219 protein-coding genes, 11 tRNA genes, 1 other RNA gene and 1 pseudogene (1 of these 232 only partly in view) are annotated in these 226,191 nt (G+C 69.1%); 149 read left to right on the top strand and 83 right to left on the bottom strand.

The window, feature by feature from the left end:
- On the bottom strand, positions 1-231 hold the beginning of the coding sequence (locus ACJJV7_RS05135; protein WP_405372753.1) for a Sir2 family NAD-dependent protein deacetylase. It extends 621 nt beyond the left edge of the window; 231 of the gene's 852 nt are visible here — the first part of the coding sequence; its start codon is at positions 229-231; the stop codon falls past the left edge of the window.
- Between the two features lie 102 nt (positions 232-333).
- Here ACJJV7_RS05135 and ACJJV7_RS05130 point away from each other — a divergent pair, with 102 nt between their 5' ends.
- Positions 334-1,125 (top strand): TrmH family RNA methyltransferase, encoded by a 792-nt coding sequence (locus tag ACJJV7_RS05130; RefSeq protein WP_405372754.1) that lies wholly within the window; start codon positions 334-336, stop codon positions 1,123-1,125.
- Between the two features lie 12 nt (positions 1,126-1,137).
- Here ACJJV7_RS05130 and ACJJV7_RS05125 read toward each other — a convergent pair whose 3' ends face one another.
- A complete protein-coding gene (locus ACJJV7_RS05125) occupies positions 1,138-1,986 on the bottom strand; it encodes an SGNH/GDSL hydrolase family protein (protein WP_405372755.1) in 849 nt (282 codons plus the stop codon).
- Positions 1,987-2,039: 53 nt separating this feature from the next.
- Between ACJJV7_RS05125 and ACJJV7_RS05120 the strand changes: the two genes are divergently transcribed.
- From ACJJV7_RS05120 to ACJJV7_RS05100, 5 genes are all read left to right on the top strand, one after another.
- On the top strand, positions 2,040-3,866 hold the full coding sequence (locus tag ACJJV7_RS05120) for a DEAD/DEAH box helicase (RefSeq protein ID WP_405372756.1): 1,827 nt from the start codon (positions 2,040-2,042) through the stop codon (positions 3,864-3,866).
- 138 nt (positions 3,867-4,004) lie between these two features.
- Positions 4,005-5,108, top strand: coding sequence for a VIT1/CCC1 family protein (locus ACJJV7_RS05115; protein WP_405372757.1), 1,104 nt, complete (start codon positions 4,005-4,007; stop codon positions 5,106-5,108).
- Positions 5,109-5,178: 70 nt separating this feature from the next.
- Positions 5,179-5,263: transfer RNA gene (locus ACJJV7_RS05110), tRNA-Leu, on the top strand.
- A gap of 115 nt (positions 5,264-5,378) precedes the next feature.
- Positions 5,379-6,677, top strand: a complete 1,299-nt coding sequence (locus tag ACJJV7_RS05105) for a M20/M25/M40 family metallo-hydrolase (RefSeq protein ID WP_405372758.1) — start codon at positions 5,379-5,381, stop codon at positions 6,675-6,677.
- A 9-nt stretch (positions 6,678-6,686) separates the two neighbouring features.
- Positions 6,687-7,520, top strand: coding sequence for an undecaprenyl-diphosphate phosphatase (locus ACJJV7_RS05100; RefSeq protein ID WP_405372759.1), 834 nt, complete (start codon positions 6,687-6,689; stop codon positions 7,518-7,520).
- Between the two features lie 41 nt (positions 7,521-7,561).
- Here the strand turns inward: ACJJV7_RS05100 and ACJJV7_RS05095 are convergent, their stop codons facing one another.
- On the bottom strand, positions 7,562-8,425 hold the full coding sequence (locus ACJJV7_RS05095; protein WP_405372760.1) for a PAC2 family protein: 864 nt from the start codon (positions 8,423-8,425) through the stop codon (positions 7,562-7,564).
- 80 nt (positions 8,426-8,505) lie between these two features.
- Here ACJJV7_RS05095 and ACJJV7_RS05090 point away from each other — a divergent pair, with 80 nt between their 5' ends.
- From ACJJV7_RS05090 to ACJJV7_RS05055, 8 genes are all read left to right on the top strand, one after another.
- Positions 8,506-9,186: an HAD family hydrolase gene (locus tag ACJJV7_RS05090; RefSeq protein ID WP_405372761.1), complete on the top strand. Its 681-nt coding sequence runs from the start codon at positions 8,506-8,508 to the stop codon at positions 9,184-9,186.
- The gene (locus ACJJV7_RS05085) at positions 9,183-10,196 is read left to right on the top strand and encodes a tRNA (adenine-N1)-methyltransferase (RefSeq protein WP_405372762.1); all 1,014 of its coding nucleotides are present in this window, start codon (positions 9,183-9,185) and stop codon (positions 10,194-10,196) included. Before ACJJV7_RS05090 ends, ACJJV7_RS05085 begins: the two co-directional genes overlap by 4 nt.
- A gap of 4 nt (positions 10,197-10,200) precedes the next feature.
- Positions 10,201-11,163: an FKBP-type peptidyl-prolyl cis-trans isomerase gene (locus tag ACJJV7_RS05080; RefSeq protein WP_405372763.1), complete on the top strand. Its 963-nt coding sequence runs from the start codon at positions 10,201-10,203 to the stop codon at positions 11,161-11,163.
- A 44-nt stretch (positions 11,164-11,207) separates the two neighbouring features.
- Positions 11,208-12,203, top strand: coding sequence for a helix-turn-helix transcriptional regulator (locus ACJJV7_RS05075; RefSeq protein ID WP_405372764.1), 996 nt, complete (start codon positions 11,208-11,210; stop codon positions 12,201-12,203).
- Entirely contained in the window at positions 12,200-13,159 is a 960-nt protein-coding gene (locus ACJJV7_RS05070) for a helix-turn-helix transcriptional regulator (RefSeq protein ID WP_405372765.1), read from the top strand. The genes ACJJV7_RS05075 and ACJJV7_RS05070 overlap by 4 nt, the downstream gene beginning before the upstream one ends.
- Positions 13,160-13,225: 66 nt before the next feature.
- Positions 13,226-13,483, top strand: a complete 258-nt coding sequence (tatA, locus tag ACJJV7_RS05065; protein ID WP_405372766.1) for a twin-arginine translocase TatA/TatE family subunit — start codon at positions 13,226-13,228, stop codon at positions 13,481-13,483.
- Positions 13,484-13,547: 64 nt separating this feature from the next.
- Positions 13,548-14,303, top strand: coding sequence for a twin-arginine translocase subunit TatC (tatC, locus tag ACJJV7_RS05060; RefSeq protein WP_405372966.1), 756 nt, complete (start codon positions 13,548-13,550; stop codon positions 14,301-14,303).
- The gene (locus ACJJV7_RS05055) at positions 14,300-16,762 is read left to right on the top strand and encodes a DEAD/DEAH box helicase (RefSeq protein WP_405372767.1); all 2,463 of its coding nucleotides are present in this window, start codon (positions 14,300-14,302) and stop codon (positions 16,760-16,762) included. Before tatC ends, ACJJV7_RS05055 begins: the two co-directional genes overlap by 4 nt.
- Positions 16,763-16,824: 62 nt before the next feature.
- Here ACJJV7_RS05055 and ACJJV7_RS05050 read toward each other — a convergent pair.
- A tRNA-Gly gene (locus ACJJV7_RS05050) sits at positions 16,825-16,895 on the bottom strand.
- 183 nt (positions 16,896-17,078) lie between these two features.
- Between ACJJV7_RS05050 and ACJJV7_RS05045 the strand changes: the two genes are divergently transcribed.
- The 5 genes from ACJJV7_RS05045 (at position 17,079) to clpX (ending at position 21,616) form a co-directional block, all read left to right on the top strand.
- Positions 17,079-17,152: transfer RNA gene (locus ACJJV7_RS05045), tRNA-Pro, on the top strand.
- Positions 17,153-17,219: 67 nt separating this feature from the next.
- Positions 17,220-18,773, top strand: a complete 1,554-nt coding sequence (gene tig, locus ACJJV7_RS05040) for a trigger factor (RefSeq protein ID WP_405372768.1) — start codon at positions 17,220-17,222, stop codon at positions 18,771-18,773.
- Positions 18,774-18,932: 159 nt separating this feature from the next.
- Positions 18,933-19,517: an ATP-dependent Clp protease proteolytic subunit gene (locus tag ACJJV7_RS05035; RefSeq protein ID WP_405372769.1), complete on the top strand. Its 585-nt coding sequence runs from the start codon at positions 18,933-18,935 to the stop codon at positions 19,515-19,517.
- Between the two features lie 23 nt (positions 19,518-19,540).
- Positions 19,541-20,206 (top strand): ATP-dependent Clp protease proteolytic subunit, encoded by a 666-nt coding sequence (locus ACJJV7_RS05030; protein WP_405372770.1) that lies wholly within the window; start codon positions 19,541-19,543, stop codon positions 20,204-20,206.
- Between the two features lie 141 nt (positions 20,207-20,347).
- Positions 20,348-21,616, top strand: coding sequence for an ATP-dependent Clp protease ATP-binding subunit ClpX (gene clpX / locus ACJJV7_RS05025; protein WP_405372771.1), 1,269 nt, complete (start codon positions 20,348-20,350; stop codon positions 21,614-21,616).
- Here clpX and ACJJV7_RS05020 read toward each other — a convergent pair.
- The 6 genes from ACJJV7_RS05020 to ACJJV7_RS04995 all read right to left on the bottom strand — a co-directional run bounded on the left by ACJJV7_RS05020 (position 21,561) and on the right by ACJJV7_RS04995 (position 28,988).
- Positions 21,561-23,648, bottom strand: coding sequence for a M3 family metallopeptidase (locus tag ACJJV7_RS05020; RefSeq protein ID WP_405372772.1), 2,088 nt, complete (start codon positions 23,646-23,648; stop codon positions 21,561-21,563). The genes clpX and ACJJV7_RS05020 overlap by 56 nt on opposite strands.
- Positions 23,649-23,712: 64 nt before the next feature.
- A complete protein-coding gene (locus tag ACJJV7_RS05015) occupies positions 23,713-23,961 on the bottom strand; it encodes a hypothetical protein (protein ID WP_405372773.1) in 249 nt (82 codons plus the stop codon).
- A gap of 1 nt (position 23,962) precedes the next feature.
- Positions 23,963-26,539 (bottom strand): valine--tRNA ligase, encoded by a 2,577-nt coding sequence (gene valS / locus ACJJV7_RS05010; protein ID WP_405372774.1) that lies wholly within the window; start codon positions 26,537-26,539, stop codon positions 23,963-23,965.
- 125 nt (positions 26,540-26,664) lie between these two features.
- Positions 26,665-27,492, bottom strand: coding sequence for a MetQ/NlpA family ABC transporter substrate-binding protein (locus tag ACJJV7_RS05005; protein ID WP_405372775.1), 828 nt, complete (start codon positions 27,490-27,492; stop codon positions 26,665-26,667).
- 42 nt (positions 27,493-27,534) lie between these two features.
- Positions 27,535-28,230, bottom strand: coding sequence for a methionine ABC transporter permease (locus tag ACJJV7_RS05000; RefSeq protein ID WP_405372776.1), 696 nt, complete (start codon positions 28,228-28,230; stop codon positions 27,535-27,537).
- On the bottom strand, positions 28,227-28,988 hold the full coding sequence (locus ACJJV7_RS04995) for an ATP-binding cassette domain-containing protein (protein ID WP_405372777.1): 762 nt from the start codon (positions 28,986-28,988) through the stop codon (positions 28,227-28,229). Before ACJJV7_RS04995 ends, ACJJV7_RS05000 begins: the two co-directional genes overlap by 4 nt.
- Before the next feature lie 50 nt (positions 28,989-29,038).
- On the opposite strand from ACJJV7_RS04995, the gene ACJJV7_RS04990 reads away from it, so the two are divergent.
- Complete coding sequence (locus tag ACJJV7_RS04990) at positions 29,039-29,464, top strand: OsmC family protein (RefSeq protein ID WP_405372778.1); 426 nt, start codon at positions 29,039-29,041, stop codon at positions 29,462-29,464.
- Between the two features lie 39 nt (positions 29,465-29,503).
- Here ACJJV7_RS04990 and ACJJV7_RS04985 read toward each other — a convergent pair whose 3' ends face one another.
- A complete protein-coding gene (locus ACJJV7_RS04985; RefSeq protein WP_405372779.1) occupies positions 29,504-30,163 on the bottom strand; it encodes a hypothetical protein in 660 nt (219 codons plus the stop codon).
- 221 nt (positions 30,164-30,384) lie between these two features.
- Here ACJJV7_RS04985 and ileS point away from each other — a divergent pair, with 221 nt between their 5' ends.
- Genes ileS through ndk form a run of 4 tightly spaced genes read left to right on the top strand, consistent with a single transcriptional unit; the run spans position 30,385 to position 35,918 of the window.
- Positions 30,385-33,762: an isoleucine--tRNA ligase gene (gene ileS / locus ACJJV7_RS04980; protein ID WP_405372780.1), complete on the top strand. Its 3,378-nt coding sequence runs from the start codon at positions 30,385-30,387 to the stop codon at positions 33,760-33,762.
- Positions 33,759-35,111, top strand: a complete 1,353-nt coding sequence (locus ACJJV7_RS04975; protein WP_405372781.1) for a bifunctional folylpolyglutamate synthase/dihydrofolate synthase — start codon at positions 33,759-33,761, stop codon at positions 35,109-35,111. The genes ileS and ACJJV7_RS04975 overlap by 4 nt, the downstream gene beginning before the upstream one ends.
- Positions 35,108-35,500, top strand: coding sequence for a DUF4233 domain-containing protein (locus tag ACJJV7_RS04970; RefSeq protein ID WP_405372782.1), 393 nt, complete (start codon positions 35,108-35,110; stop codon positions 35,498-35,500). Before ACJJV7_RS04975 ends, ACJJV7_RS04970 begins: the two co-directional genes overlap by 4 nt.
- Position 35,501: 1 nt before the next feature.
- Complete coding sequence (ndk, locus tag ACJJV7_RS04965; RefSeq protein ID WP_405372783.1) at positions 35,502-35,918, top strand: nucleoside-diphosphate kinase; 417 nt, start codon at positions 35,502-35,504, stop codon at positions 35,916-35,918.
- 61 nt (positions 35,919-35,979) lie between these two features.
- Here ndk and ACJJV7_RS04960 read toward each other — a convergent pair whose 3' ends face one another.
- Positions 35,980-36,579 carry a vitamin K epoxide reductase family protein gene (locus ACJJV7_RS04960; protein WP_405372784.1) on the bottom strand — a complete coding sequence of 200 codons (600 nt, stop codon included), beginning with the start codon at positions 36,577-36,579 and terminating at the stop codon, positions 35,980-35,982.
- Between the two features lie 296 nt (positions 36,580-36,875).
- Here ACJJV7_RS04960 and ACJJV7_RS04955 point away from each other — a divergent pair, with 296 nt between their 5' ends.
- The gene (locus tag ACJJV7_RS04955) at positions 36,876-39,425 is read left to right on the top strand and encodes an Rne/Rng family ribonuclease (RefSeq protein WP_405372785.1); all 2,550 of its coding nucleotides are present in this window, start codon (positions 36,876-36,878) and stop codon (positions 39,423-39,425) included.
- 3 nt (positions 39,426-39,428) lie between these two features.
- Here the strand turns inward: ACJJV7_RS04955 and ACJJV7_RS04950 are convergent, their stop codons facing one another.
- On the bottom strand, positions 39,429-39,701 hold the full coding sequence (locus ACJJV7_RS04950; protein WP_405372786.1) for a DUF4031 domain-containing protein: 273 nt from the start codon (positions 39,699-39,701) through the stop codon (positions 39,429-39,431).
- Positions 39,702-39,890: 189 nt separating this feature from the next.
- Here ACJJV7_RS04950 and rplU point away from each other — a divergent pair, with 189 nt between their 5' ends.
- From rplU to ACJJV7_RS04900, 10 genes are all read left to right on the top strand, one after another.
- Entirely contained in the window at positions 39,891-40,199 is a 309-nt protein-coding gene (gene rplU / locus ACJJV7_RS04945; RefSeq protein WP_405372787.1) for a 50S ribosomal protein L21, read from the top strand.
- Between the two features lie 17 nt (positions 40,200-40,216).
- The gene (gene rpmA, locus ACJJV7_RS04940; RefSeq protein ID WP_405372788.1) at positions 40,217-40,474 is read left to right on the top strand and encodes a 50S ribosomal protein L27; all 258 of its coding nucleotides are present in this window, start codon (positions 40,217-40,219) and stop codon (positions 40,472-40,474) included.
- A gap of 74 nt (positions 40,475-40,548) precedes the next feature.
- Complete coding sequence (gene obgE, locus ACJJV7_RS04935; RefSeq protein WP_405372789.1) at positions 40,549-42,063, top strand: GTPase ObgE; 1,515 nt, start codon at positions 40,549-40,551, stop codon at positions 42,061-42,063.
- A complete protein-coding gene (gene proB / locus ACJJV7_RS04930) occupies positions 42,060-42,890 on the top strand; it encodes a glutamate 5-kinase (RefSeq protein WP_405372790.1) in 831 nt (276 codons plus the stop codon). The genes obgE and proB overlap by 4 nt, the downstream gene beginning before the upstream one ends.
- Before the next feature lie 40 nt (positions 42,891-42,930).
- Positions 42,931-44,190: a glutamate-5-semialdehyde dehydrogenase gene (locus ACJJV7_RS04925; RefSeq protein WP_405372791.1), complete on the top strand. Its 1,260-nt coding sequence runs from the start codon at positions 42,931-42,933 to the stop codon at positions 44,188-44,190.
- Positions 44,191-44,234: 44 nt separating this feature from the next.
- Positions 44,235-44,456, top strand: a complete 222-nt coding sequence (locus ACJJV7_RS04920) for a hypothetical protein (protein ID WP_405372792.1) — start codon at positions 44,235-44,237, stop codon at positions 44,454-44,456.
- 11 nt (positions 44,457-44,467) lie between these two features.
- Positions 44,468-45,064, top strand: a complete 597-nt coding sequence (gene nadD, locus ACJJV7_RS04915; protein WP_405372793.1) for a nicotinate-nucleotide adenylyltransferase — start codon at positions 44,468-44,470, stop codon at positions 45,062-45,064.
- A complete protein-coding gene (locus ACJJV7_RS04910; protein ID WP_405372794.1) occupies positions 45,061-46,314 on the top strand; it encodes a hypothetical protein in 1,254 nt (417 codons plus the stop codon). Before nadD ends, ACJJV7_RS04910 begins: the two co-directional genes overlap by 4 nt.
- Complete coding sequence (gene rsfS, locus ACJJV7_RS04905) at positions 46,314-46,691, top strand: ribosome silencing factor (protein ID WP_405372795.1); 378 nt, start codon at positions 46,314-46,316, stop codon at positions 46,689-46,691. Before ACJJV7_RS04910 ends, rsfS begins: the two co-directional genes overlap by 1 nt.
- A 65-nt stretch (positions 46,692-46,756) precedes the next feature.
- A tRNA-Ala gene (locus ACJJV7_RS04900) sits at positions 46,757-46,829 on the top strand.
- A gap of 498 nt (positions 46,830-47,327) precedes the next feature.
- Here ACJJV7_RS04900 and ACJJV7_RS04895 read toward each other — a convergent pair.
- Complete coding sequence (locus ACJJV7_RS04895; protein WP_405372796.1) at positions 47,328-47,897, bottom strand: hypothetical protein; 570 nt, start codon at positions 47,895-47,897, stop codon at positions 47,328-47,330.
- A 734-nt stretch (positions 47,898-48,631) separates the two neighbouring features.
- On the opposite strand from ACJJV7_RS04895, the gene ACJJV7_RS04890 reads away from it, so the two are divergent.
- The gene (locus ACJJV7_RS04890; RefSeq protein WP_405372797.1) at positions 48,632-49,915 is read left to right on the top strand and encodes an ABC transporter substrate-binding protein; all 1,284 of its coding nucleotides are present in this window, start codon (positions 48,632-48,634) and stop codon (positions 49,913-49,915) included.
- Between the two features lie 55 nt (positions 49,916-49,970).
- On the opposite strand, the gene ACJJV7_RS04885 is transcribed toward ACJJV7_RS04890, so the two are convergent.
- Genes ACJJV7_RS04885 through ACJJV7_RS04875 form a run of 3 tightly spaced genes read right to left on the bottom strand, consistent with a single transcriptional unit; the run spans position 49,971 to position 53,604 of the window.
- Positions 49,971-50,630 carry a ThuA domain-containing protein gene (locus ACJJV7_RS04885; protein WP_405372798.1) on the bottom strand — a complete coding sequence of 220 codons (660 nt, stop codon included), beginning with the start codon at positions 50,628-50,630 and terminating at the stop codon, positions 49,971-49,973.
- A 14-nt stretch (positions 50,631-50,644) separates the two neighbouring features.
- Positions 50,645-51,646 (bottom strand): hydroxyacid dehydrogenase, encoded by a 1,002-nt coding sequence (locus tag ACJJV7_RS04880; RefSeq protein WP_405372799.1) that lies wholly within the window; start codon positions 51,644-51,646, stop codon positions 50,645-50,647.
- Positions 51,643-53,604, bottom strand: coding sequence for a DUF2264 domain-containing protein (locus ACJJV7_RS04875; protein WP_405372800.1), 1,962 nt, complete (start codon positions 53,602-53,604; stop codon positions 51,643-51,645). Before ACJJV7_RS04875 ends, ACJJV7_RS04880 begins: the two co-directional genes overlap by 4 nt.
- A gap of 117 nt (positions 53,605-53,721) precedes the next feature.
- On the opposite strand from ACJJV7_RS04875, the gene ACJJV7_RS04870 reads away from it, so the two are divergent.
- Positions 53,722-54,789, top strand: a complete 1,068-nt coding sequence (locus ACJJV7_RS04870; RefSeq protein ID WP_405372801.1) for a substrate-binding domain-containing protein — start codon at positions 53,722-53,724, stop codon at positions 54,787-54,789.
- Between the two features lie 7 nt (positions 54,790-54,796).
- On the opposite strand, the gene ACJJV7_RS04865 is transcribed toward ACJJV7_RS04870, so the two are convergent.
- From ACJJV7_RS04865 to ACJJV7_RS04815, 11 genes are all read right to left on the bottom strand, one after another.
- A complete protein-coding gene (locus ACJJV7_RS04865) occupies positions 54,797-55,129 on the bottom strand; it encodes a lycopene cyclase domain-containing protein (RefSeq protein ID WP_405372802.1) in 333 nt (110 codons plus the stop codon).
- The gene (locus ACJJV7_RS04860; RefSeq protein ID WP_405372803.1) at positions 55,129-55,440 is read right to left on the bottom strand and encodes a lycopene cyclase domain-containing protein; all 312 of its coding nucleotides are present in this window, start codon (positions 55,438-55,440) and stop codon (positions 55,129-55,131) included. The genes ACJJV7_RS04865 and ACJJV7_RS04860 overlap by 1 nt, the downstream gene beginning before the upstream one ends.
- 132 nt (positions 55,441-55,572) lie before the next feature.
- The gene (locus ACJJV7_RS04855) at positions 55,573-55,860 is read right to left on the bottom strand and encodes a hypothetical protein (protein WP_405372804.1); all 288 of its coding nucleotides are present in this window, start codon (positions 55,858-55,860) and stop codon (positions 55,573-55,575) included.
- Between the two features lie 86 nt (positions 55,861-55,946).
- The gene (locus ACJJV7_RS04850) at positions 55,947-56,297 is read right to left on the bottom strand and encodes a hypothetical protein (RefSeq protein WP_405372805.1); all 351 of its coding nucleotides are present in this window, start codon (positions 56,295-56,297) and stop codon (positions 55,947-55,949) included.
- Between the two features lie 80 nt (positions 56,298-56,377).
- The gene (locus ACJJV7_RS04845) at positions 56,378-56,713 is read right to left on the bottom strand and encodes a hypothetical protein (protein ID WP_405372806.1); all 336 of its coding nucleotides are present in this window, start codon (positions 56,711-56,713) and stop codon (positions 56,378-56,380) included.
- 182 nt (positions 56,714-56,895) lie between these two features.
- Positions 56,896-57,321 carry a hypothetical protein gene (locus ACJJV7_RS04840; RefSeq protein WP_405372807.1) on the bottom strand — a complete coding sequence of 142 codons (426 nt, stop codon included), beginning with the start codon at positions 57,319-57,321 and terminating at the stop codon, positions 56,896-56,898.
- Between the two features lie 46 nt (positions 57,322-57,367).
- The gene (locus tag ACJJV7_RS04835) at positions 57,368-57,583 is read right to left on the bottom strand and encodes a hypothetical protein (protein WP_405372808.1); all 216 of its coding nucleotides are present in this window, start codon (positions 57,581-57,583) and stop codon (positions 57,368-57,370) included.
- A 101-nt stretch (positions 57,584-57,684) separates the two neighbouring features.
- The gene (locus ACJJV7_RS04830) at positions 57,685-58,542 is read right to left on the bottom strand and encodes a 3-methyladenine DNA glycosylase (RefSeq protein ID WP_405372809.1); all 858 of its coding nucleotides are present in this window, start codon (positions 58,540-58,542) and stop codon (positions 57,685-57,687) included.
- Positions 58,543-58,581: 39 nt separating this feature from the next.
- Positions 58,582-59,289, bottom strand: coding sequence for an SOS response-associated peptidase (locus ACJJV7_RS04825; protein ID WP_405372810.1), 708 nt, complete (start codon positions 59,287-59,289; stop codon positions 58,582-58,584).
- Between the two features lie 9 nt (positions 59,290-59,298).
- On the bottom strand, positions 59,299-60,345 hold the full coding sequence (locus tag ACJJV7_RS04820) for an App1 family protein (RefSeq protein ID WP_405372811.1): 1,047 nt from the start codon (positions 60,343-60,345) through the stop codon (positions 59,299-59,301).
- A gap of 4 nt (positions 60,346-60,349) precedes the next feature.
- A complete protein-coding gene (locus ACJJV7_RS04815) occupies positions 60,350-61,042 on the bottom strand; it encodes a DedA family protein (protein ID WP_405372812.1) in 693 nt (230 codons plus the stop codon).
- Between the two features lie 40 nt (positions 61,043-61,082).
- Here ACJJV7_RS04815 and ACJJV7_RS04810 point away from each other — a divergent pair, with 40 nt between their 5' ends.
- The 6 genes from ACJJV7_RS04810 (at position 61,083) to holA (ending at position 69,563) form a co-directional block, all read left to right on the top strand.
- A complete protein-coding gene (locus tag ACJJV7_RS04810; RefSeq protein WP_405372813.1) occupies positions 61,083-62,366 on the top strand; it encodes an anthranilate synthase component I family protein in 1,284 nt (427 codons plus the stop codon).
- 68 nt (positions 62,367-62,434) lie between these two features.
- Positions 62,435-65,026: a leucine--tRNA ligase gene (gene leuS / locus ACJJV7_RS04805; protein ID WP_405372814.1), complete on the top strand. Its 2,592-nt coding sequence runs from the start codon at positions 62,435-62,437 to the stop codon at positions 65,024-65,026.
- Between the two features lie 114 nt (positions 65,027-65,140).
- Complete coding sequence (locus tag ACJJV7_RS04800; protein ID WP_405372815.1) at positions 65,141-65,737, top strand: helix-hairpin-helix domain-containing protein; 597 nt, start codon at positions 65,141-65,143, stop codon at positions 65,735-65,737.
- A gap of 64 nt (positions 65,738-65,801) precedes the next feature.
- Complete coding sequence (locus tag ACJJV7_RS04795; protein ID WP_405372816.1) at positions 65,802-65,984, top strand: hypothetical protein; 183 nt, start codon at positions 65,802-65,804, stop codon at positions 65,982-65,984.
- 221 nt (positions 65,985-66,205) lie between these two features.
- On the top strand, positions 66,206-68,518 hold the full coding sequence (locus ACJJV7_RS04790) for a ComEC/Rec2 family competence protein (protein ID WP_405372817.1): 2,313 nt from the start codon (positions 66,206-66,208) through the stop codon (positions 68,516-68,518).
- Between the two features lie 10 nt (positions 68,519-68,528).
- Positions 68,529-69,563, top strand: a complete 1,035-nt coding sequence (holA, locus tag ACJJV7_RS04785; protein ID WP_405372818.1) for a DNA polymerase III subunit delta — start codon at positions 68,529-68,531, stop codon at positions 69,561-69,563.
- Positions 69,564-69,665: 102 nt separating this feature from the next.
- Here holA and rpsT read toward each other — a convergent pair whose 3' ends face one another.
- The 3 genes from rpsT to ACJJV7_RS04770 all read right to left on the bottom strand — a co-directional run bounded on the left by rpsT (position 69,666) and on the right by ACJJV7_RS04770 (position 75,595).
- Complete coding sequence (rpsT, locus tag ACJJV7_RS04780) at positions 69,666-69,926, bottom strand: 30S ribosomal protein S20 (RefSeq protein ID WP_405372819.1); 261 nt, start codon at positions 69,924-69,926, stop codon at positions 69,666-69,668.
- A 129-nt stretch (positions 69,927-70,055) separates the two neighbouring features.
- The gene (locus ACJJV7_RS04775) at positions 70,056-70,790 is read right to left on the bottom strand and encodes an alpha/beta fold hydrolase (RefSeq protein ID WP_405372820.1); all 735 of its coding nucleotides are present in this window, start codon (positions 70,788-70,790) and stop codon (positions 70,056-70,058) included.
- A gap of 80 nt (positions 70,791-70,870) precedes the next feature.
- The gene (locus tag ACJJV7_RS04770; protein ID WP_405372821.1) at positions 70,871-75,595 is read right to left on the bottom strand and encodes an ExeM/NucH family extracellular endonuclease; all 4,725 of its coding nucleotides are present in this window, start codon (positions 75,593-75,595) and stop codon (positions 70,871-70,873) included.
- Positions 75,596-75,844: 249 nt separating this feature from the next.
- Between ACJJV7_RS04770 and lepA the strand changes: the two genes are divergently transcribed.
- From lepA to ACJJV7_RS04710, 12 genes are all read left to right on the top strand, one after another.
- On the top strand, positions 75,845-77,695 hold the full coding sequence (lepA, locus tag ACJJV7_RS04765) for a translation elongation factor 4 (RefSeq protein ID WP_405372822.1): 1,851 nt from the start codon (positions 75,845-75,847) through the stop codon (positions 77,693-77,695).
- A 4-nt stretch (positions 77,696-77,699) separates the two neighbouring features.
- Positions 77,700-78,350, top strand: a complete 651-nt coding sequence (locus ACJJV7_RS04760; RefSeq protein WP_405372823.1) for a DUF1990 family protein — start codon at positions 77,700-77,702, stop codon at positions 78,348-78,350.
- The gene (hemW, locus tag ACJJV7_RS04755; protein ID WP_405372824.1) at positions 78,350-79,567 is read left to right on the top strand and encodes a radical SAM family heme chaperone HemW; all 1,218 of its coding nucleotides are present in this window, start codon (positions 78,350-78,352) and stop codon (positions 79,565-79,567) included. The genes ACJJV7_RS04760 and hemW overlap by 1 nt, the downstream gene beginning before the upstream one ends.
- Before the next feature lie 70 nt (positions 79,568-79,637).
- The gene (hrcA, locus tag ACJJV7_RS04750; protein WP_405372825.1) at positions 79,638-80,672 is read left to right on the top strand and encodes a heat-inducible transcriptional repressor HrcA; all 1,035 of its coding nucleotides are present in this window, start codon (positions 79,638-79,640) and stop codon (positions 80,670-80,672) included.
- A 31-nt stretch (positions 80,673-80,703) separates the two neighbouring features.
- On the top strand, positions 80,704-81,819 hold the full coding sequence (gene dnaJ, locus ACJJV7_RS04745; RefSeq protein ID WP_405372826.1) for a molecular chaperone DnaJ: 1,116 nt from the start codon (positions 80,704-80,706) through the stop codon (positions 81,817-81,819).
- 4 nt (positions 81,820-81,823) lie between these two features.
- A complete protein-coding gene (locus tag ACJJV7_RS04740; RefSeq protein WP_405372827.1) occupies positions 81,824-82,561 on the top strand; it encodes a 16S rRNA (uracil(1498)-N(3))-methyltransferase in 738 nt (245 codons plus the stop codon).
- Between the two features lie 38 nt (positions 82,562-82,599).
- Positions 82,600-82,947: an HIT domain-containing protein gene (locus ACJJV7_RS04735; RefSeq protein ID WP_405372828.1), complete on the top strand. Its 348-nt coding sequence runs from the start codon at positions 82,600-82,602 to the stop codon at positions 82,945-82,947.
- Positions 82,948-82,993: 46 nt separating this feature from the next.
- Complete coding sequence (locus tag ACJJV7_RS04730) at positions 82,994-84,022, top strand: PhoH family protein (protein ID WP_405372967.1); 1,029 nt, start codon at positions 82,994-82,996, stop codon at positions 84,020-84,022.
- Positions 84,019-84,486 carry an rRNA maturation RNase YbeY gene (gene ybeY / locus ACJJV7_RS04725; protein ID WP_405372829.1) on the top strand — a complete coding sequence of 156 codons (468 nt, stop codon included), beginning with the start codon at positions 84,019-84,021 and terminating at the stop codon, positions 84,484-84,486. The genes ACJJV7_RS04730 and ybeY overlap by 4 nt, the downstream gene beginning before the upstream one ends.
- The gene (locus tag ACJJV7_RS04720) at positions 84,483-85,805 is read left to right on the top strand and encodes a hemolysin family protein (protein WP_405372830.1); all 1,323 of its coding nucleotides are present in this window, start codon (positions 84,483-84,485) and stop codon (positions 85,803-85,805) included. The genes ybeY and ACJJV7_RS04720 overlap by 4 nt, the downstream gene beginning before the upstream one ends.
- 2 nt (positions 85,806-85,807) lie before the next feature.
- Positions 85,808-86,698, top strand: coding sequence for a GTPase Era (era, locus tag ACJJV7_RS04715; protein ID WP_405372831.1), 891 nt, complete (start codon positions 85,808-85,810; stop codon positions 86,696-86,698).
- Between the two features lie 23 nt (positions 86,699-86,721).
- Positions 86,722-87,648: a zinc-binding dehydrogenase gene (locus ACJJV7_RS04710; protein ID WP_405372832.1), complete on the top strand. Its 927-nt coding sequence runs from the start codon at positions 86,722-86,724 to the stop codon at positions 87,646-87,648.
- A 17-nt stretch (positions 87,649-87,665) separates the two neighbouring features.
- Here the strand turns inward: ACJJV7_RS04710 and ACJJV7_RS04705 are convergent, their stop codons facing one another.
- Entirely contained in the window at positions 87,666-88,298 is a 633-nt protein-coding gene (locus tag ACJJV7_RS04705; protein WP_405467822.1) for a hypothetical protein, read from the bottom strand.
- A 193-nt stretch (positions 88,299-88,491) separates the two neighbouring features.
- Here ACJJV7_RS04705 and leuA point away from each other — a divergent pair, with 193 nt between their 5' ends.
- Positions 88,492-90,264, top strand: coding sequence for a 2-isopropylmalate synthase (gene leuA, locus ACJJV7_RS04700; protein WP_405372834.1), 1,773 nt, complete (start codon positions 88,492-88,494; stop codon positions 90,262-90,264).
- A 21-nt stretch (positions 90,265-90,285) separates the two neighbouring features.
- Here leuA and ACJJV7_RS04695 read toward each other — a convergent pair whose 3' ends face one another.
- Positions 90,286-90,972 carry a trimeric intracellular cation channel family protein gene (locus ACJJV7_RS04695; protein ID WP_405372835.1) on the bottom strand — a complete coding sequence of 229 codons (687 nt, stop codon included), beginning with the start codon at positions 90,970-90,972 and terminating at the stop codon, positions 90,286-90,288.
- A 34-nt stretch (positions 90,973-91,006) separates the two neighbouring features.
- Here ACJJV7_RS04695 and recO point away from each other — a divergent pair, with 34 nt between their 5' ends.
- From recO to ACJJV7_RS04680, 3 genes are read left to right on the top strand one after another with little or no spacing between them, the layout of a single operon-like run.
- Positions 91,007-91,735, top strand: a complete 729-nt coding sequence (gene recO, locus ACJJV7_RS04690) for a DNA repair protein RecO (protein ID WP_405372836.1) — start codon at positions 91,007-91,009, stop codon at positions 91,733-91,735.
- The gene (locus ACJJV7_RS04685; protein ID WP_405372837.1) at positions 91,732-92,535 is read left to right on the top strand and encodes an isoprenyl transferase; all 804 of its coding nucleotides are present in this window, start codon (positions 91,732-91,734) and stop codon (positions 92,533-92,535) included. Before recO ends, ACJJV7_RS04685 begins: the two co-directional genes overlap by 4 nt.
- A gap of 54 nt (positions 92,536-92,589) precedes the next feature.
- Positions 92,590-93,267: a DsbA family protein gene (locus tag ACJJV7_RS04680; RefSeq protein ID WP_405372838.1), complete on the top strand. Its 678-nt coding sequence runs from the start codon at positions 92,590-92,592 to the stop codon at positions 93,265-93,267.
- An 80-nt stretch (positions 93,268-93,347) separates the two neighbouring features.
- On the opposite strand, the gene ACJJV7_RS04675 is transcribed toward ACJJV7_RS04680, so the two are convergent.
- Entirely contained in the window at positions 93,348-93,842 is a 495-nt protein-coding gene (locus ACJJV7_RS04675; RefSeq protein WP_405372839.1) for a glutathione peroxidase, read from the bottom strand.
- 63 nt (positions 93,843-93,905) lie between these two features.
- On the opposite strand from ACJJV7_RS04675, the gene dusB reads away from it, so the two are divergent.
- The 7 genes from dusB to ACJJV7_RS04640 all read left to right on the top strand — a co-directional run bounded on the left by dusB (position 93,906) and on the right by ACJJV7_RS04640 (position 100,258).
- The gene (dusB, locus tag ACJJV7_RS04670; RefSeq protein WP_405372840.1) at positions 93,906-95,066 is read left to right on the top strand and encodes a tRNA dihydrouridine synthase DusB; all 1,161 of its coding nucleotides are present in this window, start codon (positions 93,906-93,908) and stop codon (positions 95,064-95,066) included.
- Entirely contained in the window at positions 95,059-96,429 is a 1,371-nt protein-coding gene (locus ACJJV7_RS04665; RefSeq protein ID WP_405372841.1) for a deoxyguanosinetriphosphate triphosphohydrolase, read from the top strand. The genes dusB and ACJJV7_RS04665 overlap by 8 nt, the downstream gene beginning before the upstream one ends.
- Positions 96,429-98,282, top strand: a complete 1,854-nt coding sequence (gene dnaG, locus ACJJV7_RS04660; RefSeq protein WP_405372842.1) for a DNA primase — start codon at positions 96,429-96,431, stop codon at positions 98,280-98,282. The genes ACJJV7_RS04665 and dnaG overlap by 1 nt, the downstream gene beginning before the upstream one ends.
- Before the next feature lie 33 nt (positions 98,283-98,315).
- Positions 98,316-99,083, top strand: coding sequence for an ATP-binding cassette domain-containing protein (locus ACJJV7_RS04655; RefSeq protein ID WP_405372843.1), 768 nt, complete (start codon positions 98,316-98,318; stop codon positions 99,081-99,083).
- A gap of 61 nt (positions 99,084-99,144) precedes the next feature.
- Positions 99,145-99,220, top strand: a tRNA-Asn gene (locus tag ACJJV7_RS04650).
- A gap of 198 nt (positions 99,221-99,418) precedes the next feature.
- On the top strand, positions 99,419-99,709 hold the full coding sequence (locus ACJJV7_RS04645; RefSeq protein WP_405372844.1) for a hypothetical protein: 291 nt from the start codon (positions 99,419-99,421) through the stop codon (positions 99,707-99,709).
- A 45-nt stretch (positions 99,710-99,754) separates the two neighbouring features.
- Complete coding sequence (locus ACJJV7_RS04640) at positions 99,755-100,258, top strand: GNAT family N-acetyltransferase (protein WP_405372845.1); 504 nt, start codon at positions 99,755-99,757, stop codon at positions 100,256-100,258.
- Positions 100,259-100,381: 123 nt separating this feature from the next.
- Here ACJJV7_RS04640 and ACJJV7_RS04635 read toward each other — a convergent pair whose 3' ends face one another.
- The gene (locus tag ACJJV7_RS04635; protein ID WP_405372846.1) at positions 100,382-100,687 is read right to left on the bottom strand and encodes a hypothetical protein; all 306 of its coding nucleotides are present in this window, start codon (positions 100,685-100,687) and stop codon (positions 100,382-100,384) included.
- Between the two features lie 908 nt (positions 100,688-101,595).
- Here ACJJV7_RS04635 and ACJJV7_RS04630 point away from each other — a divergent pair.
- Positions 101,596-102,123: a pyridoxamine 5'-phosphate oxidase family protein gene (locus ACJJV7_RS04630; RefSeq protein WP_405372847.1), complete on the top strand. Its 528-nt coding sequence runs from the start codon at positions 101,596-101,598 to the stop codon at positions 102,121-102,123.
- A gap of 173 nt (positions 102,124-102,296) precedes the next feature.
- Here ACJJV7_RS04630 and ACJJV7_RS04625 read toward each other — a convergent pair.
- The 6 genes and pseudogenes from ACJJV7_RS04625 to ACJJV7_RS04600 form a co-directional block, all read right to left on the bottom strand.
- Positions 102,297-102,515, bottom strand: a pseudogene (locus ACJJV7_RS04625) (amidohydrolase); the annotation flags it as partial.
- A gap of 90 nt (positions 102,516-102,605) precedes the next feature.
- Positions 102,606-103,193 carry an NAD(P)H-dependent oxidoreductase gene (locus ACJJV7_RS04620; protein WP_405372848.1) on the bottom strand — a complete coding sequence of 196 codons (588 nt, stop codon included), beginning with the start codon at positions 103,191-103,193 and terminating at the stop codon, positions 102,606-102,608.
- A gap of 99 nt (positions 103,194-103,292) precedes the next feature.
- A complete protein-coding gene (locus tag ACJJV7_RS04615; RefSeq protein ID WP_405372849.1) occupies positions 103,293-103,601 on the bottom strand; it encodes a DUF4235 domain-containing protein in 309 nt (102 codons plus the stop codon).
- 37 nt (positions 103,602-103,638) lie between these two features.
- The gene (locus ACJJV7_RS04610; RefSeq protein WP_405372850.1) at positions 103,639-103,941 is read right to left on the bottom strand and encodes a DUF3618 domain-containing protein; all 303 of its coding nucleotides are present in this window, start codon (positions 103,939-103,941) and stop codon (positions 103,639-103,641) included.
- Between the two features lie 113 nt (positions 103,942-104,054).
- Positions 104,055-104,918, bottom strand: coding sequence for an oxidoreductase (locus tag ACJJV7_RS04605; protein WP_405372851.1), 864 nt, complete (start codon positions 104,916-104,918; stop codon positions 104,055-104,057).
- A gap of 78 nt (positions 104,919-104,996) precedes the next feature.
- A complete protein-coding gene (locus ACJJV7_RS04600) occupies positions 104,997-106,262 on the bottom strand; it encodes an amidohydrolase family protein (RefSeq protein WP_405372852.1) in 1,266 nt (421 codons plus the stop codon).
- A gap of 126 nt (positions 106,263-106,388) precedes the next feature.
- On the opposite strand from ACJJV7_RS04600, the gene ACJJV7_RS04595 reads away from it, so the two are divergent.
- A complete protein-coding gene (locus ACJJV7_RS04595) occupies positions 106,389-106,817 on the top strand; it encodes a MarR family winged helix-turn-helix transcriptional regulator (RefSeq protein ID WP_405372853.1) in 429 nt (142 codons plus the stop codon).
- Positions 106,818-107,065: 248 nt separating this feature from the next.
- On the opposite strand, the gene ACJJV7_RS04590 is transcribed toward ACJJV7_RS04595, so the two are convergent.
- The gene (locus tag ACJJV7_RS04590) at positions 107,066-107,581 is read right to left on the bottom strand and encodes a hypothetical protein (RefSeq protein WP_405372854.1); all 516 of its coding nucleotides are present in this window, start codon (positions 107,579-107,581) and stop codon (positions 107,066-107,068) included.
- A gap of 228 nt (positions 107,582-107,809) precedes the next feature.
- Between ACJJV7_RS04590 and ACJJV7_RS04585 the strand changes: the two genes are divergently transcribed.
- Positions 107,810-108,235, top strand: a complete 426-nt coding sequence (locus ACJJV7_RS04585; RefSeq protein WP_405372855.1) for a hypothetical protein — start codon at positions 107,810-107,812, stop codon at positions 108,233-108,235.
- An 81-nt stretch (positions 108,236-108,316) separates the two neighbouring features.
- Here ACJJV7_RS04585 and ACJJV7_RS04580 read toward each other — a convergent pair whose 3' ends face one another.
- The gene (locus tag ACJJV7_RS04580) at positions 108,317-109,060 is read right to left on the bottom strand and encodes an alpha/beta fold hydrolase (RefSeq protein ID WP_405372856.1); all 744 of its coding nucleotides are present in this window, start codon (positions 109,058-109,060) and stop codon (positions 108,317-108,319) included.
- A gap of 7 nt (positions 109,061-109,067) precedes the next feature.
- On the bottom strand, positions 109,068-109,829 hold the full coding sequence (locus ACJJV7_RS04575) for a DUF429 domain-containing protein (RefSeq protein ID WP_405372857.1): 762 nt from the start codon (positions 109,827-109,829) through the stop codon (positions 109,068-109,070).
- A 74-nt stretch (positions 109,830-109,903) separates the two neighbouring features.
- On the opposite strand from ACJJV7_RS04575, the gene ACJJV7_RS04570 reads away from it, so the two are divergent.
- Positions 109,904-110,503: a class I SAM-dependent methyltransferase gene (locus ACJJV7_RS04570; RefSeq protein WP_405372858.1), complete on the top strand. Its 600-nt coding sequence runs from the start codon at positions 109,904-109,906 to the stop codon at positions 110,501-110,503.
- A 9-nt stretch (positions 110,504-110,512) separates the two neighbouring features.
- Here the strand turns inward: ACJJV7_RS04570 and ACJJV7_RS04565 are convergent, their stop codons facing one another.
- The gene (locus ACJJV7_RS04565; RefSeq protein ID WP_405372859.1) at positions 110,513-110,863 is read right to left on the bottom strand and encodes an ArsR/SmtB family transcription factor; all 351 of its coding nucleotides are present in this window, start codon (positions 110,861-110,863) and stop codon (positions 110,513-110,515) included.
- Positions 110,864-110,952: 89 nt separating this feature from the next.
- Between ACJJV7_RS04565 and ACJJV7_RS04560 the strand changes: the two genes are divergently transcribed.
- Genes ACJJV7_RS04560 through ACJJV7_RS04550 form a run of 3 tightly spaced genes read left to right on the top strand, consistent with a single transcriptional unit; the run spans position 110,953 to position 112,852 of the window.
- The gene (locus tag ACJJV7_RS04560) at positions 110,953-111,744 is read left to right on the top strand and encodes an aquaporin (RefSeq protein ID WP_405372860.1); all 792 of its coding nucleotides are present in this window, start codon (positions 110,953-110,955) and stop codon (positions 111,742-111,744) included.
- Positions 111,737-112,141 carry an arsenate reductase ArsC gene (locus tag ACJJV7_RS04555; RefSeq protein ID WP_405372861.1) on the top strand — a complete coding sequence of 135 codons (405 nt, stop codon included), beginning with the start codon at positions 111,737-111,739 and terminating at the stop codon, positions 112,139-112,141. Before ACJJV7_RS04560 ends, ACJJV7_RS04555 begins: the two co-directional genes overlap by 8 nt.
- A gap of 60 nt (positions 112,142-112,201) precedes the next feature.
- Entirely contained in the window at positions 112,202-112,852 is a 651-nt protein-coding gene (locus tag ACJJV7_RS04550) for a DUF6226 family protein (protein WP_405372862.1), read from the top strand.
- Between the two features lie 29 nt (positions 112,853-112,881).
- Here the strand turns inward: ACJJV7_RS04550 and ACJJV7_RS04545 are convergent, their stop codons facing one another.
- The 3 genes from ACJJV7_RS04545 to ACJJV7_RS04535 form a co-directional block, all read right to left on the bottom strand.
- Positions 112,882-113,760, bottom strand: a complete 879-nt coding sequence (locus ACJJV7_RS04545; protein WP_405372863.1) for an aldo/keto reductase — start codon at positions 113,758-113,760, stop codon at positions 112,882-112,884.
- Between the two features lie 160 nt (positions 113,761-113,920).
- Positions 113,921-114,658, bottom strand: coding sequence for a ZIP family metal transporter (locus tag ACJJV7_RS04540; RefSeq protein ID WP_405372864.1), 738 nt, complete (start codon positions 114,656-114,658; stop codon positions 113,921-113,923).
- Between the two features lie 55 nt (positions 114,659-114,713).
- Positions 114,714-115,796 (bottom strand): GTP-binding protein, encoded by a 1,083-nt coding sequence (locus tag ACJJV7_RS04535; protein WP_405372865.1) that lies wholly within the window; start codon positions 115,794-115,796, stop codon positions 114,714-114,716.
- A 52-nt stretch (positions 115,797-115,848) separates the two neighbouring features.
- On the opposite strand from ACJJV7_RS04535, the gene ykgO reads away from it, so the two are divergent.
- Both ykgO and ACJJV7_RS04525 read left to right on the top strand, forming a co-directional pair.
- Entirely contained in the window at positions 115,849-115,971 is a 123-nt protein-coding gene (ykgO, locus tag ACJJV7_RS04530; protein ID WP_405372866.1) for a type B 50S ribosomal protein L36, read from the top strand.
- 61 nt (positions 115,972-116,032) lie between these two features.
- Positions 116,033-116,275: a hypothetical protein gene (locus ACJJV7_RS04525; RefSeq protein WP_405372867.1), complete on the top strand. Its 243-nt coding sequence runs from the start codon at positions 116,033-116,035 to the stop codon at positions 116,273-116,275.
- Between the two features lie 32 nt (positions 116,276-116,307).
- On the opposite strand, the gene ACJJV7_RS04520 is transcribed toward ACJJV7_RS04525, so the two are convergent.
- A complete protein-coding gene (locus ACJJV7_RS04520) occupies positions 116,308-116,697 on the bottom strand; it encodes an ester cyclase (RefSeq protein ID WP_405372868.1) in 390 nt (129 codons plus the stop codon).
- Positions 116,698-116,701: 4 nt separating this feature from the next.
- Entirely contained in the window at positions 116,702-117,268 is a 567-nt protein-coding gene (gene def, locus ACJJV7_RS04515; RefSeq protein ID WP_405372869.1) for a peptide deformylase, read from the bottom strand.
- A gap of 44 nt (positions 117,269-117,312) precedes the next feature.
- On the opposite strand from def, the gene ACJJV7_RS04510 reads away from it, so the two are divergent.
- From ACJJV7_RS04510 to ACJJV7_RS04500, 3 genes are all read left to right on the top strand, one after another.
- Entirely contained in the window at positions 117,313-118,389 is a 1,077-nt protein-coding gene (locus ACJJV7_RS04510; protein WP_405372968.1) for a DMT family transporter, read from the top strand.
- A gap of 13 nt (positions 118,390-118,402) precedes the next feature.
- A tRNA-Ile gene (locus ACJJV7_RS04505) sits at positions 118,403-118,476 on the top strand.
- 30 nt (positions 118,477-118,506) lie between these two features.
- On the top strand, positions 118,507-119,118 hold the full coding sequence (locus ACJJV7_RS04500; RefSeq protein ID WP_405372870.1) for a GNAT family N-acetyltransferase: 612 nt from the start codon (positions 118,507-118,509) through the stop codon (positions 119,116-119,118).
- Positions 119,119-119,158: 40 nt separating this feature from the next.
- Here ACJJV7_RS04500 and ACJJV7_RS04495 read toward each other — a convergent pair whose 3' ends face one another.
- Entirely contained in the window at positions 119,159-120,109 is a 951-nt protein-coding gene (locus tag ACJJV7_RS04495) for a manganese catalase family protein (protein WP_405372871.1), read from the bottom strand.
- 243 nt (positions 120,110-120,352) lie between these two features.
- On the opposite strand from ACJJV7_RS04495, the gene ACJJV7_RS04490 reads away from it, so the two are divergent.
- From ACJJV7_RS04490 to ACJJV7_RS04480, 3 genes are read left to right on the top strand one after another with little or no spacing between them, the layout of a single operon-like run.
- Positions 120,353-121,117, top strand: coding sequence for a hypothetical protein (locus ACJJV7_RS04490; RefSeq protein WP_405372872.1), 765 nt, complete (start codon positions 120,353-120,355; stop codon positions 121,115-121,117).
- Positions 121,095-121,508, top strand: a complete 414-nt coding sequence (locus ACJJV7_RS04485) for a phage holin family protein (protein ID WP_405372873.1) — start codon at positions 121,095-121,097, stop codon at positions 121,506-121,508. Before ACJJV7_RS04490 ends, ACJJV7_RS04485 begins: the two co-directional genes overlap by 23 nt.
- On the top strand, positions 121,505-122,068 hold the full coding sequence (locus ACJJV7_RS04480; RefSeq protein WP_405372874.1) for a DUF3618 domain-containing protein: 564 nt from the start codon (positions 121,505-121,507) through the stop codon (positions 122,066-122,068). Before ACJJV7_RS04485 ends, ACJJV7_RS04480 begins: the two co-directional genes overlap by 4 nt.
- Positions 122,069-122,137: 69 nt before the next feature.
- Here the strand turns inward: ACJJV7_RS04480 and ACJJV7_RS04475 are convergent, their stop codons facing one another.
- A complete protein-coding gene (locus ACJJV7_RS04475) occupies positions 122,138-122,320 on the bottom strand; it encodes a hypothetical protein (protein ID WP_405372875.1) in 183 nt (60 codons plus the stop codon).
- Positions 122,321-122,542: 222 nt separating this feature from the next.
- Between ACJJV7_RS04475 and ACJJV7_RS04470 the strand changes: the two genes are divergently transcribed.
- Positions 122,543-123,046, top strand: coding sequence for a DUF3145 domain-containing protein (locus ACJJV7_RS04470; protein ID WP_405372876.1), 504 nt, complete (start codon positions 122,543-122,545; stop codon positions 123,044-123,046).
- A 202-nt stretch (positions 123,047-123,248) separates the two neighbouring features.
- On the opposite strand, the gene ACJJV7_RS04465 is transcribed toward ACJJV7_RS04470, so the two are convergent.
- The 6 genes from ACJJV7_RS04465 to aceE form a co-directional block, all read right to left on the bottom strand.
- Positions 123,249-124,487, bottom strand: coding sequence for a beta-ketoacyl-[acyl-carrier-protein] synthase family protein (locus tag ACJJV7_RS04465; RefSeq protein WP_405372877.1), 1,239 nt, complete (start codon positions 124,485-124,487; stop codon positions 123,249-123,251).
- 50 nt (positions 124,488-124,537) lie between these two features.
- Entirely contained in the window at positions 124,538-124,786 is a 249-nt protein-coding gene (locus ACJJV7_RS04460; protein ID WP_405372878.1) for an acyl carrier protein, read from the bottom strand.
- 66 nt (positions 124,787-124,852) lie between these two features.
- On the bottom strand, positions 124,853-125,854 hold the full coding sequence (locus ACJJV7_RS04455) for a beta-ketoacyl-ACP synthase III (RefSeq protein WP_405372879.1): 1,002 nt from the start codon (positions 125,852-125,854) through the stop codon (positions 124,853-124,855).
- Entirely contained in the window at positions 125,851-126,768 is a 918-nt protein-coding gene (locus tag ACJJV7_RS04450; RefSeq protein ID WP_405372880.1) for an ACP S-malonyltransferase, read from the bottom strand. Before ACJJV7_RS04450 ends, ACJJV7_RS04455 begins: the two co-directional genes overlap by 4 nt.
- A 115-nt stretch (positions 126,769-126,883) precedes the next feature.
- Positions 126,884-128,092, bottom strand: a complete 1,209-nt coding sequence (locus ACJJV7_RS04445; protein ID WP_405372881.1) for a PucR family transcriptional regulator — start codon at positions 128,090-128,092, stop codon at positions 126,884-126,886.
- Between the two features lie 11 nt (positions 128,093-128,103).
- On the bottom strand, positions 128,104-130,830 hold the full coding sequence (aceE, locus tag ACJJV7_RS04440; protein ID WP_405372882.1) for a pyruvate dehydrogenase (acetyl-transferring), homodimeric type: 2,727 nt from the start codon (positions 130,828-130,830) through the stop codon (positions 128,104-128,106).
- A gap of 188 nt (positions 130,831-131,018) precedes the next feature.
- On the opposite strand from aceE, the gene ACJJV7_RS04435 reads away from it, so the two are divergent.
- The 4 genes from ACJJV7_RS04435 (at position 131,019) to rnpB (ending at position 133,969) form a co-directional block, all read left to right on the top strand.
- A tRNA-Val gene (locus tag ACJJV7_RS04435) sits at positions 131,019-131,091 on the top strand.
- A gap of 1 nt (position 131,092) precedes the next feature.
- On the top strand, positions 131,093-131,824 hold the full coding sequence (locus tag ACJJV7_RS04430) for a zinc ribbon domain-containing protein (RefSeq protein WP_405372883.1): 732 nt from the start codon (positions 131,093-131,095) through the stop codon (positions 131,822-131,824).
- Between the two features lie 4 nt (positions 131,825-131,828).
- Positions 131,829-133,568 carry a bifunctional 3'-5' exonuclease/DNA polymerase gene (locus tag ACJJV7_RS04425; protein WP_405372884.1) on the top strand — a complete coding sequence of 580 codons (1,740 nt, stop codon included), beginning with the start codon at positions 131,829-131,831 and terminating at the stop codon, positions 133,566-133,568.
- Positions 133,569-133,608: 40 nt separating this feature from the next.
- Positions 133,609-133,969, top strand: an RNA gene (gene rnpB, locus ACJJV7_RS04420) — RNase P RNA component class A.
- Positions 133,970-134,001: 32 nt separating this feature from the next.
- Here the strand turns inward: rnpB and ppgK are convergent.
- The gene (gene ppgK / locus ACJJV7_RS04415) at positions 134,002-134,823 is read right to left on the bottom strand and encodes a polyphosphate--glucose phosphotransferase (RefSeq protein WP_405372885.1); all 822 of its coding nucleotides are present in this window, start codon (positions 134,821-134,823) and stop codon (positions 134,002-134,004) included.
- A 70-nt stretch (positions 134,824-134,893) separates the two neighbouring features.
- On the opposite strand from ppgK, the gene ACJJV7_RS04410 reads away from it, so the two are divergent.
- From ACJJV7_RS04410 to ACJJV7_RS04390, 5 genes are read left to right on the top strand one after another with little or no spacing between them, the layout of a single operon-like run.
- Positions 134,894-135,097, top strand: coding sequence for an SPOR domain-containing protein (locus tag ACJJV7_RS04410; RefSeq protein ID WP_405372886.1), 204 nt, complete (start codon positions 134,894-134,896; stop codon positions 135,095-135,097).
- Positions 135,098-135,151: 54 nt separating this feature from the next.
- The gene (glnA, locus tag ACJJV7_RS04405) at positions 135,152-136,489 is read left to right on the top strand and encodes a type I glutamate--ammonia ligase (RefSeq protein WP_405372887.1); all 1,338 of its coding nucleotides are present in this window, start codon (positions 135,152-135,154) and stop codon (positions 136,487-136,489) included.
- Positions 136,490-136,493: 4 nt separating this feature from the next.
- A complete protein-coding gene (locus ACJJV7_RS04400; RefSeq protein ID WP_405372888.1) occupies positions 136,494-139,472 on the top strand; it encodes a bifunctional [glutamine synthetase] adenylyltransferase/[glutamine synthetase]-adenylyl-L-tyrosine phosphorylase in 2,979 nt (992 codons plus the stop codon).
- Positions 139,473-139,514: 42 nt separating this feature from the next.
- A complete protein-coding gene (locus tag ACJJV7_RS04395) occupies positions 139,515-140,426 on the top strand; it encodes a DUF808 family protein (protein ID WP_405372889.1) in 912 nt (303 codons plus the stop codon).
- Between the two features lie 55 nt (positions 140,427-140,481).
- Positions 140,482-140,745, top strand: a complete 264-nt coding sequence (locus ACJJV7_RS04390; RefSeq protein WP_405372890.1) for a hypothetical protein — start codon at positions 140,482-140,484, stop codon at positions 140,743-140,745.
- A gap of 78 nt (positions 140,746-140,823) precedes the next feature.
- Here ACJJV7_RS04390 and glnA (ACJJV7_RS04385) read toward each other — a convergent pair whose 3' ends face one another.
- Positions 140,824-142,248 (bottom strand): type I glutamate--ammonia ligase, encoded by a 1,425-nt coding sequence (glnA, locus tag ACJJV7_RS04385; protein WP_405372891.1) that lies wholly within the window; start codon positions 142,246-142,248, stop codon positions 140,824-140,826.
- Between the two features lie 90 nt (positions 142,249-142,338).
- Between glnA (ACJJV7_RS04385) and ACJJV7_RS04380 the strand changes: the two genes are divergently transcribed.
- A complete protein-coding gene (locus tag ACJJV7_RS04380) occupies positions 142,339-142,809 on the top strand; it encodes an RDD family protein (protein WP_405372892.1) in 471 nt (156 codons plus the stop codon).
- 10 nt (positions 142,810-142,819) lie between these two features.
- On the opposite strand, the gene ACJJV7_RS04375 is transcribed toward ACJJV7_RS04380, so the two are convergent.
- Entirely contained in the window at positions 142,820-143,530 is a 711-nt protein-coding gene (locus ACJJV7_RS04375) for a DUF4191 domain-containing protein (protein WP_405372893.1), read from the bottom strand.
- Between the two features lie 118 nt (positions 143,531-143,648).
- On the opposite strand from ACJJV7_RS04375, the gene ACJJV7_RS04370 reads away from it, so the two are divergent.
- Positions 143,649-145,043 carry a hypothetical protein gene (locus ACJJV7_RS04370; RefSeq protein WP_405372894.1) on the top strand — a complete coding sequence of 465 codons (1,395 nt, stop codon included), beginning with the start codon at positions 143,649-143,651 and terminating at the stop codon, positions 145,041-145,043.
- A 12-nt stretch (positions 145,044-145,055) separates the two neighbouring features.
- On the opposite strand, the gene sucB is transcribed toward ACJJV7_RS04370, so the two are convergent.
- The 3 genes from sucB to ACJJV7_RS04355 all read right to left on the bottom strand — a co-directional run bounded on the left by sucB (position 145,056) and on the right by ACJJV7_RS04355 (position 149,719).
- Entirely contained in the window at positions 145,056-146,792 is a 1,737-nt protein-coding gene (gene sucB, locus ACJJV7_RS04365) for a 2-oxoglutarate dehydrogenase, E2 component, dihydrolipoamide succinyltransferase (RefSeq protein WP_405372895.1), read from the bottom strand.
- A gap of 63 nt (positions 146,793-146,855) precedes the next feature.
- Entirely contained in the window at positions 146,856-148,229 is a 1,374-nt protein-coding gene (lpdA, locus tag ACJJV7_RS04360) for a dihydrolipoyl dehydrogenase (RefSeq protein WP_405372896.1), read from the bottom strand.
- Positions 148,226-149,719, bottom strand: coding sequence for a leucyl aminopeptidase (locus tag ACJJV7_RS04355; RefSeq protein ID WP_405372897.1), 1,494 nt, complete (start codon positions 149,717-149,719; stop codon positions 148,226-148,228). Before ACJJV7_RS04355 ends, lpdA begins: the two co-directional genes overlap by 4 nt.
- A gap of 84 nt (positions 149,720-149,803) precedes the next feature.
- Between ACJJV7_RS04355 and ACJJV7_RS04350 the strand changes: the two genes are divergently transcribed.
- The 5 genes from ACJJV7_RS04350 to ACJJV7_RS04330 all read left to right on the top strand — a co-directional run bounded on the left by ACJJV7_RS04350 (position 149,804) and on the right by ACJJV7_RS04330 (position 155,102).
- Entirely contained in the window at positions 149,804-150,733 is a 930-nt protein-coding gene (locus ACJJV7_RS04350; RefSeq protein ID WP_405372898.1) for a proteasome assembly chaperone family protein, read from the top strand.
- A gap of 229 nt (positions 150,734-150,962) precedes the next feature.
- Positions 150,963-152,333, top strand: coding sequence for an RNA polymerase sigma factor (locus ACJJV7_RS04345; protein ID WP_405372899.1), 1,371 nt, complete (start codon positions 150,963-150,965; stop codon positions 152,331-152,333).
- Positions 152,330-153,034, top strand: a complete 705-nt coding sequence (locus tag ACJJV7_RS04340; protein WP_405372900.1) for a coenzyme F420-0:L-glutamate ligase — start codon at positions 152,330-152,332, stop codon at positions 153,032-153,034. The genes ACJJV7_RS04345 and ACJJV7_RS04340 overlap by 4 nt, the downstream gene beginning before the upstream one ends.
- A 2-nt stretch (positions 153,035-153,036) precedes the next feature.
- Entirely contained in the window at positions 153,037-154,059 is a 1,023-nt protein-coding gene (locus tag ACJJV7_RS04335; protein ID WP_405467820.1) for a sugar-transfer associated ATP-grasp domain-containing protein, read from the top strand.
- Positions 154,060-154,088: 29 nt separating this feature from the next.
- Positions 154,089-155,102, top strand: a complete 1,014-nt coding sequence (locus tag ACJJV7_RS04330) for a sugar-transfer associated ATP-grasp domain-containing protein (RefSeq protein WP_405372902.1) — start codon at positions 154,089-154,091, stop codon at positions 155,100-155,102.
- 72 nt (positions 155,103-155,174) lie between these two features.
- Here the strand turns inward: ACJJV7_RS04330 and ACJJV7_RS04325 are convergent, their stop codons facing one another.
- Positions 155,175-155,396 carry a hypothetical protein gene (locus tag ACJJV7_RS04325; protein ID WP_405372903.1) on the bottom strand — a complete coding sequence of 74 codons (222 nt, stop codon included), beginning with the start codon at positions 155,394-155,396 and terminating at the stop codon, positions 155,175-155,177.
- Between the two features lie 190 nt (positions 155,397-155,586).
- Between ACJJV7_RS04325 and ACJJV7_RS04320 the strand changes: the two genes are divergently transcribed.
- Complete coding sequence (locus ACJJV7_RS04320; RefSeq protein WP_405372969.1) at positions 155,587-157,662, top strand: type IIA DNA topoisomerase subunit B; 2,076 nt, start codon at positions 155,587-155,589, stop codon at positions 157,660-157,662.
- A 22-nt stretch (positions 157,663-157,684) separates the two neighbouring features.
- Entirely contained in the window at positions 157,685-157,933 is a 249-nt protein-coding gene (locus ACJJV7_RS04315) for a DUF4287 domain-containing protein (RefSeq protein WP_405372904.1), read from the top strand.
- 12 nt (positions 157,934-157,945) lie between these two features.
- On the opposite strand, the gene ACJJV7_RS04310 is transcribed toward ACJJV7_RS04315, so the two are convergent.
- The 3 genes from ACJJV7_RS04310 to ACJJV7_RS04300 are packed head-to-tail and all read right to left on the bottom strand — an operon-like array spanning position 157,946 to position 161,686.
- Complete coding sequence (locus ACJJV7_RS04310; protein ID WP_405372905.1) at positions 157,946-158,614, bottom strand: DUF4166 domain-containing protein; 669 nt, start codon at positions 158,612-158,614, stop codon at positions 157,946-157,948.
- On the bottom strand, positions 158,611-159,219 hold the full coding sequence (locus ACJJV7_RS04305; protein ID WP_405372906.1) for an SRPBCC family protein: 609 nt from the start codon (positions 159,217-159,219) through the stop codon (positions 158,611-158,613). Before ACJJV7_RS04305 ends, ACJJV7_RS04310 begins: the two co-directional genes overlap by 4 nt.
- Before the next feature lie 10 nt (positions 159,220-159,229).
- Positions 159,230-161,686, bottom strand: coding sequence for a DNA topoisomerase (ATP-hydrolyzing) subunit A (locus ACJJV7_RS04300; RefSeq protein WP_405372907.1), 2,457 nt, complete (start codon positions 161,684-161,686; stop codon positions 159,230-159,232).
- Between the two features lie 68 nt (positions 161,687-161,754).
- Between ACJJV7_RS04300 and ACJJV7_RS04295 the strand changes: the two genes are divergently transcribed.
- Positions 161,755-162,885, top strand: coding sequence for an alkaline phosphatase family protein (locus ACJJV7_RS04295; RefSeq protein WP_405372908.1), 1,131 nt, complete (start codon positions 161,755-161,757; stop codon positions 162,883-162,885).
- Positions 162,886-162,890: 5 nt separating this feature from the next.
- Here ACJJV7_RS04295 and sepH read toward each other — a convergent pair whose 3' ends face one another.
- Entirely contained in the window at positions 162,891-163,919 is a 1,029-nt protein-coding gene (sepH, locus tag ACJJV7_RS04290) for a septation protein SepH (RefSeq protein ID WP_405372909.1), read from the bottom strand.
- 219 nt (positions 163,920-164,138) lie between these two features.
- On the opposite strand from sepH, the gene ACJJV7_RS04285 reads away from it, so the two are divergent.
- A complete protein-coding gene (locus ACJJV7_RS04285) occupies positions 164,139-164,432 on the top strand; it encodes a DUF4193 domain-containing protein (protein ID WP_405372910.1) in 294 nt (97 codons plus the stop codon).
- Positions 164,433-164,451: 19 nt separating this feature from the next.
- On the opposite strand, the gene ACJJV7_RS04280 is transcribed toward ACJJV7_RS04285, so the two are convergent.
- On the bottom strand, positions 164,452-164,931 hold the full coding sequence (locus ACJJV7_RS04280) for a DUF3093 domain-containing protein (RefSeq protein ID WP_405372911.1): 480 nt from the start codon (positions 164,929-164,931) through the stop codon (positions 164,452-164,454).
- Between the two features lie 12 nt (positions 164,932-164,943).
- On the opposite strand from ACJJV7_RS04280, the gene dut reads away from it, so the two are divergent.
- From dut to pepN, 6 genes are all read left to right on the top strand, one after another.
- Positions 164,944-165,393 carry a dUTP diphosphatase gene (gene dut, locus ACJJV7_RS04275; RefSeq protein WP_405372912.1) on the top strand — a complete coding sequence of 150 codons (450 nt, stop codon included), beginning with the start codon at positions 164,944-164,946 and terminating at the stop codon, positions 165,391-165,393.
- Complete coding sequence (locus ACJJV7_RS04270; RefSeq protein WP_405372913.1) at positions 165,390-165,971, top strand: DUF3710 domain-containing protein; 582 nt, start codon at positions 165,390-165,392, stop codon at positions 165,969-165,971. Before dut ends, ACJJV7_RS04270 begins: the two co-directional genes overlap by 4 nt.
- Positions 165,968-166,744, top strand: a complete 777-nt coding sequence (locus ACJJV7_RS04265) for a DUF3159 domain-containing protein (protein ID WP_405372914.1) — start codon at positions 165,968-165,970, stop codon at positions 166,742-166,744. The genes ACJJV7_RS04270 and ACJJV7_RS04265 overlap by 4 nt, the downstream gene beginning before the upstream one ends.
- A 133-nt stretch (positions 166,745-166,877) precedes the next feature.
- A complete protein-coding gene (locus tag ACJJV7_RS04260; RefSeq protein WP_405372915.1) occupies positions 166,878-169,736 on the top strand; it encodes an aconitate hydratase in 2,859 nt (952 codons plus the stop codon).
- Between the two features lie 84 nt (positions 169,737-169,820).
- The gene (gene dxs / locus ACJJV7_RS04255) at positions 169,821-171,785 is read left to right on the top strand and encodes a 1-deoxy-D-xylulose-5-phosphate synthase (RefSeq protein ID WP_405372916.1); all 1,965 of its coding nucleotides are present in this window, start codon (positions 169,821-169,823) and stop codon (positions 171,783-171,785) included.
- A 45-nt stretch (positions 171,786-171,830) separates the two neighbouring features.
- Positions 171,831-174,329 (top strand): aminopeptidase N, encoded by a 2,499-nt coding sequence (gene pepN, locus ACJJV7_RS04250; protein WP_405372917.1) that lies wholly within the window; start codon positions 171,831-171,833, stop codon positions 174,327-174,329.
- A 54-nt stretch (positions 174,330-174,383) separates the two neighbouring features.
- On the opposite strand, the gene ACJJV7_RS04245 is transcribed toward pepN, so the two are convergent.
- The 4 genes from ACJJV7_RS04245 to ACJJV7_RS04230 all read right to left on the bottom strand — a co-directional run bounded on the left by ACJJV7_RS04245 (position 174,384) and on the right by ACJJV7_RS04230 (position 179,585).
- Complete coding sequence (locus tag ACJJV7_RS04245; RefSeq protein ID WP_405372918.1) at positions 174,384-176,525, bottom strand: 3-hydroxyacyl-CoA dehydrogenase NAD-binding domain-containing protein; 2,142 nt, start codon at positions 176,523-176,525, stop codon at positions 174,384-174,386.
- A gap of 9 nt (positions 176,526-176,534) precedes the next feature.
- Positions 176,535-177,740, bottom strand: a complete 1,206-nt coding sequence (locus ACJJV7_RS04240) for a thiolase family protein (RefSeq protein WP_405372919.1) — start codon at positions 177,738-177,740, stop codon at positions 176,535-176,537.
- Positions 177,741-177,811: 71 nt separating this feature from the next.
- Complete coding sequence (locus tag ACJJV7_RS04235) at positions 177,812-179,008, bottom strand: ribonuclease D (RefSeq protein ID WP_405372920.1); 1,197 nt, start codon at positions 179,006-179,008, stop codon at positions 177,812-177,814.
- Complete coding sequence (locus ACJJV7_RS04230; RefSeq protein ID WP_405372921.1) at positions 179,001-179,585, bottom strand: DUF3000 domain-containing protein; 585 nt, start codon at positions 179,583-179,585, stop codon at positions 179,001-179,003. The genes ACJJV7_RS04235 and ACJJV7_RS04230 overlap by 8 nt, the downstream gene beginning before the upstream one ends.
- Positions 179,586-179,610: 25 nt before the next feature.
- Between ACJJV7_RS04230 and ACJJV7_RS04225 the strand changes: the two genes are divergently transcribed.
- Positions 179,611-180,831, top strand: coding sequence for an alpha/beta hydrolase family protein (locus ACJJV7_RS04225; RefSeq protein WP_405372922.1), 1,221 nt, complete (start codon positions 179,611-179,613; stop codon positions 180,829-180,831).
- Here the strand turns inward: ACJJV7_RS04225 and ACJJV7_RS04220 are convergent.
- A complete protein-coding gene (locus tag ACJJV7_RS04220; RefSeq protein ID WP_405372923.1) occupies positions 180,803-181,504 on the bottom strand; it encodes a dihydrofolate reductase family protein in 702 nt (233 codons plus the stop codon). The genes ACJJV7_RS04225 and ACJJV7_RS04220 overlap by 29 nt on opposite strands.
- 109 nt (positions 181,505-181,613) lie before the next feature.
- Between ACJJV7_RS04220 and zapE the strand changes: the two genes are divergently transcribed.
- The 5 genes from zapE to ACJJV7_RS04195 all read left to right on the top strand — a co-directional run bounded on the left by zapE (position 181,614) and on the right by ACJJV7_RS04195 (position 186,876).
- Positions 181,614-182,582, top strand: a complete 969-nt coding sequence (zapE, locus tag ACJJV7_RS04215; RefSeq protein WP_405372970.1) for a cell division protein ZapE — start codon at positions 181,614-181,616, stop codon at positions 182,580-182,582.
- A 166-nt stretch (positions 182,583-182,748) separates the two neighbouring features.
- Entirely contained in the window at positions 182,749-184,017 is a 1,269-nt protein-coding gene (locus ACJJV7_RS04210) for an ammonium transporter (RefSeq protein ID WP_405372924.1), read from the top strand.
- A 211-nt stretch (positions 184,018-184,228) separates the two neighbouring features.
- Complete coding sequence (locus tag ACJJV7_RS04205; RefSeq protein WP_405372971.1) at positions 184,229-185,461, top strand: ABC transporter substrate-binding protein; 1,233 nt, start codon at positions 184,229-184,231, stop codon at positions 185,459-185,461.
- Between the two features lie 89 nt (positions 185,462-185,550).
- Positions 185,551-186,039, top strand: a complete 489-nt coding sequence (locus ACJJV7_RS04200; RefSeq protein WP_405372925.1) for a type II toxin-antitoxin system PemK/MazF family toxin — start codon at positions 185,551-185,553, stop codon at positions 186,037-186,039.
- Positions 186,040-186,105: 66 nt separating this feature from the next.
- The gene (locus ACJJV7_RS04195; RefSeq protein ID WP_405372926.1) at positions 186,106-186,876 is read left to right on the top strand and encodes an MBL fold metallo-hydrolase; all 771 of its coding nucleotides are present in this window, start codon (positions 186,106-186,108) and stop codon (positions 186,874-186,876) included.
- An 11-nt stretch (positions 186,877-186,887) separates the two neighbouring features.
- On the opposite strand, the gene ACJJV7_RS04190 is transcribed toward ACJJV7_RS04195, so the two are convergent.
- Positions 186,888-186,960, bottom strand: a tRNA-Val gene (locus tag ACJJV7_RS04190).
- 147 nt (positions 186,961-187,107) lie between these two features.
- Between ACJJV7_RS04190 and ACJJV7_RS04185 the strand changes: the two genes are divergently transcribed.
- The 3 genes from ACJJV7_RS04185 to ACJJV7_RS04175 all read left to right on the top strand — a co-directional run bounded on the left by ACJJV7_RS04185 (position 187,108) and on the right by ACJJV7_RS04175 (position 187,405).
- A tRNA-Gly gene (locus tag ACJJV7_RS04185) sits at positions 187,108-187,179 on the top strand.
- Positions 187,180-187,234: 55 nt separating this feature from the next.
- Positions 187,235-187,308, top strand: a tRNA-Cys gene (locus ACJJV7_RS04180).
- A gap of 25 nt (positions 187,309-187,333) precedes the next feature.
- Positions 187,334-187,405: transfer RNA gene (locus ACJJV7_RS04175), tRNA-Val, on the top strand.
- Positions 187,406-187,684: 279 nt separating this feature from the next.
- On the opposite strand, the gene ACJJV7_RS04170 is transcribed toward ACJJV7_RS04175, so the two are convergent.
- On the bottom strand, positions 187,685-188,728 hold the full coding sequence (locus ACJJV7_RS04170; protein ID WP_405372927.1) for an NAD(P)-dependent alcohol dehydrogenase: 1,044 nt from the start codon (positions 188,726-188,728) through the stop codon (positions 187,685-187,687).
- A 77-nt stretch (positions 188,729-188,805) separates the two neighbouring features.
- On the opposite strand from ACJJV7_RS04170, the gene ACJJV7_RS04165 reads away from it, so the two are divergent.
- Positions 188,806-189,318, top strand: coding sequence for a glycine cleavage system protein R (locus ACJJV7_RS04165; RefSeq protein WP_405372928.1), 513 nt, complete (start codon positions 188,806-188,808; stop codon positions 189,316-189,318).
- A gap of 39 nt (positions 189,319-189,357) precedes the next feature.
- On the opposite strand, the gene ACJJV7_RS04160 is transcribed toward ACJJV7_RS04165, so the two are convergent.
- A complete protein-coding gene (locus ACJJV7_RS04160) occupies positions 189,358-190,518 on the bottom strand; it encodes an SLC13 family permease (protein WP_405372929.1) in 1,161 nt (386 codons plus the stop codon).
- Positions 190,519-190,672: 154 nt separating this feature from the next.
- On the opposite strand from ACJJV7_RS04160, the gene thrS reads away from it, so the two are divergent.
- Both thrS and ACJJV7_RS04150 read left to right on the top strand, forming a co-directional pair.
- Positions 190,673-192,682 (top strand): threonine--tRNA ligase, encoded by a 2,010-nt coding sequence (gene thrS / locus ACJJV7_RS04155; protein WP_405372930.1) that lies wholly within the window; start codon positions 190,673-190,675, stop codon positions 192,680-192,682.
- Complete coding sequence (locus ACJJV7_RS04150) at positions 192,679-193,230, top strand: HIT family protein (protein WP_405372931.1); 552 nt, start codon at positions 192,679-192,681, stop codon at positions 193,228-193,230. Before thrS ends, ACJJV7_RS04150 begins: the two co-directional genes overlap by 4 nt.
- Positions 193,231-193,246: 16 nt before the next feature.
- Here ACJJV7_RS04150 and pdxY read toward each other — a convergent pair whose 3' ends face one another.
- Positions 193,247-194,098, bottom strand: coding sequence for a pyridoxal kinase PdxY (gene pdxY, locus ACJJV7_RS04145; RefSeq protein ID WP_405372932.1), 852 nt, complete (start codon positions 194,096-194,098; stop codon positions 193,247-193,249).
- On the bottom strand, positions 194,095-195,444 hold the full coding sequence (locus ACJJV7_RS04140; RefSeq protein WP_405372933.1) for an aminotransferase class I/II-fold pyridoxal phosphate-dependent enzyme: 1,350 nt from the start codon (positions 195,442-195,444) through the stop codon (positions 194,095-194,097). The genes pdxY and ACJJV7_RS04140 overlap by 4 nt, the downstream gene beginning before the upstream one ends.
- Before the next feature lie 40 nt (positions 195,445-195,484).
- On the opposite strand from ACJJV7_RS04140, the gene pdxS reads away from it, so the two are divergent.
- The 10 genes from pdxS (at position 195,485) to ACJJV7_RS04090 (ending at position 205,760) form a co-directional block, all read left to right on the top strand.
- On the top strand, positions 195,485-196,375 hold the full coding sequence (gene pdxS, locus ACJJV7_RS04135) for a pyridoxal 5'-phosphate synthase lyase subunit PdxS (protein ID WP_405372934.1): 891 nt from the start codon (positions 195,485-195,487) through the stop codon (positions 196,373-196,375).
- 56 nt (positions 196,376-196,431) lie between these two features.
- Entirely contained in the window at positions 196,432-196,986 is a 555-nt protein-coding gene (pdxT, locus tag ACJJV7_RS04130; protein WP_405372972.1) for a pyridoxal 5'-phosphate synthase glutaminase subunit PdxT, read from the top strand.
- 34 nt (positions 196,987-197,020) lie between these two features.
- Positions 197,021-197,785: a YebC/PmpR family DNA-binding transcriptional regulator gene (locus ACJJV7_RS04125; RefSeq protein WP_405372935.1), complete on the top strand. Its 765-nt coding sequence runs from the start codon at positions 197,021-197,023 to the stop codon at positions 197,783-197,785.
- Positions 197,786-197,840: 55 nt separating this feature from the next.
- Positions 197,841-198,407, top strand: coding sequence for a crossover junction endodeoxyribonuclease RuvC (ruvC, locus tag ACJJV7_RS04120; protein WP_405372936.1), 567 nt, complete (start codon positions 197,841-197,843; stop codon positions 198,405-198,407).
- A 70-nt stretch (positions 198,408-198,477) separates the two neighbouring features.
- A complete protein-coding gene (gene ruvA / locus ACJJV7_RS04115; RefSeq protein ID WP_405372937.1) occupies positions 198,478-199,092 on the top strand; it encodes a Holliday junction branch migration protein RuvA in 615 nt (204 codons plus the stop codon).
- Positions 199,085-200,110: a Holliday junction branch migration DNA helicase RuvB gene (gene ruvB / locus ACJJV7_RS04110; protein ID WP_405372938.1), complete on the top strand. Its 1,026-nt coding sequence runs from the start codon at positions 199,085-199,087 to the stop codon at positions 200,108-200,110. The genes ruvA and ruvB overlap by 8 nt, the downstream gene beginning before the upstream one ends.
- Positions 200,111-200,187: 77 nt before the next feature.
- Positions 200,188-200,673 carry a preprotein translocase subunit YajC gene (gene yajC / locus ACJJV7_RS04105; protein WP_405372939.1) on the top strand — a complete coding sequence of 162 codons (486 nt, stop codon included), beginning with the start codon at positions 200,188-200,190 and terminating at the stop codon, positions 200,671-200,673.
- Between the two features lie 43 nt (positions 200,674-200,716).
- Positions 200,717-202,432 (top strand): protein translocase subunit SecD, encoded by a 1,716-nt coding sequence (gene secD / locus ACJJV7_RS04100; protein ID WP_405372940.1) that lies wholly within the window; start codon positions 200,717-200,719, stop codon positions 202,430-202,432.
- Positions 202,432-203,421 carry a protein translocase subunit SecF gene (gene secF, locus ACJJV7_RS04095; protein ID WP_405372941.1) on the top strand — a complete coding sequence of 330 codons (990 nt, stop codon included), beginning with the start codon at positions 202,432-202,434 and terminating at the stop codon, positions 203,419-203,421. Before secD ends, secF begins: the two co-directional genes overlap by 1 nt.
- 68 nt (positions 203,422-203,489) lie before the next feature.
- A complete protein-coding gene (locus ACJJV7_RS04090; protein WP_405372942.1) occupies positions 203,490-205,760 on the top strand; it encodes a RelA/SpoT family protein in 2,271 nt (756 codons plus the stop codon).
- Here ACJJV7_RS04090 and ACJJV7_RS04085 read toward each other — a convergent pair.
- From ACJJV7_RS04085 to ACJJV7_RS04075, 3 genes are all read right to left on the bottom strand, one after another.
- Positions 205,739-206,308 (bottom strand): SAM-dependent methyltransferase, encoded by a 570-nt coding sequence (locus ACJJV7_RS04085; protein WP_405372943.1) that lies wholly within the window; start codon positions 206,306-206,308, stop codon positions 205,739-205,741. The two genes, ACJJV7_RS04090 and ACJJV7_RS04085, sit on opposite strands and share 22 nt — an antisense overlap.
- A gap of 95 nt (positions 206,309-206,403) precedes the next feature.
- Positions 206,404-207,900, bottom strand: coding sequence for a DUF349 domain-containing protein (locus ACJJV7_RS04080; RefSeq protein ID WP_405372944.1), 1,497 nt, complete (start codon positions 207,898-207,900; stop codon positions 206,404-206,406).
- A gap of 69 nt (positions 207,901-207,969) precedes the next feature.
- Positions 207,970-208,281: a dioxygenase gene (locus tag ACJJV7_RS04075; RefSeq protein ID WP_405372945.1), complete on the bottom strand. Its 312-nt coding sequence runs from the start codon at positions 208,279-208,281 to the stop codon at positions 207,970-207,972.
- Between the two features lie 114 nt (positions 208,282-208,395).
- Here ACJJV7_RS04075 and ACJJV7_RS04070 point away from each other — a divergent pair, with 114 nt between their 5' ends.
- The 19 genes from ACJJV7_RS04070 to ACJJV7_RS03980 form a co-directional block, all read left to right on the top strand.
- Positions 208,396-209,721: a replication-associated recombination protein A gene (locus ACJJV7_RS04070; protein ID WP_405372946.1), complete on the top strand. Its 1,326-nt coding sequence runs from the start codon at positions 208,396-208,398 to the stop codon at positions 209,719-209,721.
- A gap of 2 nt (positions 209,722-209,723) precedes the next feature.
- Positions 209,724-211,256: a tetratricopeptide repeat protein gene (locus tag ACJJV7_RS04065; protein WP_405372947.1), complete on the top strand. Its 1,533-nt coding sequence runs from the start codon at positions 209,724-209,726 to the stop codon at positions 211,254-211,256.
- 167 nt (positions 211,257-211,423) lie between these two features.
- Positions 211,424-212,053, top strand: coding sequence for a 30S ribosomal protein S4 (rpsD, locus tag ACJJV7_RS04060; RefSeq protein WP_405372948.1), 630 nt, complete (start codon positions 211,424-211,426; stop codon positions 212,051-212,053).
- An 85-nt stretch (positions 212,054-212,138) separates the two neighbouring features.
- Positions 212,139-212,435 (top strand): ATPase, encoded by a 297-nt coding sequence (locus tag ACJJV7_RS04055; protein ID WP_405372949.1) that lies wholly within the window; start codon positions 212,139-212,141, stop codon positions 212,433-212,435.
- Between the two features lie 67 nt (positions 212,436-212,502).
- Positions 212,503-215,169 (top strand): alanine--tRNA ligase, encoded by a 2,667-nt coding sequence (alaS, locus tag ACJJV7_RS04050; RefSeq protein WP_405372950.1) that lies wholly within the window; start codon positions 212,503-212,505, stop codon positions 215,167-215,169.
- On the top strand, positions 215,166-215,639 hold the full coding sequence (ruvX, locus tag ACJJV7_RS04045; RefSeq protein WP_405372951.1) for a Holliday junction resolvase RuvX: 474 nt from the start codon (positions 215,166-215,168) through the stop codon (positions 215,637-215,639). Before alaS ends, ruvX begins: the two co-directional genes overlap by 4 nt.
- A complete protein-coding gene (gene mltG / locus ACJJV7_RS04040; protein WP_405372952.1) occupies positions 215,639-217,018 on the top strand; it encodes an endolytic transglycosylase MltG in 1,380 nt (459 codons plus the stop codon). The genes ruvX and mltG overlap by 1 nt, the downstream gene beginning before the upstream one ends.
- A complete protein-coding gene (locus ACJJV7_RS04035) occupies positions 217,018-217,851 on the top strand; it encodes a shikimate dehydrogenase (RefSeq protein ID WP_405372953.1) in 834 nt (277 codons plus the stop codon). The genes mltG and ACJJV7_RS04035 overlap by 1 nt, the downstream gene beginning before the upstream one ends.
- 4 nt (positions 217,852-217,855) lie before the next feature.
- A complete protein-coding gene (aroC, locus tag ACJJV7_RS04030) occupies positions 217,856-219,082 on the top strand; it encodes a chorismate synthase (RefSeq protein WP_405372954.1) in 1,227 nt (408 codons plus the stop codon).
- Positions 219,069-219,605: a shikimate kinase gene (locus tag ACJJV7_RS04025; protein WP_405372955.1), complete on the top strand. Its 537-nt coding sequence runs from the start codon at positions 219,069-219,071 to the stop codon at positions 219,603-219,605. Before aroC ends, ACJJV7_RS04025 begins: the two co-directional genes overlap by 14 nt.
- Positions 219,602-220,681: a 3-dehydroquinate synthase gene (aroB, locus tag ACJJV7_RS04020; protein WP_405372956.1), complete on the top strand. Its 1,080-nt coding sequence runs from the start codon at positions 219,602-219,604 to the stop codon at positions 220,679-220,681. Before ACJJV7_RS04025 ends, aroB begins: the two co-directional genes overlap by 4 nt.
- Complete coding sequence (locus tag ACJJV7_RS04015; RefSeq protein WP_405372957.1) at positions 220,678-221,223, top strand: GNAT family N-acetyltransferase; 546 nt, start codon at positions 220,678-220,680, stop codon at positions 221,221-221,223. Before aroB ends, ACJJV7_RS04015 begins: the two co-directional genes overlap by 4 nt.
- 36 nt (positions 221,224-221,259) lie before the next feature.
- Entirely contained in the window at positions 221,260-221,727 is a 468-nt protein-coding gene (gene aroQ / locus ACJJV7_RS04010; RefSeq protein WP_405372958.1) for a type II 3-dehydroquinate dehydratase, read from the top strand.
- Between the two features lie 72 nt (positions 221,728-221,799).
- Complete coding sequence (gene efp / locus ACJJV7_RS04005; protein ID WP_405372959.1) at positions 221,800-222,360, top strand: elongation factor P; 561 nt, start codon at positions 221,800-221,802, stop codon at positions 222,358-222,360.
- 7 nt (positions 222,361-222,367) lie between these two features.
- Complete coding sequence (gene nusB, locus ACJJV7_RS04000) at positions 222,368-222,778, top strand: transcription antitermination factor NusB (RefSeq protein ID WP_405372960.1); 411 nt, start codon at positions 222,368-222,370, stop codon at positions 222,776-222,778.
- A gap of 87 nt (positions 222,779-222,865) precedes the next feature.
- Positions 222,866-223,423 (top strand): bifunctional pyr operon transcriptional regulator/uracil phosphoribosyltransferase PyrR, encoded by a 558-nt coding sequence (gene pyrR / locus ACJJV7_RS03995; RefSeq protein ID WP_405372961.1) that lies wholly within the window; start codon positions 222,866-222,868, stop codon positions 223,421-223,423.
- Positions 223,420-224,391, top strand: coding sequence for an aspartate carbamoyltransferase catalytic subunit (locus tag ACJJV7_RS03990; protein WP_405372962.1), 972 nt, complete (start codon positions 223,420-223,422; stop codon positions 224,389-224,391). The genes pyrR and ACJJV7_RS03990 overlap by 4 nt, the downstream gene beginning before the upstream one ends.
- Positions 224,388-225,692: a dihydroorotase gene (locus ACJJV7_RS03985; protein ID WP_405372963.1), complete on the top strand. Its 1,305-nt coding sequence runs from the start codon at positions 224,388-224,390 to the stop codon at positions 225,690-225,692. The genes ACJJV7_RS03990 and ACJJV7_RS03985 overlap by 4 nt, the downstream gene beginning before the upstream one ends.
- On the top strand, positions 225,689-226,191 hold a 503-nt coding region (locus ACJJV7_RS03980), incomplete at its 3' end, for a hypothetical protein (protein WP_405467818.1). The genes ACJJV7_RS03985 and ACJJV7_RS03980, both read left to right, overlap by 4 nt.

Below are 226,191 nucleotides of genomic sequence, written 5' to 3'. Positions count from 1 at the left end.
GCCGAGGTGGCTCCCCACCCAGTAACGGCGCCGCGAGGCGTCGTCGGCGAGGAATTCCTGCGCCGTCATCGGGGTCCGGACCGGGGCGCCCTGGCCGCGGTAGTCCGGGATGCCTGAGTCGGTCGACACCCCCGCACCCGTCAGGACCGCGATCCGGTGACCGGCGAGCACCTCGACGGCGCGCTCGATGGTCGCCGACGCGTCGGCATCCCCTTGCGCCAGCGTGCTCATACGACCTCCCGGTGACTCCCCGTGCTGCACCGAGCCTACGCCGTCGGGTTTCTCCGAAAGGTCGGTCCGGGAGGTCTCCGGCGGTCGTGACAGCATGGGACCGTGACCACCGAATGGATCGACGATCCCACCGATCCGCGCGTAGCCGACTTCCGCGATCTCACCGATCTGGAACTCCGACGGGTGAGCGAACCGGCCGGCGGCCTGTACATCGCGGAGTCCCCGAAGGTCATCGAGCGCGCGATCGCCGCCGGGCATCGGCCGAGGTCGATCCTCGTCCAGGAGAAGTGGCTGGCAGACGCCGAGGCCCTCGCCGGAGACGCGCCCATCTACGTCGTCAGCGATGTCGTCACCCAACAGCTGACGGGCTACGCCGTGCATCGAGGCGCTCTCGCCGCAATGCACCGCCCCGCGCTGCCCGCCGTCTCCGAGCTGATCGCCGGCGCCCGACTCGTGGTGATCCTCGACGACATCGGCGATCACACCAACGTCGGGGCCGCCTTCCGCGCGGCCGCCGGGCTCGGCGCAGATGCCGTGCTGGTCACGCCCCGCTGCGCCGACCCGCTCTACCGGCGGAGCGTGCGGGTGAGCATGGGCACGGTCTTCCAGGTTCCCTGGACGCGGATGCCGGGATGGCTCGACGCGAAGCCGATGCTCGCCGAGGCCGGCATCCACATCGCCGCTCTCGCCCTGACCGACGGTGCCGTCCCACTCGAGGACTTCGCATCCGCCCGCCCGGATCACGTCGGCGTCGTCGTCGGGTCGGAGGGGGACGGCCTATCGCGTCAGGCGCTCGCCGCCGCCGACACGATCGTCACGATCCCGATGTCCCGCGGGGTCGACTCGCTCAACGTCGCGGCCGCGACGGCCGTCGCCCTCTGGGCCCTGCGCTGAGACGCGACCGGATCAGAGCGCGTCGTCGGGCGTGCGGTACGACACGGGCATGGCTTCGGGCCGCTTCGCGGTGATGAGATCGCCCGAGGACTGGTGGCGCAGGCGGCGGAGGACCCAGGGGACGAAGTGGTCCTTCGCCCAGACGAGGTCGTTCGCGCGGGCCGAGCGCCAGGTGATACCCGGGAGGGGGTCGGGCTGCATCGGCTGGAGGTCGTTCAAGACGTTGAGCGAGCGCAGCACCATGCGGGCCACCTCGTGGTGACCGAGGGAGTTCATGTGGAGACGGTCGTCGTCGAAGAACCGCATGTCCTGGATCTCTTTGAGCGCCCACTGATCGGCCACGATGCAGTCGTACCGGTCGGCGATCGCGCGGATGTTCTCGTTGTAGATCGCGATCCGCCCCCGAAGGCCGCGGAAGACCGGTGTGAACTCGGTGTCCACGCCGGTGAAGATCACGACGGTCGCGCCCTGCGAGGCCAGGCGCTCGACGGCGCCCTCGAAGACCACGGCGACCGCGTCGGGGTCGCCGCCGGGACGGAGCACGTCGTTGCCGCCCGCCGAGAAGGTGATGAGGTCGGCCCTCAGGGCGAGCGCGGGCTCGACCTGGGTCTCCACGATCTGTCGGATCAGGCGTCCGCGCACCGCGAGGTTGGCGTAGGCGAAGTCGTTCACCTGCGACGACAGAACCTCTGCCACGCGGTCCGCCCAGCCGCGGTGCCCGCCGGGGAGTGCGGGCTCGGGGTCGCCGATCCCCTCGGTGAACGAGTCGCCCAGCGAGACCATGCGACGCCAGGGGTGCACGGTCTGATTCGGGACGTACGGTGACCGGTTCTCGTCGTTGACGGGTTCGTTCTTGCGCATCAGTCCTCCGCTTCGAGGCTACCTGTCGGAAGGAACATCTATCGTTGTCCCTCGTGACAGCGGAACAGGACACGCACTTCGGCAGCTTCGCCGCAGAGCATCTCTCGCCCGCCTTCCCGCAGCGTGCCCCGTGGGGAACCGCCCAGAACCTGCGTGCGTGGCAGGCCGAAGCACTCGAGCAGTACTTCGAGATGGAGGGGCCCGACGGCGTCGGCGGCGGCCCGCGCGACTTCCTCGCCGCCGCGACGCCGGGCGCCGGAAAGACAACCTTCGCGCTCCGCCTGGCGAGCGAGCTGCTGCGCCGGAACATCATCGACCGCATCGTGGTCGTCGCGCCCACCGAGCATCTGAAGACCCAGTGGGCGGATGCCGCGGCGCGGGTCTCCATCCGGCTCGACCCCCGCTTCTCGAACAAGCACTACGCCCCGGCGCGGCATTACCACGGCGTCGCCGTCACCTACGCGCAGGTCGCGGTCAAGGCATCCGTGCACGAGAGGCTCGTCCTCGACTCGCGCGTGCTCGTGATCCTCGACGAGGTCCACCACGGCGGCGACGCCCTCAGCTGGGGCGATGCCCTCCGCGAGGCGTACGGACGCGCTACCCGCCGGTTGCTCCTGTCGGGTACGCCGTTCCGCAGCGACACCGCGCCCATTCCGTTCGTGGAGTATCACCCGAACGACAAGGGCATCCGGATCTCCCGGACCGACTACAACTACGGCTACGGGCGTGCGCTCGCGGACGGTGTCGTGCGTCCGGTGCTCTTCCACGTGTACGCCGGCCAGATGCGGTGGCGCACGAAGGCGGGCGACGAGTACGAGGCGCACCTCGGTCAGGACAACACGAAGGACATCAACTCGCAGGCCTGGCGGACCGCGCTCGATCCACAGGGCGACTGGATCCCCGCGGTGCTGGGCTCCGCCGACCGGCGGCTCTCGGAGGTGCGGCAGGACGTCCCCGACGCGGGCGGCCTGGTGATCGCGACCGATCAGACGGCTGCGCGCGCCTACGCGGCGATCCTCCGCGACATCACCGGCGAATCGCCGACCGTCGTCCTCTCGGATGACAAGGCGGCGTCAGGCAACATCGAGAAGTTCGCGCAGTCGACCTCCCGCTGGATGGTTGCGGTGCGCATGGTGTCGGAGGGCGTCGACGTGCCGCGTCTGGCCATCGGGGTCTACGCGACGAGCGCCTCGACGCCGCTGTTCTTCGCCCAGGCCATCGGCCGCTTCGTGCGCGCCCGGCGCCGCGGCGAAGCGGCATCCATCTTCCTTCCCAACGTGCCGCAGCTCCTCGCGCTGGCGAACGAGATGGAGCGCGAACGCGACCACGCCCTCGACCGCGAGAGCTCGGATGAGGACGGGCTGGAGGACGCGCTGCTCGCGGAGGCGGAGCAGGAGGACAAGGCGTCCGACGCGCTGACGGAGGAGTTCAGCTACCAGGCGCTCGGCTCGGTCGCCCACTTCGACCGCGTCCTCTACGACGGCAAGGAGTTCGGCGAGCTCGCCGTGCCGGGAAGCCTCGAGGAGGAGGAGTTCCTGGGGATCCCGGGCCTGCTCGAACCCGAGCACGTCCACGAGCTGCTGATGCAGCGCCAGTCGCGTCAGACCCGCCACCGCCACGCCCGCGAGGCGGGGGAGAAGGCCAGCGGAACGCCGTCCGAAGATGCGGCGACGCTGCCTCCCGCGCTGCACCGCACCCTCCGCGAGCAGCGTCAGCTCCTCAACAGCCTCGTCGGCCTCTACGCCCGGCAGAGCGGCGAACCGCACGGCTCGGTCCACGCCGAGCTTCGCCGCGTCTGCGGCGGCCCGGAGGTGGCGCGGGCGACGGTGGCGCAGCTGCAGGCACGCATCGACGTGCTCCGCCGGCGCGTGCACTCATGATCCGCTGAGCGCTGACCGCTGAGCGCCGAGCGCCGAGCGCTGAGCGCTGAGGCCGGTCCTCGTTCGGTTCTCCGAAATGCTGACAGTTCCGGCCTTCGGTCCAGAGCGACCCCACGGCGTGGGTAGCGTCGAAGCGACATGAGCGTCCATCACCCTCCGGCCGAGCGCCCGACCACGCCCCGAGAACGCCGCCGCTGGGCGGGCTATCTCGTCGACGAACGAGCAGAGGCGCGGGTGTACCGCGAGCTCGCCTCCCGGAAGACGGGAGAGGAGCGCGAGATCCTCGAGGCCCTCGCCGAGGCCGAACGGCGTCACGAGGCCCACTGGCTCGATCTCCTCGGCGGCGAGCCGGAGCGGTTGCCGCGCCCCTCGGTGGGCACGACCCTGCTCGCGATGATGGCGCGGCGGTTCGGCTCGATCTTCGTGCTCGCGCTCGCCCAGAACGCCGAGAACCGGTCACCTTACGACGACGAACCGCACGCCACGCCGGCCATGCGGGCCGATGAGAAGATCCACGGCGAGGTCGTCCGCGGGCTCGCCGCCCGAGGACGGCTCCGGCTCTCGGGGACCTTTCGCGCCGCGGTCTTCGGGGCCAATGACGGGCTGGTCTCCAACCTCGCCCTCGTGATGGGCATCGGTGCCACCGGGGTGGCCCCGCAGTTCGTCCTCTTCAGTGGGATCGCCGGTCTCCTCGCCGGGGCCCTGTCGATGGCGGCGGGGGAGTTCGTCTCCGTGCGGTCGCAGCGGGAGCTCCTCGAAGCGACGCATCCGAACAACGACACCGATCATGTCTTCCCCGACCTCGACCTCGACGCGAACGAGCTGGCCCTGGTCTATCGCGCGCGGGGCCTCGACGAGTCGGCGGCCCTCGACCGCGCACGTCGCGTCATCCGCGCGGCGCAGGCCAGCGACTCGTCGACCCCGTATCGGGGCCCTGCCGAACCTGTCGCCGACCTGGAGTCGGTCGGGTCTGCTCTCGGCGCGGCCGCCTCCAGCTTCGGCTTCTTCGCCTCGGGGGCGCTCATCCCCGTGCTGCCGTGGATCTTCGGGATGCAGGGCGTCTCGGCGGTGGTCCTCGCGTTGACCCTCGTCGGGTTGGCGCTCCTGCTGACGGGAGCCACCGTCGGGCTCCTGTCGGGAGCTCCGCCGCTGCGCCGCGGCCTTCGTCAGCTCGCGATCGGGTTCGGGGCCGCCGCCGTGACGTACGGACTCGGGCTCCTTTTCGGCGTGGACCTGGGATAGCGGCCTCGATTTATCGTGCCGCGCGGAACGTGCTAATCTCGATCTTCGGTTGCGAAACCACCAACACCTTGCGCGGGTGGCGGAATAGGTAGACGCGCTAGCTTGAGGTGCTAGTGCCCTAATAGGGCGTGGGGGTTCAAGTCCCCCCTCGCGCACAGACAGAATGGGTCCCGGAAACGGGGCCCATTCTTGGTTTACCCGGTCATCCGGCAGATGACCTCGGGGGTCGGATGCCGGAGGGCGGCGCCCCGCTCCAGGTAGCGTGGGCGCATGTCCGATCACGACGATCTCCCCGAGGTCGCGCGCGTTGCGCGTGACCTGATCCGGTTCGACACGACGAACTACGGCGAAGGACGCGCGCACGGCGAGCGCGAAGCCGCCGAGTACGTGGGCGCCTATCTCGAAGGCCTGGGTCTCACGCCGGAGTACTACGAGCCGGTCCCTCGGCGCACGAATGTGACGGCGCGGATCCCCGGTCGCGACGGCGACAAACCCGCCCTCATCCTGCACGGACACCTCGACGTGGTGCCCGCCGTCGCGGACGACTGGAGCGTCGACCCGTTCGCCGGCGTCGTGAAGGACGGGATGCTGTGGGGACGCGGCGCGGTCGATATGAAGGACATGGACGCCATGATCCTGACGTCGGTCGCCGATCTGCTCCGCTCGGGTCAGCAGCCGGAGCGCGATCTCATCGTCACCTTCTTCGCCGATGAGGAGAACGGTGGCGTCGAAGGCTCGCAGCTCGTCGTCCGGGACCGCGCGGAATGGTTCGCGGGGGCGACCGAGGCGATCAGCGAGGTCGGCGGGTACTCCATCGCCGTCGGAGACCGCCGCGCCTACCTCCTCCAGGTAGGGGAGAAGGCCCTGATCTGGATCCGTCTGCACGCCCGCGGCCAGGCGGGTCACGGAAGCCGGCATCACCCCGACAATGCCGTCACGCGCCTTGCCGAAGCCGTCGCGGCGCTCGGCCGGGCGGGCTGGCCGATTCAGCTGACCTCCACCACCCGTCAGCTCGTGGGCGGTCTCGCCGAGCTGTCCGGCGCGCTGGCCTCTGATCCCGACGCCATCGCCGACACGACCGGACCGGCATCCGCCTTCCTCCGCTCGACCTTCCGCACGACGACGAATCCGACCGGGTTGACGGCGGGATACAAGCACAACGTCATTCCGGATGCCGCGACCGCGGCCGTCGACATCCGCACCCTTCCGGGGCAGGAGGACGACGTGATCGCCGCCGTCCAGGACATCGTCGGTGACGACATCGTGATCGAGATCGTCCATCGTGACATCGGCCTCGAGGTGCCCTTCGCCGGCGATCTCGTCGATGCGATGGTCGACGCGCTCGGGCGGCACGATCCGGGCGTGCCGGTCATCCCGTACCTTATGGGAGGAGGAACCGACAACAAGGCCCTCGCTGAGCTCGGCATCGCCGGGTTCGGGTTCGCACCGCTGCGACTGCCCGCCGACCTCGACTTCACGGGGATGTTCCACGGCGTCGACGAACGCGTCCCCATCGACGCGCTCGTTTTCGGGCAGCGCGTGCTCACTGATTTGATCCGCTCGTACTGAAAGGCCCCCATGCAGCTCATCGAGGCGATCATCCTCGGCATCGTCCAAGGCCTGACGGAGTTCCTACCGATCTCCTCGAGTGCGCACCTGCGCATCGTCGGGGAGTTCCTTCCCTCCGCCGAAGACCCGGGAGCGACCTTCACCGCCATCACGCAGATCGGCACCGAGCTGGCGGTCCTCGTCTACTTCTGGAACCGCATCGTCACGATCATCGCGAGATGGGCCCAGTCGCTCGCCGGCAAGGTGCCGCGGAACGATCCCGACGCGCGCATGGGCTGGATCGTCATCATCGGCACCCTGCCGATCGGCGTGCTCGGCTTCCTCTTCCAGGACGTCATCCGTGACACCTTCCGAAACCTCTGGCTCGTCGCCACGGTCCTCATCGTCTTCGGTGTGATCCTCGGCATCGCCGATGCACTGGGGCGGCGCGTCCGCACCGAGAAGGACCTCACCTACGGACACGGCCTCACGCTGGGCGCGGCTCAGGCGCTCGCCCTGATTCCCGGAGTCTCCCGTTCGGGGGCCACGACCACTGCGGGTCTGGCGCTCGGCTACACGCGTCCCGCTGCCGCCGAGGTGGCCTTCCTCCTCGCTGTCCCTGCGGTCTTCGGCAGCGGTCTCTACGAGCTCCTGCAGGCGATCCGCGAGCCGGGCGCCGCCGTCTTCACCCTCGGTGAGACCGCCGTGGCGACCGTCGTCGCCTTCGGTGTCGGCTGGGCCGTCATCGCCTACCTCATGCGGTACCTGAAGAAGGGCAGCTTCCTGCCGTTCGTCATCTACCGCGTGGTGCTGGGCGTCGTGCTTCTCGTGCTCCTGGCCACCGGGGCGCTCCAGGCGTTCTGACCGGGAGCGTTCCGAGCCGAGCGCGCGGTACGGGCTCTCGCTCAGCGGCGGGGCTCGTCCTTGCCGCCGCGCGGACCGTCGCCTCGGCGGCGCAGGTACCGTTCGAACTCCTGGGCGATGGCGTCGCCGGATGCCTCGGGCGAGTCCCAGGTGTCGCGCGTGTGCTCGAGCTGACGGATGTACTCCGTCATCTCCTCGTCGTCAGACGCGGCGGCGTCGATCGACGCCTCCCACGCGAGCGCGTCGGCGGGCAGTTCGCCGCGACCGATCTTCGCCTGGGTCATCTCCTCGAGCTTGTCGAGGAGGGCGAGGGTCGCTTTCGGCGACGGCGTGTGACCGGCGACGTAGTGGGGGATGCTGGCCCACAGTCCCGCACTCGGGATGCCGGCTGCTTCGGCCGCGATGGCGATGACCGACAGGATGCCGACGGGTCCCTCATATGTGGAGCGCTCGAGGTTCAGCGTGGCGCGCAGGTCGTCGTTGTCCGACCCCGCGAACACCGAGATGGGGCGGGTGTGGGGGACATCGCTCATCATCGAGCCGAGCGCCACGATGCCGGTGATGTCCTCGCGGAGGGCGGCGTCGATGAACTCGGCGGCGAACGACTGCCAGGAGCGCGCCGGCTCGGGTCCGGTGAGCAGCCAGAGCGACGGGCCCTCGGCGGGGACCGTCTCAGGACGCCACATCACGGCCTCCGGCCAGGTCAGGGTGCGGACGCCGTCGGCATCCATCGAGATCTGCGGACGCGTGTACTGGTAGTCGAAATACAGCTCCGGGTCGACGGTGAACGCGCGTTCGTAGTGCCCGGATTCGCGCACGTGCGATGCCGCAGCCGTCGCGGCGTCACCGGCGTCGTTCCAGCCGTCGAATGCCACGACGAGCACCCGCTGTCCCAGTCCCTGCACAGACGTCCTCTCTTTCGGTTCCCCCCACGATACGCCGCTGTCCGTCGGGCGGGCGGGTGTCGCTCGCTTAGCATGGACCGGTGACTTCGCCCCGCCCCGCCGCGGTCCTCTGGGACATGGACGGCACCCTCGTCGATACCGAGCCCTATTGGATGGCGGCGGAGACGTCGCTCGTGGAGAGCTTCGGCGGAACCTGGACCACCGACCAGGCTCTCCATCTCGTCGGCTTCGGCCTCGATGACGCGGCCCGCGTCCTGCAGGCCGCCGGGGTCGCGATGGCGGTGCCCGAGATCGTCGCGTTCTTGACGGACGAGGTCATGCGTCAGCTCCGCGAACAGGGCGTCCCGTTCCGTCCCGGGGCTCAGGAGCTGCTGCGGGGCCTTCGCGACAGCGGCATCCCGACCGCCCTCGTGACGATGTCCATGAGCCGTATGGCGCGCGAGGTCGTCGACCTCATCGATTTCCCCGCCTTCGACCTGGTGATCGGCGGCGACGACGTCGAGCGCCCCAAGCCCTTCCCCGACCCGTACCTGCAGGCCTGCTCTCTGCTCGGCGTCGCGCCGGGGGAGACCGTTGCTCTCGAGGACTCGCCCAACGGAGCGCGCTCCGCCGTCGCGGCCGGTACCGTCACCGTCGGAGTTCCCCACATGCTGCCGCTCACCGACATCGGGGCCTACGCCCTCTGGCCGACGCTCGAGGGCCGGACCGCGGACGACATCGTCGCCGTGTACGCCGCGGCCGTCTCGGAGGTGCGCGCATGAGCGGCGATCTGCGACCGAGCGGACCGTTCCGCATCGGCGACCGGGTGCAGCTGACCGGTCCGAAGGGGCGTCTGCACACCGTCACCCTGCGCGACGGCGGCGAACTGCACACCCATCACGGCGTCCTCCGCCACGAGAACATCATCGGGCAGCCCGACGGCTCGGTCGTCGTGAACAGCGGGGAGCACGAGTACCTCGCGCTCCGTCCCCTTCTTCGGGACTTCGTCATGTCGATGCCTCGCGGTGCCGCCATCGTGTACCCGAAGGATGCCGCGCAGATCCTCGCCTCCGCCGATATCTTCCCCGGCGCGACGGTCGTCGAGGCCGGCGTCGGCTCGGGTGCGCTCTCACTGTGGCTCCTCCGCGCGATCGGATCGTCGGGCCGGCTCCTCTCGTTCGAGCGCCGCGAAGAGTTCTCGCAGGTCGCCGAGGCCAACGTGGAGACCTTCTTCGGCACATCTCCCGCGAACTGGAACGTCGTGGTCGGCGACCTCGTCGACGCGCTGCCTCAGGCCGTGGAGCCGGGCACCGTCGACCGGGTCGTCCTCGACATGCTCGCGCCGTGGGAGTGCATCGAGGTCGTCGCCGACGCTCTCACTCCCGGCGGTGTCGTGCTCTGCTACATCGCCACCGCGACGCAGCTGAGCCGCGTCGCGGAGTTCATCCGCGGGACCGGCCTGTTCACCGAGCCGGAAGCGACCGAGACGATGGTCCGCGGATGGCACGTCGAGGGCCTCGCGGTGCGGCCGGACCACCGGATGGTCGCGCACACGGGCTTCCTCATCACGGCGCGTCGACTGGCTCCCGGGGCGATGCCGCCCGACGTCCGTAAGCGCGCGCTCAAGAAGCCGAGCTACGCCGACTCCGACGTCGAGGCGTGGACGCCCGGCGCCGTGGGCGACCGCGAGATCACCGACAAGAACCTCCGCAAGCGCGTGCGCGACGCGCAGCGGGCAGTGGGCGGTGCCCGGCTCGCGGCAGAGGATCGTTCGGACGAGACCGTAGACTGAACCAATGCGTAAGATCCCCGCGGTTCTCGCCGTGCTCGGCCTCTCCGCCCTCGCCCTCGCCGGCTGCGCCGCTCACGGCGCCGGCGGAAGCGCCGCCGCGTGCGAGCGGTCCGAGTCGAACTCGACGGCTCTCGATCTCGTCAAGGTGGCCGGTGACGCGGGTCAGCCCACCGCGACCCTCACCGCGCCGGTGTACACGGACTCGACCGTGTACACCGACCTCACCGTCGGAGACGGCCTGCCCGTGACGACTCGCGCTCAGGACGTGTCGTTCGCGGTGACCATCGTCAACGGCGCGACCGGTCAGACGGTCACGTCCGCGCAGTCCGACGTCCGCACCGTCACCGAGTGGGGCAGCTTCTACGAGGGCATCGCGAAGATGCTCGACTGCGCGACAGAGGGCTCCCGCATCGTCGGCGCCGTCGCGCCCGATGACCTCTCGCCCGACGCCCGCGCCGGAATCGGGCTGGAGGACGGCGACTCCGCCGTCATCATCCTCGACCTGAACAAGGTGTTCCTGCCGGCCGCGAACGGCGTTCCGCAGTACGTCGACGGCAGCGGCATCCCGACGGTCGTCCTCGCGCCCGACGGTCGACCCGGCATCGTCGTCCCCGACGCGGCTCCGCCGACCGACCTGGTCGTGAAGACCCTCAAGAAGGGCGATGGCGAGGTGGTCGAGGCGGGCTCCACGCCGCGCGTGCACTACACCGGCGTGCTCTGGGAAACCGGAGAGGTGTTCGACTCCTCGTGGGAGAACGGCGCATCCGTGCCGCTGAGCCTCGAGGGTGTCGTGCCCGGGTTCGCGCAGGCACTCGAGGGTCAGACGGTCGGATCGCAGGTCATCGCGGTGATCCCGCCCGAGCTCGGTTACGGCGATCAGGCGCAGGGCGCGATCCCCGCCGGTTCGACCCTCGTCTTCGTCATCGACATCCTCGGCATGGACGTCGCCCCGCCCGCGACACAGTGACGCGGCGCGGTGCCGGCCGGGGTGCTCGACCCTAGGATGGGACCGTGGCCACCGACTCGACGCGCAGTGCACCGGAGGAGCGGCTCGTCAACCTCGTCGTCGCCCTGCTGGCGACCGAGCAGGGGCTGACGAAGGACGCGATCCTGTCGTCCGTCGCGGGCTACCGCGAGCAGAGCGCGAGCGGCGCGTCGAAGGATGCGCTCGAGAAGATGTTCGAACGTGACAAGGAGAATCTCCGCGCGCTCGGCATCCCGATCGAGACGATCGGCGACTTCGCCGATCCCGACGACCTGCGCGAGGCGCGGTATCGGGTGCCGACCGCCGAGTACGCGCTGCCCGTCGACATCGAGTTCAGTCCCGCCGAGATCGCCGTCCTCAACCTCGCGAGCGGAGTCTGGGGCGAGACGTCGATGTCGTCTCAGGCGCGCAGCGGACTGCGGAAGATCCGCGCGCTCGGAATCGACGTCGACGCGCCCATCATCGGCTACGCCCCGCGCATCAGCATGCGCGAGCCGGCATTCGTTCCCCTCCAGAGGGCGATCGAGCAGGCGCGCGTGGTGGAGTTCGACTACGTGCGAGGGGGCTCCGACACCGCCCACCGCCGTCGCATCCAGCCTCTCGCCCTCGTCGAGTACGAGGGTCGTTGGCACGTCTACGGCTTCGACCTCGGGCAGGACGCCGAGCGCACCTTCCTGCTGACCCGCATCAGCTCCGATGTCGTCCTCACCCGCACGTCGTTCCCTCTGGCGCTGCGCGAAGGGGCGGGCGAGAAGGCACTGGCGGGACTGTCGGGCCTCGCCGGTCGGCAGCATGCGCAGCTCGAGGTCGAGCCGGGCACCGAAGCTGCCCTCCGCCTCCACCGTCGTGGCATCCCGGCGGGTCAGGGCATCCACGTCCCTTACGTCGACGCCCACATCTTCGCCGATGAGCTCGCCTCCTACGGCCCGGAAGTGCGCGTGGTCGGTCCCGACGACCTCCGGGGCCTCGTGATCAGCCGACTCGAACGTGCCCGCGACCTCCACGCGGAGGTGGTCGCATGAGCGCCGCACCGCTCCTCGCCACCGATCGTGCCTCGCTGATCCTGCAGCTCGTGCCCTACCTGATCTCGCGCGGCGAGGTGTCCGTCGCCGAGGCGGCGGAGGAGTTCGAGGTCACGCCTGCGCAGATGCGGACGATGGTCGAGAAGCTCACCGTCATCGGCCTGCCGGGCGAGGGCGGCTTCTGGCAGATGGCCAACGACCTGTTCGACATCGACTGGGACCTCCTCGACCAGCAGGACCTCATCGTCATCACGAACGCCGTGGGGCTCGAGCGGACGCCCCGCCTCACCGCCCGAGAGGCGGCGGCGCTGCTCGCCGGACTGCAGATGGCCGCGAGCCTTCCCGGAGTCGGGGAGAGCGGCGTCGTCCAGGGTCTCCTCGCGAAGCTCGCCCGTGGCGCGTCGAGCGCTCCCGCCGACGTCATCGTCGCCCCCACGGCCGTCGACGACGTGCGGACGACCGTGGCCGCCGCGCTGGCGCAGAACGTCGCCGTCTCGTTCACCTATCAGGCGCCGGATGCCGCTCCGACCACCCGCACGGTCGACCCGGTCAAGGTCCACATCGCGGACGGGCAGTGGTATCTGCAGGGATGGTGCCACCTGCGTCAAGCGATACGGACCTTCCACCTCGACCGCGTCTCGGACGTCGAGCTGACCGGCATCCGGATCACGCACGGCGGCGAGCCGGTGCCCGGACTGTTCGAGCCGGCTGATTCCGACGCCGTCGTCGACGTGCGCTGCCGCGCCGACGTCGTGGCGCTCCTCGGCGATTACGTCGCGCCCGGGTCGGTCGCGGGTGCGGGGGAGTACCGCACCGCGCATCTGCGGGTGGCCGACGAGCGGAGCGTCAAGCGCGTCGCGACCCGGCTGGGCGGCGACGTCGAAGTCGTCGCGCCCTCGGGAGCGCGGCGTTCGACCGCGGCCTGGGCTGAGGCGGGGCTCGCGCAGTATCACTGAGCCCGCTGGGCCCACTGACAGGCTCGGCGGTTAGACTGACATCACACCGACCCCGAGGAGCACGTCATGGGCTTGCAAGGATGGCACCTGCTGATCGTCTTGGCGGTGATCCTGCTCCTGTTCGGAGCGGCGAAGCTGCCCGCACTGGCCAAGAGCGTCGGCCAGTCCGCCCGCGTGTTCAAGGGTGAGATGAAGGCGATGAAGGAAGACGACGCGCCCGCCAACCCGGCGCCCTCGACCACGTATCCGGATCAGTCCGGCTCCGTTCCGCTGAGCCCGCCGCCGTCTCCGGGGACGGGCACGTCCCACGGCTCCACCTCCTGACGGGGCCTTGACGACGACCCAGTCCGCAGCGGTGGGTGAGGAAGTCCCGCACCGCGACAAGCGCATGTCGCTCGCGGATCATCTGCGCGAATTCCGCAAACGACTCCTCATCGCGGCCGCGGCCCTGGTGGCGGGGATGGTCGGCGCATTCTTCCTGGCCCCCCACGTCGTCCGGGCGATCAGCGAGCCGATTCGCATCGTCGCGGAGCGCCGCGGTGAAGATGCCGACGTGGCGCTGATGTTCGCGACGGTCACCTCCGCTTTCGACCTTCAGATCCGCATCGCGTTCGCTGTCGGGCTCCTCATCTCCGCTCCCGTCTGGATGTGGCAGATCTGGGCGTTCCTCATGCCCGGGCTCACCCGGAAAGAGGTCCGCTACACGATCGGGTTCGTCGCCGCGGCCACCCCTCTGTTCTTCGCGGGTGCGTATTTCGGCTGGCTCATCATGCCGCACCTCGTCGAGTTGATGGCCGGTTTCACGCCCGACGGCGCAGCGAACTGGTATGACGCCCGTTACTACTACGACTTCGTCCTGAAGCTGATCCTGGTCGTCGGCGTCTCCTTCGTGACTCCGGTGTTCCTCGTCGCCTTGAACCTCGCCGGCCTCATGACGGGACGCGACATCCTCAAGGGCTGGCGCGTCGCGATCGTGATCGCGACCGTGTTCGCCGGCGCGGCGACGCCCGCGGCCGACATCGTGAGCATGCTGGTTCTCGCCGGCATCCTGACCGTCCTGTTCTTCGCGGCGGCGCTGGTGTCGCTTCTCTTCGATCGGCGACGGGATCGGCGCGAGGCGAAGCTTCTGGCGGCAGACCTGTGAGCGATCCGGCGAGCCGTTACGCCCGGGCCCAGGCGGAGCGCACGCATCCGCTCTCCGCCGAGTTCGCGGCTCTGCAGAAGTTCGATCTCGATCCCTTCCAGATCGCCGGATGCCACGCGCTCGAGGACGATCGCAGCGTCTTGGTCGCCGCGCCCACCGGCGCAGGCAAGACCATCGTCGGAGAGTTCGCGATCCACCTCGCGATGGGGGAGGCGGGCCAGAAGGCGTTCTACACCACGCCCATGAAGGCGCTGTCGAACCAGAAGTTCCGCGAGCTCCAGGAGGTCTACGGCGAGGAGAACGTCGGACTCCTGACGGGTGACACCAACATCAACGGGAACGCCCGCGTCGTCGTGATGACGACGGAGGTGCTCCGCAACATGCTCTACGCGAACTCGCCGGCCCTCCGAGGGCTGCGATTCGTCGTCATGGACGAGGTCCACTACCTCGCCGACCGGTTCCGCGGCGCGGTGTGGGAGGAGGTCATCATTCACCTCCCGCCGTCCGTGCGGCTCGTCTCCCTGTCGGCCACGGTCTCCAATGCCGAGGAGTTCGGCGATTGGCTCGACACGGTTCGCGGCGACACCGCCGTGATCGTCTCCGAGACGCGACCCGTTCCGCTCGAACAGCATGTGCTCGTCCGTGGTGACCTGCTTCCGTTGTTCGACGATCGCGCCGGCGTCGCGACCGCCCAGGTGAATCAAGAGCTGACGCGCATCCGGTCGCCGAAGGGTGCGAACGTCGAGAACAACCGGCGCGCCGCCGAGTACCGCGGCCGCGCCGACCGCGAGGCGAAGCGGCCGCACCGCGGCGGGAGGCGACCGGTTCGTCCGTCGAACGCGCAGCGCATCGAACGCATCGACCGTCCGCAGGTCGTCGAGCTGCTCGGGCGCGCCAACCTGCTCCCGGCGATCTTCTTCATCTTCAGCCGGGCCGGCTGCGACGGCGCGGTCCAGCAGGTGCGCCGCTCGCGCGTGCGCCTGACCTCGGTCGAAGAGCGCGACGAGATCCGCCGCATCATCGACGAGCGGATGCTGCCGCTCCAGGACGAGGACCTCGGGGTCCTCGGGTACTGGGAGTGGCGCGACAACCTCGAGCGCGGCGTCGCCGCCCACCACGCCGGCCTCCTGCCGGCGTTCAAGGAGGTCGTCGAGGAGCTCTTCCGCCGAAAGCTGGTGAAGGTCGTCTTCGCGACCGAGACCCTCGCCCTCGGCATCAACATGCCGGCACGCACGGTCGTCCTCGAGAAGCTCGAGAAGTTCAACGGTGAGGCTCGCGTGGCCATCACCTCCGGGGAGTACACCCAGCTCACCGGTCGCGCAGGGCGCCGCGGGATCGACGTCGAGGGTCACGCGGTCGTGCAGTGGACCGAGGGCCTCGATCCGCAGGCCGTCGCGGCACTGGCGTCGCGGCGGACGTATCCGCTGAACTCGAGCTTCCGCCCGACGTACAACATGGCCGTGAACCTCATCGACCAGTTCGGCCGTGAGCGAGCGCGCGAGATCCTCGAGTCGTCGTTCGCGCAGTTCCAGGCCGACCGTGCGGTCGTCGGTCTCGCCCGTCAGGTGAAGGATGCCGAGGCGTCCCTTGCCGGATATGCGACCTCGATGACCTGCGAACGCGGCGACGCGGTCGAGTACTTCGGCATGCGCGGTCAGCTGAGCGACCTCGAGAAGCTCAACCGCGCCGACAAGACCGCGCCCGCGCGCATCCGCCAGCAGCGACAGAACGAGATCCAGTCGCTCCGTCGGCGACTGCAGCGTCACCCCTGCCACACCTGCCCCGACCGGGAGAATCACGCCAGGTGGGGGGAGCGGTACGAGAAGCTCCGCCGCCGGACGGACAAGATGCGACGCGACATCGAGACGCGCACCGGCACAGTCGCACGCGTCTTCGATCGCATCATCGACGTGCTCGATCACCTCGATTACGTGGCCTTCGATGAGGAGGGCGCGGCGACGCTGACGCCCGCGGGTCGGACGATGCGCCGCATCTACGGCGAACGCGATCTGCTGGTCGCGGAATCGCTGCGGCTCGGACTGTGGACGCAGCTCGACCCGGCCGCCCTCGCCGCTCTCGCCTCGTGCCTGGTGTACGAGCCTCGGCGGGAAGAGACCGGTGAGTACGGACTGCCCCGCGGCGCGTTCCGCGACGCGCTGGTGCGCACGCAGGAGCTGTGGGCGCGCCTGGACGACCTCGAGCAGGACAATCGGCTACCGGGCACCGAGCCGATCGCGACGGGCCTCGCCCGGGCGATGAACTCGTGGGCTCGGGGCGCCTCGCTCGATCGGGTCCTCGACGAGGCCGACATGGCCGCAGGCGACTTCGTGCGGTGGACGAAGCAGACGATCGATCTGCTCGATCAGTTGTCGATGGTGGCGGATGCCGATGTGGCCGGCGTGGCGCGGATGGCCCTGGACGCCGTGCGACGCGGGATCGTCGCCTACACCTCGGTCTGATCGCGCCGCGGCGCCTCCTCGACCAGAGCTCACGCGACCGGATCGAGCGGGGAAGTTATCGGAGGGGCTGACGAGAATCGAACTCGCATCATCTGTTTGGAAGACAGAGGCTTTACCACTAAGCTACAGCCCCGGATTTTCGGCAGATTTCGTCGTTCTGGAGAGGTCGGACGAATTCTCGCCGGTATCGCGGTATTCAGTTCAGAGGGCGGAACCCGCCCACATCGCCCGTGTGACAGCGACCGAACCAGTCTAGCGGAGTCGGTCGGCTAGACTTACCAACGGCCGTTTTTCGGCGCTCGCCTGCGTGCGCGCCCGGGGCGTAGCTCAGCTTGGTAGAGCGCCCGCTTTGGGAGCGGGAGGCCGCAGGTTCAAATCCTGTCGCCCCGACAACGGCCCCACGAACCCAGACCCAACGGACGCGCAACGGCACGGCCGGATAAGGAGAACGACAGGCATGGTCACCAGCACCGTCGAACAGCTCAACCCGACCCGGGTGAAGCTCCACATCACGGTCACCCCCGAAGAGCTCAAGCCGAGCATCTCGCACGCCTACGAGCACATCGCTCAGGACGTGCAGATCCCCGGCTTCCGCAAGGGCAAGGTCCCCGCACCGATCATCGATCAGCGCATCGGCCGCGAGGCGGTGCTCGAGCACGCCGTCAGCGAGGGTCTCGACACCTTCTACCGCGAAGCCGTCGCCGCGAACGAGGTGCGCATCGTCGGCCGACCCGCCGCAGAGATCGTCGAGTGGCCGAGCACGAAGGACTTCTCCGGCGACCTCAAGGTCGAGGTCGAGGTCGACGTCCGTCCCGAGTTCGACCTCCCCTCCTACGACGACATCACGATCGAGGTCGACGCCGTCGAGACCGATGAGGCCGCCGTCGATGCCGAGCTCGACAAGCTCCGCAGCCGTTTCGGCACCCTCGTGACGGTCGACCGCCCTGCCAAGACGGGTGACTTCGTCGAGCTCGACCTCGTCGCCACGATCGAGGACGCCGAGATCGACCGCGCCGAGGGCGTCTCGTACGAGCTCGGTTCGGGCGAGCTGCTCGAGGGCATCGACGAGGCCATCGAATCCCTGACCGCGGGCGAGGACACCACGTTCCGCTCGAAGCTCGTCGGCGGAGACCACGCCGGCGAGGAGGCGCAGGTCGCCGTGACCGTCAAGGCCGTCAAGGAGCGCGAGCTCCCCGAGGCCGATGACGACTTCGCACAGGTCGCGAGCGAGTTCGACACCATCGCCGAGCTCCGCGAGAGCCTTGTCGAGCGCGTCTCCGAGCAGGCCGTCTTCACGCAGGGCTCCGCCGCGCGCGACAAGCTCGTCGAGGCGCTCATCGAGAAGTCCGACATCCCCGTTCCGGCCAAGCTGGTCGAGGACGAGGTCCACGCGCACCTCGAGGGCGAAGGACGACTCGAGGACGAGGTGCACCGCGCCGAAGTCACCGAAGCGAGCCAGAAGCAGTTCCGCACGCAGATGGTCCTCGACAAGGTCGCTGAGCTGCACAAGGTGCAGGTCTCGCAGGAAGAGCTCACGCAGTACCTGATCCAGTCGTCGTCGCAGTACGGCATGTCGCCGCAGGACTTCGTCGACGCGCTCCAGGAGGGCAACCAGCTTCCCCTCATGGTGGGTGAGGTCGCTCGTAACAAGGCCGTCGCCGTCGCGCTCGGCAAGGTCACCGTCGTCGACACCAACGGCAAGAAGGTCGACCTCACCGGCTTCGCCGCCGTCGAGGACGAGGCCGAGTCCGAGGAGGCTGCGTCCGACGAGGCTCCCGCGAAGAAGGCTCCCGCGAAGAAGGCGCCGGCCAAGAAGGCCCCCGCCAAGAAGGCTGCCGCCGACGACGCGTCGGACGCCGACGCTCCTGCTGAGAAGGCTCCCGCGAAGAAGGCCCCCGCCAAGAAGGCCCCCGCCAAGAAGGCAGCGGAGTCCGACGACGCTGCCGAGGCCGCTCCGGCCAAGAAGGCACCCGCGAAGCGCGCCCCGAAGAAGGCCGCTGACAGCGAGTAAACCGTGTCGCCGAGGGCGGTGGGAGCCGAAAGGTCCCCACCGCCCTCAGTCGTTTCCACGCGTGGATGCCGCTTCCGGTATGCCCACGGCGAACACGGCCGAGGCGCTGGCGACGCGCCGCTAGATTCGAAGCACGAACACGAAACCAGGAGAACATCCATGGCTGAACCCCTTATGGCAACCAGCGTCTTCGACCGGCTGCTGAAAGACCGCATCATCTGGCTCGGTTCGGAGGTGCGCGACGAGAACGCCAACGAGATCTGCGCCAAGATCCTGCTGCTGGCCGCGGAAGACTCCGAGAAGGACATCTACCTGTACATCAACTCGCCCGGTGGATCGATCACCGCAGGCATGGCGATCTACGACACGATGCAGTTCGTCCCGAACGACATCGTGACCGTCGGCATCGGCATGGCGGCATCCATGGGTCAGCTGCTCCTCACGAGCGGCACCAAGGGCAAGCGCTACATCACCCCGAACGCGCGTGTGCTCCTCCACCAGCCCCACGGCGGATTCGGTGGCACCTCCAGCGACATCCAGACCCAGGCGCAGCTCATCATCTCGATGAAGAACCGCCTCGCGGAGATCACCTCCGCTCAGACGGGGAAGTCCGTCGAGCAGGTCAACGCCGACGGCGACCGTGACCGCTGGTTCACGGCCGAGGAAGCCCTCGAATACGGCTTCGTCGACCACATCCGTGAGTCCGCCTCCGACGTCATCGGCGGCGGCGGGACCGAGAACTGAACGAGCGAAGGAAGACAGCCCAGATGAACACCCCGACCTTCGGTCGGCCGAACGGCCTCCAGATGCCGTCGAGCCGCTACATCCTGCCTCAGTTCGAGGAGCGCACCGCCTACGGGTACAAGCGTCAGGACCCGTACAACAAGCTGTTCGAAGACCGCGTGATCTTCCTCGGTGTGCAGGTCGACGACGCCTCGGCCGACGACGTGATGGCACAGCTCCTGGTCCTCGAGTCGATGGACCCGGACCGCGACATCATCATGTACATCAACTCGCCCGGTGGATCGTTCACGGCCATGACGGCGATCTACGACACGATGCAGTACATCTCTCCCCAGGTCTCGACGGTTGTCCTGGGCCAGGCGGCCTCAGCCGCCTCGGTGCTGCTCGCCGCCGGTGCTCCCGGCAAGCGTCTGGCTCTGCCGAACGCGCGCATCCTCATCCACCAGCCCGCGGTCGGCGAGTCCGGTCACGGTCAGGCCTCGGACATCGAGATCCAGGCGGCGGAGATCCTCCGCATGCGCACCTGGCTCGAAGAGACCATGGCGCACCACACGAACCGCTCGGCAGAGCAGGTGAACAAGGACATCGATCGCGACAAGATCCTGTCGGCGCAGGAAGCGCTCGACTACGGGATCGTCGATCAGGTCCTCACCTCTCGCAAGCGGACCCCCGCAGCGATCACCTCGTGATCCTCACGACGATGCCCCGCCGATCCGTCGGCGGGGCATCGTCGTTCCCGCCCGCCATGCACACCCGTGTCGCAATCCGCCCGGCGGGCGAATCTCCGATTAGGCTCGACATCACCACCAAGAATCCTGAGGGGGAGCGCCATGGCACGCATCGGTGAGAGCGCCGACCTCTTCAAGTGCTCCTTCTGCGGAAAGAGCCAGAAGCAGGTCCAGCAGTTGATCGCCGGCCCCGGCGTCTACATCTGCGACGAGTGCGTCGAGCTCTGCAACGAGATCATCGAAGAGCGCATGGCTGAATCGGGTGACGGCGAAGTGTCGGAGTTCGACCTGCCGAAGCCTCGCGAGATCTTCCACTTCCTCGAGGAGTACGTCGTCGGGCAGGACCCGGCGAAGCGTGCGCTGGCCGTCGCCGTCTACAACCACTACAAGCGCGTGCGCGCCCGGGGGACGCTGCAGTCCGCCGAGCAGCGTGCCGACGAGGTCGAGATCGCCAAGAGCAACATCCTGCTCCTCGGTCCGACCGGTTGCGGCAAGACCTACCTCGCCCAGACCCTCGCGAAGCGGCTCAATGTTCCGTTCGCCGTAGCGGATGCGACCGCATTGACCGAGGCAGGCTACGTCGGCGAGGACGTCGAGAACATCCTCCTCAAGCTCCTCCAGGCAGCGGACTTCGACGTCAAGCGCGCCGAGACGGGCATCATCTACATCGACGAGGTCGACAAGATCGCCCGCAAGGCCGAGAACCCGTCGATCACCCGCGACGTGTCGGGAGAGGGCGTGCAGCAGGCGCTGCTCAAGATCCTCGAGGGCACCGTCGCCTCAGTGCCCCCGCAGGGTGGCCGCAAGCACCCGCACCAGGAGTTCATCCAGATCGACACGACGAACGTCCTGTTCATCGTTGCCGGCGCCTTCGCGGGTCTCGAAGACATCATCTCGTCCCGCGTCGGCAAGCACGGTGTCGGTTTCGGGGCGCCCCTCCAGGACAAGGAGCAGGAGCTCGACGTCTTCCGCGACGTCCTGCCGGAAGACCTCCACAAGTTCGGGCTCATCCCGGAGTTCATCGGTCGTCTGCCGGTCGTCACGACGGTGTCGCCGCTCGATCAGGACGCCCTCGTCGAGATCCTCACCGGTCCGAAGAACGCGTTCGTGAAGCAGTACCAGCGGATGTTCGAGCTCGACGGCGTCGAGCTGGAGTTCGACGAGGACGCCCTGCGCGCGATCGCCGACCTGGCGGTGGCTCGTAAGACCGGAGCGCGCGGACTGCGTGCGATCCTCGAGGACGTCCTCGGGCCGATCATGTTCGAGATCCCCTCGGCCGAGGACGTCGACAAGGTCGTGATCACCCGCGCGTCCGTCACCGACGGTGCGGAACCGACCCTGGTCCTGCGGCAGAAGCGCAAGAGCGCCTGACCCGACTCGACTGTCGGGCGTCGCGACCACGGAAGTCCCGGTAGGCCTCCAGCGGATCCTTCGACCCGCCCACCCCCAGAAGGAGCGTCCGGAACCGATCTCCGGCATCACGCGTGAGCCCGCCGTTCTCGTGGAACCACTCGACCGTGTCGGCGTCGAGCACCTCGCTCCAGATGTACGAGTAGTAGCCCGCGCTGTACCCGCCCGAGAACACGTGCGCGAAGTACGTCGACGCGTAGCGGGGCGGCACGACGGGGTTGTCGAGACCGATGTCGGCCAGGGCGGTGGCCTCGATGTCGGCGACGTTCATCTCCGTGGCCGCGTCGTCGGCATCCATCGAATGCCATGCCTGGTCGAGCCACGCCGCCGCGAGGTACTCGCTCGTCGCGAAGCCCTGATTGAAGGCCTCGGATTCGCGGAGTTTCGCGATCACGTCGTCGGGCAGCGGCGCATCCGTCTCGATGTGGCGAGCGTAGGAGGAGAGCACCTCAGGCCAGAAGATCCACATCTCGTTCACCTGGCTCGGGAACTCCACGAAATCGCGGAACACCGAGGTGCCGGCGAAGTGCGGGTAGGTGACCGTTGCGAAGAGGCCGTGAAGCGCGTGCCCGAACTCGTGGAAGAGCGTCGTCACCTCGTCGAGGGTCAACAGGGTCGGCGCACCCGGGGAGGGCTTGGGGACGTTCAGATTGTTCACGACCACGGGGTCGGTGCCCCGCAGGCGCGACTGCGACACGATCGAGTTCATCCAGGCCCCGCCGCGTTTGGTGTCACGCGTGTACAGGTCGAGCACGTAGAGCCCGAGCGCGGAGCCGTCCTCGTTGGCGACCTCGAACACGCGCGCGTCGGAGTGGTAGGCGGCGAGATCGTGACGCTCGGAGAAGGTGATGCCGTAGAGCAGCGTCGCGGCGCGGAAGACGCCGTCGGTGAGCACCCGCTCCGCCTCGAACCACGGTCGAAGCGCCGTGCGATCGAGGTCGTAGCGTGCGGCGCGGACCTTCTCGGTGTAGAAGGCCCAGTCGTGGGCCTCCAGCTCGAACGGATCATCGCCGGCGTCGATGATCTCCTGCAGCGCCTGCTGCTCGCGCCGAGCGTTGGCTGCAGCGGGTACGGCGAGGCGGCGTAGCAGTTCCTGGACGGCTTCGGGTGTGCCGGCCGTCTGGTCGGCGGTGACGGCGGCGGCATGCGAGTCGTGACCCAGGAGCCGGGCGCGCTCGGAGCGCAGTCTCACGATCTCCGTGAGGACCTCGCGGTTGTCGTGGGCGTTGCCGCGGATGCCTCGCGAGCGCGATGCCGCCAGGAGCCGGCGGCGGCTCTCGCGCGAGGTCAGGGTCGACAGGTACGGGTGTCCGGTGAAGAGGGTCAGCGAGATGACGTACGCGCCCTCGAGGCCACGGGCTGCGGCATTCTGGGCGGCGGCCGACAGCTCACCGTCGGTGAGGCCGTCGAGCTCTGCCGCGTCGTCGAACACGACGGCGAGATCATTGGTGTCGGCGAGGAGGTTCTTCTCGAAGGTCGTGGTCAAGACGGATAGCCGCTGGTTCAGCTCCGTCAAGAGGATCTTGTCCTCGCCGTCGAGCGCAGCGCCCGCGCTCGTCATCTCGCGGTACGTCCGCTCGACCAGGTACCGGCCTTCCGGGTCGACGGTCTGGTCGTCGAGCGTGCGGTGCACCGCGGCGACCCGCTCGTAGAGTGCGACATCGAGCTCGATCGCGTCGTGATGCGCGGACATCAGCGGCGCGAGGGCCTCGTCGATCTCCTGGATCTCCGGCGTCGCGTCGGCCGAGACGACGGTGTAGAAGGTGCGTGCCACCCGCCCGAGCAGATCGCCGGCTCGTTCGAGGGCCACGATCGTGTTGTCGAACGTGGCCGGCTCACTGCTCGCCGTGATGGCGGCGATTTCGGCGAGGTGCTCCTCGAACGCCACCGCGAACGCCGGCAGGTAGTGCTCGGCGCGGATGCGGCCGTAGTCGGGGAGCCCGAAGGGCAGCGAGGAGGGGGCGAGCAGCGGGTTGGCAACGGCATCCGTCATCGTTCCAGCGTACGGCGCGGTCGCCTCAGCGCGCGCACGCGAACTGGTGCGACGGTGTTCCGCGTCAGCTGAGCCCGTCGTCGTCCAGGTGCCCGACGACGACGTCGCCGTCGCGGTCCTGGCGGACGACGACACCGTTCTCGAGCTCCGCGACAGGGCGGCCTTCGAGCCAGGTGAGGGTCCACCGCGGGCGCGGCTGACCGAGCTGGTCGTCGCCGATGCTCCGGTCGACGGCCGCGATCTCCTCGTGCAGGATGGCGGGCACGGCCGTGGGCGGCTGGTCGCCGCTCGTCCAGCGGGTTCCGAGTTGCATGTCAGGCCTCCTGGGGTGCGAGAACGATGTCGGTGACGGCGATGGCGTCGGCGTCGGCGTATGAGACCTCGGCGATGCGGCCGACCGCGGCGAGGTCGCCTTCGGCGGAGCGGATGCCGTCCAGCGCCGCGGCGGGCCCGGCGATCGTCAGCGAGGCCACCGGGGTCTTCTGCGACGCCTTCGCTTCGGTCTTCGCCCGGCGGACGCTGATGAGGGCTTCGCCCACGACGCGCAGGACGGCGGGGTCGCCGTCGATGCCGAGCGGTTCGGGCCATTCCGCCGTGTGGATCGAGCCTTCCTCGAACCACGACCATGCCTCCTCCGCGGCGAAGGAGAGGACAGGCGCCAGGAGGCGCAGCAGGGTCGAGAGGGCGAGGCGGAGCGAGAGCGCGGCAGAGGCCTGACCGGAATCGGCCTGGTTGTAGGCGCGCTCCTTGACGAGTTCGAGGTAGTCGTCGCAGAAGGTCCAGAAGAACGCTTCGGTGATCTCCAGCGCGCGGGCGTGGTCGAACGCCTCGAACGCCGCCGTCGCATCGCGGACCACCCGATCGAGCGTCGCGAGCATCGACGCGTCGAGGGCGTGCGTCACCTGCGCGCCCTCGGGCACGGGGAAGGAGAGCACGAACTTCGCGGCGTTGAGCACCTTGATCGCGAGGCGACGACCGATCTTCACCTGCGTCGGGTTCTGGGGGTCGAAAGCGGCGTCGGCGCCCAGACGGCTCGACGCCGCCCAATAGCGGACCGCGTCGGTGCCGTGGGTGTCGAGGATGTCGGCGGGGGTCACCACATTGCCCTTCGACTTCGACATCTTCTTGCGGTCGGGGTCGACGATGAATCCGGAGATCGCGGCATCGGTCCAGGGGGCGCGGCCGTCTTCGAGGACGGAGCGGACCATGGTGGAGAACAGCCAGGTGCGGATGATGTCCTGGCCCTGGGGGCGCACGTCGAAGGGTGCGACGAGATTCCACAGTTCGGGGTCGCGCTCCCAGCCGCCGGCGAGCTGGGGGGTGAGCGACGAGGTCGCCCACGTGTCGAAGATGTCCTTCTCGGCGTCGAAGCCGCCGGCGGCGCCGCGCTGGTCTTCGCGGTACCCGTCCGGGACATCGGTCGTCGGATCGACCGGCAGGCGTGCCAGGTCGGGCGTCAGCACGCGGGCGTAGTCCCGCTCACCGTTCTCGTCCAGTGCGTACCAGACCGGGATCGGCACGCCGAAGAAGCGCTGACGCGACACGAGCCAGTCGCCCGTGAGGCCGTTCGTCCAGTTCTCGTAGCGGACGCGCATGAAGTCGGGGTGCCATCCCATGCCGCGGCCGAACTCGATCAACTTCTCGCGGAGGCCGGCATCACGCGCGCCGTTGCGCAGGTACCACTGCCGCGTCGAGACGATCTCGAGGGGGCGGTCGCCCTTCTCGTAGAACTTCACCGGGTGCGAGAACGGCTTCGACACCTCGCGGAGAGCGCCCGATTCCTCGAGCAGCTCCACCACGCGCTTCTTGGCGCTGAAGACGGTCTTGCCGGCGAGCTCGGCGAAGGCCGCCTTCGCGGCATCCGTCTCGATCGCATCGGGAGCGTCGGCCAGCACGCGTCCGTCGCGGCCGAGGATCGTGCGGTTCGGCAGGTCGAGCTCGCGCCACCAGACGATGTCGGTGACGTCGCCGAAGGTGCAGACCATCGCGATGCCGCTTCCCTTGTCCTTCTGGGCGAGCGGGTGGGCAAGGACGGGCACCTCGACGTCGAACAGGGGAGTGCGGACGGTCGAGCCGAAGTACGCCTGGTACCTCTCGTCGTCGGGGTTGGCGACGAGGGCCACGCACGCCGGAAGCAGCTCGGGGCGGGTCGTCTCGATGAGGATGTCGCCCGAGCCGTCGGTCTTCGCGAACGCCACCCGGTGATACGACGCCTGCTGTTCGCGGTCCTCGAGTTCGGCCTGGGCGATCGCGGAGCGGAAGTCGACGTCCCAGAGGGTCGGGGCCATGGCCTGGTAGGCCTCGCCGCGCTCGAGGTTGCGGAGGAACGCGAGCTGACTCGTGCGGATCGTGTCGTTCGAGATCGTGCGGTACGTCTGGGTCCAGTCGACCGAGAGGCCGAGCTTGCGGAAGAGATCCTCGAACTGCTTCTCGTCTTCGAGCGTGAGCTCCTCGCAGAGCTCGATGAAGTTGCGACGGCTGATCGGGATCTGGTCGGCGGGCTTCAGGCTCTTCGCGTCGCCGCGGAAAGGCGGCGTGAAGTCGGCGTCGTAGGGGAGTGAGGTGTCGCAGCGCACGCCGTAGTAGTTCTGCACGCGTCGCTCGGTCGGCAGGCCGTTGTCATCCCAGCCCATGGGGTAGAAGACGGTCTTGCCGCGCATCCGCTCGAAACGGACCTTCACATCGGTGTGGGTGTAGCTGAAGACGTGGCCGATGTGGAGTGATCCGGATGCCGTCGGCGGCGGCGTGTCGATGGAGAACACTCCGGCGCGGCCCTTCGCACGGGCGGCGTCGCGGTCGAACAGGTACGTACCCGACTGCGCCCACGCGGCATCCCACTTCTGCTCGAGGCCTTCGAGAGCGGGCTTGTCCGGGATCTGCGAATTCGTCATGGGGCTCCTCGAGCGATATGTGCGGCACTGTGTGAGCGTGCCTGAGTGTGAATCGTGTCGAGTCTACCCGGGGGCGTGCCCGGCGAGCGGATGCCGACGCTCCGGCATCCGCTCGCCCGCACCGGTCAGAACGCGGTCTCGATGGTGGCGTTGCCGTCGATGATCTCGCGCACCGGCTCGCTCGTGAACGCGTCGACGAGTGCGGCCGTCGCCTCGGAGTCGGCATCTTCCTCGGGCACGACGACCTGGAGGGCGAAACGGTCATCGAGCTCGGTGATGAGGCCGTCGTCCTGCGGGGTCAGGCCGAGCGCTGCGATGTGCGACGGCCACTGGAAGACGAGGTCCGCCTCGTCGTAGGCCGTGTTCAGCTGGGCGATCTCGAGCTCGAGGAACTCGAGGTCCTTGGGGTTGGCGGTCACGTCGTCGACGGTCGCCGCGTAGGGGTCGACGCTCGCGTCGAGCTCGATCACGCCCTCGTCGGCGAGGAGCTTGAGGGCGCGCGCACTGTTCGACGAGTCGTTCGGGATCGCCACGGTAGCGCCCGTGGGAAGGTCGGCGATGTCGGTCAGGGTCTTCGAGTAGAACGCGATCGTGAAGTTGTAGACCGGCTGCACGGCGACGAGCGAGGCGCCGTTCTTCTCGTTGAACTCCTGCATGTAGGGCTCGTGCTGGGAGAAGTTCGCGTCGATGTCACCGGCGGCGAGCATGTTGTTGATCGTGACGTAGTCGCTCACCTCGACGAGTTCGATCTCGTAACCGTCCGCGATCTCGTCTGCCGCAGCCTCCACGATGTCGGTGGCCGGCGCGGTGACGGCGCCGACGCGCAGCGTCACCGTCTCACCCTCCGCGGATGAGGACGGCGCGGGCGTGCTCGCGCAGCCGGCCAGCAGGGCGAGGGTGAGGGCGCTCAGGGCGGCGAGGCCGAGGCGGAGGCGCGGAGTGGGGACGGACATGATGCTCCTTGTGGGTGCGGATGCGGTGCGGGGGTGGGATGGTCAGCGGTGGTCGAGGCGCAGCGAGACCCGCTGCCCCACGGCCTGGATGGCGAGCACGATCAGAAGGATGATCGCGATCGTCAGGTACATGAGGGGGTAGTCGTACTCCTGGTAGCCGTACCGGAGGGCGAAGTCGCCGATCCCGCCGCCGCCCACCACGCCGAGCACGGTCGAGTAGGAGAGCAGGCTGATGCTCGCCGAGGTGAGCGCGTAGACGAGACCGGGGATCGCCTCGGGCAGCAGGAAGCGGGTGACCGTCTGCGGGACGGTTGCGCCCAGGGTCGCGGCGACCCGGGGAATGCCGGGGCTGATCTCCCGGAGGATCTGCTCGACGAGGCGCCCGTAGATCGCGATCGCGACGATGCAGAGGGAGAACGTCGCGGCGGGCGTGCCGAAGGTCGTGCCGTACACGGCGCGGGTGACGGGAACGAGGAAGACGACGAGGAGGAGGAAGGGGAACGAGCGCACGAGGTTGATCGCGAAGTTCCCGACCGCGAAGACGGCCCGGTGCGGCACGATGCCGCCGGCCCGGGTGAGATAGACGGTCATCCCGAGGGGGATGCCCAGCACCACGGCTGCCGCGAGCGAGACCGCCAGCATGTAGCCGGTCTCGCCGAGGGATTCGAGGAGGTCGTCGCCGCGGGTGGCGAGGCTCGCCTGGAGCGGCGCGAGCCAGTCCGAGATCGTGTCGATCATGCGCCGAGCTCCCGGCGGGCGCGCTCGAGGTAGGACCCGCGGTCCTCAGGGCTCGCCGGCGTCACCGGCAGCACATCCTGCAGCTTTCCGTCGTCGAACAGGGCGACACGGTCGCACACCGCGCGGACGACGTCGAGGTCGTGGGTGACGATGAGGACCGTGGTGCCGAACCGGTCGCGGGCATCGCGCAGGAGGTTCAGGACCCCGGCCGCGGTCGTCGCATCGAGAGCAGACGTGGGCTCGTCGCAGATGAGGAGCGACGGACGCGTCACGAGCGCCCGCGCGATGCCGACCCGCTGCCGTTGGCCGCCGCTCAGTTGCGCGGGGTAGGCGTCGGCACGCTCGGCCAGCCCGACGAAGCTCAGCACCTCGTCGACCGCGATGCGCTGCGCCCGCCGGTCCGCCCGCGATCCGCCCACGAGCCGGAGCGGGACGGCCACGTTCTGACGCACGGTGCGATTGGCGAGCAGGTGCACGCCCTGGAACACGACACCGATCCGGCGGCGCAGGGAGCGGATGCCGCGCCGGCCGAGCGACGCGACCGGCATCCCGAGCACCTCGACGGCGCCCGCTGTCGGCGGCACCTCTCCCGTGAGCACGGAGAGGAGGGTGCTCTTGCCTGCGCCGCTCTCGCCGATGATGCCGAGGATCTCTCGGTCACGGACCGACAGGGAGACCTCGCTCAGCGCGCGGACGCCGCCGGGGTAGGTCACCCCGACCCCGGAGAGAGCGACCGGCGACGGGTCGGGACTGTGCACGTGGCATCCTCAGAACGAATTGTTGGACGACGTACAACTATAGTTGCCCCATGACCCGCAGGTACCGGACCGCAGCAATCAACGACGACGGCGGCACCGGGCGGAGCACCGTCGTCGGGGGCCTGGAGGTCGCGGTCTCGAACCCGCTGAGCCCCGACGCCGACCCGGCGGCGAGCAACCCCGAGCAGCTCCTCGCCCTCGCCTGGGCGACCTGCCTCAATGCGACCGCTCAGGCCGTGGTCGCCGGGGCGCACCGCACCGCCGTCCGCGTGGAGGTCGAGCTGCACGACGCTCCCGCCCGGGGCGGCTACGAGTTCCATGTGACCGCGTACCTGTCGGCCGAGGGGCAGAGCGCGGAGGCGTCTGCAGCGCTCGCCGAGGCCGCCCACCGCCGATGCCCCGTCTCACGTCTCCTCCAGGGAGCGGAGACGGTCGCCGTCACGTCGGAGCCGTGGGGGCGGTCCGCCTCCGCGTGAGGCCTGCCGGACGCGATCCGCGGCGATCGGCTGTCCGCGTCAGGAGTCCCGGGCGTCGATCCCCAGGGCGACGGCGAACGACGCCGCGTGCGCGGCCACCTGAGCGGCGCCGAGCGTCGCGCCGCGGAGCGCCCGGACGTCGGTGAAGGCGAGGGCGTCGAGCCCGCGAAGGTCGAGGTTCTGCGCCTGGAGTTCGCGGGTGTCGAACTCGTCGACGCTCGAGTCGGTGAAGCGGACGCGGTCGAGGCGGCCCCCGGGCGCATCGAGCGTGCCGATGCGGCATCCGGTGATCTGGGCGTCGTGCACATCGGCGGCCGCCCACGACAGGTAGTCGATCCGCACGCCGTCGAGGATGACCCCGTCCCAGCGGCCGCGCGACGCGTCGAGCGTGCCGATTCGTCCGCCGCGGACGACGACCGTACGCCAGGTGCCCTGACCTGCACGCCATTCGGCGAGCGCGGGCTGATCGACCAGGACGTCGCTCAGCACGGCGCCGGTCAGGTCGAGGGTTCCGGCCGACGCTGCGGTGATGACGCTTTCGCCGATGCGGGCGTACGCACCGTCGGACGCGCCGGTGCCGACCTCGATGCGTCCGCCCAGCACCTCGCCCGAACGCGTCAGAGCGACGGGATCGAGGGAGGGGGGCAGATCCGGCTCGTCCGTGCGGGGAGGTTCGGGGCGGATACGCGCGCGGGCCATGACGCCAGCCTACGGCGGCGGTATGCTGGGACCATCAGCACCGATCCGGCCATCACCGGGGAGCTCTCGGAAGAACAGCGGTCCGCCGCTCAGTAGAACCGAGCGGGGCAGGCCCGTCATGGCCGCAGGAAGAGCGGGTGCACCGTGGACACGGAGCGCACCAAGCGGGGTGGTACCGCGGTCGTCAGATCGTCCTCGCAGAATCTACCTGCAGGAGCGACATGACCTACCCCCGGACCTCATCCTTCGGCCCCGCCGCCGACGCTGCCACGCCCGTCGTGCCGAGCCCTCGCTTCCCCGACGTGGAGCGCGACATCCTCGCGTTCTGGAAGCACGATGACACCTTCCGCGCCTCGATCGCCCAGCGAGAGGGCGCTGAGGAGTGGGTCTTCTACGACGGACCCCCGTTCGCGAACGGCCTGCCGCACTACGGCCACCTCCTCACGGGCTACGCGAAGGATGTCTTCCCGCGCTTCCAGACCATGCGCGGCAAGAAGGTCGACCGCGTCTTCGGGTGGGACACCCACGGCCTGCCTGCCGAGCTCGAAGCGATGAAGCAGCTGGGCATCACCGAGAAGAGCGAGATCGAGGAGATGGGCATCGCCGCGTTCAACGCGAAGGCGCGCTCCTCGGTGCTGCAGTACACGCGCGACTGGGAGGACTACGTCACGCGTCAGGCGCGATGGGTCGATTTCGAGCGCGGCTACAAGACGCTCGACACCGGATACATGGAATCGGTCCTCTGGGCGTTCAAGGAACTGCACGAGAAGGGCCTCGCCTACGAGGGCTATCGCGTGCTGCCGTACTGCTGGCGCGACGAGACCCCCCTGTCGAACCACGAGCTGCGCATGGACGACGACGTCTACAAGATGCGGCAGGACCCGTCGGTGACGGTCACGTTCCCGCTCGTGGGCGCCAAGGCGGAGGCCCTCGGCCTGACCGCGGTCCGCGCTCTCGCGTGGACGACGACCCCGTGGACGCTCCCCACCAACCTGGCGCTCGCCGTCGGCCCCGAGATCACCTACGCGGTCCTCCCCGGAGGTCCGGCGGGTGCAGCCGACGTGCACGAGGACGCCCTGGAGGGCCAGTCGCACCGGTACCTCCTCGCCGCCGACCTCCTCGCGGGCTACGCGAAGGATCTCGGCTATGCCTCGGCGGACGAGGCGCGGGATGCCGTCGAGCGCACCGTGATGGGCGCCGAGCTCGCCGACGTGTCGTACGACCGGCTGTTCGACTACTACGTCGACACGGAGACCTGGGGCACCGAGAACGCCTGGCGAATCCTCGTCGACGACTACGTCACCACTACCGACGGCACCGGCATCGTCCACCAGGCACCGGCCTACGGTGAGGATGACCAGCGCGTGACGGCGGCCGCCGGCATCCCGCTCATCATGAGCCTCGACGACGGCGGCCGGTTCCTCTCCGCCGTCACCGATGTCGCCGGTGAGCTGTGGCTGGACGCCAACCGTCCGCTGATCCGCCTGCTGAAGGGCGAGGGGCGACTCCTCCGCGAGGCGAGCTACGAGCACTCGTATCCGCACTGCTGGCGGTGCCGGAACCCCCTGATCTACAAGGCCGTGTCGAGCTGGTTCGTGCGCGTCACGTCGATCAAGGACCGCCTCGTCGAGCTCAACGAGCAGATCACGTGGGCGCCCGAGAACGTCAAGCACGGCCAGTTCGGCAAGTGGCTCGAAGGAGCGCGCGACTGGTCGATCAGCCGCAACCGCTTCTGGGGGTCGCCCATCCCGGTGTGGAAGAGCGACGACCCCGAGCACCCCCGCATCGACGTCTACGGCTCGCTCGCCGACATCGAGCGCGACTTCGGCCGGCTCCCGGTCAACGACGACGGCGAGGTCGACCTCCACCGTCCCTTCATCGACGAGCTCACCCGCCCGAACCCCGACGACCCCACGGGCGCGTCGACCATGCGCCGCATCGAGGACGTGTTCGACGTCTGGTTCGACTCGGGTTCGATGCCGTACGCCCAGGTGCACTACCCCTTCGAGAACCGCGACTGGTTCGATGAGCACGCGCCGGCGGACTTCATCGTCGAGTACATCGGACAGACCCGTGGCTGGTTCTACGTGATGCACGTGCTCTCGGGTGCGCTCTTCGACCGTCCGGCCTTCGAGAACGTCATCAGCCACGGCATCGTCCTCGGCAGCGACGGCCAGAAGATGTCGAAGTCGCTCAAGAACTACCCCGATGTCAGCGAGGTGTTCGACCGCGACGGATCCGATGCCATGCGCTGGTTCCTCATGAGCTCGCCCGTCCTCCGCGGCGGCAACCTCGTCGTCACCGAGGAGGGCATCCGCGCCGGCGTGCGCGAGTTCCTCCTGCCGTTGTGGAACGCGTGGTATTTCTTCACGACCTACGCGAACGCGGCGGGCGGGCAGGAGGGCGCCGGCTACGAGGCGACATGGCGCACCGACTCGACCCACGTTCTCGACCGTCACATCCTCGCCCTGACCGGCGACCTCGTCAGGGGCGTCGCCGCCGACCTCGAGGCACTCGACTCGACCACGGCGTCGGCCAAGCTCCGCGACTTCGCCGAGGCGTTGACGAACTGGTACATCCGTCGCTCGCGCGACCGCTTCTGGGTCGGAGTGGATGCCGCGGATCCGGCGTCCACGGAGGCCTTCGACACGCTCTACACCGTGCTCGAGACCCTCACCCGGGTGGCCGCGCCGCTGCTTCCGCTCGTCTCCGAGCGCGTGTGGCAGGGCCTCACCGGCGGCCGGAGCGTGCACCTCGAGTATTGGCCCGACGCGGACGTCTTCGCGCCGGTGACCGACCTCCGGCAGGCCATGGACACCGTCCGCGAGGTGTCCTCGGTGGCGAACGCCCTCCGCAAGAAGGAGGGCAAGCGCGTGCGGCTCCCGCTCGCGTCTCTCACCGTCGCCGTCGCGGCGGCCGACTCGCTCGCGCAGTTCGAGGACATCGTGCGCGATGAGCTCAACGTCAAGCAGGTGTCGGTCATCGAGCTCACCGACGGCCTCGCCGAGCAATACGGCATCAGCCAGCGTCTCGCGGTCAACGCGCGAGCGGCCGGTCCGCGGCTCGGCAAGCAGGTGCAGCACGTCATCGCCGGCGCCCGTGCGGGCCTGTGGAGCGAGCAGGACGGTGTCGTCGTCGTCGACGGGATCGCCCTCGAGCCGGGGGAGTACGACCTCACCCTCGAGGCCGGTGGCGTCGCGGAAGGGACGGCCATCGCGCTCCTGCCCGCCGGAGGCTTCGTGCTGCTCGACACCACCACGACCCCGGAGCTCGAGGCGGAGGGCCTGGCGCGCGACATCATCCGCGCCGTCCAGGACGCCCGCAAGGCCGCCGGGTTCGACGTCAGCGACCGCATCGCGCTGCAGCTGACGTTCGAGCTCGACGCGGACGCGCAGGCCGTGGCATCCGCCTTCGCCGTGGCCGATGTCGCGGGGGAGACCCTGTCGGCCGCGGCGCTCGTCGCCACGGCGTCGGGAACCACCCTGCTCGGCGAAGCCCTGCGCTCGACGCCCGAGCACACGGCATCCGTCACCGCGGGAACCTACGCGAACGCCGGCGACTTCACGGTCGGCGTCCGCCGGATCGGAGCGACCTCATGAACGATCGTCAACGAGCGGATGCCGTCTACTCGGCGCTTCTCGAGCGGCAGGGCGAGCAGTGGGTGCAGCCGCGGGTCGAACGCACCCAGCGGCTGCTCGAGATGCTCGACGACCCGCAGCGCACGTACCGTGTGGTGCACGTCACCGGCACGAACGGCAAGACGTCGACCAGCCGGATCGCCGAGTCGATCATCCGGGCTCACGGGCTCCGTACGGGCCTGTTCACGAGCCCGCACCTCGAGCGGTTCACCGAGCGCGTGATGATCGACGGCGAACCGATCGCCGACGGCAGCATCGCCGATGCGTGGGACGAGATCGCGCCGCTCGTCGCGCTCGTCGACGCCGAGCTCGAGGGCAACGGTGACGCGCCGCTGACCTTCTTCGAGTTGCTGACGGTGCTCGCGTTCGTGGCTTTCGCCGACGCGCCGGTCGACGTCGCGGTCATCGAGGTCGGGATGGGCGGGGCCTGGGATTCGACGAACACGGCCGACGGCGACGTGGCGGTCTTCGCGCCGATCGACATCGACCACGCGGATCGGCTCGGGAACACGATCGCCGAGATCGCGACGGTCAAGTCGGGCATCATCAAGCAGTCCGCCGCCGTCGTCTCTGCGGAGCAGGATGCCGCCGCGGCCGCCGTGCTCGTCACCGCGGCGCGGCGCCGCGAGGCGAGCCTCGCGATCGAGGGAGAGCAGTTCGGTCTTCTCGACCAGAAGCTCGCCGTCGGCGGGCAGCTCATCACGGTGCGCGGACTCGCTGGAACCTACGAGGAGCTCTATCTCCCGCTCTACGGCGCGCACCAGGGCCACAACGCCGCCCTCGCCATCGCCGCCGTCGAGTCGCTCATCGGCGGAGCGAGCCGCACGCTCGCCGCCGATGTGCTGGCGGACGGTCTTGCGGGCGCCACGTCGCCCGGGCGACTGCAGCTCGTCGGGATCGCGCCCACCGTCCTCGTCGACAGCGCCCATAACCCCCACGGCGCACGAGCTCTGGTCACGGCCCTCGCCGACTCCTTCGACTTCGACGAATGGGGACTCGTGCTGGGAGCGCTCGGCGACAAAGACATCGGGGGGATCGTCGAGACCCTCGTGCCGGCCGCCGCTCAGGTGTTCGCGACCGCTCCCGAGTCGGACCGCGCCGCCGAACCCGACGCGATCGCCGATCTCGTCGAGGAGATCGGCGCATCGGTGACCGTGCACCGCGACCTCGGGCAGGCGGCTGAGGCCGCGCGCGCGTGGGCGGCCGAATCCGACCGCCGGGCCGTCGTCATCGCCGGCAGCGTCGTGCTCGCCGGCGAGGCGCTCGCGCTGGCCGCGGCCGAGGAATGGAAGTCGGGGTACGAGTCATGAGTCCGCGGATTCGCCGGCATCGGGGGGCGCGCGAGTCGCTGCTCTCCGTCATCCTGATCTCGGAATCCCTGGTGGCGTTCCTCGGCGGCCTCGTCGTCTACGGGCTGCGCGTTCTGCCGGACGGCATCGCCGACTGGTGGGGCATCGTCGGGGGAGCGGCGTTCGCGATCATCCTCATCCTGACGTCGGGTCTGCTCCGTCACGGCTGGGCGGTCGTGCTGGGGGCCGTTCTCCAGGGTGTGCTCGCGCTGGCCGCGTTCCTGGTTCCCGCCCTCCTGATCGCCGCCGTGGTTTTCGGCGGAATGTACGTGTATGCGACGATCAAGGGCGGCGCTCTCGATGAGCGCAACGCTGCCCTCGCCGCGCAGGCGGCAACGAACGGAGACTGACATGGCCACCGAACAGACCCTCGTCCTCGTCAAGCCCGACGGAGTGGCTCGCGGCCTGACCGGCGCGATCCTCGCCCGCATCGAAGCGAAGGGCTATTCGCTGGTCGATCTGCGCCTCGTCGAGCCCGACCGCGCTCGTCTCGAGGAGCACTACGCCGAGCATGCCGGCAAGCCCTTCTACGAGCCGCTCCTCGACTTCATGATGTCGGGGCCGTCGGTTGCGATCCGTCTCGCGGGCAATCGCGTGATCGAGGGATTCCGCTCCCTCGCCGGGACCACCGACCCGACCACCGCCGCGCCCGGGACGATCCGCGGCGACTTCGGGCGTGACTGGGGCGTCGCCGTGCAGCAGAACCTCGTTCACGGGAGCGACAGCCCCGAGTCCGCGTCGCGCGAGCTCGCGATCTGGTTCGACTGACCAGATCTGCATGACGACGCGCCCGGCCCCGAGAGGGGTGCGGGCGCGTCGTCGTCGGTGCTCAGAACTCTGCGATCCAGTTCAGTTTGAGCTGGGCGATGAGGGCGACGACGGCGAGGGCCACGATCGAGATGAGGGGCACCCACGCCATGAGCCCGGCGGCGGCGGTGCGCACCTTCCTCGGCGCGGGCAGCGCGCCGATCCTCAGCAGATGCACCATCACCGCGAAGAACGTCGGGACCGTGACCGTCCACGTGACCATGCACCACGGGCACAGCGTGCCGAGGACGAAGATGCTCTGTGTGATGAGCCAGATCACGAAGACGAGGGCGGCGGTCACGCCGGCTCCGAACAGGAGCCAGAACCATCGAGCGAAGCGCGCCCCCGCGAGCAGGGCCGCGCCGACCACGACCGGCGCCATCCAGCCCGTGAGCCCCAGGATCGGATTGGGGAAGCCGAACACCGACCCTTGGTCGGAGGTGAGGTTCGCACCGCACTGGACGAGCAGGCTGATGTCGCAGGCGGCCGTCGCATTCGGATCGGCCAGCAGCTTGAACCGCTCGACCGTGAGCTGGAAGGCAGCGAACCACCCGACCACACCCGCGACGATCAGCCAGATGGCGAGAGCGGTGGGGCGGGATGTGCGCGTGCCGACAGTCATGCGGCCGATTCTCGCACCCCTCTTGTTGGTTCTGCTGAGCCGCTCGCCGTGCATATTGTGGAGACGCGTCACGGTTTGAGCGCGGTTAGTGGGATAATGGGCGTTGATGTCCCCGCGGCCGCGCCGCCCGGATGTCACGAGAAGACTTCGGGCGATGACCGCCCGCGCAGCGTCACCCCGCATGGAGTGCGGGGATCGGCTGCAGACCGAGTGAGTTCGCGGCTCCTCCGTATACGGAGCGGCGCCGCCAGATTTTCGCCGGACGGCACGCGGAGCCGTCGGCTAGGAGTAAGCCAGTGACGGCCGATGAGAACACCGAATCAGCAGGCATCGAACGAAGCGACGCGGCCCTGAGGGAGCCCCTGTCGACGGAGGCCGCTCCGTCGGACTCCGTCGAGTCCCCTCAGTCCACGAGCGCCGTCGACGAGAAGGTCGCTCCCACCGAGCCCGAGGTCGACCAGATCGACGCTCCAGCTGAGTCGGAAGCCCCGGCCGCTCGCGAGGTGCCGGCAGCGCCCGAGGTGCCGGCAGCGCCCGAGGTGCCGGCAGCGCCCGAGGTGCCGGCAGTGCCCGAGGTGCCAGCCGAGCCGAACGCGCCGGCAGATGCGTCGACCGAGCCCGAAGCGCCGGTCACACAGGACGGACCCGCAGATACCGCCGAAGGCGAGTCGACGGCGTCCCCGACGGCAGCTCCCGCCGAGGCGCCGGATGCCGCGTCGGGCGACCAGGCCCTCGCGGAACCCGTGTCAGTCGAACCCGGCATCCCCACGGCGGTCAGCCTGGGCCTCCTGCCCGAAGAGTTCGTGTCGTCGGTGTCGACCGCCCTTCACTTCTACGCTCCCGAGGTCGTGGCCCTGCCGTCGCGTCCGGGAGACGACCGTGACGACCGCGATGAGCGGGACCGTGACGACCGCGACGACGCGGCATCCGAATCGTCGTCGAGCGCCCGTCGTCGCAACCGCCGCCGTGGTGGCGGTGCCGCGGACTCCACAGACGAGCCCGCGCCGCCGCGCCGGCGCGCGGTGGAGGTCATCACCGAGCCGCAGCGCATCAAGGGCTCCACGCGCCTCGAGGCGAAGAAGCAGCGTCGTCGCGACGGTCGCGAGGCCGGCCGGCGACGCACGGTCGTGACCGAAGCGGAGTTCCTCGCTCGCCGCGAATCGGTCGACCGCGACATGATCGTGCGCTCGAAGAACGGCCGCATCCAGATCGCGGTGCTCGAGGACAAGGTCCTCGTCGAGCACTATGTCGCCCGCAACCAGGATGCGTCGCTCATCGGCAACGTCTACCTCGGCCGCGTGCAGAACGTCCTCCCCAGCATGGAGGCGGCCTTCGTCGACATCGGCCGCGGACGCAACGCCGTCCTGTACTCCGGTGAGGTCGACTGGGATGCCGTCGAGACCGGTAACCAGCCACGACGCATCGAGCTCGCCCTCAAGTCGGGCGACCGCGTACTCGTCCAGGTCACGAAGGACCCGGTCGGCCACAAGGGCGCGCGCCTGACGAGCCAGATCTCCCTGCCTGGCCGCTACCTGGTCTACGTGCCCGGCGGCGCGATGAACGGCATCTCCCGCAAGCTTCCCGACACGGAGCGCGCTCGCCTGAAGAAGATCCTCAAGGAGGTCCTGCCCGAGTCGTCAGGCGTGATCGTCCGCACGGCAGCCGAAGGCGCGACCGAGGAGCAGCTCACGCGTGACGTGCAGCGTCTGACGGCGCAGTGGGAGCACATCAGCACCCAGTCGTCGAACGGCCAGGCCCCCGCGCTCCTGCACTCGGAGCCCGACCTGCTCGTGAAGATCGTCCGCGACGTCTTCAACGAGGACTTCACGAAGATGCTCATCCAGGGCGAAGAGGCGTACGAGACGATCACCTCGTACCTGACCGGCGTCGCGCCCGACCTGCTCGAGCGCATCGAGAAGTACAGCAGCGATTCCGACCCGTTCGACGAGTTCCGGGTGACGGAGCAGATCGAGAAGGCCCTCGACCGCAAGGTCTGGCTGCCCTCAGGCGGATCGCTCGTGATCGATCGCACCGAGGCCATGACGGTCGTCGACGTCAACACCGGCAAGTTCGTCGGTAACGGCGGAAACCTCGAGGAGACGGTCACCAAGAACAACCTCGAAGCGGCGGAGGAGATCGTCCGCCAGCTGCGCCTGCGCGACATCGGCGGCATCATCGTCGTCGACTTCATCGACATGGTGCTCGAATCGAACCGCGACCTCGTGCTGCGGCGCCTCGTCGAGTGCCTGAGCCGTGACCGCACGAAGCACCAGGTCGCCGAGGTCACCTCGCTCGGTCTCGTGCAGATGACGCGGAAGAAGCTCGGTCTCGGGCTGCTCGAGACGTTCAGCGAAGCCTGCGAGGTCTGCGCCGGACGTGGTGTCGTCGTGCACCATGACCCCGTCGTCAAGCACCGTTCGAGTGGCAGCTCCAACGGAGGCGGCAGCAGCAGCAACCGCCGGTCGCGCCAGGGCAACAGCACCCAGAACCAGAACGCCGGAACCAGCGCACCGGTGGCACCGGGTGCGACCCATGTGATCACCGAGGGCGTCAAGTCCGCGCTCGCCCAGATCGCCGCGTCGACCATCCAGCCGCACGAGGAGCCGGCGCCGGCCGAGCCCGATGTCGCTGTGGCCGTCGAGCGCACCGAGCGTCCGGAACGCGCGAAGCGTCCCCGCAAGAAGCGCTCGGATGCTGCCCCGCGCACCGACGCCGACCGTCTCCTCGACTCGGTGCTCGAAGCCCTTCCCGAGCCGAAGGCGCCCGGTCAGGGGCGCGCGCGGCGCCGGGTGACCACCGCCGCGCTCACGGGCACGCCGGTCTCGACGACCCCCGACGAATCGTGACGTTCACCGCCCGCGGCGCTCGCGGGCGGTGACTCGCAGGCCCGAGGCGATGAGGCGGCGGACGAGTTCGTTCGCGCTCACCGCCTCGGCGCCTCCGCGGACGAGGTCTGCGATGGCGTCGGCGGGGACGTCGTAGTGGTCGCGGTCGAAGGCGCGGGGCGGGATACCGTGTGCTGCAGCGAAGGCGTGGAGCTCACTCAGATCGGTGTCCGAGACGAGGTGAGCCCAGAGTCTTCCGTGCGCCGGCCACATCGCGGTGTCGACGAGGATGGCCATCCGCCGATCATACGGGCGACTCGCGGGTGAGTGCTTTTGCCCTTGGTGCCAGGATCGGGTAATCTGGCTCCTTGGTGCGTCACGTGTCGCAGGCCTACGGCGACCGAGAGCCTCGCTTCCGCACCAAAGACTTCCCAGTCTCCCAGGACAAACGGAGCCGTGCGCTCCACAGAAGAAACAAGGTGTGAAGTGGTTTACGCAGTTGTGCGCGCCGGTGGCCGTCAGGAAAAGGTCGAAGTTGGCACCATCGTGGTCCTCGACCGTCAGAAGGCTCAGATCGGCGACAAGATCCAGCTCCCCGCTGTCCTCTTCGTCGACGGCGACGCCGTGACGACGGATGCCGACAAGCTGGCCAAGGTCACGGTCACCGCCGAGGTCGTCGGCGAAGAGCGCGGTCCCAAGATCATCATTCAGAAGTTCAAGAACAAGACCGGTTACAAGAAGCGCCAGGGGCACCGTCAGGACCTCACGCGCGTCAAGATCACCGGCATCAAGTAAGCCAGGAGGCACGAGAGATGGCACACAAAAAGGGCGCAAGCTCCACCCGTAACGGTCGTGACTCCAACGCACAGCGCCTCGGCGTGAAGCGCTTCGGCGGTCAGAAGGTCCTCGCCGGCGAGATCATCGTCCGTCAGCGCGGCACCCACTTCCACCCCGGCGCGAATGTCGGCCGTGGTGGCGACGACACGCTGTTCGCCCTCGAGGCAGGCGCGGTCGAGTTCGGCAAGAAGGGCGGCCGCAAGGTCGTCAACATCGTGTCGCTCGTCGACTGACACACAGTTTTCCTGGGTGAGGGGGTGGGCTACGGTCCGCCCCCTCACCTGTTTTCCCTGATAGGAGGCCCCGCATGGTGTCGTTCGTAGATCGTGTGACACTGCATGTGAGTGCGGGTAAAGGCGGCAATGGCTGCGTCTCGGTGCGCCGAGAGAAGTTCAAGCCGCTCGCCGGTCCCGACGGCGGAAACGGCGGCCACGGTGGCGATGTCGTCCTGATCGCCGACCCCAACGTGACCACACTCCTCTCGTACCACCATTCGCCGCACCGCTCCGCGGGCAACGGCGGGTTCGGCATGGGAGATCACCGCTCCGGTGCCGCGGGGGAGTCGCTCGAGCTTCCCGTGCCTGTCGGCACGGTCGTGAAGGACGATGACGGCGACGTCGTCGTCGACATGCTCACGCCGGGCATGCGGTTCGTCGTCGCTCCGGGTGGTCAGGGCGGACTCGGCAACGCTGCTCTCTCCAACCCCAAGCGCAAGGCGCCGGGATTCGCTCTCCTCGGGACCCCCGGGTGGCAGGGCGACGTCCACCTCGAGCTGAAGACGGTCGCCGACGTCGCGCTCGTGGGGTTCCCGTCGGCAGGCAAGTCGAGCCTCGTGGCAGCGATCTCCGCTGCGCGCCCGAAGATCGCCGACTACCCCTTCACCACGCTCCACCCGAACCTCGGTGTCGTCCAGGCCGGCGAGGCACGGTTCACCGTCGCGGATGTCCCCGGACTCATCGAAGGCGCGAGCGAGGGCAAGGGCCTCGGCCTCGAGTTCCTCCGCCACGTCGAGCGGTGCACGGCCCTCGTGCACGTCCTCGATTGTGCGACGCTCGAGCCGGGACGCGACCCGCTGACCGACCTCGACGTGATTCTCGCCGAGCTGGCCGCGTACCCCGTTCCGGAGGGCCAGATCCCGCTCCTCGAGCGTCCGCAGCTGATCGCGCTGAACAAGCTCGATGTGCCCGAAGCCAAAGAGCTGGCCGACCTCGTGCGCCCTGAGCTCGAGTCGCGCGGTTACCGTGTCTTCGACATCTCCACCGTGAGCCGTGACGGACTCCGCGCGCTGACCTTCGCGCTGGGCGAGGTCGTCGAGAAGCACCGCGCCGAGGTTGCCGCCGCTCCCGTTCCCGAGCGGGTCGTCATCCGCCCCCACGGGTCGCAGAAGGAGTTCGAGATCCGCGTCGAGGGCGGCACGTACGGCAACATCTACCGCATCCTCGGCGACAAGCCGGTGCGCTGGGTGCAGCAGACGGACTTCCAGAACGAGGAGGCCGTCGGCTTCCTCGCCGACCGCCTCGAGAAGCTCGGCATCGAGACCGCACTGTTCCGCGAGGGTGCCGAAGCCGGCTCCACGGTCGTCATCGGCCCCGGCGACGGCATCATCTTCGACTGGCACCCGTCGCTGACGTCTGCCGCCGAGCTGATGACGGCTCCGCGTGGCACTGATCCGCGTCTCGACCTGAACCCGCGTCGGACGACGTCGCAGCGCCGCGAGCGCTACCACGAGCGGATGGACGCGAAGGCGGAGGCTCGCGCCGAGCTCGAGTCGGAGCGTCTCGCGTCGAAGAACGACGTCTGGGAGGACGAGGGCGACCAGTGAGCGTGCAGGATCGTACCGGTATCGCCGGCGCACGTCGGCTCGTGGTCAAGGTCGGCTCGTCGTCGATCAGTGGCGAGAACGCGGAGAAGATCCAGCCCATCGTCGAGGCCCTCGCCGAGGCTCACGCCCGGGGAACCGAGGTCGTCCTGGTCTCGTCCGGGGCGATCGCGACGGGGATGCCCTTCCTGCTCCTCGACTCGCGTCCCAGCGACCTGGCCACCCAGCAGGCCGCGGCGGCGGTCGGGCAGAACGTCCTGATCTACCGCTACCAGGAGGCGCTGCGGTCGTATGCGATCGTCGCCGGCCAGGTGCTGCTGACCGCGGGCGACCTCGACAATCCCACGCACCGGTCGAACGCTCGACGAGCGATGGACCGTCTGCTGGGTCTGCGGATCCTCCCGATCGTCAACGAGAACGACACGGTCGCCACGCACGAGATCCGCTTCGGCGACAACGACCGACTGGCCGCCCTGGTGGCGCAGTTGATCGGCGCCGACGCCCTCGTGCTGCTCAGCGACATCGAGAGCCTCTACACGCGCCCGCCTGATGAGCCCGGGGCGCGGCCGATCCACGACGTGGCCTACGGTGACGACCTCTCGGGATACCAGTTCGGATCCGTGGTCGTGAACAGCGTCGGCACCGGCGGGGCAGCGACCAAGGTGTCGGCGGCACGGCTCGCTACCGCGGCGGGAGTCGGCGTCCTGGTCACAAGCGCCGACCGCGTGTTCGACGCGCTCCGCGGCGATGACATCGGAACCTGGTTCGCACCGAACCCGCAGCCCGACGTGCTTCCCGGGACATCGCCGATCAGGCTCGAGAACGACTGACCGCCGTCGGCGCGGTGCGTCGCGGTCCTACACTGGAGCGATGACCACCACCCTCGTCGGTGCGCGTGAGCGCATGGAGTCGGCGCGCGAGGCATCCCGCGCCGTCGGCCTGCTGACGGATGCTGAAAAGGCGCGTCTCCTCGAGATGATCGCCGACGCGATCAACGCCGACGCGCCCGCCATCGTCGCCGCGAATGCCGAAGATCTGAGTCGCGGGGCATCCGACGGCCTCACCGACGGGCTGCTCGATCGCCTGCGTCTCGATCAGCCGCGGGTCCACGCGCTGGCGTCGGCGGTACGAGACGTCGCCGCGTTGCCCGATCCTGTCGGTCGCGTGCTCGACGAGCGCGTCCTCGCCAACGGGCTCCGGCTCCAGAAGGTGTCGGTGCCCTTCGGCGTGATCGGGTCGATTTACGAAGCGCGCCCGAACGTCACCGTCGACATCGCCTCGCTGGCGCTGCGTTCGGGCAATGCCGTGGTCCTGCGGGGCGGGAGTGCGGCCCAGTCGACCAACGCGACGCTGCTCGCGGTGATGCAGCGAGCGATGGATGCTGCGGGGGTCGACTCCCGCGCACTGCAGAGCGTCGACGATTTCGGGCGTGACGGGGCGCGCGAGCTCATGCAGGCACGCGGCCTCGTCGACGTCCTCGTGCCGAGGGGCAGTGCGGCGCTCATCGACACCGTCGTGCGCGAATCCTCGGTGCCGGTCATCGAGACCGGTGCCGGTGTCGTGCACATCGTCCTCGACTCTTCGGCGCCCCTCGACTGGGCGACCGACATCGTCGTCAACGCGAAGGTGCAGCGCCCCAGCGTGTGCAACGCGGTCGAGACCGTGCTGGTACTGCGCGACGCAGCCGAGCGCCTGATCCCCCCGATCACTGCCGCGCTCCAGGAGCGGGGCGTCACCGTGCACGGCGACGCTGACGTGGCCCGGATGGTCGCGGGCATCGTGCCTGCGACGGAGGAGGACTGGTCGACCGAGTACCAGAGCCTCGACATCTCGCTCCGCATCGTCGACGACCTCGACTCCGCGCTGGAGCACATCCGCACCTACTCGACCCACCACACCGAGTCGATCATCACCCGCGACGACGACCGGGCGGAGCGATTCCTTGCCGAAGTCGATTCGGCCGTCGTCATGGTCAACGCATCGACCCGCTTCACCGACGGCGGCGAGTTCGGTTTCGGCGCCGAGGTCGGCATTTCGACGCAGAAACTGCACGCGCGGGGTCCCATGGGCCTTCCCGAGTTGACCACGGTCAAGTGGCTCGCCCGTGGGAGCGGGCAGATCCGCGGATGACCACCTAAACTGGTCCTGCACCCCATACTTTTCTAGGAGCCTGAATGACTTTCGCGACGATCATCGCCCTCGCCGCCGCTGAGGGCGAGCACCATGGCAACCCCATGGCAGAAACCTTCGGCTTCGGCATCCTCGCGTTCGTCATCTTCCTCTCCCTCGGACTCGTCACCCTGTCCTACCGCAACGTCGCCAACCGCCACTCCCACAAGGCGGAGGCGTACGCGAAGAAGAATCCTGTTCCGCAGGCGGGCCACGGCCACCACTGAGGATGCCGACGATGGCATCCACACGCGCCCCTCGGATCGGGGTGATGGGCGGTACGTTCGATCCCATTCACCACGGTCACCTGGTCGCGGCGAGTGAGGTCGCCCAGTCGTTCGGCCTCGACGAGGTCATCTTCGTCCCCACCGGCGAAGCCCGCCACAAGCCGGGCGTCTCACCGGCGGAGCATCGCTATCTCATGACGGTGATCGCGACGGCATCCAACCCGATGTTCACCGTCAGCAGGGTCGACATCGATCGAAGCGGTGCGACCTACACGATCGACACCCTGCGCGATCTCAAGGAACTGCGTCCCGACGCCGATCTGTTCTTCATCACCGGCGCCGATGCGGTCGCCCAGATCCTCGGCTGGCGCAACGTCGAAGAGCTCTGGGAGCTCGCGCACTTCGTCGCAGTATCGCGTCCCGGACATACTCTCAGCACCGACGGCCTCCCCTCGGACGATGTGAGCAAGCTCGAGATCCCGGCCCTGTCGATCTCATCGACGGACTGCCGGAACCGTGTGAGCCTCGGACACCCGGTGTGGTACCTCGTCCCTGACGGCGTCGTTCAATACATTGCGAAGCACCACCTGTATCGGAGCACAGCATGAGCACCCCAGATGGTCCGAGCAACCCGCCGCTGACGCGCCGCCAGCTCCGTGAGCTGCGGGACACGGCGTCGAACCCCGTGATCACCCCGGAAGAAGCACGGGATGCCGCCGCGGCGAGTGCCGAGTCCGACGCCGCCGCGGCGGTCGAGGCCCCCGAGGCGACGATCGACGAGGGTCACGACGTCGACGTCGCACACGAGCTCGGGGGAGAGCGCCTCTCCCACTCGCAAGACGACAGCGTTTCGCAGGCGCCCGAGGTCCTGCTCGACGCCGACATCGACCTCGATTCGACCCCGGTCACCCGGCGGCAGGCCCGCCACCTCGCCAAGCTGCGGACGGCATCGATCGGCGTCATTCCCGCAGGCGACGCCGCCGCCGCGCGGGACGATGCCGCGGAGGGGGACGCCGTCGATCCTGACCCCGTCGAGGCTGCTGTCGTCGAACCCGAGCCGGAGACCGCCGAGGGCGAGATCCTCACCGAGTCGGAGGCCGCGGACACGCCCGATGAGTCCGCGGAGAGCGAGCCCGAGTACGTCCAGATCGACGAGAACGACGACGTCGTCACTCCCGCCGGCGCGACCGACGAGATCTCCGACGAGCCCCACCATGATGAGGATGCCGCGAGCGCCGACGCTGCCGGCACCGACGATGAATCCGAATCCGACGACGCCGATCATGAGCCGGACCTGACCGACGCGCCCGGTGGGCTCGATCGCGAGCTCGAGGAGCCCGAGGCCGAGCGCGACGTCGAGAACGCGCCCGTCGTCTCGTCGGAACTCGGCGCGCAACTGCTCACCGCCGAGCCGGGGCAGATCGAGCTGCCGCCGTCCTTCGACCAGCTCCTCACCCGGGGTGGCGGATCGTCGTCTGCGCCGAACGCGTTGATCCTCTCGCAGACCCCCGACACCGGGTCGCTCTCCGTGCCCATCATGGGAACGGGCGAGCTCCTCATCACCGGCAGCTACGCGCTGCCCGACAACTACGGCTCCACGGGCACCGTGCCCGGAGCCCAGGACGGCAAAGACCTCGATGCCGCCCTCATCGACGGCGAGCTTCCCGCTGCGTCGTCGCCCACGCCGATCGCCGCCAGTGCGGCGATCAGCACGATAAAGAGTGCGGACGAGATCATCCGCCCTCCGGCGCCTGAGCGGGGGAGCCGGCTGATGATGACGCTGGCGATCACCGCCGGTGCGCTCGGCCTCGCGCTTGCGACGGTTCTGATCCTCGCCGTTGTGAATGGAGTCTTCTGATGGTTGCCACTGAACGAACGCACGAACTCGTGCAGATCGCCGCGGCCGCGGCCGATAGCAAGGGCGGCGCTGATTTCGTCGCCTTCGACGTGTCGGAGCCGCTTCCGCTCGTCGACGCCTTCCTCCTCGTGACCGGGAACAGCGAGCGCAACGTCGCCGCGATCGCCGACGAGATCGAAGACCAGATGCTCGAGGCGGGTCAGAAGCGCCTCCGCCGCGAGGGTCGTCAGGAGTCCCGCTGGATCCTGCTCGACTTCGGCGATCTGGTGGTGCATGTGTTCCACGAGGAGGAGCGGACCTTCTACGGTCTCGAGCGTTTGTGGAAGGACTGCCCCCTCATCTCCGTCGACCTTCCGGAGCCCGCCCCGCGCGATTGACGCCCTGGTTCGGACCATCGCCGCTCGTATAGTAAGCTGGATGAGTTGCCGCGAGCGGCGACAGAGGGCCTGTGGCGCAGCTGGTAGCGCACCTGCATGGCATGCAGGGGGTCAGGGGTTCGAGTCCCCTCAGGTCCACGATAAAACCCCCGCTAGTCGGGGGTTTTTCGTTTTCTGAGCAAGAACCTTCATCTGCAATCCGGGCATTCGAACTGCCGCCGGGGTCACTCGCACCACCGCGTTCGTCGAACGCTCCACGGCGTCCGCGACGAGCAGGCGAAGTGGCAATGCGCGCTGAGCCTGCCGGTACTTTTTCGCCCGACCGCCACCCATACGCCGACGCTAGCGCGGTGGGGGCGGAGCATCACCCCGCGCTACGTTGTGCGAACCCCAATGGCGTCAGGGCCAGCGTTCATCGGTGCGGGCGTACTCGTCGGGGAGCGGCTCCGCTAGCGAGGTGAGTGCGTCAGGCAGCGGCGCGCACCCGATCCGCGTTCCTGCTCTGCAGATCCAGTTCGATCTCGACGCAGGCGTAGTAGGCGTGATCCTGAGGCCCGAATCCGACTGAATCGGACCGGCCTACTCGGATGAATACCTCGGCTGAACCTGTTGTGCCGTCCGATTCGACATCGAGTTTTAGTTGCCTGAGCCATCTTCGTGTATGCCGCTCTCGTCAACCTCGTCCGGGACTGGCTCACCCGGAAGTGCGTCCTCGATCGTCCCGCCCTCCACGACGCTCCCGTACATCGGCCACGCAAGTGCGGGCTCTTCCCCCCTGGTCTTGAGCTCGAAGACAAGGCCAGCGGGATGAACCACTCCGTATAGGGGTTGGTCGGTGGGCATGCCCTTCATCACAGGTGATTGATCTGCATCGTCCGGCGCGTTCTGAACGACGCCATACACCAGCACTTCCGTGCCGATGGGTATCGATTCCGCCACAGCTTGGGCGCCAGCAGGTGCTACCAGGGCGACATAGAGGGAACCGTCGCTGGTCTCCGGCAGCGACCCCTCGTGTATAGCGACATGATCTATGTGGGCGATGACAGGAAGCGTCGAGCCTCCGGTTTCATGACGGACCTCTCCGTTTGCAAAGGAGACGATCTCACCACTCGCCACGATGTCGGACCATGGCACTAGTTCGTCGGTATTCCTGACATCTGGCGCGTCTAGGCAGATGACGCCCCAGTTGGGGAGTTCGACGGACATGTCTGACAGTTCTTCAGCGCGCTCGCCCGTGTTGGCTGCGGGTGCGCAGGCTGTCAGAAGAAGGGCGGTCGGTATGGCTGTCGCCGCAACGAGACGGTGAGCCTGGGAGAGACGTCGCATGTTGACCCCCGGTGGCGCCGGGCACGAGCCCGGCTTCTCAAATGACGTGGACCTGTCTACGTCCACGTGTCGGTATCGGCGTGAACGTCTCACCAGTCAGTACTTCCTGTTGATGAGAGGACCTCGTCTTACTCGCTTGCGCGTTGCTCAGGATGTCCCAATGAATGATCATCGACCCTTGATCGCAGCGAGTGTTGCCCCAGCCGTTTAGGGTTTGGTGCAGAGCGCCGCACCGCGACTCTGGGTGCCTGGCCATCGTGAGCGTCCAGCTCGCCGTGTGCACTCGATCGGTAGGACACGGAGCGTCGCGAAGAGCAGCGGGCGGCGATGTCGATGCCGCGGTCTTCGCGGAGAACCGCAGGGGGGATGGGGGCACTGGCGCATGGCTCGCCCACGGAGCTGTCCTTCGCGGTCCTTGAGAGTCACGGTTCATTCACTGTTCCGCGCGAGGTCGCATGATCACATTTGTCCATTTGTCCACAAGGATGCGCCGGCGCAATTACCGTTGCGGACGTCGCTGAACGACCGGCGTGGCGAAGGTGCCCAGGACTCGCATCCGTGAGGGGGCGTCCGCTCCGGCGCAGGGCGGCACGAGACCATGGAGGATCACTGCAATGAAGCACACCGCACGTCTTCTCGGCATCGTGGGCGCCGGCGCGCTCGCGATCGGAACGCTCTCCGGCTGCGCGAATCCGGGGAGCGAGGATGCCGGCTCGGGGCCGGTCACTCTCGATCTGGCCTGGTGGGGCAATGATGCCCGCGCGGCGATGTACGAGGAGGCGATCGCACTCTTCGAGGACACGTACCCCGACATCACCGTCAACGGCACGTTCGGTGACTTCTCGTCGTACTGGGACTCCCGCTCCACGCAGGCGGCCGCGCGAAACCTGCCGGACGTCATGCAGTTCGACCAGGCGAACCTCGTCGAGTACGGCCTCAACGGCGCGCTGCTCGATCTCTCGCCCTACTTCGGCGAGCAGCTCGACACGTCGGAGATGGACGACGTCGTGATCGATGCCGCCACCGTCAACGACGTGCAGTACGGTGTCCCGGTCGGAACGGGGACGCTGGGGCTGTTCGTCGACCCGGCCCTGGTCGAGGCGTCCGGAGTCGAGCCTCTCGACCCCGATTACACCTGGGAAGACCTCAACGAGTGGATCACGGACGTCACTGCCGCCGAGGTGACCACCGCCGAAGGCAAGCCCGTCTACGGGGGGTTCGACCACGGCCTCACGATGTGGTTCTTCATCCAGTGGCTCCTCCAGCAGGGCGAGCAGCCTTTCGGGGAGGACGGATCCATCGCCTTCGCCAAGGACGACGTGGCCGAGTTCCTCGACCTGACGACGGAGCTGCGCGAGTCGGGCGCCTTCTTCCCGCATCAGCGGGCCACCGAGCTCGCGCCCGCGGACGGCTTCGCGGTGGGAGAGGCTGCGAGCACGCTGACGTGGGACAGCTTCTTCGCCCGCTACGCCGATGTCGAAGATCTTGAGACCCTTCCCGTCCCGACGGGCCCGGACGGCGAGAAGGCCATCTTCTACACCGTGCTCCACATGGCCGGGTCGGCGAACACCGAGCACCCCGCGGAGACGGCGCTGCTGCTCGACTTCCTCGCCACCGACCCGGAGGTCTCGAAGATCTTCGGCACATCGCGGGGCATCCCGACCGATCCCGCTCAGCTGAGCGCTCTCGACTTCCCGGAGGGGTCGCTCGAGGCCAAGTCGCTCGACTACCGAGCGTCGCTCGAGGGCTACGAGACGGTGAGCACTCCCACGTTGCCTGGGTCGTTCGCCTCGCTGGAGTTGACGTGGGTCCGGTTGAATGAGGACCTGATGTTCGGGACGATCACCGTCGACGAGTTCGTCGAGCAGTGGTGGGCCGAGGCCGAGGCGCTGGGCTGACCGGAGACGACATCGACCGAGGGGCGGTAGCCGGCGAGGGCCGTGCTGCCGTCCCTCAGTCGTCTGCGCCGACCGTCCACCGCGCGAGCTGGCCGATCAGGCGCCGATGACCCGGTGAGGCGTACGAGCGCTCGTCGTGCCCCAGGACGTCGACGGCGACGCGCGAGGCCCCGGCCTCGCGCACCCAGGCCGCCGGCTCCGTGGCATCCGGCCCCTCGAACTGCGCAACCGTCTGGCTCCGTCCGATCCGCTGGATGCGGCAATAGCGCTCGTCTTCGACGGTGAAGTCGCCGATGACCTTGCCGCCGGGAACAGCGAGACCGGTGACGTCGACCAGGCCGAAGGGCGGGTGGAACGACAGACCCGGAACCCACATGCCGCCCACCGCGGGGGCCCACTCGGGATAGTCGCGGAGCGAGGCGACGGCGCAGTGGAACGCGAGCACTCCGAGCCCGCGGCCGAGCGCCTCGGCGAACCCGTCGATCGAGGCGGACGGAGCGGACGCCTCGCCGCCCTCGGCACGCCAGGGGTCGCCGGCGTTGACGACGAGCAGGTCGACGTCGGAGAGGGAGCGCATGGCGTCGTCGACGTGGTCGGACACCGTGACGTCGAACCCGGCGCCGTCAAGGACCTCCGCGATCAGCGGCGTGGTCTGGGGGAACGGATGCCACGGGTCGGCGTACCGGCCCGTTCCGCTCGCGATCAACGCACGCATGCGGCGTCCTTTCGTCAGGCGATCGTTGCGAGGTCTCGGTGGTGCACCTCGAACTCGAGGCTACCGAGCGTGAGGAACCGTTCGATCTCGTCGACGGTCTGCCGTCCCATGCGTCGCAACTCGTTCCCGACAGATCCTGCGATGTGCGGGGTGAGGGTCACCCCGGGTGCGCGGAAGAGCGGGTGGCCCGCCGGCAGCGGCTCCGGATCGGTGACGTCGAGAACGGCGTTCATCCGGCCGGCGTGGAGCTCGGCCAGCAGCGCGTCGGTGTCCACGAGGTCTCCGCGCGCCGTGTTGATCAGGGTCGACCCCGTCCGCATCCTCGCCAACTGCGGTGCGCCGATCATGCGGTGGGTGACCGGCAGCGACGGAGCGTGCAGGCTCACGATGTCGGATGCGACGATGAGGTCGTCGAGGGGGAGGAGCGTCGCGCCGAGCGCTTCGGCCTCCGCGGCCGTGAGGGACGGGTCGTAGAGGACCGCGGCGATGTCGAAGGGGCGGAGAAGCTCGAGAACCCGTCGGCCGATGCGGGAAGCTCCCACGATCCCGACCGTGATCCGGTAGGCGCCGACACTGCCGCGCGGATGAGCGGCGGCCATGTCCTGCGTGCGACGGAACGTCTCCGCAGACTCCAGCGCCCCCTTCGCGCTGAGGAGGATCATCGCCAACGTGTACTCGGCGACCGGGATCGCGTTGGCGGCGGCACTGCTCGACACGCGGATGCCGCGCTGCCACAGTGCGGGGGAGACGACGCCCTTCACAGAGCCCGCGGCATGGAACACGGCGCGGAGGTTCGGCCACGCGGCGAGCATCGCCGCGTCGAGTCTGGGCGCGCCCCACCCGGTGATGAGGATCTCCGCCGCTCCGGCTGTAGGCGCGGCACCGGGGCCGGCGGGCGTCATCACGCGGCCGTCCCACTCGACGAGGGTGTGGAGCCGGGCGAGACCGGCCTCGTCGAACAGGTGGCCGACCAAACGCTGTTCGCCGAGGGCGACGGCTGCGTGGGGTGCCCTCATGAGCGAACCTCGCCTCGGGTGGGGACGAGGTCGACCGTTCCATCGCGCCACCGCACACGCACGTCCTCGTCGCCGACGTCGAGTCCCGCCACGAGGGAACCGTCCGCATCGGATGCTGTTCCCGACAGCGCGACGAGCGCGGCGACGAGTTCACCCGGGCCGGCAGGGTCTGTCTGCGCCGTCCACGGGGTGACGGAGTGCTCGGCGAAGGGGTTCGAGCCCGATCGGACGGTGGTGCGAGCGGGACTCAGACCGCGCACCGGCACGACTGCGGTGAGCAGTCCGTCGGGGCGGCTCGCCATGCCGTCGTTTACAGCGTCGAGGTGGCTCGAGAACGGGAGCGGCCATCCGCCTATCCGGAAGCGCCACGGCCCGGGGTCGTTCGGCCATACTTCGTCCGCCGCGACGGCGGCCGTCGGGCGCGACGGATCCTCCGGAGGCGTCCACCAGGCGAGACGCAGTTCGCTCGCGCCCCGCACGACCGAGGCGACCGTGACGACGGGTCCCCGCCGAAGCGACGTGGAGGTGGCGGCATCCGCGTCGTCCGTGTCGAACCAGTGCACCCGCGACCGTGAGACGGCCACCGTGTCGGTGAGGAGGAGCCGCTCGATCGTGTCGCGATGCGAGGGTGCCCCCGTGCGGTCGAGCAGGGCGACGTGCGAGTCGAGGGGCTGCGCGATCGCCGAAGGCGACAACTCGGGAGATGTCGCGTTCGAGTACGCGGTCCGCTGATAGAACGCGTTGTCGGTGCGCGCCGCTCCCGCAGGCCCGCGGAATCCGTCTGATCCGTGATTGAGCACACGCACGATGCCGTCCGCGGCGGTGTTCACGACGATCCAGCCCGGCGCGGGCAGCGCCCGGACGGTGATCGCGTCACGCACCGGTGCGGTGGCCGGCGCGGTCCACTCGGGGTGGTCGCCCGGCAGCAGCAGACCGAGGAAGCCCTTGCTCGCCCAATAGGGGGAGGAGCCGCTCGTGTAGACCTGTCGGATGCGCAGGAACTCCCGGTGCCATCCGATCGGGAGCAGGTCGCGGTCGTCGACGGCCCCGGCATCCAGGAAGTGCGAAACCACGGCCGCACCCAGTTCGCGGGTGGCCCCGGTGGGGAGCGGGCTGACACCGGCGATCGCCGCCGACCAGAACGGTGCGAGCATCGCGAAGCGGTAGGTCAGGGAACGGCCCTGCAGGAGCGGAGCGCCACGGGAGCCGATGAGGTCCACGGCCTGCTCGGCGAACACCCCGAGCCGCTCGCGGTGCCGCGCCGGCAGCGGCGCGCCCGTGATGCGCGAGTGGAACAGCGGGTAGACGTGCCAGGCCCACCCGGCGTAGTAGTCGAAACTCTGCCGAACGCCGCCCGGCGCCGCGCCGTCGGAGTACCAGCCGTCGCCCACGTACAGGCGCTCCTCGATCTCGGCGTTGCGATCGAGGTCGTCCTGCCGCCACGGTCCGCCGACCTGCGCGAGGAACGCCTCGATGACGTTCTGGAACCAGATCCAGTTGTTCGTGTACCCGGTCGTGCCGACGACGCCCGCGAGCCACGCCACGACGCGGGCCTGCTCGCGCGGCTCGAGCAGGTCCCACAGCCACGGCCGGGTCTCTGCGAGTGCGATGGCGACGGATGCCGCTTCGACGACCGCCTGGCGGCGCTCGGCGATCGTGGGCCACCGCTCCGCACCTGCAGGGTCGACCCCTGCCAGCAGCCCCCTCCGAAACCGGTCGAGCAGGCCCTGTGGATCGTGGCCGCCGGCGCCGCGCACCCGGAGGGCGGCGAGCAGGAAGGTGCGGGCGAAGCCCTCCATGCCGTCACTCCACCGGCCCGACGCACTCGACACCCCGGGAAGGTGCACGAGCGCGCCCGTCGAGGACGCATGCCGTGACGCGCCGTGGATCAGGCGATCCGCGAGTTGCTCCCACGACGCACGTCCGCCATCGAAGACGGAAGAGGGACTCTCGTGCATCGACATCACGGTCCGATCCTGCAGTACGCTCCGGTAGTCACGGTAATGTTCGGACAAAATCGATCACGTTGCGACATTCTCGGATCACCGGCCCACCAGACGATGCGAAGGAGCACGATGGCAGCGCAGAGCCGGCTCGCCCGCACCCGGCACGAGCACCTGCTCCGGCAGGTCGAGCTGCACGGCGGCGTCAGCGCGGCAGAGGTCGCCGAAGAGCTCGGCGTCGCGCAGGTCACTATCCGGCGCGACATCCTCGAACTCGAACGGACGGGCCGGCTGGTGCGTGTCCACGGCGGGGCGATATCGGTCGCCTCACCCTCCGCGCCCCAGTCCGCTCGCACGAGGATCGGTGTGGTCGTGCCCAGCTCGGTGGGTCACTTCCCGGTGATCGTGCACGGGATGGATGCCGCTTCCCACCGGCTGCACACGCGGCTCATCCTCGCCACATCGCAGTACCGTCACGACCTCGAGCGGCGCCAGGTCGAGAGACTCGTCGACCTGGGCGTCGACGGCATCGTGCTCGCACCGACCCTGCGCGGCCGGAGCGAGCAGGAACTGACCGACTGGGTGCAGACGATCCCGGTTCCGGTGGTCTTCCTCGAGCGGAAGCTCGAATCGACCACGCTCGCCCCATACGACAGCGCGCGCACCGACCACGCGGGCGGGGCCGTGCTCGCCGTCGAGCATCTCGCGGCGCTCGGACACGAGAGCGTGGGGCTGGCGCTCTTCGACCGCACGCCGACCGCGCCCCTCATCCGCGAAGGCCACGCGCGGTCGATCTCGCGCCTCGCGCTCGCCCCCGCGCCGGAGGCCGTTCTGCCGAAAGACGACGAGGAGGGGCTGGACGATGCGTTGGCCACCTTCATCGACGAGTGCATCGGGCATCGCACCACCGCCGTCCTCGTGCACACGGACGTGCACGCTGCGCGACTGGTCGAGATGGCGGTCGACCTCGGGATCCGGGTTCCCGAGGATCTCGCGGTCGTGGCCTACGACGACGACACCGCTGCGCTCGCGCTCGTCCCGCTCACCGCGGTGACGGCCCCGGGCCGCGATCTCGGGCACCACGCGCTGCGTATCGTGATCGATCGGGTCGTCGAGAGTGCGGGTGAGCGCTCCGCGCCGGCGCACCTCACGATGCTGCCGTCCTTGACGGTGCGCAGCTCCTGCGGCGCCGGAGGCTGACCGCGTCTCAGCGCCGCCCGTCGGCATCCGGTCGGGGCGTCACGAGCGCCCAGAGCGCGGGGAGTCCGAGGCCGGCAGCCAGTGAGTAGCCGAAGTCCTCGATCGGGGCGATCCCGAGGCGGAGCCCGAGGATGCGGCTGGGGTCGTAGTCGACGATGCCGATCGCGATGAGGATGTTGTCGAAGATCAGCGTGTCCACGAACAGGACGCCGAGGGTGACCGCGCAGGCGACCGCGTACGCGCGGCTTCCCACGACGTCGGGGCGCCGGATGCGAGCCACGACGACCAGAGCCGCGACGATCAGAAGGAAGACGGCGTTCAGGAGCGAGTAGGCGAACATCAGGCCTCCGACTTCCGCGTGCACCAGCCGAAGACGTTCATGGTGACGTAACAGAGCAGCGTCAGGAAGAACACCTCCTCCAGGGGCAGCTCAGGCGCGATCTGGATGCCGGTCATGAAGGGCGTCTGCCCACGGAAGAAGATGCCGAGGCCGATGCCGAACAGGTCCCAGAGCAGGAAGAACACGACGCCGCTGATCATCACGATCGTCGCCGACCGGTGCGAGCGCCAGAAGAACAGCGCGAAACGGCGATCGAGGAGGACCTGTCCGAGCAACGAGATGAGCAGTGCCGAGAGGTAGACGACAGACATGACGCGTGTGGCCTAGGGGGTGCGCGAGATCGACGACGACGGGAGCTGATCGTGACGGATGCGCATGGCCCCATCGTATAGAGGCGCACCTTTCGGCGTGCCGGGCCGGTCAGGACGCGCCGGGGTGCGGGACTAGAAGTCCTCGACCAGGTGCAGTCCGTACGTCGGGAGGACGACGACCGGTTCGTCGAGGAGAGGGCGGGCGTCGAGCTCGACCGTGATGAGGACTTCGCTCGTCGGCGTGATGAGGATCGACACCGGGTGGCCGTTCGCGCTCGTGAACTCCACGAAGCCGCCACCGGCGCGCACAGCCATCTCGATCTGCTGCTTGAGCTGCGCCACGGGGTGGTCGCCGTGGAGATCGAAGCGGGTGTCGTTGATCGTGACGACGGTCCGCGCAGCGCTTTCCGACTCGTCCATCCTGCGATGATAGGCGCGAACCGTCACCGCACCGGCCCCCTTGACAGCCCCGCCGCTCGCCCGCAGACCGCAGGCGAGACGTACGCTCAGCGCTCGGCCGACTCCGAGGAATCGCCGGTGACCGGCTCCGGGAGAGGCCGCAATCCGGTCGTACTGCCGGCGATATCGGCGAGCTGCTGCAGCCACTGCTTGTTGAGGTCGCCGTCGGGCTGAGCGTCGAAGCTGAAGTACAGCGACGACGCGCTGGAGATCCAGACGCTGCCGTACTGGCCGCCGCTTTTCATCGCGTCGTCCCCGTGGACGTCGGGCTCGTCGCCCCAGGTGAACACGAAGCTCTCGTTACGGCGCAGCTTCGTCACGATGATGGCGCGGAGGTGCTGGAGCGTCCGGTCGTCGATGTTGATGGCCGGCGCAACGCCGTAAATGAGGTGACCCACGGCCGCCCTTCCTCTCAGAGTCGGGTGCCGCCACGGCCATCCGACGAATCATCCTAACCGTGGCGTCTCCACGCAGACTCTCAGGGAGCGGGAGGGAGCTCGAAGTGGTCGGCGGATCTACGTTCGAGGAAGGCGCAGAGGTCACCGGTCATGTGCAATTCGGCGGCGAGGGCGTGAAGCGCGTCGCTTCCGAGGATCGTCTCGTCGGGCTGGGGTTCGATCGTCGTCGTCCACCGAGAGCCGTTCGGCTGCATGTAGACGGTGGTCGTCGCGTTGAAGAGCGGCACGGTGATCAGCCCGGTGTCCGATCCGTCCGAGCCGTCCTGCGGCACGACCTTCACGAAGCTCGCATCTGCCCGCTCGTCCGCGAACTCGCTCAGCCAGCGTCGCAGAGTGTCGTAGCTGTGGAACGGCATTGCAGTCCTTCGAGGAACGGGGCCCGGACGTGTGCCGAGCGGCATCCGGTGTCAGGAGAAGTCGTCGACGGGTCGTGTGTCACGTTCGACGATCGAGAGGAGCGTAACACCTGCGTCGTCGCGCTTCGGGGCTGCGGGGGCGCCTCTCTGTCACGATCCGTGACGAGCGCTGAGGTGCAGGCTCAGAGCGCGGATGATGCGGGCGTCCGGCGGGCTCGCGACCGACGCGCGAACCTCTCCGGAGGTGTGCGTGGCGACGCGAGCCCGGCAGCCAGAGCCAGGCCGCCCGACGCCGCGATCGCCGCGCTCGACCAGACCCCGAAGCTTGCCGCGTCGTCAACGCCCATCGGGCCCACGCTGTGCGCCCACAGGTCGAGGACGGGTGCGGCCAGAGCGGTTGCGGTCACGAGGAGGCCGCGGAACGGGGCGCCCTGAGACATCGCTCCGGAGGCGCCCACCGCCACCGCGAGCAGTGCGACGACGGCGACCGTGATCAGTGCCGCGGAGCCCGACCCCCCGAAGGGTCCCGAAGGCGCCCAGGCCAGGACCGAGACGCCGGCGCCCACGGCGCCGAGCACGACGACGACCGCCCAGGGTGAGATGCGCATGGGTCGAATCTAGGGGGTGACGCGCGATCCGGCCAGGAGTCGGCGGTCAGGCGCCTGACGCCGCCTCATCGCTGGGCTCACGCTCGTCGCGCACCGAGTCGGGTGCGTCGAAGGTATCGGACCCTTCCGGCGCGATGAACACCTCATCGGGCGCGGGCTCGCCCGGTCGGTCGTCCGCACCTTCGGGAGCGGGCGGCAGCCCTTCCTGCTCACCGCCGGCGAACTCGTCGGCGAAGTCGTGGGCGGTGGTGTCGTCGCTCATGGTGAACCCTTTCGTTATTCGCATTCTCGCGCGCGCGTCGCGTCCGCCGCGAGCGGCTTGACGCGCGCCCGCGGGGCGTGACATCGGCCACCGGCGCACGGTCACTCCAGAAGCGTCAGGAGGGCACGACGAAGGGGCTGGGCGCGCTCGGTGAACCGTCGCTGCCCGCTCACGTAGGCGGCTTTGCCTTCGGGGGTCTCCACGGCGACGGGTTCGTATCCCCAGTCGCGGAGGTCGTACGGCGACGCGCGCATGTCGAGCTCTCGGATGTCGCGCGCGAGGTCGAACGCGTCGAGCATCAGGTCGCCGGGGACGAGCGGTCCGAGCTTGACCGCCCATTTGTAGAGGTCCATGCCGGCATGCAGGCATCCGGGCTGCTCATGCGCCGACTGCGTGTCGCGTGACGGAGCGAAACGGTTGCGCGGAACGGCATCCGGAGTGAAGAAGCGGAACGCGTCGATGTGCGTGCAGCGGAGGTCGTGCGACCGGACGACCTCGTCTGTCGCGTCCGCACCGAGGCGCAGTGGCACCGGATGCCGGGTGTCCCGGTCCTGATAGACCATGGCCCACTCGTGCATGCCGAAACAGCCGTACGACCCTGCGCGTCCGAGGGTGCCGGCCAGGATGCCGCGGATCGCCCGCACCAGCGGCGCCTTCTCCGCGAAGAATCCGGCCGCGTCGGCCACGACGTCGCCCTCCGCCACGGTGTACCAGCGCCACCCGGCCTGCAGGGAGTCTGCGGCGTCGCGCAGCGCGACGCCTCGTCCGGGATGCCACCTGCGAAGGAGGCTCGGCTTGTACGAGTAGTAGGTGTAGAGGAAGTCGTCGACAGGATGGGTGAGGCCGCGGGAGGCTCGCTCCCGTCGGGCGAGCGTGAGGGCATCCGCGCGTGCCGCGTGCTCGTCGGCGATCCGGGTCCATTCGGGCCGGGACAGCGAGAGGCGGGTGGCGGATGTCACCTCCCGAGGATAGGCGTCCGTGACATCGGATGCCGCCGGTCAGACCGCGGCGATGAGATCGGGGCTGTCGTTGCGGACGTTCCCGACGGCGCTGGAGACGACATGATCGGTCAGTGTCTCGACGACGTCGGGCGCCGCGTCGATGGCGGCATCGAGCAGGTCTCCGACGTTCTCGACCTCGGTGTCGAGCCAGGCGTCGGCGAAGTCCGCATCGACGAAGAGGGGCATCCGGTCGTGGATCGATCCCAGCGGTGCGACGGCATCGCGCGTGAGGATCGTGAACGACAGCACCCACTTCGCGGGATCGCTATCGGCCTTCGACGGATCGCGCCACCATTCGTACAGTCCGGCGAACAGAAGCGGCGATCCGTCTGCCGGTGCGATGAAGTAGGGGACTTTGCCGTCGTCGGTCTGAGCCCACTCGTAGTAGCCGGTGGCGGGCACGATCGCGCGACGGGAGATCAGGGCCTGCCGGAACATCGGCTTGTCCTCGAGCTCTTCAGAGCGGGCGTTGAAGGCCTTCACGCCGATCTTCGGGTCCTTGGCCCAGCCCGGGATCAGCCCCCAGCGAGCGGGTTCGAGCCGGCGCGTCGGCGGGTCGGTCTTGGCCGAGTCGAGAACGATGCCCACCCGGGCGGTAGGGGCGATGTTGAACGAGGGGGCCGGTAGATCGTCGCTCTCGACATCGACTCGCAGCACTCCCACGAGCTCCGACGCGACGTTGGCGACGACGAATCTTCCACACATGCGCTCAGCCTAAGACGGGCCGGGGACACTGCGGATGACGTTCACCTCGGTGAGCCGATCGAGCAGTTCCGATCCGTCGTCCCCGATGACGTAGGGGACGCCGGCGGCGCTGTGGTCGTCGACGACCGTCCGGCCACCGGCCAGGACGGCCTCCGCGGGGGTGAGCCGGCGGATCGCGACTGCGGCGACCTGGTCGGGGTGCTCGACCGTGAACGCCGTGTAGATCTCGTCGTCGCGCTGCCCATCGTCGCCCACCAGGAGCCAGTCGACGTCCGGGAACTCCCGCGCGAGTCGGCGGAGGTTGTCCTGCTTGTGCTCCTTGCCGCTGCGGAACCACCGGTCGTGCGTGGGGCCCCAGTCGGTGAGCAGCAGGGCTCCCAGGGGGAAGAGATGGCGACGCTGGAACCGCACGAGCGTCGGGGCGACATTCCACGCGCCGGTCGACAGGTACAGGACCGGCGCGCCGGGGTTGTCGCGCACGAGGCGTTCGAGGAGGACCGCCATTCCGGGCACCGGCTGACGGGCGTGCTCGTTGAGGACGAACGAGTTCCACGCGGCGAGGAACGGGCGGGGGAGCGCGGTGACCATGACGGTGTCGTCCACATCGCAGACGACGCCGAACCGGACGTCGGCGCCCACGATGAACACGCGGGACTCGACGGGCTCGGAGTCTTCCACCGTCATGGTGACCGTCTGCCATCCCGCGGGCAGGGTGGCCGGCAGCACGATGTCGATGACGCCGCCGCGGTCGGCTTCGACCTTGTGATCGACGCCGTCGATCGTCACCGTCACCGACGCGTGCGCGATCGGGACGGCTGCGAAGCTGCGCCAGCCGCGCACGCCCGCGTAGTCGCCGCGCTCTCGGCGGGTGGCCTTCGGCGGGATCAGGACACGGCCGAGGATCCGCACCCACTCAGTGCTGCCGTAGCCCGGGAAAGCCGCGACGGTCGGCGTTCGGCCGTGCGCCCGGGCTCGGCGCTGCCGCCAGGCATGGAAGCGATATTCGAGCCGCGCCAGCCAGAGCGCCTTTGTCTCACTGTCGGTGGGAGTAGACATCGGCTCAGTCTTTCACGCTGTCGGTGTCTTTCTGTGGTTCGGCTGTGTCGGACGGGCTGTCGACGGCGAGGTGCCGCGCCTCACGGGCGGAGATGACGCGTTTCGCGATGTAGGCGAGAACGAGGAAGGCCGCGATGACGCCGACGAAGATGTATCCCGCGAAATGCAGACTGTCGGCGAGTTCCCGGTAGCCACCTGCCGCCGCCGCGGCGACGGAGACGTAGGCGATCGACCACAGTGCGCACGCCGGTGCGGTCCACGCGAGGAATCGCCGATACGCGAAGCCGCTCATCCCCACGGTGAGAGGCACGAGCGAATGGAGCACCGGGAGAAAACGCGACAGGAAGATCGCGACACCGCCGCGGCGGCGGAGGTACAGCTCTGCGCGGATCCAGTTCTTCTCCCCGACGAGCCGCCCCAGGCGGGAGAACCTGATGCGGGGGCCGAGCCACCGGCCGAGCCCGAATCCGATGCTCTCTCCGATCAGGGCGCCGATGAGCACGGCGACGATCAGGACCGCCGCTTCACCGACGCTGCCCACTGCCGTCCCCGCGACGATCACGATGGTGTCGCCGGGCACGATGAGGCCGATCAGGACGCTCGTTTCGAGCATGATCGCGGCACCTGCGAGCAGGGTGCGGAGGACCGGGTCGATGTCCTGCACGGTGTCGAGCAGCCAGGTGAGGAACTCGTTCACCCCCTCAGATTAGCGAGCCTCGCCCGTCTAACCTGAGGGGGTGTCCAGCGTGCTCTCCTCCCGCATCCTCGACGGGTGGAGCGAGCCCGCGGGGGTCTACCTGGCCGGAATGGCCGACGCGGGTCATTCCTTCTGGCTCGACGCCGGGCCGGATGCGTCGACGGGGTGGAGCTGGATCGGTTCCGGCATCCCCGATCGGGCACCGACCGACGTCGTGTGCGGCGGCGCCGCATCAGGCGGCGGGCTGCTCGCGGGAGGCTGGGTCGGGTGGTCGGGATACGACGCGGCCGCCGCGCGGGCGGGAGCTCCGGCATCCGTGTCCGGTTCGGACGATCATTGGATGCGCGTCGATCGGATGGTCGGGTTCGACCATTCAGTGCGTCGCCTCGTCATCGCCGCGCCCGGCGGCGACCTCGACGCGTTCGCAGCGGAGGTCGCGCGATGGCGGGCCGCGGCGGCGCGTCCGCCTCAGCTGCCCCCGGCCTCCGTCGCCGTCACTCAGCGCCACACGCCCGAAGAGTACGCACGACTCATCGCCGAGTGCCGTGAGGAGATCAGGGAGGGGCGGGCCTATCAGCTCTGCCTCACCACGAGATTCGAGACCACGGCATCCGTCGATCCGGTCGAGGCCTACCTGCGGCTGCGGGTGGCGACGCCCTCGCACCACGGCGGCCTGATCCGCTCCAACGGGCACGCCCTGCTCAGTGCGACGCCCGAGCAGTTCCTGGAGGTCGGGGGAGGCGTGGTCCGCACGCGACCGATCAAAGGCACCCGCCCCCGCGGGAGCGATCCCGAGTCGGATGCCGCGCTGGAATCGGAGCTGCGCGCCAGCGAGAAGGAGCAGGCCGAGAACGTCATGATCGTCGATCTGATGCGCAACGACCTGCAGCGCGTCTGTGCGCCGGGGACGGTTGCCGCGGAACGCCTTCTCGAGGTCGAGTCCTATGCCGCCGTCCATCAGCTGGTGTCGACCGTCGCCGGCCGCCTCCTGCCCGGAACGACCATAGGTGCGCTGTGGGATGCCGCCTTCCCCGCCGGCAGCATGACCGGCGCTCCGAAGCTCTCCGCCATGCAGATCCTCCACCGCCTGGAGGGCGGGCCGCGGGGGGCGTTCGCGGGCTGCTTCGGTTGGATCGGCCGGGACGGTTCCGCCGACCTGGCCATGGTGATCCGCTCCATCGTCGTCGGGCCGCAGGGCGCCTATGTCGGGGCGGGTGGGGGGATCACCTGGGGGTCTGTTCCCGCGGACGAGGTCGCAGAGGTGGGTATCAAGGCGCGCGGACCGTTGGCGGCGCTCGGGGCGTCTCTGCCTCCGGGCTGGTAAAACCCCCGGTCCGCTAGGCTGGAACGACGCTTTCGCGCACCCTCCCGACATTGCACGATTGGTTCTCTGTGTCCACGAACACCCCTTTTGACGCCGTGACGCCCGACCACGGCCACTTCGACACCCGCGCGATCCAGGCGAAGTGGCAGGCGCGCTGGGCCGACGCCGACCCGTTCGCCGCGGGCGGTGCCGACGACACCCGTCCGCGCAAGTACGTGCTCGGGATGTTCCCGTACCCCTCGGGCGACATGCACATGGGTCACGCCGAGAACTACGCCTACGTCGACGCCGTGGCTCGCTTCTGGCGCCACCGCGGCTACAACGTGCTGAACCCGATCGGGTGGGATTCGTTCGGCCTGCCCGCCGAGAACGCTGCCATCCAGCGCGGCGCCGGAGCGGATCCCCGCGAGTGGACGTACGCGAACATCGCCCAGCAGCGGGCCAGCCTGCAGCACTTCGGCACGTCGTACGACTGGAGCCGTGTGCTCCACACGAGCGACCCCGAGTACTACCGCTGGAACCAGTGGCTGTTCCAGCGCCTCTTCGAACGCGGACTCGCATACCGCAAGCAGAGCCCCGTCAACTGGTGCCCGAACGACCAGACGGTGCTCGCGAACGAACAGGTCGTGGACGGTCACTGCGATCGCTGCGGGGCCGAGGTCGTCAAGAAGAAGCTGACGCAGTGGTACTTCAAGATCACCGACTACGCCGACCGGCTGCTCGACGATCTGAACCAGCTCGAGGGATTCTGGCCGCACAAGGTGCTCCAGATGCAGCGCAACTGGATCGGCCGCTCCGTGGGCGCCGACATCGACTTCGAGATCGAGGGGCGCGCGGAGAAGATCAGCGTCTTCTCGACCCGTCCCGACACTCTTCACGGTGCGACGTTCATGGTCGTCGCCCCCGACTCCGACCTCGCCGCCGAACTCGTCGCCGGATCGTCGGAAGAGGTGCAGAAGCGATTCCGCACCTACCTCGAGACCGTTCAGAAGACGAGTGAGATCGAACGGCAGACGGCCGACCGCCCGAAGACGGGCGTCTTCCTGGATCGGTTCGCGATCAACCCGATCAACGGCGAGCGCCTGCCCATCTGGTCCGCCGACTACGTGCTCGCCGACTACGGTCACGGTGCGGTCATGGCCGTGCCCGCGCACGATCAGCGCGACCTCGACTTCGCGCGCGCCTTCGACCTGCCCGTCAAGGTCGTCGTCGACACCACCGCGCCGGTCACGGGTGCGATCCCCGTCATCGAGCTCGACGACGAGGGCGTGCCGATCGATCCCGGAGCCGGCGACGAACTCGACGCCATCGACCCCGCTCGCACGGGCATCGCGCTGACCGGCGACGGACGCCTGATCAATTCCGGCTCTCTCGACGGGCTCTCGAAGCGTCACGCGATCGCGCGCGCGATCGAGGAGCTCACGACGGCGGGCACCGGGCGCGCCGCGAAGTCGTACCGCCTGCGCGACTGGCTGATCTCCCGCCAGCGCTTCTGGGGCACTCCGATCCCGATGATCCACACCGAGGACGGCCGAACGGTTCCCGTTCCGGACGAACAGCTCCCGCTGCGTCTGCCCGATGCCGCCGGTCTCGACCTGAAGCCGAAGGGCACCTCGCCGCTCGGCGGCGCGGCGGAGTGGATGCAGACGGTCGATCCCGAGACGGGTGAACCCGCGCTGCGCGACGCCGACACGATGGACACCTTCGTCGACAGCTCGTGGTACTTCCTGCGCTTCCTCGCGCCGAAGGATGCCACGCAGGCCTTCCCGCCCGCGGAGGCATCGAAGTGGGCGCCCGTCGACTCCTACATCGGCGGCGTGGAGCACGCCATCCTCCACCTCCTCTATGCGCGCTTCATCACTAAGGTGCTGTTCGACATGGGCCTCGTCGACTTCACGGAGCCGTTCACCAGCCTGATCAACCAGGGAATGGTCCTCCTCGACGGATCGAAGATGTCGAAGTCGAAGGGCAACCTCGTCGAGTTCGCCGCGAGCATGGACGACCCGGGCGCGGATGCCGTCCGTGTCGCGATCGCTTTCGCCGGCCCCGTCGAAGACGACATCAACTGGGAGGACGTGTCGACGACGGGAGCGCAGAAGTTCCTCGCTCGTGCGCTGCGCATCGCCTCGGACGTCTCGAGCGCGCGCGACGTGCGCTGGGCCGATGGAGACACGGGCCTTCGTCGCGTGACGCACCGGCTCTGGGCGGACGTCGTCGGGCTGGTCGAGCAGACGAAGTTCAACGTCGTCGTCGCCCGTCTGATGGAGCTCGTCAACGCGACGCGAAAGGTCATCGACTCGGGCGCGGGCAAGGCCGATCCCGCGGTCCGCGAGGCGGCGGAGGCGATCGCGATGATCCTCGACCTCGTCGCGCCGCACACCGCGGAGGAGATGTGGGAGATGCTCGGCTACGAGCCGTTCGTCGGTCTCGCCGCCTGGCGTCAGGCCGACCCCACCCTGCTGGTGGAGGACTCGGTGACGGCCGTCGTGCAGATCAACGGCAAGGTGCGCGCGACGCTCGACGTTCCCGCGCGCATCTCGTCGGACGACCTCGAGAAGCTCGCCCGCGCCGATGAGCGCGTCCAGCGCGCCCTGGGCGGCAAGGAGATCACGCGCGCGGTCGTGCGTGCGCCGAAGGTCGTGAGCTTCGCCACCGCCTGATCACGGCACGGACCGACCGATGGCGCCTTCTCCCCGAGAGGCGCCATCGTCGTCTCGTCCACGTCCTCCTGGGTGCGCTGTGTCATCCGCCGGGGACGCGGCACACTCGGACGGGTGGCGGCGAGAGCGGGACGAGCGACGGGTCGGCGGCTGGGAGTCGGCGCTGCGGTGGTGCTCGTCCTGGTGGCTGCCGCGATCGCCGTTCTCGTCGGCATCCTGAGGTCGGGAGCCGGTGACGTCGAGGCGATCGAGGCGCTCCCCGAAGCGGGGCCCACGGTTGCGCCGGCCGCGCTCTACGTGCATGTGTCGGGCGAAGTGGAAGAACCGGGTCTGTACCGGCTGTCGGGCGACGCGCGGGTGGTCGACGCCGTCGCAGCGGCCGGCGGATTCACCGATCAAGCCGCTCCGGAGGGCGTCAATCTCGCCCGGGTGATCAGCGACGGCGAACAGCTTCTCGTGCCCGCGAAAGGCGCTGACGGAGCCGCGGAGGGAGCGGCGGCACCCGCGGAGGACGGTGACGGCCGGGTCAATCTCAACACCGCCGATGTCGAGGCCCTCGACACGCTTCCCCGGGTGGGACCGGCGATCGCCCAGCGCATCATCGAGTGGCGGGAGGAGAACGGGCGGTTCACCAGTGTCGACGACCTCATCGCCGTCCCGGGCATCGGCGAGAAGATGCTGGCGTCGCTGCGGGACCTCGTGACAGTGTGAGGCGGGCTCGATCCACCTACGCTTTCAGTGGGCCGCAGAGGGCAGCCCCGATCGGAGGGGCACGATGGCCGATGGCGAAGCCGACCGGCACAGCAGGCGCCGGGTCGCTGTGTGGATTGCATCCCTCGTTCTTCTCCTGGCGCTGCTCTGGCTCATCCTGACGTCCGGGGTTCTCGCGGTCATCTTCGACCCCGACGACGAACGCATGGCCGTGTCTCGACCGGGGATCATCACTGTGGAGCAGTGACGCTGCTCGTACCCGCAGCCCTGCGTCGCTCGTGGGGTGGTCGAAGCGTCGTCAGGCGCCGTCAGCGCCGCTGACCCTACTGATCCCGCTGAAGGTCCATGAGGGCGACGGCGGCTTCTCCACGGCGGAACGGAGTGGCGGGATGTCCTCCGATCGCCGATCCGGCGCGATGGAGGCTTGCCCGGGGCGTCACCGTGAACCGTGCGCAGGTGGGGGAGTCGGTGAGTTCGCGAAAGGCGCGGCGTCGCGATCTGCGGCTGATGCCCGTCGCGCTCGCAAGCTGGGCCGCGGCGGGGTTCGCGATCGTGATCCCGGATGCCGCGGCGCCGGCCGCCGTCGCGCTGTGGGCAGCTGCGGTTGCGGCGCTCGGGCTCGCTGCTCGGTCGCGGTGGCCGACGGCGCTCGCGCTGGTGGCGGTGTCGCTCGCGTTCTCTGCCGCCGCCGTGACCCACGTGGCCGTCGTGGCTCCGACGCGAGCCGAGGTCTCGGCGCTGCAGCTCGGTGGCGGCCGGGTTGTGGTGTGGGAGGCCGACGTCGTCGGGAAGATCGAGTCGGGATCGCGGGGGTACCGGTTCGACGCGATCGCACGCACGGCGACGATCGGTGCGGAGGAGCACCGGGTGTCCGCACCGATCCTGGTGCGGAGCAACGAGCGACCCGACGGACTCGACCTGGGGTCACGCGTACGGATGTCGGCGACCGCCTTTCCCGCGGATGCGGGGGACCGGGAGGTCGTGGTGGTGGACGCCCGGACGGTCGAGGTGATCGAGCCCGCGGCGGGGGCGCTCGCGGTGGCGGCGAGCCTTCGCGCCGGCCTGGTGTCGGCCGTCGAGGGGTTGCCCCAGCCGGGCGCGGGGCTGGTGCCGGGGCTGGCGGTGGGCGATACGTCGGCCGTCTCACCCGAGCTCGACGCTCAGATGAAGGCCGCATCGCTCTCCCACCTGACGGCCGTCTCCGGGGCGAATTGTGCACTCGTTGTCGGTATCGCGTTCGGCCTCGCTGCGCTCTGCGGGGCGCGGCGCGGCATCCGGGTCGTCGTGGCACTGTCGACGTTGGTGGCCTTCGTGGTCCTCGTGTCGCCCGAACCGAGTGTGGTGCGTGCGGCCACGATGGCGGCCATCGCGATGCTGGGCGTCCTGCTGGGACGGATCGGCGCGGGCGTCTCACTCCTCTGCGCGTCGGTGGGCATCCTTCTCGTCATCGACCCGTGGCTCGCCGGGTCGCTCGGATTCGCGCTGTCGGCGGTGGCGACGGGTGCTCTGCTCCTCCTCGCCGGCCCGCTGGCCGACGGCCTGTCGCGGTGGGTGCCCGGCCCGCTCGCACTCGCGATATCCGTGCCACTCGCCGCGCAGCTCGCGTGCGGGCCGCTCATCGTCCTGATCGAGCCGACGGTGCCGCTCGTGGGCGTCCTGGCCAACATGCTCGCGGCACCTGCAGCGCCCGTCGCCACGGTGGTGGGCCTCCTGGCCTGCCTCGCGCTGCCGGTGCCCGTTCTCGCCCAAGGGCTCAGCGCCATCGCCTGGCTTCCGGCGGCGTGGATCGCCGGCACGGCTGAGGTGGGTTCTGCCCTGCCCGGCGCGTCCGCCCCGTGGCTCAGCGGGCTGCCCGGCCTCGGCGCCCTCGCCGCCGTGGGGGCGGTCATCGCGGTCACCGTCATGACCCGGCGACCGAGGGTGCGACGCATCGGCGCGGCGGCGATGCTGACCGTAGCGGTGATCGTGGCCGGGGCCGGCCCCGTGCAGGCGCTGATCGAGCGGGGGCGCGTTCCGGACGACTGGACCATCGCCGCGTGCGAGGTGGGACAGGGCGACGCCGTGCTCGTTCGCGATGCCGGCCGCGTCATGCTCATCGACACCGGGCCCGATCCCGCCCTCGTCGCGGAATGCCTCGACCTGTTCGCCGTCGACCGTGTCGACGTCCTCGTCCTCACGCACTTCGACCTCGATCACCGCGGGGGCGCAGAGGCGCTCGTCGGGAAGGTCGGCCTCTTCGTCCACGGCCCGGCCGCATCGCCTGAAGACCACGCCCTCGTCGCCCGCTTCGCCGTCGCGGGAGCGCAGACGCAGCAGGTCGCCGCCGGTCAGTCGGGGTTCCTCGGGGAGTGCCGGTGGAACGCCCTGTGGCCGCGTGCCCGTGATGTCGTCTACCCCTCTGGGAACGACGCGAGCGTCGTCGTGGAGGTGACCGGATGCCGCGTTCCCGACGCGCTGTTCTTGGGCGACCTGTCGGCGCAGGCGCAGCGGTCGCTTGTGGCGACGGGAGCTGCGGCGCGCAGCTACGCAGTGGTCAAGGTGGCGCACCACGGCAGCGCCGATCAGGATGCGGCCTTTTACGAGACGCTCAGGCCGAGACTCGCCCTGGTCACCGTGGGGGAGAACACCTATGGTCACCCGAGGGCCGAGATCCTCGATCTGCTTCGAGAAGGAGGGGCCGCGATCGCCCGCACGGATCGTTCCGGCGCCGTCGCTGTGGTGGGCGGCGAAGGGGTCTGGGGCCTCTGGCGATCGCGAGGCGACGTCGGTGGCGCTGGGTAGGCTGAGAGGCATGCCGAGCCCGCGTCGTCCTGCCGCCAAAGCGACGAAGTCGGCGATCCCGCAGGTCTCGTGGCGCAAGCCGCAACCTGCTCCGATCGTCCTGATCTCCGGTCCCGAGGAGGTCTGCGCCGAGCGGGCGACCGCCGGCATCCGTGAGTTCCTCCGCGCGGAGGACCCGAGCCTTGAAGTCACCGACGTGCGCGCCGATGATTACGCCCCCGGCACACTTCTCGGCGTCGCCTCGCCCTCGCTGTTCGGCGAACCACGGCTTGTGCGCGTATCGGGTGTCGAGAAGTGCTCCGACGCCTTCCTGAGTGAGGCCATCTCCTACCTGTCGCAGCCGCAGGACGGTGCGACGATCGTCCTCCGCCACACCGGGGCGAGCGTACGAGGCAAGAAGCTGCTCGACGCGGTCAGGGCGGGCACGGGCGGCGGCATCGAGATCGCCTGCCCCGCCGTGAAGCGCGACTCCGACCGGTTCGACTTCGCTGCCGGAGAGTTCCAGGCGGCGAAGCGCCGCATCGCGCCTCCCGCGCTGCGCTCGCTCGTGTCGGCGTTCGCAGACGATCTGACCGAGCTCGCGGCGGCGTGTCAGCAGCTCATCTCCGATGTCGACGGCGATATCGGCGAGCAGGTCGTCGCCCGCTACTACGGGGGCAGGGTCGAGACGACGGCGTTCGCCGTCGCCGACACCGCGATCGCGGGCCGCTACGGCGATGCGCTCATCGCCCTGCGTCACGCCCTCGCCTCCGGCGCCGATCCCGTCCCGATGGTGGCGGCGATCGCCTCGAAGCTCCGCACGATGGCCCGTGTCGCCGGCAGTCGCGAACCGGCATCCGCTCTCGCTGCCCGCATCGGGCTGAAGGACTGGCAGGTCGACCGGGCGCGCCGCGATCTCGCGGGCTGGACCGAGTCGTCGCTCGGCCTGGCGATCCAGGCGGCTGCGCGCGCGGACGCCGAGGTGAAGGGCGCATCCCGCGACCCCGTGTTCGCGGTGGAGCGTCTCGTCACGGTGATCGCGACACGGGCGCCCTACGGCGCCTGAGCACACCTGCTCGCGGGTGGCGTGGCTCCCATCCGGGTTCTCGCCCGGGAGGACGAGAAAGGCCCGCCCCTTGCGGGACGGGCCTTCACGAAGAGGGCGAGCTCAGAGCGCTGCGACCTGCTTCGAAATCGACGACTTGCGGTTAGCCGCCTGGTTCTCGTGGATGACGCCCTTGCTGACGGCCTTGTCGAGCTTCTTGGTCGCCTTGGAGAGCGCCTTCTCAGCAGCCGCCTTGTCGCCGGCCACGACGGCCTCGCGGGTCTGGCGAACGAGCGTCTTCAGCTCGCTCTTGACGGCCTTGTTCCGCTCGCGGGCCTTCTCGTTGGTCTTGTTGCGCTTGATCTGCGACTTAATGTTCGCCACGTTCGACGTATCTTTCGTTCGGGGTTATCGGATGGATGTGCCGGAGACAGAAGAGGGCTGCCGCGCGACGGTCGTGTGAGGGAGGTGCCCACACGCAAGCCAAAAACTGATTCTATCAGGTCGCGTCGCTCATTCCGATTCCGACGCGGACGGAGCCATCGTGGCGAGCGCCAGATCGACCACCGCGTTGAAGACCCGGGGACGCATCGCGGTCACCAGATGCGACGTCTTCGGCACGACGATCAGCTCCGCGTGAGGCACCAGGCGCGTGAACATCCGCTCGTTGACCCGCAACTGATCGAACTGGCCGTTCACGAACCACGTCGGCACCGTGATGGTCCGAAGCGCCTCCACCAGCTCGAGCACGGAGAGGCTTCGGAGTGCGATGTCCTGCATGTCGTAGGCGTACCCGCCCGCTCCGAAGTCGGCGCGCGTCTCGACGGGGAGGGTGCGGTCGAGCACGAAGTCCGTGAGTATCTGCCCGCGCCGCGGGAGCCGGTCGAATCCTCGGGCGAGCGCGCGGTAGGTCGTGAGCCCGACGCCCCGGGGGATCGACGTGCAGCCCGCACCGATGAAGCCCGCGACCGGGGGAGCGTCCTCGCGGCCCAGGTACTCGATCGACACCAGGCCGCCCATCGAATGGGCGACGAGCAGCACGGGGCCTCGGGTCGCGGCATCCGTCACGGCCTGGTCTATCGTCTCGAACGCTCCGTCCAGGGTGAAGGTCTCCGGCATCCGCGTGCCGTGGCCGGGCAGGTCGACGGCGACGGCGTCGATGCCGCGCGAGCTCAGGTGTTCGAGCTGCGCCCGCCACATCGTGGCGGAGGTGCGGATGCCGTGGACGAACACGACCTGAGGAGTCATCCCCCCAGCCTAAGAAGGTCGACGCCGCGAACGCGAGAGCGGGCGGAGGTGACCCCCGCCCGCTCTCGTCGTCGTTCGGATCAGAAGAGCACGCGCACCCGCACCGGCGAGCTGTCCGACCCGGTCGCGACCGCAGGGTCGCGGGGGACGAACGTCGCCGTGTAGGTGTGCGTCCCTCGCGACAGACGCCCGAGAGTCGTCGTCGCGATGCCGCGGCGTACCTCCGCCGTCGCCACGACGGTGTCGCCCTCACGGAACTCGACCACGCCGTCCGGGCGACCGCCGTCCTGCGTCACCGCGGCGAGCAGGGTCGACGGCAGGAACCGATTGAGGTGGACCGGCGGCAGGGCGATCAGGCGTGTGCGCGTGGTCGCCGCGGGCTCGGCCGCCTGCTCGACCGCCAGCGGCACCTGCACGACGGTGCCGCTCGGCGCCGCCGTGAGGGTGAGTGTCGCCGTGCCGGCGGGAGTGCCGGCCGGCAGAGTCACGCTGACGGATGCCGCTCCGTCGGTGACCGGGGCCGTGCCGAGCGTCGTGTCGCCCAGGGCGACGGTCAGCTCGGTGTTGGCGGGTGCTCCCTTGCTCGTCAGGTTGAGTCCGGCGACCGAGAAGGCCACGGTCTCACCCGCCGTGACGCTGACCGGGACGCCCGACACCTCGACCGCGTGCTTGGCGAACGACGGCGCCACCGGCGATCCTTCGGCGATGTAGTCGACCCACGCCTCGTAGTCCACGAGGCCGGTGTCGACGTAGTCCGTTCCCTCGGCGAACACCCGGAAGTTGTCGCCACCGGCGGCGAGGAACGAGAAGGTGCCGATCCGGTACGTCCCGGCCGGGTCGATCGGTGCGCCGTCGACGGTCACGGAGGTGATCCGGTCGCCCTCGGGCAGCGCCGGGTCGTACGTGTAGGTGACGTTGTCCGAGACTCCGAGCTGCAGGTAGGGGCGCTGGGGGACATTGCCCGCCGCGTCACGCTGCCACTGCTGCTCGAGCATCGTGGTCACCTGCTCACCGGTCAGGGTGACCAGCGCCAGGGTGTTGTTGAACGGGAGCACGGCGTTGGCCTGGCTGAACGAGATCGTGCCGTCGGCGAGTCCTGCGACCGCTCCGGCCCCGAATTCGGACTGGGTGTCGAAGAGATCGGCGCGCAGTCCTCCCGGGTTCGTCACGCCGATGACGGCGCCGTCGGGAAGATCGGCGAGGCTGTCGCGCAGCATGTTCGCCACGGTGTTGCCGAGCGTCGACTCCTTCGAGCGGTCGTCGCGGGTCCCGCCGCTGTATACGCCGTCCACGAAGGATCCGCCGGCGTAGGCGGTGGTGATGTCTCCCGAGACCTCGCCGACGGCGGTGTTGCCGATCGCGGCCGCGTTCGCCAGGGCGGCCTTCGTGATCCGGTCGACTTCAGCCACCTTCGGGTAGGCCGCGATGAGCTCGGCTGCCGGGGTGGTCGTCCGCGAGACGTTCCGCTCGGTGTGAGCCGAGACAGCGCCCGATGCCGGATCGATCGTGAGGGTGATCTCGCCGATCTTCGCGCCGTACGATCCGGTCTGCACGACCGGTCGGGTGCGGTCGGTGCCGGCCACCGGGGCCGACCAGGCGTACTCCTTGTGGGTGTGACCGGTGAAGATCGCGTCGACCTCGGGCGAGGTGTCCTCGATGATCGCCGCGAAGGGTCCGCCGGCGGCGACTTCCTCGTCGAGGGTCGCGCCGTCGGGCGTGCCCGCTCCCGCGCCCTCGTGGTACAGGGCCACCAGCACATCGGCCTCGCCGTTGGCGGCATCCCCGTCGCTGAGCTGGGTGGCGACGCGGTTGACCGCCTCGACGGCATCCCCGAACTCGACGTCGGCGATCCCCGTCGGGGTGACCAGGGAGGGTGTCTCCTGCGTCACGGCGCCGATGAAGCCGACGGTGAGGCCATCGGCCTCGACGAGTGCGTACTCGTCCAGAGCGGGGGTCGTCGTGCCCTTGCGGTACACGTTCGCGCCGAGCTGGGGGGCGTCGGAGGTGTCGCTCACCCGCCCGGCGAGATCGTCGAAGCCGCGATCGAACTCGTGGTTGCCGACGGCGCTCGCACGGAGGTCGAGGGCGTTGAGGACGTCGATCGTCGGGGCGTCCTGAGCGACCGACGAGGCGAACAGCGACGCGCCGATGTTGTCACCCGCCGAGACGAACAGGACGGGTCCGGATGCCGCAGCGCGAAGCTGCTCGACGGTTCCTGCGAACGCGACGGTGTTGCCGTCGATCCGCCCGTGGAAGTCGTTGATCCCGAGGAGCGTCAGCTGCACGGGGGCGGCGTCCGCCTCCAGTCCGACGACCACCGGGTCGTGGTCGCTCGAGCGGTACGCGTCGGGGGAGTGGAACTCCGTCCCGTGCGAGCGGAACCGGCTGTACTCGAGAGCGATCGATTCGCCCGAGTTGATGTTCCAGATGTCGGCACCGGTCGCCCGGGCGAGGGCCTCGTCGTTGAGGAGGATGTGGTCCAGCGAGCCGGAGAGGCCGGAGAAGCTGTACGACGACGTGCCGACCTCCAGCGCCTCCTCGGCATCGGCGTAGCCCGCCTCGTACAGCACCTGGAGCGGGTCTTCCTTGCCGTAGGAGTTGAAGTCGCCCACCAGGGCGACGGCGTCGACATCGCCCTGGATCTCCGCGATCCAGTCGCGGAGCGCGGTCGCCTGGCGCACCCGGGACTCGTTCGAGGAGCCCTGGCCGTCGCCCGCGTCAGCGTCGCCGGGCCACGGACCGGCCGAGCCCTTCGACTTGAAGTGGTTCACGGCGAACAGGAACGGTGCGCCGCCGTCGGCGGGTTCGAAGACCTGGGCGATCGGTTCGCGAGCGTTGCCGAAGGCCTCGCCGTCGGCGCTCTGGTCGCCGAGCGCGCGGGCAGCGCCGACCGGGGACACCTGGGCGGGCTGGTAGATGATCGCGTTGGTGATGACGTCCTGCTCGGATGCCGGGGGGAGGTCGGCCGAGGAGGCGATGAAGTCCCACGTGCCGGCGCCGGCCTCGGCGTTCAGGGCCGTGACCAGGCGGGAGGTGGCCTCATCGGCCGTCTCGCCGAGTGCGGCGGAGTTCTCGATCTCCATCAGGCCGATGACCGAGGCGTCGACCGCGGTGATCGCCGAGACGATCTTGTCCTGCTGACGCTCGAAGTCTGCGGCATCCCACGCTCCGCGCTGGTCGCAGCCCTCGCGCACCGTCACTCCGTCGCCGAAGCGATCCGTGTAGGCGGTGCAGGAGGCCGAGTCGGTGCCGAGGGTGGTGAAGTAGTTGAGCACGTTGAACGAGGCGACCGACAGATCTCCGCCGACCTCCTCGGGGGCGGCCGTCCGGGTGTTCTCGAACGTCACGCCGTCAGCGCCCGAGCCGTCGGCGGTCAGCGGAGCGATCGGATTCAGCTTCCAGGTGTCGTTGCGGTAGTCCACGACGAGCGGGTCCGTGAACGTCGCGGCCGCGCCCACGCGAGGCGGCTCGGTGAGGGAGACGTAGGCGGGTGTCCGCGCGGCGTTGGCGGCCGCCGTGAAGTCGGTGCTGGCGCCGTCGTCGAGTGTCACGGCGCGCGCCGTGTTGTCGGCCGCGATGGCGGCAGCCTCGTCGCTGCCCGGGCGGGCCGCGTCGGTCGGCTGACGGAGGGGAGTGGTGCCGCTCGCCAGGCCGACTTCGCCGAAGCGGTTGGTGCTGAAGGTGTTGGTGACCGTGAAGTCTCCCGACGGCGCGATCAGCATCGACTCGAGCGTCTCCCGCGCGGCGGCGCTCGCCGGCCAGCCGATCGTCGCGGGTGCGGGCGCCTCGGCGTCGTCGACGACCTGTGCTCCGCCGGGCTTCACCGTGATCTCGGTGAGACCGTTCCATTCCGACACGGCACCGGTGACGGTCACAGTGTCGCCGAGGGCGACCTCACCGACGGCGCCGGGTGCGAAGACGAAGACGGCGTCCGACGCCGTGTGCGCGGCGAGGTCGAGTTCCCCACCGCTTCCCGCGGTCTGGATCACGTAACCGTCGAAACCGCCGGTCGGGTAGTGGGCCGTCACGACACCGGTCGTCGTGACGGCGCGTCCCGCGAACGGGGAGGCGGTGCCGGTGCCCTGGATCTCGGCGATGGTCGCGGCCTCGGGGTCGGGTTCGGGCTCCGGGTCGGTGTCCGCGCCGAGTCCCGTCGGCGTCGGCACTCCGGCGGTGAAGTCGGCCGAGTTGTCCGCTGTGTTCGTGAAGTCGGCATCCCGCGAGATGCTCGTGCCGTTCGTCGTCCCGGCTGCCGGCGCGGCGCCGGCGAATGCCGTGGCGGTCGTGCCCCAGCCCACCAGGTCGACCACGCTGGGGGTCTGCGCGATCCCGGTCGCGCCGGTGAGCGCGGTCTCGGTCGTCACGAGCGCCACCTTGGCACCGGACCCGCTCATCGCGATCGCCCCCTCGACGTCGGCGTCGAAGCCGGGCAGCGCGGTGTTGGACCCCGTCGCCTGGCCGATCAGCAGCTGGCCTCCGGCGGGGAGGTCGATGTCGCCCAGCGGGGTGACCTGCCACGAGGCGCCTGTCGCGGAGGCGTACTGGACGCTGTATCCCGACAGGTCGACGGAGGCGTCGCCGGTGTTGGCGAGCTCGATGAAGTCCCGAGAGAAGGCGGCGCCGCTGTTGCCGCCGCCGCCGTACACCTCCGAGATCACGAGGGTCGAGGCCGCATCGACGGCGGCGCTTGCCACAGCGGGTGCGAAGGCCAACCCGCCGACCGTCAGCGAGGCCGCGGTCAGCAGGGCTCCGGTGCGACGAAGCGCGGGTCGGCGGCGGGACGAGGGGGCAGGAAAATGCGTCACGGTGATGATCTCCCGGCAGCACGGGCGCGTTGCGTCATCCGCGCAGGATCCGACCACCACCTTGAGCATTCGGGCGGTTCGGCGTCGCCACAAGTGTCAGATCGGTTAACTCTTTCTCATGGGCCGTTGTGCTGGCGTGTCGGAGGGCTGAGCGGCTACCTTCTCGTGCACAGCCGTTCTGGATGCCTTTTCGACGGGCCCGCGGACGCGATGTCGACCGCCCCCGTGCGCCGGTAGACTCCAGGGGCCATGTCACCCCGTTCCCTCGTGCCCTTGCAGCCGGCCGCGACCCCGCCGTCGCAGATCCGCAACTTCTGCATCATCGCCCACATCGATCACGGCAAGTCGACTCTTGCCGATCGGATGCTGCAGATCACGGGCGTGGTCTCCGACCGCGACATGAGGGCGCAGTACCTCGACCGGATGGACATCGAGCGCGAGCGCGGGATCACGATCAAGTCCCAGGCCGTCCGCATGCCGTGGTCGTCGGGCGAGGAGACTTTCGCGCTCAACATGATCGACACCCCGGGTCACGTCGACTTCACGTACGAGGTGAGCCGTTCGCTCGCCGCGTGCGAAGGCGCCATCCTCCTCGTCGACGCTGCACAGGGCATCGAAGCCCAGACGCTCGCGAACCTGTACCTGGCCCTGGAGAACGACCTCCAGATCATCCCCGTGCTCAACAAGATCGATCTCCCGGCCGCAGACCCGGACAAGTACGCCGCCGAGCTCGCGAACCTCATCGGCGGTTCGCCCGAGGACGTGCTGCGTGTCAGCGGCAAGACCGGGATGGGCGTCGAGGAGCTCCTCAACCGGATCGTCGAGCTGATCCCCGCGCCGAAGGGCGACGCCGACGCGCCAGCCCGCGCCATGATCTTCGACTCCGTCTACGACGCCTACCGCGGCGTCGTCACCTACGTCCGCATGATCGACGGAAAGCTCGAGCCGCGGGAGCGGATCCAGATGATGTCGACCCGGGCGACGCACGAGCTCCTCGAGATCGGCGTGTCGAGCCCCGAGCCCGTCCCGACCAAGGGACTGGGTGTCGGCGAGGTGGGCTACCTGATCACCGGGGTGAAAGACGTCCGCCAGTCGAAGGTCGGCGACACGATCACGAACCACCGCAAGCCCGCAGCCACGGCTCTGCCGGGCTACACCGACCCGAAGCCGATGGTGTTCTCGGGCGTGTACCCGATCGACGGCAGCGACTACGCGATCCTCCGCGAAGCGCTCGACAAGCTGAAGCTGTCCGACGCATCGCTGCAGTACGAGCCCGAGACGTCCGTGGCGCTCGGATTCGGGTTCCGCTGCGGCTTCCTCGGGCTGCTCCACCTCGAGATCATCACCGAGCGCCTGGCGCGGGAGTTCGACCTCGACCTCATCACCACTGCTCCCTCGGTCACGTACGAGGTGCTGACCGACACGGGCGAGACGGTCACCGTCACGAACCCGAGCGAATACCCCGACGGTCGGGTCGACGAGGTCTCCGAGCCCGTCGTCAAGGTCGGCATCCTTCTTCCGAAGGACTACGTCGGAACAGTGATGGAGCTCTGCCAGACCCGCCGGGGCACCCTGCTCGGCATGGACTACCTGAGCGAGGACCGCGTCGAGCTCCGCTACAACATGCCGCTCGGCGAGATCGTCTTCGACTTCTTCGACCACCTCAAGTCGAAGACGCAGGGCTACGCGAGCCTCGACTACGAGCCCGCCGGGTCGCAGACGGCCGACCTCGTGAAGGTCGACATCCTGCTGCAGGGCGAGAAGGTCGACGCCTTCAGCTCGATCGTCCACCGGGAGAAGGCTTATGCCTACGGAACGCTGATGACGGAGCGTCTGCGCAAGCTGATCCCGCGGCAGCAGTTCGAGGTCCCCATCCAGGCGGCGATCGGCGCCCGCATCATCGCCCGCGAGAACATCCGCGCCATCCGGAAGGACGTCCTCGCCAAGTGCTACGGCGGTGACATCACCCGCAAGCGCAAGCTGCTCGAGAAGCAGAAGGAGGGCAAGAAGCGCATGAAGATGGTCGGTCGCGTCGAGGTCCCCCAGGAGGCGTTCATCGCCGCGCTGTCGGGCGACGTCGAGGGCAAGGACAAGAAGTAGTCCCATGCGGCGCGGAAGCTTCCAGGCCGGAACGGTCGACTACGCCGCTGTCGGCGCGACGCAGGCGGCGGACCTCATGGGTTACCCCCCGAAGGGCAGCCTCCCCGCCGAGGCGTCCTGGCGCATCGGCAGCGGCGAGGAGCGCTTCGCCGGCTCCAGCGAGCAGCTGCTCGCGTGGGGCGCCCAGCGCGGTGCCGGCCTGACGGTGAGCGACGTCCGCCCCGCGTCGGGACCCATGTACTCGGGCGTCGGCTTCGACGCGGAAGGATCGCCCGTCCAGGCGAGCCGCCTCGACGAGGATCAGCGCTTCGACGCCGACGGAACCCCCTACGCGAGCCCGGGAGCGACGGTGCGCCTGCGCGGTCGCGCGGCAGGCATGCGCGCCGACGCGGAGCTCCGCGTGATCTATGTGATCGATGAGCCGCGGCGCGTCGGCTTCGCCCTGGGGACCGTCGAGGGATCCGTCGTCAGCGGCGAGGAGTCGTTCGTCCTCGAATGGCGCGAGGACGACGAGGTCTGGTTCACGGTCCGCGCTTTCGATCGCCCCACCGGCGTGCTGTACCGCGTCTTCCGTCCGCTGGTGAAGCGCCGGCGCCGCGAGCTCTTCCAGGGCTACCTGCGGGCGATCTCGCCGCTGTACGCCACCGGCTCCTGATGGGCTCCGCCCTGCCGCTGGGCGACCCGTCGCCCCCTGACGGCGCGCTTCCCGACGATGTCCGTATCGACGCGGCGACGGACTTCGGCGTCTACCTCCACGTCCCGTTCTGCCGTGTGCGGTGCGGGTACTGCGACTTCAACACCTACACGGCGACCGAGCTGCGCGGTGCCCGGCAGGATGCCTACGCCGACGAGGTGCGCAACGAGATCGCCCTGGCCCGCCGGGTCCTGGCCGACCGTGGGCCGCTGCGCGCCGCTCAAACGGTGTTCTTCGGCGGCGGAACGCCGACCCTCCTCCCACCTGGTGACCTCGCCCGAATGCTCGACGGCGTGCGCGAGGCGTTCGGGATCGCGCCCGGCGCCGAGGTCACCGTCGAGGCCAACCCCGACACGATGACGGATGCCGTCGCGCAGACGCTCGCGGAGGCCGGCGTCACACGGCTGTCGATCGGGATGCAGTCCGCGGTTCCGCACGTACTGGCTGCGCTCGACCGCACCCACGATCCCGCGAACATCGCGACCGCGGTCTCGGCGGCGCGGAGCGCGGGCCTGGCGGTCAGTCTCGACCTCATCTACGGCGCGCCGGGGGAGTCGCTGGGCGACTGGCGGGTGTCGCTGGACACGGCGATCGCGCTGGCTCCCGATCACGTCTCGGCCTACGCGCTCATCGTCGAGGACGGGACGAAGCTCGAGCGTCAGATTCGCCGGGGCGAGGTCCCCGCTCCGGACGACGACCTCCAGGCCGACATGTACGAGCTGGCCGATGAACTCCTCGCCGGTGCGGGCTACGGCTGGTACGAGGTGTCCAACTGGGCGACGAGTGAGAGCCAGCGCTCGCGGCACAACCTCTCCTACTGGCGGGGCACCGACTGGTGGGGGTTCGGCCCCGGCGCGCACAGTCACGTCGGTGGTCTCCGCTGGTGGAACGTCAAGCATCCCGCCGCCTACGCGCAGCGTCTTGCGGCGGGGGAGTCGCCCGCCGCGGGCCGGGAGCGGCCGGACGAAGAGGCGAGGCGCCTCGAGGACATCCTGCTGCGCTCGCGGATCGTCGAGGGCGTGGCCGTGTCGGAGGCGACGGATGCCGGACGGCGGGCCGTGGCATCCCTCATCGCCGACGGCCTCATCGATGGCGCCGCCGCCATCGCCGGACGGGTGGTCCTCACGCGGCGCGGCCGGCTGCTCGCCGACGCCGTCGTCCGCGCGTTGACCGCGTGATCCCCGCATCTCCTTCGCCGCGCGGTAGAATTGGCACTCGTTGATCGAGAGTGCCAGCGGAGGAGGAGTCATGGTCTCGGAACGCGGCCTGCAAGTGCTTCGCGCCATCGTTCAGGACTACGTCGACACGCGCGAGCCCGTCGGCAGCAAGGCGATCGTCGACCGTCACCAGTTCGGCGTCTCGGCCGCGACGATCCGCAACGACATGGCGCTGCTCGAAGACGAGGACCTCATCGCGGCCCCGCACACCTCCTCGGGGCGCGTCCCGACGGACAAGGGGTACCGCGTCTTCGTCGACCACCTCGCTGAGCTGAGACCGCTGAGCCCTGCCCAGCGTTCGGCGATCGGGGCCTTCCTCGAAGACACCGGCGACCTCGACGACCTTCTCGTCCGCACCGTCCGCACCCTCACTCGGCTCACCGGACAGGTCGCGATCGTCCAGTACCCGTCTTTCGCGCGAGCGAACGTCTCGCACGTCGAGGTCGTCCACCTGGGCGGCACTCGCGCCGTCGTCATCGTGGTCACCGACACGGGTCGCGTCTCGCAGCGCGTCGCGTTCCTCGCATCCGAGCCCTCGGACGACGACACCGTGCGCCTCAAGAGCGCGATGGCCGCGCTGCTGACCGGTGCGAGCGTGCGTGACGGCGCCGCGGCGATCGCGCGTCTGCTCGACGAAGCAGATCAGACCGGCCGCGACGACAACACCCGCATCGTGCTCCGGACCCTCGGCGAGGAGCTCGAGGAGTTCCGCCACGACCGCCTGGTCATGGCGGGATCAGCGACGCTCGCGCGTCGCGAGTCCGACTTCCGCGGCAGCATCTACCCGTTGCTGGAGGCGATCGAAGAGCAGGTGACCCTGCTGCGCCTCATGGGCGAGATGGTCGCCGACGAGCAGGGGCTGGCGACGAGCATCGGCCGCGAGAACGAGGCCTTCGGTCTCGCCGAGGCGTCGGTCGTCGTGGGCGACTACGACGTCGTCGGGTCGCGGGCGCGCCTGGGCGTGCTCGGGCCGACCCGCATGGACTATCCCAGCAATCTCGCGTCGGTTCGCGCCGTCGCGCATTATCTGAGCCGCCTTCTCGAGGAAGACGAGAAGGCGCGCTGAACTGATCGGCCTGCGGGCCGGAAAGGCGAATGTGGCTGACCACTACGAGGTCCTGGGCGTCGAACGCGACGCGAGCCCGGACGAGATCAAGAAGGCATACCGGCGTCTGGCGCGCCAGCTGCACCCCGACGTGAACCCCGGCGAGGACGCATCCGAGCGCTTCAAATCGGTCACGCACGCGTACGACGTGCTGAGCGACCCCGAGCAGCGCCAGCGCTACGACATGGGCGGCGACGGCGGCTTCGGCGGTGCCGGCGGCGCGAACTTCGGCGGCTTCAGCGACATCTTCGAGACCTTCTTCGGCGGGGGCGGCGGCGGAACCCGCGCGGGTCGTCCTCGGTCGCGGCGCGAACGCGGCCAGGACGCGCTCGTGCGCGTCGACCTCTCGCTCGGCGACGTGGTGTTCGGCGTCCACCGTGACATCGAGGTCGACACCGCGGTCTTGTGCGACACCTGTCAGGGGTCGTGCTGCCAGCCGGGCACCCAGCCGGTCACGTGCGACATCTGCCACGGGTCGGGCCAGATCCAGCGCGCCGTCCGCAGCCTCCTCGGCAACGTCATGACCTCCCAGCCGTGCACCACCTGCCAGGGCTACGGCACGACGATCCCGTACCCGTGCTCCACCTGCCAGGGGCAGGGGCGCGTCCGCTCACGCCGCACCGTGTCGCTCGACATCCCCGCGGGCGTCGAAAGCGGTCTGCGGCTCCAGCTCCCCGGTTCGGGCGAGGTCGGCCCCGCCGGCGGACCGAACGGCGATCTGTACCTCGAGGTGACGGTCGAGCCGCACGAGGTCTTCAGCCGTGACGGCGACGATCTGCTCGCGACGCTCGAGGTCTCGATGGTCGACGCCATCCTCGGCACGAGCGTGTCGATCGACTCCCTCGACGGCTCGGTCGACCTCGACATCCGCTCGGGTGTGCAGGCGGGCGACGAGCTCACGATCCGCGGTCGCGGCATCACGCCGCTGCGCGGCGGTCAGCGCGGTGACCTCCGGGTCGGCGTGCAGGTCGTCACGCCGGCGCACCTCGACCCGAAGTCGCGCGCCCTCGTCCAGGAGCTGGCGAAGCGGACGAAGCCCGCGCCGCCGCACCTCGCCGAGTTCCACCCGGGCCTCTTCGCGAAGCTGCGCGACAAGTTCAAGCGGTGACCCGGTGGCCCTCCACTTCGTGATCGACGAGGCGAGCGACGCCCATCCGGGCGGCGCCGTCACGTTGACCGGCGCAGAGGCCCATCACGCGGCGGCCGTCCGCCGGGTGCGGGTGGGGGAGACGGTCACCGTCGGCGACGGCCGCGGCGTCCGACTCACCGGCGCCGTGGCAGCCGTTGCTCCGAAGGAGGTCGTCGTCGACGTCCTCGACCGCGTCGAGACGCCGGCCGCTGTTCCCCGCACCGTGCTCGTGCAGGCCCTCGCGAAGGGCGATCGCGACGAACTCGCGGTGCAGGCAGCCACCGAGCTGGGCGTCGACGAGATCGTCCCGTGGCAGGCCGCTCGGAGCGTGTCGCGGTGGGATCCGGCCAAGGCGGCGAAGGGCGTCGCCCGCTGGGACGCCATCGCCCGTGAGGCGGCCAAGCAGGCGCACCGCGACTGGCTGGCCGAGGTCACGCCGCCCGCCACGACGCGCGACCTCGCCGCCCGGGCATCGGGTGCGCGGGCCCTGGTGCTGGAGCCGACGGCATCCGACACGCTGACCTCGGTGCGCTTCGACGAGGGCGACACCCGGGATGTGCTGCTGATCGTGGGGCCGGAGGGCGGTATCGCTCCGGACGAGCTCGCAGCGCTCGAATCGGCGGGCGCGACGCTCGTGCGGCTGGGGGAGACGGTGCTCCGGACCTCGACGGCAGGTCCGGTCGCTCTGGCGCTCGTGAACGCCGCGCTGGGGCGCTGGTGACCCTGCCCGGCCCGGGAGGCCGCGACTAGACTGGGGGGATGAGCGAGCCATCGGTCTTCACCCGCATCCTCGACGGAGAGATCCCCGCAGAGATCATCGCCGAAACCGACAACGCGTTCGCCATCCGTGACATCGCGCCTCAGGCTCCGGTCCATCTGCTCGTGATCCCCAAGACGGCGAAGTACCGCAACGTCGTCGAGCTGGCCGCCGGTGACCCGGCCCTCCTCGCAGAGGTCGTGGGCTTGGCCAACTCCGTCGCCGCCGAACATGCCGGCGGCGACTTCCGATTGGTTTTCAACACCGGCGAGGACGCCGGCCAGACCGTCTTCCACGTGCACGCGCACGTTCTCGGCGGCGGTCTCAGTGAAGGGAGTCTGGGTGCCTGACGACACCGAGAACACCGTCGACCGCATCTACGCGGACGGCGTCGCGATGGTTCAGCTGCTCGGTCCGCAGGACCGCCTGCTGCGCACCGTCGAGCGGGAGCACCCCGACGTGCAGGTGCACGTGCGGGGCAATGAGATCACCCTCACCGGCGACGCGGATGCCGTGGCCGCGGCGCGCGAGCTCGTCGACGAACTGATCGGCATGGCCCGCGCCGGCCAGGGGCTCGATCCGAGCGACGTCACCCAGTCGAGCAGGATCCTCCGATCGGATGCCGGTGTGCGCCCGTCCGAGGTGCTCGGAGAGGCGATCCTCTCTTCGCGCGGCAAGGTCATCCGACCCAAGACGATGGGCCAGAAGGACTACGTCGACGCGATCGAGGAGAACACGATCGTCTTCGGCATCGGCCCTGCCGGCACCGGTAAGACCTACCTCGCAATGGCGAAGGCCGTGCAGGCCCTGCAGCGCAAGGAGGTCAGCCGCATCATCCTGACGCGTCCTGCCGTCGAGGCGGGGGAGCGCCTGGGCTTCCTGCCCGGCACGCTCACCGACAAGATCGACCCGTATCTGCGCCCCCTGTACGACGCGCTGAACGAGATGATGGACCCCGAGCTCGTGCCGAAGCTCATGGCATCGGGCACGATCGAGGTCGCCCCGCTCGCGTACATGCGCGGACGCACGCTCAACGACTCGTTCGTCGTGCTCGACGAAGCGCAGAACACGACGCCCGAGCAGATGAAGATGTTCCTCACCCGGCTCGGGTTCGGAACCCGGATGGTCGTCACCGGCGACATCACCCAGGTCGACCTGCCGCAGGGCGCATCGGGCCTCCGACTCGTCACTCGCGTGCTCAAAGACATCGAGGACATCCACTTCGCCACCCTCACGAGCGCCGACGTCGTGCGTCACACCCTCGTGGGCCGCATCGTCGATGCCTACACGGTGTACGACGAGGAGCGCCTCGCTGCCCGTCGTGACCGCGACGAGGCGAGCGAGTTCGCGAACCGCGCCGAGCGGCGCACCACCCTTCGACCGAACGGTCCCCGCGACCGGCAGCCCAAGCGAGGACGTTCATGACGATCGAGATCACCAACGAGTCGGGGGTCGAGATCGACGAGACCGTCCTGCTCCGACTCACCGAGCACAATCTGGCCGAGCTGAACGTCAGCCCCGACGCCGATCTCGCGATCCTGCTGGTCGATGAGGGTGCGATGGAGGCCCTCCACGTGCAGTGGATGGACGAGCCCGGTCCGACCGACGTCCTGAGCTTCCCGATGGACGAGTTGCGTCCCGGCACCGACGAGATGCCGACGCCCCCAGGGCTCCTCGGCGACATCGTGCTGTGCCCGCAGGTCGCCGAGACGCAGGCGACGGCCGCCGGCCACCCGACCGTCGACGAGCTGATCCTCCTCACGACGCACGGTCTCCTCCACCTGCTCGGCTTCGATCACGCGGAGCCAGAGGAAGAGCGTGAGATGTTCGGACTCCAGAAGGAACTGATCGGTTCGTTCCGCGCCGCTGAGCGCCGACGCCGCGCATGACCGAGGCCCTTCTCCTCGTCGCCGCGGTCGCCCTGGTCGCGCTCGGCGGCCTCATGGCCTCGCTGGAGGCCGCGCTCGATGTGACGTCGCGGGCCGACCTCGCCGACCTCGCGGACTCCGCCCGCTCGCGCGCGGCTCTCCTGCGCATCGCCGCAGACCCGGATGCGCACCGGACCGCCGTGGTCTTCATCCGGATCCTGGCCGAGACCGCCGCGGCTGTGCTCGTGACCGTCGTGTTCATGCTCCTGTTCGACAACATCTGGTGGGCGATGCTGGCGGCGGTGATCGTGATGACGATCACGTCGTTCGTGCTCGTCGGGGCGTCGCCTCGCGCCGTCGGCAGACAGCACTCGAAGGCCTTCCTCCGGGTGTGCGCGCCGATCGTCCGGGGGGCGCGGATCGTCCTCGGCCCCTTCGCGCACCTGCTCGTCGTCGTCGGCGACCGGCTGACTCCCGGCATCCACCGGAACACGACGTTCTCGTCGGAGGAACAGCTGCTGAGCATGGTCGACGAGGCCGCCTCGCAGGACCTCATCGAGGAGGACGACCGCTCGCTGATCCACTCGGTCTTCGATTTCACCGATCGGTTCGTGCGCGCCGTCATGGTGCCGCGGACCGACATGGTGACGATGGATGCCGCGGCGTCGACGCAGGAGGCGATGGCGCTCTTCCTCGACAAGGGCGTCTCGCGCATCCCGATCGCCGACGGCGAGGCCGATGACATCATCGGTGTGGTCTACCTGAAGGACCTCGTGCAGTTCGCGTTCCGCGACGAAAGCGCGTGGCGCGGTGTCCGGGTGGCTCAGATCGCCCGCCCCGCGGTCTTCGTGCCTGAGTCGATGCGCGCCGAGACGCTTCTGCAGCAGATGAAGCGCGAAGCCGTCCATGTCTGCCTCGTCGTGGACGAGTACGGCGGCGTGTCGGGGCTGGTGACTCTCGAGGACCTGATCGAAGAGCTCGTGGGCGAGATCGCCGACGAGTACGACCCTCGATCGACCGAGGTCTCGGACCTCGGCGACGGCCGATACCGCGTCAGCACGCGCCTCGCCCTCGATGAGGTCGGCGAACTGTTCGACATCGAACTCGAAGACGACGACGTCGACTCGATCGGCGGCTTCTTCGGCAAGGCGCTCGGCAGCGTGCCGGTGCCCGGCGCCCGCGTCGAAGCCGGTGGCCTCATCATGACCGGCGGCACCTCGCGCGGCCGCGGCCGCGGCCTTGCCACCGTCTTCGTCGAACGCGCCGCCGCGCCCGACGACGGCGACCCCATCCTTTCCACCCGTACCGGAGAGATCCGCGTCTCGCGGGGATCGGAGTGACCATGACCGAACGATCGGGTTTCGTGACGTTCGTCGGACGACCGAACGTCGGCAAGTCGACGCTGACCAACGCCCTCGTCGGCGAGAAGGTCGCCATCACGAGCGACAAACCGCAGACGACCCGCCGCGCCATCCGCGGCATCCTCAACCGTCCGGGCGGCCAGCTCGTGATCGTCGACACCCCGGGCATCCACAAGCCCCGGACGCTCCTCGGGCAGCGCCTGAACGATCTCGTGGAGCAGGTGCTGGGCGACGTCGACGCGATCGGCTTCCTCGTCCCCGCGAACGAGAAGGTCGGCCCCGGTGATCGCCGGATCGCCGCGTCGCTCGACGGATACCGCCGCGCGAAGAAGGTCGCCATCGTCACCAAGGTCGACATCGCCTCGCGCGATCAGATCACGGAGCGCCTGCTCGAAGTCAACGCCCTCCGTGAGGACTGGGACGCCGTCATCCCGCTCTCGGCCGTCACCGACGACCAGCTCGACATCCTGGGCGACGAGCTGCTGAAGCTCATGCCGAAGGGCCCGCCGCTCTACCCCGCGGGAATCGTCACCGACGAGACCATCGACGACCGGATCGCGGAGATCATCCGCGAGGCTGCGCTCGAGGGCGTGCGCGACGAGCTTCCCCACTCGATCGCGGTCACGGTCGAGGACATCGCGGCCCGCGAGGGCACCGACCTGACCGACATCTACGCGAACATCGTGGTCGAGCGCGACAGCCAGAAGGCGATCATCATCGGTCACAAGGGCTCGCGCCTGGCCGACGTCGGATCGCGGGCCCGCGCCGGCATCGAGCCTCTCGTCGGCGGCCGGGTGTTCCTTTCGCTTCGGGTCCGCGTCGCGAAAGAATGGCAGCGCGACCCGAAGCAGCTGGGTCGCCTCGGCTTCTGATCGGTTCGACGAAGGAGACGCGCATGGCACAGGCATGGTTCGCCACCGGCCCGGACGGGATCTCGTCCTGGGAGCTCCGCGAGGTGGATGTCGCGCCCCCTGAGGCGGGTGAGGTGACGATCCGCGTGCGTGCCGCCGGGATGAATCCCGCCGACGTCAAGCACAGCGCCCGCCCGGGGAGTGCCTTCCCGGTGCCGCTCGGCTACGAGGTGTCGGGGGAGATCGCCGCGATCGGCGCCAACACGGAGATCGGTTCCGGCGCCGCGGTCGTGGGCGACGAGGTCGTGGCGTTCCGGGTCTCGGGCGGCTACGCGACCGAGCTCACGGTGCCCGCGTCGAAGGTCTTCGCGAAACCCGCACCGCTGAGTCACGCCGCGGCAGCAGGGCTCCTGCTCGCCGGCGCGACGGCCGCCGAGATGCTCGAGCTCAGCGGCGCGGCCGACGGTGACACCGTTCTCCTCCACGGCGCGTCGGGGGCCGTGGGGGTCAGCTTCCTCCAGCAGGCGGCGCTGCGCGGCATCCGTGTCGTCGGAACAGCGAGCGATGCGAGCGCGGGCATGGTCCGGCAGTACGGCGGGATGCCGATCGCCTACGGTGATGGGCTCGTCGAGCGTGCACGCGAGGCCGGTGGCACCTTCGTCGCGGCGCTCGACGCCGTCGGCACCGATGAGGCGATCGATGCCTCCCTCGCCCTCGTCGCCGACACCCGCCGCATCATCACGATCGTCCGACCCGACCGCGTGGAGTCCGACGGGATCGTCGCGATCGGCGGGATGAAGAGAGCGAGCGCCGAGTTCCGCGACGGCGTCCGAGGCGCACTCGTCGACCTCGCCGGCCGCGGCCTTCTCGAGGTTCCGGTCGTCCGGACCTACGCGTTCGCCGAAGCTCGAGATGCGGCGGCCCACCTGATGTCGGGGCACGCCGGCGGCAAGCTCGCGCTCGTCACCTGACCCGCACCGGTCGCGGCTCAGCCGACAGCGCGCAGCGCCGAGTTGACGACGACCTTGCCGTCGCCGAAATCGGCGTCGGCCGCATCCTGGAATGTCCCGTCGTCCCAGACGACGTCGACCCACAGCCATCCGCGGTCGTCGGTGTACGACCCCAGGTAGCTTTCGGCGAGGGCGTCCGGCAGGGTGTCGCTGATCGTCTGAAGCTCCTCGGCGGTGCCCGACCCGGTCTTCCCGCCGGTGGGGTCGGCGGGCTTCATCGGGTCGTAGAGGGCCAGCAACACCGGGGGCTGGGTGACGGTGAACGTCTCGCCGTCGTACGTTCCCTGCACGGCGTAGGAGCCCCAGGTCTGTCCGCTCATCGTCTCGGCTCCGTCGACACCCTCCCACGTCCACCCCTCGAGCGGGATCCCGCTGCACTGCGTCGGTGCTGATTCGGCCACCGCGCCCAGGCAGAGCTCGGGGGAGTCGCCGGTGTCGAGCACCATTCCCTGGGCGACGACCTCTCCGCTCGGCGGTCCGGGCCACAGCGAGCCGAGAGCGCTGCCGACCGGGGCATCCGGCGCGGAGCCCGGGGCGGCAGGCGTGGCGCACGAGGTGAGCAGAAGAGCGGCGCCCAACAGGAGGCCGGCCGCGAGGTGACGGTGCATCATGTCTGGAGAGTGTCGGCCCTGCGCGGATCGTCTCAGGTGGTCTCGCCGCTTTTCCGGTGTAACGTGGGTCGCATGCGCGCAGGCACGCTTCTTCTCCTTAGCTGCCGCGACGAGACCTCGCACTAACAGGGCCACTCTCGTCGCGGAGCTTTCCGTGGGCCCGAACCACGATGACGAGAGAAGAAGCCACATCATGCGAAACAACCAGAAGCCCTCGAACGCACCGATCCACAAGTACCGTCCGTACTCCGATCTGATCCGCGTCGACCTCCCCGACCGCACCTGGCCGACGAAGCGGATCGAGGTCGCCCCCCGCTGGTGCGCCGTCGACCTGCGCGACGGCAACCAGGCGCTGATCGACCCGATGAGCCCCGAGCGCAAGCGCGTCATGTTCGAACTGCTCGTGAAGATGGGCTACAAGGAGATCGAGGTCGGGTTCCCGAGCGCGAGCCAGACCGACTTCGACTTCGTCCGTCAGCTGATCGACGATGGCCTGATCCCCGATGACGTCACGATCCAGGTGCTGACCCAGGCGCGCGAGCACCTCATCAAGCGCACCTACGAGTCGATCGCCGGCGCGAAGCAGGCGATCGTGCACCTCTACAACTCGACGAGCATCCTGCAGCGGGAGGTCGTGTTCCGCACCGACCAACAGGGAATCATCGACATCGCTCTCGACGGCGCGCGCCTGTGCCGCGAGTACGAGAAGACGATCCCCGAGACGGCCGTCTACTACGAGTACTCGCCCGAGAGCTACACCGGCACCGAGTTGGAGTTCGCTGTCGACGTCTGCAACCAGGTGATCGAGGTCTTCGAGCCCACGCCCGAGCGCAAGGTCATCATCAACCTGCCCGCCACGGTGGAGATGGCCACGCCGAACGTCTACGCCGATTCGATCGAGTGGATGAGCCGTCACCTGGCGCATCGCGAGAACGTCATCCTGTCGCTCCACCCCCACAACGATCGCGGCACGGCGATCGCCGCGGCCGAGCTCGGCTACATGGCCGGTGCCGACCGCATCGAGGGCTGCCTCTTCGGCAACGGTGAGCGCACCGGCAACGTCGATCTGGTCGCGCTGGGCATCAACCTGCTGACGCAGGGCATCGACCCGCAGATCGACTTCAGCGACATCGACCAGGTCAAGCGCACCGCCGAGTACTGCAACCAGTTGCCGGTGCCCGAGCGGAGCCCCTGGGCGGGAGATCTCGTCTTCACCGCCTTCAGCGGCTCGCACCAGGACGCCATCAAGAAGGGCTTCGAGGCGATGGAGGCCCGCGCGAAGGCGGAGGGCCGGCACATCGACGAGATCGAGTGGGCCGTGCCCTACCTGCCGATCGACCCGAAGGACCTCGGCCGGTCGTACGAGGCGGTCATCCGCGTCAACTCGCAGTCGGGCAAGGGTGGCGTCGCCTACCTGCTGAAGTCGGATCACGCGCTCGACCTGCCCCGCAAGCTGCAGATCGAGTTCTCCGGTGTCGTGCAGGCCAAGACGGATGCCGAGGGCGGCGAGGTCTCGAGCGGTCAGATCTGGTCGATCTTCTCCGACGAGTACCTGCCGGCATCCGCGTCCGACGCGAAGTGGGGCCGGTTCGAGCTGCTGTCGACGGGAACGCAGAGCGACATGTCGGGGGCGATCACCCTCGACGTCACGCTGCGTGACGGTGACGAGCGGGTCACCGCGGCGGGAACGGGCAACGGACCGATCGCGGCGTTCCTCAGCGTCTTGCACGAGCGAGGGTTCGACATCTCGCTCTACGACTACGTCGAGCACACGCTCGGCGCGGGCGGTGACGCTCACGCGGCGGCGTACGTCGAGCTCCAAGTCGACGACCAGCGCCTGTGGGGCGTCGGCATCGACGGCGACATCTCGACGGCGAGCCTGAAGGCGATCGTGTCGGCGGTCAACCGCGCGATCCGATCCCGCTCGGCGGCCGCGTCAGACGCCGGCGAGCTCGCCGGCGTCTGAGCCGCTCCGGCCGGAGAGTCGTCAGGGACGGATGATCGGGATGGTCGACGTCTCGACGGCGACCTTCCGTCGGTAGACCGCGCGCTGCTCGGGCAGCGAGATGTCGAAGACCACCGCGAGCACACGGATGACGGCGGTCACCCCGATGCAGATGAGGGCGGCGGGCACGGCCGACAGCCCGAACGCGTCGAGCGCGACGAGCACGGCGCAGCCCGCCGCCGCGGCGACCGCGTAGAGCGAGCCGACGTGCATCATGGCGACGGGCAGGCCCATGAACACGTCGCGGAGAAGACCACCGCCGACGGCGGCGCACGCCCCGACGAAGATCGCGGGAACGGGAGGCAATCCGAGGGCGAGGGCCTTCGTCGTGCCGAACGCGCCGAACATTCCGATCACGACCGCGTCGAGCGCGACGATCATGCCGTTGAGTCGCTGGAACACGTTGGCCAGCAGCATCCCGAACAGTGCCGCCAGGGTCGCCGTCGGCAGGTACCAGTTGCTCTCGAGCGAGGCGGGCGTCGTATTCAGGAGCAGGTCGCGCACGAGACCGCCGCCGAGCCCCATGACGATGCCGATGATCGCGACTCCGAGGAGGTCGAGTCGGCGCTGCCCGACGAACCCCGATGCGAACAGGGCCCCCTGGATGCCGCCGAGGCCGACGGCCAGGAGGTCGGCCCAGAGGGGGATGAGGAACTGCGGCTCGGTCACGCCTTCATTGTGCCTGGTCGCGAGATAATGGAGGGTGCCCACCTACCGCGACGACGTCGTGGTCCTGCGAACCCACAAGCTGGGGGAGGCGGACCGCATCGTGACGATGCTCAGCCGTCATCACGGCAAGGTGCGCGCCGTCGCCAAAGGGGTGCGGCGCACGTCGTCGCGCTTCGGGGCGCGGCTCGAGCCCTTCATGGTGGCCGACGTCCAGCTCTACAAGGGCCGCTCGCTCGACATCGTCCAGCAGGCCGAGTCGATCGGCGCGTACGGGGCCGACATCGCCACCCACTACGACCGGTACACGGCGGCCTACGCGATGGCCGAGACGGCCGACCGGCTGAACGAGTCCGAGGCGACGCCGCAGCAGTATCTCCTGCTCGTCGGCGGGCTCCGCGCCCTCGCGCGGGGCGACCACGCGTCGCGGTCGGTGCTCGACTCCTACCTCTTGCGGGTCATGTCGCTCTCGGGCTGGGCCCCGTCGCTCGGCGAGTGCGCCCGCTGCGGCGTTCCGGGGCCGCACGACTGGTTCGTCGCGCAGATGGGCGGTGTGGTCTGCAGCGCCTGCGCTCCCGCAGGCTCCGCACGCATGTCGCCGGAGACCGGAGGCCTGCTCCGGGCTCTCATCGCCGGGGAGTGGGATGTCGTCGACGGCGCCTCCGACGGCGCCACCGCGGCATCCTCGGGCCTCGTCGCCGCGTACGCGCAGTGGCATCTCGAGCGCGGTATCCGTTCCATGTCGCACTTGGAGGCGCCTCGATGAGCCCGAAGCCGTACACGCACCGCGACGCCGTCCCCTATCGGCCACTCGACTGGACCGGCATCCACCCGCCGGCGTTCCCGCGGAACGGTGTGCCGGACCACGTCGCGGTCGTCATGGACGGCAACGGTCGCTGGGCGAACCGCCGCGGACTCACCCGCATCGAGGGGCACCGCGCCGGCGAGGAAGTGCTGCTCGACGTCGTCGCCGGTGCGGTGCAGGCGGGCGTGAAGCACCTCAGCGTCTACGCGTTCTCGACGGAGAACTGGGCGCGTTCGCCCGAAGAGGTGCGCTTCCTCATGGGGTACAACCGCGACGTGCTGCATCGGCGGCGCGACCAGCTCAACGAATGGGATGTCCGCATCCGCTGGGCCGGCCGCAAGCCGCGCCTGTGGGGATCGGTCATCAAGGAGCTCCAGCACGCCGAGGAGCTGACGGCGGGCAACACCGGGCTGACGCTGACGATGTGCGTCAACTACGGCGGACGCCACGAGATCGTCGACGCGATGCGCGCGATGGGCGAGGAGATCGCGAAGGGCAGGCTCAAGCCGTCGGCGATCACCGAGAAGACGCTCCGCCGGCACCTGTACGTGCCGGACATGCCCGACGTCGATCTCTTCATCCGCTCCAGCGGCGAGCAGCGGACCTCCAACTTCCTGCTGTGGGAGGCCGCCTACGCGGAGATGGTCTTCCTCGACACGCTGTGGCCGGACTTCTCCCGCACCGACCTGTGGGGGGCCATCGAGCTCTACCTGTCACGCGATCGGCGCTTCGGCGGCGCCAAGGACGCCCCGACGGCCTGAAACCCGACGCCGCGGGGCGGAATAGCGCGGCGTGGTGCCGACGTTGCACGGGATGTGACGGATGCCATCAAGATCGACGTGTGGAGTGACATCGCCTGCCCCTGGTGCTACATCGGCAAGCGCAACCTGGAGTCGGGACTGGCCGAGACGGCCGCCGACTCCGATGCCCCCCGAGTGGAGGTGACCTTCCACTCCTACGAGCTGTCGCCCGACACGCCCGTCGACTTCGACGGCAGCGAGGCCGACTTCCTCGCCGGGCACCGCGGACTGCCCGCCGCCGAGGTCGAGCAGATGATTGCGCGGGTGACCGGCGTCGCGGCCGAGGCAGGACTCGGCTACCGCTACGACCTCCTCAAGCACACCAACACCGTGAAGGCGCACGAGCTGCTGCACTTCGCCAAGGAGAAGGGCGTGCAGCCCGAGCTCACCGAACGCATCATGGCCGCGTACTTCGTCGAAGGCCGTCACGTCGGCCGCGTCGACGACCTCGTCGACCTCGCCGCTGAGGCGGGCCTCGACGCCGGCGAGGTGCGCGAGGCGCTCGAGTCGAGCCGGTACCTCGACGCCGTGCGCGCCGACCAGGCGCAGGCGCAGGCCTACGGCATCCAGGGTGTGCCGTTCTTCGTGATCGACGGCAAGTACGGCGTCAGCGGCGCGCAGCCGCCGGCCGCGTTCGCACAGATCGCCCGCCAGGTATGGGCCGAGCGCGCCGAGGCTCCCGCAGCATCCTGAGGCTGCTGCCGCACGTGGAGACGACGGATGCCGCCGCGGCCGAGGCCTGCGGCGGCATCGCGTCGATCGGGTGAGGAAGCTCAGGCGAGAGCGGACTCGATCGCCGCGATGACCTCGGGCTCGTTGGGCTTGGTCTGCGGGCGGAAGCGGTGCAGCTGACCGTCGCGCGTGACGAGGAACTTCTCGAAGTTCCACATGACGGGGCCCTTGGCCCGCTCGGCGTTCGTCGTCTTCTTCAGCGCCTTGTAGAGCGGTGCGGCGTTCGATCCGTTGACTTTCACCTTGTCCATGATCGGGAAGGTGATGCCCCAGTTGACGGCGCAGTAGTCGAGGATCTCGTCCATCGAGCCCGGCTCCTGGCCCATGAACTGGTTGCACGGGAACCCGACGACCTGCAGGCCGCGGTCGCCGTACGTCTTCTGGAGCTCCTCGAGCTGCTCGTACTGGGGAGCCAGTCCGCACTTCGACGCGACGTTGACGATCAGGAACGCTTTGTCGCCCAGCTCGCTCAGTGTCGCCTCCTTCCCGTCAGCGGTGGTGAACGGGATCTCGGTGATCGCAGGAGTCTCAGGCATGATTCCACGATAGGACCGCCGGTCGTCCCGCTCCCGCCCCAGGTCTGGGAGAATGAGATGGATATGTCGACCACCCTCGCCCCGCCCGCGCCCCTGCGCATCGGCCCGCTCGTTCTCGATGCGCCGGTCGTGCTGGCGCCGATGGCGGGCATCACGAACACCGCCTTCCGCCGCCTGTGCCGTGAGTACGGCGCGGGACTCTACGTGAGCGAGATGATCACGACCCGCGCCCTCGTCGAGCGCAACGCCACGACGATGCGTCTGATCCGGCACCACGAGTCCGAGACACCGCGCTCGATCCAGCTGTACGGCGTCGACCCGACGACGGTCGAGGCCGCGGTCCGCATCATCGCCGAAGAGGGCCACGCCGACCACATCGACTTGAACTTTGGCTGCCCGGTGCCGAAGGTCACCCGCAAGGGCGGGGGAGCGGCGCTGCCCTGGAAGACCGGCCTGTTCCGCGAGATCGTCGAGCGCGCCGCGCGCGCGGCAGGCGACCTCCCGCTGACGGTGAAGATGCGCAAAGGCATCGACGCCGATCACCTCACCTACCTCGAGGCGGGGCGCATCGCGGAGGGCGCGGGAGTCGCCGCCGTCGCTCTGCACGCCCGCACGGCATCCGAGTTCTACTCCGGCACCGCCGACTGGTCGGCGATCGCGAAGCTGAAGGAGACCGTCACGAGCATCCCCGTGCTCGGAAACGGCGACATCTGGTCGGCGGCCGACGCGCGCCGCATGATGACCGAGACCGGCTGCGACGGCGTCGTCGTCGGTCGCGGGTGCCTGGGGCGGCCGTGGCTGTTCGGCGACTTGGCCCGGGAGCTCGGATCGGGCCACACCGCTCCTGCCGTCGATGCCACGCTCGGGTTCGTCGCCGCGGCGTTCCGCCGTCATGCAGAGCTGCTCGTCGAGTTCTTCGAGGACGAAGGACGCGGATGCCGCGACATCCGCAAGCACGTCGCCTGGTACTTCAAGGGGTACCCCGTGGGCGGCGAGCTCCGCGCGAAGCTCGCGACCGCGTCGACGCTCGAGGAGATCGACGACCTCCTCGCCACGCTCGACCTCGATGCGCCCTATCCCGGTGAGGCTGCCGAGGGTCAGCGCGGACGCGCCGGCACGCCGAAGCGGCCAGCCCTGCCCGACGGATGGCTGGACTCGAAGGAGCTCGGCGACGCGGCATCCCTCGCCCTCGCCGCTGCGGAACTCGACACCAGTGGTGGCTGAGCTGGCCAGCGGGGTCGGCATCGCCTCGGGGCGCCCGGCCGGCTACGACGATCACGACGCAGAGCGGTTCCACCCCGAGCAGCATCGCTCGCAGCGCGACGGTTTCGCGCGCGACCGTGCGCGTGTGCTGCACTCGGCCGGCTTTCGCCGCCTCGCCGCGAAGACGCAGGTCCTGAGCCCGGCGAGCCCGGCCGACTTCGCGCGGAACCGGCTCACGCATTCGCTCGAGGTCGCGCAGGTGGGTCGCGAATTGGCGATCGCCCTCGAACTCTCACCCGACGTCGTCGACACCGCGTGCCTCAGCCACGACCTCGGCCACCCGCCGTTCGGGCATAACGGCGAACGCGCCCTCAACGATTGGGCCGAAGACATCGGCGGGTTCGAGGGCAACGCGCAGTCGCTCCGGATCCTCGCCCGCCTCGAGCCCAAGGTCGTCGACGCCGAGGGGCGCAGCGTCGGGCTGAACCTCACCCGAGCGAGCCTCGACGCCACCTGCAAGTACCCGTGGACGTCGGAGCACGCGATCCCCGATCCCGGCGGACGGCAGAAGTTCGGGGTCTACGCCGAGGACGAAGCGGTGTTCGCATGGATGCGGCAGGGCGCCCCCGGTCGCGTGCGCTGCATCGAGGCGGAGGTCATGGACCTCTCCGATGACATCGCCTACTCGGTCCACGACTTCGAAGACGCCGTGCTCAACGGCTACCTCGACCCGCGCCGCCTTGCTGATCCTCGGGAGCGCGAGGCGATCCTCACGGCGATCCAGTCGTGGGTGGGCCTCGGGTTCAGCCGCGACGAACTCGCCGACGCGCTGTACCGGCTCCTCCGGCTGCCCGAATGGGTCACCGACTTCGACGGGACCCGCGCCTCGATCGCGCGCCTCAAGAACCTGACGTCGGAGTTCATCGGTCGGTTCGCGCGCGCCGCGACCGCCGCGACCCGCGAGCACTACGACACTCCCGCGCTGACGCGGTTCCGGGGCCGGATGATCGTGCCGCGCGTCATCGAGGCCGAGATGGCCGTGCTGAAGGGCACCATCGGCGCCTTCGTGGTGTCGATCGACGGGCGGAAGGGGCTCTACAAGGAGCAGCGCCGGGTGCTCAAGCGGCTGGCATCCGCTCTCCGTGAGCGTCCGGAGCATCTCGATCACATGCACGCCGTCGACTTCGCCGCCGCCGAGACCGACGCCGATCGCACGCGCGTCATCGTCGATCAGGTGGCTACGCTGACCGACCGGTTCGCGATCGAGTGGCACTCCGTGCTCGTCGGGCCCGTCGACCTGCGCGAACTCGGGCTCTGGCACACCGGTGCCCGCAACGTCGCCGCCCCCGGGTTCGCCCTTCCCGAACCGATCGAGGGTCTCTGATGGCGCGCATCCGTCAGGCTGACGTCGACGAGGTCAAAGCGCGGACGAACATCGCAGACATCGTGGGGGAGCGGGTCGCGCTGAAGTCGGCCGGAGTGGGCTCGCTCAAGGGTCTGTGCCCCTTCCACGATGAGCGGAGCCCCAGCTTCCATGTACGCCCCCAGGTGGGGTACTACCACTGCTTCGGCTGCGGGGAGTCGGGCGATGTCTACTCGTTCCTCCGCGCGATGGACCACCTGTCGTTCACGGAATGCGTCGAACGTCTTGCCGGTCGGATCGGGTTCTCGCTCCACTACGAAGACGGCGCCGCCGCACCTGAGACGAGCGGCCGCACGCGGCTGTACCAGGCGAATTCCGCCGCGGCGGAGTACTTCCGGTCTCAGCTCGCGAGCGCTGAAGCCGAGGCGGGTCGCCGGTTCCTCGGCGAGCGGGGCTTCGACGCCGGTGCTGCCGCGCACTTCGGGGTCGGTTACGCCCCCAAGGGCTGGGACCACATGCGCGATGCGCTCCGCAAGCAGGGGTTCACCGACGAGGAGATGGCGACCGCAGGTCTGGTCTCGCAGGGCCAGCGCGGCGTCTACGACCGCTTCCGCGGGCGCGTCGTGTGGCCCATCCGCGACCTGACCGGTCAGACGATCGGGTTCGGCGCGCGAAAGTTGTACGACGACGATCAGGGCCCGAAATACCTGAACACCCCCGAGACGCCGATCTACAAGAAGGCCCAGGTGCTCTACGGGCTCGACCTCGCCAAGAAGGACGTCTCCCGTTCGCACCGAGTCGTCGTCGTCGAGGGGTACACCGACGTGATGGCATGCCATCTCGCGGGCGTCACGACGGCGATCGCCACCTGCGGCACGGCGTTCGGCTCCGATCACATCTCCGTCCTCCGCCGGGTGATGGGCGATGACAGCGCCTCGGGCGAGGTCATCTTCACCTTCGACCCCGACGCCGCCGGCCAGAAGGCGGCGCTCCGCGCGTTCGCCGACGAGAAGCGCTTCGCCGCGCAGACCTATGTCGCCGTCGCTCCCGATGGCCTCGATCCCTGCGATCTCCGTCTCAACAAGGGCGATGGTGCGGTGCGGGCGCTGATGGATGCCAAAGCGCCGATGTTCGAGTTCGTCATCGACCAGAAGCTCACCGGCTTCGATCTCGGAAGTGTCGAGGGCCGCGTCGGTGCGCTCCGGGCCGCCGCCCCGATCGTGGCGGAGATCCGCGACCCGTCGCTGCGCCCCGGATACACGCGGGTGCTCGCCCGCAAACTCGGCATGGATCTGGGTGAGGTCACTCCCGCGGTCGAGCGCGCGGCGCGCGGGAGCCGCGCCTCGCGAGACAACGAGTCACCGCCGGTCGACGTCGCGGGCGCCGCGTCGGGGGAGTCGACCCGGGTGACGGTCGCGACCTTGCCGCGGACGGCATCCGTGGCGCTCGAGCGAGACGCGATCATGGGGATCCTCCAGTACGGGCACACCCTCGACTCGGCGGAGCTCGAGGCGGCGCTGGGCCTGCCGATGCAGCATCCGGCCCTCGACGCCGTGCGGCAGGCGATCGTCGCGCAGCCCGATCGCGCACGCGTGGGCTGGTCGACGGACGCCGTGGATGCCACGCGCGAGCCGTACCGCACGCTCGCCGCTGAGCTGCTCACGACCTCGTTCCCGGCGCTGACGGAGGTCGAGGCGAAGGCGTCGACCGCGTCGCTGTGCCGTCGGCTCCGGTTGCGGGCGATCGACCGGGAGAAGGCTGAGCTGCTCGGCGCCGTGCAGCGTGTCGCGCCCGACTCCGAAGAGGGTCGCCGCGTGAGGGTCGCGCTGCGCGATCTGGATCAGCTGCGACGCGCGCTCACCGAGACCGAGTAGCAGGTGCACGTGGCGACAGGGAGGATGACAGGCATGGTGGAGTCAGAGGCTCGGGATGCCGGGGTGGTCTGCGACGATCTGTCGATCGAGCGGGTGTCGGCGGGGCTGCGAGTGGTCGACGGTGTCTCGGTGCGCGTCGACGCCGGCGGGGCACTCGCGGTCATGGGCGCGACCGGGTCGGGCAAGTCGAGCCTCGCGGCCGCGCTGGCCGGAGTCCACGGCCGTGACCTGTCGGTCGTCGGCGGATCCGCTCATGTCGCCGGCATCTCGCTGCGGGCTCGAGGAAGGCAGCGCCGCATCCGTCAGTACCGCACCGGCTACCTGGCGCAGGGCGCCAACGCAGCACTGCCCTCTCGGCTGACGGTGGCGGAGATCGTCGCCGAACCGATCACGGCGCGCGATCGTCGGGTGAACGAGCGCGCGCTGGCACTGCGGGTCGCCGCTCTTCTCGACGAACTGCACCTGCCGATCGGATCGTCGCCGAAGTACCCGTACGAGCTCAGCTCGGGAATGCGCCAGCGCGTCGCGATCGCACGCAGCCTGGTGCTCGACCCCGAGGTGCTCATCGCAGACGAGCCGTACGCCAACCTCGACGTCGACGTGCGGCCGGCTGTTCTCGAGGCTCTTCGCCGACGTCAAGAAGACGGTATGACCCTCGTCGCGATGTCCAACGACCGTGAGTTCGTCACCGGGCTGGCGGCACAGGTGCTCGTCATCCGCGCCGGTCACCCGGTCGGAGTGGGGGCGGATCTCGACTCGCTGCTGTGGACCCCGGACGAAGCGACGAGAATCGGCGGATGATGTCGTGAGCACCCCTCGGGTTTTGATACGATAGTCGGGTTGCCCGCTCGCGGGGAACTGATCCTCGGTAGCTCAATTGGCAGAGCAATCGGCTGTTAACCGATAGGTTCTTGGTTCGAGTCCAAGCCGGGGAGCCACTGAACCGCTAGAACCCCTGGGAATCCGGGGGTTTTTGCGTATTCGTACTCTGCGTACCCCGCAATGAGGCGACGAAGTGTCGGGACTGCGAACGTAGCCACCTGAACTGCCCCCGGATGAAGATGCGGTCGGACCCATCGCATGAGCGATCCGAACATCGGTCGCGTCCGCCGGATACACGACATACGCTCGAAAGGGTGAGAAAGAAGCAAACCGTGCGCGGGCGCAAGTCTTGCATCGCGATGACTATCGTCTGGTCGCTCGTCGCCATCTTCACGGTCGTACTGATGATCGTCACGGCGTCGGCGGACGAGAGCTACTCACTCGCCCAATGGATTCTCATGTTGTTCATCACCGTGTCAGCCGTGACCAACCTTGTGTGGCAGGTGTGGCGCTGCGTCCATCTCTCCTCCCGGACGACGGCACCATCGAAGGTGCGAACCGAGCGGATGCCCGCCTCACAAGGTCAGCTCTCCGAACCGCGATAGCATATCCACCGAAGCCTTCGCCCATCCGGGCGGAGGCTTTTTTGTATGACCACATCTCGCAACTCGCTGATCGTCACCATTGCGTCGGAGTCGGATCGCCCCGTACTTGAACGGCTGTGGACGATGTTCAGGCATGACATGTCCACTTTCACGGATGCACTTCCAGACGAGCACGGGCGGTTTCGGCAAGAACGGCTAGATGCTGCACTCTCGAACCCCCGCTGGGCGGCGTTCGTCTTCCGAGTAGGCACGGCGACGGTCGGTTTCGCGGTTGTGCGAGGGCTTGACGCTGGGACACGAGTCATCAGCAGCTTCTTCATCGCGCGGGGCGGTCGACGTAGCGGCCTAGGACGTGCTGCCGTGGAGTATGTGACGGCTTTATACCCAGGTCGCTGGTCGGTCGCATTCCAGGACGGCAACACCACGGCCTCGCTGTTCTGGTCGACCGTGGCGGCCAACGCAGACGAACATTGGGTACTGGATCACCAACCTGTTCCAGGCCGTCCCGAGCTTCCTCCCGATGCCTGGATCCACTTCACCGCCGGGTAGCAGGACCCCGGCACGTTGAGGCTCCCAAAAAGTCCCCAAGAGAAGAAGAGTAGGCGAGCGCTCACGGTCATACGGCCCATGGGAGTTTCGTCGTTTCTGGGGAGTTCGCGGCCCCGACTGTGTCTACGCGGCGCGAACGCCGGGCTCGGGAACGACCCTCATTCCGCCGAGACTGTTGGCGTCGACGATCAACGCGTCTACCCACGCGAGGTTCAGACCACCATCCCGGGGCAAGGAGTACCGGTATTCGAGATTGACCGCCGGGTGGAGCCACACCGACACTCGCCCGCCTCCGAGGCTGTGGTGAGTGGACCACGAGAAGACGAACGATTCGCGGCGGCGGAGCTTCGTGGTGAACGCCGCCTCCAAGTGCTCGAGAGTGCGATCGTCGTAGACGACCGAGGTCGTTCCGATCGTGAGGTGTCCCATGCGTTTTCGAGGCTCCTGGTAGACGTGGTGGCGGGTGCGTGAGGACCCCGCCAGGTTGCGCGCATTGGGGGATACGTGGCCACAGGCGGAGTCCCCACTGAGCCTGACCCTAGGTCGATCCGATAAGTGATACTAGGGGCTGATCGTCACGGGACAGGATCCCCTCGCAACCGACCCCCCACAGGAGTTGCAAGACGATCCACCCACACAGGAACGCTCGAAGATCTGAGACCGTCGGGGGCGTGGCGGGGCTCCTTCCGGAGGGGTCGGGGTTGCCCAATCCGACCTATCGTCAGCGTGTCACGGAAGGTCGGCCGGCGATAGGGGGCGGATGCAAGCAGGAGCGCAGCGTGGCTCGCTGACCTCGGCTCGATCTCCCACTGCGTCGGACAGTTCCTCAGTAGACAATGAGTCCGAACGACCCCGGCGGTCCCACGAGGTCGGAGGAATGTTCCGACCGGTTTCGGCCGCGCCTGACGGTGGCCCTATCGCTGAGCGTGATTGCGTGACACTGTCAGCACTGAGGGGCGGTTCGGGAACCCGCCTCCTGTTACAGAAGCCCCGCCACGTACCGCGGATCGTGTTCGCGTGTTCTTGGAGAAGGGTGGATCCTCTCGCAGTCGCCTGGGGGGCTGATTGTGAGGGGGTCCTGTCTTCTGGATGCACGCGACGGTGCTTATGACTTGAGCGGGATCGTCTCGAGTGGGGGCCTCGTTTTCTATAGCCGGCGCATCCCCCCAGGCGTACGGCTGACGGGGTCCCCACGCCAGCCGACCGCCCCAGATTCTTGGCCCCAGGAGCACATGATGAACGCACACACGCATGTCTCAGCTGAACGCCCCGGCCCGCTCGATAGTGGAGGGCGATCGGGGGGAACGGGTCGTCGCAGCCGCGACGAGGTTCTCTACTTGGCGACGACCGAATGCTGGAGTCTCATCGAGGCGGGCAGTGTCGGCCGGCTTGCGGTGATCGGTGTTGATGGGATGCCGGACATCTTCCCGGTGAACTACACCGTTCACGACGGGTCGGTCTATATCCGGTCTGCTCCGGGGTCGAAATTGCTCGCTACGACGGTGCATCCCGTCGGGGCCTTCGAGATCGATGGTGAGGATCGGGAGTCGTACTGGAGCGTTGTGATCCGAGGCGTCGCCGAGATCGTCGAGACCGATTCGGAGATCCACGCAGCGGGCGTTCGAGCCCTGGTGTCGTTGAGTCCGACGGCGAAGTACAACTATCTCCGTGTGACGCCAAGGTCGATCGCCGGGCGACGGTTCGCGAAACGCTCAGAGGCGCAGGATGATCACGTGGAGGGGATCCTGAGCGCGCGAACAGCTGAACCAGAACTGCATTTCCTCGCAAATCCCGCCGTATCGTCACGGCGCGATGCATCGAGCGCGCGTCAGCCCATCCCGATCGCTCACTTCCCGCCCCTCTGAGAGCCGGACGCGGGGAGAAGTCCTAGCTGCTGGGTCCCGGATCGAGGGCCTGCCCTCGACGGTGTTCTCCGAGACTTCGTCTGTTCCGCTGGTGCGCACGGTCCCCGCCCGCCATGGCGAAGCCCCCCGAGCGAGCAATCACGCAGGACGAGGTTCGATTTCGTCGCTGTCGACGGGAGACCGTCCATGTCGGCGCGGAGCCAAACGACCGGACCAGAGCCGTTCTCGCAGACGGCAACGACGCCCGTTCCCCCGATGCCCTCCGTGACCGCAAGGCCGAGCCGTCGCATCCTCGCCGCGGCGATCGCGGCCGTGCGATGCTCCTGAAAGCCGAGCTCGGGGTGCGCGTGCAGGTCGGTGTAGAGGTCTTCCGCTGTCACAGGCTCGGGCATGCGCTCAAGCCAGCACCGCACTTCCCGCCGTGGTCGGGTGAGAACCGCGACGGATGCCGTGCGTGTCACGCCAGCTCGAGAGACCCCTGGTCAGCCACGGATGGCGTGAACGGTCGCCCGAACGGCGTCGTCGATGCGGGCGGAGCGGGCATCGGCGTCATCGCCCTCCGACTCGTGGACGAAGACCGTCGAGCCTCGCTTCGCTCCGGAGTAATCCACCACGCCGTGTTCGATCTGCGTGCGGATCGCCTCGACGTAGCCATGCCGTTCGTACGTACCCGCTGCGTCGCCCGCGACAAGGATGAGATGCACGGTGAGCTTGCCCAGCCGCCGCCGCGTTCCGCCCACGGGGTCGATGTCGAATGCCCATCCGTTGATGAAGACCCGGTCGATCCAGCCCTTGAGGAGGGCTGGCATCGACCACCAGTACACGGGGAAGACCAGGACGAGGTGGTCCGCCCCGTCAATCCGCCGCTGCTCCCGAACGACCTCAGCGGGAGCGCCTGCGTCCCCGCGATATGTGGCGCGGTCTTCGAGAGTGAACCGCGGGTCGAAGCCCTCCGCCGCGAGGTCGGCCATGTCGACCGGGCCTGGCTGCAGGGCGTTGCGGAGCTGCTGCGCGATGCTCGCCGTGAGTGAGGTCGGGTCCGGATGCGCGGTCACGATGAGAGTGGTCACGATGACCTCAAGCGAATCACTCCCGCGCGTATTTCCCGCGATCTCCGTCCGCTGCGCAGAACGACCGTGCTCGCGTGGCCGACGCACGGCCGAGCTGCCTCAGTCGCCAGGCCATTCACCTGTTGCTCGCTGGAAGGCGCGTGCCCCACCTCGATCGACCAGGGCCTTCACGAGGGCGAACAGGGGCCCCTGCAGCGCCGCGGCAACAAGTACCTCTCCCAGGCCGTACTCGGACTCCAGTGATTTCGGGCTATCGTCGCGGTGCGTGGGGCTCGCCCGTTTCCAGAGCTGCTTGAACACGACGCCGGCTACGGCGCCACTGATGATTCCGTTGAGGAGGCCGATCGGGCGGTACAGGATTTTGGCCGACGTGCTGGACCTCGTCTCTTTCGAATTCTTCTCAGCCACGATGAACCTTTCGACGTGAGGGACGAGAGTCAGGACGTCATCCTCGACGACGTCGGATAAGCGCGATGAGGAAAAAGCGCACCGCGGTGCTCGAGAAGACAATGGCGACCCAACCGTTCCGGTTCGGTGTCAGGCCATGCTCGGTCAATGCGTCCTTCGCGCGATGGGCATGTGCTGTCGCGTTGTCGCGCGCTTCTTCGATGTGCGTGGCAACCTCGGTCTTCACCCTGTCAACATGGCGTTTTGCGCGCGATCTGACGTCGACCTTCGCGGCGAGCTGCTCGACCGTTTCGCCGAGCTCTCGGCGCGTCCGCTCGATGTCTGATTCGATCTCGGCCACCGGTGCTCCCTTCTGCGGCTCGGGTACCGCCTCGCCTCCTGGCCGATTCATTGGGCTGGTGTCGCGCGGGGTCTTCGGTTTAGTGCGCGGGTGTTTCTTCCTTTCGCGGCGGGCTAGGCCAGGAGGGTGAGGTCGTCCTCGGTGAGGGTGATCGAGGCGGCGGCCATGTTCTCCGCGAGGTGGTCGAGCGATCCGGTGCCGGGGATGGCGAGGATCGTCGGGGAGGTCGCGAGGAGCCAGGCGAGAGCGATCTGGGCCACGGTCGCGTTGTGGCGCGCGGCGATGTCGGCGATGTGTCCGGTGGCGAGGTCTGTCATTCCGCCACCCAGGGGGAAGAACGGGATGAAGGCGATGCCAGAGCGTTCGCACTCGAGGAGGAGGGAGGCGTCGTCGCGTCGTCCGGCATGGAAGTTGTTCTGCACTGCGACGACGGGTGCGATGGTGCGAGCTTCACTGAGCTGCCCGCTGGTCACGTTGCTAAGGGCCAGGTGGCGGATGAGGCCTTCGGCCCGTAGCTCGGCGAGAGCTTCGTAGCGCGAGGCGATCGACTGAGCGGGGTCGGGCGCGAGCCCTCCTCCGGCGCGGAGATAGACGATGTCGAGTCGGTCGAGGCCGAGTTCGTTGAGATTGGTTTCGACCAATGTGCGCAGCTCGTGCGGTTCGCTCGCCAGACGCATTCCCCCGCCGGAGAGGAGGGCGGGTCCGACCTTCGTCGCGATGACGAGGTCGTCCTGATAGGGGAGGAGCGCCTCGCGGATGAGGGTGTTGGCCCGCACGCGCCGGTCATCGCTGACGTAGAACGCTGCGGTGTCGATGTGATTGACGCCGAGTTCGACGGCTCGCTGGAGGACGAGCATCGCCGTCTCCGGATCACGAGCTGGAGCGCCCATGCCGTTGGATGCGAGACGCATCGCACCGAATCCGATGCGGTTCACCGGCAGGTCGCCGCCGAGGAGGAATGAGGTAGAGGATGTCATGAAGAACCTTTCAGAGGTCAGAGGGGAGAACGGGCTGCTGCGAGCTGCTCGCGCGCCGTCACAGCGATGAGTAGACCGTCATGTCATCGTCGCCACCGCGACGTCGCGGATGTCGGCGGCCAGCGCGTCTAGGTCGTCGCGCAGGAGCCTGCCATTCGCCTTGAGGACACGCCCAGCCACCATCACCGTGTCGATGTTGCCGGGATGCGCGGCGGAGACAAGCGCGGCGATCGGGTCCATGCTGGCACCCAGCATGTTCGGCGCGAGTGCGTCGACGATCACGATGTCTGCCTCCTTGCCGGCGGTGAGCGAGCCGGTCCGATCTGCCATGCCGAGCACCGTGGCGCCGTTGATCGTCGCCATCCGCAAGGCGTCGATCGGACTGATCGCGCTCTGGCGGGCGACGTGCGCGCCGAGAATCGCCGCACGCATGGTGGAGAACATGTCGCCCGGCGCTGACGTGACGGCATCCACGGACAACGAGGTCGTGACCCCCGCCTGACCCAGTCGGCCGATCACCGGCGCACCGCCGTGGAACTGCGCCTCCGCGGCCGGAGCGCTCGACACGAAGCTGCCGGCTTCTGCGATGAGTTCGAGTTCGGAGTCGTCGAGTGTGTCGCCGTGCACGAAGATCAGACCCTCGCGGAGCAGACCGGCTTCACGGAGGGCGGTGACCGGTGTTGTCGTGACGGGACCCTTGCTCACATGGAACGTGATGCCCACCCCGAGCTCGTCGGCCAATGCCCAGTCATCGCTTACGGCGTCCGTCGTGGCGAATGAGGGCCCGACGGGGGCCAGGATCATAGTGACCAGATCGTCCCGATCGGCGAGCCGGTCCCGTCGCACCCGGCGAGCGTCGTCCACGTTCCGTTCCCCCTGCATGGGAAAGCCGTACCCGAAAACTGCGCGAGCCCCGGAATCGAGCAGCGCATCGATGGCGGCATCCGTGTGGTTGGTCGTGTGCAGCGCGTGCGAGTAGTCGAGGACTGTGGTGACACCGCTGTCCACGCACTCGAGCGCTCCGGCGAGGGTGGCGGTGCCGACGTGGGTGGCGCTGAACTGGGAACCGAAGCGTCCGAGCACCCGCTGGAGGTAGCCCATGAGGTCCACGTCGGTGGCGGAGCTTCGCAACGCTGTCTGCCAGAGGTGGCGATGAGTGTCGACGAAGCCCGGAACGACTATCTTGCCGCGAGCGTCGATCACGGTGGCGTCAGGCGCGTGCAGCTTCTCGCCGATGGCGACGATCCGGCGCCCTTCGACCAGAATGTCCTGATTCGACGCGGCGGTCCCCGCGAGCACGTCGATGACGGTGCCGCCGGAGATGAGTGTGCGTTGCTGGCCCATGAGACCCCTTCTCGAAAAGCTTTACATAAAGCTATGTGAGAAGGAGAGTAGCATGGCTGCATGGTGATGAGATCAGACACGGTAGGGCCGTGGGTGGCGGCATGGAGACGCGAGCTTCCGGCGTCCGTGGGACCTTCCACGGAACTGGTCAAGCGGGTCCTGCACCTTTCCGGACAGCTCGAGGCGATCATGCGCTCCGAGCTCGCGGCTCTCGATCTGACTCCGGCGGAGTTCGACATCCTCGCTGCGCTCCGCCGGCAGGGGGCTCCGTTCGCGATGCGTCCGAGAGACCTCGCGCACTCGCTGATGCTCTCGAGCGGTGGGACGACGAATGTGGTTCACAGGCTCGTGACCCGAGGGCTGGCGTCACGCGAGGCCGATCCGGATGACGCCCGAGGAAAGATTCTTCGGCTGACCGCCGACGGCGTCGCGCTCGCCGAGCGCGCCGTATTGGCGAACGTCGAAGCCCAAGAGGCGCTCTTCGCGAAGGTGCCGGCATCGACTGTCGGTGCTGCGACAGCTGCGTTGCGCGCCGTGGGTGAGGAACTCACCTAGATCGGACTGCGGGAGATTTCCTGACGCCCGATGGGGCTAACCCGAGGCATCACGCGTCTGCAACCCCCGTTCGCCGATGTGAGCGGTGTCCGTAGCGTGCGGGCATGTGGTTCGATACATGGTCCGATGTCCTGAGAGTCGTTCTGGTCGGAGTCGCCTCCCACGGCGCGCTAGTCCTTCTCGTGCGCGCTCCCGGCAAGAGATCGCGCGCCGGGTGGGAGGGCTGATCGCGTCCGTCAGCTGCAGCCTCAGAGGTACTCGTTGCGCGCCGCGAAGGCGATCGAGTGGTCTCGGATGTCATCCCAATCAAGCACCACTACGCCGTGAGGCCCCGTCGCGTCGTCACATCGATCGAGCAGACGCTCGGTGAGCGCGGCGACGCTGCTGCACTCGCTCACGTCGAGAAACGTGACCTCGACGTCACGAGCCCGGTCACGTTCGAGGCTCGAATGGATGCGGGCACCCAGCGCGGACGCGACGCGATCGAACCGGCCCGCGTGTCGGGGGGCGAGCATGACGGCGAACACCATGTGGCGGACGGACGGCTCGTTGCGGGCCGCCGCCAGGGCGAGCGTCGCCCAGGCGCGGAGTCGATCCTGCCCGCTCTGACGTCCGTCTTCGCGCAGGTCAGCGAAGACGAGGATCGCCCGAGGCGACGTGGCGACAGCAGTCTCGCTCGCGGCGCGCTGGGCGTCATCGAGGGCTGTCATTCCGCGAGCGAGCGGCGTGGCCGTGTCGCCGAGGAGGAGGGTTCCGTTGCTCATGGTGTGCTTCCTGTCAGAGGGAACGGAAGATCGCCCGTTGCCGACCAGACTTCCCGGCTCACCATGTGCGTGCCCAGCAGACCCTACTCGGTTTCGTCGCGGAAGGAGAACGTCCCGACCCCCGTCGGTCATCGGTTACATCCGACGTAGCGCGAGTCATTCCCGCGGTGGACGCGTGTCATCCGAGCGACCGACGACGGCGCCGGACCGCTTTCATAGCGTTGACCTATGACCTCGTCGTCCCCAGCGCCCGGCTTCGCTGCCCTCGGCCTCATCAGCATCGCCCTGATCCTCGGAGGGTGCTCGGCGTACGACGCCGCAGCGCACGGCAGGGCCACGTCCACGTCTCCCAATGAGACCGCCTTCACGAAGGCCCACCCCGATACCGCTCCCTGGCTGCCCGTCGACGCCGCGTCGATCACGGTGGTGCAATCGACCCGAGAAGCGAACACGATCACGATCGGTTACGAATCGGCGACCGAACCTGAAGGATGCGAGACGGTCACGCGGACGTCCGCGCCGACGATGGATATCGACGCCGATGTGGATGTCTATGCGATCGACTCCGTGCTCCGCTGCGATCGGTGGGCTGTCGCACACGATGGTGACCGCTGGGTCGCGTGGACCCCCGCTTCGGAGGCCACGCAGCCCTGAGGGGCGAGTCTCCGTCGTCACCGCGTGCCCGCGTGATGAGCACCACTTCGTGAGCAAGGGCGCGGGCACAGCGACGAGCCGTCAGTCCGATTCGAGCCAAGCGACCACCCGGTCTCCGAACCAGTCGGGACGCTGCAGCGGGATGCCGTGACCGCATCCCTCAGCGACCGAGAGCACGCTGCCGGGAAGGGCAGCATGGATCATGCGCGCCGAATCGAGCATCAGGCGGCGCTCCCTCGCGCCGACGAGGACGAGAGCCCGCCCCCGGAACGTGGACCACCCGGCGGGCAGCTCGAATCGCACGTTGCTTCCGACGGCGGCGAGCAGCGTCGCTCTCGTGATGCGGGCGCTGGTGCTGAGGTACTCCTCCATCAGGTGAGCGGGGACGAAGAGCTCCCGGGCTTGCAGTTTCGCGAACCACCGTCTGCGCGCCAGCGGCGCGCTCACGCCGAGGACGGCGAGGGTCAGGTCGGTGAAGGGCAGAGGTTTCGCCTGAGCGCTGACGACCATCACCTCGCTCACGATGTCGGGATGCCGCGAGGCCAGCTCGATCGCGAGCTGCGCGCCCAGAGAGAAACCGACGATCGCGACAGGCCGACCAGGAACCGCAGTGGCGAGCATCTCGATGATGGCGGCAACGGTCTCCGCGTGAGCAGCGTAGGGCTCGTCTGCCGAGCAGCCGTGCCCCGGCAGGTCGGGGACGATGACGGTGTGGTCCGCGGCGAGTCGTTCCCGCAGGGAGTCCCACATCCATCCCGCGACTCCACCGCCGTGGAGGAGGAGCACGGGCGCCGCATCTGCACGGCCCGACACTGTGAAGAACACCGGGCCTTCACCCCTCGCCGTCGCGGTCGTTCCGCACGAGATCTGCCACCGCTCCATCCGGCAAGGCGATCCAACCTTCGCGGCGAGCGCGATCGAGAAGCGCCTCGGGCGGCGGTTCATAGCGCCCGAGGTACGCACTGCGCGCCGCCAGCGCGGCGACCACGGCGTCGAGGGCATCCGCCGAGGCGATCATCTGTGCAGTGAAGTCGCCGATGTCCAGCCACGGCGTTGCGCCACGGATCTCCCTGACGAGCCGCTCACGGCTCGCAGGGTCGGTGCGATACCCGGTCGTGGAGAACCCCCAGAGCCGCAACGAGGCTCCCGGGTACACCTCGACGACGGTGCCGAACCCCGCCCGGTCCACCGTCGTCCCGTTGGCGTTCAGGCGCGCCAGGAGGCCTGCGCACCGCATCGCGGTCAGCCCCAAGCGGTCGGTGGAGACGCTCAAGGGCCACCGGCCCGTTCTCGCATGGACGACGCGATCGGTCTCGCGAAAGGCGAGCGTGCGACGCCACGCCCTCCCGCCTTCGGGCCCGGATGGATTCGGTGATCCTGCCGAGTGCGCCGTCACGAAGCTCACGAATTCATCTGGCCATCCGAATGCGCAGTCGATCCCGAGCTTGTCCACGTTCGGCGCCGCCGCGACGATCTGCTCATCGTCCACCCCGACATGAAGCTCGCGCAGCCGGGCTCCGGAGGCGGACCACTCGATGATCGCGAGCGCGGTTCCCTTGCTTTCCGCGGCGAGGTCGACACCGGCTGTCCGCATCTGCCAAGACTAGAGCGAGGTGACAGCGCGAGGTGTGACGGCCCCGTGGTCCTCGGCGTCGCTACGCTCGGATCGTGCCCACGACGACCGCGGCCTATTCCGCCCGCGCTGCCGAATACGCCGAGGTCCTCGGTTCGATGGCAGCCGTGCACGCCTCCGATCGGCAGATCGTGGAGTCCTGGGCGGCTCGAGTGAGCGGACCCGTCCTCGACGCGGGCTGCGGACCAGGTCACTGGACACGTCATCTCACGGAGCTCGGTCTCGCTGCCCGCGGAATCGATCTCGTGTCCCCTTTCATCGCCCATGCCCGGGCGACCTTCCCCGGCATCCGGTTCGATCTCGGAACCATCGATGACATCGACGAGCCGGATGCCTCCCTCGGAGGCGTCCTGTCGTGGTTCTCGACCATTCATCACGACCCGGACGCCATCTCCGTGCCGATCGCGGAGTTCGCGCGGGTGCTTCGTCCGGGGGGACATCTCGCCCTCGGATTCTTCACTGGCGCCGTGGTCGAACCCTTCGACCATGCGGTGGCACGTGCATTTCGCTGGCCTCCCGAGGCACTGAACCGCCTGCTCGACGAGGCCGGCTTCGACGTCCTGGAGACGTATGTGCGCGACGCCCGCGGCGAACGCGCCGTCGGAACGACGCTCTGCGAGCTGCGACGTCCGTGACGGCCGCCGTCACGGACGGAGCGCGCGGGAGGCGGCATCGAGCGCCTCTGTGACGACCCGGTAGTAGGCCCACCGACCCCGCTGCTGTCGGGTGACGAGGCCCGCCTCGACGAGCTGCTTCATGTGATGCGAGACGGTCGGTTGCGACAATCCCACAGGCCCCGTGAGGTCGCAGATGCAGGCTTCGCCCTCACGGGATGCCGCAATCAGGGACAGCAGGCGCACCCGCGTCGGATCACCCAGGGCTTTGAAGATCCGGGCTGTACGTTCGGCGTCCTCGGCAGAGATGACGGCGCCGGTGACCGTGCTGGCACAGGTCCCACCGTCGGTCGACCTCAGCAGGGGGAGCAACGTGGGCATGGGGCGATCTTCCCACGTCAGATTGACAACTGTCGATGGATGGGTGATTCTCGATCCATCGAGGTCGATCGATGTGAGAGGGATGCCTGATGGAAACCGCGTCACCCGAGACCGGCCCATCGTCGGCGTCGCTTCACGCGCGACCTCTCCTGGCGCGGCGGCTGACGGCGGAATTCGTCGGCACGGGCATGCTCGTGACCGTTGTCGTCGGGTCGGGGGTCGCCGCTCAGCGTCTGTCGCCCGGCGATGTCGGGTTGCAACTGCTCGAGAACAGTCTCGCGACCGCACTCGGCCTCGCTGTTCTCATTCTCATGTTCGGACCCGTGTCGGGCGGTCACTTCAACCCCGTGGTCACACTCGTCGATTGGCTGGTGGGCAGGCGTCAGCGCAGCGGGCTGCCGCGGGGTGAGGTCGCGCCGTACATCGCTGCACAGGTGACGGGGGGAGTCTGCGGAACTCTTCTGGCCGGCGTCATGTTCGACCTCGCCCCCCGCTTCAGTGAGACCCATCGCGCGAGCAGCGGCCACCTCGTAGGCGAGGTCGTCGCGACCGCGGGCCTCGTGCTCCTGATCTTCGCGCTCGCCCGCACCACCACCGCAGCGGTGACGGCCGCCGCCGTGGGGGCGTACATCGGAGCGGCCTACTGGTTCACCAGCTCCACCTCCTTCGCCAACCCGGCGGTGACGATCGCCCGAATGCTCACCGACTCCTTCGCGGGGATCGCTCCGGCATCCGTCTTTCCGTTCATCGCGGCGCAGACAGTCGGCGCCGCTCTCGGGCTCGCGCTCGTCCTTATTCTCTATCCCGCGGCAGAGCGCACCCCTCCGCTCGTCGTCCCCACCGCCTCGACCTCACCTCGCACCAGGAGCAGCAATGACTGACAGCCAGAAGCCCGCCGTTCTCTTCGTCTGCGTGCACAACGCCGGTCGGTCGCAGATGGCCGCCGCCTACCTCCGCGCGATCGCGGGAGACCGGATCGACGTCTTCTCCGCAGGCAGTCAGCCCGGCAACGCGGTCAACCCGAACGCGGTCGCCGTCATGGCCGAGGAGGGCATCGATCTGGCGGGCGCGGTTCCGCAGATCCTCACCACGGACGCCGTCCGTCAGGCCGACGTGGTCATCACGATGGGATGCGGCGACGCCTGCCCCATCTTCCCCGGCAAGCGCTACGAGGACTGGGAGCTGACCGACCCCGCGGGCCAGTCGCTCGACGTCGTCCGTGAGGTTCGCGACGACATCCGGGCGCGGGTCGGAGAACTCGTCGACAGCCTCGTCTGAGCGGCGAGCGCCGGGGGAGTGCCCTGGAGACGTACCGGAACGATGCGCCAGGATGACGGAATGAGTTCTTACGTCCGCCCTGTGATCGAGGCACCGGTGTTTCGCGATGCTGATGACGCCGTCATCGACTACGGGAGCCGGTGGGACGACTCACCTCCGGAGGACACGTACTCGGTCGGCTCGCATCCCGAACGGTTCGCACCACTGCACGTCGTTGGCGACGCCCTGATCTCCCATCTCCGAGAGACGTACGACGTCGAGATAGAAGAAGGCGTGGAGACGGCGGCGGACCTGTTGCGTCCCGCGTTTCACGATGTGGTGCGCGCCGTGCGGATACGGCCCAACGCACCACAGTGCGCACCCTTGACGTTCGTCTTCACCGCGTACCCGGGGATCGACGTGCACGCGGGCCTCCTGCACGATTTCCGCTACCCCGTCTGTGGGTGCGACGCCTGCGACTCGACCTGGCAGCGCGAGGCCGGTGAGCTCGAAGACCTCGTGTTCGCGACCGTCACCGGCAATTACCGGGAGACGGTCGAATCCGGCGCTCATCCCTGGGTCGGTTACGCCTTCACCTACGCCTACGGTGCGAGCTCCGGGCAGTCCCGATCCGATGATTTTCCCGCCGCGAGTCTGAAAGCCGCGGGGCCGATCCTCCGCGCCCTTCCCGACGGATGGCGGCCTTGGCCGCGCTCGACCTCTTCCTCCTGATCGACGACGTCGAGAGCGGCGGTGTTCCGTCAGTCGTTCGCGCTCGGCGGAGGAGTGCCGAGGTCTTCGACGGCAGCGAAGAAGTCGTCGGGCACCTGGGTGTCGGTGAGTCGCGCGAGGTCGGCGAGACGGTCGAGTGACGGGACGCCGACGACCGTCGAATTCACGCGAGGGTCGCGGAGGGAGAAGTGCAGCGCCGCCGCAGCGAGCTCCACCCGATGGTCGTCCGCGAGAGCTCTGACCTTCTTCACGTGCGCGGCGAAGTCGGGCGGCATCGGTCGATAGCCATAGGTCTCCGCGTTGTTCGCGAGCGTTCCGCCGCCGAACGGAGCCGCGTTGAACACGATCATTCCCCGCTCGCGTGCATCGGCGAACAACTGTGCGGCCGAGCGGTCGACAAGGGTGTACCGGTTGTGGGAGAGGACGACATCGAAGACGCCGGTCTCGACGTACTCACGCACCTGCGCGAGCGTGCCCGAAGCGATCCCGATCGCGCCGATCACGCCTTGATCGCGCAGGTCCAGCAGTGCCTGCACCGGACCGTCCGGGGCCATCGCGTCGTGGAACGTGATGCCGTACGGGTCGTGGAACTGGTACAGCGGGAGCGAATCCACCCCCAGCCTCGTGAGCGACTCGTCGAGGCTCCGCCTCACCCGGTCGCCGTCGAAGGCGCCCGTGACGGGGTCGCTGTCGGCCTTCGAGTAGATCGCCGTATGGCCGGGGATTCCGCCCGCACGGCGAACCGCGTCACCGAGGAGCTGCTCGCTCCGGCCTTCGGCGTAGTTGTTGCTGGTGTCGACGTGCCCGAGGTGAGAGGCGAGCAGCGCGTCGGCGAGCTCCTCCGCGCCGGGCCGGTCGCCGAGGCGTGACGCGCCGAGGATCACGGGCGTCGGAGTGAGCGGAGTCATCGGCACCCCCCTGAGATCAGGGCGTGGGCGGTGGTCACGACCAGCGCTTCTGCGGGTACCTGCGTCTCGTTCACGATGAGCCTCTCGACTTCCCTGTCGCTCGGGTTTCCTCGGACCCTAGCACCGCCCATGGCGCCGTCGACCCTCCTGCCGACCCTGCTCACGAGCTCACCTGGTGGATGTAATAGCTCGCGAAGAAGCCGAGCGCCGTGATGAGGCCGGTGAGGGTGTGCGTCCGTCGGAAGGCATCCGGCAGCATCGTGTTCGCGAGCATTGCCAGGATCGCTCCCGCGGCGACAGCCGTCACGATGCTCTGCACGCCGGCGGGTGCCGCGCCGAGCAGCGCGTAGCCGGCGAGTGCCGACGCGGTGCAGGCAGCGGTGATGACACCCCACACGCCGAAGACGTATCCGGCGCCGCGACCTTCGGCCTTCATGTCGGCTGTGCTGGAGAGCCCCTCGGGGATGTTGGAGATCATGACGGCGACGAGCACGCCGACCGGCAGCGCTCCGCCGCCGGCGAGCTGGACGCCCTGGACGGCTGTTTCCGGGATGCCGTCGAGCAGCGCTCCGAGGGCGATGCCGAGGCCGGATCCCGAGGCCGCCGCGCGGTCGTGTCGCCGCTTCCGCCGCGCACCGCGGTGTTCCAGCCAGCCGTCCAGACCGACGTACAGCACGGCGCCGCCGAGGAAGCCTGCCATCGAGGTCGCAAGGCCGCCGACCTGGGTGGCCTCGGCAACGAGGTCGAACGCGAGAGCGGAGATGAGGACTCCGGCTCCGAATGCCGTGATCGCCGCGATGACCCAGGGTGACACTTTGACATACCAGGCGAGGGCAGCGCCCGCGATGAGAGCGAGTCCCGACAGGAGTCCGGCGCCGGCGGCCAACAAGAGTTCCACTCGATGAGGCTAGTTCGGCGACGCGCCGTCAGCACCTGGACATCCGCGGCGGGCGTCAGTGGAGGTGGGTGACCCACTCGGGGAACGCATCGGCGTACCGTGCCCACGAGCTGACCCCGGCGAGAAGCTCCTCATCGGTGAGAAGGCACGCCGACAGCGCGGCGTGCAGGGCGTCTTCGCGGAGGTCGATTCCGAAGAAGACGATCTCCTGGCCGGTGGGGGACTCCGGGTCCCAACTGGACATCGTCGTGGGATCGAGATCCAGGATGTCGCCGGCGATCGACCACCACCCCACGCGCCCGGGCCGGCTCGCCAGCTGAACGAACCCTCGGGAGCGCACGATGTGCCCGACGCGGGCCGGGGTGAGCTGCGAGACGACGGCATCATGCAGACGCCCTGGGTGGAAGGGGCGCGGGTCTCGGAAGACGACCGATCCGACTCCGTGCCGTGCGGCCTGGGGGACGGCGTTCTCGGCGAGGGCGAGTTGCCACCCCATCGACGCACCCAGCTGGTGGGCGCGCCCCCGCGTCGGCGAGGGCGCGAGGGTCCTCGACCCTGCAAGCCCTTCGAGCGGCACGACCCGGGCCCGCGGCGCCATGCGCGACAGCAACGCCCGCACGAGGACGGTCTCGCTGGATGTGGCGTCGCTCCCGAGATCGGTGAGGACGATGACGCTGGCGAACTCCAGACGCGATGCCAGCTGACCGGGTCGCCGGAACTCCGCGAGCAGCGTGTCCGACGACGCTCCGTCAGGTTCGGCAGGGGAGAGGAGCACCTGCACGATCTCACGCACGGACGTCACGGCGACGACATCCCGGATGCCGATGGGCTCGGTGGGAACTCTGCTCGTGAAGATGTGCTCCATGACGAGCGCGATCTCGGTCACGTCGGCGGTGGGCTCGAGGAGCACGATGAGATTCCCACGGTGCCCGGCCGACGCGTCGTCGAGGAGCTTCTCCGCGAGGGCCAGGGCGAACTGCGCGGGATCGTCGTCGGGTGTCTCGGCAGCGGGAGCCGGGCTCGCGTCCGCCACTCCTGCCAGGATCCCCGCGACGACAGCGCAATCGCGGGCCCGGGTTCCCGACATCAAGGTGACCGCGAGCGACGGGCGGGAAGGGTGGTGGAGAGGGGTGGTCACGATCGACTATCGTAGATGAGAAGCGTTCTCAATAACAAACCAAGGAGCACCTATGAAGGTCAGGAACTCGCTGAAGACGATGAAGAAGATGCCCGGTGCGCAGGTCGTGCGCCGACGAGGCCGGGTCTTCGTCATCAACAAGCTCAACCCCCGGTTCAAGGCGCGGCAGGGCTGATCGTCTGGATGTTCACCTGGGCGTTGTTGTGCTGCTCGGGGCCCCGGACCATGATGAGGGCATGAGCAGCCACGGGACGGGTTTCCTGCGTGCGATGACCGCGGGTGAGGTCATCGGCGCCATCGTCATCCTCGTGTCGGTGGTGATCTTCTTGTGGTCTGCCGCGGTTTATGGGGCAGGCGGCGAGTACGCCTGGTTCCCGCTCGCTGGCGCCTTCGCGACGGGAGTGACGGGCGTCGGGATCCACGCCGGCGCCGTCCGCGCTCGCGAACGCAGGATGGGCAGCTCCTCGCTCAAGCGCTAGCGAGCCGATGGGGTTCGTCGGCGCCCGTTGCCTCAGCCGGCCAGCTGAGCCATCAGTTCGGCGTCGTCCGAACCCGTCGAGCTGACGATGCGCCCGCCGGCCACTCGCACGAAGACGAATTGCGCCACATTCACGTGGCGGCGACTCGCGCGGATGCCGTGATAGTCGCCGATGTGCGTCCCGCCGCCGCGAAGGTGCGCGGCCGCACGGTCGTCCTCGACGACGAGCTGGATCAGCTTCCACTGCCAGTCGGGGAAGGCGCGGAAGAGGTCGGCGACGTCGTCGATCCAGGCGTCCGCTCCGCCCGGCAGATGCGCTCGTCGCACGCCGTCATCCAGAAAAGAGCGGATGCCGACGAGGTCATGCCGGTTGCATGTCTCCAGGTAGTCGGCGAACCACTCGTGGAACTCCCAGGGCTCCACGGTCTCAGGCGTCGAGGTCGTCGACGCCCGGGGTCCACATCTGACCGGGCTTGCCCCAGCCGCGCTTCCGCGCGATCTTCTGTGTCGTCTTCCAATCCGAGTCGTCGAGTCGGTCGACGTAGAGGATGCCGTTGAGGTGGTCGAACTCGTGCTGCATGATGCGCGCACGCCAGCCGTCGACGCGGATGTCCACGGGGTGGCCGTCGAGATCCGTCCCCTCCACCCGGACGGCATCCGCTCTGCGCAGCGGGAACCGCTCACCCGGGAAGGACAGGCAGCCCTCGGACTCGTCGTCGGGATCGGGAACGCCGGGCTCGGGCGGGGTCATCCACAGCTCGGGGTTCAGGATCACCCCGCGCCATGACTCTCCGTCGTCGTCCTGATAGGCGTATGTGTATATGCGCAGGCCCACCCCGACCTGGGGTGCGGCCAGGCCTACGCCGGGCGCCGCATCCATCGTGTCGAACATGTCGGCGACGAGAGTCCGAATCTCATCGTCGACCTCTGCGACAGGAGCGGCGACGGAATGGAGAACAGGATCTCCCATGATGCGAATCGGTAGAACGGCCACGTCGCCAGCCTATTAGTCCTCCGGCCGGTATCGTCGTGGGCGTGATGCACCTGGCGACGTCCATCGGCGAGATCACCGACGAGTTGGTCGGGGTGTTCCGCGATCCCGCCATCCTCATCGGCATCCCCCTCGCCGTCCTCGGCGCCGTATTCATGTCGTTCGGTGCCCAGTACCAGCACCGCGGGGTTCAGAAAGTCGAGCACGAGTCTGCGAACGCGGGCGTCTCAGGCCTCACCGGCGGACAGCTGCTCCGCCTGCTCCGGCGCCCCTCCTGGGTTCTCGGCACGGTCATGCTGGCTCTGGCGATCGGATGCCAGTTGCTCGCGCTCTCGTTCGCGCCGCTGATCCTCGTGCAGCCCATCGGCGCCATCTCGTTGGTCATCACCACTCTCCTCAACGCCCGGATCAGCGGACACAAGCCCACCCGGAGCTCGATCATCGCGATCGCGCTGTGCGTCGGAGGCATCCTCGTCTTCGTGACGGTGGCGGCCCTGTACGCCACCGAGGAGGCGGTCAGCGACCCGCAGCTCATCACCGTCCTCGCCATCCTGCTCGGCGTCGTCGTCGTCTTGTCCGTGCTGTGGGTCACCCTCCGCACCCGGATGCGCGCTCTGTTCTACATCGTGGGCGCCGGTGTCGTGTACGGCTTCGTCGCAACCCTGGCGAAGGTCGTCATCAGCCGGTGGAAGTCCGGGGACTTCGAGTGGCTGACGGTGCTGTGCATCGTGGCGCTGCTCATCGGAACCGGCATCGGTGCGTACTTCGTGCAGACGGCCTACTCGTCGGGGCCGCCCGACCTCGTCATCGCCGGATTGACCGTCGTCGACCCGATCGTCGCGATCGTGATCGGACTGTCGGTGCTCGGCGAGGCGAAGGGTGCGCCCCTCGGCGCCTACATCGGCTTCGCCATTGCGGGAGCCCTCGCCATCGTCGGCGTGTTCCTCCTCGCGCGCTTCCACCCCCAGGTCGTGAGCGAGAGCCAGGAGATCCCCATCCAGCGGGGGAGCGGCGGATCGGGCGAGGCGAAAGCCCCCACCACAGGCTCTATCCGGATCACGGATGCAGTATCGAAGGTGTGGCCGGAGCCCCCCATCAACGACGAAGAGCGCCGACCCCGATAAACTTCGAACCCAAGGGGCGGTGGCCAAGCTGGTTAAGGCAGCGGGCTCATAACCCGACGATCGTGGGTTCAAGTCCCACCCGCCCTACTGTTTCGTGCACCGAGCGTAGGAGGGCTCTTGGCTCACACCATCCCCACGCGCACTGCTCGGCTTGCGCTGTCGCGGATATCGTTCGAGGATGTCGACGACCTATACGGCGTCTATGGGGACCCCGCCACGTGGGAGCACCTTCCTTCCGGCCGCCACCGGACACGGTCGCAATCAGAAGCGCTCGTCGTTCGTCACCACCGGAGCTGGGAAAGCTCGGGGCTTGGACCGTGGGCGCTCAGGATAGGCGCGGCAGGAATCGATGACTCATTGGCTCCGGGGATGTTCATCGGATCCGGAGGCGTCTCCATGACCGAGAGCGGTGTGTGGAATCTCGGGTATCGGCTGTCCCGAGAAAGCTGGGGGCGGGGTCTCGCCACTGAAGTTGCTCACGCCGGGGTCAGGGCGGCTGTCTCTGTGCGCCCACACATTCCCGTAACCGCCCGCGTCCTGTCGACGAATCCCGCATCGTGTGCTGTTGCGCTCCGAGCGGGCCTCACTCTCGTGCACGAACGTCCCGCGGACGCGTCACGAGCGGGAGGGGTAACCGAGAGGATCTATGCGGATCGCGAGCTCACGAGGGCGCAACTGGTGAGGATCACGTCACCTGAACCGACCCCCGCGCCCGCGCGGCGGAAGTGAGGGTCGGAACAGCGCGTCTCGTGTAGCCGGCGGGTGGCTGTCAGCCCATTCTGCCGAAGGTTTGCTCGATGTCGGCCATCTCCATCTCGGCTGTCGCCTCGATCAACGCGCGCAGGTCCGCGTCCGCGCCGGGAGCGAATTCCTCGAATCGTTCGGGCGCGATCGTGATCGGCTGTCCTTCGGGCGCCTGCTCATCAGCAATGAGGTTCGTGCCGTCGTTCGAGGGCGACATCCCCTGGAAGATCTTCCCCGCCTCCGACTGCGATGCGAGGTCGAACGAATAAAGCTTGCTCTGGAGTCCCCGCTCGATGAGCTTCTGAACCTCGGGAAACTTCTCGGCGTTGGTCTTCGGGATAGGTAGCGAAGTTCGCCAGTTCACACCGAGTGTTTCCAATGCCTTGGCATACGCGTTCTCGTGAGCCTGATCGCGGACGATCAGGTACGAGATCGTGGCGCGTGCGGTCTTGTTGTCCGTCATCTCATACAGCCGGCACTTCTGGAGCCGACCGGTCGACTCGAGCATGAGGTTGTACAGAAGATCGAGGACGAGGTTGCCTGAGTTGTAGACCCAGCTGCCGTTCCACGGGTTGCCAGCGGCATCCACAGGCATCGCACCTTGGGCACCTACGAGATAGTGATGGATGTTGCTCTCGGAGAGGGCGATGCTCAGCGGCGTGGCCCCGCCCGAGCCAGGCTGGTCGACGGGGTCGGTCGGCGAGCCGCTGTATCTCGGCGATCCGTCCAACAACCGCGAGATCGTCGTGCCGATCAGCTCCACGTGGCTGATCTCCTCGGTGCCGATCCCCTGGATCAGGTCCTTGTACGGTTTCGCCGAGGGACCGCGGAAGTTCATGCTCTGGAACAGGTACTGCATCATGGTCCGCATCTCGCCGAACTGGCCGCCGAGGCCCTCTTGCAGGGCATTGGCTGCGGCGGGATCGGGCTCGTCCTGCGGGATCTCATTGATGAATTCCTGGAGGTGGAAGTACATAAGGGTCCTTCCTCGCGAGAGGGGTGGGGGATGACCTGACCCTCCGCCCGCAGCGAGCATTGACCGCGGGCCTGGACGTTGCAATCGGGCGTGGCTAGACTCTCCCGCTCTTCTTCGGTGGGTGGTCGTGCGGCCGCGCTGGACTACACACCCTCGCGAGTTGCGCAATCCCCTGTGACGCCTCTGACGATGCCCGCGATCGTAGGCGGCGAAGACGCGAGTCTTCCGGAAGAAGGAGCAGATATGTCAGACGGAAACGCATTCGACGGCGCCGGCGACTCCGGCAGCCACTCGGGCAAAGTCGAGACTGCGAAGCAGGAGGCAGCTGCGGTCACGGACACGGCAGCGGGTGCGGCGAAGGATGTCGCTCACACGGCGAAAGACGAGGCGGCCTCGGTGATCGGCGAGGCCCGATCCCAGGTGCGCGATCTCTATTCGCAGAGCCGCGACGAACTCAGCACCCAGGCCGCGCAGCAGCAGCAGCGCATCGCCGGGGGCATGAAGGCCGTGGGAGACGAGCTCGGATCGATGGCGAGCAGTTCGGAGAATGGCGGGATCGCCACCGACCTCGTTCAGCAGATCTCCCGTCGGGTCTCCGACGCGGCATCCTGGCTCGAGGACCGTGATCCGGCCGCGGTTCTCGAAGAGGTGAAGCGTTTCGCCCGGCGCCGCCCGGTGGTGTTCATCGCCGGCGCCGCGATCGCGGGCATCGTCGCCGGTCGTCTGGTTCGTGCCATGGCGTCGAGCCAGCACGAGCAGTCTGGCGCAGCATCCGGCGGCACCCCCTCGGGCGTTACCGCCGGCTCCGGAGCGGCAGGCGGGGCTCCTCGGACGCCCGTCGTCGCACCCGCGACCGCCGTGCCCGACGTGACGAACGTCACTCCGGCCGCGGCGACGAGCCCGGTTCCGACGGCAGACGTCGACGAGGCACCGCTGTACACCGAGTCGGCGGCCGCATTCACCGACTCGCGCGAGGGAGGTTTCGATGAGCGACGCGACACCGTCTGAACAGAAAGCCGCGTCGACGTCTCTGGGCGACCTCCTCGGCGAAGTCACCCGTGATCTCTCGACGCTGATGCGGCAGGAGATCGCGCTCGCGAAGGCAGAGGTCAAAGAGTCGGCGACGACGTCCGCGAAGGGCGCCGGGCTCCTCGGGGGTGCCGGTTACGCGGCATCCATGGTCGTGCTGTTCTTGTCGATCGCCCTCTGGGCCGGCTTGTCGAATGTGATGGATGCCGGTTGGGCCGGGCTGATCGTGGCGGTGATCTGGGCGATCGTCGCGGCGGTGCTCTTCGCCGTCGGCCGCACGCAGATGAAGCAGGTGAAGGGAGCTCCGCAGACCGTCGAGACGCTGCAGGAGATCCCCGAGACACTCAAGAGAAATGAGGAGAACAAATGACCGATTCACCCGATGCCATCCGCGCCGACATCGAGCGCACGCGGTCGGAGCTGGGCTTCGACGTCGATGCCCTCGCCGACAAGGTGACGCCGTCGAAGATCATCGATCGCCAGACCGGCAAGGTGAAGGGAGCCTTCGGTTCCGTTCGCGACCGGATCATGGGCGCCGCCGATGACGCAGGCTCGTCGGCCTCCCACCTCGCCGGATCCGCGGCGGGCGCCGTCCACGACGTCAAAGCGAAGGCGGAGGGCAACCCCCTCGCCGTCGGGCTGATCGCTCTCGGCGCAGGGCTTCTCGTGTCATCGCTGATCCCGGCGTCCACGAAGGAGAAGCAGCTCGCGGAGACGGCCAAGGAGCAGGCACAGCCGCTCGTCGACGAGGTCACCGATGTCGCGAAGGGAGCGGCGCAGAACCTCGCCGAGCCCGCGAAGGACGCCGCTGCGGCAGTCAAAGACCGCGCTGCCGAAGCCGCGCAGACCGTGAAGGACGAGGGTGCGGATGCCGCGCAGTCGGTGACGAGCCGCGCTCAGGACGCGCCGGGCAACGTCACCGGATCGTGAGCCTCCACTGCTGAGCTCCGGCACAGACATCGCGCCCGCCCCAGACGAGGGGCGGGCGCGGATCGTCTTTCAGGGGTGTGTGATGGCCGGCCCCTGCGGGAACGACTCGTTGTCGTCGCCGCGGTCGGTCGTGGCTTCTGATCCCGCGCGTGCAGCGTCCTCGCTGACCTCGTCGCTGACGACGGGCGTGGGTGCGTCGTCGTCGGCGTGGGCGTCGTCGGCGTCGTGCTGGGTCGGGGTGGTGTCCGTCATGTCCGGTCCTTTCGTCGGTGATCCGTTCGCGTCCACGCTCCGCTTCGGGCCCCTCCCGTCCAACCCGCTTGACAGCGGGGTCCTCTCGTGCGGCGGGAATCACACGGTTGTGATTCCGCGACGTCTTGGGCGATAATGGCCACACAACCGCACAGCATTGCCAGCGAGATCTCTCGATCAGGTCGTAGGGGAAGACGTACCTGAACGAAACGGGAGAGAACGATGGCGACACCACACGCGCGTGGAGTGATCTTCATTCACTCTGCGCCACGAGCGTTGTGCCCCCACCTCGAGTGGGCGGCCGGACGCGCCCTCGGGCATGCCGTCAGCTTCGACTGGGCTGAGCAGCCCGTGCTCGACGGAAGCCGCCGCGCAGAGTTCTATTGGGAAGGGCCGGCCGGAACAGGCGCCGCTCTGGCGACCGCGATGCGCGGCTGGGAGCATCTGCGCTACGAGGTGACCGAAGATCCCACACCCCGAAGCGACGGCGGCCGTTGGCTGCACACGCCGAGCCTCGGCATCCACTTCGCTCAGACCGATGTCGCGGGCAACGTCGTCATCGGCGAAGATCGGCTCCGGTACGCGATGGAACTCGCCGCAGGCGATTATCGCGAGCTCCAGCGCGAACTCGACGTCGCGCTCGGCGCGGCATGGGACGACGAGCTCGAGCCGTTCCGTCATGCGAGCGACGACGCGCCCGTGGTCTGGCTCCACAAGGTCGGCTGACCGTCGAGACGATCTCCCGCAGCGGGACACTTCACAACCGAACAGACTTCAGGCGGAGCGTCGCGAGAGCGGGCGCCTCGACCGGCCTCGGATGGCTTCCCGGGGACCGGGGCAGCGCCAGCTCCGTCTGATCAACGACAGACGCCCCCGGTGGCTTCCCGGGGGCGTCTGTCGTTCGTCGGTGCGGTGCGGATGCCGTAGCTCAGACGGAGCGGAACGCGACGACCGCGTTGTGTCCGCCGAAGCCGAACGAGTTGCTGATGGCGAGCTGGTCGCCGTCGCCGAGTGCAACACCGTCGCCGGAGAGGCGGAACGGAACGGCCGGGTCGGGCTCGGTGATGTTGATCGTCGGCGGGGCCACGCGGTCGCGGAGCGCCAGGACGGTGAACATCGCCTCCAGCGCACCCGTGCCACCGAGCAGGTGACCCGTCGAGGCCTTGGTGGCCGAGACGGGCATCTCGTGAACCCGGTCGCCGAAGACGGACTTGAGGGCCACGTACTCGTTCGGGTCGCCGACCGGGGTCGACGTCGCGTGCGCGTTGACGTGCGTCACGTCGTCGGGGGAGGCGTCCGCCATCTCGAGAGCAAGGCGCACGGCACGCGCCGCACCCGTGCCCTCCGGGTCGTTGGCGGTGATGTGGTACGAGTCGGCGGTCACGCCGCCGCCGACGAGCTCGGCGTAGATCTTCGCGCCGCGAGCCGTCGCGTGCTCTTCGGTCTCGAGGATCAGGACGGCGGCGCCCTCGCCCATGACGAACCCGTCACGATCGATGCTGCCCGGTCGCGACGCGGTCTCGGGGGAGTCGTTGCGACGCGACAGCGCCTGCATCGACGCGAACGAGGCGATCGTGATGGGGTGGATGGCCGACTCGCTCCCACCCGCGATGACGATGTCCGCGAGGCCGGCCCGCATGTGCTCGATCGCATTCACGATCGACTCGGTGCTCGACGCGCACGCGCTGGCCACGGTGCGGGCGTAGGCGCGCGCACCGAAGTGGAGCGAAAGGTTTCCCGCAGCGGCATTCGGCATGAGCATCGGGACCGTCATCGGCATGACGCGCCGGGGGCCCTTCTCGCGCAGCGTGTCCCACGCATCGAGGAGTGTCCACACTCCGCCGATGCCGGTCGCGAATTCCACGCCGAGTCGATCGGGATCGACCTCGGGTGAACCCGCGTCCGCCCAGGCCTCCTGCGCGGCGACCATGGCAAGCTGCGACGACGGATCGAGGCGCTTGGCGATGGGCCGGTCGAGAACCGTGTCGGGTCGCACCTTCGCCTCAGCGGCGAACGTCACGGGCAGGTTGTACTTCTCCACCCACTCGTGCTCGAGGGTGCGGGTGCCGGACGTTCCCGCCAGCAGGGCGTCCCAGCTCTCGGGCGCCGTTCCCCCGAGGGGAGAGGTCGCACCGATTCCGGTGACGAAGATTCGCGAAGTGCTCATGGTCTCCTCGTGCGGCCCCGGTGGGGGCAGGCCCCCACCGGATGCGCGCGTCAGGCCTGGTTGGACGTGATGTGGTTGACGGCGTCGCCGACGGTCTTGAGGTTCTTGACCTCTTCGTCGGGAATGGTGACGCCGAACTTCTCTTCTGCGTTGACGACGATCGTCATCATCGAGATGGAGTCGATGTCGAGGTCGTCGGTGAACGACTTCTCGAGGGCGACCTCGTCGGCCGAGATACCGGTCTCGTCGGTGATCAGTTCGGCCAGGCCTGCGAGGACCTCTTCGTTCGTGAATGCCATGGGTTTCTCCTTAGGTGGTCGGGCCCCAGCGGGCCGCTCATCAGTCTAGGTCTGGGACGGTCGCTGTCAGGGGAGGACGACGACCTGTGCGCCGAACACGAGTCCGGCGCCGAATCCGATCTGCAGGGCGAGACCGCCGCTGAGTTCGGGGTGCTCTTCGAGCAGTCTGTGGGTGGCGAGCGGGATGGATGCCGCCGACGTGTTGCCGGTCGTCTCGATGTCACGGCCGATCGCCACGGTGTCGGGCAGCTTGAGCTGCTTTGCGAACTCGTCGATGATCCGCATGTTGGCCTGGTGCGGCACAAATGCGGCGAGGTCGTCCGGGGTGATGCCGGCTTCCTCGATCGCCTGGCGGGCGACCTTCGCCATCTCCCACACGGCCCATCGGAAGACCGTGGGCCCCTCCTGCCGGAGGGTCGGCCACGGCGCGATGCCGTCCCGGAAGTCGGTGAGGGTGTGGTTCATGCCCACGGCGTCTGCCTTGGAACCGTCCGAGCCCCAGACCGTCGGCCCGATGCCGGGAGTGTCGCTCGGCCCGATCACGGCGGCGCCTGCTCCGTCGCCCAGCAGGAACGAGATCGACCGGTCGGCCGGGTCGACGACGTCGCTCAGCTTCTCGGTGCCGATGACGACCGCGTAGTGCGCTGCGCCGGCACGGATGAGCGCGTCGGCCTGGGCCACGCCGTAGGCGAACCCGGCACACGCCGCATTCAGGTCGTAGGCGGCGGCGGGGTTCGCCCCAACCCGATCGGCGACGACCGCTGCGATCGAGGGCGTCTGCTGCGGATTGGAGATCGTGGCCACGATGACGGCATCGATGAGCTCCGGAGCGATGCCGGAGCGCGCGATGGCCTCGGCCGCAGCATCCGTTGCCATGTCGACAGCGCTGGTCGTCGAGACGGCGCGGGCGCGCGTCACGATGCCGGTGCGCTGACGAATCCATTCGTCGCTCGAGTTGATGGGGCCCACGAGGTCGTCGTTGGGCACGGCGTTCTCACCGCGCGCGGCGCCGTAGGCGTAGATCCGTGTGTGCGCCGGGCCGGTGGGCTGGTTCAAGATGGCAGTCATGCGGTCTCTCCCTTCAGGAGGGCGGTCGCCGATGCGAGGTCGTCCGGCGTCTTCACCGCGACAGCCGGGATCCCGCGAAGGCCGCGCTTGGCGAGTCCGACCAGGGTGCCCGCTGGAGCGAGCTCGATGATGCCGGTGACACCGGCGGCAGCGAACGACGCCATGCAGAGGTCCCACCGCACCGGATTGGCCACCTGCGCGACGAGGAGGTCGAGGGCCGCACGGCCGTCGGTGACGACCCCGCCATCCCGGTTGCTCCACAGCGTCAGGGAGGGTGCAGCCGGCGAGATCTCGGCGGCCGCCGTGCGGAGGGTCTCGACCGCCGGGGCCATGTGGCGCGTGTGGAAGGCGCCCGCCACCTGCAGCGCGATCACGCGGCTGCCGCGAGGAGCGTCGGCGGCGAGCTCGGCGAGCGCGTCCGGTGAGCCGGCGGCGACGATCTGTCCCCCGCCGTTGTAGTTGGCGGGCGTCAGGTCGAGTTCGTCGAGTCGGGCGAGAACGGCCGTCTCGTCACCGCCGACGACGGCGCTCATGCTGGTCGCCTCGAGAGCGGCGGCCTCGGCCATCGCACGGCCGCGGATGCCGACGAGGCGCATGCCGTCCCCAGCGGACAGGACGCCGGATGCCACAAGGGCGGCGACCTCGCCGACGGAGTGTCCCGCGACGCCTTCCGGCTCCGTTCCGGCCGACGTCAGCGCGTTCCAGGAGAGCAGGCTCGCGGCCACGATGAGCGGCTGGGCGATACGGGTGTCGCGGATGCGGTCGGCATCCCACTCCGTGCCCGCGGCGACGAGGTCGACGCCCGCGTGTTCGCTGAACTCACCGAGAAGCTCACGCGCCCCGTCGAGTTCGAGCCACGGGGCGAGGAACCCGGGGGTCTGCGACCCCTGACCGGGGAAGACGGCAATGATCACGGTGTCCATCCTTGCAAGAACGATCGGGGAGTGCTGTCGGTGGGGACACAACAAAACGCGGATGCTTTGTGCGCGTCCGACAGGAGGCGTGCGTCTACCAGGATGCCAGGCGGACTCACCGGCGCCGGGGACCGCCCCCACGTCGGCGCGTCACATCGCCGCCGATCGATCCGAGGATCAGCGCCGTCTGCAGGATGAGCGCCTCGCGCGGGCCGGTCGCATCCCATCCGATGACGTCGGAGACGCGCTTCAGTCGGTACCGGACCGTGTTGGGGTGGACGAACAGCTCGCGCGCCGTGGCTTCGAGCGACCTGCCGTTGTCGAGGTAGCTCCACAGCGTCGTCACGAGATCGGTCGAATGCGCCTGGAGAGGCCGGTAGATCCGGTCGATCAGAGTGGCCTTGGCGAGCGGATCGCCCGCCAACGCGCGCTCCGGGAGGAGATCGTCGGCATCGACCGGGCGCGGCGCGTGACGCCACGATTTCGCGACCGCGAAGCCCGCCAGGGCGGCGCGCGCGCTGATCCCGGCATCGATGAGCGCCGGTGCGGTCGGGCCGAGCACCAGGTGCCCGCTTCCGAACCCCGGCTCGAGGCGCGTCGCGATCTCCGAGAACGCCAGCTCCTCGGCATCCTCTCGTCCCGACTGATCCGCGCGGCCGATCACGAGGACCAGACGCGATCCCTGCACGCCGATGAGCACGTCGACGCCGAGCTTGCGGGCCGTGCGGCGGACCTGGTCCACGTCGAGCTGTGAAGGGGTGGTGCCTACCAGGACGGCCACCTCGCCGTGGCCGTGCCACCCGAGTGCGGCGATCCGGCTCGGGAGCTCTTCATCAGCCTCTCCGGTGAGCACCGAATCGACCACCAGGGCCTCGAGTCGCGCGTCCCAGAGTCCGCGGGCTTCCGCAGCTCGGGCGTACACGTCGGCGGCGGCGAACGCGACGTCACGCGAGTAGAGCAGGATGCTCTCGCGGAGCCCGCTCCCGCGTCCGGCGACGCGCTCCTCGGTCGTCTCGACCGTGACCCGGATGAGCTGAAGCGTCTGAGTGAGACTGATGCTCCGAAGGAGTTCCCGCGGGGCCGACGCGAAGATGTCGGCTGCGATCCAGGGCGTCGAGGTGGGGTCGTCGTACCAGTCGATGAAGGAGGAGATCCCGGACTGCGCGACCAGGCCGACCGCCGACCGACGCCCGGGGGGCATCTCGCTGTACCACGGCAGTGACTCTTCGAGTCGCCGCAAGGTCGTGGTGGCGAGATCCCCCGAGATCCGGCGGAGCCACGCAAGTGTCTCCGCCTTCTCCTGGGCGGTCGGCCGGTCGCTCATCCCCGGGGTCGTCAGGCTTCGCCGCCAGCGTTGCCGGACGTGCCGGCGCTGACGTCGTGCAGACGGTACTTCTCGATCGCCTGAGCCGAGAGGCTCCGGTCGACGACACCGTCTTCAGCCAGCGACTGCAGCGTGCGGACCACGATCGACGGACCGTCGATCTTGAAGGCCCGGCGAGCTGCGGCGCGGGTGTCGGAGAAGCCGAAGCCGTCCGCTCCCAGGCTCGCGAAGCGGCGCGGGACCCACTGGCGGATCTGGTCCTGGACGGCGTGCATGAAGTCGCTGACCGCGACGATCGGGCCTTCCGAGTCGCGGAGCTTCTCGGTGATGTAGGCCGTCTTCGGGTCTTCGGTCGGGTGCAGGAAGTTGTGCTCGTCCGCTGCCAGGCCGTCGCGACGCAGCTCGGTCCAGCTGGTGACCGACCACACGTCGGCGATCACTCCCCAGTCGTCCTTGAGGAGTCGCTGGGCCTCGTGCGCCCAGGCGAGGCCGACACCCGATGCGAGGATCTGGGCGCGGTGGCCCTCGCCCTCGCCGACCGAGACGCGGTGGATGCCGCGGAGGATGCCGTCGACGTCCACGTTCTCGGGCTCCTTGGGCTGCACGATCGGCTCGTTGTAGACCGTGATGTAGTACATGACGTTCGGGTCTTCGTGCTCACCGCCGTACATGCGCTCGAGGCCGGCCTGCACGATGTGCGCGATCTCGTACCCGTAGGCGGGGTCGTACGACACCGTCGCCGGGTTGGTCGAGGCGAGCAGGTGCGAGTGACCGTCGGCGTGCTGGAGGCCTTCACCCGTGAGGGTGGTGCGCCCGGCCGTGGCGCCGATGATGAACCCGCGGGCCATCTGGTCGCCGGCAGCCCACTGGGCGTCGCCCGTGCGCTGGAAGCCGAACATCGAGTAGAAGACGTAGACCGGGATCAGCGGCTCGCCGTGCGTGGCGTACGAGGTTCCGACGTTCGTGAACGCCGCCACCGCACCCGCCTCGTTGATGCCGACGTGCATGATCTGGCCCTGCGGGCTCTCCTTGTAGGCGAGCAGCAGTTCGCGGTCGACCGACGTGTAGTTCTGCCCGTTGGGGTTGTAGATCTTCGCGGTCGGGAAGTACGCGTCCATACCGAAGGTGCGCGCCTCGTCGGGGATGATCGGCACGATGCGGTGACCGAAGTCCTTCGACCGGAGCAGATCCTTGAGGAGCCGGACGAACGCCATGGTGGTGGCGACTTCCTGCGTGCCCGAGCCCTTCTTCGGCAGCGCGTACACGCTGTCGTCGGGAAGCGTGAGTGCCGTGTGGGTGGTCCGACGCTGGGGGAGCGATCCGCCCAGCTCGCGGCGACGCTCGACCATGTACTTGATCGTGTCGTCCTCGGCGCCCGGGTGGTAGTACGGCGGCTCGTAGGGGTTCTCCTCGAGCTGAGCGTCCGTGAGCGGGATGTGCATCTCGTCGCGGAAGTGCTTCAGGTCGTCGAGGGTCATCTTCTTCATCTGGTGGGTCGCGTTGCGGCCCTCGAAGTGCGGACCGAGGCCGTAACCCTTGACAGTCTTCGCGAGGATGACGGTGGGCTGACCCTTGTGCTCCATGGCGGCCTTGTACGCGGCGTACACCTTGCGGTAGTCGTGACCGCCGCGCTTGAGGTTCCAGATGTCTTCGTCGCTGTAGTCCTTGACCAGGGCTGCGGCGCGCTCGTCGCGGCCGAAGAAGTGCTCGCGCACGAAGGCGCCGCTCTCGGCCTTGTAGGTCTGGAAGTCGCCGTCGGGGGTGACGTTCATCAGATTGAGGAGCGCGCCTTCGGAGTCGCGGGAGAGCAGGTCGTCCCACTCGCGGCCCCAGACCACCTTGATGACGTTCCAGCCTGCGCCGCGGAAGTAGCTCTCGAGCTCCTGGACGATCTTGCCGTTGCCGCGCACCGGGCCGTCGAGGCGCTGGAGGTTGCAGTTGACGACGAAGGTCAGGTTGTCGAGTCCTTCGTTCGCGGCGACCTGCAGCTGTCCGCGGCTCTCGACCTCGTCCATCTCGCCGTCGCCGAGGAAGGCCCACACGTGCGAGTCGGAGAGGTCCTTCACGCCGCGGTTCGTCAGGTACTTGTTCGTCATCGCCTGGTAGATGGCGTTGATCGGACCGAGACCCATCGACACGGTCGGGAACTGCCAGTAGTCCGGCATCAGACGCGGGTGCGGGTATGAGGGCAGGCCGTGAGGAGCTGCCGACGCCTCCTGGCGGAAACCGTCGAGCTGCTGGGCGGTGAGGCCGCCCTCGAGGTAGGACCGCGCGTACATTCCGGGGGAGGCGTGTCCCTGGAAGAAGACCTGATCGCCACCGCCCGGGTGGTCGGGACCGCGGAAGAAGTGGTTGAAGCCGACTTCGTAGAGGGCTGCCGACGACGCGTACGTCGAGATGTGGCCGCCGACGCCGATGCCGGGGCGCTGGGCGCGGTGCACGGTGATCGCGGCGTTCCAGCGGATCCAGCGGCGATAGCGGCGCTCGATCTCCTCATCGCCGGGGAAGGCGGGCTCGCTGTCGGGCGAGATGGTGTTGATGTAGTCCGTGGTCGGAACCTGCGGAACATTCAGGTGCAGGTCGCGCGAACGCTGCAGCAGGCTCAGCATGATCTCGCGGCCGCGCTCTGCGCCCCGGGCGTCGACGAGCTGCTGCAGGGATTCCTGCCACTCGGACGTCTCTTCAGGGTCGCTGTCCTGAGGGCCCTGGGAGTACGGATCCTGATCGTTGACAGTCACAAGAGGCCTTTCGTCGCCTGGCAGATCGTGCCAGGAAGGAGGGATCGGGCGGAGGGGTGCTTGTTCGACACGCACAACACGCTTGTCCTCAGCCTACCCATTCCGCCCACCCCGGGGCGGCCGTGAAAACCTTGCCGCCCGCAGCGGGAGGTGGTCTGCGCCGAAGGCCTCGTAGACTTGCATCGCCAGGGCCTTTAGCTCAGCTGGTAGAGCGCCACGTTTACACCGTGGATGTCGTCGGTTCGATCCCGGCAGGGCCCACGTGAAAGCCACCTTCGAGGATCAGCTCCGACTACTCGACCTCGCCCGTCTCGACGAAGACCTTCGTCGCGCGGACGTCGCCAAGAAGAACCCGGCGCAAGCCACCCGCATCAAAGAGCTCCTCGCGCAGCGCGCCGCGCAGTCGACCGAACTCACGCGGCTGCGCGGCGGCCGCGACGATGCGCAGACCGAGCTCTCGCGCATCGAGAGCGACGTGGCCGTGGTCGACGCGCGGAGCGCTCGCGACGCCGAACGTCTTGCGGTCGCGAAGAACCCCAAAGACGCTCAGGCCCTCGAGCACGAGATCGCCTCGCTGGCTCGCCGCAAGAGCGACCTCGAGGATGCCGAGCTCGCCGTGATGGAACGGCTCGAGACCCTCGATGCCGCCATCGCCGAGCAGGAGGGTGTCATCGCCGCCCTCAACGACGAGGGCACGAAGCTCAGCACCGAGTCGGCATCCGCCGTCGCCGGCGCGACGAACCGGTACGACGAGGCCGCCCGCGACCGGGCCGCCGTCGCCGCCTCGCTTCCGGACCCGCTCGTCGCTCTGTACGACCGCATCGCCGGTCGCGGGGTGGGCGCCGGACTCCTCCAGCACCGCACGTGCGGCGCCTGCCGCATGGTGCTCTCGGGCACCGACCTGAACGTTCTCCGTGCCGCGGCCGAGGACGACGTCGTCACCTGCCCGGAGTGCGGCTGCATTCTCGTGCGCGACAACGACTCCGGCCTTTGATGGCGTGACCGCACCGCCTGCGCCCGACGCCGTCAGCTGGATCGTCGTCGGCACCGCCCCGGGCGGGGGGATCGCTCTCGTCGAGCTCGATGCCGACGGCGGCGAGATCGACCGGACTCACACCGCGAAGCGCGAGCTGTCGGGTCTCGTCGCGGCTGCGCCGCGCGCCGTACGGTGGGTGTGGAGCGACGCGTCCTACTGGTACCCCGCGCTGATCGCCGCGGGCGTCCGGGTGGCGCGCTGTCACGATCTGCGGCTGTGCCACGCGATCCTCCGCGACAGCGTGCAAGTCTCGGGCGCGGGTTCGCTTCGAGCGGCGACGGCATGGGACGCTCCGCCCACGGTGCTGGTGGACGCCGCCCTCGCGGGCCCGGTGGCGCTCTTCGACATGGACGCGGGGGAGCGTCCCGACAGCCTGCCGCACGACATCGATGCCGCGCTCGAGGAGTTCCGCCGTCAGCGCGCCGCGGTGGCCTCCGGACCACCCGCACTCCGGCTGCTCCTGGCCGCGGAGTCGGCGGGCGCCGTGATCGCCCAGGAGATGCACGCCGCGGGCGTGCCGTGGGATGCCGCGGTGCACGACGGCATCCTCGAGGCGATGCTCGGGCCGCGCCCCACCGGGCGAGGCCTACCGCTGCGGGTCCAGGAGCGGGCGGCGGAGGTGCGCGCGCTGCTCGATGACCCGGCGGCCAGCCTCGACTCGCAGCCGAAGCTCCTTCGCGCCCTCCACCGCGTCGGTGTCTTGGCCGCCTCCACCAGCAAGTGGGAGCTGGCGCAGTACGAGCATCCCGTGATCGCGCCGCTCCTCGCCTACAAGAAGCTGACGCGGATGCTGAGCGCGAACGGCTGGGCATGGCGAGAGGAATGGGCGCCCGAGGGCCGCTTCCGGCCGGTGTACGTGCCGGGCGGCGTGGTGACCGGACGGTGGGCGTCGTCCGGCGGGGGCGCGCTCCAGATGCCGCGCCAGCTGCGCCCAGCGGTGAGGGCCGACCCGGGGTGGGTGCTCGTGGTCGCCGACGTCGCACAGCTCGAGCCGAGAGTGCTGGCCGCGATGGCCGGCGACACGGCGCTGGCCGACAGTGCGCGCGGCGTCGACCTCTACGAGGGCATCGTCGCGCGCGGGGTCGTCGCGACCCGGCAAGAGGCCAAGATCGCGATGCTCGGCGCGATGTACGGCGCCACGACGGGTGACAGCGGACGACTTGTGCCCGCCCTCCGCCGGGCGTACCCCCGGGCGATGGCCCTGGTGGATGCCGCCGCGCGCACGGGCGAGGACGGCGGCGTCGTCTCCACGGCGTTGGGCCGCTCCAGCCCGCCGCCCTCCGAGGGGTGGCATGCGCTCCAAGCCCGCGCGGGTGATCCCGACGCGACAGAGGTCGATCGTGGCCGCGCCCAGCGTGCGGCGCGGGATCGAGGCCGGTTCACGCGCAACTTCGTCGTCCAGGGCACCGCGGCGGAGTGGGCACTCGCTTGGTTGGCCGACATCCGCACCCGGCTGGCCGAGATCCCCGACGTTCCCGAAGCCGCCGCCGCACCGCGGTCGGGCGCTCTCCAGTCGCGTCGCGCACACCTCGCCTTCTTCCTGCACGACGAGGTGATCGTCCACGCGCCGGCCGACCGGGCGGATGCCGCGGCCGCCGCGGTCGAAGCGGCCGCCGCCACGGCGACGAGGCTGCTCTTCGGCGGCTTTCCGCTCGACTTCCGGCTCGACCTCCAGATCAGGGCGGACGCCGCGAAGGACTGACGGATGCCGCGGCGCGGCCGTCTAGACTCGACCGTGCGAATGGGTCGGCTGGACGGTCGCGTGGCGGGAGACCGCACCGAGGAACGTCCGGGCTCCACAGGGCAGGGCGGTGGGTAACACCCACCCGGAGTGATCCGCGAGACAGTGCCACAGAGAGCAGACCGCCCCGGTTCCGACCGGGGTAAGGGTGAAAGGGTGGTGTAAGAGACCACCGGGGTCGTGGTGACACGGCCCGCACGGTAAACCTCGCCCGGAGCAAGGTCAGACAGGGGATGTTGACGCGGCTCGCCGAGTCCCCGGGTAGGCCGCTGGAGCGGCACGGCAACGTGTCGCCGAGAGAGATGACCGTCCACGGGGTTTCGACCCCCGGACAGAACCCGGCGTACAGGCCGGCCCATTCGCCCCGCCCGCCCTCAGGGGCGAGCCGCCCACCTCACTGCGTGGTGGTGTCCGCCAGTGTCTGCGCGGTGCCCTCGAGCGCACCGGGCTGCTCGCCCGCCAGCGCCAGGGCCGCGGCGCCGATGATGCCCGCGTTGTTGCGGTGCACGGCGGGGACGATCGGGGTCGTGAGATCGAGGAGCGGCAGAAACTTGTCGGAGTGCTTCGACACGCCGCCGCCGACGATGAACAGGTCGGGGCTGAAGAGGAATTCGAGGTGGCTGTAGTACCACTGCAGCCGCTCGGCCCATTCGGCCCACTCGAGCTCGTCCCGCTCCATCGCCGAGTAGGCTGCCCACGCTTCGGCATCCTTCTTGTGACCGGCGCGATCGAGGTGGCCGAGCTCGGAGTTGGGGATGAGGACGCCGTTGTAGATCATCGCGGTGCCGATGCCGGTGCCGAGCGTCGTGAGCAGCACCAGGCCGTCATGGCCCTGTGCGGCGCCGTATTTGATCTCGGCCACGCCGGCGACGTCCGCGTCGTTCGCGAAGTGGATGTCGCGGCCCAGACCGTCCTCGAAGAACGATTCCGCCTCGAAGCCGATCCAGGTCTTCGCGACGTTCGCGGCCGAAAGGGTCTTGCCGTTCTTCACGATCGCGGGGAACGCGACGCCCAGCGGAACCGAGGTGTCCTCGACCTCGAGGGTCGACAGCACCGTGCGCACCGCTCCGAGGACGTCTTCGGGCTCTGCGCCCTTCGGGGTCGGAACCTTGACTCGGTCGGTCAGGAGGGTGCCGTCACGGAGATCGACGACGGCGCCCTTGATTCCGGTGCCGCCGATGTCGATGCCGACCGCGGTCGTCGCGCTGGTTGTCATGACTCGAGCCTAGACGTGCGGGGGCCCGGGCTCCTTAGGATGAGGTATCCGACGGCCGAGGAGGACCGACATGAGCGACACCGAGCAGTACTGGTACAACCTCTCGACGAAGCAGGTGGAGCGCGGCTTCGAGTCGCCCGCCGTCGATCGTGCCGGCCCGTTCGCCACCGCCGAGGAGGCTGCTCGGGCTCCGGAGATCATGGCGCAGCGCTCGCGCGCGTGGGCAGAGGAAGAGGCCCGCGAAGACGGGTGGGACGGTGCCGGCCACCGGTGACTCGCTCGCCGTGCGGGACCGATAGTCTGGCACTCGGCCCGCGGGAAGGATGCGATGGACAAGCAGCGTGACTTCGTTCTGAGGACGATCGAGGAACGGGGAGTCAAGTTCATTCGGCTCTGGTTCACCGACGTCACCGGCACCTTGAAATCGGTGGCCATCGCGCCTGCCGAGGTCGAGGGAGCCTTCGGTGAGGGGCTCGGGTTCGACGGCTCCGCGATCGAGGGTCTCACCCGGTCGTACGAGTCGGACCTGCTCGCGCACCCCGACCCCGCGACCTTCCAGATCCTGCCCTGGCGCGGCGAGATCGACCCGACGGCGCGCATGTTCTGCGACATCACGACGCCCGACGGCCAGCCCGCCGTCGCCGACCCGCGACACGTGCTCAAGCGCACCCTTGCGAAGGCCGCTGACGCCGGCTTCACGTTCTACACCCACCCGGAGATCGAGTTCTATCTCCTGAAGTCATCGTCCTACGGACCCGACGGCCCTGAGCCCGTCGACTCCGCGGGCTACTTCGACAACGTTCCCGGTGGCACGGCGCACGACTTCCGCCGCCGCTCGGTGCGGATGCTCGAGGACCTCGGCATCTCGGTCGAGTACAGCCACCACGAGGCGGGTCCCGGCCAGAACGAGATCGACCTCCGCTACGCCGACGCGCTGGCGACGGCCGACAACATCATGACCTTCCGCACGGTGGTCAAGGAGGTCGCGATCGAGCAGGGCGTGTACGCGACGTTCATGCCGAAGCCGCTCAGCGGTCACCCCGGAAGCGGCATGCACACCCACCTGTCACTGTTCGAGGGCGACGTGAACGCGTTCTACGAGCCCGGTGCGCAGTACCAGCTGTCGAAGGTGGGCCGCCAGTTCATCGCCGGCCTCCTCCGTCACGCCAACGAGATCTCCGCGGTCACCAACCAGTTCGTGAACTCCTACAAGCGGCTCTGGGGCGGCGACGAGGCCCCGAGCTTCATCTGCTGGGGTCACAACAACCGCTCCGCACTGGTCCGGGTGCCGATGTACAAGCCCAACAAGGGTCAGTCGACCCGGGTCGAGTACCGCGCGCTCGATTCAGCAGCCAACCCGTACCTCGCCTACGCGCTCATGCTGGCTGCCGGACTCAAGGGCATCGAGGAGGAGTACGAGCTCCCGTCCGAGGCCGAGGACAACGTCTGGTCGCTGACGGATGCCGAGCGTCGCGCGCTCGGCTACGGATCGCTGCCGGCGAGCCTCGACCACGCCCTCGAGTACATGGAGGAGTCGGAGTTCGTCGCCGAGACGCTCGGCGAGCAGGTCTTCAACTACGTGCTCCTGAACAAGCGTCGCGAATGGCGCGAGTACCGCGCCCAGGTGACGCCCTTCGAGCTGCAGAAGAACCTCGAGATGCTCTGAGGCGATGGCCTCGACGGAACGCTTCACCACTCTCACCGATCTGGCGCGCGCCGGCTTCGCCGACCTCTCGGCGTCGTCGGAGGCGTTGGACGAGCTGTCCGACCTGACGGGATCGTCTCGCGACGACCTCGTCGTCGGCGCCCGTCGTGCCGCCGATCCCGACGGCGCGGTGCAGTCCTGCGTGCGCATCGCCCGCCGCGACGCCGACGCGCTGACGACTGCGCTCCGTGACGCGCCGCGCGTCCTGTGGCTACTTCTCGGCGCGTCGACGGGGCTCGCGGACTTCTACCTCCGGCATCCCGAGGAGCTGCCTCACCTTGTCGGAGCCGGCGACCGGCTCCCGGGCGCCGCGGAGATGCGGGCGGACCTGCTCGATTCGGTGGGTGCGGACGACGACGGCGTCGCCTCGGCATCCGGCGAAGCGGCGTGGGTGGCGCTTCGTGTGCGCTACCGCCGGATCATCGCCCGGATCGCAGCGTTCGACCTCTCCGCCGCGCAGCCGACCGAAGTGCTCCGATCGGTCGCCGCCGCGCTCGCGGATGTCGCGGGGGCGGCGCTCGACGCCTCGCTGTGCGTCGCCCGCGCTCGCGTCGGCGACGGGATGTTTCCCCGCGACGAGGTGCAGGCCACCCTGCTCGCGATCATCGGCATGGGCAAGACGGGCGCGCGCGAGCTGAACTACGTCAGCGACGTCGACGTCATCTTCGTGGCGGGGGTCGCTGAGGGATCCGACCTCGCCGAAGGTCGGGCCGTCGAGATCGCCACACGCCTGGCCACCCTCACGATGCGCGGCATCGCCGACGTCGAGATCGAGCCGCCGCTGTGGGAGGTGGATGCCAACCTGCGTCCGGAGGGCAAGCAGGGCGCTCTCGTGCGCACGCTCGACTCGCACCTGTCGTACTACGACCGCTGGGCGGGCAGCTGGGAGTTCCAGGCGCTCCTGAAAGCGCGACCCCTCGCGGGCGACCTGCGCCTGGGGGAGCAGTATCGCGCGGCCGTGCAGCCCAAGATCTGGGCGAGCAGCGCACGGGAGAACTTCGTCGACAGCGTCCAGCGGATGCGCGAGCGCGTCACCGACCACATCCCCGCGGACGAGGTCCCTCGCCAGCTGAAACTCGGGCCGGGCGGCATCCGCGACATCGAGTTCACCGTTCAGCTGCTGCAGCTCGTGCACGGCCTCGCCGACGACCGAATCCGGCAGCAGAGCACGCTCGCCGCCCTCGACGCACTCGTCGCCGAGGGCTACATCGGCCGAGACGACGCTGCCGCGTTCGGCCAGCACTACCGGACCCTCCGCGTGCTCGAGCACCGACTCCAGCTTCGGCGGCTCCTCCGCACGCACCTCATGCCGAGCACGGGTAACGAGCTCCGGGTGCTGGCGCGGGCCTCGGGGCTGGCCACGGATGCCACCGGGATCACCGCCGTCTGGGACGCCGTGAAAAGCCAGGTGCGCGAGATCCATGTGCGCCTGTTCTACCGGCCGTTGCTGTCGGCGGTCGCAGCGCTGCCCGCTGAGGAGCAGACCCTGTCGTCGGCGCAGGCCCACGACCGCCTCGCGGCGATCGGTTTCGCCGACCCGGCGGGCTCACTCCGCCACATCGGCGCGCTCACGAGCGGCCTCAGCCGCAAGGCGACGATCCAGCGCCACCTCATGCCGGTGATGATCCGCTGGTTCGCCGACGGGGTGGACCCCGACTACGGCATCGTCGCGTTCCGGCGGATCAGCGAACGTCTCGGCGACAGCCCCTGGTTTTTGCGGATGCTCCGGGACTCCTCGGGCGCGGCCGAGCGGCTGACACGCGTCCTCTCCGGCTCACGCTACGCCGCAGATCTCATGGAGTGGATTCCGGAGGCGGTCGCCTGGCTCGACGCTCCCGACCAGCTGCGTCCGCGCAGCGGCTTCGCGCTCCAGCAGGAGGCTCGGGCCATCCAGACCCGTCACGAGCGCATCGGCGACGCGATGCGCGCCGTGCGCGCTCTCCGGCGACGTGAACTCCTGCGGCTCGCCCTCGGAGCGCTGCTCGGCGAGCTCAGCATCGTGGAGCTCGCCGACGGTTTGACGTCGATCAGCGAGGTGACCATCCAGGCGACGCTCCGCGCGGTGTGGCGCGATGTCGTCCCACCCGAGGATGACGCCCTCGACATCGCGGTGATCGCGATGGGCCGGTTCGGCGGGGGAGAGCTGGGCTTCGGGTCGGATGCCGATGTGATGTTCGTCTATGACTCCAATGGCCTCGACCCGCAGCGTGCGCACCAGCTCGCCCTCAAGCTCGTTCAGGGGCTCCGCGAGCACTCCGAGGATCAGCGGGCACCGTTCGACCTCGATGCCGGCCTCCGGCCCGAGGGACGTACCGGCCCCATGGTCCGCTCGATCGACTCCTATGCCGAGTACTACCGGCGATGGTCGCTGTCATGGGAGGCGCAGGCCCTTCTCCGCGCCCGCGGCGTGGCGGGCAGCGTCAAGCTCATCGAACGGTTCATGGCGTTGGCCGACGAACTGCGGTACCCGCGCGCGGCCGACCCGCAGGGCCTGCGGGAGATCAAGCGCATCAAGGCGCGCGTGGAGAACGAGCGCCTGCCGCAGGGCGTCGATCGCAGCCGTCACCTGAAGCTCGGCCCCGGCAGCCTGAGCGATGTCGAATGGCTCGTCCAACTGCTCCAGCTGCAGCATGCGGCCGAGGTCGACGGGCTCCGCACGACCTCCACGACGGGCGCGCTCGACGCGGCCCGCGCCGCGGGGCTGATCCCGGATGCCGAAGGGCAGCGCCTGGCCGACGCCTGGTGGCTGGCGAGCAGGCTCCGCTCGGCCAACACGCTCCTGTCGGGGCAGACGAGTGATGTGCTCCCCAGCGACCGTGGCAAACTCGATGGCATCGGACGGCTTCTCGAATACCCTCCTCGTTCGGCCACGCAGGTCGAGGAGGATTGGCTTCGCACCTCGCGGCGGGCACGCCGCGCGTTCGAGACGCTTTTCTACGGATAACACCCCGCCGGCCTCCGGCCGAGGGCTCAATGAAGGACGCACATGTCAGTTGGTCTGCTCGCCGTCGTCGACGACATCCTGAGCGCTGCGCTCAAGGCATCCGCCAAGTCCGCCGGTGTCGTGATCGACGACGCGGCCGTCACGCCGCAGTACGTGCAGGGGATCACCCCGGCCCGTGAGCTGCCGGTCGTGGGCAAGATCGCGCTCGGCTCGCTCGCGAACAAGTTCCTCATCATCATCCCGATCGCCCTGCTCCTCACGGCGTTCGCGCCCCAGGTGCTCCCGTTCCTGCTCATCATCGGCGGTGTGTTCCTCTGCTACGAGGGCGCGGAGAAGGTGCTCGAGTGGTTCGGGGTGCACCACGGCGCCCATGACGACGGTGCACGCGACGAGAAGAAGCTCGTCCTCGGCGCCGTCCGCACCGACCTCATCCTCTCGAGCGAGATCATGCTGATCTCGCTGTCGAACCTCGACGACGGCCTGGGCATCTGGCAGACCCTTGCGATCCTCGCGGTGATCGCCGTCATGATGACCACGATCGTCTACGGCGCCGTCGCGCTCCTGGTGAAGATCGACGACGTCGGTCTCCGTATGGCCAAGAGCCCGTCCCGTCAGACGCGCCACAACGGCATGCGCATCGTCCGCTCCATGCCGGCCGTCTTCCGCGTCATCAGCATCGTCGGCACCGTCGCGATGCTCTGGGTGGGCGGACACCTCGTGCTCGAGAACCTCGGTGCGGTCGGTGCCCATGTCTTCTCCGACCTGCTGCACGGCGTCGAGGAACTGCTGCACGACTTCGGGGGCGTGATCATCTGGATCGGCGAGACCGTCGTCTCCGCGATCGCGGGTCTGATCGTCGGCCTGATCGTCGTCGGGGTGATCATGCTGACCCGTCGGATCCTGCCCCAGCGCGCCGGACACGCTGCCGCGGCGCACGAGCCCTCCGCGCACTGACCCGCTGCTGTCAAGGGGACCGTCGCCGCACGCCCCGCGCTGTTAGCGTGCCCGCATGGACACCCACGACGAATCACGCATCGACGTTCCGACGCCCGCAACCGACACCCCGCACGCCGACCGTCCCGACGTCCGTCAGGACACGGCGTACAGCCCCGGCAGCGAGACCGAGACCCAGCAGAAGCAAGACGAGCACGTGTCGGACGAGGTCGACGACATCGATGAGTCCCAGGTGCAGGTCGCACCCGGCACAGGTGGCCCCGACGACGTCGGAGACGTCGAGGTCGACCCCAAGGACATCAATCTCCCGGGGTTCTGAGTCCGCTTCCGGCGAGTCGGACAGACGCGAAGAAGCCCGCCAGGCGAACCTGGCGGGCTTCTCTGTCAGCTCTGAGGATCAGACGCCGAAGTACAGCTCGAACTCGAACGGGTGCGGGCGTGCCGCGATCGGCCGGATCTCGTTCTCGATCTTGTACTCGATCCACGTCTCGATGAGTTCGGGCGTGAACACGTTGCCCCGCGTCAGGAACTCGTGGTCGGCACGGAGCGCCTCCAGCGAGTCGAGCAGCGAGTTGGGCACCTGCGGGATGTTCTTCGCTTCCTCAGGGGGCAGCTCGTACAGGTCCTTGTCGACCGGCTCGTGCGGCTCGATGCGGTTGATGATGCCGTCGAGGCCGGCCATCATCTGCGCAGCGAAGGCGAGGTACGGGTTGCCCGAGGCATCCGGAGCGCGGAACTCGATGCGCTTGGCCTTCGGGTTCGAGCCGGTGATCGGGATGCGGATCGCAGCCGAACGGTTACCGGCCGAGTAGACCAGGTTGACGGGAGCCTCGTAGCCCTTGACCAGACGCTTGTACGAGTTGATCGTCGGGTTGGTGAAGGCGAGGACCGCCGGAGCGTGCGCCAGCAGGCCGCCGATGTACCAGCGAGCCGTGTCGGAGAGGCCGCCGTAGCCCTTCTCATCGTAGAAGAGGGGCTTGCCGTCGAGCCAGAGCGACTGGTGGGTGTGCATGCCGGAGCCGTTGTCGCCGAAGAGCGGCTTGGGCATGAAGGTCGCGACCTTGCCCCACTGCTCGCAGGTGTTCTTGACGATGTACTTGAACTTCAGGATGTCGTCCGCCGAGTGCACCATGGTGTCGAAGCGGTAGTTGATCTCCTGCTGACCACCGGTGCCGACCTCGTGGTGCGAGCGCTCGAGGACGAAACCGGCCTCGATGAGCTTGAGCGTGATGTCGTCGCGCAGGTCGGCCGTCTTGTCGACGGGGCTGACCGGGAAGTACCCGCCCTTGTACGGCGTCTTGTTGGCGAGGTTTCCGCCCTCTTCGACGCGACCGGTGTTCCAGGCGCCTTCCTCGGAGTCCACGGAGTAGAAGCTCGAGTTCTGCTTCACCTCGAAGCGGACGTCGTCGAAGATGTAGAACTCGGCCTCGGGAGCGAAGAACGCCGTGTCCGCGATGCCGGTGGAGGCGAGGTACTTCTCCGCCTTCTTGGCGACCTGGCGCGGGTCCTTGTGATAGATCTCGCCCGTGCGGGGGTTGTAGATGTCGAAGATCATGACGAGCGTCTTCGCCTCGCGGAACTGATCGAGGTACGCCGTCGTGACGTCCGGGATCAGCTGCATGTCCGACTCGTGGATGTTCGCGAAGCCGCGGATCGAGGAGCCGTCGAAGAGCTGGCCGACCGTGAAGAACTCCTCGTCGACGGTCGAGGCCGGGATGTTGAAGTGCTGCTGAACACCGGGGAGATCCGTGAAACGGATGTCGAGGAACTTGACGTCCTCGTCCTTGATGAACGCGAGCACCTCGGATGAATCTTTGAACATGGAGTCTCCAAGATCGGGTGCGATGTCGACGCCTGTCGGATCAGGCGCCCCTCGAACCTATCGGGAACCAGTTGCCCTGCCATATCCCCGATGTTTCGGGCGTGTTACGTGCGCGCGGATAGGCTGGGACCCGTGGCAGCTCTCGCATCCGACTATCCCGGCGAACGTCTCGGCCGGCCGAGCGAGGGCCCTAGAAGCATCGGGCGCCCGGGTCGGCGGATCGGTGCTCTGCTGATCGACTACACCGCCGCGACCCTCATCGCCACGGCGTTTCTGGGCTACGACCAGTTCGCCCACCCCAGCGAAGCCGGCTGGCGCCTCTTCGCACCCATGATGGTGTTCGCCGCGCTGCAGATCGTCTTCATCCCGACTCTCGGCGGGAGCCCCGGTCACCGCATCCTCGGCATGCGTCTGGAGATGGTGCGGGGCGGCTGGGTGGGTCTGTGGCGGCCCATCGTCCGAACGGCCCTGATGGTGATCGTGATCCCCGCCGTCATCTGGGACGCAGATCAGCGCGGCATCCACGACAAGGTCGTCGGAACCGTGCTCGTCCGCGTCTGAGACGCTCCGATCAGCGGGGGCGCTGCGAGCGCGCGCGTGCCGGATCGATGCCCTTGGGGATCGGCAGCGACGTGACCGACTGCGACACCGAGTCGACGCGTTTGACGACGGCGGCGAGGGTCGCGCGGTCGACGGTCTTGGGGAGGGCCTTGATCGTCTTCGCGAGCCGGCCGATGGGAACATCGCCCTCGCCGTGTCCGATGTAGAGGACCTCGATGTTGATGCCGGATGCCACGCGGGCGACCTTCTTGCGCTCGTCGTTCACGAGGCGCGTCAGGCGGCCACGGGCACCCTCGCCGATGATGACGACACCGCCGCGGCCGATGGCGCGGTAGACGGCGTCCTGCGTGCGGGGGTTGACGCCGACGGGCATGTCGGAGGTCACCCAGCGGCGGCCGAGGCCGGTGGAGAGGATGTGGCCGGCGGCGCCGGGCATGCCGTCGAGCTTCTTGTACATGACCCGGGTCGACAGGCGCGTGAGCAGGATCATCGCGAGGAGGAAGCCGAGCAGCAGTCCGCTCACGCCCCAGAGGATGATGCTCCATACCTGGAACGGGGGGATCAGGAAGCCGATCAGGACGCCCACGCCGACACCGAGCAGCAGCGCGCCGATCAAAGCGAACGGAAGCCACCGGAACTCCGCCCGCGTGAAGCTGTACAGCGAACGGATCTGCGAGATGAAACCGGGGCGCTTCTCGGGCGCTGCACTGCGGGATGCCATGGTCACAGCTTACCGTCGAGCGGCGATCGCCTTCTCCCCATCTCCGGCCCCGCCGGACGCCCTGCACCGAACGCGGGGAGCCGCGCCGATCGGGACGCGGGGCGTCGAGGGTGGGGGAATGGACGCCGTCACCCTCGACCTGCCGCCCGAGCTGCGAACCCTGGCCCCGCCGGAGTCGCCCTTCTCGGGAACGCTGCGGGCGGGTGATCCGCCTCTCCTGTGGACGGATGCCGAGGCGTTCGGCCTCTCGCCGGCGTGGGCGGCGGCGGGCGCCGAGCATCTGCTCGCCCCGGTCGACGCCGCGCGCACCCCCGAGGGCCCGCGTGTCGCCCTTCCGCACTGCAGCGAGCGACTCGAGGCCGCCCTCGAGCGCGGCGCAGCGCGCACTCCGGGAGCCGCGGTCACCGTCGCTGTCAGTGCCCTGCGCGCAGCCGTCGAAGCCGACGCCTTGGAAGCGGCCAACGGCACATGGTGGGTGACGTCCGCCGGGCGCCCCGTCCTCGCCCTGACCGGCTCGATCCCCTGGCGACCCGGCGCCGTCGCGGCGCTCGAGCAGATGTCCGGCGCGTTCGCCGACGCGCCGCTCGCGACGGTTCTTCAGCGAGTGGCTGCGGCACTCGGAGAGGACCGGTCGCTCCGTCGAGATTCCGACGCGCTCGAAGAAGCCCTGTTCGCGGTGTCCGCACCCGGCCCGCTGACCGGCGACACGTCGAGCGGGTCACCTCCGACCCCTCGCTCGGGCGAGACGCGGTCGGCCGCCGGCAGCTCGGATGCGGAGCCTGCAGGCCGGGGCCTCGTGCTCGACGCGGTGGCCCGGCTGGTCGACACCGACCTCGCGATGCGCGTGCGGGGCGCACTCGGCGCCGTTCTGCTCCAGCGCTCGCACCGCTCTTCGACCCGCCAGGCGTCCCGGCGCCGGCGTGGGGCGGGACGGGATCGGTCCCGTGCGAGCTCGCGCCCGTCGCGTCGAGCGCTCCCATCCTCTCGGGCGGCCGCTGCGGCGCGGCGCCGTGCCGCGACAGGACCCGTCGTGGATCCGACGCCGCATCGCCGCGGACGTCGCGGGGTCGTCATGGTCGGCCTCGGGGCCGCTGCGGTGGTGCTGGTCGTCGGCGCGCTGTGGCCTGCGGAGGAGGGGGCGAGTATCGCCGCGGCGAAGAGCTCTCCTGCGCCGGCACCTGCCGCGCCGGTCGAGGCGGATGCTTCCGCGTCGGCGACCCCCCGAGCGGCCGATCCGTCTGAGCCGGGTCTCGTCGGCATCGGACGCACTCTCGTCGACGCCGCGGTGGCATGTGCAGAGGCAGCATGTGAAGGCGATCTCTGGGAGGATCCCGCGGCCGCTCGCGCCATCCCCGCAGCCCGGGGGGACTACCGGCTCGAGGTCGTCGACGAGTACGGCGGCGTGGCGGCGCTGCGCGCGACGTCATCGGATGCCACGCAGATCATCGTCATCGTGCAGGACGAAAAGCAATGGCTGGTCCGCGAGGTGTACGACCTCGCGGACCAGCCATGATGCATCTCGGTGTCAGGCGCCGAGCTGACCCTCGAACTGAGCCGACTCGAGGCGCTTCTTCACCGCGCCCAGGAAGCGGGCAGCGTCCGCGCCGTCGATGACCCGGTGGTCGTACGACAGGGCGAGGTAGACGTACGAGCGGATCGCGATCGCGTCCTTGCCGTCCACCGACACGAGACCCGGACGCTTCACGACCACACCCGTGCCGAGGATCGCCGACTGGGGCAGGAAGACCACGGGGGTGTCGAAGAGCGCCCCGCGCGAACCCGTGTTCGTCAGCGTGAAGGTGCCGCCGGCGAGCTCGTCGGGCTTCAGCTTGTTGTTGCGCGTACGGTCCGCGAGGTCGGCGATCTCATGGGCGATCTGAGCGACCGTCTTGTCACCGGCATCCCGCAGCACGGGAGTGAGAAGCCCTCGCTCCGTGTCGACCGCGATGGAGAGGTTCTCCGACGCCGGGTAGACGATCTCGTCGCCGTCGACCGTGGCGTTGATGATCGGGAACGACTTCAGAGCCTCGGCCGCCGCGAGGGCGAAGAAGGGCAGGAACGACAGCTTGTCGCCCGTCTTCTCGAGGAACGAGTTCTTGACCTGGTCGCGGTAGTTCGCGAGCTTGGTCACGTCGACCTCGACGACCGTCGTGAGCTGCGCGGTCTGCTGCATCGACTCGACGGCGCGGCTGGCGAGGACCTTCCGCAGACGCGACATCTTCTGGGTCGTGCCGCGGAGCGGGGACACCTCGATCTCGGCAGGTGCGGCGGGCGCCGACGGGGCAGCGGCAGAGGTCGACGCTGCGGCGGGCGCCTTGGCGGCCTCCGCGGCCTTGAGGACGTCTTCCTTGCGAATGCGTCCACCGACACCGCTGCCGGTGACCGAGTTCAGGTCGACACCGTGCTGCTGCGCGAGACGGCGGACGAGCGGGGTCACGTAGGTGACTCCGTCATCGTCTGCCGAGACAGCCTCGGGAGCGGCGGCCTGGGGTGCGGGCGTCGCCTGCGGAGCCGGTGCCTCTGCTTCCTTCGCGGGAGCGGGAGCGGGGGTGGCCTCTGCGGGCTTCTCCGCGGCGGGGGCCGGAGCCGGCTTCTCCTCGGCGGGAGCAGGCGCGGGCGCCTCGGACGGAGTCTCCGCGGAGGGAGCGCCGGAACCGACGCGCGCCAGGACGGCGCCGACCTCGATGGTCTCGTCCTCCTGGGCGAGGATCTCGGTCAGGAATCCTGCGACCGGCGACGGGATCTCGGTGTCGACCTTGTCGGTCGAGATCTCGAGGAGCGGCTCGTCGACGGCGACCTCGTCGCCGACCTTCTTGAGCCAGCGGGTCACGGTGCCTTCGGTCACGCTCTCGCCCAGTTCGGGCAGCACGACGTCCTTGGCGTCTCCGCCGGGAGCGGGTGCGGCCTGCGCTGCGGGCGCGGCCTGCTCGGTGGGTGCGGGCTCCTCGGCGGGCGCCGGCTGCTCGGCCGGAGCGGCCTCAGCGGGCGCGGCATCCTGCGCCGGCTCGTCGCTGGGCGCGCCGGAGCCGTCGCCGATCTTCGCCAGGACAGCACCGACCTCGATGGTCTCGTCCTCCTGGACGAGGATCTCCTCGATGACGCCGCTCACGGGCGAGGGAATTTCGGTGTCGACCTTGTCGGTCGAGATCTCGAGCAGACCTTCGTCTGCCTCGATGGTGTCACCGACCTTCTTGAGCCAGCGGGTGACCGTTCCCTCGGTGACGCTCTCACCGAGCGCGGGGAGGACCACGGATGTGCTCATGACTGTGTCTCCTTCAAGAAAGTGCGATGTACTTTCTAGCTTAGTGTCGCGGGTGCGACGGGGTCAGATGGTGTGAAGTGGCTTGCCTGCCAGAGCGAGGAAGGCTTCGCCCAACGCCTCGCTCTGAGTGGGATGGGCGTGGATGAGCGGGGCGATGTCCTCGGGGTGGGCCTCCCAGCCCACGGCGAGCTGCCCCTCGGTGATGAGCTCGCCGACGCGGTCGCCGACGAGATGCACGCCGATGACGGGGCCCGACACGATCCGGACGACCTTCGCGAGCCCGCCGGTGCCGATGATCTCGCTCTTGGCATTGCCGGCCAGGTTGTACTCGTAGACCGCCACGTCGTCGCCGTGCACCGCACGGGCCTGCGCCTCGGTGAGGCCGACGGAAGCGACCTCGGGGTGCGAATAGGAGACCCGGGGGATCGTCGACTCGACGATGGCGACGGGCCGGAGGCCCGCGATCTGCTCGGCGACGAAGATGCCCTGCTGGAAGCTCCGGTGGGCGAGCTGGAGGCCCGGGACGATGTCTCCGACGGCCCAGACGTGCGCGGCGCTGGTCTGCAGGCGGTCATCGACGGTCACGAAACCACGATCGAGTGCGACACCGGCGTCCTCGAAGCCGAGACCATGGGTGACGGGGCCGCGACCGACGGCGACGAGGACGAAGTCGGCGTCGATGGACGTGCCGTCGGAGAGCGCGACGGAGACACCGGCATCCGTCTGCGTGACACCCTCGCAGCGGGTCGCGAGCCGGCTCTGGATGCCGCGGCGACGATACGCGCGCTCGAGTGCTTTGCTCGAGGAGAGGTCCTCGGCCGGGAGGAGGTGATCGAGCGCCTCCACGATCGTCACCTCGACGCCGAAGGAGCGCCAGACGCTGGCGAACTCGACGCCGATGACGCCGCCGCCCAGGATGACGACGCTCTCGGGGATCACGTCGAGAGTCAGGGCCGTATCGCTCGTCAGGACGCGTCCACCGAGTTCGACGCCGGGCAGGGTGCGCGTCTGAGCGCCGGTCGCGAGGATGACATCGGCCCCGCGGTAGACGTCGTCGCCGACCGTGACGGTGCGGTCTGCGGTGAGCCGGCCGGCGCCGGAGACGACGCGGATGCCGCGGGACGAGATGAGGCTCTGCAGCCCGCTGTACTTCTTCGCGACGATCTTCTCGCGGTAGGCGGCTACCCGTGCCGGGTCGATCCCGGTGAGATGAGCGTCGACGCCGACGGATGCTGCTTCGCGGACGTGATCGGCGATCTCCGCGCTGTGGAGCAGCGCCTTCGTCGGCACGCACCCACGGTGCAGGCAGGTGCCGCCGAGTAGGTCCTTCTCGATCAGGATGACGGACTTGCCGAGCTCTGACGCCCGGATCGCGGCAGCATACCCGCCACTGCCACCGCCGAGGATGACGACATCGGCCTCGTGGACCCCGCTCAACGCTCGGCCCGTTCGCTGTGCGCCGTCTGCGATTCGATGAAGGCGAGGATCGACCGCACGGTGGCCCCGGTGGGGCCCTTGTCGGTCGCGCCGTAGGCGGACTTGGTCGATCCGCTCCCGGCGATGTCGAGGTGCACCCACGGGATGCGCGGTGCCTCGGGCTGGTCGCCGACCCGGCCCACGAACCGGCGCAGGAAGAGGGCGGCGAACATGGTCCCACCCGACGGGTCGCCGATCTTCGCGTTCTGGAGGTCGGCGATGGGGGAGTCGAGCTCGTCCTCCATGTGCGCGGGGAGGGGGAGCTGCCAGGCGAGTTCGTCGACGGCATCCGAGGCGGCGAGGAAGTCGGCGACCGTGGCGTCGTCGCCCATGACACCGGTGTGACGGTTGCCGAGGGCGACGCTCACGGCTCCGGTGAGAGTCGCGACGTCGACGATCACGTCGGGCTGGGTGCGGCTCGCCGCGACCAGGCCGTCCGCCAGCACGAGGCGCCCCTCGGCGTCGGTGTTGAGCACCTCGACGGTGGTGCCGTCGAGCAGCCGCAGTACGTCACCCGGTCGCGTCGCCCTGCCGGAGGGCATGTTGTCCGCGATGCACAGCCATGCGGTGACGCCGACGGGCAGGCTCTGCTCGGCGGCGGCCCGCACGACGGCGAGCGCCGTGGCCGCACCGCACATGTCGTACTTCATGCCGACCATCGACGTCGGCGGTTTGAGGGAGAGCCCGCCGGTGTCGAACGTGATCCCCTTGCCGACGACAGCGACGTGGCGCGTGGCGTCCGCGGGCGAATACGTCAGGCGGACGAGCCGGGGCGGGCGGTCGGATCCCTGACCCACGCCGAGGATGCCGCCGAAACCGCCGTCGGCGAGCTGGGCCTCATCGAGGATCTCGACCTCGACGGGGAGCCCTGCGACTTCCTCGGCCGCGCGGTCCGCGAGGTCCGCCGGCCCGAGCCACTCCGCGGGGATGTTGACGAGGTCCTTCACGAGCGCGACGGCCGAACCCGTCGCCGCGACGGCGGCGATCTCGCGGTCGTCGGGGCGGTGCGATGTGTGGACGGTGACCCGCGATGCACGGAGCTTCGCGGCATCCGACGGCCTCTTGTATCCGGCGAACCGGTAGCCGCCGAGCACAGCGCCCTCTGCGGCGGCCCGCCAGTGCGCCTCGGCGCCGGGCACGCCGATGGCGAGCGAGTCGAAGCCGGTCGTCGTCCTCACAGCCGCCCCGACGGCGTCGCGGACCGCGCCCGCGTGCGGAGCGGCGCCCGTGCCCACCACGATGATCGGCGTCTGCGTCGACTCGGGGGCGAAGGCGCGAACGGTGCTTCCGGCCGTCCCGGTGAAGCCGATTCCGCGGAGCGCCTCCTCGAGCCCGGGCCAGTCCGCGAGGACGCCGGCGGCGCCGTCCAGCGGAGGCAACGCGAGGACGAAGGCGTCCGCATCGGAGTCGAGCAGCGCGGACGTGGAGACGGAGAGCTCGGGGTACGGCATGACCTCCATCCTACGGATGCCGCGTTCGCTCAGAGCGGGATGCCGCCCGGGCCGGTCGTATCCGGGGCCTCGTACAGTGGAGGGATGTCCCTGACAGGCCCCCTGTATGAGCGAGTCGCTTCCGCCCCCGCCGTCCCCGCGGGTCTTCCGCTGATCGTCACGCTGACCGGTTCGACCGACGCCGGCTCGGCCGTCAGCAGACTCGTCGATCACCTCCGCACCGAGCATGAGCCCGAGCCCATCGTCGACTTCAATGCGGACGTCCTCTTCGACTATCGCGCCCGCCGACCGCTGATCACCTTCGACGGGGACCGTCTCGTCGAGTACCAGCCCCCTCGGCTCGAGCTCTCGCTCGCCCACGACACCCTGGGCCAGCCGTTCCTCCTCCTCGCAGGGTACGAGCCGGACTTCGCCTGGGAGGCGTTCGCGGAGACGGTGGTCGGCCTCGTCGAGGGGATGGAGGTCAGCACCGTGACGTGGGTGCAGGCCATACCGCTCCCGGTGCCGCACACCCGTCCTCTCGGGACGACCGTGAGTGGCACGCGCCCTGCCCTCACCGAGGCCCACTCCGTGTGGAAGCCCCACACGCAGGTTCCCGCGACGGCGGGGCACCTGCTCGAGTACCGGCTCACCGAGGCCGGCGCTCCGGTGGCCGGATTCGTCCTCCTCATCCCTCACTACCTCGCCGAGACGGACTTCCCGGCCGCGGCCATCGCCGGTCTCGACAGCATCTCGGTGGCGACCGGGCTCCTCTTCGACAGCGACACGCTGCGCGAGGAGAACCGCGAGTACCTCGAGAAGGTCGACGACCAGGTCTCGGGCAGCGAGGAGCTGACCGCGATGCTGCACAACCTCGAGAACCGCTACGACGCCTACATGGCGGGATCCACTCAGGCGCAGCCGATCATCAACACGGCAGACCTTCCCTCGGCCGACGAGCTCGCCGCCGAACTGGAGCGCTTCCTCGCGAACCGCCCGTCGGGTGACGACGACCGTCGTCCCGGCCTCGGCTGACGCGTCTTCGCTGCCCTCGTTCGCCCCGCGGACCGGCTCTCGCAGGGAATGCTCATGCCATTCCGGGTGTTGACACAGAGGCGTCCTTCATGCATCCGAGACGTATGAGAGAATGGACCAAACGACCCGTTGTCACCGATGGAAGCGCCTCGTGCGCACACCGCCGGACTTGACAAGGGTCTTACTAGTGTCCGAACCCCGGCGGAGTGCCGTCGGTGAAAGGCGAGACGTGACTTCAGGCACGAGGACCACCCGTACACGAGCGGCCGACACGGTCGACGATGCGGCCAGCGCCGAGACCACGGCATCCGCTGCCACGGCGACGGACACCGCGAAGAAGGCTCCGGCCCGCAAGCCCGCAGCGAAGAAGCCCGCGGCAGCAGTGAAGAAGGCGGCGGCCACGAAGGCCCCCGCTGCGAAGGCCGCGCCCGCGAAGGCCCGCGCGTCGAAGGCGAAGGCCGCTGACGAGGACGAAGAAGAGGTCGACGTCGACGACGCCGACATCGAGACCGCCGTCGACACCGACGATTCCGGCGACGACGCCAAGAAGGCCGACAAGGCCGATGGCGAGGACGAGGAGGAGTCGACGAAGCCGGCCTTCACCGAGCCTCTGCCCACGGGCGCCATCGTCATCTCGTCCTCGGACGACGACGAGGTCCCGGTCTACTCGACCCAGATCACCGGGGCGACGGCCGACCCCGTCAAGGACTACCTCAAGCAGATCGGCAAGGTTCCGCTGCTGAACGCGGCCGAAGAGGTCGAGCTCGCGATGCGCATCGAGGCGGGCCTGTTCGCCGAAGAGAAGCTGTCGCACATGACCGCCGCGGAGAAGTCGGCCCAGCTCGGGCTCGACCTGCAGTGGGTCGCTCGCGACGGTCAGCGTGCCAAGAGCCACCTGCTCGGAGCGAACCTCCGACTGGTCGTGTCGCTCGCGAAGCGCTACACCGGCCGCGGCATGCAGTTCCTCGACCTGATCCAGGAGGGCAACCTCGGTCTCATCCGTGCGGTCGAGAAGTTCGACTACACCAAGGGATTCAAGTTCTCGACGTACGCGACGTGGTGGATCCGCCAGGCGATCACCCGCGCCATGGCCGACCAGGCCCGCACGATCCGCATCCCCGTGCACATGGTCGAGGTCATCAACAAGCTCGCCCGCGTGCAGCGGCAGATGCTGCAGGACCTGGGCCGCGAGCCCACTCCCGAAGAGCTCAGCCGCGAGCTCGACATGACTCCCGAGAAGGTCATCGAGGTCCAGAAGTACGGTCGCGAGCCCATCTCGCTGCACACCCCGCTGGGCGAGGACGGCGACAGCGAGTTCGGCGACCTCATCGAGGACACCGAGGCGGTCGTCCCGGCGGACGCCGTCGGGTTCACGATGCTGCAGCGTCAGCTGGAGTCGCTCCTCGACTCGCTCTCCGAGCGTGAGGCCGGTGTGATCCGCATGCGCTTCGGCCTGGGCGACGGTCAGCCCAAGACCCTCGACCAGATCGGCGACACGTTCGGCGTGACGCGCGAGCGCATCCGTCAGATCGAGTCCAAGACGATGGCGAAGCTGCGGCACCCGTCGCGTTCGCAGTCGCTCCGGGACTACCTCGAATGAGCGGCGACGCGAACGAGGGCAAGCAGCTCACGCGAGCGATCGACGGCGAGACCTACGCCCGGATCCCCATCCGAACGCGGGTCGTCATGCCCGGCGATGACATCGACGCGATCATCGACGAATACGCCGCCTCGCAGGTGCAGCCCGGCGACCTCCTCTTCGTCACCGAGAAGATCGTCGCGATCACGCAGGGGCGGTCGTACCTGGTCGACGAGATCACTCCGCGTCCGCTCGCGCGCTTCCTCTCGCGCTACGTCGTGAAGACGAAGTACGGCATCGGCCTCGGCATGCCCGAGACGATGGAGATGGCTCTGCGCGAGTGCGGCACCCCGCGCATCGTCTTCGCGGCCGGTGTCGCGGCCGTGACGAAGCTCTTCGGCCGACGCGGCGACTTCTACCGCATCGCCGGAGACAAGGCGCGGTCGATCGACGGCCCGACACCGCACACAATTCCCCCGTACAACAAGGCTGTCGTGCTCGGCCCCACCGATCCGGCCGGCGTCGCCGCTCGGATCCACTCCCGGTTGATCGCGGGTGTCGAGGTCGCCGTCGTCGACATCAACGACATCGGCGGCAACATCCTCGGCTCGACGCTCGATCGCGCGGGCGAGCAGCGTCTCGTGCGGATCCTGTCGGACAACCCCCTCGGCCAGGGACACCAGTCCACGCCGCTCGGGATCATCCGCCGTTCGGAGGCGTGAGCGTGGGAGCGGTGCATCGGCTCTACCGTCGCGGGCGCTTCTTCGTGCGCCGGATCGTCAACTTCGACACCGACCGGGTGCTGCAGTTCGCTCGCCAGTCGGCGCGGTTGACGAAGGCCCCGCTCTGGTGGGTCGTGGCCGATATGGCGTGGTGCTCCGTCCGGTACGAGACGACGTTCGAGAACTACTCCGAGTGGGACTTCCGCATCCTCCGGGCGCGCGAGCGTGCGACCTACATGACCGACCCGAAGTCCTTCCACCTGTCACGCAGGCTCAACGACAACGCGCAGCGCGCGATCTTCGACGACAAGCTCGAGTTCGCGAAGCGCTTCGGCATCGAGCTCGGTCGCGAGTGGCTCGATCTGCGTGAGACGGATGCCTCCGCGTTCGCCGCGTTCGTCGATCGCCACGACCGGATCATCGCGAAGAACCCGGGTGGCGTCGGCGGCAACGGCATCACACTGCGTCGCCGCGACGAGATCGATGACGTCGAGGCGTTCCGAGCGGAGCTGGTCGCGGCTGGGCAGGTCCTCGTGGAGGAGGTGCTCGTGCAGCACTCCGACATGGCGTCGCTGTACCCCGACAGTGTCAACTCGCTTCGAATGGTGTCGTACTGCGACCCGGACGGCGTCGTGCACGTGCTCGCTGCCGTGCTGAAGATCGGCAACGGCGGGGTCATCGACAACTTCAGCAACGGCGGCATGTACACGATGCTCGACGAGCGCGGTCGTGCTCTGCACGCGGCGAGCGACGAAGAGGGCCACCCCTTCGCCGAGCACCCGGTGACCGGGGTCGCCATCACCGGCTTCCAAGTTCCGCTCTACGACGAGGTCCTCGCCCTGGTGGACACCCTGGCTCGCCGGGTTCCGGCCTTCCCGTACATCGGATGGGACGTCGCGATCACGCCGACGGGCCCGGTCGTGATCGAGGGCAACCACAACTCCGGGGTGTTCCAGTCGAAGCCGTCGGTCTCCGGCATCCGGCAGGGTCTCCTGCCCCGCTATCGCGCCGCAATGCGCTTCTGACCCCCGCCCCGAAACCCGGAGGGAACGCCATGCGCCGCATCCGCGTCCGCCTGCAGTACCTGATCCGCCGCGCCCGGAAGCTCCGCCCCGGCAACCTGGTCGAGTTCGCCCGAACCGTCCAGCGCGTCTCGAAAGCACCCCTGCCGGTGATCATCGCCGACATGCTGTGGTGCTCGGTCAGATACGACATGGCGTTCCGCGACTACGCCGTCTGGGACATCCGCCTGCTCACGGCGCGTGAGCGGAAGACCTGGATGACGCACCCGAAGTCGTTCCGGATCACGAAGATGTACAACACGGCCGAAGGCCGCGCGAAGCTCGAAGACAAGCGGCGCTTCGCCCGAGAGTACGCCGACCTCCTCGGACGCGAGACCATCGACCTGCGCGATGTCGACGATGCGGAGCTCGCGGCCTTCCTCTCCCGGCACCCGAAGATCCTCACGAAGCCCAACGAGGGCCAGGGCGGCGGCGGCATCGATCTCCACGAGGTCGATGCGTCGACGGATGCCGCTGCGTTCCGCGCCGAGGTCGAGGCGAAGGGCCAGACAGTCGTCGACGAGTTCATCGTTCAGCATCCCGAGATGTCGGCGATGTACCCGGACGCGGTGAACACGGTTCGTCTCATCACGTTCCTCGACGCGGAAGGCCGCGTGCATCTGCTCGCGGCGGTCCTCCGTATCGGCAACGGCGACGTCATCGACAACTTCGCCTCCGGCGGGATGTTCACGATGCTCGACGATGAGGGTGTGGCGATGTACCCGGGCGTCGACAAGAACAGCAACGTGTACGCGGAGCATCCCGTGACGGGCATGCCGATCGTCGGATTCCGGGTGCCGATGTACGACCGGGTGCTGGACCTCACGGCATCCCTCGCACGCCGGACGCCCGAGGCTCCCTACGTCGGGTGGGACATCGCGCTCACCCCGGCGGGGCCGGTGGTCATCGAGGGCAACCACAACTCGAGTGTCTTCCAGCCGAAGCCGTCGGCGTCGGGCGTCCGCGAAGGACTTCTCCCGGTCTACCGGGCCGCGGTCGGATTCTGACGCGTCGTCCCGCGCCGGCGACGACGAAGGCCCCCACCGAGAGGTGGGGGCCTTCGTGCAGTGCGTGGCGTCTCAGACGGCTTCGGACAGCTTCGCAGTCTCGTCGTGCCAGCTGGTCGCGACGGCGCGGAGCTTCTCTTCGTACTTGCGGCCGTGGTGAGCGCAGAAGAGCAGCTCGCTGCCGTTGACCTCTGCGGCGATGTACGCCTGCGCTCCGCAGGAGTCGCAGCGATCCATCGCCGTGAGACGGTGCTCGAGGACTGCTCCAGGCTCTGTGGTTGTCGACGTGCTCATGTCAGGTGCCTCCTCTAGTCCTCGTGACGCTTGTTCAGTCATGTCATACAACCACGCCCACGTTGCAGGTATGCCGCCATTCGATGACATTTCGCTCTGCGCGTACGGTCCGCGGCGACGGCCCTGTGACGGACGCTCGCACGGTGTGTGTCGGACCGGCCGGTGTCGCGGGCCCCGGATAGGCTCGGAGATTGTGACATCCGAGTATTCCGCCCACCACCTGCAGGTGCTCGAGGGTCTCGAGGCCGTCCGCAAGCGTCCCGGCATGTACATCGGCTCGACCGACTCGCGCGGCCTGATGCACTGCCTCTGGGAGATCATCGACAACTCCGTCGATGAGGCGCTCGGCGGGCACGGCTCGCGTATCGAGATCCTGCTCCACGCCGACGGCAGCGTCGAAGTCCGCGACCGCGCGCGCGGCATCCCCGTCGACGTCGAGCCCCGCACGGGCCTCACCGGCGTGGAGGTCGTCTTCACGAAACTCCATGCCGGTGGCAAGTTCGGCGGCGGGTCCTACGCGGCATCCGGCGGTCTGCACGGCGTCGGAGCCTCGGTCGTCAACGCGCTCTCCGAGCGGCTCGACGTCGAGGTCGATCGCGCCGGAAAGACGTACGCGATGTCGTTCCACCGCGGCGAACCGGGCACGTTCGGCGGCGACGGCCCCGACTCCGACTTCCGCCCGTTCGAGAAGGCGAGCGAGCTGCGGGTCGCGGGCAAGGCTCCCAAGGGCGTCACCGGAACGCGGATCCGCTACTGGGCGGATCGACAGATCTTCACCAAGGATGCCGCCTTCGATCTGGGCGAACTCGAGCAGCGCGCGCGTCAGACGGCGTTCCTGGTGCCGGGGCTCGAGATCGTGATCCTCGACCAGCGCGGCGACGAGGCGATCGAGACGAGCTTCCGCTACGACGGCGGCATCTCCGAATTCGCGGAGTTCCTCGCGCCGGACGCGCCGATCACCGACACGTGGCGTCTCACCGGTACCGGGACGTTCACCGAGACGGTGCCCGTGCTGCAGGCCGCCGGCGCCATGATCCCCACCGAGGTCGAACGCGAGTGCCACGTCGACGTGGCCCTCCGCTGGGGCACGGGATACGAGACCGTCAGCCGGTCGTTCGTGAACATCATCGCGACGCCGAAGGGCGGCACCCACCAGCAGGGATTCGAGCAGGGTCTCATGAAGGTCATCCGCGGCCAGGTCGAGGCGAACGCGCGCAAGCTCAAGGTCGGCGCCGGCGAGAAGATCGAGAAGGACGACATCCTCGCGGGGATGTCGGCGGTTCTCACCGTCCGGCTGCCCGAGCCCCAGTTCGAGGGCCAGACCAAGGAGATCCTCGGCACTCCCGCGGTCCGCAACATCGTGGCATCCGTCGTCACGAAAGAGCTCGCCGCACTGTTCTCCTCCGCCAAGCGAGACGACAAGGCGCAGTCGGGCCTCCTGCTCGACAAAGTCGTCTCCGAGATGAAGGCGCGCATCTCCGCGCGCACCCACAAAGAGACGCAGCGCCGTAAGAACGCGCTGGAGTCGTCTTCACTGCCCGCGAAGCTCGCCGATTGCCGGACCAACGACGTCGCAGACTCGGAACTGTTCATCGTCGAGGGTGACTCCGCCCTCGGCACGGCCAAGCACGCACGCAACAGCGAGTATCAGGCGCTGCTGCCCATCCGAGGGAAGATCCTCAACGTGCAGAAGGCGTCGATGAGCGACATGCTGTCGAACGCCGAGTGCGCGGCGATCATCCAGGTGATCGGGGCGGGTTCGGGTCGGTCATTCGACCTCGAGGCGGCCCGCTACGGCAAGATCATCCTGATGAGCGACGCCGATGTCGACGGCGCGCACATCCGAACCCTGCTGCTCACGCTCTTCTTCCGCTACATGCGCCCGCTCGTCGAGGCCGGCCGTGTCTACGCCGCCGTGCCGCCGCTGCACCGGGTGATCGTGGTCAACCCCGGGTCGAAGCCCAACGACACCGTCTACACCTACAGCGAGAAGGAATTGCACACGCTCCTCGCCAAGCTCACCAAGTCGGGCAAGCGGTGGCAGGAACCGGTCCAGCGCTACAAGGGGCTCGGTGAGATGGACGCGAACCAGCTCGCAGGGACGACCATGGACCGCGCGGGGCGCACCCTCCGTCGCGTCCGGGTGCAGGATGCCGAAGCGGCAGCCACCGTCTTCGAGCTCTTGATGGGCAGTGAGGTCGCTCCGCGCAGGGACTTCATCGTCACCTCGAGCGAGCGGCTGGACCGCGAACGTATCGACGTCTGACCCGACGCGATATCCTTCCGGCATGCCGACCCACCGTGTCCCCGCGCCCGTCTTCGCCGAGGGTGAGAAGCCCAAGGGGCCGGCGTCGTACTTCGCGAGCATCGAGAAGACCTATGGGCAGCCGGTGCAGCACTGGCTCGATCTCGCGGCCGACGCGCTCGACACCCGGAGCCACATGGAGGTCGTCTCGCTCCTGAAGAGCGAGCACGGGCTCGGCCACGGGCACGCGAACGCGGTCGTCGCCTACGCCGCGGCGAAGCTTCGCAGCTGACCTCGACCGCCGTCAGGTGCGGCGCTGGTGTCGCACGGGCTTGTACCGCGCGGGGGCGTCGACCACCGGCATCCATTCGCAGGTGAACCACCCGCGATAGCCGAAGAGGAAGCCCCATCGGTCGTTGTCGATCCGCATGTCGACCTCGAACCGCCCCTTCGCGTCGTCGTACCGCTCGCGGAGCGTCGCCCTTCCGCTCATGCCGAGCGGGAAGCGGAAGCCGAGAGGGCCCTCGTAGAACCGTTGCTCGCCGCTGGTGAGGAGGAGCGAACCGTCGGGTTCTGCGCGCAGATCCAGATCGACCGCGAGATGCTGATGTGTGCCCAAGTAGTCGACGATCCTGCCGCCGTGCTCGATCATCGTCGCGTCGAACCGGTGCTCCCGCCCCGCCAGCCGGTACTCACGGACGAACGTGACCGTCTCGCGCCCCAGCGGGTCGCGGTAGGGGTAGTTGGAGATGACGAACGGCACGTCTTCGCCGACACTCGGAATGAGGATGTTGCGAAGCCGGCCGATCTGGAGGAAGGGCACCGTCCACCACGGTCCTCGGCGGATGTCGGTCATCACCCCCGTTCCCACGCAGGCTTCGCCGGCGGACAGCCCGACCCCGAAGCGCCGTTGCAGCTGCGGATGGAGCCGGGCGAAATCGCTGCCCATCACTCCTGCGAACATCGACGTCATCCGTCCTCCTGCAGTTCGTCCAATGTCGGAGGGGCCTGAGAGAGCGCGCGTCCTCGGCGCGGTCGGCGCCGGCATCGCGCGGCTCGCGGTCGGTCTGGTCGCCACCAGGCGAGAACCGACAGGAGCGGCCACCGTTCGGGTGCGGTGCCGGTCTCCGCCCAGATGCGGAGGCGGTCGAAACTCCATGCAGTCGCCCAGCCGACGAGCGGCCGGACGACGAGATCGGCGAGCCCCCAGCCTGCGCGGTAGTCGTATCCCGTTGTGAACCTCACCCGACCGTCGGGTTGCGGCTCGTACCGCCAGTACCCGCGGCCGTCGCGGAGGGGTGACAGCCTGTCCCGGGTGCTGAAGCGGAGTGCGGAGGTGCGCGTGCCGTCGGGCCGCCGACGCTCGCCCATGCTCACTCCCGTTCCCGCGATCGTGTGGAAGGGGATTCGCCTCGTGTAGGTGAAGGCGGTGGCGCCGGCCGGTGTGAGTCCCGTCGGCGTGATTCGGGAGAACCGCACATCCCACCGAGGATGCTGCTCTGGCGACTGCGTCAGGTCCCAGACGGCGTCGAGCGAGGCATCGATGTCGATCTCGACGTAGATCCCCCGACCGGCCACGATCGCGCTCTCAGACGACGGTGGTTCCGATGGCGCCGATCACGGCGTCGAGCGGCTGCCCCGAGGCATCCCGCTTCGCACCGGTCTCGGGAAGGGCGCGGACCGAACCGTCGGTGCCGACGGCTCGGGGGTTGTCCCCGATCCAGGCGATCGTCAGGACGTCCTCGAATCGGAGGAAGCGTTGTGCGCGGACGCCGCCGGTCGCGCGCCCCTTCGCCGGGAACTCCGAGAAGGCCGAGACCTTGCCGGAGCCGGCATCCGTCCCAGGGAGGGCCAGTGAGGCGCCCGCGACCGTTGCCACGACGGTGTCGTCGGTGGCGGTCACCGCAGTGAAGTGGATCGCCTTCGCACCGGGGGAGAGGCGGATCCCCGCCATGCCGCCGGCGGCTCGCCCCTGCGGGCGGACGGATGCCGCATCGAAACGGAGGAGTTGCGCGTCGCTCGAGACGAAGACCAGCTCGGCGCCCTCGCCGGCCACATCGGCGCCCACGACGGTGTCGCCCGGCTTGAGGGAGATGATCTCGACGTCGTGTTTGCCCGCGGGCAGCTCGGTCGCCGCCACGCGCTTGACGACGCCGTCCGCGGTGCCGAGGGCGATCAGCGTTCCCTCGTGCAGCGGGACGATGGCGACGATGTGCTCGGAGCCCGAGAGGCCGAGGTACGAGTCGGCGCGCGTTCCGGCGCCCAGCTGAACCGAGTTCGCGGGGACAGACGGCAGGTCGACGGGGGAGAAGCGCACCAGGCGGCCACTCGTCGTCACCGCGCCGAGGTCGCCGCGCGTGGTCGCATCGACTGCCGAGCGGATGGCGTCGTGCTTCGACCGGCGAGCCGGGGCGACGATGCCGCCCCGGGGAGCATCCGCGACGAGCTCTGCGCGCACCATCCGGCCGCTGGCAGAGAGGAACACCCGGCATGGTGCGTCGGCGATCTGGAGATCGGCGGGAGCAGCGGCGCGGCCGCGCGCCGTCACCGGGCCGCCGTTGAGCAGGAGGGTGCGGCGCGGGGTGCCGAACGCGTCGGCGGCGGCGTTGAGCTCGGTGGCGACCTGCCTGCGGAGGAGCACGTCGCTGGCGAGGAGTTCCTCGAGGGCCGCGATCTCGGCCGTGATGGCATCGCGCTCGGCTTCGAGCTCGACCCGCGAGAACCGGGTCAGACGCCGAAGCCGCAGCTCGAGGATGTACTCGGCCTGCACCTGGGTGAGATCGAAGACGTCGATCAGTCGGGTGCGGGCCTGTTCGCTGTCATCCGACGCGCGGATGACCTGGATGACCTCGTCGATGTCGAGGATCGCGATCAGCAGTCCCTCGACGAGGTGGAGGCGCTCCTGCTTGCGCGCAAGCCGGTATCGGCTTCGGCGCGTCACGACCTGGATCCGGTGATCGAGATAGACCCGCAGCAGTTCCTTGAGGCCCAGCGTCTGCGGCTGACCGCCGACCAGGGCGACGTTGTTGATGCCGAACGACTCTTCGAGCGGGGTCAGCCGGTAGAGCTGCTCGAGAACGGCGTTCGGGTCGAAGCCGGTCTTGATGCCGATCACGAGTCGGAGACCGTGATGGTGATCGGTCAGGTCGGTGATGTCGGAGATGCCGGTGAGCTTCTTCGCGGTCACGGCTTCGCGGATCTTCACCATGACGCGCTCGGGGCCGACCATGTAGGGGAACTCGGTCACCACGATGCCGGTCCGACGGGGTCCGAGCGGCTCGATGGACGTCTTCGCGCGCGTGCGGAACGATCCGCGGCCGCTCTCGTACGCCTCTTTGATGCCGTCGAGCCCGACGATCACACCGCCGCCGGGAAGATCGGGTCCGGGCACGAACTCCATGAGCTCGTCGAGGGTGGCGTCCGGGTGCTCGAGCAGGTGCACGGCGGCGGACACGACCTCGATGAGGTTGTGCGGGGCCATGTTCGTCGCCATGCCCACGGCGATGCCGGTGGCCCCGTTGACCAGGAGGTTCGGGAACGCTGCCGAGAGCACCTCCGGCTGCTGGAACTGCCCGTCGTAGTTGGGGATGAAGTCGACGACGTCCTCGTCGAGGTTCTCCGTCAGGGCGAGGGCGGCCGGAGCGAGGCGTGCCTCGGTGTACCGCGCCGCAGCGGGACCATCGTCGAGTGAGCCGAAGTTACCGTGACCGTCGACGAGGGGCACGCGGAGTGCGAATCCTTGCGCGAGACGGACGAGGGCGTCGTAGATCGCCGAGTCGCCATGAGGGTGGAGCTTCCCCATGACCTCGCCGACGACGCGCGCGCTCTTCACATGCCCGCGGTCGGGACGCAGTCCCATGTCGGACATCTGATAGAGGATGCGTCGCTGCACCGGCTTGAGCCCGTCGCGGGCGTCGGGCAGCGCACGGGAGTAGATGACCGAGTACGCGTACTCCAGGAACGACCCCTGCATCTCGTCGGCGAGCTCGACATCTTCGATGCGCTCGACGGCGGGGGGCGGAGTGGGGGTGCGCGAAGCGGCCATGTCCTCGATCGGTCTCGGGTGCGGGGGTTCCGGCGGCATCGGTCGACCCGTGTGGGAGACTGGCCCGGATGTCTCTCAGCCTACCCGTGGACCCGCCTTCGGCCCGGAGCCTCACCGGTGTCGTTCCGCATGTTCTGGCGGCTCTGGAGGGTCGGGACGGGTGGTTCCGTCCCGCGCGATCCGCCGTCGTCCTGCTCGTAGACGGGCTCGGCCGGGCCAACCTCACCGCGCGTGCCGGCCATGCGCGGTTCCTCACCTCGCAGATGACGAAAAAGGATGCCGCGCGCACGGTCTTCCCGGCGACGACGGCGGTCGCGCTCACGAGCCTTCTCACCGGCGAGATGCCGGGGCGCCACGGACTGGTGGGCTACCGGACCCGCATCCCCGGTACCGATGTCGTGCCCAATCAGCTCAAAGGGTGGGAGAGCGATGGTCTCGACCCCCTGACCTGGCAGCGCTCGACACCGATCTTCGAGCGCGAGGCCGCGCAGGGGCGGCCGTGCTTCGTCGTCTCGCGCGCGCAGTACGCGCGCACGGGCTTCACGCAGGCGCTCCAGCGCGGGGCGGAGTTCGTCGCAGCCGCGAGCATCGCGGAGCGGGTCGAGGTCGCGGCCGACCTCGCCACGCGGCATCCGGGAGCCCTCATCTACGCGTACGTACCCGAGCTCGACACCATCGCGCACGCCCGCGGCTGGGAGAGCGACGAATGGTCGGCGGCGCTCGAGACCGTCGACGGGGCAGCACGGTCCCTCCACGCCGGGATCGGGTCAGCGGCGGGCGCGCTCGTCACCGCCGATCACGGGATCGTCGACGTGCCTCGCCACCGGCAGATCCTCCTCGGCGAGGGCGATCCGCTCTGGGCGGGCGTGAGGCTCGTCGGCGGCGAGCCACGCATGCTGCACCTCTACGCCGAGGAGGGCGCCGCCGAATCGGTCGCCTCCCGCTGGCGGGATGCCGAGTCGGCGCGCGCCTGGATCATGACCCAGCGGGAAGCTGTCGAGGCAGGACTGTTCGGGCCGGTCGACGACGAGGTGCGGGGCCGGATCGGCGACGTCCTCGTCGCGGCGCGCGCGTCCGTCGCCTACTACGACGATCGAGAGCACGACAAGAAGCCGCAGAACATGATCGGTCAGCACGGATCGCTGACCGATCAGGAACGGGTGGTCCCGCTCGTGCGCCTCGGCGCCTTCGCGGGCTGAGGCGGTCAGCCGTCTTCGGTGCGGGCGCCGAAGACGATCTCATCCCAGGACGGCATCGACGTGCGTCCCTTGCGACGCGTCTGCTCGACCGGTGCGTCCGTCGGCTCGGGCTCGGCAGGCGTCTCGTCGGCGACATCGGTCGTCTCGTAGCCCGGCTCGAGCGCATCGAACAGGGCCACCGGGCTCTGCGCGCGCTCTTCGCGACCACCCGCCTCCGGCATGGGCTCGCGCTGTCCCCGTCGACGGCGGAGGGCCTCGAGGAGGTCTGCTGTCTCCGCCGAGGTGACGGGCGCGTCAGGGGCGCGCTTGATGGCGGCATGCTGCACGGCGGGGGAGGAGGACTCCCTCACCTCAGGGCTCTCGATGTCGGCATCCGGCTCGCCGAGACCACGAAGGCCGAACGTCCCGCTGTCGAAGCGCGACGAGTCCTTGAGTGGTGAGGAATCGAGTGCGCGGAGTCGGGGGATGAGTCCCTCGGGAAGCGAACCCTGGCGGGAGAGCTGCACGGCGTCGGCGTTCTGGGGCGACAGGGTGGATCGACGCGGGTCGAAGCTCCACCGCGCATCGTGGTCTACGTCGTTCGCCGTGAACTCGAGCTTGACGACCCAGCCGTTCTGGTCGCGCCAGCTCGTCCACCGCTCACCGGTCGCGCCGGCCTCGGCGAGCTTCGCGCGGACCGCGTTGCCGAAGGTCGGCTGCGCACCCGGGTCGAGTTCTCCGCCGATGAGGACGGTGACCGCGAGTGCCTGGCCGACCACGTGCTCGCGCTCGGCGAGGACGGGCCCCTCGAAGCGCTGCACGTCCTCGACGCGGACTCCGAGCAGGGAGGCGACGTCCTCAGCGGACATTCCGGCGCGGATGTGCGCCTGGATGTCGCGGGGGTTCGGCCTCGTCGTGCGGGGCTCGGCGTCGCGCTGCAGGCGGCGCAGGTGCGCGCGCAAGCCTTCGTCTACGGCGAGCGAAAAGCGGTCGCCCGACTCGGTGGCGAGCATCAAACGACCGTCTTCGGTGCCGATGACTTTGAGCTGCTCCATACGAACATCCTCCAGATCCAGCGTGTCGACCCATGCTCGCACGCGGGGTGTCGAGCACCGGGAATATCGTGGGCGCGCCGCGAGTTTGCGCAGGCGTGCCCCTGAAAAGAGGCGTCGGGCTGGTCGCTCATTTGCGATTCACCAGCCCGTGATGCAAACTGTGGCCGCCCGAACGGGCGACATCACACAGCAACACCCCGAAAGTTGAGACATCCTCGAATGGCCACGGACTACGACGCCCCCCGCAAGACCGAAGACGACAGCGAGTCGATCGAGGCTCTCAAGGAACGCGTCCCGGACAAGCTCTCTGGATCGGTGGACGTCGACGATTCCGACAACCCCACCGGATTCGAGCTTCCCGGAGCTGACCTCTCGGATGTCGATCTCGACGTCGTCGTCCTGCCCCCGCAGGAGGACGAGTTCACGTGCGTCGAATGCTTCCTCGTGAAGCACCGCACCCAGATCGACCACCAGAGCGCGTCCGGCGCGATCTGCACCGAGTGCGCCGCCTGATCGCGACGCGACGATAACCTCAGCGACCCCGCTGCGCGCGGGTGATCATCGCCGCAACCCGATCGGGTGTGCGAGACGAGAACACCCACCGCGTCGTGGGGTCGTCTGTGTCTGTGACGGGAACGCGGACGACGCCGTCGACCCCGCCGCGGAACAGGTGCCAGTCGCCGCGGCCGAGATCGCGGCCGCGGGCGGCGCGGGCCTCGTCCTCGCGCAGCACCTCGGGAGAGCCGAGCTCCGACACCGGGATGCGGGCTCGACCGACGCGCAGGATGCCGGCCTGCACAGACACGGTCGGCGCCGATGCGATCAGGCAGGCGACGATCGCGACGCCGACGATGAGCCCCACCGCCAGTGCGACCGTCCCGTCGAGCGGGGCGAAGACGACCGCGGCCATCGGCGCGCAGACGGCGGCGCTCACGAGGAGCCACAGCGACGGGCTCAATCTCTCGCGGTAGGCAGCCGCCGCGGTGGGCGTGGAGTCTTCGACGTTGTGCATTAGCCTCGGGGGGTGATGGATACCGTGGACGTTCCCATTATCTCGGCACTTGTCCCCGTCTACGCCCACCCGGGCGATGCCGGTGCGGATCTGGTCGCCACCGAGACCGTGCGGATCGGCCCGGGGGAGCGCGCTCTGATCGGCACGGGCGTGCGCATCGCCCTTCCCGACGGCTACGTCGCCTTCGTCGTCCCACGGAGCGGCTTGGCCGCCAAACACGGCATCACCGTGCTGAACTCTCCCGGGACGGTGGATGCCGGCTACCGCGGTGAGATCAAGGTCACCCTCCTCAACACCGACACGGCGACCGCCTTCGATGTGGCCCCGGGAGACCGCATCGCCCAGCTCATCGTGATGGCGGTCCCGCGCGTCACCTTCCTTCCCGTCGACGTCCTCCCCGAGAGTGTGCGCGGCGAGGACGGCTTCGGATCCACCGGTTACACGACAGGACATCTCGCATGAGCGACCCCGACATCAAGTCCGCACCCGCCGATCGCGCCGCCAACGGCCCCTTCGACGAGACCGAGGCCAACGCCGTGCGCCCGTACATCGACCTCGGCGGGGTCAAGATCCTTCCGCGTGAAGGGCTGAACCTCCGACTCGAGGTCGAGGAGCAGACGAAGCGCATCGTCGCGGTGGGTCTGGACTACGCCGCGTCGACGCTCCAGGTGCAGCCGTTCGCGGCGCCCCGCTCGGCCGGGCTCTGGGAGGAGACCCGCGAGCAGATCCGCCAGCAGATCCGCGAGCAGGGCGGCCGCGTCGAAGAGCGCGAGGGCCCGCTCGGTCCCGAGCTCCTCGCCGAGGTGCCCGTCGTCGGCGCCGAGGGGGGCGCGGACAAGCGCCTCGCAAGGTTCGTCGGAGTGGACGGCCCCCGCTGGTTCCTACGCGGCGTGATCGGCGGCGCCGCTGCGAGCGACATCGATGCGGCCGCGCAGATCGAGGACCTGTTCCGGTCGATCGTCGTCGTCCGCGGCAACACGCCGATGCCGCCGCGAGACCTGATTCCGCTGAAGATGCCGGCGTCGCCGGGCGCCGCATGACCTCTCCGGCGAACCCGGGCGGCTCGGAGCATCCCTCAGAAGACACGCGGCCGGACGCCGCTCGTCCGACCACGGATCCGCCTGCTGCGGACCCGGCTGCGTCGGCGCTCCTCGCGGGGGCGCTCGGTGGTGCTGCGCGACGAGCGGGCCTCGACCCGGCCGCTGACGCAGGCACCGGACATGTCGTCTGGCGCGCCATGGGGGGCTGGCGGGGTGTCGCGGAATCCGTGCTGCCGGGTCTCGCGTTCGTCGTCGTGTACACCGCCACGGGCCAGAGCCTCGTTCCCGCACTCGTTGCCTCGCTGGGTTTGGCGGTCGTGTTCACGGTCATTCGGCTCGTGCAGCGTTCGCCTGCTTCGGCGGCGTTCGGAGGGCTCGTGGCCGCAGGCGTGGCGGCGGCCCTCGCACTGTTCACGGGGCGCGGCGAGGACAACTTCGTACCCGGGCTGATCACGAACGCCGTCTACGGGTCGGCGTTCCTCGTGTCGGCGCTCGTAGGGTGGTCGCTCATCGGCCTCGCCGTCGGCTTCTTGATGAACGAGGGCATCGCCTGGCGGCAGGATCGCCGCAAACGGCGGGTCTTCTTCTGGCTGGCGATCGCGTGGGCCGCGCTCTTCTTCCTGCGCCTGGGCGTGCAATTCCCGCTGTACCTCGCCGGCGACGTCGCTGCGCTCGGAACATGGAAGCTGGTCATGGGCCTGCCGCTGTTCGCCCCCCTCGTCGCCGTCACCTGGCTGGCGGTACGAGCGGTGTATCCCCCTCGTAAGGCGTGATAGATTTATCTTGACGTCAAGATAAATTTCCGCGCGGCGAGAGTAAGGTGCGCCTCACTAGCCCTCGACGACGAGCGCGGGGAAGATGGGAAAGCAAGCGCGAGCTTGCGCCCGCCGATGAAGGAGAGCACACGTGTCCACTGTTGACAGCTTCGGTGCCAAGAGCACACTGACAGTCGGCGGCACCGACTACGAGATCTTCCGCGTCGACAAGGTCGACGGTTACGAGAAACTCCCGTTCAGCCTCAAGGTGCTGCTCGAGAACCTGCTTCGCACCGAAGACGGTGCGAACGTCACCAAGGAGCAGATCCAGGCCCTCGGTGACTGGGATGCCGATGCGGAGCCCACGACCGAGATCCAGTTCACGCCCGCCCGCGTGGTCATGCAGGACTTCACCGGCGTCCCCTGCATCGTCGACCTCGCGACGATGCGAGAGGCGGTCACCGCGCTCGGCGGCGATCCCAACAAGATCAACCCCCTCTCTCCGGCCGAGATGGTCATCGACCACTCCGTCATCGCCGACCTGTTCGGCTCGGAGAACGCCCTCGAGCGCAACGTCGAGATCGAGTACGAGCGCAACGGCGAGCGCTACCAGTTCCTGCGCTGGGGTCAGACGGCCTTCGACGACTTCAAGGTCGTGCCCCCGGGAACCGGAATCGTCCACCAGGTCAACATCGAGCACCTCGCGAAGGTCATCTACGACCGCTCCGTCGACGGCGTGCTCCGCGCGTACCCCGACACCTGCGTCGGCACCGACTCGCACACCACGATGGTCAACGGCTTGGGCGTGCTCGGCTGGGGCGTCGGCGGCATCGAAGCCGAGGCGGCAATGCTCGGTCAGCCCGTCTCGATGCTCATCCCGCGCGTCGTCGGATTCAAGCTCTCGGGCGAGATCCCGGCGGGTGTCACCGCGACCGACGTGGTCCTGACGATCACCGACATGCTCCGCAAGCACGGCGTCGTGGGCAAGTTCGTCGAGTTCTACGGCGACGGCGTCGCGCAGGTCCCGCTCGCCAACCGCGCCACCATCGGCAACATGAGCCCCGAGTTCGGCTCGACGGCCGCGATGTTCCCCATCGACGACGTCACGCTCGACTACCTGCGCCTCACCGGCCGCGACGAGCAGACCGTCGCACTCGTCGAGGCGTACGCGAAGGAGCAGTCGCTCTGGCACGACCCGTCGCGCGAGCTCACCTTCAGCGAGTTCATGGAGCTCGACCTCTCGACGGTCGTCCCGTCGATCGCCGGTCCGAAGCGCCCGCAGGACCGCATCCTCCTCTCCGAGGCGAAGTCGCAGTTCGCGAAGGACATCCTGAACTACGCGGAGCCGACCAGCGAGGACGCCGTCGAGCTCGAAGGCACGTTCCCGGCCTCCGACCCCGGCTCCGCGCCCGGTGTGGAGCACGAGACCATCTCTGCCGAGGGCGTCTCCCACCAGCACGAGCACGTCGAGTCGGTGCTCGTCTCCGGCGATCGCCACTCCGCATCCAAGCCGGTCAAGGTGACCACGCCGGACGGGCAGTCGTACATGCTCGACAACGGCGCGGTCACCCTCGCTGCCATCACCTCCTGCACGAACACCTCGAACCCGACCGTCATGATCGCCGCCGGCCTCCTGGCGCGGAAGGCGCGCGAGAAGGGCCTGAAGCAGAAGCCGTGGGTCAAGACCACGCTCGGCCCCGGCTCGAAGGTCGTCACGGACTACTACGAGAAGTCCGGCCTCGACAAGGATCTCGAAGGCCTGGGCTTCTACACGGTGGGCTACGGCTGCACGATCTGCATCGGCAACTCGGGACCGCTCATCGAAGAGGTGTCGGCAGCGATCAACGAGAACGATCTGGCCGTCACGGCCGTCCTCTCGGGCAACCGCAACTTCGAGGGCCGCATCAGCCCTGACGTGAAGATGAACTACCTCGCGTCGCCGCCGCTCGTCGTGGCGTACGCCCTGGCGGGGTCGATGAACTTCGACTTCGACAGTGACGCGCTCGGCAAGGACAGCAGCGGTCAGGACGTCTTCCTGCAGGACATCTGGCCGTCGTCGGAAGAGGTCCAGACCGTCATCGACGCGTCGATCTCCCGCGAGCAGTTCATCAAGCAGTACGCCACGGTCTTCGACGGCGACGAGCGCTGGAAGAACCTCCCGACGCCCACCGGCCCGACGTTCGAATGGGCGGAGGACTCCACCTACGTCCGCAAGGCGCCGTACTTCGACGGCATGGAGCGCACCCCCTCTCCTGTCACCGACATCTCGAACGCACGCGTCATGGCGACGCTCGGCGACTCGGTCACGACCGACCACATCAGCCCGGCCGGCAACATCAAGGCGGGTACGCCCGCTGCGGAGTACCTGACCGAGCACGGCGTCGCACAGAAGGACTTCAACTCCTACGGCTCGCGTCGCGGAAACCATGAGGTCATGATCCGCGGCACGTTCGCGAACATCCGGCTCAAGAACGAGCTGGTGTCGGCAGTCAACGACGGCAAGGTCGTCGAGGGTGGATTCACCCGCGACTTCACGAAGGAGGGCGGCCCGCAGTCGTACATCTACGACGCGAGCCAGAACTACCAGGAGCAGGGCACCCCGCTCGTCGTCTTCGGCGGCAAGGAGTACGGCTCCGGATCGTCGCGCGACTGGGCGGCCAAGGGCACCAGCCTCCTCGGAGTGAAGGCAGTCATCACCGAGAGCTTCGAGCGCATCCACCGCTCGAACCTCATCGGCATGGGCGTCGTCCCGCTCCAGTTCCCCGCGGGTGAGACCTGGAAGTCGCTCGGGCTCGACGGCACGGAGATCGTCTCGATCACCGGCCTCGAGGAGCTCAACGAGGGCGTCACGCCGAAGACCGTGAAGGTCGTCGCCGAGCCGAGCGAGTTCTCCGCGGAGGGCAAGCAGACGGTCGAGTTCGACGCGGTCGTCCGCATCGACACCCCCGGTGAGGCCGACTACTACCGCAACGGCGGCATCCTGCAGTACGTGCTGCGTTCGCTGGTCTGACCGGCCGCTCTCCGGCATCCGAGAACCCCCGACTCCCTTCGCGGCGTCGGGGGTTCTCGCGTTCCCGACGCGTAGACTCAGGCCATGAGTCTTCTGGGGAGCATCCACGGGCCACGGGATCTCGATGCGCTCTCGGGCGAAGAGCTCCGGACCCTCGCCGATGAGATCCGCGCCTTCCTCGTCGAGAACGTTGCGCGCACCGGCGGTCACCTCGGGCCGAACCTCGGCGTGGTCGAGCTGACGATCGCCCTCCACCGCGTGTTCGACTCCCCGCAGGACCCGATCATCTTCGACACGGGCCACCAGTCGTACGTGCACAAGCTGCTCACCGGTCGGCAGGACTTCACCGGACTCCGCTCGCGCGGCGGCCTCGCGGGCTACCCGCAGCGCTCGGAGAGCGAGCACGACGTGGTCGAGTCGTCGCACGCGTCGAGCTCGCTGAGCTGGGCGGACGGCGTCTCCCGCGCGTTCACGCGGACCGGTCGCAAGGACCGTCACGTGATCGCGGTCGTGGGTGACGGCGCTCTCACCGGTGGCATGACGTGGGAGGCGCTCAACAACATCTCCGATGACAACGACCGCAATCTCGTGATCGTCGTCAACGACAACGGCCGCTCGTACGCGCCCACGATCGGCGGGATGGCGCGCTACCTCAACCGGATGCGGACCGCCGACACGTACGAGACGCTCCGCCGCCGGTCCGCCACGATGTTCCGCATGCTCGGACCGGCCGGTCGCGCCGTCTACCGGGGTGTCCGAGGCGGCACCCACGGCTTCCTCTCACGCTTCACCAATAACGTCGCCCTGTACTCGAACCTCGACATCAAGTACCTCGGACCGATCGACGGTCACGATCTCGACGCCCTCGAAGAGACCCTCCGACTCGCGAAGGAGTACGGCGCTCCCGTCATCGTCCACACGATCACCGAGAAAGGACGCGGCTACGAGCCCGCGCGCCGCGACGAGGCCGACCAGTTCCACGCCGTCGGCAAGATCGACCCGAGCACCGGGGAACCCCTCGGTGCCTCGGATGCCGTCGCATGGACGGATGTGTTCTCCGACGCCCTGGTGGCGGCGGCCGAGCGGCATCCGGAGGTCATCGCGATGACGGCGGCGATGCTCCGCCCTACGGGACTGCAAGCGATCGCGCAGCGCTTCCCCGACCGCGTGTACGACGTGGGCATCGCGGAGCAGCACGCGGTCGCGTCGTCGGCCGGGCTGGCTTACGGCGGCCTCCACCCCGTGGTCGCGCTGTACGCGACATTCATCAACCGCGCCTTCGACCAGGTCCTCATGGACGTCGCCCTGCACAAGGCGGGCGTCACCTTCGTCCTCGACCGCTCCGGAGTCACCGGACCCGACGGGCCGAGCCATCACGGCGTCTGGGACCTCGCGATGCTGCAGCTCGTTCCCGGCATCCGCATCGCCGCCCCGCGCGACGGCGATCGCCTCCGTGAGCTGTTCGATGAGGCCGTCACGGTCTCCGACGCGCCCACGGTCGTGAGGTTCCCGAAGGGGACGATCCCCGAGCCGCTGGAGGCCGTCGAGAGGCTTCCCGACGGCACGGATGTGCTCGTGCGCAGCGGCTCGGAAGACGTCCTCCTCGTCGGCATCGGCCCGATGGCGCACGTCGCCGTCGACGTCGCCGCGAGGCTGCGAGCGCAGGGGATCGGCGCCACGGTGGTCGACCCGCGGTGGGCGGTGCCGATCCGGCCGGCGATCGTCGATCTCGCGCGCGAGCACCGGCTGGTCATCACGATCGAGGACGGCATCCGCGTCGGCGGCGTCGGCACGCGCGTCCGCCAGGTGCTGCGCGAGGCCGGTGTCTCGACCGCGGTCGACGAGCTCGGCCTCCCGGACGAGTTCATCGATCACGCGACGCGTGAGCAGATCCTCGAGGATGCCGGTCTGACGGCGTCCAAGATCGCCCAGGACGTCGTGGCCCAGGTTCTCGGCACCCGCGTTCCGGTGGCCCGCCAGCATCCTGAGTCCGATGCCGACGCGATGTGGTTCCAAGACCCGACCGACGGGGCCCGTCGCTCCGACTGACCCGCGTCCTCCGCGGCGCGCGGGGACGCGTGGAACGATGGGGGGATGAGCTCTGCCAACCTGACGCGCGAAGAGACGGCCGCCCGCGCCGCCACGATCACCCTCCACACGATGCGGGTCGAGGTGGACGTGAGATCGGCCGAAGACGCCTCGGCCCTCTCGTTCGGCACGGCGAGCACGCTCACGTTCTCGTCGACGGGGGAGACGACGTGGATCGACTTCCTGGGAGACGCGGTGGAGGAGGTCGTCGTCAACGGCGAACTGCAGCCGGTCGACTGGGACGGCGCGCGCATCAGGGTGAGCGGACTGGTCGCCGAGAACGTCGTCCGGGTCCGGGCGCGCGGGCGGTACAGCCGGTCGGGCGAAGGCCTCCACCGATTCGTCGACCCCGTCGACGGCGAGGTGTACCTCTACACGCAGTACGAGCCCGCCGACTGCCGCCGCGTGTACCCGTGCTTCGAGCAGCCCGACATGAAGGCGCGCTGGAGTTTCGTCGTCACGGCGCCCACCGGGTGGACCGTCCTGTCGAACGGCGCCGAGACCGGCCGGACGACGGTCGCCGGGGGTGACGAGGTGGTCTTCGCCGAGACGCTTCCGCTGTCGAGCTACATCACGGCCGTCGCCGCGGGGCGGTACCACCGGATCTCGGGCCGGTGGGAGGGTGAGCGGCAGGATGTCGAACTCGGTGTCCTCTGCCGGGCATCGCTCGCGCCGCACCTCGACGGAGAGGACATCCTCGAGGTCACGCGCCGAGGGCTCGACTACCTGACGGCGACGTTCGGACAGGACTACCCCTGGGGCAAGTACGACCAGATCTTCGTTCCGGAGTACAACCTCGGAGCCATGGAGAACCCCGGACTCGTGACCTTCACCGAGTCGTACGTCTTCCGCGGCAAGGCCACGCAGGCGCAGCGCGAGGCCCGGGCGAACACGATCCTCCACGAGATGGCGCACATGTGGTTCGGCGACCTGGTGACGATGCGGTGGTGGGACGACCTGTGGCTGAAGGAGTCGTTCGCCGACTTCATGGGATCGCACGTCGCCGTCGCTGCCGGCGGATTCGACGACGCGTGGGTGACCTTCGCGAGTCGTCGGAAGGGCTGGGCGTATACGCAGGATCAGCTTCCGACGACGCATCCGATCGTTGCGGACATCCCTGACCTCGAGGCGGCGAAGCTGAACTTCGACGGGATCACCTACGCCAAGGGCGCCTCGGTGCTCAAGCAGCTCGTGGGGTTCGTGGGTGAGGACGCCTTCTTCCGGGGCGCACAGCGGTACTTCGCCGACCACGCGTACGGCAACACGACCCTGGCCGATCTGCTCGCGGCCCTCGAAGCGGCATCCGGTCGCGACCTCCGAACGTGGAGCGCGGCCTGGCTCGAGACCACCGGCATCCCGACCGTGCACGTCGAGCGTGCACCGCTCGCCGTCACGCAGGACATCGCCCGCCCGCACCGGCTGCGTCTGGGGCTCTACGACCTCGAGGGAGAGCGGCTCGTCGAACGTGGTCGGGTGAGTGTCGACGTCGCGGGGGAGCGGACCGCGGTGGACGCGCCGGTCATGCCGGACGCCGACCTGATCATCGCGAACGACGATGACCGCTCCTACGTGAAGGTTCGGCTCGACGGGCGCTCCGTGACAGCCCTCGAGACGGGGCTGTCGACGCTGACGGATGCCGTGACGCGCGGCGTCGTGTGGGCGGCGCTGTGGAACGCGACGCGGGACGGTGAGCTCGCGGCGGCTCGCTACGTCTCCTTCGCCGCGCGGCATGCCCCGAAGGAGACCAACCCCGCGCTGCTCGCGGACGTCCTCGCGCACGCCGCGTTCGCCGTGGGGCACTATCTGCCCGAGGCCGAGCGCGCCGATGCCGCCCGGGCGTGGCTCGGCAGCGCGTGGGAGGCCATGCTGGCGGCGGAGCCGGGCTCCGATGCACAGCTGGTGTGGGCGCGCGCCGTGGGTGTCGCCGCCGAGTCGACCGATGCCCGCGGGGCCGAGATGGCGGGGATGCTGTCGGGGAGCGCGGCCGTGCCGGCCGGCCTCGCGCTCGACCCCGAGTTGCGCTGGTCGTGGACGTTCGCCCTCGCCGCCACCGGACATGCGGGCGAGGCGGAGGCTGCGGCGGAGTATGAGCGCGACGCGACCGCCGCGGGGAGTACTGCCCGGGTCGCCGTGCTCGCTGCCCGGCCCGACGCCGACGTCCGGTCCGCCGCCTGGCGGGCCGCATGGAGCGACGAGACGCTCACGAACGACCACCTCGATGCGACGATCCGCGGAGCCCGTGCCGGCGGCCGGCGCGACCTCGTCGCGGGGTTCGATGCGGACTACTTCGCGCGGATCCGCCCGGTGTGGACGGAGCGCAGCATCGAGATCGCCGCGCGGCTCGTCCGCGGGCTCTTCCCCGCGGCAGGCAGCACCGCGCCGGTGGACGCCTGGCTCGAGGAGAACCTCGATGCGCCGGGCTCGCTCCGCCGCATCGTGATCGAGCAGCGCGACCACCTCGCCCGTGATCTCCGCGTCCGCGCGGCGCAGTCCCACCTGGTGTGAGACGGGTGCGGCCCCGGACTCACGCCCGGGGCCGCACCGATCCACCTCCGACGATCAGGCGATGCCGCGGATCGGCGGCGTGTGGAAAGTGTCGCCGAACACGCGCTCACTCGCGCCCTCACGGTCGAGGTACGGGGTCGCACCGCCGTCGATGAAAGGCCACCCGGCGCCCAGCACGAGGCAGAGGTCGATGTCCTGCACCTCGGGCACCACACCCTCGTCGAGCATCAGCTTGATCTCCTCCGCGAGGCCATCCTGCACGCGCCGGAGGATCTCGGCGGCAGGAGTGCTGGTCGGGCCCACCGCCTTCTTCGCGACCTTCTCGGCTGCCTTGGTGAAGCCGGTGACGCGGCCGCCCTTGTCCTTCTCGACCACCTCACCGAGCTCTGCCAGTTCGTGGAAGTTGTCGTTGGCGTAAAAGCGATCCGGGAAGGCGCGGACCATCGTGTCCTGCACGTGGGCCGCCACCTTCCATCCCACCAGATCGATCAACTGGAACGGTCCCATCGGCAGGCCCAGCGGTGCGAAAGCCTTCTCGACGTCGGCGACCGGAGTGCCCTCGTAGACGGCTCGCGCCGCCTCGCCCATCACCTTTGCGAGGAGCCGGTTCACGACGAAGCCGGGCGCATCGGCGGTCAGGACGGCGTTCTTCCCGAGACCCTTCGCGACCACGAACGCGGTCGACAGTGCGGCATCCGCTGTCTGCGGGGTTCTGACGATCTCGATCAGCGGCATCACGGCGACCGGGTTGAAGAAGTGGAAGCCGACCAGGCGCTCGGGATGAGCCAGCCGGGAGCCGATCTCCTCGACGGACAGCGACGACGTGTTGGTGGCGAGAACGGCGTCGTCGGCCACGATGGCTTCGATCTCCGCGAAGACCGCCTGCTTGACGCCGACCTCTTCGAAGACCGCCTCGATGACGAAGTCGCAGTCCGCGTAGAGGCTCTTGTCGGTCGTTCCCGTCACGAGCGCGCGGAGCTGGTTCGCCGCATCCGCATCGAGGCGGCCCTTCGCCGCGAGCTTGCCGATCTCCTCGTGGATGTAGGCCACGCCCTTATCGACGCGCTCCTGGTCGAGATCGGTGATGAGCACCGGCACTCGGAGCTTCCGCACGAACAGCAGCGCGAACTGGCTGGCCATGAGCCCGGCGCCGATGATGCCGACCTTCGTCACCTTCTTCGCCAGCGCCTTGTCGGGGGCGCCGACAGGACGCTTGGCGCGCTTCTGAACGAGATCGAAGGCGTACATGGATGCCGCGAACTGGTCGCCCGTCACGAGGTCGGCGAGTGCGTCGTCCTCGCGGGCGAAGCCGTCGGCCTTCGTGCCGCTCTTGGCCTTGTCGAGAAGGTCGAGTGCGACGTAGGGAGCCCGCGGCATGGTGCCGATCTTGGCCTCGAGCATGCCCCGCGCGACCTTGATCGCGATCGGCCACTTAGTGAGTCGCTCGATTTTGCTGGGCGCGTTCTTCCGCTCCACCTTGACCGCTCCGCCGAGCACCCCGTCCGCCCAGCGGAGGGAGTCCTCCAGGTAGGTGGAGGCGGGGAAGAGGGCGTCCATGATGCCGAGCTCGAGCGCCTGCGCCGGCTTCAGCACCCGGTTCTGCTTGAGCGGGTTGGAGACGACCACTTCGAGCGCGTTCTCGATGCCGATGAGGTTCGGCAGGAGGTACGCGCCACCCCAGCCGGGAATGATCCCGAGGAAGACCTCGGGCAGAGCCACGGCAGCTGCCGACGCGTCGACCGTCCGGTAGGTCGAGTTGAGCGCGATCTCGAGGCCGCCTCCCAGAGCCAGTCCGTTCACGAACGCGAAGGACGGTACACCGAGGTCGGAGAGCTTGCCGAGAACGCGGTGGCCGAGCTGGGCGATCAGGCGGGCGTTGTCCTTCGAGCCGACGCTGCTCACCTCGCTCAGGTCTGCGCCGGCGGCGAGGATGTACTGCTTTCCGGTGATGCCGACCGCCTGGATCTGGCCGGCGGCGGCCCGTCCTCGAAGCGCATCGAGCGTCTCGCCGAGCTCGGTCAGGGTCGCCGGACCGAGGGTGTTGGGCCGGGTGTGGTCGCGCCCGTTATCGAGCGTGATGAGGGCGAGCACCGCACCGCTCGGCAGGGTGATGTCTCGCACCAGGGACCGCGTCACGACCTCGCTGTCCGAGAGGGCGAGCAGTGGCGAGAAGTCGATCTCGTCGTAATTCGTCATCGCGCGTCCTTACTTCTTCTTCTTGCCGTTGTAGTGCGGGTTCTCCCAGATGACCGAGCCGCCCTGACCGAGACCCACGCACATCGCCGTGAGGCCGTAGCGGACGTCGGGGCGCTCGGCGAACTGGGCGGCGAGCTGGATCATGAGCCGCACACCGGATGCCGCGAGGGGATGTCCGAGCGCGATCGCTCCGCCCCAGGCGTTCACCCGCGGGTCGTCGTCGGCGATGCCGAAGTGATCGAGGAGTGAGATGACCTGGACGGCGAAGGCCTCGTTGAGCTCGAACAGCCCGATGTCGGAGATCGACAGTCCGGCCTTCTTCAGGGCCTTCTCCGTGGAGGGGATCGGCCCGATCCCCATGATCTCGGGCTGCACGCCCGCGAAGGCGAAGGAGACCATCCGCATCTTGGGGAAGAGGCCCAGTTCCGAGACCGCGCCGCCACTGGCGAGGAGCGACATCGTCGCACCGTCGGTGAGGGGCGACGATGTGCCCGCGGTCACGCGCCCGTGCGGACGGAACGGCGTCTTCAATGCGGCCAGATCGGCCATCGTGGTCTGCGGCCGGCGGCCCTCGTCCTCGGTCGCGAGGCCCCACGCCCCCGCGGCATCCTTCACCGCGACGGGCACGAGGTCCTTCTGGAACTTCCCTGCGTCGTAGGCCGCCTGCGCCTTGTGCTGGCTGAGCATGCCGAATCGGTCGGAACGCTCCTTCGTCAGGTGCGGGTACCGGTCGAAGATGCGCTCCGCGGTGACTCCCATGTTGAGCGCTCCCGGGTCGACCATCTTCTCGGCGACGAAACGGGGATTCGGGTCGGTGTTGCCGCCGATGGGGTAGTGGCCCATGTGCTCGACGCCGCCCGCGAGCGCGACGTCGTACATGCCGACCCCGATCGACGCGGCCATCGTCGTCACGCTGGTCATGGCGCCCGCGCACATGCGGTCGATCGCGAACCCGGGCACCGTCTGCGGGAGACCCGCGAGGATGGCGACGGAACGCCCCAGGGTCAGGCCCTGTTCGCCGGTCTGGCTCGTCGCGGCGATGGCGACATCGTCGATCCGCTCGGCGGGCACGCCGGGGTTGCGCTGTATGAGACCGATCGTCGCCTTCACGGCGAGGTCATCGGCCCGGGTGTTCCAGTACACGCCCTTCTCTCCGGCGCGCCCGAACGGGGTGCGCATGCCGTCGACGAAATAGACGTCCGAAATCTCGGCCACATTGCCTCCAAAGTAGGGTTCTCTCCCACCCTAGAGAGCGGCCTATCCGGGCGAAATCGGTTGGGTCGAACCTACGAATCCATCTCGGGGACGTCCTCGACCTCGTGCACGGATTCCACAAAGGCATCGGCGATCGCCTGTGCAGTGTGTGCAACCTGCCACGCTCGCGCGCCGTGTTCGACCAGCGCGGCTCCAATCGAGTCGACGGTGGGGTCCTCGGGGGGATTCCAGGCGACCCGGCGGAGGGTGTCGGGCGTCAGCAGGTTCTCCGTCGGCATCGCGAGCTCGGTGGCGATCTCTTCGACGACCGGACGCGCAGCCTTCAGGCGAGCGTCGGCCGGCGGGTTGCGATCAGCCCACGCGCGCGGCGGGGGCATGCCGTCACCCGGGCCGCGCTCGGGCGGCAGCGTCGGGTCGACGCGGCCGCTCTCGATGGCGGCCCACCAGCGATCGAGCTGACTGCGACTGGCCCGCCCGGTGAACTCCTTCACCTTCGCGAGGTCCGCCTTCGATTCGGGATTCGCGGCCACGGCCGCGACGAGCGCGCGGTCGGGGACGAGGCGACCGGGCGACACGTCTTGCTCCTGCGCGAACTCCTCGCGCGCCGTCCACAGCGCGCGAGCGACGGCGAGCGCGCGCCGGCCGCGCAGCGTGTGAAGTCCGCTCAGGCGGCGCCAGGGCTCTTCCCGCGGCGGCTTGGGCAGGCGGGTGCGGACGGCCTCGAACTCCTCCGCGGCGATCTGCGTCTTATCCTGTTCGGCGAGTTCGGCGACGAGGGCGTCGCGCACATCGATCAAGTGCAGGACGTCGAGTGCTGCGTACTCGAGCCAGGACTGCGGCAAGGGGCGCGTCGACCAGTCGGCAGCGCTGTGAGCCTTGGCGAGCGAGATGCCGAGCGTATCCTCGACGACGGCGCCGAGCCCGACGCGCTCGTGTCCGAGCAGACGCGACGCGAGCTCGGTGTCGAAGATGCGAGGCGGCTCGAGGCCATCCTCCCGAAGCGAGGGCAGGTCCTGGCTCGCGGCGTGGAGAACCCATTCCTCTTCGCCGATCGCCTGCTGCAGCGCGCTCATGTCGCCGATGGACGGGGGATCGAACAGGAACACACCGGCATCCCGGCGGAACACCTGGATGAGGTAAGCGCGCTGCGAGTAGCGGAAACCCGATGCGCGTTCCACGTCGACGGCGACGGGCCCGGTGCCCGCGGCGAGCGTCGCGGCCGCGGCGTCCGCGGTGGCCTTGTCGGCGATGACCTCGTACTCAGCCACGTGCGCTCCGCTGTCCACCGAACACGGCGATGTTCTCCGATCCCGGGGGAAGTCCCGCGAGCATGCACACGAGCTCTGCCCATGCGTCCATGTGATGTGTGATGTCGCCGTCCGGCGACCAGGAGGCGCGCAATTCGATCTGCGCACCATCACCCTCGGCGGCGAGTGTACCGAACCCCTTCGACAGTGTCTTCGTCGCGGTGCCGGATGCCGCGTGGAACGAGGCTCCGCGCGCGGCGAGCGCGTCGACGAGCCACGACCAGGCCACATCGGCGAGCAGCGGGTCGGTGCCGATCTCGGGTTCGAGCGGCGCCTGCGCGAAACAGACGATGCGCCACGGACCGCCCCACGCGTCGGGTTCGCCGGCGTCGTGGAGGATCACGATCCGGCCGGTGCCGTAGGGGGAGTCGATGCCGGCCTCTTCCGGACGCACGTCGCCGGCGAAGGCGATCGCGTCGGGTGCCAGGGAGGAGGGCGCGTCGATCTCCCGAACGGCGAAGTCGTCTCGGAAGCGCAGGGCGCGGAGGGCATCGGCGGCGGTGGTGAAGGCCGGTTCACCGACCAGGGGTTCGTCCACGTCGTCAGAGTAGGATGAGGCCACCATGATGGCTTCCAGGCGCGCCGTGCCCGACAGCGTCCGCCCCGGTTCCGCCGCGGTGGTCCGCGGAACGGTCTTCGGCCTGACGACCGCACTCGTGGGAGCGACCGGAGCCCTGGCGATCGTCGCCGGTCGCGTCGCGCGACGCGTCGTCACCCGATCCGCGCGGATCCCCGACACCCTGTTGGTGGACGTCGACACGGCGGCGCAGACGATCACTCTCGGTCGCACCCCCGACACCGCTCTGCCGGGCCGATACGGCCTGTTCACCTCGGGCACCCAGGACTATCTCAAGGTCGGCACGGTGCTGTCGTCGGACGCGGAGCAGGTCACGCGCAAGCTCCTGACGCAGATCTCGTCCGCCGACGAGCTCGCTGCGGAAGCGGCGTTCAGTGGCTGGTACTTCACGCATCCCGACGAGCTGCACGTCCCCTATGACGACGTCGTGATCGATGCCCCGATCGGTGCGTGCCCGGCGTGGCTTTTTCCCGCAGATGAGGCGTCGACGACGTGGGCGATCCACGTCCACGGGCGCGGCACTACCAAATCCGAGAGCCTGCGGGCGGTATCGGTCTTCCGGGCGGCCGGCCTGACGTCCCTCCTGGTGTCGTACCGGAACGACGGCGATGCCCCCGACAGCCGACGCGGCACGTACGGGCTCGGCACCACCGAATGGCGCGACGTGGATCAGGCCCTCGCCTACGCCCGCGAGCACGGCGCCACGCGGATCGTCCTCCTCGGGTGGTCGATGGGCGGAGCGATCGTGCTGCAGCTCGCGTTGAACTCGGCGCACCGCGACCTCATCGTCGGCGTCGTCCTCGACTCGCCGGTCGTCGACTGGCGCCAGGTCCTGACCTATCAGGCGCGGCTGCTCGGGATGCCGCGTCCGCTCACGGCGCTCGCTCTCGGCGCACTGGGGCGGGCCTGGACAGGACGCCTCACCGGCTCCGATGTCGCCATCTCATTCGATGACCTCGACCTCGTGACGCGCGCCGCGGAGCTGCGAGCCCCGACGCTCATCCTCCACAGCGACGGGGACGACTTCGTGCCGCCCGATGCGTCGCGGGCGCTGCGGGATGCGCGCGTCGATCTCGTCGAGCTCGAAGAGTTCACCGGCGCTCGTCACACGAAGCTCTGGAACTACGACGAGGACCGCTGGACCGCCGCGATCCGAGGATGGCTCGGGCGTCAGCGGCTCAGCTCCGCCGCAGACGCAGATAGCTGAAACCCGACTCGTCGACCAGCATCCCCGCCGCGTCCGTGTCGACCGGGCGGGTCAGGTCGAGGAACGCCGACGCGACCGGTGTCAGCGCCGGCGCCGAGGTCACGCAGTACTCGTCGATCAGGCCGGCTTCGGCGAACTGGGAGGCGAGGGAGGGGCCCCCCTCGCAGACGATGCGGGGAAGACCTCGGCGGCACAGCGCCGCGACGATGCTCGCGGGCGTCATGCGCTCCCCGCCGGGCACGCTCACAGCGGTCATGCCGTAGGCCAGCCCGGGAGCTGTCGCGCTGTCGGGCAGGAGGAGCAGCACCTGGTCCTCGGGTCCGTCGGGGTCCAGGGTGAGGCGATGGCCCGCCAGGTCTCCCGACGCGGACGCGATCGCTAGACGCGCATGGCGGGGGACGAGATACCCCTCCGCCCGCACGCTCTGAGCCCCGACCAGGACGACGTCGGCATCGGCCCTGATCGCACCGAGGATCGCCCGATCGACGCGGTTCGTGAGGGTGTCGCTCGTCCCGTCGGCGCCGGCGGCCGCGCCGGTGAGCGAGGCGATCATATTGAGCCGGACGTAGGCGGACTCACTGCGGTGGTACCGCTCGGCGAGCCAGCGACGGCCCTCGGGCGTGCCGGCATCCGCTCTCTCTCCCGACGACGGGAGTACCTCGGTGACCCACACGTCGCCATCCTCGCACGCTCTCCCACGCGACTAGCATTGAGGGGTGCCCCTCGTCTCCGCTGGAATCGCTCATCTGAGCGAACGTCATCCGCAGGTCAGCGGCTCCGAGATGGTCGCAGCCCTCGTGCCGCCGCCCCAGTTCGACGGGGCGACGTTCGACACCTATCGTGCGGATGCCGACTACCCCTCGCAGCAGGACGCCAAGGATCTGCTGCAGCGGTTCAGTGCCGGTGGCGCCGGTGCGTCCTCGGGTCGTGGCGGATTCTTCCGCCGGGCCAAGCGCGAGCCGGACATGAAGCCCGGCGTGTACCTCGACGGCGGATTCGGCGTCGGCAAGACGCACCTGCTGGCATCGATCTACCACGCGATGCCGGCGCGCCGGAAGTACTTCGGTTCGTTCATCGAGTACACCGCTCTCGTCGGTGCTATGGGGTACCAGAAGACCGTCGAGCTGTTCCGGGGAGCAGATCTCCTCTGCATCGACGAGTTCGAGCTCGACGATCCCGGCGACACGATGGTGATGACCCGCCTCATCGGCGAGCTCGTCCCGACCGGCACCAAGCTGGCAGCGACCTCGAACACCCCGCCGAACGCGCTCGGCGAAGGACGATTCGCAGCGCAGGACTTCCTTCGGGAGATCCACGCCATGGCGGAGCACTTCGAGACGATCCGCATCGACGGCACCGACTACCGCCAGCGCGCCGTCGACGGCCACGCGGTGGCACTGTCGGAGGAGGACTACTCGGCAGCGGTGGCCGAGGCGGCGACGGGTGCCGTGGTCTCGGACGACGAGTTCGCCGCCCTCGTCGCCCATCTCGCGACGGTGCACCCGTCGCGCTACATCCGGCTCATCGAAGGCCTCGGGGAGATCGGCCTTCGGAATGTCACGACGCTTCAGGACCAGTCCGCGGCTCTGCGGCTGGTCGCGTTCGTCGACCGCGCGTACGACGCGCAGATCCCGATCCGCGCGACGGGCGTCCCGCTCGACGAGGTCTTCGGGGAGGACATGCTCGGCGGCGGTTACCGCAAGAAGTACCTCCGCGCAACGTCCCGACTCGTCGCTCTCACCCACTCCTGAGCGTCCGCGCGGCGGGTTTTCGGTGCTGCGAAACCTGATGTTTACCTCCGTGGAGTCCTCGTAACCATCTCGAAACACGGACGGGACCGCTCGGGTAACTGGAGCACTCGACACTGGGGGACACCCGACGCTATACCTGCGTCCCTGCAGAGAGGTTCCCTTCGAGATGGATCAAGGCAACACCGCATTCATACTCATCGCGGCCGCGTTCGTCCTGCTGATGACGCCCGGACTGGCGTTCTTCTACGGCGGCCTCGTCAAAGCCAAGAGCGTGATCAGCATGATGATGCTGAGCTTCGGCGCGCTCGGCCTGATCGGCGTCCTCTGGGTCGTCTTCGGCTACGCGATCGCCTTCCCCGGTGCGGAGGGCACGCTGTTCCCCTGGGCGATCGACGGCAGCGCGATCGGCCTCACCAGCGTCCTCGAGGCGCCCGAAGGTTCGGCCTACCCGCCGCTGGCATTCGTCGCCTTCCAGGCGACGTTCGCCATCCTCACCGTGGCGCTCGTGTCGGGCGCCATCGCCGACCGTGCCAAATTCGGCGCATGGATGATCTTCGCCGGGGTCTGGGCGACCGTCGTCTACTTCCCCGTCGCCAGCTGGGTCTTCAACTTCGGTCTCGCCGATGACGGTTCCTTCGCCTACGGCGGGTGGATCACCCACGGTCTCCAGGAGACTTTCGGCGTCGGCGCGATCGACTTCGCCGGCGGTACCGCCGTCCACATCAACGCCGGAGCCGCGGCTCTCGCACTCGCCCTGGTCCTCGGCAAGCGTGTCGGCTTCCAGAAGGGCGTGCACGTCCCGCACAACCCGCCCTTCGTCCTCCTCGGAGCCGGCCTGCTGTGGTTCGGATGGTTCGGCTTCAACGCCGGATCGGAGCTCGCGGCCGACAACACCGCCGCGCTGGCCTTCGTCAACACGATTGCCGCTCCCGCCGCCGCGCTGCTCGCCTGGCTCGTCGTCGAGAAGATCAAGGACGGCAAGCCCACCTCCGTCGGCGCTGCGTCCGGTGCGGTCGCAGGCCTCGTGGCCATCACGCCGGCATGCGCATCGGTGACGCCGATCTTCGCGATCCTCCTCGGCGTCATCGCCGGTGCGGTGTGCGCCCTGGCGATCGAGCTGAAGTTCAAGCTCGGCTTCGACGACTCGCTCGACGTGGTCGGCATCCACCTCGTCGGTGGCCTCATCGGAACGCTCTACCTGGGCTTCTTCGCCACCGGCACCGGCCTGTTCGTCGGTGGTGACGCCACGCAGCTGCTGGTGCAGGCGATCGCGGCGCTCGCGGTGCTCGTCTACTCCTTCGTGCTCGCCTTCATCATCGGCTTCGCGATCGAGAAGACGATCGGCTTCCGCGTGAAGAACGAGGACGAGATCGCCGGCATCGACACCGTCGTGCACGGCGAGGTCGGCTACACGCTGGCTGACAGCAAGGCCTGACGCGTCAGGCGAAGGGGGCGTTCCGGACATCGTCCGGAACGCCCCCTTCGTCGTGTGACGACCGCCGCTTGCGGAGGAGGAGTGTCGTCCCCTAACTTGTCGGCAAGCGCTTTCCTAGCGCGACGAGCGACCGTCCATGGCGGACGGCGAGAGGACGATGATGTTCCGAACCCGCATACTCAGCGCGCTTGCGCTTTCAACGGCAGCCGTGATGGCCCTGGCAGGATGCAGCGCGGCTGCCTCTGAGGACGCCGCCGCGTTCGACCCCGACGAGAAGGTCTCGCTCGACTTCGCCTGGTGGGGCAACGACGATCGCGCCGCCCGATACGGCGAGCTGATCGACGCGTTCAACGAGCAGTACCCCAACATCACCATCAACTCGACCTTCACCGACTTCCCGAGCTTTTGGGAGCAGCGTCAGGTCGAAGCCGCCAGTGGCAACCTGCCCGACGTCTTCCAGTTCTCCGACAGCTACCTCCGTCAGTACGGGGAGACGGGCAATGTGCTCGATCTGAACGAGGTGTCCGACCACGTGGACTTCTCCACCTTCGACGAGGGTCTCCTCGCCACCGGCCAGCTCGGTGACAAGCAGTACTCGTTGCCGACGGGGTTCAGTCTCTGGGCGAATTTCGTGAACGAGGATCTCCTCGAGCAGAGCGGGGTCGCCCTCCCCGAGGGCGGAACCACGTTCGAGGAGTTCGACACGTGGATGGCCGAGGTCACCGAGGCGACCGGAGGCGACCCGTTCGGCGGAACCGACTACACCCAGCGGATCCAGGTGCTCGAGCTGCAGCTGCGCGCGGCCGGGAAGGCGCTGTACACCGACGAGGGCGAGCTCGGCTTCACGGAGGAGGAGCTCGCGGCGTTCTGGGAGTCGGGCGCCGACGTGCGGGACGGCGTCGCCATCCCGCAGCAGCAGCTCGAAGAGGTGAGCCCGATCTCCGGTTTCGGGGCGACCCGGACACTCAGCGAGATGAGCTGGAGCAACTTCCTCGGGGGATACCTGGCGGACTCCGGTGCGTCCTCGATCGCGATCGTCGCTCCGCCCACTGCCGAGCCGGGGTCGAAGGACCTCTACCGTCAGGGCGGCCTGCAGGTCGCGGTGTCGGCGAAGACGGAACACCCTGAGGCGGCCGCGATCTTCCTCGACTTCGTGGTCAACAGCCCCGAGGCGGGCGAGATCTTCGGGACGACTCTCGGGTTCCCCGCGTCGAGCAGCAAGCTCGAGGGCGCGACGCTCGAGGGTCCTGACCAGCAGGTCGCCGACTACATCGAGGCGGAAGCCGACCGGATCGGCGACGCACCGCCCCCCGCAGTGATCGGCTACGGCTCGCTCGAGCAGAAGTTCTGGGACCTCGGCAAGGAGCTGGGTCTGGGGACGAAGACCGTCGATCAGGCCGTCGAAGAGTTCTTCAGCGAGGCGAAGGTGATTCTCGGGTCCTGACGATCCCGCACGTCTGCACGGCCCCGACACGTCCGAACGGCGGTCGGGGCCGTGCTGTCGTCGGAGGGGGAATTGGCTACGGTGGCGGCGTGAGCCTTCTGACACGCATCGTCCGTCTCTTCGCGCCGAACCGGAGGCCGGCGCCGCCGCCGGCCTCGCGTGCGCCGGGTGGCATCACGGAGGTGAGGATGCCGCCACGCGGCGCACTCCGCCTGAGATACGCCGCATCGGCGAACGGCGCGCCCGATGCCGGGGAAATCGTCTGGGGCTGGGTGCCATTCCAGGAGGATCCTCGGCAGGGCAAAGATCGACCTCTGCTCGTCCTGGCGCCCGCCGGAGCGGGCTCCGTTTTCGCGATGAAGCTCACGAGTCGCGCGCCGGAGCGCGCGGAGGGTCATCTCCCCCTCGGATCGGGGGAGTGGGACCGCGAACGGCGGCCCTCGTGGGTCGACACGGATCAGCTGTACGAGGTTCCCTGCGAGTCGGTGCGCCGGGAGGGCGCGGCGCTCGACCGGGCGCGGTTCGACACCGTCGCCCGAGCTCTCGCGGATCGTCACGGCTGGACCGTGACGGGGTAGTCCCCGGCGAGCAGGGAGCCTGTCAATCCCCTCACACCCGAATGCGTGCGTTCCTACCGTCGCGGCATGACCCGAACTCCCTGTCCCCGGCGCAACCCCGCCCGATCGACGCTCACCGACCTGGGCCACGGCATCTTCCGGATCGCGGCCGCCCATACCAACTGCTACCTCGTGAAGCGCGATGACGGGATCACCCTCGTGGACGCGGGCCTTCCGGGGATGCGGCCGGCGCTCGACCATCTCCTGCGGCATGTCGGCGCACGAAGGGAAGATATCGACGGGGTTCTCCTCACGCACGGGCACTTCGACCACGTGGGCATGGCGAAGGGTCTGGAGCGCCCGGTGCTCGTGCATCCACGCGACCACCGACTCGCGCGGCATCCGTACAGCTACCGGCCTGCCCGGGCGCGGGTTCCCTACCTGGTCGGTCATCCCAGCGGCATCCCGTTCGTCGGAGCGATGACGCTCCGCGGGGCCCTCGGCGTGCGCGGAGTGGACGCCCGAGGGGAGGTCGTCCACGACCGTCCCGTCGACGTTCCGGGCGCGCCCGTCGCGCTCTGGACACCCGGCCACACCGACGGGCACTGCGCCTTCTTCTTCCCGAGTGAGGGCGTCCTGATCGCCGGAGACGCACTCGTGACGCTCGATCCCTACACGGGTGCTCGCCGGCCGCAGATCGTCGCCGACGCGGCCACCGCGGACGCCGAGGAGGCGCTCCGATCGCTCGACACCCTGGAGCGCACAGGAGCGACGCTGGTGCTCACCGGCCATGGGGAGCCATGGCGAGAGGGTGTCGGTGCGGCCGTCGCAGAAGCCCGCCGGACAGGACAGCACTGAGGGGAGGAGGGTGGGCGATGCCGGACTCGAACCGACGACCTCTTCCGTGTGAAGGAAGCGCGCTACCAACTGCGCCAATCGCCCCAAGGTCGTGATGACCAGTGTCCGAGCATACCGGATCGGCGCGTTCATCCCGAACCGCGTGCGCGGACACGCGCGGGCTGCCTCGGGTTTTGCGCTCGCTCGAAGTTCGTCTACTGTAGAGCGAGTGCCCGGGGCAACCAGGGACACGCGGATGTAGCGCAGTGGTAGCGCATCACCTTGCCAAGGTGAGGGTCGCGAGTTCGAATCTCGTCATCCGCTCGAGTGTGGGGATCTCCCTCCGGGGAGATCACGTCACGTGGGTCAAACCACACACGGTGGCGTGGCCGAGTGGCTAGGCAGCGGCCTGCAAAGCCGTCCACACGGGTTCGAATCCCGTCGCCACCTCCACTCACAACTCAACAGCCTTTTACAGGCGCGATTGGCGCAGCGGTAGCGCGCTTCCCTGACACGGAAGAGGTCACTGGTTCGATCCCAGTATCGCGCACAGACAAACCCCCGGTAACTCGGGGGTTTTTTGTTGCCCGGACGACTGAGCGGGATGTCTGCGCTGATCGCCTGCTCCTCCGGTCAGGGTCCTCTTCCCGCCCGCCCCCCGACGTCGGCGGCAAGAGGACCCACCCGTCACACACACGACCTACGAGACGTCGGGGTGCGTCGGGGCCCGAGGTGGAGCATGCCGGCTCCCCAGTGCCGACAGTCATCGACACTGCCAGGAAAGCCCTTGCCCGGGAATGGGGAGAAGTCCCCACTCCCGGGGGGAGTGTCAGGGCACGATGACGGCGCGACCGCGGACCGAGCCGGAGGCCAGCGCTTCATATGCCTTCGGACCGTCGTCGAGCGAGTACTGCTGAACCTCGACGCCCACGTGACCCGAGCGCGCCAGGTCGAGCACTTCGATGAGCTCGCTGCGCGAACCCCAGTAGGGGATGCGCAGGGCGGCGTCGAAGGCGATCGAGCCGAAACCGACATGCGCGGTTCCACCGCCGATCCCGACAATCGTGACGTCCGCTTCGGCGGCCGCTGCTCCGACGGCGGTCGCGATCGTGGGATCGGCTCCCACGAAATCGAACACGGCCTCCGCCCCGAGGCCGCCTGTGAGCTCTCTGATCGCGGCGACGGCGTTCTCGTCGCTGAGGACCGCATGATGGGCACCGACCTCGGTGGCGAGGGCGAGTTTCTCCTCAGAGATGTCGAGTGCGATCACGGTCGCCGAGGTCAGCGCGCGGAGGATCTGGATCGCGACGTGGCCGAGCCCGCCGGTCCCGATCACGACGGCGGTGGTCCCCGCGCCCAGTTTCGGGAGGGAACTCTTGATCGCGTGGTACGGCGTCAGACCGGCATCCGTCAGCGACACGTTCTCGACGGGGTCGAGCTCACCGAGCGGCACGAGGTGGCGCGCGTCGTCGACGATCATGTATTCCGCCATCGAGCCCGGGGCCCCAAGACCCGGAGGCATGATCCCCTCCGCGGCGGCGTTCGTGCAGTAGTTCTCCTTTCCCTGCGCGCAGTTGTGGCAACGGCCGCAGCCCCACGGCCCGTAGACGGCCACGGCATCTCCCACGTTCACGTGCTCGACGCCCTCGCCGAGCTCGGCGACGACGCCCGCGCCCTCATGGCCGAGCGTGAGGGGGAGGGGATAGCCGGCGGCCGCGTACTCGTCGGCCGAGAGTCCCATGACGTACTCGTCGGAGTGGCAGACGCCTGCTGCGGTGACCCGGAGGAGCACCTGGCCCGGTCCGGGGGTCGGCTTCTCGATTTCGACGACTTCTGGGTGGGATCCGATTCGTGTGTATTGGAGAGCCTTCATGCTTTCCACGCTACGTCCGCCCTCGGCGGTGAGGGCCGCCCCTGTGATGAGGCCGCCGCCGCGGGTAAGCTCCGGCCATGGCCCACCTCGTGCTCACCGTCGTCGGAGACGATCGCCCCGGACTCGTGAACGCGCTGGCCGAGCAGGTGGCGGCGCACGGCGGAAACTGGGAGCGCAGCGAACTCGCCGAGCTGGCCGGCGCCTTCGCCGGGATCGTGCTGGTCTCCGTTCCCGACGAGAATCAGGCTGCCTTCGTGGCGGCGCTGTCGGACCTCGACGGCCTCCTTCGAGTCACGGCCCACGGGGGCAGCGCCGACGCGGATGCCGTGCCGCGCGATCGAGCGATCGAGCTCACCGTGCTCGGCAACGACCGGCCGGGCATCATCCGTGACGTCACTGCGGCGATCGCCGCGCACACGCTCAGCATCGACACGCTCCGCAGCCGCACCCTGGACGCTCCTATGGCGGGCGGCATCCTGTTCGAGGCCGTCGTGGCGTTCCGCGTCCCCGCGGACACCGATGCCGCCGCGGTCACGGTGGCGCTCGAACAGCTCGCCGGTGAGATCCAGGTCGACCTCACCGTCGCGTGAGCGAATGACGCCGCCGCAGCAGTGCGGGTCGGGCCGCGGTCAGCGGAGGAAGAGCGGGATCGTCGCCGCCCCGACGACGACGGGCGCCGTCACGCAGCCCCAGGCCACGAACCGGCGCCACGGCACCGCGATACCGACCGCGCGGAGCCGTTCGGCCCACAGCAGGGTGGCGAGCGAGGCCCACGGGGTGATGAGCGGCCCGGCGTTCACGCCGATGAGCAACGCCGCCAGCCGCTCCGGCGAGGACGCGGCGGGTTCGAGAAGGAGGTAGGCCGGAAGGTTGTCGACGCCGTTCGCCGCCAGCATGGCCGTCCCCGAGAGCCGCCACAGGTCGAGCGGACCCGAGCCCGTACCGGCGACCGCGGACGCGATCGACGCCGAGCCCAGCGCCTCCAGCGCGGCGACCGCGGTGAACAGCCCCGCCGCGAACACGAGGAGCGACCACGGGATGAGCCGGACCGTGAGCACCCGCGGGGACCGCCAGGCGAACACACCGACCAGCACCGCTGCCGCGACTGCGGCCGGCAGCCACGGCTCGAGTCCGCTCACCAGGAACGGCATCAGGACCACGACGACCGCGGCGGCGACGGTCAGCTGGACGCGATCGGCGACGCGGGGAGACGCGGCGACGACGTACGTGCCGACGAGGTGCCGCCGCTGGATCAGCCAGAGCAGCGCCACCGTGACCACGATCGCGACGGCGGCGGAGGGACCGAGCAGCAGAAGGAAGGTCGCCGCGCCTCCCGGCAGGCGGTCGGCCGCCAGAAGGTTGGTCAGGTTGGACACGGGGAGGACGAGGGATGCCGTGTTGGCCAACCAGACGGTGGTGAAGGCGAACGGCAGAGGAGGCAGTCCGTTCGCACGGGCGACAGCGATCACGACGGGAGTGAGCAGCACGGCGGTGGTGTCGAGGGAGAGGAACGCGGTGGTCACCACCGCGAGCGCAACGACGAGCAGCCAGAGGAGCGCCGTCCGTCCGCGGGCGGCGCGGGCGAGCCAGGCTGCGGCGACGTCGAAGACGCCCGCGCGGGTGGCCAGCTCGGCGACGACGGTGACGGCGACCACGAACGCGAGGATCGGGGCCACGCGTTCGGCCACGACAGCGAGGTCAGGCAGCGGGAGGATGCCGGACAGGACGGCGGCAAGCGCGCCCGCGAGCAGGACGAGCCCCGCGAGAGCGAGCTTCACGGCATCCATCATCGCCCCTCCGAGCCGATGACTAGACTCGGGGAATGCACCTTCGCCGGAACGCTCGCCCTGCCGGCACGCGAACGCCGTAGGCCCTGAGCGGGCGACGCGCGACGCGCGCGCAGCTGAGAGTCTGAAGTCCGAGCCCCTTTCTGGAGAGATCCCCTTGTCTGATGTGATCGCGCCGGCGGATGTCGCCCTTCCCGCCGATGGATTCGCCCTGTTCCCCGACCGCTCCGTGGTCGCCCTACGCATCGACGGCGCTCTGAAGGACCTCGCCACCGTCGTCGACGACCTGGCCGGCGTGGAGCCCGTCACGGTGTCGAGCGCCGACGGCCTCAACATCCTCCGTCACTCGACGGCGCACGTGCTCGCGCAGGCGGTGCAGCGCATCCGTCCTCAGTCCACCCTCGGCATCGGCCCCCCGATCACCGACGGCTTCTACTACGACTTCGGCGTGGACGAGCCGTTCACCCCGGAAGACGTCAAGGCGATCAAGAAGGAGATGGAGCGCATCGTCCGCGAGGGCCAGCGCTTCGTCCGCCGCGTGGTCTCGGACGACGAGGCGCGCGCCGAACTCGCGGGCGAGCCGTTCAAGCTCGAACTCATCGGGCTGAAGGGCCCCGGCGCCGAGGCGACCGAGGGTGCCTCGGTCGAGGTGGGTGCGGGCGAACTCACCATTTACGACAACGTGACCCGCGACGGCGTGACCGCCTGGAAGGATCTCTGCCGCGGACCCCACGTTCCCTCGACCCGCATGATCGGCAACGGCTGGGACCTCACCCGGGTCGCCGGCGCCTACTGGCGCGGCAGTGAGAAGAACCCGCAGCTGCAGCGCATCTACGGCACCGCGTGGCCCACGAAGGACGAGCTGCGGGCCTACCAGCACCGCCTCGAGGAGGCCGCCAAGCGCGACCACCGCAAGCTCGGCAAGGAGCTCGACCTCTTCTCCTTCCCGGAGGAGATCGGGCCGGGTCTGTCGGTGTTCCACCCCAAGGGCGGCATCATCCGATACGAGATCGAGCGCTACATGCGCGAACGCCTCCTCGCGAACGGCTACGACGTCGTCAACACGCCCCACATCACCAAGGGCGACCTGTTCATGACGAGCGGTCACCTGCAGTGGTACGCCGACGGCATGTACCCCCCGATGGTCCTGGACGAGGTGGTGGATGCCGACGGGCACGTCTCGCGCGAGGGCCAGGAGTACTACCTGAAGCCCATGAACTGCCCGTTCCACAACCTGATCTTCCGCTCGCGCGGTCGGAGCTACCGCGAACTCCCGCTGCGGCTCAGCGAGTTCGGCTCGGTCTACCGCTACGAGAAGAGCGGAACCCTCGCGGGGCTCACCCGTGTACGCGGCATGACGCAGGACGACACCCACATCTACGTGACCGCCGACCAGGTCAAGGGCGAACTCGAGCACAGTCTCGAGTTCGTGCTGCAGACCCTCCGCGACTACGGGCTGAACGACTTCTACCTCGAGCTGTCCACGAAGGAAGAGGGCAACCCGAAGTTCATCGGCGACGACCGCCTGTGGACAGAAGCCACCCAGACCCTCCGCGAGGTCGCCGAAGGATCGGGCCTCGAGCTCGTTCCCGACCCGGGCGGGGCGGCCTTCTACGGCCCCAAGATCTCCGTGCAGGCCCGCGACGCCATCGGTCGCACCTGGCAGATGTCGACCATCCAACTCGACTTCAATCAGCCCGAGCGGTTCGAGCTGGAGTACACCGGCCCCGACGGCGAGAAGCACCGCCCGGTGATGATCCACCGCGCCCTGTTCGGCTCGATCGAGCGGTTCTTCGCGATCCTGCTCGAGCACTATGCCGGTGCGTTCCCGGTGTGGCTGGCACCGGTCCAGGTCGTCGGCATCCCGGTGGCCGAGGAGTACGCCCCCTACCTCGACGAGCTCGTCACGCGGCTCCGCGCCGCCGGCATCCGAGCCGAGGTCGACCACTCCGATGACCGGATGCCGAAGAAGATCCGCACCCACACGACCCAGAAGGTGCCGCTCCAGCTGATCGCCGGGGAGCAGGACCGCTCCGGCGGGACGGTGTCGTTCCGCTTCCGCGACGGCACCCAGACCAACGGCATCCCCGTAGGTGACGCCGTCGAGCGGATCATCGCGGCGGTCACGTCGAAGAAGCTCGTGAACACCGCGGAGGATCTGGCATGACGGACGGCTCGGAGCCGCGCCTCGAGGACGCCGCCACCCTGGCCGGCGTCCCCGATGAGTTCCAGCGACTGTGGACCCCCCACCGGATGGCCTACATCGCGGCGGGCCCCGAGCCGCTCGTGCACGACTGCCCGTTCTGCGCGGCGCCCGACAAGAGCGACGAGGACGGCCTGATCGTCGCCCGCGGCGAGACCGCGTTCGTGCTGCTCAACCTCTTCCCGTACAACTCGGGGCACCTCCTGGTGTGCCCCTACCGCCACTTCGGCACCTACGACGACGCGACCCCCGAAGAGGTCGCGGAGATCGGCGCGCTCACGCAGATCGCGATGCGCGTGCTCCAGCGTGTCTCCGGATGCGACGGCTTCAACATCGGGATGAACCAGGGCGCGGTGGCGGGGGCGGGCGTCGCCGAGCACCTGCATCAGCACGTCGTCCCGCGGTGGGCGACCGACTCGAACTTCTTCCCGATCATCGCGAAGACCAAGGCGCTCCCGCAGCTGCTCGGCGATGTCCGCGCCGCTGTGCAGGAGGCGTGGCCCGTCCTCTGACGGGCCACGGATCCGCTCAGCGGACCTGAGTCACCTCGAACTGGAGCCGCGGCTGCGCGTAGAACTCCTGCGCTTCGATGAGCTGCAGCTCGCGCGATCCGGCGTCGAAGGTCGTCTGGAGCAGATCGAACACGCTCGAGGTCGTCCGGGCGAGCGCGACCGCGGCATCCCCGGTCTCACGGAAGTGCGCGGTGAACAGCGCGGCCGTGACATCGCCCGAGCCGTTCGCCTTCATCGGGATGTGCGGCGTCCGGACGATCCACGCCCCGGCGTCGGTGACGGCGAGCATCTCGATCGTGCCCTCGGGGCGGTCGGGCCGCTCGACGCTCGTCACGAGGACGGTCGAGGGGCCCATCGCGCGGGCCAGGTCGACCGACGCCAGCGTCGAGTCGAGGTCGCTCGGATCGGTGCCGGTCAGGAAGCCGAGCTCGAACTGGTTGGGGGTGATGATGTCGGCGGCCGGGACGACGCGCTCTCGCAGCAGCACGGGGATGGCGGGGGCCACGAAGCATCCGCTCTTCGCATTGCCCATCACGGGATCGCACGCGTACACGGCGCTCGGGTTCGCCGCCTTGACGCGGGCGACGGCATCGAGGATCACGTCGCCGATGCCCTCGCCGCCCTGGTAGCCCGAGAGCACCACGTCGATGTCCGCGAACGCGCCGCGCTCCTCGATCCCGGTGATCACGTCGGCGACGTCCTGCGGGCTGATGAGCGGTCCACGCCATGCGCCGTATCCCGTGTGGTTCGAGAAGTTCACGGTGTAGACGGGGTAGACCTCGACACCGATGCGCTGCAGCGGGAACACGGCGGCGGAGTTGCCGACGTGCCCGTAGGCGACGGCGGACTGGATGGAGAGGATCTTCACGATGTGGTCGCTTTCGGGAAGGGCGCGATCGCCTGGGTGGCGGCCGCGATGTCGGAGGCGAGCCGGGCGGCGTCGCCGTCGGAGAGGTCGTGCACGGTCAGGCGCAGATGGAAGGCGGCGTCGGCGTCGTCCAGCACGAACTCGTCGCCGGGCCGGGCGAGCCAGCCGCGCCGCATCAGCTGCTCAGCCACGAGCCGCGCCCGAGCGGGGAGGCGCACCCAGAGGCTCAGTCCGTCGCCCGCCGCCGTCGGGATGCCCGCTGCGGTGAGGCGCTCGGCGAACGCGGTGTTGCGGCGCCGATAGTGTTCGCCCGAGCGTTCCACTTCGGCGATGACCTCGGGGTCGGTCACGAGGGTCGTCACGAGGCGCTGGAGGAGATGGCTGACCCAGGTGGACCCGGGGCTGAGTCTCATCGCCAGCCGCGACGCGGTCTCGGCATCGGTCGCGGTGACGGCGAGGCACATGTCCGGGCCCAGGAACTTCGAGACCGAGCGGATGAGTGCGTACCGGCGGTGGTCGGGGCCGATGATCGAGTGGTACGGCTCGCGGGAGAGCATCGAGAAATGGTCATCCTCGATGACGAGCACGTACGGATGCCGCGCGAGCACGGCCTGCAGAGCGGTGGCGCGCTCGGCGGTCAGGCTCACCCCGGAAGGGTTCTGCGCGCGCGGGGTGCAGACGATCGCGCGGACGCCGGCGGCCAGGGCGGCCTCGAGGCCGGCGACGGTCATCCCCTGATCGTCGATCGGGATGGCGACGGGCCGGTACCCGCCGATGCGGACGGTGCGCAGCGCCGACAGAAAGCACGGGTCTTCGAGGCCGACGGCGTCATCGCGGGTGAGCGCATCGGCGAACAGCCGCTCGAGCGCGTCGACCGCGCCGCCGGTGATGGTGAGGCGCAGGTCGTCGCGGTCCGGGATGTCCGCCGCGATCCATGAGCGGGCCCAGGTCTCGAGCTCCGGGTCGATGGTCGGCTCGCCGTAGAGCACGGGGCGACCGGCGAGCGTCGACAGCGCCGCGGAGGGGTCGGGGATGAGGGCGGGGTCGGGGTTTCCCGTTCCGATGTCCCGCAGCACGCTGTCGGCCGCGTAGCCCTCCTGGGCCACGTCCGACCGCGGGGTCACGCGGGTGCCGGCGCGACCGGCCGTCTCCACCGCGCCGGCCTGCCCGAGCTGGCGGTAGGCGGCGACCACGGTGTTGCGATTGACGCCGAGCACGTCGGCGAGGGTCCGCACCGGCGGGAGCGCACTGCCGGGAGAGAGGGTGCCGCGATCGATGAGCGAGCGGATGCTGTCGGCGATCTCCGCGGCGGACTCGCCGGTGATCGTCGCGACCTCGTTCGTCATGCGTTCCAGCATATGGCCGGGACATGCTACTTTCTGGCCTATGCCAAACTCTGAGACCGGGACGACGCGCGTCAAGCGCGGCCTCGCCGACATGCTGAAGGGCGGCGTCATCATGGACGTCGTCACCGCCGACCAGGCCAAGATCGCCGAGGATGCCGGGGCGGTCGCCGTCATGGCGCTCGAGCGGGTGCCGGCCGACATCCGCTCGCAGGGCGGTGTCGCACGGATGAGCGACCCCGACCTCATCGACGACATCATCGCGTCGGTCTCGATCCCCGTCATGGCGAAGGCCCGCATCGGGCACTTCGTCGAGGCGCAGGTGCTCCAGGAGCTCGGCGTCGACTACATCGACGAGTCCGAGGTGCTCTCGCCGGCCGACTACGTGAACCACATCGACAAGTGGAACTACACGGTTCCCTTCGTGTGCGGAGCCACCAACCTCGGCGAGGCGCTCCGTCGCGTCACCGAGGGCGCCGCGATGATCCGCTCCAAGGGCGAGGCGGGCACGGGAGACGTCTCCGAGGCGATGAAGCACATCCGCAAGATCCGTGGCGAGGTGGCCGCGCTCGCGGCGCTGCCGAAGGACGAGCTCTACGTCGCCGCGAAGGAGCTGCAGGCGCCGTACGACCTCGTCGCCGAGATCGCCGAGACCGGCACGCTCCCCGTCGTCCTGTTCGTGGCGGGCGGGGTGGCGACGCCGGCGGATGCCGCCATGATGATGCAGCTGGGCGCCGACGGCGTGTTCGTGGGCTCCGGCATCTTCAAGAGCGGCAACCCCGCCGAGCGTGCGGCCGCGATCGTCAAGGCGACCACGTTCTTCGACGACCCGTCGGTCATCGCGCAGGTCTCGCGCGGGCTCGGGGAGGCCATGGTCGGCATCAACGTCTCGGACCTCCCCGCTCCTCACCGCCTCGCCGAGCGCGGCTGGTGAGCTCCCTGCGCGTGGGCGTGCTCGCCCTGCAGGGCGACGTGCGAGAACACGCGCGGATGCTGACAGGGCTCGGCGCCGAGGTGGTCCTCGTGCGCCGAGCCGCTGAGCTGGACGACGTCGACGGTCTCGTCCTCCCGGGCGGGGAGTCGAGCGTGATCGACAAGCTCTCCCGTGCGTTCGGGCTCCAGGCGCCGGTGCGGGCGAAGATCGCACGCGGCATGCCCGTCTTCGGAACGTGCGCGGGGCTGATCCTGCTCGCCGATCGCGTCGAGGGCCTGATCCGCGGCCAGCAGACCTTCGGCGGTCTCGACATCACCGCTCGTCGCAACGCCTTCGGAAGCCAGATCGACTCCTTCGACACGGAGCTCGTGGCGCCCGATCTCGGCGCGGCACCTGTCGCCGCCTCTTTCATCCGTGCTCCCGTGGTCGCGTCGGTCGGCGCATCGGTCCGCGTGCTCGCGACACTGCCGTCGGGGGTCGCCGTCGCCGTCGAGCAGGGCCCGCTGCTCGCGACGGCGTTCCATCCCGAGATGACGGGCGAGACGCGATTCCACGAGCGCTTCCTCGCATCGGTCGCGACGTCACGCGCACGGCAGGAGACGCGCGTCTAGACTGGCCCTCGCGATTTTTTTCGAGAGGAGTCCCGTGAGCGGACATTCCAAGTGGGCGACGACCAAGCACAAGAAGGCGGTCATCGACTCCCGCCGTGCCAAGTCGTGGGCCAAGCTCATCAAGAACATCGAGGTGGCGGCCAAGCTCGGCGGCGCCGACCTCCAGGGCAACCCCACGCTCTTCGACGCCGTCCTCAAGGCGAAGAAGACGTCGGTGCCGAAGGACAACATCGATCGCGCCATCAAGCGCGGCGCGGGCATCGGTGGCGAGTCCGTCGAATACACGTCGATCTTGTACGAGGCGTACGGCCCGAACGGCGTCGCGCTGATGGTCGAGTGTCTGACGGACAACAAGAACCGCGCCGCCGCCGAGGTGCGCACGGCGCTCTCGCGCAACGGCGGCACGCTCGCCGACCCCGGATCCGTCGCCTACAACTTCTCGCGAAAGGGAGTCATCGTCGTCTCGGGCGAGGGCACCACCGAGGATGACGTGATGCTCGCAGCCCTCGAAGCGGGTGCGGAGGAGATCGAGCCCCACTCGCAGGGCTTCGAGGTGGTCACGGAAGCCTCCGACCTCGTCTCCGTCCGCACCGCCCTGCAGGAGGCGGGCCTCGAGTACGAGTCGGCCGATGTCGAGTTCGTGCCGAACCTCAAGGTCGAGGTCGACGCCGACACTGCCCGCAAGATCTTCCGGCTCATCGACGCCCTCGAAGACAGCGAGGACGTGCAGAACGTCTTCGCCAACTTCGACCTGACCGCCGAGGTCCAGGCCGAGCTCGAGGACGACACCGAGGAGTAGACCCGGTCGGGCGCGCCTGGAGCGGATGCCACCCACCCCCGCCTAGCGTGGGGGAGTGGCATCCGCTCTTCGCGTTCTCGGAATCGATCCGGGACTCACCCGCTGCGGCGTCGGCGTCGTCGACGTGCGCCGCGACCGGAGCGCCTCGCTCGTCCACGTGGGCGTCGTGCGGTCGGCGCCCGACATGCCGATCGAGGAGCGTCTGGCGACGATCGCCGCCGGCATCCGCCTCGTTCTGGCCGAGCATTCACCGGACGTGGTCGCCGTCGAGCGGGTCTTCGCCCAGAACAATCGCAGCACCGTGATGGGCACGGCGCAGGCGAGCGGGGTCGCGCTGCTCCTCGCCGCCGAGCACGGACTGCCCGCGGCGACGCACACGCCGTCGGAGGTGAAGGCCGCGATCACCGGCTACGGGAGCGCCGACAAGCTGCAGGTGCAGACCATGGTGGCACGTGTGCTGCGCCTCGATGCCCTGCCGCAGCCGGCGGATGCCGCCGACGCCCTCGCGCTCGCCCTCTGCCATGCCTGGCGGCGCGGCTCGGCCCCCGCGACGGCGGGCGGCGCGCTCACGCCCGCTCAGCGCGCGTGGGCCGAGGCGGAGCGGAAGACGGCGCGTGCCTGAAGCCGGCTCGCTCCGGGCAGGTGAGCGTGTCGCTCGAACATAGGTCCGAACCCTCGCGTAGGGTCGGGGCATGATCTCGTCGTTGCGCGGACGCGTGCTGTTCTTGGAGCCCGATTCCGTCGTGATCGACGTTCAGGGCGTGGGGTACGCCGTCGCCGTCACGCCCGACCTGTCCCGATCGCTGCACGTCGGAGACGAGGTGCAGCTCCACACATCGATGATCGTCCGTGAGGATTCGCTGTCGCTCTTCGGGTTTCGCGAGCCCGAGGAGCTCGGTGTCTTCCGTCATCTTCTCGGCGTCTCGGGCGTCGGTCCGAAGTCCGCCCTGGGCGTCCTCGCCGCCCTCGGCGTCGACCAGATCGCGACTGCCGTCGCCGACGAGGACGATGCCCCGTTCCGACGTGTCTCCGGCATCGGTCCCAAGACCGCCAAGCTGATCGTCGTCCAGCTCGCCGGCAAGCTGCGCGCACCGGTGCGCACCGCCCCCGGCGCGGCGGCGTCGCCCGCCGGTGTCGGCGACCAGCTCATCGCCGCTCTGGGCGCCCTCGGATGGAACGAGCGCGTCGCGGTCGAGGCCGCCGCCGCCGCGCTCGACGCGGCCCCCGCCGGTGCCACGGTCCCGGCGCTGCTCAAGCTCGCGTTGGCCGAGCTCGGCCCCGCTCGCCCGGAGCGCAGCAGTGTCTGAGCCGCGCGAACAGCCCGAAGACGCCACCGAGCTCGCCGTCGAGGGCGCGCTCCGCCCCGCATCCCTGGCCGAGTTCGTCGGACAGACAAAGGTGCGCGGTCAGCTCCAGCTGCTGCTCGATGCCGCGCGCATCCAGCAGCGCCCCGCCGATCACATCCTGCTGTCGGGTCCCCCCGGGCTCGGCAAGACGACGCTCGCGATGATCGTCGCGCACGAGAGCCAGAAGCCCCTCCGGCTCTCGAGCGGCCCCGCCATCCAGCACGCGGGCGATCTCGCCGCGCTCCTGTCGAGCCTGGTTCCCGGCGAGGTGCTGTTCATCGACGAGATCCACCGCATGGCGCGCTCCGCGGAGGAGATGCTGTACCTCGCGATGGAGGACTTCCGTATCGACATCATGGTCGGCAAGGGCGCGGGGGCCACCAGCATCCCGTTGGATCTCGCGCCGTTCACGCTGGTCGGTGCGACCACCCGATCGGGCATGCTCCCCAACCCGCTCCGAGACCGCTTCGGCTTCACCGCGCATCTCGAGTACTACGAGCCGGGCGAGCTCGAACAGGTCATCGCGCGCAGCGCCATCATGCTCGACGTCGACCTCCCCGCCGAGTCGCGCTCCGAGATCGCAGGACGATCCCGCGGAACTCCCCGTATCGCGAACCGGCTGCTGCGGCGCGTCCGGGACTACGTCGTCGTGCACGGAGGCTCGTCCACACGGGCATCGATGTCCGATGTGTCGGCCGCCCTCGAGCTCTACGACGTCGACGAGATCGGACTCGACCGACTCGACCGAGCCGTGCTCGAGATGCTCGTGCGTCGTTTCCGCGGCGGTCCGGTCGGGCTGAACACCCTCGCGGTCGCGGTCGGCGAGGAGCCCGACACCATCGAATCGGTCGTCGAGCCCTACCTCGTGCGCATCGGCTTCATGGGCCGGATGCCGCGAGGACGCGTCGCCACGCGGGAGGCCTACCGTCACCTCGGGGTCGCCCGCCACGACGGGTCCCTCAGCATCGATGACCTATAATCCTTGAAGACCATCGGTCTCTCTCCCTCTTCGCCGCGTCGCTGCGGTGTGCCCACCCGAAAGGCGGACCCAGGTCCATGACGTTCCTCACCGCGCAGAACACCCCGACTCCGACCGGTGGGAACTTCCTCACCGACTACGGTCTCCTCATCCTTCTGGCGGCGCTGCTCGTCTTCATGTTCTGGAGCTCGCGCCGCCGCACGAAGCGCATGAAGGAGGAGCAGGAGAAGAAGGCCCTTCAGATGCTTCCCGGCGTCAAGGTCCTCCTGCAGGGCGGCCTGTACGGCACGATCGTCGAGTACGACCCTGAAGACCTCTCCAAGGCCGCGCACATCGAGGTCGCGCCGGGCGTGGTCATCGAGGTCCACAGCCAGGCGATCCTGCGCGCCGTCGAGCCCGAAGAAGACGTCGTCGACGACGAGACGATCTCGGGCGACGACGTGATCGAGTCCCGCGACGATGTCGTGGCCGATCCCTTCCTCGCCGGAGAGCCGACGACGTCGGTCGAGCCGCGCCCGGGTGTCGACGGCACCCCCGACGCGGACGACAAGCCCAAGGCCTGATCCCCTTCCGCTTCGGCGGAATCACGACGAAAGCTCATTCCCCGTGGCCACATCCACCCCCGTCCGCCGCGCGTGGCGCGCCCTGATCGGACTGGTCGCGATCACCGCGGTTCTGTTCGGTGTCAACGCCGTCGGCGTGTTCATCGTCGGGAAGAGCGACTGGCTCCCCGCGCTCGCGCTCGACCTCCAGGGCGGCACGCAGATCATCCTCGAGGCGAAGTCCGAGGCGGGGGCGCAGCCCACCGCCGAGCAGATGCAGCAGGCCGTCTCGATCATCCGACAGCGCGTCGACGCCTCGGGCGTCGGCGAGTCGGACATCACGACGCAGGCGGGCAACCAGATCGTGGTGCAGCTCCCGGGTCAGGCCGACGAGGAGCAGCGCGAGCGCATCGAGAAGTCGGCGCAGATGCAGCTTCGGGCGGTCCTGTTCACAGGTGCCCCGGCGACGTCTTTCGTCGGCGAGGACGGCAACGAGACGCCGTACCCGACCCCGGCGCCGACGCTGAACGCGACCCCCACCCCGGCCCCGACCAACGGCAGCGACCTCGCGTGGGTCACCGAGGAGCTGCAGGCGAGGTTCCTGAGCTACGACTGTGAGAACGCGGAGAACGACGCCGCCGATCAGCCGGCCGACCAGCCGCTGATCACCTGCGACACCGAGAACTCCCAGAAGTACATCCTCGGCCCGGTGGAACTCGATGGCTCGGCGATCAACGACGCCACGAACGGCATCAACTCGCAGAACGGCCAGTGGGCCGTGAACATCGTGTTCGACGGCGAGGGCACGGACACCTTCGGCGCGATCAGCCAGCGCCTGTTCGGCTTGCAGCCGCCGCAGAACCAGTTCGCCTTCGTCCTCGACGGTGTCGTGATCTCCGCGCCGTCGATGAATGCCGTCATCACCGACGGCAAGCCCCAGATCACCGGCAGCTTCGACCAGGACACGTCGAAGACGCTCGCCGATCAGCTCAAGTACGGCGCGCTGCCGCTCAGTTTCGAGGTGCAGAGCAGCAACTCGATCTCCGCGACGCTCGGCTCCCAGCAGCTCACCATCGGACTCGTCGCCGGACTCATCGGGCTCGCGCTCGTGGCCGTCTACTCTCTGACGGTCTACCGCGCGCTCGGGTTCGTCATCATCGCGTCGCTCGTGGTGATGGGCGTCCTGACCTACATCACGCTGTGCATCCTGGCCTGGCGAATGGGCTTCCGTCTGTCGCTCGCCGGCGTCGCCGGATTGATCGTGACCATCGGTTTCACCGCCGACTCGTTCATCGTCTACTTCGAGCGCATCCGAGATGAACTCCGAGACGGCAAGACCATCACGAGCGCCGTCGAAGACGGTTGGGCGCGCGCGAAGCGGACGATCTACATCTCGAAGTCGATCAACATCCTTGCGGCCGTCGTGCTCTACATCCTCGCGGATGCCACGGTGAAGGGCTTCGCGTTCACGCTCGGCCTGACGACCGTCATCGACATCCTCATCTTCATCCTGTTCACCCACCCGGTGCTGCAGCTCCTCGCGCGGACCCGCTTCTTCGGCGGCGGTCACCCGTTGTCCGGACTCGATCCGACCGCCCTCGGCGCCGTCTACCGAGGCCGGGCGCAGTTCCGCACCCCGGTCGCCGTCGACACGAAGACCGCCGCCGGGCGTCGCAACTCGAAATCTCGAGGTGAGGCGGAACGCCGACAGACCATTGCAGAGCGCAAGCTCGCGCAGCAAAGCAGCACGACGCGCTCCGCAGGGGAGGGAGACGCCTGATGCGCTCCATGAATGATTTCGGCAACGACCTCTACACCGGGAAGCTCTCGTTCCCCTTCGTCGGCCGCCGCAAGCTGTGGTTCATCATCGCCGCAGTGCTGGTGATCCTCTCGGCGCTCGTGCCGCTGTTCCGCCCGGTCCAGTTCTCCATCGAGTTCACCGGCGGCTCGCAGTTCACGGTGAACGATGTGGCATCCCCGGACCAGAACGCGGCCACCGCCGCCGTGCAGTCGGTGGTCCCCGACGCCGTGACGAAGGTCGCGACGATCGGTGACAACGCGCTCCGCATCCAGACCGATCAGATGTCCGGCGACGAGACCCAGGGCGTCACGGATGCCCTCATCACCGCGTTCGACGTCGAGACGAAGAGCGTCAGCTCCTCGTTCATCGGGCCGAGCTGGGGCGAAGGCGTCACGCGGCAGTCGCTGTGGGGCCTCGCGATCTTCCTCGCGCTGACCTTCCTGATCCTCGCGCTCTACTTCCGGACGTGGAAGATGTCCGTGGCCGCCATGATCGGCCTCGTCGACGTCCTCGTCGTCACCGTCGGCGTCTACGCGCTCTTTGGCTTCGAGATCTCGCCTGCCGCGGTCATCGGGTTCCTCACGATCCTGTCGTATTCGCTGTACGACACCACGGTCGTCTTCGACAAGGTCAGGGAGAACACGCTGGAGGACGGGGAGAACTCCGGGCGCACGTTCGGTGAATCCGTGAACCTCGCCGTGAACCAGACCCTCATCCGCTCGATCAACACGACGGTCGTGGCGGCCCTGCCGACCGGCGCGATCCTGTTCATCGGCGCGCTGTGGCTCGGCGCCCAGACCCTGACCGACATCTCGCTGTCGATCTTCGTCGGGACCATCGTGGCGGCGTATTCGACGCTGTTCGTCGCAGCCCCTCTCTACTCGCTCCTGCGCGAGAACGAGAGCGGGCTGAAGGCGCGCGACGCCCGCACTCTCGAGGCCCGCTCGGCAGCCGTCACCACGGTCTGAACCCCGTGCGTGCGGGCGTAGGATTGTCCAAATCCACACGCGCACGTGCATCCACGGGAGGTGATCGCATGGTCGAAGCGGTCACCCCGACGGGCTCCGCCTCCGGCGGCCAGTCGCTGCGGCGTCTCGTTCCTCGCATCTTCTCGCGCGCCCCGTCGCGCAATGCGCTCGAAGAACTGATGCGGACGGTGCGCACGCACCACCCCAAGGGCGACATCGCCATCATCGAGCGCGCCTATCGCACGGCGGCAGAGGCTCACAAGACGCAGAAGCGGCAGAGCGGCGAGCCGTACATCACGCACCCCCTCGCCGTCGCGCAGATCCTTTCCGAGATGGGTCTCGGTCCGCGGGCGATCGCCGCCGCCCTGCTGCACGACACGGTGGAGGACACCGAGTACAACCTCGATCAGCTGACGGCCGATTTCGGCGACGAGGTCGCGATGCTCGTCGACGGTGTGACGAAGCTCGACAAGGTCAAGTACGGCGACGCGGCGCAGGCCGAGACGGTGCGCAAGATGATCGTCGCGATGTCGAAAGACATTCGCGTCCTTCTCATCAAGCTCGCCGACCGGCTTCACAACGCGCGCACGTGGGGGTTCGTGCCGCCCGAAAAGGCGGCCAAGAAGGCCCGCGAGACCCTCGAGATCTACGCCCCGCTGGCCAACCGGCTCGGCATCCAGACCGCCAAGAGCGAGCTCGAGGATCTCTCGTTCGCCGTCTTGCACCCGAAGCTCTACGCCGAGATCGACTCGCTCGTCAAGCAGCGCACGCCTCAGCGCGAGCAGTACGTGCACACCGTCATCGATGCGGTCGAGTCCGACCTCCGTGACCTCCGCATCCGCGGGCGCGTCATGGGACGTCCGAAGCAGCTCTACTCGGTCTACCAGAAGATGGTCGTCCGGGGCCGCGAGTTCGACGACATCTACGACCTCATCGGCATCCGCATCATGGTGGGCACGGTGCGGGACTGCTACGCGGTCCTCGGATCGATCCACGCGCGCTGGACCCCGCTTCCGGGCCGGTTCAAGGACTACATCGCGACCCCGAAGTTCAACCTCTACCAGTCGCTCCACACGACCGTGATCGGCCCGGGCGGGCGCACGGTCGAGATCCAGATCCGCACGCACGAGATGCATCAGCAGGCCGAGTACGGCGTCGCGGCGCACTGGAAGTACAAGGAGCAGATCGCCGGCGGAGGCAAGGGCGACACGAAGGCGCTCGATCAGGACATGGCGTGGCTCGCCCACATCTCCGACTGGCAGGCGGAGACGGCGGATCCGGGCGAGTTCCTCGACTCCCTCCGCTTCGAGATCGGGGCCAAAGAGGTCTACGTCTTCACCCCGAAGGGCCGCGTCATCGGACTCCCGGCCGGTGCGACGCCCGTCGACTTCGCCTACGCGGTGCACACCGAGGTCGGCCACCGCACGATGGGGTCGAAGGTCAACGGACGCCTCGTTCCGCTCGAATCCGAGCTCCACTCCGGCGACGTCGTCGAGGTCTTCACCTCCAAGAACCCGGACGCCGGCCCGAGCCAGGACTGGCTCGCCTTCGTCAAGAGCACCCGCGCACGGAACAAGATCCGCGGGTGGTTCACGAAGGAACGGCGCGACGAGGCCGTCGAGCAGGGCAAAGACGCGATCGCGAGAGCGATGCGCCGGCAGAACCTCCCGCTGCAACGCCTGATGAACCAGGACTCCTTCACGTCTGTCGCGCATCAGCTGCGATACGAAGACGTGACGGCGCTCTACGCTGCGGTCGGCGAAGGCCACGTGTCGACGCAGTCCGTCATCGAGAAGGTCACCTCCCTCGTCCGAGCGGAGGAGGAGCAGACCTCCACCGGCCCCATCGATCTCCCCGCGGTTGGACGATCGAAGGCGCCTCGCGGCGGTGACTCCGGCGTGCTGGTGCGCGGAGCACCCGACATCCTCGTCAAGCTCGCCAAGTGCTGCACGCCCGTCCCCGGTGACCAGATCGTCGGTTTCGTCACTCGCGGCAGTGGCGTGTCCGTTCACCGCGCGGATTGCACGAACGTCGTGTCGCTCGAGGGTCAGCCCGATCGGATGATCGATGTCGAATGGGCGCCGACCTCGAAGAGCGTGTTCCTCGTGCACATCCAGGTCGAAGCGCTCGACCGGTCTGCGCTCCTCAGCGACATCACCCGCGTGCTCAGTGAGCACCACGTCAACATCCTGTCGGCGTCGGTGCAGACCACGAACGATCGTTTGGCGCTCAGCCGGTACGTCTTCGAGATGGGCGACACCGTCCACCTCGACCGCGTGCTCAATGCGGTCCGTCGCATCGACGCGGTGTACGACGTCTACCGCGTGACGACGTCCTGACGGAGATGGTCGAGCGCGGCGCGCTTGTGGTGGATCGGCCCTGACCGCTCCAGCCACGCGACGGCGGCGGATGCCAGTCCCGGGTCGGCTGCTCTCATCGCCGTGGCGACGGCGCCGGGGGAGGGCATGCCGGCACCTCGGGGTGGCGGCGACGAGACGTGGGCGCGGATCAGGTCGACGAACGTGCGCACGGGTGTCGTGACGAGCACACCGCCGAGGGCGACGACATCGTCGACGGGGAGCTGCAGGTCTCGGAAATGCACGCGCAGGTCGAGGGGGAACCCCGTCCGGGTGGGCGACGCCCGCTGCACCGCGTGCACGAGCGGCGGCTCGTCGATCGCGCCGTGCACCCATGCGGCGGACGCATGGGTGACGGCGCGATGCGGTCCGGTCAGGGAACGCAATGACGCCGCGCGCATCTCTCGCGTCTCGACGGCATCGGCGGGGATGAAGCCCTCGCCGAGCTCGATGACGTCCCCATCGAGACGTGCGGCGGTCAACTCGGCGGTCGACAACCGCTCACCCGCGAAGTAGAGGAACGGCCACATGCGACGAGTCTCGCCGAGGCGAGGCCGGAACACGGAAGCGCCGCGGCATCCTGTGGACAACCGCGGCGCTCAGTGCCGTGAGGAGAGCGGTCGGCTCAGCCGCCGAGAGCCCGCAGCCATGCCTTGCGGGCGTCGAGGGCTTCCTTGGCCGCGGCGATGGCCGAGGGGTCCTTCGTCTTCTCCGCTGCGGCGAGTTCGTCCTCGAGCTTCGAGATCGCATCCTGCAGCTGGCTCGTCATGTCGTTCTGACGGGCCTTGGTCTCGGGATTGTCGCGCTTCCACGCGTCGTCCTCGCGCTGCTTGAGGGTGTTCTCGATCTTGCGGAGCTGGTCGTCGAGCGCACGCTCGGTCTCCCGCGGGAAGACCCGCCCGATGTCGTCCCAGCGACGCTGGATGTTCGTCAGCAGCGAGCGCGCCTTGCCGTTGTTCTTCTCGGCGGGCACCGCGGCGGCCTCATCGAGGAGCGCCTTCTTCGCGTCGATCTTCTCCTTCGACGCCTCGGTGTCGGCGGCCTCGCGGTCGATGCGCGCCGAGTAGAGCACGTCCCCGGCCGCCTTGAAACGGGCCCACAGGGCGTCGTCCACCTTCTTGCCCGCGCGTCCCGCGGACTTCCACTGGTCGAGCAGCGTCCGGTAAGCGCCGATGCCGTCTTCCCCCTGGGGTGCGAGCGCCTCCGCGCGCTCGACGAGGCGGGTCTTCGCGTCTCGCGCCGACTTGTGCTGCTCGTCGAGGCCGGCGTAGAACTCGCGCCGGTTGCGGTCGACGATCGCCCGGGCGTCGCGGAAGCGCTTCCAGAGCTGCTGCCCCGTCGCCTTCGGCAGGCGCGGCCCGTTGGTCTGGTGCTCCTGCCAGCGGGCGAAGAGGGCGGCCACGTCGGCCGTGGTCTGCTTCCACTGGATGGAGCGGGGGTCCTTCGCCGCGATCGCCTCGATCTCGGCGACGATCGTCTCGCGCTCGGCGATCGCGGCCTCGACAGCGGCACGCTGGGCGTGAGCCTCTTCGGCGGTCGCCTCGGACAGGGCGCCTTCGAGGGCGGCGATGCGCTTCTCCAGGGCTGCGAGGTTGCCGACCGCGGCGGCGCCGGAGAGGCGACCGCGAACGGTGCGGGCCGCGCTGCGGAGATCGGATGCCGATGCGCCACCGCGGCGGTGACGGACCTCCAGGAGGGTGACCTCCGACGCGAGGTCGGAGAACTTGCGTTCGAAGTAGGCGAGAGCCTCGTCGGGCGTGCCGTCGGGGTACTGTCCGACGACGCGCCAGTCATCGCCTTCGCGCACCGACACGGTGCCGTCGTCGTCGACGCGGCCCCACGGTTCTGCGGACGTGCTCTCAGGAGCGGCGGCGGCAGGCGCCTCGGTAGACGGCGCTGCCTCGGAAGCGGCGTCCGCCTCGACGGGCGTGGACGAAGCGGGGTCCGCCTCTTCGGGCGTGGCCGTTTCGGCATCCGTGGCGGGGACCGCCGCCGTCTCCGGAGCGTCAGCCGAGGTCGCCTCGGGCGCGTCGGCCGGCGTGGTCTCGGGAGCGTCGGCGGGCGCGGACTCGGGGGAGTCGGCCGGCGTGGTCTCGGGGGAGTCGGGAGTGGCGGAAGTCACAGAGTGCACCTCGTCTGCGGCGGTGCCGCAATGGGGGTCGGATTCGTCGCCCAGCCTAGTACGAGTGGCCTACGGCGTCGGAGAGGAGGTCGGCGACGGCGTCGGCGACGGCGGAGCGGTGGGGGTCGGGGTCGGGCTGAGGGTCGGCGTGCCCGAGGGGCTCGGCGCCGGAACCGGGGCGCCCGGGCCGGCCGTGTAGTAGGCGACCTGCCCGCCCAGGATGCCGATCAGGAGCAGCCCGCCCGCCACGCCCGCGATGACGTTGTCGCGTCGGCGGCGCCGGCCGATGGACGCATGGAAGCGGCGACGGGCCTCGTACAGGCGGGCACGTTCGCGTTCGTTCGCACCGGTGCGTCCCTTGCCGGTTCTGCCCGTTGCCACGGCGTCCTCCTGTCGGATGTCGGCTCGACGGTGGAGCCCAGCAAACCTTAGGCAGAGGGCGGCGCCGCGATCAAACTCCGCCGGGCTGCCGGGCACCGCCGATAGCCTGGGGGGATGGCGACAGGTGACGCATTGTTTCGTGGCGCGACGCCCCTCGCTGTGCGGATGCGTCCGGCATCCCTCGACGAGGTCGCCGGTCAGACCCATCTGCTGCGACCGGGCTCGCCTCTGGTGGCACTCGCCGACCCCGCTCGGGCGACGTCCGGTGCGGTATCGGTGATCCTGTGGGGCCCGCCCGGCACGGGCAAGACCACGCTCGCGGGGGCGATCGCCCGCACGTCCGGTCGGCGCTTCGTCGAACTCTCGGCGGTGACGGCAGGCGTGAAGGATGTCCGCGAGGTGATGCAGGAGGCGATGAACCAGCGCGACCTCTACGGTGCGTCGACGATCCTCTTCCTCGACGAGATCCACCGGTTCACGAAGGCCCAACAGGATGCTCTCCTGCCGGGCGTCGAGAACGGGTGGGTCATCCTCATCGCCGCGACCACTGAGAACCCCTCTTTCTCCGTCATCTCCCCGTTGCTCTCCCGTTCGCTCCTGCTCACGCTGCAACCCCTGACGGACGACGATCTCGGGATGCTGGTCGACCGCGCCGTGACCGATGCACGCGGTCTCGCCGGTGCGGTCGAGCTCAGCGACGAGGCGCGCGCGGCGATCGTGCACCTCGCTTCCGGTGACGCGCGTCGTGCGCTGACCTCGCTCGAGGCGGCCGCGTCGATGCCCGAGAGGTCAGGCGACGACGACGTGCCCGTCATCACGGCCGACCACGTCGCGCAGGCCGTCGACCGCGCGCTGCTCCGCTACGACCGCCAGGGCGACGAGCACTACGACGTCATCAGCGCCTTCATCAAATCCATCCGCGGATCCGACGTCGACGCGTCGATCCACTACCTGGCTCGCATGATCGAAGCAGGGGAGGACCCGCGCTTCATCGCCCGCCGCCTCGTCATCTCGGCCGCGGAGGACATCGGGCTCGCCGATCCGCAGGCTCTGCAGATCGCGGTCGCGGCGGCCGACGCGGTGGCGTTCATCGGGATGCCGGAGGGACGTATCCCTCTCGCCGAGGCGACCGCGTACCTGGCGACGACCGCCAAGTCGAATGCGGCGTACAACGCCATCAACGCGGCGATCGCGGACGTGCGGGCCGGAGGGTTCGGGCGGGTGCCGGTGCATCTTCGCGACGCGCACTACGCCGGCGCGAAGCGTCTCGGCCACGGCAAGGGGTACATCTACCCCCATGACCTCGAGGTGGGTGTCGCGACCCAGCAGTATCTTCCCGACGAGCTGCGCGGACGCCACTACTACGAGCCGACCTCGCGGGGAGTCGAGCGCGACATCGGCGCGCGCGTCGAGAAGATCCGCAAGATCCTGGGGGAGTGACCGTGGCCGAGCAAGATGGCGCCGACTGGAAGCGTCTCGGCGGGATGGTCGCCTACGACGGCTTCACCCGAATCCGACGCGACGCGTACCTTCAGCCCGACGGGCTCCGCAGCGAGTGGGACGTGCTCGAGCAGGGCGACACGGTCGCGGTCGTCGCATTCACCCCGCGGCAGACGGTGCTCGTCTTCGAGCAGTACCGAGTGGGTCCGCAGCGTGTCATCCGGGAGCTTCCCGGCGGGGCGGTCGACCCGGGGGAGACCCCGCTCGGGGCAGGCGCCCGTGAACTCGAGGAAGAGACCGGGTACCGCGCGCGAGATTTCTTCGAGGCGGGCTCCGAATGGGGTGGGGCCAATTCGACGCGGCGGAAGCACGTCGTGGTCGGTGTGGGGTGCGAGCGCATGGGAGCGCCGCGATGGGGCGCCGGCGAGATGGGCACCGTCCGCGAGATCGACGTGGCAGACCTCATCCCGCACCTCCTGTCCGGGGATCTCAGCGACGCCGGGGAGGCGATGCGCGGACTGCACCTGTTCGCCCGGACGGCCGGTCTCACCGGGGAGGTCGAGGAGGTCCGAACGCTCGTGGCCGCCCTCCTCGCGCCGGATGCCGGGCGCCGACCCGCTCATCCTGCGGCCGCGGGCGACGAGTGGTCGCGCCGGGTCGAGGCCGTCTGGTCCGACGCAGACGACGCCCGGCCCGGCGAGCTGCGCGCCGCGATGGCGCGCGTCATCGCGGAGCGTTCGGACTCCGACCCCGAGGCGCTGTTCGAGCGTGCCTCCGTGGAGGACTACCTCGGCGAAGAGGATGCCGCGATCCCGCTGTACCGCGCGGCGATCGCGGCCGGGTTGTCGGGGCCGTCGCGCACGGAGGCCGTCATCCAGCTCGCGAGTTCGCTCCGCAACGTGGGCGAGCCGTCCGCCGCGATGGCCCTCCTGCGCGGAATCCCCTCCGACGACCCTCTCGCACCGGCGGCGACGGCGTTCCTCGCGCTCGCCCTGCACGACGACGACAAGCCGACGCCCGCTCTCCGGCTTGCGCTCGGTGAGCTCGCGCCGCACCTCCCCGCCTACGCGCGAGCTGTCGCCCGGTACGCCGCCGACCTGCCCGCGCGTCCGCGCGTCCGTGCGATCGCCGTGGGGCTGCTGGTCGACGACGGGTGGGTGCTCGCCGAGGAGTATCCGGCGACGCCGTCGCGGGGCGCGTTCCTGCGAGCTCCCGGCGGAGGCATCGATGTCGGCGAGACAGCGGCCGCCGCCATCGGCCGCGAGATCGCCGAGGAGCTCGGCGCGACCGTCGACGAGGCCACCCTGATCGCCGTCACCGAGAACATCTTCGAGCGCGACGACGGATACGGGCACGAGATCGCCCACGTCTTCGGCATCCGCAGCGCTGACCTGGAGCGCCTTCCGCGGGGCGAACGGCTGCCCGTGCTCGACAGCGACACGACCGTGGGCTGGTATCGCATCGCCGACCTCCTCGGCGGTTCGCTGCCGTTCTATCCGGCCGGAATCGCCGACCTGGCCGCGGGCCGGGGATGAACCGGCCGATCTGTTAGGCTTGACCGGCTCGGAACCGTGTTTTCGGGCATCCCCGCATCTCTTCACTACCTTTCGGCGTGCCCCGGCGTGCAGTCCGTGAGGGCGAGATGCGGCGATACGCCCGTGAGCCGTGAAAGACGCGGCCACGTCATGGAAGGAAGTACTTCGTGGCTACGAAGTCCCAGGACCGCCGCAAGGTCCGTCTCTCGCGTGCCCTCGGCATCGCACTGACCCCCAAGGCAGCCAAGTACCTCGAAAAGCGTCCCTACGCTCCGGGTGAGCACGGCCGCACCAAGCGCAAGCAGGACAGCGACTACGCCGTCCGTCTCCGCGAGAAGCAGCGTCTGCGCGAGCAGTACGGCATCCGCGAGAAGCAGATGCGCAACACCTTCAACGAGGCCCGCCGCAAGGATGGCCTGACCGGTGAGAACCTCGTCGAGCTCCTCGAGATGCGTCTCGACGCCCTCGTGGTCCGTGCCGGCTTCGCCCGCACCACGGCCCAGGCCCGTCAGCTCGTCGTGCACCGTCACATCCTCGTCGACGGCCAGCTCGTCGACCGCCCGTCGTTCCGCGTGAAGCCGGGTCAGCTCATCCACGTCAAGGACAAGAGCGAAGGCCTCGAGCCGTTCCAGGTCGCTGCCGCCGGCGGTCACGCCGAGGTCCTGCCCCCGGTTCCGAGCTACCTCGAGGTCGAGCTCGACAAGCTCCAGGCCCGCCTCGTGCGTCGCCCGAAGCGCGCCGAGGTCCCCGTGACCTGTGAAGTGCAGCTCGTCGTGGAGTACTACGCCGCGCGATAAGCGAGGCGTGGTGCCGCATCGGTACCGCCAGGAAGGGCGTCGGGGTCACCCGGCGCCCTTTCTGCTTTGCGCCTAACATGGACGCATGAAGAAAGCTCTCTGGTTCGTCATGGGCCTTGCCGGTGGCTTCGTCGCCGCCCACCTCGTCAACAAGGACCCCCGCGGCCAGGAACTGCTCGGTGAGATCGATCTGCGCATCTCCGAGTTCACCGACCGCATCGCCGACGCATACCACGCGCAGGAGGCCCGCATCGAGGGTCTCGTGGCCGACGCCAAGGACGGCTCCGCCGGCGTCGCCGATGCTCTCGAGGATGCGGCCGCGCACGCCGCCGACACGGTGACCACGTCGGCCCGCTCGGCCGCCGCCAAGCTCACCGACTGACCTCCTTCTCTTTCCGGTCGGGTCTGCGAGGACGCGACCGGTTCCGCCTGCTTCCGAGGAACACCACATGAAGACCGCCGAGATCGCCCAGCGCTACCTGGACTACTTCCAGAAGCAGGGGCACACGATCGTCCCGTCCGCCTCGCTCGTCAGCGACGACCCCGCGCTGCTGTTCACCGTGGCCGGGATGGTGCCGTTCATCCCCTTCCTGTCCGGTGATGTCCCCGCGCCGTACCGCCGCGCCGCCGACAACCAGAAATGCATCCGGACCAACGACATCGAAGAGGTCGGCAAGACCCCCCGCCACGGCACCTTCTTCCAGATGCTGGGCAACTGGTCGTTCGGCGACTACTTCAAGGAGGGGGCGATCACGTTCGCGTGGGAGTTCCTCACCGGTGCCGAGTCGGAGGGCGGTCTGGGATTCAACCCCGACGATCTCTGGGTCACGGTCTACGAGGAGGATGACGAGGCCCGCGAGCTGTGGCTGAAGCTCTCGTCGCTCCCGGAGGAGCGGATCCAGCGACTCGGCAAGGACACGAACTACTGGACGACGGGGCTCCCCGGTCCGGCAGGCCCCTGCTCGGAGATCTTCTTCGACCGCGGCCCTGAGTACGGCATCGACGGCGGTCCGGCGACGGACGACGACCGGTACGTCGAGATCTGGAACCTCGTGTTCATGCAGTACGAGATCACGAATGTGCGCTCGAAGTACGAGTTCGACATCGTCGGCGATCTGCCCGCCAAGAACATCGACACCGGCATGGGGCTCGAGCGCGTCGCTTTCATCAAGCAGGGCGTCGACAACATGTACGAGACCGACCAGGTCCGTCCGGTGCTCGACAAGGCAGTCGAGCTCTCGGGCAAGCGGTACGGCGAGAACCACGAGGATGACGTCCGCTTCCGCGTCATCGCCGACCACATCCGCTCCTCGCTGATGCTCCTGTCCGACGGGGTCACGCCGGCGAACGACGGCCGCGGCTACATCCTCCGGCGCCTCATGCGCCGGGCGATCCGATCGATGCGGCTGCTGGGTGTCGACGGTCCGAGCTTCGCCGAGCTCTTCGCCGTCTCCCGCGACGCGATGAAGGAGACCTACCCGATCGTCGAGACGGACTACGCGCGCCTGTCGCAGTACGCCCTCGCCGAAGAGGCCACCTTCCTCCGCACGCTCGCGAGCGGCTCGGAGATCCTCGATGCCTCGATCGCGGGCGCGAAGAGCGCCCAGCAGGCTCACCTGAGCGGTGCCCAGGCGTTCCTCCTCCACGACACCTACGGCTTCCCGATCGACCTCACCCTCGAGATCGCCGAGGAGGCGGGCCTCGAGGTCGACCGCGAGGCTTTCACGACGCTGATGACCGAGCAGCGCGATCGCGCCAAGGCCGACGCGCGCTCGCGCAAGGGACAGCTCGCCGACACGAGCATCTACCGCGACTTCCGCGCGCAGGGCGAGACGATCTTCACCGGGTATTCCGACCTCGAGACCGCATCGCGCGTGCTCGGCATCCTGGTGGGCGGAGCCCCCGTCGACCGCGCGACGCACGGACAGATCGCCGAGGTCATCCTCGCCGAGACCGCGCTCTACGCGGAGTCGGGTGGCCAGGTCGCCGACAAGGGCGTCATCGTCGGACCCGGTTTCGAGCTCGAGGTGCTCGACGTGCAGAAGCCCGTGCCCGGTCTCATCAGTCACACCGTCGAGGTCACGACCGGCGAGGTCGGGCTCGGCCAGCCCGCCACCACCGTGGTGGATGCCGCCAACCGCCGCGCGGCGACGCAGGCGCACTCTGCGACCCACCTGGTGCACGCGGCTCTTCGCGACACGCTCGGCAAGGACGCGACCCAGGCGGGGTCGCTCAACCGCGCCGGCTACCTCCGGTTCGACTTCGCGTGGGGGTCGGCGCTGTCAGCGGCGACCCGCAGCGAGATCGAGGAGATCGCCAACAACGCCGTTCGTGAGGATCTCCAGGTCACCACGCGCGTCATGTCGCTCGACGAGGCCAAGGCGGCCGGCGCGATGGCGCTGTTCGGCGAGAAGTACGGCGACACGGTGCGGATGGTCGACATCGGCGGCCCGTGGTCGCGGGAGCTCTGCGCCGGCACCCACGTGTCGTCGAGCGCCCAGGTGGGGCTCATCAACATCGTGGGCGAGTCCTCCGTCGGTGCGTCCAACCGCCGTGTGGAGGCTCTCGTCGGCCGCGACGCCTTCCGTGAGCTCGCGGCGGAGCGTGCGATCGTGTCCCAGCTCACCTCGAACCTCAAAGCGCCGCGCGATCAGCTGCCCGCCCGCATCGCGGAGCTGCAGGCGAGCCTGAAGGCGGCGGAGAAGAAGATCGCCCAGTTCGAGGCGAAAGCCCTGGGCGAGCGGATTCCCGCACTCGTCGCATCCGCCGAGCGTGTGGGCGCCCTGGCTGTCGTCGCGCAGTCCCTCGGCTCCGCGGCATCCGCCGACGACGTCCGGACGCTCGCGCTCCAGGTGCGCGACCGGCTCGGGTCGACGCCCGCGGTCGTGGCGCTCGGCGCGGACATCGGCGGCCGCGCCGTGGTGATCGTCGCGACCAACGACGGCGCGCGCACGGCCGGCATCACGGCCGGACCGCTCGCGAAGAGCGCCTCTGCGGCGCTCGGCGGCGGCGGGGGCGGTCGGGACGACGTGGCGCAGGGCGGGGGGACGGACGTCGCCGCACTGCCGGTGGCTCTGCAGGGGATCGTCGACGCCGTGAGGAGCGCGACCGCGTGACGGGGTTCCGCCGCGGCATCCGGCTCGGGATCGATGTGGGCAAAGCCCGGGTCGGCGTGGCGCGGTGCGATCCGGACGGCATGCTCGCGGTTCCCGTCGAGACGGTTCCGCGCTCGGAGAGCTCGGTCAGACGGATCGTCGAGCTGGCGGCCGAGTACGACGCGATGGAGGTGCTCGTCGGCCTGCCGATCAGTCTCAGCGGCAACGAGACGGCGTCGACGGACGACGCCCGGACGTTCGCGGTGGAGCTCGGCGCCGCCCTCGAGGTCGCCGTGCGGCTGGTGGACGAGCGTCTGAGCACGGTCTCCGCGCATGCCGCGCTTCGGCAGAGCGGCCGTTCCCAGCGGTCTTCTCGTAATATTGTCGACCAGGTCGCCGCGGTCGTCCTCCTCCAGCAGGCGATCGACGTCGAGAAGAGCACCGGCAGCCCGGCCGGCCAGCCACTGACGAAGACGCAGGAGCCACGCTGATGTCCGAAAACCCGCCGGAAGACGCGCGCGTCTCCGACCCTGCCGATCGGCCGACGCCTGACGCCGCTCCCTCGAGCCGGCGCGCGGCCCGCGAGGCGCGCACACCCGAGCGCCCGACCCCGCTGCCGGCGGCATCGCCTGCGGAGCAGGCGGCGACGCGGCCTGCGCCGGCGGACACCATCGTGGACGACCGCAGGGCTGAGCCGGTGCGGCCGGCGTCGCTGGATGCCCTCTTCGAGGAGCAGACCCGCGACCCGTCGACGGCGGCGGCGCGCATCGCCAAGGACCGTCGCAAGAGCCGTGTGGCGGCGTGGACGATCTTCCTCGTGATCCTCGGCATCATCGCCGGCATCGGCGCCGGCGCCCTGTGGGTCTGGACGACGTACGAAGACCAGATCCGCGCCGTGATGGGCTGGGAGGAGCCGAAGGACTTCGAGCCCGGGCTCGCCGAGGGCGAGGCGACGATCACCGTCGTCAGCAACCAGACCGGCGCCGACATCTCCCGCACGCTCTTCGACGCCGGAGTGATCAAGACCTCCGACGCGTTCTACGACTACCTCATCAGCAGCGGTGCGGACACGAACAAGCTCGACGTGGGCGTGTTCAGCCTGCAGAAGAAGATGACCTCCGAAGCGGCCTACGAAGCGCTCATCGACCCCGCCAACAAGCAGCAGAACACCGCTCAGCTCCGCGAAGGCCTGACCGTCGACCAGTCCCTCGAACGCATCGCCGAGGGCGTCGGCCTGCCGATCGAAGAGGTTCAGGCGGCGGTGGCGAAGCCGAGCGACTACGGCGTGGATGCCGACACCCTCGAGGGCTGGCTGTTCCCCGCGACCTATACGTTCAACCCGGGCGTCACGGCGGCGGAGGTCGTGCAGACGATGGTGGATCGCACGCGCGAGGCGCTCGACGATGCCGGAGTGCCGGCGGACCGTCGGGACGAGATCCTCACGACGGCCTCGATCATCGAGAAGGAGGCGCGGTACGAGAAGGACTTCTACCGGGTCTCCCGCGTGATCCAGAACCGACTCGATCCGGCGATCAGCGAGACCAACGGTCTGCTGCAGATGGACTCGACGGCGCAGTACAAGTTCCAAGATCGCGAAGGGGGCGCCAGCTCACGGGCGGAGGAGCTCGAGGACGACAACCTCTGGAACACGTACGTGCATCCCGGGCTGCCCGTCGGACCGATCGCGAACCCCGGCGCCGTCGCCATCGACGCCGCGATGAATCCCGAAGAGGGGCCCTGGCAGTACTTCGTCACGGTCGATCTCGAGTCCGGCCTCACCGAGTTCAACGCGACGTTCGCCGAGCACGAGCAGTCGGTCGCGAAGTGGCGTCAGTGGTGCCGGGACAACCCCGACGGCGGCTGCTCCTGATGACCCGCGCCGCCCTCGAGGTCTGGGGCGATCCGATCGAGCACAGTCTGTCGCCGCGTCTGCACACCGCGGCCTATGCCGAGCTCGGCTGGGAATGGACGTACGGTCGCCGGCGCGTCGATGAGGCCTCCTTCGAGGCCGAGCTGCGCGGCGCGGCGTCGACCATCCGCGGCCTGTCGCTCACGATGCCGCTGAAGGCGCGTGCGCATGCGGTGGCAACGACCCTCGATGAACGGGCGCATCTCACCGGGGCGGCGAACACGCTCGTCCGCCGCGGCGACGGATGGCACGGGTTCAACACCGACGTCGGCGGCATCGTCGCGGCCCTCGGCGAGCAGGGTGTGAGCGACGTCGTCGACGCCCGCATCGTCGGCGCGGGGGCGACAGCGGCATCCGCTCTCGTCGCGGTGTCCGAGATCGGCGCGCGACGCGTCGAGGTGATGGCCCGGCGGCCGGGGGCCGCGGCGGCCCTGATCGACCTCGGCCGACGGCTGGAGGTCGTGGTCGAGGCCGCCCCCTGGGCGAGCGACGATCTCGCGGTGCGGGGCGTCACGATCGCGACGCTTCCCGGTGGCGTAGAGGTCGACGGAGAGGTCGCCGACGCCCTGGCGCGCGCCGGAGGGCCCCTGCTCGACGTCGTCTACGGTCACTGGCCGACCGCCCTGTCGGATGCGTGGGAGCGCAACGGAGCGCCTGCGCAGAACGGCGCCGGGATGCTGCTCCATCAGGCCGTGCTGCAGATCCGCGCGTTCGCCACGGGCGACGTGGCCCAGCCGCTGCCTCGGGAGGCCGCCGTCGTGGCCGTCATGCGCCGCGCACTCATGGGAGACTAGAGCCATGCTCCGCGTGCTCACTGCCGGCGAATCCCACGGCCCCGAACTGGTCGCCATCATGGAGGGCCTGCCCTCCGGTGTGCCGATCTCCCTCGATGCCATCCGCGCCGATCTGGCGCGTCGGAAGCTCGGCTACGGCCGCGGCTCCCGGATGAAGTTCGAGGAGGACGCCCTCGCGCTCTCGGGCGGTGTGCGGCACGGCCTGTCGCTCGGGAGCCCGATCGCGCTCCGCATCGGCAACACCGAGTGGCCCAAGTGGGTCGAGGTCATGAACCCCGAACCCATCGACATGACAGAGATGTCGCGCGGGCGCGGAGCCGCACTGACGCGTCCCCGTCCCGGACACGCCGACCTGGTCGGCATGCAGAAGTACGACTTCGACGAGGCGCGTCCGATCCTCGAACGCGCCAGCGCCCGCGAGACCGCCGCCCGCGTGGCCCTCGGCGCCATCGCGCGCGCCTTCCTCTCGGAGCTCGGCATCCGGCTCGTCAGCCACACCCTGTCGATCGGGCCCGTCCGCGTGCCCGAGGACGCCGCCCTGCCGCACCCGGACGACGTCGACACCCTCGACGCCGACCCGCTGCGCTGCTTCGACGCCGCCACCAGCGAGCGGATGGTCGCGGAGGTCGATGCGGCGAAGAAGGACGGCGACACGCTCGGGGGCATCGTCGAGGTGCTCGCCTACGGCCTCCCGCCGGGGCTCGGCTCCCACGTGCACTGGGACCGCCGTCTCGACGGCAAGCTCGCGCAGGCCCTCATGAGTGTTCAGGCGATCAAGGGCGTCGAGGTCGGCGACGGCTTCGAGACCACGCGTCGCCGCGGCTCGGCCGCACACGACGAGCTGTTCGCCACGGGCGACGGCATCACGCGCTCGTCCGACCGTGCCGGTGGCACGGAGGGCGGGATGTCGACCGGCACGGTGCTGCGGGTCCGCGCCGGCATGAAGCCCATCGCGACGATCCCGCACGCGCTCCGGACGGTCGACATCTCCACCGGCGACACCGCCGCGGCGCACCACCAGCGCTCCGACGTCTGCGCCGTCCCGGCATCGGGCGTCGTGGCCGAGGCCATGGTCGCCATCGTCCTCGCCGACGCCGTGCTCGAGAAGTTCGGCGGCGACAGCATCCGCGAGACGCGCCGCAACCTCGACACCTACCTCGAGAACATCCCGGCCGCGCTCAAGACGGCGCCCGCGTCGGAGGCGGCCCTGCTCGCGCATGACCTCGCCTGAGCCGCGGGCGGTCGTGCTGGTCGGCCCGATGGGGGCCGGCAAGAGCAGCATCGGCAAGCGGCTCGCAAAGCAGCTCGGGATGCCGTTCGCCGACACCGACTCGATCGTCGCCCGCGCGCACGGTTCGATCGCCGAGCTGTTCGTCACGCGCGGTGAAGAGCACTTCCGGGCGCTCGAGCGCGAGGCCGTGGCCGGCGCCCTCGCCGCCGGGGGAGTCGTATCGCTCGGCGGGGGAGCCGTGCTCGACCCCCTGACCCGCGACGACCTGTCCCGCCATCTCGTGATCTCGCTCACGGTGGCGCCGAAGGTCGTGGCCGGCCGGCTGGGCGCGGGGGCCGGACGACCCCTGCTCGGCGGCGACGACGAGACCCCGCTCGAGCGCTGGCAGCGGATCTACGAACGGCGCCGCCCCCTCTACGACCAGGTCGCCGACGCGACCTTCGACACCTCATCAGGACCCCTCGACCGGATCGCCTCGTCGATCGCCGAATGGGTCATCACGACGGGAGGACACCCCTCATGACCACCACGACCATCTCCGTGACCGGCGCATCGCCGTACGACATCCTCGTGGGCCGTGATCTTCTCTCAGGCGTCCGGGACCTGCTCGCGCCGACCGTGAAGAAGGTGCTCGTCGTGCACACGCCGCGCCTGGGGGCGAAGGCTGCGACGCTCCGCGAGATGCTCCTCGCCGACGAGACGCTCGAGGTGCTCACCGCCGAGGTGCCCGACGCGGAGGACGGCAAGCGCATCGAGGTGGCCGCCTTCTGCTGGCAGGTCATGGGCCAGGCCGACTTCACCCGTTCGGACGCGGTCATCGGGTTCGGAGGCGGCGCCGTGACCGACCTCGCCGGTTTCGTGGCGGCATCCTGGCTCCGTGGGGTGCAGCTCATCCAGGTGCCGACGACCGTGCTCGCCATGGTCGACGCGGCCGTCGGCGGCAAGACCGGCGTCAACACCGCCGAGGGCAAGAACCTGGTGGGCGCGTTCTGGGCGCCGCGGGCGGTCGTCTGCGACCTCGACGTCCTCGACACGCTGCCGCGCAACGAAGCGGTCGCCGGGTTCGCGGAGGTCGTGAAGGCCGGCTTCATCTGGTTCCCGGAGATCCTCGACATCGTCGAGCGCGATCACGAGGCCGCGGTCGACCCCACGACGCCCGAATTCCGACGGTGCATCGAACTCGCCATCGAGATGAAGGCACGTGTCGTCAGCGAGGACTTCCGCGAAGCAGGGCTGCGCGAAGTGCTCAACTACGGGCACACGCTCGGTCACGCGATCGAGCACGCCGAGCGCTACCGCTGGCGCCACGGCGCGGCGATCTCCATCGGCATGATGTACGCCGCCGAGCTCGCCCGGCTGGCTGGGCGGCTCTCGGAGGACGACGCCGCGCGGCATCGCCGGATCTTCGATCTGCTGGGGCTGCCGACGACCTACCGGATGGATGGCTGGCAGCACCTGCTCGGGGTCATGCAGCGCGACAAGAAGACCCGTGGCGGCATGCTGCGCTTCATCGTGCTCGACGGCATCGGCAAGCCGACCGTCATGCAGGCCCCCGACGAGTCGCTCCTCTTCACGGCCTACCAGGAGATCGCCGGGTGACCGGGCCGGTCATCCGTCGTATCGCGCTCCACGAGTGGCGCGAGGTACGCGACCTGCGCCTGCGCGCGGTCGCCGACCCTGCGGCATCCGTCGCGTTCCTCACCACCACCGCCGACGAGCTGGCGCGCCCCGACGCCTTCTGGCGTGAGCGGGCGGCCGGCGGCGCGATGAGCGACGAGGCGGCGCAGTTCGTCGCGGTGGACGGCGAGCGCTGGATCGGCACCGCCACCGTCCTGCTCCGCCCCGAGGGCAGCGACGACCACCTGGGCCGCGCCGTGGCCGCCCCGCGCGCCGATGTCGTCGGCGTCTTCGTTGACAAGGGGATGCGCGGGCGCGGCATCCTCGGTCAACTGATGGATGCCGCAGCGCGGTGGGCTTCGGAGCGAGGCGTCGATGCGCTCACGCTCGATGTCCACGCCGATAACGCGCGCGCTCAGGCCGCCTATCGCCGGCTCGGTTTCGCGCCGACCGGCGAAACGTACACGAGCTCGATCGGGCCGGAGCTCGAGATGCGACGGGTGAGGCCCGGGACCCCTGCCTGAACGAGTCCCGGCGGGCTCGGCCGATAGGGTGCAGGGGTGACTCACCCCCGGCGTCTCCTGCTCGTGAACGGCCCGAACCTGAATCTGCTCGGCATCCGCGAGCCCGAGGTGTACGGCTCCGACACGCTGGCGGACGTCGAGGCGCTCGTGGCGCGCACGGCCGGAGCCAGGGGCGTCGAGGTTCACGCGGTGCAGAGCAATCACGAGGGCGTGCTCATCGACGCGATCCACGCCGCCCGCACCGAGTGCGCCGGCATCGTCATCAATCCCGGTGGCCTCACCCACACCTCGGTCGTGCTGCGCGACGCCCTCTCCGGGGTGGCGCTCCCCGTCGCGGAGGTCCACATCTCCAACGTCCTCGAGCGCGAAGCGTTCCGCCACCACTCCTACGTCGCCGACGTCGCCGTCGTCCATATCGTCGGTCAGGGCGTGCCCGGCTACGCCGAGGCGACGAACCGGCTGATCGACGTGATCGAGGCATCCGACCGTTCTGCGGAAGCCTGAGCACGGGTATCCCGTAGAATCGTTCACCGGCCACTCGGCCGCGCACCTCCACGGAACGGAAACTCCACACTCATGGCATCGACCGCAGACATCAAGAACGGCGTCGTCCTGTCCATCGACGGGCAGCTCTGGAACGTCGTGGAGTTCCAGCACGTCAAGCCCGGCAAGGGTGGCGCGTTCGTCCGGACCAAGCTGAAGAACGTCATGACCGGCAAGGTCGTCGACAAGACGTACAACGCGGGCACGAAGATCGACATCGAGAACGTCGATCGTCGCGACTTCACCTACCTGTACAAGGACGGCGACAGCTTCGTGTTCATGGACATGGCCGACTACGACCAGATCACCGTCGGAGCGGCGACCGTCGGCGACGCGGCGAACTACCTGCTCGAGAACCAGCAGGTGCAGATCGCGCTCAACAACGGCAACCCGCTCTACGTCGAGCTCCCGTCGTCGGTCGTGCTCGAGATCACCTACACCGAGCCGGGCCTGCAGGGCGACCGCTCGTCGGCCGGCACCAAGCCCGCCACCGTCGAGACCGGCTACGAGATGCAGGTTCCCCTCTTCGTCGAGCAGGGCACGAAGGTCAAGGTCGACACGCGCACCGGGGACTACCTCGGCCGCGTGAGCTGACCGCCCGATGAGCGCACGCAGCAAGGCGCGCAAGCGCGCCCTCGACATTCTCTACCAGTCCGACATCCGCGGCGACAGCCTCGGCGTGACGCTCGCCGCCGAGGCGAAGCGCGCCGCGAGCGAGCCCGCCCGCGAGGCGTCGTGGCTGTATGCCCGCGAGATCGTCGACGGCATCATCGACAGCCAGGACGAGATCGACGAGCACATCATCACGCACGCGCGCGACTGGAAGATCGAGCGGATGCCGGCGGTCGACCGGGCGATCCTCCGGATCGGGGTGTGGGAGATCCTGCACAACGACACGATCCCGACCGCGGTCGCGATCGACGAGGCGGTCGAGCTCGCCAAGGAGTTCTCCACGGACGACTCCGGCTCGTTCGTCCACGGCGTCCTCGGACGCATCGCCCGCGTCGGCTGACCTCGGAGCAGGGCCGAAACCCCGCTAGACTGGGGGCACACAAGCAACCTTTAACACCGTCCTGTGAGGCGGAGAAGGGAGCGGCAGATGGCATCTCGCACCGTGCTTCACGAGGCGGACATCGCACGCGCGCTCACGCGCATCGCTCATGAGATCCTCGAGTCGAACCGCGGCCCCGACGGCCTCGTGCTCCTCGGCATCCCGACCCGCGGCGTCATGCTCGCGGAGCGTCTGAGTGGGCTCATCGCCTCGTTCACGGGCGTGACCGTCGACGTCGGCGCGCTCGACGTGACGATGTACCGCGACGACCTGCACCGCAACCCCACGCGCACGCCCCGCCCCACGTCGATCCCGGCCGGGGGAGTGGACGGCAGGACGGTCGTGCTCGTCGATGATGTGCTCTTCTCGGGCCGCTCGATCCGCGCCGCGCTCGATGCCCTCCAGGACATCGGACGGCCCGCCGCGGTCCGTCTGGCGATTCTCGTCGACCGCGGGCACCGCGAGCTGCCGATCCGACCCGACTTCGTGGGCAAGAACCTCCCGAGCGCACGGGACGAGCGGGTCAACGTCCGCCTCGCAGACGTCGACGGGGCAGAATCCGTGACCATCGAGTCGGCGCCGCGGGCTGCGGAGGACGCGTCATGAGGCATCTGCTCGACACCCGCACGCTGGCACGCGCCGATGCGCTCCGGATCCTGGATGTCGCCGAGGACATGCGCGACACCCAGTCCCGCGAGGTCAAGAAGCTTCCGACCCTCCGCGGTAAGACGGTCGTGAACCTGTTCTTCGAGGACTCGACCCGCACGCGCATCTCGTTCGAGGCGGCGGCGAAGCGGCTGTCGGCCGACGTCATCAACTTCTCGGCCAAGGGCTCGTCGGTGTCGAAGGGCGAATCGCTCCAGGACACGGCGCAGACCCTGCAGGCGATGGGCGCCGACGCGGTCGTCATCCGTCATGGAGCCTCGGGCGCACCGCACACCCTCGCGGCGAGCGGATGGATCTCGGCCGGGATCCTCAACGCAGGCGACGGCACGCACGAGCACCCCACGCAGGCGCTGCTCGACGCGTTCACCATCCGTAAGCGCTTCTTCGGCGACGACAGTCGAGGACGCGACCTGTCGGGGCTCCGCGTGACGATCGTCGGTGATGTGCTGCACTCGCGGGTCGCACGATCGAACGTCTGGCTCCTGACGTCGCTCGGCGCGGAGGTGACCCTCGTCGCCCCGCCGACGCTCGTCCCGCAGGACGTCTCGGGGTGGCCCGTCACGATCGTCTACGACCTCGACGAGGCGCTGTCCGCCGCCCCCGACGCGGTCATGATGCTCCGCATCCAGCTCGAGCGCATGAACGCCGCCTATTTCCCGACTGAGCGGGAGTATTCGCGTCGATGGGGGCTGGATGCCGCGCGGCTCGGCACTCTTCCGACGACTAGCATTGTCATGCACCCCGGACCCATGAACCGGGGTCTGGAGATCTCCGCCGACGCCGCCGATTCGCCACGCTCGACCGTCCTCGAACAGGTCGCGAACGGGGTATCGGTGCGCATGGCGGCGCTGTACCTGCTGCTGGCGGGCGAGCGGGACACCACGAACGCAGAAGAGGACGCCCGATGAGCAACGCCACCATCATCCGCGGAGCGCGCCTCCAGGGCGCCGCTCCCGCCGATCTGATCATCGAGGACGGCCTCATCGCCGAGGTCGGCACGTCGCTGACCCGGGCGGGCGCCCGCGAGATCGACGCTGACGGACTCATCGCCCTGCCGGGGCTCGTGGACCTGCACACGCACCTCCGCGAGCCCGGCTACGACGCATCCGAGACGATCCTCACCGGCTCGCGCGCGGCCGCCGCCGGCGGTTTCACCACGGTGTTCGCCATGCCCAACACGTCGCCGGTCGCCGACACCGCCGGTGTCGTCGAGCAGGAGCTCGCTCTGGGCGAGGCCGCCGGCTACGTGCACGTGCAGCCGATCGGCGCCGTCACGGTGGGCCAGAAGGGCGATCGTCTCGCCGAGCTCGGAGCCATGGCGTCGTCACGGGCACAGGTGCGCGTGTTCAGCGACGACGGCTTCTGCGTCTTCGACCCGCTCATCATGCGACGTGCCCTCGAGTACGTGAAGGCGTTCGACGGCGTCGTCGCCCAGCACGCGCAGGACCCGCGGCTCACCGAGGGGGCGCAGATGAACGAGGGCACGGTCTCGGCCGAGCTGGGCCTCACGGGCTGGCCGGCCGTCGCCGAGGAGTCGATCATCGCCCGCGACGTGCTTCTCGCGGAGCACGTCGGCTCGCGGCTGCACGTGTGCCACCTCTCGACCGCCGGCTCGGTCGACCTCATCCGCTGGGCCAAGAAGCGGGGCATCGCCGTGACCGCCGAGGTGACCCCCCATCACCTGCTCCTCACCGAGGATCTCGTGCGGGGCTACGACGCCCGGTACAAGGTGAACCCGCCGCTGCGCCGTGACGAGGACGTGCAGGCTGTCCGCGAGGGTCTCGCGGACGGGACCATCGACATCGTCGCGACCGACCACGCACCGCACCCCGCCGAGGCGAAGTCGTGCGAGTGGCAGGCGGCCGCCAACGGCATGGTCGGCCTCGAGTCCGCGCTCCGCGTCGTGCACGCCGCGATGGTCGAGACCGGACTCCTCAGCTGGGACGACGTGGCCCGCGTCATGTCGCGCACGCCCGCGCGGATCGGCCGCCTCGCCGGCGCCGGCACCCCGCTCGAGGTCGGCGCCCCGGCCTCCCTCACCCTGTACGACCCCGCACCCGCGCGGCCGTTCACGACGGCCGATCTGAAGGGGCGGAGCCGCAACTCGCCGTACCTGGGCCGCGAGCTGCCCGGTGAGGTCCGGTGGACCTTCTTCCGCGGCCGCACGACGGTCGAATCCGGCGCGGTCGTCGCCGAGGTGACCGCGTGACCCGCGAACTGGCTCTCGTCCTCGTCATGGCGTTCACCGCGCTGCTGATCGCCGTCGGCGTCGGCGCGTGGCTGCGACGACGACGACGGGATGCCGGCATCGCCGTGCCCGTCGGCGAAGCGCCCCAGGGCGCGACCGACGTCTTCCGGTCCGAAGGGCTGTACGTCGCGACCACGCGGCACGACGAGCCGCTGGAGCGGCTGGCCGTGAAAGGCCTCGCGTTCCGGTCGCGCGTCGACGTCGTCGTGACGGATCGCGGCGTCGCTCTCGATCTCGTCGGCCAGCCCCGCATCTTCCTTTTGTCGGAGCGGATCGTCGGCGTCGGCCAGGCGACGGTCGCCATCGACCGCGTCGTCGAACGGGACGGCCTCGTGCGCATCGCCTGGACGACCGACTCGGGCGAGACGGTCGACAGCTACCTGCGCCCGCAGGACACCTCGGCACGCGGCCTCGCCGACGCCCTCTCCCGACTTCTCCCCACCCCGCCCCCCACGCACAC

The sequence above is a fragment of the Microbacterium sp. Ld4 genome (assembly GCF_045066555.1).
Classification (GTDB): Bacteria; Actinomycetota; Actinomycetes; order Actinomycetales; family Microbacteriaceae; genus Microbacterium.
This window is presented reverse-complemented; position numbering and strand designations above follow the sequence as displayed.

Bases quoted from the DNA above. Each gene is read 5' to 3' on its own strand.
- ACJJV7_RS05000 (WP_405372776.1), bottom strand. From the start codon at position 28,230: ATGATCGACACGATCTCGGACTGGCTCGCGCCGCTCCAGGCGAGCCTC.
- ACJJV7_RS04375 (WP_405372893.1), bottom strand. From the start codon at position 143,530: ATGGCATCCCGCAGTGCAGCGCCCGAGAAGCGCCCCGGTTTCATCTCG.
- ACJJV7_RS04920 (WP_405372792.1), top strand. From the start codon at position 44,235: ATGACTTTCGCGACGATCATCGCCCTCGCCGCCGCTGAGGGCGAGCAC.
- ACJJV7_RS04560 (WP_405372860.1), top strand. From the start codon at position 110,953: ATGGAAACCGCGTCACCCGAGACCGGCCCATCGTCGGCGTCGCTTCAC.
- ACJJV7_RS04635 (WP_405372846.1), bottom strand. From the start codon at position 100,687: ATGGGACACCTCACGATCGGAACGACCTCGGTCGTCTACGACGATCGC.
- ACJJV7_RS04085 (WP_405372943.1), bottom strand. From the start codon at position 206,308: ATGTGGCCGTTCCTCTACTTCGCGGGTGAGCGGTTGTCGACCGCCGAG.
- ACJJV7_RS04565 (WP_405372859.1), bottom strand. From the start codon at position 110,863: ATGCCCACGTTGCTCCCCCTGCTGAGGTCGACCGACGGTGGGACCTGT.
- ACJJV7_RS04880 (WP_405372799.1), bottom strand. From the start codon at position 51,646: ATGAGGGCACCCCACGCAGCCGTCGCCCTCGGCGAACAGCGTTTGGTC.
- ACJJV7_RS04775 (WP_405372820.1), bottom strand. From the start codon at position 70,790: ATGACTCCTCAGGTCGTGTTCGTCCACGGCATCCGCACCTCCGCCACG.
- obgE (WP_405372789.1), top strand. From the start codon at position 40,549: ATGGTGTCGTTCGTAGATCGTGTGACACTGCATGTGAGTGCGGGTAAA.
- ACJJV7_RS04925 (WP_405372791.1), top strand. From the start codon at position 42,931: ATGACCACCACCCTCGTCGGTGCGCGTGAGCGCATGGAGTCGGCGCGC.
- dnaG (WP_405372842.1), top strand. From the start codon at position 96,429: ATGGCGCGCATCCGTCAGGCTGACGTCGACGAGGTCAAAGCGCGGACG.
- ACJJV7_RS05035 (WP_405372769.1), top strand. From the start codon at position 18,933: ATGGCTGAACCCCTTATGGCAACCAGCGTCTTCGACCGGCTGCTGAAA.
- nusB (WP_405372960.1), top strand. From the start codon at position 222,368: ATGAGCGCACGCAGCAAGGCGCGCAAGCGCGCCCTCGACATTCTCTAC.
- ACJJV7_RS04245 (WP_405372918.1), bottom strand. From the start codon at position 176,525: ATGACGAATTACGACGAGATCGACTTCTCGCCACTGCTCGCCCTCTCG.
- ACJJV7_RS04300 (WP_405372907.1), bottom strand. From the start codon at position 161,686: ATGGCCGCTTCGCGCACCCCCACTCCGCCCCCCGCCGTCGAGCGCATC.
- ACJJV7_RS04310 (WP_405372905.1), bottom strand. From the start codon at position 158,614: ATGACGTCGATGTTCGCAGGAGTGATGGGCAGCGATTTCGCCCGGCTC.
- hrcA (WP_405372825.1), top strand. From the start codon at position 79,638: ATGGTCTCGGAACGCGGCCTGCAAGTGCTTCGCGCCATCGTTCAGGAC.
- ACJJV7_RS04370 (WP_405372894.1), top strand. From the start codon at position 143,649: ATGGACGCCGTCACCCTCGACCTGCCGCCCGAGCTGCGAACCCTGGCC.
- ACJJV7_RS03985 (WP_405372963.1), top strand. From the start codon at position 224,388: ATGAGCAACGCCACCATCATCCGCGGAGCGCGCCTCCAGGGCGCCGCT.
- ACJJV7_RS04975 (WP_405372781.1), top strand. From the start codon at position 33,759: ATGAACGATCGTCAACGAGCGGATGCCGTCTACTCGGCGCTTCTCGAG.
- ACJJV7_RS04870 (WP_405372801.1), top strand. From the start codon at position 53,722: ATGGCAGCGCAGAGCCGGCTCGCCCGCACCCGGCACGAGCACCTGCTC.
- ACJJV7_RS04825 (WP_405372810.1), bottom strand. From the start codon at position 59,289: ATGTGTGGAAGATTCGTCGTCGCCAACGTCGCGTCGGAGCTCGTGGGA.
- ACJJV7_RS04330 (WP_405372902.1), top strand. From the start codon at position 154,089: ATGCGCCGCATCCGCGTCCGCCTGCAGTACCTGATCCGCCGCGCCCGG.
- ACJJV7_RS04820 (WP_405372811.1), bottom strand. From the start codon at position 60,345: ATGTCTACTCCCACCGACAGTGAGACAAAGGCGCTCTGGCTGGCGCGG.
- alaS (WP_405372950.1), top strand. From the start codon at position 212,503: ATGAAGACCGCCGAGATCGCCCAGCGCTACCTGGACTACTTCCAGAAG.
- ybeY (WP_405372829.1), top strand. From the start codon at position 84,019: ATGACGATCGAGATCACCAACGAGTCGGGGGTCGAGATCGACGAGACC.
- ACJJV7_RS04550 (WP_405372862.1), top strand. From the start codon at position 112,202: ATGAGTTCTTACGTCCGCCCTGTGATCGAGGCACCGGTGTTTCGCGAT.
- ACJJV7_RS05020 (WP_405372772.1), bottom strand. From the start codon at position 23,648: ATGACGGATGCCGTTGCCAACCCGCTGCTCGCCCCCTCCTCGCTGCCC.
- ACJJV7_RS03990 (WP_405372962.1), top strand. From the start codon at position 223,420: ATGAGGCATCTGCTCGACACCCGCACGCTGGCACGCGCCGATGCGCTC.
- ACJJV7_RS05105 (WP_405372758.1), top strand. From the start codon at position 5,379: ATGTCCGATCACGACGATCTCCCCGAGGTCGCGCGCGTTGCGCGTGAC.
- ACJJV7_RS05070 (WP_405372765.1), top strand. From the start codon at position 12,200: ATGAGCGCCGCACCGCTCCTCGCCACCGATCGTGCCTCGCTGATCCTG.
- ACJJV7_RS04140 (WP_405372933.1), bottom strand. From the start codon at position 195,444: ATGACGAACGAGGTCGCGACGATCACCGGCGAGTCCGCCGCGGAGATC.
- ACJJV7_RS04490 (WP_405372872.1), top strand. From the start codon at position 120,353: ATGTCAGACGGAAACGCATTCGACGGCGCCGGCGACTCCGGCAGCCAC.
- ACJJV7_RS04510 (WP_405372968.1), top strand. From the start codon at position 117,313: ATGCACCTGGCGACGTCCATCGGCGAGATCACCGACGAGTTGGTCGGG.
- ACJJV7_RS04380 (WP_405372892.1), top strand. From the start codon at position 142,339: ATGTTTCGGGCGTGTTACGTGCGCGCGGATAGGCTGGGACCCGTGGCA.
- ACJJV7_RS04025 (WP_405372955.1), top strand. From the start codon at position 219,069: ATGACCTCGCCTGAGCCGCGGGCGGTCGTGCTGGTCGGCCCGATGGGG.
- ACJJV7_RS04295 (WP_405372908.1), top strand. From the start codon at position 161,755: ATGTCTCTCAGCCTACCCGTGGACCCGCCTTCGGCCCGGAGCCTCACC.
- ACJJV7_RS04400 (WP_405372888.1), top strand. From the start codon at position 136,494: ATGGCCTCGACGGAACGCTTCACCACTCTCACCGATCTGGCGCGCGCC.
- ACJJV7_RS04875 (WP_405372800.1), bottom strand. From the start codon at position 53,604: ATGCACGAGAGTCCCTCTTCCGTCTTCGATGGCGGACGTGCGTCGTGG.
- ACJJV7_RS04590 (WP_405372854.1), bottom strand. From the start codon at position 107,581: ATGAGCAACGGAACCCTCCTCCTCGGCGACACGGCCACGCCGCTCGCT.
- ACJJV7_RS04410 (WP_405372886.1), top strand. From the start codon at position 134,894: ATGAGCGACACCGAGCAGTACTGGTACAACCTCTCGACGAAGCAGGTG.
- efp (WP_405372959.1), top strand. From the start codon at position 221,800: ATGGCATCGACCGCAGACATCAAGAACGGCGTCGTCCTGTCCATCGAC.
- ACJJV7_RS04685 (WP_405372837.1), top strand. From the start codon at position 91,732: ATGAGCCCGAAGCCGTACACGCACCGCGACGCCGTCCCCTATCGGCCA.
- glnA (WP_405372887.1), top strand. From the start codon at position 135,152: ATGGACAAGCAGCGTGACTTCGTTCTGAGGACGATCGAGGAACGGGGA.
- ACJJV7_RS04575 (WP_405372857.1), bottom strand. From the start codon at position 109,829: ATGCGGACAGCCGGTGTCGACCTCGCCGCGGAAAGCAAGGGAACCGCG.
- ACJJV7_RS04150 (WP_405372931.1), top strand. From the start codon at position 192,679: ATGACGGACGGCTCGGAGCCGCGCCTCGAGGACGCCGCCACCCTGGCC.
- ACJJV7_RS04985 (WP_405372779.1), bottom strand. From the start codon at position 30,163: ATGGCCCGCGCGCGTATCCGCCCCGAACCTCCCCGCACGGACGAGCCG.
- secF (WP_405372941.1), top strand. From the start codon at position 202,432: ATGCGCTCCATGAATGATTTCGGCAACGACCTCTACACCGGGAAGCTC.
- ACJJV7_RS04795 (WP_405372816.1), top strand. From the start codon at position 65,802: ATGGCCGATGGCGAAGCCGACCGGCACAGCAGGCGCCGGGTCGCTGTG.
- pyrR (WP_405372961.1), top strand. From the start codon at position 222,866: ATGGCATCTCGCACCGTGCTTCACGAGGCGGACATCGCACGCGCGCTC.
- ACJJV7_RS04340 (WP_405372900.1), top strand. From the start codon at position 152,330: ATGAGCGGCGACGCGAACGAGGGCAAGCAGCTCACGCGAGCGATCGAC.
- ACJJV7_RS04270 (WP_405372913.1), top strand. From the start codon at position 165,390: ATGAGCGACCCCGACATCAAGTCCGCACCCGCCGATCGCGCCGCCAAC.
- ACJJV7_RS04600 (WP_405372852.1), bottom strand. From the start codon at position 106,262: ATGGGCCAGCAACGCACACTCATCTCCGGCGGCACCGTCATCGACGTG.
- ACJJV7_RS04895 (WP_405372796.1), bottom strand. From the start codon at position 47,897: ATGTCCGTCGAACTCCCCAACTGGGGCGTCATCTGCCTAGACGCGCCA.
- ACJJV7_RS04735 (WP_405372828.1), top strand. From the start codon at position 82,600: ATGAGCGAGCCATCGGTCTTCACCCGCATCCTCGACGGAGAGATCCCC.
- ACJJV7_RS04585 (WP_405372855.1), top strand. From the start codon at position 107,810: ATGACCTCGTCGTCCCCAGCGCCCGGCTTCGCTGCCCTCGGCCTCATC.
- ACJJV7_RS05115 (WP_405372757.1), top strand. From the start codon at position 4,005: ATGAGCGTCCATCACCCTCCGGCCGAGCGCCCGACCACGCCCCGAGAA.
- ACJJV7_RS04055 (WP_405372949.1), top strand. From the start codon at position 212,139: ATGAAGAAAGCTCTCTGGTTCGTCATGGGCCTTGCCGGTGGCTTCGTC.
- ACJJV7_RS04910 (WP_405372794.1), top strand. From the start codon at position 45,061: ATGAGCACCCCAGATGGTCCGAGCAACCCGCCGCTGACGCGCCGCCAG.
- ACJJV7_RS04390 (WP_405372890.1), top strand. From the start codon at position 140,482: ATGGACACCCACGACGAATCACGCATCGACGTTCCGACGCCCGCAACC.
- ACJJV7_RS04890 (WP_405372797.1), top strand. From the start codon at position 48,632: ATGAAGCACACCGCACGTCTTCTCGGCATCGTGGGCGCCGGCGCGCTC.
- ACJJV7_RS04090 (WP_405372942.1), top strand. From the start codon at position 203,490: ATGGTCGAAGCGGTCACCCCGACGGGCTCCGCCTCCGGCGGCCAGTCG.
- ACJJV7_RS04445 (WP_405372881.1), bottom strand. From the start codon at position 128,092: ATGAGCGACCGGCCGACCGCCCAGGAGAAGGCGGAGACACTTGCGTGG.
- ACJJV7_RS04280 (WP_405372911.1), bottom strand. From the start codon at position 164,931: ATGCACAACGTCGAAGACTCCACGCCCACCGCGGCGGCTGCCTACCGC.
- ACJJV7_RS04555 (WP_405372861.1), top strand. From the start codon at position 111,737: ATGACTGACAGCCAGAAGCCCGCCGTTCTCTTCGTCTGCGTGCACAAC.
- ruvA (WP_405372937.1), top strand. From the start codon at position 198,478: ATGATCTCGTCGTTGCGCGGACGCGTGCTGTTCTTGGAGCCCGATTCC.
- ACJJV7_RS04165 (WP_405372928.1), top strand. From the start codon at position 188,806: ATGGCCCACCTCGTGCTCACCGTCGTCGGAGACGATCGCCCCGGACTC.
- ACJJV7_RS04840 (WP_405372807.1), bottom strand. From the start codon at position 57,321: ATGCGCATCTCACCCTGGGCGGTCGTCGTCGTGCTCGGCGCCGTGGGC.
- glnA (WP_405372891.1), bottom strand. From the start codon at position 142,248: ATGTTCAAAGATTCATCCGAGGTGCTCGCGTTCATCAAGGACGAGGAC.
- ykgO (WP_405372866.1), top strand. From the start codon at position 115,849: ATGAAGGTCAGGAACTCGCTGAAGACGATGAAGAAGATGCCCGGTGCG.
- ACJJV7_RS04730 (WP_405372967.1), top strand. From the start codon at position 82,994: ATGGTTCAGCTGCTCGGTCCGCAGGACCGCCTGCTGCGCACCGTCGAG.
- ACJJV7_RS04455 (WP_405372879.1), bottom strand. From the start codon at position 125,854: ATGACTGCCATCTTGAACCAGCCCACCGGCCCGGCGCACACACGGATC.
- ACJJV7_RS04070 (WP_405372946.1), top strand. From the start codon at position 208,396: ATGGCGACAGGTGACGCATTGTTTCGTGGCGCGACGCCCCTCGCTGTG.
- ACJJV7_RS04640 (WP_405372845.1), top strand. From the start codon at position 99,755: ATGACCACATCTCGCAACTCGCTGATCGTCACCATTGCGTCGGAGTCG.
- ACJJV7_RS04470 (WP_405372876.1), top strand. From the start codon at position 122,543: ATGGCGACACCACACGCGCGTGGAGTGATCTTCATTCACTCTGCGCCA.
- rsfS (WP_405372795.1), top strand. From the start codon at position 46,314: ATGGTTGCCACTGAACGAACGCACGAACTCGTGCAGATCGCCGCGGCC.
- pdxS (WP_405372934.1), top strand. From the start codon at position 195,485: ATGCCAAACTCTGAGACCGGGACGACGCGCGTCAAGCGCGGCCTCGCC.
- ACJJV7_RS04885 (WP_405372798.1), bottom strand. From the start codon at position 50,630: ATGCGTGCGTTGATCGCGAGCGGAACGGGCCGGTACGCCGACCCGTGG.
- tatC (WP_405372966.1), top strand. From the start codon at position 13,548: ATGTCGCTCGCGGATCATCTGCGCGAATTCCGCAAACGACTCCTCATC.
- ACJJV7_RS04395 (WP_405372889.1), top strand. From the start codon at position 139,515: ATGTCAGTTGGTCTGCTCGCCGTCGTCGACGACATCCTGAGCGCTGCG.
- ACJJV7_RS04480 (WP_405372874.1), top strand. From the start codon at position 121,505: ATGACCGATTCACCCGATGCCATCCGCGCCGACATCGAGCGCACGCGG.
- ACJJV7_RS04265 (WP_405372914.1), top strand. From the start codon at position 165,968: ATGACCTCTCCGGCGAACCCGGGCGGCTCGGAGCATCCCTCAGAAGAC.
- ACJJV7_RS05005 (WP_405372775.1), bottom strand. From the start codon at position 27,492: ATGTCCGTCCCCACTCCGCGCCTCCGCCTCGGCCTCGCCGCCCTGAGC.
- ACJJV7_RS04325 (WP_405372903.1), bottom strand. From the start codon at position 155,396: ATGAGCACGTCGACAACCACAGAGCCTGGAGCAGTCCTCGAGCACCGT.
- ACJJV7_RS05085 (WP_405372762.1), top strand. From the start codon at position 9,183: ATGAGCGGCGATCTGCGACCGAGCGGACCGTTCCGCATCGGCGACCGG.
- ACJJV7_RS04710 (WP_405372832.1), top strand. From the start codon at position 86,722: ATGGCACAGGCATGGTTCGCCACCGGCCCGGACGGGATCTCGTCCTGG.
- clpX (WP_405372771.1), top strand. From the start codon at position 20,348: ATGGCACGCATCGGTGAGAGCGCCGACCTCTTCAAGTGCTCCTTCTGC.
- ACJJV7_RS04035 (WP_405372953.1), top strand. From the start codon at position 217,018: ATGACCCGCGCCGCCCTCGAGGTCTGGGGCGATCCGATCGAGCACAGT.
- ACJJV7_RS04865 (WP_405372802.1), bottom strand. From the start codon at position 55,129: ATGTTCGCCTACTCGCTCCTGAACGCCGTCTTCCTTCTGATCGTCGCG.
- ACJJV7_RS04655 (WP_405372843.1), top strand. From the start codon at position 98,316: ATGGTGGAGTCAGAGGCTCGGGATGCCGGGGTGGTCTGCGACGATCTG.
- ACJJV7_RS05080 (WP_405372763.1), top strand. From the start codon at position 10,201: ATGCGTAAGATCCCCGCGGTTCTCGCCGTGCTCGGCCTCTCCGCCCTC.
- zapE (WP_405372970.1), top strand. From the start codon at position 181,614: ATGGTCGCAGCCCTCGTGCCGCCGCCCCAGTTCGACGGGGCGACGTTC.
- era (WP_405372831.1), top strand. From the start codon at position 85,808: ATGACCGAACGATCGGGTTTCGTGACGTTCGTCGGACGACCGAACGTC.
- aroC (WP_405372954.1), top strand. From the start codon at position 217,856: ATGCTCCGCGTGCTCACTGCCGGCGAATCCCACGGCCCCGAACTGGTC.
- ACJJV7_RS04195 (WP_405372926.1), top strand. From the start codon at position 186,106: ATGACCCGAACTCCCTGTCCCCGGCGCAACCCCGCCCGATCGACGCTC.
- dxs (WP_405372916.1), top strand. From the start codon at position 169,821: ATGAGTCTTCTGGGGAGCATCCACGGGCCACGGGATCTCGATGCGCTC.
- pdxT (WP_405372972.1), top strand. From the start codon at position 196,432: ATGCTGACAGGGCTCGGCGCCGAGGTGGTCCTCGTGCGCCGAGCCGCT.
- ndk (WP_405372783.1), top strand. From the start codon at position 35,502: ATGGCCACCGAACAGACCCTCGTCCTCGTCAAGCCCGACGGAGTGGCT.
- ACJJV7_RS04465 (WP_405372877.1), bottom strand. From the start codon at position 124,487: ATGAGCACTTCGCGAATCTTCGTCACCGGAATCGGTGCGACCTCTCCC.
- ACJJV7_RS04760 (WP_405372823.1), top strand. From the start codon at position 77,700: ATGCGGCGCGGAAGCTTCCAGGCCGGAACGGTCGACTACGCCGCTGTC.
- ACJJV7_RS05125 (WP_405372755.1), bottom strand. From the start codon at position 1,986: ATGCGCAAGAACGAACCCGTCAACGACGAGAACCGGTCACCGTACGTC.
- sepH (WP_405372909.1), bottom strand. From the start codon at position 163,919: ATGGAGCAGCTCAAAGTCATCGGCACCGAAGACGGTCGTTTGATGCTC.
- dusB (WP_405372840.1), top strand. From the start codon at position 93,906: ATGTCGACCACCCTCGCCCCGCCCGCGCCCCTGCGCATCGGCCCGCTC.
- ACJJV7_RS04205 (WP_405372971.1), top strand. From the start codon at position 184,229: ATGGCCCTGGCAGGATGCAGCGCGGCTGCCTCTGAGGACGCCGCCGCG.
- ACJJV7_RS04720 (WP_405372830.1), top strand. From the start codon at position 84,483: ATGACCGAGGCCCTTCTCCTCGTCGCCGCGGTCGCCCTGGTCGCGCTC.
- lepA (WP_405372822.1), top strand. From the start codon at position 75,845: ATGTCACCCCGTTCCCTCGTGCCCTTGCAGCCGGCCGCGACCCCGCCG.
- ACJJV7_RS04855 (WP_405372804.1), bottom strand. From the start codon at position 55,860: ATGGACGAGTCGGAAAGCGCTGCGCGGACCGTCGTCACGATCAACGAC.
- sucB (WP_405372895.1), bottom strand. From the start codon at position 146,792: ATGAGCACATCCGTGGTCCTCCCCGCGCTCGGTGAGAGCGTCACCGAG.
- ACJJV7_RS04835 (WP_405372808.1), bottom strand. From the start codon at position 57,583: ATGAGCGACGACACCACCGCCCACGACTTCGCCGACGAGTTCGCCGGC.
- ACJJV7_RS04545 (WP_405372863.1), bottom strand. From the start codon at position 113,760: ATGACTCCGCTCACTCCGACGCCCGTGATCCTCGGCGCGTCACGCCTC.
- ACJJV7_RS04475 (WP_405372875.1), bottom strand. From the start codon at position 122,320: ATGACGGACACCACCCCGACCCAGCACGACGCCGACGACGCCCACGCC.
- ACJJV7_RS04525 (WP_405372867.1), top strand. From the start codon at position 116,033: ATGAGCAGCCACGGGACGGGTTTCCTGCGTGCGATGACCGCGGGTGAG.
- ACJJV7_RS04315 (WP_405372904.1), top strand. From the start codon at position 157,685: ATGCCGACCCACCGTGTCCCCGCGCCCGTCTTCGCCGAGGGTGAGAAG.
- ACJJV7_RS04960 (WP_405372784.1), bottom strand. From the start codon at position 36,579: ATGACTGTCGGCACGCGCACATCCCGCCCCACCGCTCTCGCCATCTGG.
- holA (WP_405372818.1), top strand. From the start codon at position 68,529: ATGCCGAGCCCGCGTCGTCCTGCCGCCAAAGCGACGAAGTCGGCGATC.
- ACJJV7_RS04705 (WP_405467822.1), bottom strand. From the start codon at position 88,298: ATGATGCACCGTCACCTCGCGGCCGGCCTCCTGTTGGGCGCCGCTCTT.
- ACJJV7_RS04860 (WP_405372803.1), bottom strand. From the start codon at position 55,440: ATGTCTGTCGTCTACCTCTCGGCACTGCTCATCTCGTTGCTCGGACAG.
- aroB (WP_405372956.1), top strand. From the start codon at position 219,602: ATGACCACCACGACCATCTCCGTGACCGGCGCATCGCCGTACGACATC.
- ACJJV7_RS04160 (WP_405372929.1), bottom strand. From the start codon at position 190,518: ATGATGGATGCCGTGAAGCTCGCTCTCGCGGGGCTCGTCCTGCTCGCG.
- ACJJV7_RS04355 (WP_405372897.1), bottom strand. From the start codon at position 149,719: ATGCCGTACCCCGAGCTCTCCGTCTCCACGTCCGCGCTGCTCGACTCC.
- ACJJV7_RS04225 (WP_405372922.1), top strand. From the start codon at position 179,611: ATGATGGCTTCCAGGCGCGCCGTGCCCGACAGCGTCCGCCCCGGTTCC.
- yajC (WP_405372939.1), top strand. From the start codon at position 200,188: ATGACGTTCCTCACCGCGCAGAACACCCCGACTCCGACCGGTGGGAAC.
- nadD (WP_405372793.1), top strand. From the start codon at position 44,468: ATGGCATCCACACGCGCCCCTCGGATCGGGGTGATGGGCGGTACGTTC.
- leuA (WP_405372834.1), top strand. From the start codon at position 88,492: ATGCGAAACAACCAGAAGCCCTCGAACGCACCGATCCACAAGTACCGT.
- hemW (WP_405372824.1), top strand. From the start codon at position 78,350: ATGGGCTCCGCCCTGCCGCTGGGCGACCCGTCGCCCCCTGACGGCGCG.
- ACJJV7_RS04845 (WP_405372806.1), bottom strand. From the start codon at position 56,713: ATGCCGTTCCACAGCTACGACACTCTGCGACGCTGGCTGAGCGAGTTC.
- valS (WP_405372774.1), bottom strand. From the start codon at position 26,539: ATGACGAATTCGCAGATCCCGGACAAGCCCGCTCTCGAAGGCCTCGAG.
- tig (WP_405372768.1), top strand. From the start codon at position 17,220: ATGGTCACCAGCACCGTCGAACAGCTCAACCCGACCCGGGTGAAGCTC.
- ACJJV7_RS04460 (WP_405372878.1), bottom strand. From the start codon at position 124,786: ATGGCATTCACGAACGAAGAGGTCCTCGCAGGCCTGGCCGAACTGATC.
- ACJJV7_RS04970 (WP_405372782.1), top strand. From the start codon at position 35,108: ATGAGTCCGCGGATTCGCCGGCATCGGGGGGCGCGCGAGTCGCTGCTC.
- ACJJV7_RS04170 (WP_405372927.1), bottom strand. From the start codon at position 188,728: ATGAAGGCTCTCCAATACACACGAATCGGATCCCACCCAGAAGTCGTC.
- pepN (WP_405372917.1), top strand. From the start codon at position 171,831: ATGAGCTCTGCCAACCTGACGCGCGAAGAGACGGCCGCCCGCGCCGCC.
- ileS (WP_405372780.1), top strand. From the start codon at position 30,385: ATGACCTACCCCCGGACCTCATCCTTCGGCCCCGCCGCCGACGCTGCC.
- ACJJV7_RS04285 (WP_405372910.1), top strand. From the start codon at position 164,139: ATGGCCACGGACTACGACGCCCCCCGCAAGACCGAAGACGACAGCGAG.
- ACJJV7_RS05015 (WP_405372773.1), bottom strand. From the start codon at position 23,961: ATGCAACTCGGAACCCGCTGGACGAGCGGCGACCAGCCGCCCACGGCC.
- ACJJV7_RS04495 (WP_405372871.1), bottom strand. From the start codon at position 120,109: ATGTACTTCCACCTCCAGGAATTCATCAATGAGATCCCGCAGGACGAG.
- ACJJV7_RS05100 (WP_405372759.1), top strand. From the start codon at position 6,687: ATGCAGCTCATCGAGGCGATCATCCTCGGCATCGTCCAAGGCCTGACG.
- ACJJV7_RS04675 (WP_405372839.1), bottom strand. From the start codon at position 93,842: ATGCCTGAGACTCCTGCGATCACCGAGATCCCGTTCACCACCGCTGAC.
- ACJJV7_RS04605 (WP_405372851.1), bottom strand. From the start codon at position 104,918: ATGACATCCTCTACCTCATTCCTCCTCGGCGGCGACCTGCCGGTGAAC.
- tatA (WP_405372766.1), top strand. From the start codon at position 13,226: ATGGGCTTGCAAGGATGGCACCTGCTGATCGTCTTGGCGGTGATCCTG.
- mltG (WP_405372952.1), top strand. From the start codon at position 215,639: ATGTCCGAAAACCCGCCGGAAGACGCGCGCGTCTCCGACCCTGCCGAT.
- rpmA (WP_405372788.1), top strand. From the start codon at position 40,217: ATGGCACACAAAAAGGGCGCAAGCTCCACCCGTAACGGTCGTGACTCC.
- ACJJV7_RS05030 (WP_405372770.1), top strand. From the start codon at position 19,541: ATGAACACCCCGACCTTCGGTCGGCCGAACGGCCTCCAGATGCCGTCG.
- ACJJV7_RS04485 (WP_405372873.1), top strand. From the start codon at position 121,095: ATGAGCGACGCGACACCGTCTGAACAGAAAGCCGCGTCGACGTCTCTG.
- ACJJV7_RS04210 (WP_405372924.1), top strand. From the start codon at position 182,749: ATGGATCAAGGCAACACCGCATTCATACTCATCGCGGCCGCGTTCGTC.
- ppgK (WP_405372885.1), bottom strand. From the start codon at position 134,823: ATGACAACCAGCGCGACGACCGCGGTCGGCATCGACATCGGCGGCACC.
- ACJJV7_RS04990 (WP_405372778.1), top strand. From the start codon at position 29,039: ATGACCCGCAGGTACCGGACCGCAGCAATCAACGACGACGGCGGCACC.
- ACJJV7_RS04950 (WP_405372786.1), bottom strand. From the start codon at position 39,701: ATGGCCATCCTCGTCGACACCGCGATGTGGCCGGCGCACGGAAGACTC.
- ACJJV7_RS04350 (WP_405372898.1), top strand. From the start codon at position 149,804: ATGTCCCTGACAGGCCCCCTGTATGAGCGAGTCGCTTCCGCCCCCGCC.